Origin of the sequence: Pseudobacillus badius, assembly GCF_002189605.1 — a bacterium.
Classification (GTDB): Bacteria; Bacillota; Bacilli; order Bacillales; family Domibacillaceae; genus Pseudobacillus; species Pseudobacillus badius.
Genome location: NZ_MWMM01000001.1, coordinates 171340 through 402025, shown reverse-complemented (window position 1 = coordinate 402025; position 230686 = coordinate 171340). Strand labels below are relative to the sequence as shown.

The window sequence follows — 230686 nt, the reverse complement described above, 5'->3', positions numbered from 1 at the left end:
AACTTTGGAATATCGCTCACTTTTACAATTAAAGGCTCATCGATACGCTTTTCAAGCTCGATAACATCTCCAATGGAAAGCGCCAAAAATTCTTCAATGGTAATGCTCGTTCCGCCAAGCTCTGACACAACTGGAACTTCTGCTTTTTGAATCCGTTTTTGTAAGTTTGCAATTTCTTCCGGCTCCCTTTCCTTTCTGTCAGGATTTTGCATCCAGTAATGAACAGAAAGTTTTGGTATAACCGGCTCTAAAACAACATGCGGGAGACAAATATTGATCATCCCGGTCGTTTCACCGATAGTCGTATCCAATGATATCACAACCACTGTTTCATTCGGAGATACCATCTGCAAAAATTGCGGATTTACCTCGAAGTTTGTCATCAGCGGGTCGATATCAACAATATTAGACCACGCCTCCCGGTAATGTTCAAATGCCCGTTCAAATACACTGGACATAATCTTTGTTTCTATCTCTGTCAATCCTTCAATATTGTTTATGCTTTCCCCGCGACCGCCAAGCAATCTGTCTAAAACCGCGTAAGCAATATTCGGATTTACCTCCATCAGAACGTGGCCGTCTAGAGGCGGAACCTCGAATACATTAAGTACGGTCATATTGGGGATGGAACGGATGAATTCTTCATAGGGAATTTGATCCGTTGAGGCGACCGAAATCTGCACGAATGTCCGCAGCTGGGCTGAAAAGAACGTCGTTAAAATACGGGCAAAGTTGTCATGCATCCGTGTAAGGCTGCGGATTTGATCTTTGGAAAAACGAAGCGCCCTTTTAAAATCGTAAACTTTAACTCTCTTTTCCTGCTCTTCCTTTTTCAGCTCATCAGCATCCATCTCCCCTGTAGAAAGGGCGGACAGCAGGGCGTCTATTTCATTCTGCGATAAAACCTCTCCCGACATACTGTCACCTCCATCAAATAGATTGTCATGTGTTACTGAATAATATAAGAGGTGATGTACACGTCAAGCACTTTGCCGTCCTGCATAATGTCATTTAACTGATCCTTTAGCTGGCCCGTTAATTGCTCCTTGCCTTTTTTCCCTTTTAGATCCTGGGATTTCATTTCGGAAAGCTGTTCAATAATAATGTTCTTCGCTTGAAAATCACGCTTGGTCATTTCCTCTTTTGCTTTTTTGCTGTCTGTTTGAATCTTAAAGGAAATGCGAATGTAATCATCCGACGCCAAATTAGTTGTCAGCTCTGGAATATCCACTGATGACTCTATCACCTCGTCAATATTTGGCGCTTCTGCTTTACTTTCTTTAGAAGACTTCAAAATGATGATAATCGCAGCCGTGCCAATCAATAAGATCACTGTCAGCATCACGATCATAACTGTCAGCAGCTTATTATCACCTTTTCCGGACTTTGCTTCAGTCTCCATTTGTCATCTCTCCCTGCTCCATTTTCCCCAATACATGCACCCGGCGGTAAAATTCCTCTATCCGCTGTCTTACTTCCGCTTCATTCTCACGCACCAGGTACTTCTTCCCGTTGGAAAGCGTAATCGTTGTATCCGGGAAACTTTCAATTGTTTCAATATAAAGGGCATTCAGCGAAAAAGGCTTGCCATTTAATCTCGTTACATTAATCAATCGATTTCAGGGCTGAAGCGGCCGCTTCGCCCTGGCACCTCCTTCATTTACAAATCCCCGTTAACGCTTCAGATTCACAAGCTCCTGAAGAATTTCATCTGACGTTGTAATAATGCGAGTATTCGCTTGGAAACCGCGCTGAGCTACGATCATCTCTGTGAACTCTTCGGACAGATCCACGTTAGACATTTCGAGTGTACCGGAAACAACCGTTCCTCCGGTTAATGGATTTTGTATATCCCCAGAGTTAGTAGTGGTTCGATACAAGTTTTGCCCTACTTTTTCCAGCCCTTCTGGATTAGAAAAAGTAGCGATAGCGATCGGATTTTTTTCAACTCGCTGATCATTGCTATCAACAATAACAATCTTTCCATCTGAACCAACACTAAAGCTTTTGCTATTTAATGGAATATTGATTTTGTTTCCTGTCGTATCTAAAACGTATAGTCCATCGCTGGTTACAAGGTCTCCAGCTTTGTCAAGGTAAAAGTTACCAGCTCTTGTCAGATAACGATTAGTGCCGTCTTGGACAACAAAAAATCCGTCGCCGGCGATCGCTAAGTCAAGAGGACGAGCTGTCGTTTGGGTGCTTCCCTCAGTGTGAACCGTATCAATCGCTGCCAGAGAAGAGCCTAGTCCAACCTGTTTCGGGTTTGTTCCCCCTCTATTGGCTGTTGCTGCACTGGCTCCGGAAATTTGCTGGCTGATCATATCTTTAAAGATGACACGGCCTTTTTTAAATCCATAGGTGTTTACGTTGGCAATGTTGTTTCCAATAACATCTAATTTCGTTTGAAAGCCTTTCATTCCGCTGATTCCTGAGTACATTGAACGTAGCATGATTATTTTCCCCTTTCGAATGAATCTTGCTTTACAAGATTTGATTCGTTCTTTTCAATGGACTGACCATCTGTCTGCTTCTCAACTTTTATCGGCCGAGAGTGTTTTCGATCGATATGTACGATGATATTTTACCTAAAAATTTATTTATCTTTCAACTCTTATTAGGTCAGAAGAACTAATTTTTTCACCATTATCAAGCTGGAGCCAAATAGCGCCGTCCTTCATGGATACAGATTTCACCACTGCTGTTTGCTCGGCTCCCTCTTTATTCCAAGTTACTTTATGTCCGATTAAGTGGCTGGCGTCAACCAGTGAGTTTCCGCTGCCGGCAGAGCCGCCCTTTACTTCCGAAATATTGGCCGGTTCTAAAACCGTGCCATCTGCTAATATAAACTGGACGCCGTCTCCCTTAAATTGAATAGAGGTGATTGTGCCAGTTCCCGTTTGAACAGCTGATTCTCCGCCCGGTTCAGTGCTCTCCACAATTTTGTGCCAGGTGACTTCCTTGCCGACAAACGAGTTGTAGCTGATCATTTGCGACGTGTGCTGCATTTGCAGAAACTTATCAAAGGAGGAGGCCATGTTCGTCATTTGCTCTAAGGAAGAAAATGTCGCCATTTGTGCAATAAAATCCTTATCTTCCATCGGGCTGAGCGGGTCCTGATTTTGCAGCTGCTTCATTAAAATTTTTAAAAACTCGTCTTTTCCAAGAGAGCTGTTTCCTGTGTTCGGCTTCGGTCTGTTATTTTCCAAATACAAACTTGGATCGATTTTAGCCATAGGCCTCTACACCTCCATATTGAGTAATAAGTCCTGAAAGTTCTCAGCTGGCTCGTCATCCGTTTCTGTCGGCTGCGCCATTTGCTGCTGCTGCCGGGATTGCTGCTGCTGTTGCTGGCGATCAAACTTTTGCGGTTCTGCTTGGCTGAATGTCAGCTCAATTTTGTCCACATTGATGTTTTGCTGGCCAAAAGCGTGCTTCAGGCTGCTTACATGCTGTTCAAATAATTCCTTCACTGCAGAAGTTGAGGATAAAATCTTGGCTGTCATCATGCCGTTTTGCTGCAGCAATTCTATGCGCAGACTGCCAAGCTGCTCCGGATAAAGCCTAATCAGCAGCTTTGTGCCGTTTGGCATTTTGACCAAATTAGAATTTCCAAGAACTTGTGAAAACTTCTCAATAAATTGCTCCATATTCATAGGCCGCGGATTTGTGTGAACGCTTAAGGAAAAGGTTTCCGTACGTCCCAATTGATGAAAGAATGACGGCATATGTACCGTGCCTTCCTTTCCGGATGGAGCAGCCGGCAGCTTTTGCTGCACTTGTCCGTCTTCTGGTTCAGCCGCTGGTGCTTGTTTTCCAGCAGAATGCGGCTGCAAAAAGTTTTGAAACGCTCTTTGTATAATCATTGTCCGATTGCTTGTCTGGGGCTGAACCAGCAGTTTATCGAGCTTATCGGCAATTTCTTTCATAGAGTTTTTGATAGCTGCGTGAAAGGAAAGGTCTTTTGCTGTACTGTCTGCTTGTTCTCCAAGCAGTTGCAACAGCTTGCCGGCTGTTAGAACCGTTTGGACCGCCTTTTCATCAAGTGTTGTCCATTTCTCGGCCGGTACAGCAGCTAGCGATTGGACCGCCTGCAGTAAAGAAGCAAACTCTTCATTCCCGGACAAGACAGGCGGCAGCTGTTCTTCCTGCTGACTTTGACCGCCATCCACTCGTTCCTCCGCTGGCAGAATGGTTTGTTCTGCATCTGCCAAGTGGGAAATTTGTCCGATTAGCCTTTGGATATTTTCTTGCAGCTGCGCTGTGCTCATTCCTAAAAAAGCAGCAAGCTCCTCAAAGGAAGGAAATTTGCCGTCCGCCATCCATTCCTTTGCAATGGCCCTGATAGCTTCCGGTATATCTGCAATTCCTTCAATACTCAAGGCTTCAGCTGTTTGTTTTTCATTAGTGAGCCTTTCCTGTGCCGGATTAGCCGCACCGCTTTGAACTGATTGACCGTTTTGCTGTCCTGCAAGAAGCGATTTAAAATCTGCAGCTGAAGCAGCCGGCTCATTTGCAGAAGGTTGCGCTGTATTCTTTTGAACTGGAAGCGCGTTTACCAATTGCATCATCATCTGACACCCCCTTGCTTCTGTAATCATCGGCTGTCTCTTATTTAAGAAACACCAGAAAGTAGTTTTGTATATTTAGCGGCTTTTTCTGGAGGAAGCTTCTCTAAAATATCCGCCTGTTTTTCTGTACTCATTTCTGACAGGATTTTCACCGCTTCATTATCTGATAAATTCACCAGGATGTTCGCAATGTTTTTAGGAGACATAGATTCGTATGTGCTAATTAACTGATTATCTTGCTTTTCCTCAGCGACGGCTGCATCATCTGTCTCTTTCAGCTTTTCAAGCTCAATTTCAAGACGATCCTTTTCCGTATACAAATCCTCCATTTTCTTATCTGATGCCTTTAGATTTTTTTCAAGCTGCTCAATTTTTGCCTCTTTGTTTTTTATTTCTGCTTGTAAGGAAACAATTTTTTCCTTATCCGTCTGGCCGCCTTTGTCAGCTGACCCGCCGTCGTCTATGAGGCTCGAAACAAAAGGCACATGGCTGCCGATTTCCTTTGCCTTCTCAAATACATTTACACCCGCCACTGTCATGACGATTAAGGCAACAGTGATTGCGAATAACAATGGAATCACAAGAACAAAAAGAATCCATTGAAATACGCCATATCCTTTTTCTTCTTCTATTTCCACGAATTCTCTTTTCTTTGCCAAGACTCTCACCTAATTTCCACGGTTCATGAATTGAATGGCTGAGATTTCATCCATTTGCTTATTTTCTTCTTCCAACAAGCTTTCTTTAAACCTCTCAAAATCTTTCTCTTTGATTTTTTCGTATTTTTTTACCTCTATGTTTTTTTCCTGAAGCTGCTGCTCATGCCATTGCATTTTATTGCGGGCATTAATGACTACTTGCTGCTGATAGCTAATTGTTTGCTCAAGATTGGAAACGAACAGCTGATAGTGCTGAATTTCTTGGATGGAAAAGCCGCTGACCATCTTGGCTTCCTGAAAGTCAATTAAGGTTTCCTTCTTTTTTAAGAGGGCATATAACTTTTCAGCTGCTTTCTCAAATTGCTTAAGCGATTCGTTATAAAGGGTTTGCGTTTCTTCCTTTTCACGTTCTCTCAATTGCAAGATCTTTTGGAATTTGTAACTGTATGCCATCTTCAGCCTTCTCTCCCTTGAGCTAATTGAATAAGAGCCGCTACACTTTCTTCCAAGGAAACTTTTTCATCCGTCCGCTGCTTTAAATAAGAAATGATTTTAGGGTAATATTCCATGGCGCGGTCAATGTCAGCAGACGATCCTTTTTTGTAGGCGCCAATATTGATAAGATCCTCTGAATTCAAGTAGGTGCTCATCATCTCTCTTACATGAATCGCCGCCTGCTTATGTTCTTCAGATGCCAAATGACTCATTAAACGGCTGACACTTTTTAATACATTGATAGCCGGATACTGTCCTTTGTTAGCTAAAGCGCGATCCAGAACAATATGGCCGTCAAGAATCCCCCGGACTGCATCAGCAATCGGTTCATTCATATCGTCGCCATCGACGAGCACAGTGTAAAACGCGGTAATGGTGCCGTGTTCATTTGTTCCTGTTCGCTCTAACAGCTTCGGTAAAATTGCAAAGACAGAAGGTGTGTATCCTTTCGTTGCCGGCGGTTCACCAACAGCAAGGCCAACCTCGCGCTGAGCCATAGCTACCCGTGTGACAGAATCCATCATTAGCATGACATTTAAACCCTTATCCCGGAAATACTCAGCAATAGCCGTTGCGGTAAACGCTCCTTTAATTCTCATTAAAGCGGGCTGATCCGATGTGGCTGCCACAACGATTGACTTGGAGCGGCCTTCCGGGCCAAGGTCACGTTCAATAAACTCTCTTACTTCTCTCCCGCGCTCTCCAATTAAGGCAATAACATTCAAATCGGCTTCGGTGTTGCGGGCAATCATGCCAAGCAGCGTGCTTTTTCCGACACCGCTTCCGGCAAAAATCCCAATTCGCTGGCCCTTTCCTACCGTCAGCATACTATCAATTGCACGCACGCCTACTTCAAGACGGTCATTGATCGGCGGTCGATTGAGCGGATTAGGCGGGCTTTGCTCGGTGCCGACAGAAGTCAGTGTTTTTGGAAGAGAGCTTCCATCCATCGGCTCCCCCATTGAATCGACTACTTTTCCAATAAGGGAAGGACCGACTTTCACAGCCAGCGGATGCCCTAAAGATTCCACCAGGCTGCCAGGAGAAATGTCACTAATGTCACTGTAAGGCATGAGGACAACCATCTCATCCTTAAAGCCAATCACTTCCGCATGGATGACTTGGCCGTTAGCCGAGCCATTCGGGTAAATCACACACACATCGCCGATTGAAGATTCCGGTCCTTGGGACTCAATCATTAAACCGACAACCCGCTTGATGCGGCCGTAACGTTTATACGTATCAAGACTGCTAATTTTTTGGACAAGCTTGGATAACTTCAATTTTCTTCACCTTCAAGAAGTTCAAATAGCTGTTTTCTCAGCTGCTGCAGCTGACTGTCCAGGCCGATTTCGATTCGCCCATGGCTTGTCTCAATGTAGCAGCCGCCCTCCTCCAGCTTTTCATTCGGGTAAATATAGCAAAGTGTATCAACCGGAAACATGGCGTCAATTTCTTCTTTTTGGCTCACAACTAACGAGTAATGAGACGGGTGAACATGTATTTGTAATTCTTTCTGGTCGGGCATGTCCTTTAAAGCCTGCTTAACGATCGGCAAAAAAGCTTCCTCGTCCTCTTTCAGCTTCTGGGCAATAATTTTTTCGGCCGACTTAACCGCAATATCTAGAATCAGTTTTTCAGAGCGTTGAACGTTGAGTGCATATTCTTGTTTTGAGCATTCAACCGTTTCTTTGGCCGTTTCAATCAATGATTTATAGTCGTCATAGCCTGCTTTGTGGCCTTGTTCCTGCCCCGCTTGAAAACCTTCTGCATAAGCCCGTTCAGTTAGCTCTTGCTTTTCTGTCTCCCAGAATTGCTGATCGCTGACTATTTGTTCCTCTACTTCTCGGCGTCGCTGTTCCGCCTGCTCAATGATTGTGCGGGCTGCCTCTTTTGCTTCCCGCAACACCCTTTCTCTCTCTTCCTCAAAGTAAAGAGCTTGGGCAGGGGGGGCTTCTTCGCTCAAATCTTGGAGCGGCGTATGAAATATTTTTACTTTTATTTCTTTATCGGCTGCACCGATACATTCCGTGCGGTAGGATTTAATAATTCTAGACAATAATGTCATCTCCCCCGCCGCGGGCGATAATGATTTCACCGGCTTCTTCGAGTCTGCGGATAGTGCTTACGATGCGCGACTGCGCCTCTTCTACATCACGCAGACGCACAGGTCCCATGAACTCCATTTCTTCCTTGAAGGTTTCGACCATTCGACTGGACATATTGCGGAAAACAACTTCTTTGACTTCCTCGCTGGAAACCTTTAGCGATAACAGCAAATCTTCATTTTCACAGTCACGAATGACACGCTGAATGGAGCGGTTATCCAAGGTCACGATATCTTCAAAGACAAACATCCGCTTTTTAATTTCTTCAGCAAGTTCAGGGTCTTGGATTTCGAGAGAATCAAGAATTGTCTTTTCAGTTGCACGGTCCACTCCGTTCAGCACTTCTACAACCGCCTCGACTCCGCCTGTTTGTGTATAATCCTGAGTTACTGTAGCGCTTAGCTTGCGCTCTAGAATCGCCTCGACTTCGTTAATAATTTCCGGAGAGGTGCTGTCCATAATAGCAATTCTTCTTGCAATATCTGCCTGTACATCCTGAGGCAACTCTGAAAGAATTTGACCAGCCTGCTGCGGATCAAGATAAGAAAGAATGAGAGCAATCGTTTGCGGATGTTCATTTTGAATAAAGTTTAAAATCTGGCTTGCTTCCGCTCTGCGCGCAAAATCAAAAGGTCTGACCTGCAAGGAAGAAGTAAGCCGATTGATGATGTTTTGCGCTTGGTCCTTGCCAAGTGCCTTTTCAAGTACTGTCTTGGCGTAGCCAATTCCACCCTGGGTGATGTAATCTTGGGCAAGAGCAATATTGTGAAATTCCTCAAACACTTCCTCTTTTGCCTCTGCATCAACTTTCTTCACTCCTGATATTTCTAACGTCAGACGTTCAATCTCTTCTTCTGACAAGTGCTTGTATACAGAAGCCGAAACATCCGGACCGAGAGAAATAAGAAGAACGGCCGCTTTTTGTTTTCCTGTTAGCTTTTTTTCTCTCACAGCCATACTGCATTCCTCCTATTCAACACATTATCATTCGCACACAGCTTGCTCTTAATCCTCAGACAGCCAGGATCGGAGAAGTTTAGCAAACTCTTCAGGCTTTTCTTTCGCCATTTTCTCCAGCTGCTTTCTGCGGGCCGAACCTTCCGTCTCTATTTCATTAATATCAGCAAGCGGCTCAGCCGGCTCGATATCCTCTTCGAATTCCTCTTCTTCCTCTTGGCGTTTCGCACGTAAAATAAGGAAGACTAATACTCCAATAATGACAAGCAGCACAGCACCGATCACATATACCCACCAAGGCACAAATGGCTGTTTTTCTTCAGCAAATGTCGCTTTTCCTTTAAATGGCTGGACAGAAACAGAAATTTTTTCTTCGAGGTCTTGATCCGTCAATTCCTGATTATAGCCTTTATCGATGGACGTACGGACGATTGTCCCAAGCATTTGCTGGATATCATCTACACGTTCTTGAGGCAGAGAATCGGCGTTGTTTGCTTTCGGAGGCTCCACCATTACCTGAATGCCTAAGTCCCGGATTTTATAAGGACTTTCTGTAATTTTTTTGCGTATGCGGTTCACTTCGTTATTGATTGTTTCTTCGGAGCGTTCATAGTCACCCGAACCGCCTGCTCCTTCCATATAAGTGGAGCCTTGTGCATCAGCCGGATCTTCCCCTTGAGGAATGCCTCCCGCCGGTGCTCCGTCCCCTGTAAAAGTTTCAGTAATTCTCTGAGCGCTGATTTGGATACCAGCCATTTTTTCTTCATCTACAGGTGTAACTAAGTTTTCTTCCCTGTTTTCTTGGGTAAAGTCAATATCAGCTGTAACCGATGCTACAACCTTGTCTTGTCCCATCAGTGTACCGAGCATACTTTGCACTTGACGCTGGATATCCCGTTCGATCTTCTTTTTCACTTCCATTTGCTGAACCATCTCATTGCCAAATACAGAGTCTCCGCTGTCCTGCTGGTCATAGTACTCAAAATTTTGATTCATAATGACAATATTCTCAGCCGGCAGATTCGGTACGCTTTTTGAAACAAGATGATAAAGCGCCTTGATTTGCTTTTGATCAAACTGATATCCCGGTTCGGTTTTCAGCACGACCGATGCAGATGCCTTCTCTCCATCTTCTCTTACAAATACATCCTTTTCCGGAAGATTGACCATCACTTTCGCATCTTTTACTCCCTCGATGCCTGTAATTAAATGGGCAAGCTCGGTTTGCATAGCATCCAGCTTGAGAATGTTAAATTCATTGTCGGTCATGCCAAACCCGGCATTTTCACTAAAAAATCCGTAATCAATGCTGCCGGACTTCGGCAGCCCTTCTGCCGCTAAATCCACTTTCAGTGAATCGACGGTTTCCTCTGGGACTAATATTCCGGTCCCTCCCTCGGTAATTTCATACTTGATGCCCCGGCCGTCCAAATTTTCTTTGATAGCCCCTATTTCTGTCGGAGCAAGCTCACTGTACAGCGGCACCATCTTTTCTCTTGTCATCAAAAGAACAATCGTGCTAATCGCTATGACAAAAAGCAAAAAGGCACCGATTCCGATCCACTTTTGCTTTTTTGTGCGGCTGTTCCAGTATTCTCTTATTCTTGTTAATTGTTGGCGTATCGTGTCATTCATTACAATCCCCCGGTTACGTCGCTTCTAATTCATAGGGTGTTTCATTTTCTATGTTTATTACCTTTACATTTGCATTCTCATAATTTCCTGATAAGCTTCCACAGCCTTATTGCGTACCTCCATCGTCAATTGCATGGCCACACTTGCTTTTTGGCCGGCAATTAACACTTGATGAAGGTCGACATCTTCCCCTTTGACCAGCTTGCTTGTCAAAGTGTTGGACTGTGCTTCTGTCTGGCTCACTTGATTGATTGCATTTTTTAAAAAGTGGGCAAAATTTTGCTGAGCCTTGTAAGGCGTGACATCAGGTGTCACTTCTGCTCTTTCTGCTTTTAAAAACGGTGTCACCCCTTGTATAGGTTGAATCGCCATTTGTTTATTCTCCTTTACTTACCAATCTCTAATGCTTTCATCATCATGGATTTAGACGCGTTAAATACGGTGACATTTGCTTCATACGAGCGGGTAGCGGACATTAAATCAACCATTTCCCGCAGCGGATCAACATTTGGCATTTGCACGTATCCTTCTCCATTGGCATCGGGATGGGTCGGATCATACATCATTTTAAAAGGTGTCAAATCATCTTCTACGATTTTTGTCACTTTGACCCCGTTCCCTGTCCCGCCGCTCTGCTGGCCCATTGCCTGGTTTAAATAAGAGGCGAAACCGCCTTGCTTAGGCTGAAGAACGACAGCTTTCCTTCGATATGGCTGCCACTCTCCATTCACTTGGCGCGCGCGGGTAGAATCCATATTGGCCATATTGGAGGAGACGACATCCATGCGCAAACGCTGCGCCGTTAAGGCGGATGAAGTTGTATTCATGCTATGAAATATAGTCAATGTTATCTTCCCCCTTTGATGACATTTGTTAGAGAATTAAACTTGCTGCTCATCCTATCGACAAGCGCATTGTAATAAATTTGATTTGTTGCCAAGTCCGACATTTCTTTGTCCACGTCAACGCTGTTACCGTTCTGATTAAAGGAGAGGTTTCGATTCGTCACAACAGCAGGGTGATTTTGGCTGGATTGAAAAGAAAAGTGACGGGAGTCTGTGCGGTAAGCAGCCATTTGATCAGCCAATGTTTCATCGAACATTTTTTTAAAACTGACCTCTTTGGACTTATAGTTGGGCGTATCGGCATTCGCGATATTGTTAGCTACTACTTTTTGCTTTAGTGCAGAGTAATCTAACCCTTTTTCAATCGCACTAAATGAACCTGAAAAAAGCTTCATGAATCACCACTCCGTCTAACGTGTTAATAATAGTTGCTCGAACAAGCATAGAGTCAAACATTTTTTTCCTTTTTTTCCTTCAATTTAAAAACAAAGGTTTTTTCACTATTTATGTTTATTTTCAATCTTATGCTTGAAACTATAACACAAATCTTGTTTAATTTTGACGCATCTTTACAAATTCAATAAAAATACAATAAAAGATTAACAAAGATGACAAATCTAGTCTTATTTACTCATATATTGAGATAATTAGCAATCACTAACACACATTTAATCACAAATTCCCAAAAGGAACAAATGACAAAATTCCCATTTTCCTGATGTTCATGAAAAAATAACATAAAAAATCGCCTGTCGAAAACAGGCGATTTTTTATTAATTATTAAATTAGTTTGATTTTAATTTTTCCAATTCCATCAAGAATTTATCGTTTAGTACTTTAATATACGTACCCTTCATCCCTAAAGAACGGGATTCGATCACACCAGCACTTTCAAGCTTCCGCAGGGCATTCACAATAACAGAGCGAGTAATGCCTACGCGGTCAGCAATTTTCGAAGCAACCAGCAATCCTTCTTTGCCATCCAGCTCTTCAAAAATGTGTTCAATGGCTTCTAATTCGCTGTAAGAAAGGGAGCTGATCGCCATTTGCACGACCGCTTTGCTTCTTGCCTCTTCTTCAATCTCCTCTGCTTTTTCGCGAAGGATTTCCATCCCAACAACAGTAGCGCCGTATTCAGCAAGAATGAGATCCTCATCATGGAACTTTTCTTCTAAACGGGCCAGAACGAGCGTACCAAGGCGCTCTCCCGCTCCTTTAATCGGCACAATCGTTGTATGGCCGTTTTTAAATAGCTCTTTATTTTCCACAGGGAAAGCTGTGTACTCACTGTCAACGCCGAGATTGGAAGATGTCTCTTCTAAATTAAATAGGTTTTTTGTATACTCCTCAGGAAACTGGCGTTCTGCGAGCATTTTTTTCATCCGCTCGTTTTCAATTTGCTGATTAACACCGAAGCCGAGCAATTTTCCACGGCGGCTGACAACATATACATTGGCCTCAATTAAGTCGGACAGAGATTCTGCCATTTCTTTGAAGTTGACATGCTTGCCTGCTGCATCCTGCAGCAACTTGTTAATTTTTCTTGTTTTTTCTAGCAAATTCATAATTAAATCCTCCTACAATGACTGGTCTATCTATTACCGATCAATGCAATATTTTTTATAATTTATAATTGTTTGTTTACTTTCCTTTGTACCCTGTTGCCTGTTTGACCCAAACTCTATAGGATAAACTGGCTCACATCTTTGTCACGAGAAATAGCTTCTAACTTTTCATTGACATATTGCGGAGTAATCATGATTTTCTCCATGGTAATATCAGGAGCCTCAAATGACAAGTCTTCAAGTAATTTTTCCATGATAGTATGAAGACGGCGGGCACCGATATTATCCGTGCTCTGGTTCACCTCAAAGGCAATTTCTGCTATTCTTTTAATAGCATCGTCAGAAAATTCAATTTCTATACCTTCTGTTTCTAATAAAGCTACGTATTGTTTAATTAAAGCGTTATCCGGCTCGACCAAAATGCGGACAAAGTCTTCGACTGAAAGCTTTCCAAGCTCTACGCGAATCGGAAAACGCCCCTGCAGTTCCGGAATAAGATCAGACGGCTTAGACATGTGAAAAGCACCGGCAGCAATAAATAGAACATGATCTGTCTTTATTGAGCCGTATTTTGTAACGACCGTGGAGCCTTCCACAATCGGCAAAATATCGCGCTGAACCCCTTCTCTCGATACACTGGCAGACGAAGAGGCCGCGCCTTTGGCTGCGATCTTATCAATTTCATCAATAAAAATAATGCCGGTTTGCTCAGCCCGCCTGACTGCTTCTTGTGTGACGTCGTCCATATCGATCAGCTTTTGTGCTTCCTCATTGGTCAACACTTCGCGCGCTTCCCGGACAGACAGCTTTCTCTTTTTCTTTTTCTTTGGCAACAGTCCGCCTAAGGCATCCTGCATGTTCATTCCCATTTGTTCCATGCCGGAGCCTTGGAACATATCAAACATGGAAGGCGGCTGTTCCTCGACTTCGATGGTTACGATTTCCTCTTCCATATCGCCTCGAGCCAACCGATCTGCAACGAGCTTCCGCTGCTCACGGATCGACGCCTCTTCATGGGCTTCTTCTGAACTGCCTTGCTCTTGTCCGTTGCCGCCAAATAACATCTCAAATGGATTTTTCATGTTGTTTGCTTTTTTCTTAGACGGAACAAGCAGTTCAACAAGCCGGCGGTTCGCCGCTTCTCTGGCCGGCTCCTGTACCGATTGAATTCTTTCTTCTTTGACAATTCTTACTGAAGTTTCTGCAAGGTCGCGTACCATGGATTCTACATCACGGCCCACGTAACCGACTTCCGTGAATTTTGTCGCCTCCACTTTTATAAAAGGAGCACCCGAAAGCTTTGCGACACGGCGGGCAATTTCTGTTTTCCCTACCCCTGTCGGTCCGATCATCAATATATTTTTAGGAATGACTTCGTCTCGAATTTGTTCACTCAGCAAACTGCGGCGGTAACGATTGCGCAAAGCTACCGCTACGGCTTTCTTAGCCTCTTTCTGGCCGACAATGTACTGATCGAGCCGCTCCACAATTTGTCTGGGCGTCAGTTGCAATGATTTTCTATCCAAACTCTTCACTCCTTTATTCGAGTTCTTCCACGATAATCTGATCATTCGTATAAACACAAATATCTCCAGCAATTTCCAAGGCCGCTTTCGCGATCTCCTTGGCGGTTAAATGGTCACCGGAATAGGTTTTCAATGCGCGCCCGGCAGCCAAAGCAAAATTGCCGCCAGAGCCGATAGCCAAAAGCCCATCATCCGGTTCAATCACCTCTCCTGTTCCGGAGATCAACAAAATATTCGAATGATCCATGACAATCAGCATTGCTTCCAAACGGCGCAGGACTTTATCGGAACGCCACTCTTTAGCCAGCTCCACTGCTGCCCGCTGCAGATTGCCATTATACTCTTCCAGCCTATGCTCAAACAGCTCAAACAACGTGAACGCATCGGCTACAGATCCGGCAAAGCCGGCCAGTACCTTTCCATTAAATAACTTTCGGACTTTTCTCGCTGTATGTTTCATGACGACAGCATTGCCAAAGGTCACCTGTCCGTCTCCAGACATGGCACATTTGCCTTTGTGCTGGACAGCAAAGATGGTAGTAGCATGAAACTGATCCATAAATTCTGATTCCTCCTTTTACTTACGCACGGGGATGATGGGTTAAATATGTTTTTCTTAAATGCTCTTTCGTCACATGAGTATACACCTGCGTAGAAGAAAGATGCTCATGACCCAGCAGCTCCTGAACCGTCCGCAAATCGGCTCCATGATTTAGCAAGTGAGTGGCAAATGTGTGCCTCAGCATATGCGGGTGAATTTTTCTCGTTAAGGAAGCTTTCTTTATCAGCCCACCCAGGATATGACGGATGCCTCTTGCAGTCAGCGGTTTGCCATGATGGTTTACAAACAAAAAAGAGTGGTCATCTCCAGACTTCATCAAGTGCTTTCTCGCGGTTGCTATGTATCTCTCTATGACCTCATGAGCAAAGCTGCCAAACGGCACATATCTCTCTTTATTCCCTTTCCCTTTAACAAGTAACACGGAAAAATCAAAATCAATATGCTTCATTTCAATTCCTGTACATTCACTCACGCGGATGCCTGTTGCATACAGCAATTCCAGAATCGCCCGGTTGCGGATTTCTAAGGGCCCCTCTCCTGCACACACAGCAAAAAGCTCTTCCATCTCTTCTTCGTAAAAAAAGGAGGGGAGCTTATTTGCCCCTTTTGACTGCTGAACGAGCGCAAAAGGATTTTCCGTTATAACTTTTTCTCTGGATAAAAAACGAAAAAAACTGCGCAAGCTAGAGATTCTTCTAGCGATCGTTGAACGGGACAGTTGTTTTTCGTGCAGCGTTGTTAAATACAGCCGTGCATCTAAGTATTCTACGTCCTTCAAGTCCTCAATGCTTTGCTCATTAGTGAACTTAAAGAATTCTTCAATATCGTAGCGATAAAATTGTATCGTATAATCTGAATAATGCTTTTCCACCCGCAGGAATTCAATGAAAGATTGTAAATACTTATTAAAAGGTTCAGACATTTACGCACCCCCTTAGGGCTACTAAATAGTATCACACTCAAGCAACCCTTGCAAGAAAGTTTACAAATTTTTCACAAAAGTCCGAATTGTTTCCAATGCCCGTTGTGCATGGGCCTCGTATCTTTCTTTTTTATTTCTTATTTTAACCGGGAGATCTGGAAACAAACCAAAATTCGCATTCATTGGCTGAAAATTCTTTTCACTGGCGGAAGTAATATAATGAGCCATGCTGCCGATCGCTGTCTCTGCCGGTACCTGAACCGGCTCTTTTCCTAAAGCCAGGCGCGCTGCATTTAAGCCGGCAATTAAACCGCTCGCTGCAGACTCGACATAGCCTTCTACCCCTGTCATCTGGCCGGCAAAGAATACATTGCTGCGTTCCTTGAACTGGTAAGTCGGCTTTAACACTTTTGGAGAATTAATAAATGTGTTGCGATGCATGACACCATATCGGACAATCTCTGCCTGTTCAAGACCCGGAATCAGCTGGAGCACTTCCTTTTGCGGTCCCCATTTTAAGTGAGTCTGAAAACCGACAAGGTTGTAAAGCGTCCCAGCAGCATCATCCTGCCGCAGCTGCACGACCGCATAGGGTCTCTTTCCTGTTTTTGGATCTTCCAATCCAACCGGCTTCATCGGGCCAAACAACAAGGTTTTCTTTCCGCGCTTCGCCAGCACTTCAACTGGCATACAGCCCTCAAAGAAAATTTCCTTTTCAAACTCTTTCAACGGAACTGTTTCAGCTGAAATCAGCGCTTCGTAAAATTTGTCAAATTCTTCCTCGGTCATTGGGCAATTTAAATACGCGGCTTCGCCTTTATCATAACGGGATTTTAAATAAGCCTTATTCATATCTATGCTGTCTTTTTCAATAATAGGAGCAGCAGCATCATAAAAGTATAAATATTCCTCGCCCGTTAACTCTTTTAGCTGTTGGGATAGCGATTCGCTTGTCAGCGGACCGGTAGCAATGACGGTAATCCCTTCTGGAATATCCGTTACCTCTTCATTGAATACGGTGATATTCGGATGATTTTTCACCCGCTCAGTTACCTGGCCGGCAAATTCATGGCGGTCAACTGCCAGGGCGCCTCCTGCCGGAACAGAACAATGATCAGCAGCAGAAATAATAACAGAGTTTAAGGCTCTCATTTCTTCTTTCAGCACACCGACTGCATTCGTAAGCCCGTTGGCCCGCAATGAATTGCTGCAGACAAGCTCAGCAAATTTGTCTGTATGGTGAGCCGGCGTTTGCTTGACCGGCCGCATCTCAAATAGATGTACCTTTACGCCTTGTTCAGCGATTTGAAAAGCGGCTTCGCTTCCAGCTAATCCTGCTCCGATCACATTAACAACTGGTTCCATTGTTTTCTAGCCTCCTGAATAAATAATGGTACGTACATCTATGTCCCTACAGCATTGTACAACAGACGTTCCCATAAAAAAAGTATTATGTATGAAAACAAGTAAAAAAGCGGGAATCTCCCGCTTTTATACTTGTGTCTCTTCTTTGTAATCGCATCCTGTACATTGAATTTGTACGCCTTTTTTCAATTTCTTTTCAACGAGCATCTGTTCACATTTTGGACACTTTCGTTCAATTGGTTTATCCCAAGATAAAAAGTCACATTCCGGAAAGCGGTCACATCCATAAAAAATCCGCCGTTTCTTACTTTTTCTTTCTATTATATTTCCTTCGTTGCATCTTGGGCATTTCACTCCGATTTCTTTTACAATTGCTTTTGTATTTCGGCAATCAGGGAAATTGCTGCAAGCCATGAATTTTCCGTAGCGGCCCATTTTAAAGACCATTGGGCTGCCGCAGTTTTCGCAATCTTCCCCGGCCGGCTCATCTTTAATTTCCACTTTCTCCATTTCTTCTTCTGCCTTGACTAAATGCTGTTCAAAACCGCGATAAAATTCATCGATGACTTCTGCCCATTCTACTTGTCCATCCTCAACATGGTCCAAATCCTTTTCCATTTTTGCCGTAAATTCCACGTCGATAATATCCGAGAAAAATTCCTTCATCAGTTCATGGACAATCTCGCCTAACTCAGTCGGCACAAACCTTTTATTGTCAAGAGACACATAGCCGCGCTTTTGAATCGTATCAAGCGTAGGAGCGAAGGTAGATGGCCTGCCAATTCCAAGTTCTTCTAAAGTTTTCACCAACCGGGCTTCCGTATAGCGGGGCGGCGGCTGTGTAAAATGCTGTTTCGGCTCTATATTTTCAGAAATAGCTGTATCGCCTTTTTCGAGGTTAGGCAACTGCTTCTCTTTTTCCTCTTGGCCGTCATCAGATCCTTCTATATATACTTTCATAAATCCCTGGAATTTTACCTTTGAACCAGTGGCCCGGAAGGTAATGTCACCGTTTACAAGGTCAGCGCTGACTGTATCAATGACAGCTGATGACATTTGGCTGGCAAGGAAGCGTTCCCATATTAATTTGTATAGCCGCAGCTGGTCGCGGGACAGAAACTCCTTCAGCATGCCCGGCTCTTTCAGCACACTCGTCGGCCGAATGGCTTCATGCGCATCTTGTGCCTTGGATGATTTTTTTTCTTTTTTTGCTTCTGTTGCTCTTGTATATTCTTTGCCATGTGTTGATTCAATAAACTCACGGGCTTCTTTTTGGGCAATTTCGGATATTCTTGTAGAATCCGTTCTCATGTAAGTAATGAGACCGACTGTTCCTTCTTTGCCTAAGTCGATTCCCTCGTATAATTGCTGAGCCAGCATCATCGTTTTCTTTGCCCGGAAGTTCAGCTTGCGGGCCGCTTCCTGCTGCAAGGAAGAGGTTGTAAACGGAGGCGCAGGGTTTCTTTTGCGTTCTTTTTTAGTCACACTTGCAATCTCAAAGCTGTTGCCTTTGATAGCGGCAAGCGTTGCTTTGACTTCTTCTTCTGACTTCAGTGCCGTTTTCTTTCCATTTTTTCCATAGAAAGAAGCAGAAAATGAAGTAGCTCCTTTTGAAAACTGGGCTTCAATCGTCCAGTATTCTTCTGGCTTGAAGAGGCTGATTTCTTTCTCGCGGTCAATAATCAGCCGCAGGGCAACCGATTGAACCCGTCCTGCACTCAATCCTTTTTTCACTTTCTTCCAAAGAAGCGGACTAATGTTATAACCGACTAGTCTGTCAAGAATGCGGCGCGCCTGTTGGGCATCCACAAGGTTCATATTAATGGGCCGCGGATGTTTAAACGATTCTTTAATAGCATCTTTTGTAATTTCATTAAACACTACGCGGCAGTCTGATGAGGTATCTAAGTCCAGGCTGTGGGCCAAATGCCAGGCAATGGCTTCCCCTTCTCTGTCGGGGTCAGCTGCCAAGTAAATTTTTTTCGCCTTTTTAGCAGCCGTTTTCAACTCTTTCAGCACCGGCCCTTTTCCGCGGATCGTAATGTATTTCGGCTCATAGCTATTTTCTATATCCACACCCATCTGACTTTTAGGCAGATCGCGCACATGGCCCATGGATGCTTTCACTTTATATTTTTTCCCCAAATAACGTTCAATAGTTTTCGCTTTTGCAGGGGACTCGACTATTACTAAGTACTCTGACATTCATAAACCTCCCCCTAGAGGTGAAAATAAATAGATGTAACACACATTATTAGCCGTATTGATGATAATTGTCAATCAATTGCCTTTTAATTATGTTTTTCTATTTGTTTTTTCTCTATTCGCTCATATATTTTTTTGCCTCTTTTAAATCATTGATTCTTTTGCAAAATTTAATACAGTTTGCGAATAAAAGCAACCTTTTTTTATAAAAGAAGGAAAAAACAATGATTATTTCTTGAAATTCCGCCTTTATTTTCCCTTTATTTCCGATAAAATATCAGCGGTCTTCTGTACCAATTTGGCTCCTTCGCCAATTAGTTCATTTGTGCCTTCAGAGAGCGGATCATCCATTCGCCCCGGCACACAAAACACTTCTCTTCCTTGTTCCAAGGCACAATAAGCAGTAATAAGTGAACCGCTTTGCTTGCCCGCCTGTACTACAACAGTCCCGAGCGACAGCCCGCTAATGATCCGATTTCTAGCTGGAAAGTGCCACTTTTTAGGTTGTATATTCGGCGGGAATTCCGATACAATCAGGCCGGAACGCACGATCTTTCGAGCGAGAGGCAAATTCTCCCGCGGATACAAGTGATGAAATCCGCCGGCAATCACCGCAATCGTTCCTCCTCCCTCCGCCAGAGCAGCCTCGTGAGCAAAGGCATCCGCTCCTTTAGCCAGCCCGCTAACGATGATATAATGGTTTGCAATCAGCTCCGGCACTAAAAGCTGTATCGCTTTTCGGCCGTATTCATCCGCTTTTCGCGCTCCCACGATCGCTAGTTTGCGCTCTTGTTTAAGCAAGGAGCAGTTTCCTGCTGCGTAAAGAACCCATGGAGGCTGCGGCAAATTTTTTAAGAGGGAGGGATAGGAAGAGCTGTAAATGGGTATGGCGCTAATCCCATAGTCTTTATAGGTTTCAGGCAGGGAATAAAGAGTGGCATCTTTGAGCTGTTCAATAACAGCGATGGATTGAGCAGGGGATAAAGCGAGTGTGCGGGAAAAATACTCAGGGGGATAGTGATATAAATTTTTTAAATCGCTGTCTTGCTTCAATAGCAAGTAAATCGCTTTCCAGCCAATTCCTTTGCAATGCTGCAGGTGGATAATTTTTCTCGTTAATTGATCCAGTTTGATTTCCTCCTTTTCTTTAAACGATTTAAGCCTACTGATCCTGCTTTCGGACATCGAAAAATGATTCCATAAACAATGATTCCTTAGGCTTGCAGAGATTAGAAAAGACTGTCCGAAAGGCTTATTTCATGGCTTCCCGGACAGTCTCTTAGTTGTTGATTTTATAGAATTAGTGAGTTTTGCACTCTTCGTAGATGCCTTTTTCTTTGATCACTTCGATCAATGTTTCTCCCATAACAGATGGAGTTTCAGCTACTTTAATGCCGCATTCGTTCATTACGCGGATTTTTTCGTCAGCTGTTCCTTTTCCGCCGGAAATGATAGCGCCAGCATGGCCCATGCGTTTTCCTGGAGGAGCTGTGCGTCCGCCAATAAAGCCGACAACAGGTTTTGTCATGTTTGCCTTCACCCATTGTGCCGCTTCTTCTTCAGCTGTTCCGCCAATTTCACCGATCATGATAACAGCTTTTGTTTCAGGATCTTCATTGAACGCTTTTAATACATCAATAAAGTCTGTGCCGTTTACCGGGTCTCCGCCGATGCCGACAGCTGTTGATTGTCCAATGCCAGCTTGTGACAATTGATGTACCGCTTCATAAGTTAATGTACCAGAGCGGGAAACAACGCCAACATGTCCTTTTGTATGAATGTATCCAGGCATGATGCCGATTTTACATTCACCAGGTGTAATAACCCCTGGACAGTTCGGACCGACTAAACGTGTTTTCTTGCCTTGCATGTAACGTTTTACTTTGACCATATCCAATACCGGAATATGCTCAGTGATACAAATAACAAGATCAAGCTCTGCATCCACTGCTTCTACGATCGCATCTGCAGCGAACGGAGCAGGAACATAGATAACAGAAGCGTTAGCGCCTGTTGCTTTCACTGCATCGCTAACAGTATTAAATACCGGTACTCCTTCTACTTCTGTTCCGCCTTTACCAGGGGATGTACCACCAACGATTTTTGTACCATATTCCAACATTTGTTTTGTATGGAAAAGAGCTGTTTTACCAGTGATACCTTGAACGATTACTTTTGTGTCTTTATTAACAAATACACTCATGCCTATACCTGCCTTTCTCTGGTCAACTCTGGGATTATTTGCTTACAAGTTCAACGATTTTTTGCGCGCCATCAGCCATAGACTCGGCAGCCACAATGTCAATATCAGATTCGCTTAAGATTTTCTTGCCTAAATCAACGTTTGTTCCTTCTAAACGAACAACAAGAGGTACAGATAAACCGACTTGCTTCGCCGCTTCTACTACACCAGTTGCAATAATGTCACATTTCATGATTCCGCCGAAAATGTTAACGAAAATCCCTTTAACGTTTTTATCAGAAAGGATAATTTTAAATGCTTCTGTTACTTTTTCAGCTGTTGCGCCGCCCCCAACATCAAGGAAGTTTGCAGGGTCGCCGCCATAGTGCTTGATGATATCCATTGTTGCCATAGCAAGGCCTGCCCCATTAACCATACAGCCAATGTTGCCGTCAAGAGAGATATAGCTTAAGTCATATTTTGAAGCTTCGATTTCTTTTGGATCTTCTTCTTCAAGATCGCGGTATTCCATAATGTCTTTGTGACGGTATAATGCGTTGGAATCAAAGTTGATTTTCGCATCAAGCGCCATAACATCGCCTTCACCTGTCACAACGAGCGGGTTAATTTCAGCGATAGAAGCATCTTTCTCAACAAACGCTGTATAAAGACCCATCATGAACTTCACTGCTTTATTCACAAGCTCTGCCGGGATGTTAATGTTAAATGCAATGCGGCGTGCTTGATAAGGCATTAAGCCAGTTACCGGATCGATATACTCCTTGAAAATTTTCTCTGGAGTTTCAGCGGCCACTTCTTCAATTTCTGTTCCGCCTTCTTCAGAAGCCATTAATACGACTTGAGAAGTTGCGCGGTCAAGAACAAGACCGATGTAATATTCTTTTTGAATATTGCAGCCTTCTTCGATCAATAAACGCTTGACTTCTTTTCCTTCTGGACCTGTTTGATGAGTGACAAGCGTTTTACCTAAAATTTCTTCAGCATATGTACGCACTTCATCAATGTTTTTTGCAACTTTTACTCCGCCCGCTTTTCCGCGGCCGCCTGCATGAATTTGTGCTTTTACTACACAAACGTCAGTGCCGAGTTGTTTTGCTGCTTCAACTGCTTCTTCTACGGAAAAAGCAACTTTACCGTTTGGAACGGCTACCCCGTAATTTCTGAGGATTTCTTTGCTTTGATACTCATGGATATTCATACTTCATCCTCCTATCAATCTCAAAAAAGTAGACTGCGTTTCCATTGTATATAAACTAGTAATTCCTGTCTAGATATTGTACTTAAATTTGTTATTGTTCGGCTTTTTTATATATTTCAGCAATTTCAACCTTTTACCTAAACCGTTTTATAGGAAAAAATGGATATTTCTGCGCAGTCTCTTCTATCTGTTACCTTTCCCTCAAATGGCTGACCTCATTCCCCCATTTTTTTCAGTTGATCCAGCCGGTAAATAAAGGAGAACACTTCCGCTACCGCTTGATAAAGCTCTTCCGGAATCGCTTCATTGATTTCCAGCTGGCCAAGCAGTTCCACAAGGCTGGGGTCCTCCTGAATAGGAATATTGTGTTCCTTCGCTTTTTCGAGGATATTTTCTGCCACTTTCCCTTTCCCTTTAGCAATCAGCACCGGCGATTGATTTTTTTCAGGCCGGTAAGACAGAGCGGCTGCCTGCTTTCTTTGCGCTTCCTTATTCATACGCGAATGTCCACTCCCTCATACGGCTGGGCCGCCATTGCTTGTGCAAGCGGGGCTTGCAGGACGGCTTTTTGCGGCTGTTTAAATTGAATGCTGGACAGTTGATAGCCTTTGTCCTCAATCCCAGCTTTTAATACTGGAATCAGCTCGGCAGCCGCCTCTTTTAAGCCAGGTGTTTCGTTAAATATATGCAATTGGATAATCCGGTTCTGCACTTGCATATCGATGACTGTTTCCTTTATATTTTCCAAATTTAAATAAAAAAGCACCCGGCAATAATCAGCATCCAGCTGACCGTCCTCTGTTTTTTTTCCTGACCACTGTAAAGTTAATTCTGTATGAAATCCAAACAGATTAACCGGAACCTGCATAACCAGCTGCTGCAGCGGCCCATTCTCAGCGGATAATAAAGACTGGGCAGTCATTCGTCCAAGCAATTGCTCGGCAGATTCTCTGACGTGAACCGGAATGTTTTCATGGAGAAGGCGCAGCAGCTGAGGCTTCAGCATCTTTTCCACTTCTGTTTCGCCGATATCGGCGTTCAACATGCTCTCCAAATCAACTCCCAACAACCGAAACGTATCCTTGATCAGGGAATGTGCTTCCTTGGCCGAGAAATGAAGCTGAATTTCATTTTCGGCGGCAAGGATGATTTGTTGAAACAAGACATCCTTTTTGGAAAGAGCGGACAAGGACGAAGAGTGAAGTGCTGCTGTTTCATTCCTGATCAGCTGAACGACTTCCTCCGCTTCTTTATTAAATAGGGAAGCCAGCTGACGAATCGCTTCATGAGGCTGTTTTTGCTGAATGCTCACCTTAGCGGCTGTTTTAAAAAGAGCCGCCAGCTGTTCATCGCTCACAGCTTTTCCCTTTATCCCTTCCATTATTGACTTTACTTCAGTCATTAAAGGCTCTCCAGCATTCTTTTCAGCTGATCTGGCAGCGGCTGAAAGCAGCTGCTCTACTCGTTGCAAAGACGCTTTGTCCGCCGGCTGCTGCACCAATTGGCTTATCGCTTCTTTTAAAGGGGTTGACCGGTTTTCAACGGTCAACTGGCCCGGTTGGCTCCTCTCTTTGCCCCATTGGCGAACGATTTGGATAAGCGCATCCTCTATATTTTCGGCAGTTTTAGGAACAAGGCCCCATGATTTCACTAAATCAAAGGCTGCCGTTTGGACAGTAGACGGCTTATCTGTCGAAAATAACTGCTCGATTACGGCAGCTGCCACCCTCTGGACCAAATGCTTTTCTAAGGGCTGCTGCCATTCCTTCAGCAACTTGATGATCGCCGTTGCTGCAGGTGGTGGCTGTTCCAGCTGCTGGAGTCTCGAAGACAACTCTTTGGTTAATGCAGCGAGCGAAGCTGGAGAATAGGCTGTCATGAGCGGCTGAAAGATATCCTTGCTCATGGGGAGAGAATGGTCAATCATGGCTTTGATCACTTGCAATCCTTCAGATAATGTTCCTTTTGCCAGCCATTCTCCCGCTTTGATAATTAACTCTTTAGTTAACGGCAGCTTTTCTTTCATCATCATTTCCACAAAGGCTTTATTCTCTTTGGTCAATGGCAAGGAAAGCTGCAGCAACAGCTCCTTTGCCATCTTCCCGATATTCTCGCTGCCCGCCATAGGCGAGGTAACAACCTGCAGCTGTATGCCGTCATCGGCCGATGTCACCCGAAACCAGTACCGTTCTCCTGACTGAAGAGGCACCTCTAGCTTGGCGACCATCGTTGTCGTTCCAGTTGAAAGCTCAGCCATTCCGTTAGGCAGCATTTTCACTACTTTGGCAGGAAACATTTCTCCTTCTCTTAATTGGACTGTCTTTTCTTTCCCAAGAAGCCCTTGGGCAAGGGCGGCTTGCTGGATAATCACTCCTTTTCCCCCTTTACTTTTTCTGCTGCTCCATCTCTTTTACTGGAGAAAAACTTTTTCGATGAATCTCACATGGACCGCTTGAGCGCAGTCCAGCTAAATGCTCAGCCGTACCGTACCCCATGTTTTTTTCAAAACCATATTGTGGATAACTCTGGGCATAGTCGCACATCAAACGGTCCCTTGTTACCTTGGCAACAACTGAAGCTGCCGCAATCGAAACGCTCTTTGCATCTCCCTTTATAATAGCGGTTTGGGGAATAGGGAGATTTAGCTTCAACGCATCAATCAGCAAATGTTCCGGCGGCTGCGAAAGTGCGGACACAGCTTCTTTCATCGCTTTTTTTGTTGCTTCATATATATTTATTTGATCAATTTCGAAAGCGGAGACAACGCCGATGCCAACATCGGCTTTTTCGATAATTTCTTTATAAAAAAACTCTCTTTTTTGTTTAGAAAGCTTCTTCGAATCATTGATTCCAATTAATTCAAGCTGCGGAGGCAAGACAACCGCCGCTGCTACAACCGGTCCGGCAAGCGGTCCCCTCCCCACTTCATCAACCCCGGCGGCAGCGGTCACTCCCTGCTCCATGAGCTGCTGTTCAAACACTCTCATTTGCTCATAATGCAGCTGTTCCTGTTTCCGCTTTTCTTGCCGGCGATACCATTGCGCAATCGCTTGCTGAACTCCTTTGCGCGGGTCTCTCAGCCACTCTTGAAGCTGCGGATTATCTTCTGCTTGTATGTTTTTTAATTCGCTTTTAATTTCGCTTATGGATTGGGACATAGCTAGCTCCTTCAATTGATTTCTTAACGGTGATATTTTTTGAATTTTGCACAATTTGTTTTCAGTAAAATATAATGAACCTTTTAGATTATGTACCTCTTGAGGCCGTCGAAATTGCCTGGCCCTGACTTGATCCATCTTATCATTGTTTTTCAATTATATCGGCTTTTTTCCGAAAAAATAAAGACCCTAAAAAAGGTCTTTCAATTTGTCGCCAAAAGGGACTCAAGCCATTTGAGAGAAAGATAGACCTCTCTGTATCGATGATTCTCTTCCATCAAGTCATAAATAAAGGAAAAAGCAATCGCTGCTCCATTTGACGAACCAGATGCTTCTCTGGTACAAGCTGGTCTAAAGCGATCCTATGCTGGATGGGATGGTGTTTCAAAAGCATCTTCATTCTCTCAATCGTTTGATCGATTTATGTTCAAACAGGTAATCATTATACGGCTATTCTCTTTTTGTACGTCCTGTTGATTGCAATGGAAGGCGCGAAGACTCCGACGGGATCAGCGGGACAGGCGAGACCCCGCAGGCGCTTTAGCGGCGAGGAGGCTCGCCGCCCGCCCCGCGGAAAGCGAAGCAGCCTGGAATAGAAAGCAACAGGTCCCATCCACAAACAAATAAAAAGACTGCTGATGTTCCATTCAGCCGCTTGATAACGGCAGGATGACCCCATTTTCAAACAGATATAGCTATACGGCTATCCTCTTTTTGTACGTCCTGTTGATTGCAATGGAAGGCGCGAAGACTCCGACGGGATCAGCGGGACAGGCGAGACCCCGCAGGCGCTTTAGCGGCGAGGAGGCTCGCCGCCCGCCCCGCGGAAAGCGAAGCAGCCTGGAATAAAAAGCAACAGGCCCATCCACAAACAAATAAAAAGACTGCGGACAAACTTCAATTTTCATTGAGTTTGTCCGCAGTCTGAAAGGCCTCGACAAAAGGGTCTTTAACGTGTACATACTATCTGCTTTCTTGACGTCAGACTGGCTGCGAATGTTCGCCTGTCTCCTAACATACAAGTGTTACAAAAGTTGATCTTCCGGAAAGTCGAAAGTCAGCTTTCCAAGCTTTTCTCCGCGGATATCGCGGATAATCATATCTGTAGTTTTGTCGTAATCAATTTCGCTGCGCCCGGCATAGCAGCCGCGCAGCTTTCCAATATGATTAAAAAGATCGACCACATCCTCCGGGATGTCGTCAAGCTGGTAGCGCTCCTTTAGGCGGTCTGGATAGTGGACTTCCAAAAAGCCCAGAGCAAAAATGGCTACATCCTGTAAATTAAGAATCGCATCTTTGATCGCTCCAGTAAGAGCCAGCTTAAAGCCCGTCTCTTCATCTTCAAATTTTGGCCATAGGATACCCGGCGTGTCCAGAAGTTCCATTTCTTTTCCCGCTTTAATCCATTGCTGAGCTTTCGTCACGCCAGGCATATTGCCGGTCTTAGCAATATTTTTTTTAGCGAGCCGGTTGATTAGCGTAGACTTCCCTACATTTGGGATGCCGACAATCATTGCCCGGATGGCTCTTGGCTTGATCCCTCTGGTTTTCATGCGGTCGAATTTGTCCTTCAGGATCTCCTTTGCCGCTTTATTAATAGCGGCAAGACCATTTCCTGCATGCGAATTAATCGCTAAAGCCGGAATCCCCTTGTCTTTAAAGTAAGCCAGCCAGCGATTGGTTACTGAGGGGTCTGCCATATCGGCTTTATTTAAAAGCACAAGCCGCGGCTTCTGTTGAATAATTTCATCAATCATCGGATTGCGCGAAGAAACCGGCAGACGGGCATCCACTAATTCAAAGATAATATCAACAAGCTTCAGCTTTTCTGTTACTTGTCTCCTTGCTTTGGCCATGTGGCCGGGAAACCATTGAATTGTCACAGTCTTCACCTCTGTTCTGTCAAAATACTGCTGTGTTAATCGACGAGGCGCAGTTTGTTTAGCGGCCAAAAAACAAGGCTGGTGTCGCCAACTACTTCATCCATTTTAACCGTGCCAATGTGGCGGCTGTCTTTACTGTACAGGCGGTTATCGCCTAACACAAAAACTTCGCCTTCAGGCACTGTTTCTTCCCCTGTAATATCTTTTAAGGTAAAGTCAGGAGTAAGCGGTCCAGGCTCTTGCTCTTTATACTCGTCTAAGTAAGGCTCTTTATAGTACTTTCCATTAACGTACAGCTTATCATCTTTATATTCTATTTTATCGCCAGGAAGGCCGATAACACGCTTAATATAGTCTTTATGTTCCGGTGCATGAAAAACAATAATATCAAACCGTTCAGGTTGTCCTAACTTATTGACAATCATCCAGTCACCGTCATTTAATGTCGGCATCATTGACTCTCCGTCTACGACAATCGGCGCAATAATAAAATAACGAATAATTGCAGCCAGCCCGATTGCGATTAAAAAAGCTTTTGTCCACTCCCAGAATTCGTTTTTTTCCTTTGCCAAATTCGTCACCACCTAATTTATTATGTAATTATCATATCATCTTGGGCGCTATTGAGGAAAGAAAGGGCTCTTTCATTTGAAAAAGGAGCTTGTTTCCAAGCTCCTCTCACGAAAATGCCTATTATTATCGAATTTCTTTAATACGAGCTGCTTTACCGCGAAGGTTACGCAAGTAGTACAATTTAGCACGACGAACTTTACCACGGCGAGTAACTTCGATTTTTTCAATCTTAGGTGTGTGAAGCGGGAACGTACGTTCAACGCCTACGCCGTAAGAAATTTTGCGAACTGTAAATGTTTCGCTGATTCCGCCGCCGCGACGCTTGATAACAACCCCTTCAAAAACCTGGATACGCTCGCGTGTACCCTCAACAACTTTTACGTGTACACGTACTGTATCTCCAGGACGGAATGCCGGAAGATCTGTGCGAAGTTGTTCCTTAGTAAGTTCTTCAATTAATTTGTGCATATTATTCCTCTCCTTCTAACAGATGCTCAATACAACTTTTTTGAGTCACAGCGGAACACCGTTTTAATGGGCTTGGACTGTTGTCACAAACCACTAGAAAATTCTATCACATTTGAACCAACAAATCAAGAATCTCTTTCTTTTTTCCACTCTTCTAACCAGGCTTTCTGCTGGTTAGATAACGGATAGTCCTCTAACAGATCCGGACGACGCTCCCACGTCCGTTTTAATGACTCCTTGTTTCTCCATTCTTCAATTAATCGATGGTTTCCGGAAAGAAGCACATCCGGCACCTTCAAACCGCGGAATTCAGCAGGTCTAGTGTAGTGGGGATGCTCAAGAAGACCGGAAGAAAAAGAATCCAGAACAGGGGATTCTTCATTGCCAAGCACATCCGGCAAAAGGCGGACGACGCTATCAGTCACGACCATAGCCGCCAGTTCTCCGCCGGTCAGCACGAAATCACCGATTGAAATTTCATCGGTTACAAGCTGCTCACGAATCCTTTCATCGTAGCCTTCATAATGTCCGCAAATGAAAATAAGGTGCTCCTCCGCTGCCAGCTCTTCTGCTTTTTTCTGCGAATAGCGCTCTCCTTGCGGGCACATTAAAATTACACGGGGATGGGAAGAAGAGGATGACGCTTTCGCCTGTTCGACCGCATCAAAAACCGGCTGCGGCTTTAATACCATGCCGGCCCCGCCTCCATAGGGATAATCATCCACTGTTTTATGCTTGCTGTCAGAAAACTCCCGAAAATTGATGACATTGTATTCGACTTTTCCTTTTTCAGCGGCTTTTTTTAATATCGAGGAATGAAGAACCCCATCAAACATTTCTGGAAAAAGAGAAAGAATATCAATCTTCATCATGATAATAATCCTTCCATCGGTTCAATAAAAATTTGCTTTTCTTTGACATCCACTTTTTTCACGATTTGCTCAATGTATGGGATATAGCAGTCTTTCCCATTTTTCCCTTTCACGACCCATACGTCATTCGCGCCAGGCGTGAGAATTTCCGTTACTTTGCCGATTTCTTCTTCATCCACCGTCTTCACAACACAGCCGATGATTTCATGAAAGTAGTATTCTCCTTCATTCAATTCGCCTAGCTGGGATTCTTTTATTTTCAACAGTCCGCCTTTAAACGGCTCGACCATGTTTAACCCTTCGAATCCTTCAAATGTAAGCAAATCAAATGACTTATGTTTACGGTGTGATGTGATGACCAAAGGTTTCTCTTCTGTTTCACCAGGCATAAACAGATAGAGGACATTTCCTGTTTTATACCGTTCATCAGGAAAGTCCGTTCTTGAAATCACTCTTACCTCACCGCGGATTCCATGTGTATTTACAATTTTTCCGACATTAAACCATTTTTCCATTCTTGGTTCACCTCTAACGAATCTCAACAACAATGCCATCTTTAATGACGATTGTCTTTTCGGTTTCTTCCCAGCGATCACCGACTTGAACATCAATGAGCGCCTGTACTTCTTTTTCTTTTAATTCACTGCCAAGGGGAAGCATCTCAAGCTGGCTTTGTTGAAAATCAATATTTTCTATCTTTTGCCTGCGCTGTTCCATCTCTTTTTGAAAAAAGCCGGCTTTGTGCTGGCGGCTGCCTTTTTGCTGCCTTTCCGTCTTCTTTAACTCAAAGCGCAATTGTTCATATTCTTTTTCCAGCTGGCTTTTTTTATCCTGATAAGATGAAAGCAGTGATTGTTTCAACGTTTCTGTTAATACTTGCTTAACCACTGTCGTCCGCAAAACTTGCATGCCTCCGCCTTCCTTTCTATGCCAGATCTTCCTGCCTCCTTGGGAACTAGAGACATCAACCATCTTGGCTAGAAGGTTACAGCCCCCTCCAGCCGGCTTCGCTTTCGTTGTTAAAAATTTATATGAAAAAAGGGAGGTTATCCCTCCCTATTCGGCTATTTCTACATACACTTTTTTTTGGTGAGCAGCGTTTGCTGCTGCTGTTGCAATGGTTCTAACCGCCTTAGCAATGCGGCCGTGCTTACCGATAACTTTTCCGATATCATCTGGGTGAAGAGATAACCGGTAAATTGCTTTGCTTCCTTCTGTCTTCTCTTCTATGATGACTTGCTCCGGATGGTCGACAAGTGGTTTAACAATTGCTAAGATTAGCTCTTCCATTTCTCTTATTTGCTAACTTTAGCGTTGTGGAATTTTTCCATAATGCCTTGTTTAGAGAAAAGGTTGCGTACTGTATCAGATGGTTTCGCACCATTTTGGAGCCATTTTAGCGCTAGCTCTTCATCGATTTTTACCTCTGCTGGTTGAGAGATCGGATTGTATGTTCCGACTGTTTCAATTTGACGTCCATCACGTGGAGAACGAGAATCTGCTACTACAATACGATAGAATGGAGCTCTTTTAGAACCCATGCGTTTTAAACGAATTTTTACTGCCATTTTTAAAGCACCTCCGAATAGTTTTACACAAGATAGAATAATAACAAATAACAAGGTTGTTTGTAAAGGTTTTTTTCTTTACATTTTATTCAGCCCCGATAAAGAGCTGGTTTTTTATGATTCCGCATTGGCCTGGCACGCTTGAACAGCTGTTTTCGCTTTCCTTACATAAACGGAAATTTGAATGGCATTCCTTTTTTCTTGCCTTTTTGCTGCATGCCGGACATCTGCTTCATCATTTTCTTCATTTCTTCAAATTGCTTCAGAAGACGGTTCACTTCTTGAATGGATGTTCCGCTTCCTTTCGCAATCCGCTTTTTGCGGCCGGAACTGATGATTTCCGGATGCTGCTTTTCCTCGCTGGTCATCGATTGGATAATCGCTTCGATATGGGAAATTTGCTTTTCATCTACTTGAACGTTATTTAAGCCCTTAATTTTATTGGCGCCAGGAAGCATTTTTATAATCTCATCCAGCGGTCCCATTGAACGGACTTGCCCAAGCTGCTCAAGAAAATCGTCGAATGTAAAAGACATCGTCCGCATTTTTTGCTCAAGCTCTTTGGCTTTTTCCGAATCCACGCTCGTTTGCGCCTTTTCAATCAGCGTCAACACGTCACCCATGCCCAGAATTCGGGAAGCCATTCGTTCTGGATGGAAAGGTTCGAGAGCATCCAGCTTCTCCCCCATCCCCGCAAACTTAATCGGCTTCTCGGTAACTGCACGGATCGATAAAGCAGCCCCTCCGCGTGTATCACCATCAAGCTTCGTTAAAATGACACCCGTTACGCCGAGCTGATCATTAAAGCTCTGGGCCACATTGACGGCATCCTGACCGGTCATTGCATCTACTACAAGGAAGATCTCATCAGGGTTAGTCAGTTCTTTGATGTCCTTTAATTCGCCCATCAAGTCCTCGTCAACATGCAGACGACCGGCTGTATCAATCAAAACATAGTCGTGATGATCAGCTTTTGCCTGTTCGATTGCCTGCTTGGCAATTTCCACAGGGCTGACTTGATCGCCTAATGAAAACACAGGCATATTCAATTGTTTACCGAGAGTTTCCAACTGCTTAATAGCGGCCGGTCGGTAAATGTCCGCTGCTACAAGCAATGGCTTGCGGTTGTAGCGCTTGCGCAGCAAATTAGCCAGCTTGCCGGTTGTTGTCGTTTTACCGGCCCCTTGCAGACCGACCATCATAATCACTGTTGGCGGCCGCTTGGCTACCGCAATCTGGCTTTGCTCGCCGCCCATCAGCTCAGTCAATTCTTCTTTAACTACTTTAATGACTTGCTGTCCGGGCGTTAAGCTTTTCATTACTTCCTGGCCGACAGAGCGTTCGCTGACTTTCTTGACAAAGTTTTTGACGACTTTAAAGTTCACGTCTGCCTCAAGCAGGGCAAGGCGCACTTCTCTCATCATTTCTTTGACATCCGCCTCTGTGACTTTTCCTTTGCCGCGGATTTTTTGCATCGTATTTTGCAGTCGGTCGGCTAATCCTTCAAATGCCATCTTGCCGCCTCCTAATCTAATTTCTCAAGCGATTCAATAATTGACAGACCGTCATCTGAAACAAATGTCTTTAACTGCTTCAGCAAACGGCTGCGCTCTTGAAATTTTTTAAATAACAATAATTTGCTTTCGTACTCCTCGAGCATTGCTTCGGTACGCTTAATATTGTCATATACCGCTTGGCGGCTTACTTCATACTCTTCCGCAATTTCACCGAGAGAGAAATCATCAAGGTAATAAAGGGACATATAACTGCGCTGCTTATCCGTTAACAAAGAATGATAAAAATCGTACAGAAAATTCATTCTTGTTGTTTTTTCAAGCATGAACAGCCCCCCTTGTTAAGTTAAAACCCTTTACATAAAAACAGTCTACCGACTTTCCCCACTGATGTCAAGAAAATATCTTTACGGCTAAGAAAAGCAAAGAGCGGCCTTCACGCCTGCAGGCAAACGTTCTTGCACCATCCAATGATAAGTTGGGCTAACCATAAAGCCTCCACTAACTGATGGACATGGCAGGCCGCTGCTTCTTGCTGAAAACCAGCTTATTCTTCGTCTTCTTCTTCCGAATCCTGCTCTGTTTCTTCAAATGCTGTTGAAAATAAACCATACACATATTTCTCGGCATCAAATTGCTGAAGATCATCCATTTTTTCTCCTAAACCGACAAACTTGACAGGAATTTCAAGTTCTTTGCGAATAGCCAGCACAATGCCGCCCTTTGCCGTTCCGTCGAGCTTTGTCAGCACAATGCCGCTTACGTCTGTTGCTTCCTTAAACGTTTTTGCCTGGACCATCGCATTTTGTCCTGTCGTTGCATCAAGAACGATCAACACTTCATGCGGCGCCCCCGGCACTTCTCTTTCAATGACTCGCTTTACTTTTTCGAGTTCCTTCATTAAATTCACTTTGTTTTGAAGACGCCCGGCTGTATCACATAACAAAATATCGGCATTCCGTGACTTTGCTGCCCGCACAGCATCATACATGACTGCAGCTGGGTCTGACCCTTCCCCTTGCTTAATGACATCTACTCCTGTACGCTCTCCCCAAACCTCGAGCTGCTCAATCGCTCCGGCCCGGAAAGTATCACCGGCAGCCAGCAGCACGGTTTTGCCTTCTGATTTGAATTTATGAGCAAGCTTGCCGATTGTTGTAGTTTTTCCTACGCCGTTGACACCGACAAAAAGAATAACTGTCAGTCCCTCTTCTTGTATGTTCAGCTCATTCGGCGTTTCCTCGCCATTTTGGTAAATAGCCACGAGCTTTTCTGTAATGATGTCGCGGACTTCTGCCGGGTCCTTCGTATTGCGGCGCTTCACTTCATGTTTTAATTGTTCAATCAGATCCATCACCGTGTCAAAGCCAACATCGGCGCCAATCAGAATTTCTTCCAGCTCTTCAAAAAAATCCTCGTCAATTTTGCGATAGCGCGCGACGAGATCATTTACTTTGCTTGAAAAGTTATCACGTGTTTTAGTTAATCCTGTTTTGAATTTTTCTGCCGCTTGATCGGTAGAAGTCGTTAATTTTTCTTTTAATTTCTTAAAAAAGCTCATCTGCTTTCCTCCTCCATTTACGAATTTGACAAGCCAAATAGCGGCGGCTTTGGCAAACGGCCGCCCGCTGGCTTTTAAGCCTATGAAACAGGTGCTTCTGTTTTTTGATCCATTGTGACGGATACAAGTCTTGACACGCCTGATTCCTGCATCGTAATGCCATAGAGCGCATCAGCTTCCTCCATCGTTCCTTTTCTATGAGTAATAACAATAAATTGTGTATCCTTGCTAAATTGCTTTAAATAGCGGCTAAAGCGGAATACGTTGGCTTCATCTAAAGCCGCCTCTACTTCATCGAGCACACAAAACGGCACAGGGCGCACTTTCAAAATTGCAAACAAAAGGGCGATAGCTGTTAATGCCCGCTCTCCCCCGGACAAAAGGCTTAGACTTTGCAGCTTCTTTCCGGGAGGCTGGGCAACGATCTCAACTCCTGTGCTTAGCAAATGCTCTGGGTCCGTTAATCGCAATTCTGCCCTTCCCCCGCCGAATAATGATTGGAAAACCGGGAGAAATTGTGTGCTGACTGATTGGAAGGTTTCCTTAAACCTTTTCGTCATCTCCTCATCCATTTCCTCGATGACCTGAGATAATGTATCTTTCGCTTCCTGCAAATCGGCCCGCTGCTCCTCCAAAAAGGTATATCGCTCCGATACTCGTTCATACTCTTCAATAGCTCCTAGATTGACGCTGCCTAATTCTTTAATAGACAGTTTAATCAGATGGAGCTTTTTCCGGACTTCCTCAATCGGAAATGGCAGCGGATATTTTTCTTTGGCTGCTTCGTATGTGAGAGCATATTCTTTATTTAACTGCTCCAGCCGGTTATCAAGCTCTACATCAAGACGGTTGATTTTGACTTCTTCATCCTGAACAGCTTCACTCATTGCTTTATGAAGCCTTCTCAATTCTTTCAGCTCTTTGTCCTCGGCCTCCAGACGGCTTAGCTTGTCCATTCGTTCATTTCTGCGCATTGCGATCAGCTTGGTGATTTCTTCTTTATCCTGCCGTTTTTTGCGGGCAGCTTCGTCAATTTCTTCCTCGCCTTGTCCGCTTGCTGACATTTCTGTTTTCAGCCAATTTAAATCCTCATTCCACTGTTTATACTTTTGTTCGGAGGCGGCCAGTTCGGCAAGAACTTGCTTGAGACGCTCGTTCCCTGACATCAGCTGTTCATTTTTAACTGCAAGCTTGGAATTCAGCTCACTGATTGCTTGAGCGATTGTTTCTTTCAAGGTGCTTTCATGCGCCCTTTGCTCGGTTAATTTCTTAATTTGCGCATCAAGAGCTTCAATTTCCTGCCCGCTCTCGGCAAGCTGGGTTTCCGCTTTTTCCAAAAGCTGCTGCAGCCGCTGCTGTTCGGCTTCAAACTCTTGCTTTTCTGTATCATAAATCGACAGGCGGCTGTTGATCGTTTGATAAGCAAATTGCCACTCCAGCTGTTCGTTTTTACATTCCTGCTCTTTTGCCCGGATTGCCTCCGTTTCGTTCCTCATCTCTTTCAAAAGCGCTTCTTTAGAAAGGATATTACCCTTTAATTTTTTCACTTCACGCTCAGCCGCCGCCGTCTTTTCCTCCATAGAAGCAAGCTTGGCTTTTAGCGTTTCCAGCTCATTTTTGCGGCTGATCAACGAAGCGCCTTTTTGCTTTAAGGCTCCTCCTGTCATAGAGCCTCCAGGGTTCACCACATCACCATCGAGCGTGACGATCCGGTAACGGTAATTGAGCAGCTTGGCCAATTCGTTGGCGCCTTCAAGATGGGCGGCGATTACCGTATGGCCGAGAAGGTTCGTGATCGCCGGTCGGTAGGTGCCAGGAAAACGGATCAAGTCAGCTGCAATTCCGATAAAGCGGCCGTCATTTTCAAGCTGTGCAATAAGAGCGGCCGGAAATACTTTTTCTTTTATGGACGTTAGCGGCAAAAATGTTGCCCGGCCAAATCGGTGCTTCTTTAAAAAGCCAATCGCTTCGCGGGCAGCGCGCTCATCAGCGGTGATAATGTGCTGCATGCTGCTGCCAAGAGCTACCTCAATCGCCGTTTCATATTCTTTCGGCACATCAATCATTTCCGCGACGGCCCCTTCAATGCCTGAAAGCTGCCGACCTCTCGCCTTCAAAATTTCTTTGACCCCTTGGAAAAAGCCGGAATAGTCCTCTTCCAAAGATTCAAGCATCTCCTTGCGCGATTTGGCATCTTGAAGAATTTGATAGGCTTGATAAAGACTGGATTCCTGCTTCTCGTATTTCGCTTTCATTGCTTCGAGAAGCTGCTGCTCCCGGTGCAAACCATCTAAATGAGTCGTTACACGCTCTTGCTCAGAGGCGAGGGCGGCTTCAATGGCGGACTTTTTAGCTTCTATTTCCTGCCGTTCCGCCAAATACTTCTTGTTTTCTGCATCGAGCCGCTCTTTTCTGCGTGTCAATTGTTCAAGCTGCTGTTTAACGTGCTGTCGTTCATTCTTGGCAGATGCCTGTATATTCAGCTTATCAATGTAGTCAGATTTTAACGACTCAATTTCTGCTTCCAGATTTTTAGAAAGCTGCTGCATTTCCTGTTGTTGCTTAGACAATTGCTGCCTACATTCAGCTTCTTCCCGCCGATCCGCTTCCACTTTCTCTTTTAGTTGCTCAGCTTGGATGGAAAGCTGCTTGATTTTCTCTTTAGCCTCCGCTAGGTTGTCGGCAAGCTGGCCTTCATTTTGAATCGCGTTCTTTCTTCGTTCCTGAAGCACCTGCTTGCGGCCTTCCAGCTTTTCCAGCTCCTCGCTGGCAGCGAGCAGCACCCCTTGCAAATCGTTCACTGACTCATCAAGAGCCGTAATCTGTGTCCGCAATTCCTCCGCTGTTGCTTCTTTCTTCTGCAAATTGGCAAAAAGTACAGATTCCTGTTCTGCATGCTCGCCATGACTCGACTTTAACTTTTCCCACTGGCCATGCAGCTCGTCAATTTCATATACGATGGCTGCAATGTCATAGCTTGTCATTTCTTCTTTTTTATCGAGATAGTCCCTTGCAATAGAGGCTTGCATCTGCAATGGTTCGATCTGCCCTTCCAGCTCATGCAGTATATCCTGGACGCGCAACAAGTTTTCCTGGGTTTCATCAAGCTTTTTTTCTGCCTTCTTTTTGCGGGTTTTATATTTTAAGACACCTGCTGCCTCTTCAAAAATTGCCCGGCGCTCTTCCGGCTTGCTGTTTAATATTTCTTCTACTTTGCCCTGGCCGATAATCGAAAACGCTTCCTTGCCAAGTCCTGAATCCATAAATAAATCGACGATGTCCTTCAAACGGCAAGGTCTCTTATTGATAAAATATTCACTGTCTCCGGAACGATAGACCCTTCTTGTGACATTGACTTCATTATATTCAATAGGAAGGGTCTGGGCTTCGTTATTTAAGGTGAGCGTCACCTCAGCGACATTCAACTGCTTGCGGCTGTCACTGCCGGCAAAAATGACATCCTCCATTTTACCGCCGCGCAAACTCTTTGCCGATTGCTCTCCCAGCACCCAGCGTATGCCGTCAGTAATGTTGCTTTTCCCCGAGCCATTCGGACCGACTACAGCTGTCACGCCATCGACAAATTCAACAGACACGCGCTCCGCAAACGATTTAAACCCGGCAATTTCCAGTTTTTTCAGGAACATGTTCCTTTCCCCTGCCTTCTACTCTGTAAGTTGTTTCAAAGCTGCCAAAGCCTTTTGAGCGGCCAGCTGCTCGGCTTCTTTTTTGGACTTGCCTTGCCCGTTTCCCAGTACCTCTCCATTCAACGAAACTTGAGAAACAAATTCTTTACTGTGCGCCGGGCCTTTCTCTTGTAGAATTTTATATTCAAGCAGCCCTTTCGTTTGGCGCTGCACCAGTTCCTGCAGCTGGCTCTTATAATCCATCATATGAGAAAAAGCACCGGAATCAATTCGAGGAAAAATAATCTCTTTCAAGAAACTGAGGACTGCATCCATTCCTTGGTCCAAAAATAAGGCGCCCATGAACGCTTCAAATACATCTGCCAAAAGGGCTGGTCTCATGCGTCCGCCAGTCATTTCTTCTCCTTTTCCGAGAAGCACATATTTGCCAAAGTTTAACTCATTAGCGAAGGTGACAAGAGACGGCTCGCAAACCACCGCAGCTCGCAGCTTTGTTAAATCTCCCTCCGACATTAATGGGTATTTTTTGAACAGATAGTGAGAAACGGTTAATTCAAGCACCGCATCCCCTAAAAATTCAAGTCTTTCATTGTCCTCGTATGGTTTTTTCCGATGCTCATTCACATAGGATGAATGGGTAAAGGCATGCTTTAATAAATTCTCATCATGAAAATGAATACCTAAGTTTTCCTGCAGCTGCTGAAACTGCTGCTCTCTTCTCGATAAAGGCCTTTTAGAGTCTCTATGTGGTTTTTTCATTGGATTTCCTCCGGTAATTAAACTAATTTGCATCCACCACACACAGTGTAGTCGAAATTGAAAAAAATCGCAAAAGAAGAAAGCTCCGTTCCAGGAACGGAGCTTGTATTCTTCGAACGATTAATTTTTGCTGTTTATGTAATTCACAGCGTCGCCCACTGTTGCGATTTTTTCTGCATCATCGTCAGAGATTTCCATGTCGAACTCATCTTCTAATTCCATTACAAGCTCAACTACGTCCAAAGAATCCGCTCCAAGATCTTCCTTAAAAGAAGCTTCAAGAGTTACTTGGGATTCCTCTACTCCAAGACGATCTACGATAATTTTCGTTACACGCTCTAATACATCTGCCACACTCATTCACCTCCCCTCAAGTCATTATAGACGATTTTCGGTAAAGATAAAATAAATTTTCTGCTTATCAAGCGCCATTCACTTTCTTTATTGTCCAGCTCCTGGCACTAGCAGCTCGCGGGCAAATCACCCGCAAGCGAGAAAGTCAAAGAGCGACTTCCGCTTTTCACCTTACATGACCATGCCGCCGTCGATGTGAAGCGTTTGGCCGGTAATGTATTTAGAGTCTTCCGATGCCAAAAACACGGCCGCTTTGGCAATGTCTGCCGGATCGCCGAAATAGCCAAGCGGAATTTGGCCAAGCATAGCTGATTTTGCTTCTTCCGGCAACGCATCTGTCATATCTGTCGCGATAAAGCCCGGCGCTATAGCATTTACAGTAATGCCGCGGGAAGCGAGCTCTTTCGCTGTCGTTTTTGTTAAACCAATGACACCGGCTTTAGCAGCAGTATAGTTGGCCTGCCCCGGATTTCCGCTGACACCGACGATAGAAGCGACATTAATAATCCGGCCGCTCCGCTGCTTCATCATCGGCCGAGTAACCGCTTTTGTGCACAGAAAGACGCCTTTCAAGTTGGTATTGATAACATCGTCCCACTCTTGCTCTTTCATGCGCATTAATAGGTTATCACGGGTAATGCCGGCGTTGTTGATAAGAATATCGATCTTGCCGAAGGCTTCTGTTGTTTGCTTGACCATTTCTGCCACCGAATCACTGTCGGCAACGTTGCACTGGATGGCTACTGCTTTGCGGCCAAGCGCTTTGATCTCCTCGACTACTTCATTTGCCTTTGCTTCGCTTCCAGAATAGTTAACGGCTACATCTGCTCCTGCACGAGCGAGCTCCAAAGCAATTTCGCGCCCGATTCCGCGGGATGCGCCTGTTACTAGAGCGGCTTTTCCTTCTAATTTCATTGGGCTGCCTCCTTTAATGCTTTCGCTGCTTCTTGGATGGACGCTCCATCTTGCACAGCGTAAGTTGTTACTTTCCGATTTACTTTTTTGATGAGTCCTGACAGCACTTTCCCGGGACCAATTTCAATAAAGGTATCAACGCCTGCTTCAATAAGCGCCTCGACACTGTCTTCCCAAAGAACAGGAGAATACAGCTGCTGAAGCAGCTTCGCACGGATATCTTCCGCTTTCACTACCGGTTTTGCATCGACATTGGCAATCAGCGGTGTTTCACAATCTTTCACTTCGACTCCGTTCAGCACTGTTTCCAGCTGCTCGGTCGCCGGCTTCATCAAGGAAGAATGAAAAGGACCGCTCACATTTAACGGCAGCACCCGTTTCGCTCCTTTTTCCTTCGCTCGCTCACCAGCTAATGCCACTCCATTTTTTGTTCCTGAAATGACAATTTGCCCCGGGCAATTTAAGTTGGCAAGGCCGACTGTTTCCCCGGATGCTGTGACTTCAGCTGTGACCTCTTGCAAAAGGCTCCGCTCCATTCCAAGCACAGCCGCCATCGTTCCTTCACCGGCAGGCACGGCCTGCTCCATAAATTGGCCGCGCTTGTGAACGGCATAAATCGCATCTTCAAACGTCAGCGCTTTAGCCGCTGCCAAAGCTGTATACTCCCCTAAGCTGTGGCCGGCAACAAAGTCCGGTGTGATGCCTTCCTTTTCAAAAATTCTTAATGCAGCTATGCTCGCTGCCAAAATAGCCGGCTGCGCATGCATAGTTAAAGTCAGCTTTTCTTCTGGGCCATTGAACATAAGGTCACTTAATGAAAAGCCCAGCTTTTGGTCCGCTGCTTCAAACAACTCCCGAACCTCTTGATACTCATCTGCAAGAGCTTTCCCCATTCCGACTGCTTGTGATCCTTGTCCCGGAAAAACAAAGGCGATTTTCCCCACTTTTACTTCCTCCTCACTTATCTGTTGATGACACTACTCCCGCCGCTTCTGCAATTTTAGAAGGGACATCGGCTTCTGCCATCGAATACGCCTGCTTTAAGGCATTATAAAAAGCATTGGCATTGGATGAACCGTGCGCTTTAATCACAGGGGCTTTTAAGCCGAATAACCCAGCGCCCCCATACTCGGTATAATCCATTTGATCTTTTAAACTGTAAAGCTCATTTTTCAGCAAACCAGCTCCCAATTTTGCTTTCAAAGAAGAGGTCAGGGCCGTCTTCAACATGGAAAAAACCGATAAAGCTGTGCCTTCAATTGTTTTGAGCACCATGTTGCCCGTAAAGCCATCTGTCACCACCACATCAGCCACACCGTTTAATAAATCCCGGGATTCCACGTTGCCGACAAAGTGGAGCCCCTCCTGCTGTTTCAGCAACACAAACGCTTCTTTAGTTAAGTCGTTTCCTTTTTTCTCTTCCGTTCCAATATTTAACAGGCCCACACGCGGTCTCGCGATGCCTCGTACTTTTTCCGCGTAAATCGAACCCATAATGGCATATTGGAGCAAATGCTCCGGCTTGGCATCGACATTCGCTCCGAGGTCAAGCATCACAAACCCCTTGCCGTCAACGGTCGGCAAAGTCGGAGCGAGAGCCGGACGCTGAATTCCATCAATGCGGCCCACAACAAACAGCCCGGCAGCCATTAGGGCTCCTGTATTGCCGGCAGACACACAAGCAGCCGCTTCTCCATCGGCGACTGCCTGTGCCATCATGACCATGGAAGCATTTTTTTTGCGGCGTACAGCCCGCACTGGTTCATCGGTTCCAAGAATGACTTCATCTGTATGTATTACTTTTGCCCGGCTATTTGCCGTCAGCAAGGGAGCGATCTGCTTTTCATCCCCGTAAATCAGCACTTTTAGGTCCGGCATTTCTGCCAATGCTTTGTTTGTGCCAAGAATGATCTCCTTCGGTGCATGATCGCCGCCCATTGCATCTATTGCTATCTTCATTATCCTTCATCCCCTGTTGTCATATTGGAACGGTACATAGTAAATTCACCTTGAAAAACAAGCTCTTGACCGACATAGCTGTTCACTTCAACAATCGTCCGGTCATTCGCTGCTTGTATATCAATGACCTTTGCCTTAGCCACAACTCGTTCTCCTTCGTAAACCGACCGCTTAAAACGAATATTGGCTTTGGCAGTCAGAGCCAATTCATCGTTGATCACCGCTACAGCAAGAGAATTCGCTTGAGCAAATACATGATGTCCGCGGGCGATTCCATTTCTAGTAAAGACATGCTCTCTTTTTACATCAAAAATAGAAATGGCACTCTTATCCAATTCAATATCAACAACATCACCGATGACTTCTTCAATCGGCAATGACCGGACTTCATTAGTCAGTCTCTCTTCTGCTACGTGTTTAATTCTTTCCCGCAGCTCCGGAATTGACAGTTCCATTCGGTCCAAACGGATCGTTTGCACACTCACTTGAAACTGCTCAGCCAATTCTTCATCTGTTATAAATGGATTATCAGCAATTGTTTCCTGCAACTGAATCTGTCTTTCTTTTTTTGTACGTCTCATGTTTACACCATCCGATATTAGGACTAGGTACTAACAGTAGTATAAAAGCAAAAAAAAGAGAATGCAAGGAAAAACTTGCATTCTCACGCGCTATCAGCGAACGCGAGTCTTCCTTGCTCCCCTTGGCAGCCAGCAGTTGACACCTTACTAATCTAGCTTCTCACCAGAAAGGGCGCCGGATTCCTCCAAATGCTGGCGCAGCGGCTCATACTCTTTCTCTTTCCAAAACGCCTGCGATTCAATCAGCCGCTTCGCATCTTCTCTGGCCACTTCAAGCGCCCGGTAATCATGCACCATATCAGCTACTTTAAATTCAGGAAGGCCGCTTTGTTTTTTCCCAAAAAAGTCACCTGGTCCCCTTAATTCTAAATCTTTCTCACTCAACACAAACCCGTCGTTTGTTTCCGTCATAATCTTCATGCGCTCCTGGCCAATCTCTGTCTTTGGATTAGCCAGCAAAATACAATAAGATTGTTCGCTTCCCCGGCCAACACGCCCGCGCAGCTGGTGAAGCTGGGAAAGGCCGAACCGCTCTGCATCATAAATGACCATCATCGTTGCATTTGGCACATTTACCCCGACTTCTACTACCGTAGTAGAGACTAGAACGTCCACCTGCTGCTCTGTAAAAGCCTTCATTACCGTCTCTTTCTCCTCTGCAGGAAGCCGGCCGTGCATTAAGCCGACCTGGTAGCGGCCATGAAAGTATTGAACGAGCTGCGCATGAACATCGAGCGCGTTTTGCAAATCAAGCTTTTCCGATTCTTCGATTAACGGACAAATCACATAGGCTTGCCGGCCTTTGACCAGCTCTTTTTCCATAAAACCAAGTACGCGATCGAGCATTTCCTCCTTGGCCCAATAGGTTTCAATTTCCTTTCTTCCAGCCGGCATTTCATCAATGATGGACACATCCATCTCACCGAACACCGTAATCGCCAGCGTCCGCGGAATAGGGGTAGCCGTCATAAAAAGAACATCAGGACTTTCTCCTTTTTCGCGGAGAATGCGGCGCTGATTCACACCAAAGCGATGCTGTTCATCCGTGATTACTAAACCGAGGCGATGGAAGCTCACTTCTTCCTGAATGAGCGCATGCGTGCCGACCAAAATATCGATCTCCCCGGATTCTAGGCGTGCCAGCAGTTCTTTTCGCCGTTTTCCCTTCACTGAACTTGTAAGCAGAGCGATATTTACATCCATTTTTTCAAACAGCTGACTGAGTGATTCAGCATGCTGCTCTGCCAGAATCTCTGTCGGCACCATCAACGCGCCTTGAAAACCGGCCGTGACGCTCGCATACAGGCAAACAGCGGCCACCGCCGTTTTTCCGCTTCCAACGTCTCCCTGAAGGAGCCTATTCATGCGGTACGGCGATTTCATATCAGCACAAATATCGTTCACTACCCTCTTTTGGGCATTAGTCATCGAGAAAGGGAGCGATTGAATAAAACGTTTCAGCTTATGAATATCGTAGGCTTGGGCAATTCCTGCTGAATGTTCCCTTTCGAATTTGCGCAATGCCTGCATCTTTAACTGGAAATAAAGAAACTCTTCAAAAACAAAGCGCCGCCTCGCCTGCTTCATTTCCCTTTCGGATGCCGGGAAATGAAGCGACCTTAATGCCTCCCGGCGTTGCAGCAATTTATACTGTTGGAGAGTTTTTTTCGGAAGAGTTTCCTCTATATGCTCACTATACTGAGACAGGGCGAGTCCGACGTATTTGCGGAAATTCTTTTGCGACAGCGACCCCTTTAATGAATAGACCGCTTCAAAATCGCCTTGTTGGTTATGGGGGCCTGCCGCAAAGTGCTGGGCAGTAATCGTTTGCCGATGCTTATCCCATTTCCCTGTAATCGTTACAGTATCATTTATATTGATCTTGCTTTTCAAATAAGGCTGGTTAAAAAAGGTCACAGTGACTAAATAGCGACCAACCAGCAATTTAAAAGTTAAGCGTGATTTTTTCTTTGAATAAAACATAGAGGACGGCTGGCTATGAACCTTCCCCTCTACCGTTACCCGTTCCTCATGGCCGACCTCAGCTAAGTCTCTCAGCCGGTAATCTTCATAACGGGACGGAAAAAACTCAATTAAGTCTTTAATGCTTTTAATTCCCAGCTCGTTTAATGTTAGAGCTGTTTCCTTGCCGATCCCTTTTAACACATCTACCGGCTGCAAGAGCGGTGATAAGTTAATCTCGGGACTGGAGCGGTACTCCATAAATTTTCGCCTCCAATTTACGCCCGGTAGGTGTGGCTGCCAAACCGCCGCCGGCCGTCTCCCGCAAAGCGGAAGGCATCGTCTGGCCTATCTTATACATGGCATCAATCACTTCATCACAAGGAATCCGGCTCGTGATGCCGGCCAGCGCCATATCTGCCGCTACAATGGCATTGGCTGCGCCCATGGCATTCCTTTTCACACAAGGGACCTCTACAAGCCCGGCTACAGGATCACACACAAGTCCGAGCATATTTTTTAACGTAATGGCCATGGCTTCCGCACACTGTGATGGTGTGCCGCCTGCCATTTCTGTAATCGCCGCAGCTGCCATGCCGGAAGCAGAACCAACCTCAGCCTGGCAGCCGCCCGCTGCCCCGGAAATAGACGCATTATTGGCTACAATATATCCAAAGGCCCCGGCTGTGAATAAAAAACAGATCTTCTCTTCACGGGAAGGCTGAAGCTTCTCTTGTACCGCAAACAGGGTGCCAGGAACAACTCCCGCGCTTCCTGCAGTTGGTGTGGCACAAATCGTTCCCATAGCTGCATTTACCTCATTGGTAGCAACGGCTTTACTCACGGCATCAAGCAAGAGAGGACCTGCCAGCGTATTTCCTTTTTGAATATATTGCTGCAGCAGCACAGCATCTCCCCCGGTTAAGCCAGAAAGAGAATGAACCCCTTTTAATCCCCGCTCGATAGCCTGTTCCATCACATCCAGATTTTTCCCCATTAATTCCATAATTTCCTCGCGGGGTTTTCCCGATACTTCCATTTCCTGTTCAATCATAAGGTCGGAAATCTTCTTTTGGCGGTCTTCAGCCAATTTAACTAATTCAGCTGCGTTTTTAAACAAAGTGACCATTCCTCCTCTTAGCTGGATTAAGGGGCTTGTTAATCAGCCACTCTTGCTACTTGTGTAATATGAGGCAAGCGTCGAATCTCTTCTAATACTTCCTCACTGATCGTCTGATCAACTTCAATCGTCATCAAGGCCATTTCTCCAATCCCTTTTCGGGACACTTGCATATGGCCGATATTAATGTCGTGCTTAGCCAACTCATTGGAAACGGTTGCAATAACACCTGATCGGTCATGGTGAACAACAAGAATTGCTGGATGATGACCTGTTAGCTTAAGTTCAAAGCCGTTTAATTCAGTAATTTCTATTTTTCCGCCTCCAATGGAGATGCCGACGAGCTCCATTTCTGAACGGTCGTCTCCAATTCGGACCCTGGCCGTATTCGGATGATCCGGAATGCTCTTTTCTTTTACAAACTGTATATCTATGTTTTGCTCTTTAGCAATTTCCAATGCATTCTTAATTCGTTCATCAAACGTATCAAAATCAAGAAGGCCGCCGACAATGGCCACATCCGTTGCGTGTCCTTTAAACGTTTCGGCAAATGAACCATAAAAAGAAATAACCGCCCATTGCGGTTCTCTGCCAAATAAGCTTCTGGCTACCCGGCCAATTCTTGCCGCTCCGGCCGTATGCGAACTTGAAGGACCGATCATAATTGGTCCGATAATGTCAAACACGCTTTTATATTTCACCTTGCCGCCTCCTTTAGTGCTGATTGTTTTCAAACTAGCTGGCCTATCTATATACCCTTTAAACCCAGCCGCTGAAAGGCTTGGTTATGATAGCAACAATCCTCTTTATTTTACTATGATCAGGCTGAAAATGCACACAAAGAGGAAGGGAGAGCGCTTCTCTTCCTTCAGACCGTAGACAAACTCAATGAAAACTGAAGTTTGCACGCCGTCTTTTTTAGTTTGCTTGTGGATGAAGGCTGTTGATTTCCATTCCAGGCGCTTCGCTTTCCGCAGGAGTCTTCTCGCCTTTCATTCCAATCAACAGGATGGACAAAATTAGGGTCGCTTTAGACTAGCTGGTATCAGAGAATCATCGACTAGAGAGAGGTCTATCTTTCTCTCAACTAACTTGATAACGATTAAAAAAACGAAAAGTGGTTCGGAAGGATCTCCTTCCGAACCACTTATTATTCCACTGCAAAGATAAATGAATAAAGCGGCTGTTTGCCGTTATGAATCTCCACTTCCACTTCTTCAAAGCTTTCTTCAATAAAGCGGGCTACTTCTTCCACTTCTTTTTCAGAGGCATCTTCTCCGTAAATGATCGTTACGATTTCCGCTTCTTCATCAATCATCTCTTGAAGAAGCTGTTTTGCCGCAGCTACTTTATTTTTATCTGTTAACAGAATTTTCCCATCAGCGATTCCCATAAAATCATCTTTGGCAATTTCAACGCCGTCAATATTCGTATCGCGAACGGCAAAAGTGATTTGTCCAGTTTTCACATGAGCAAGCGCTGCTGTCATAGCTGATTTGTTCTCTTCAAGGCTGGCTTCAGAATTAAAAGCCAACAAAGAGGACATCCCTTGCGGCACCGTTTTCGAAGGAACAACGATTGCCTCCATATTCACTACCTCAGCTGCCTGCTCAGCTGCCATAATAATATTCTTATTGTTTGGCAGAATGATCACCTTGTCGGCGTTTACTTCTTCAATCGCCTTTACAATATCCTCCGTACTCGGATTCATCGTTTGTCCGCCTTCGATAACGGCACATGCTCCCAAGCTTTCAAATAGCTTGGCAACTCCCTCGCCCATGCAAACCGTCACAATGCCGATTTCCCGCTTGGCTTTCGGGACCGCCGCGACCGCTTCTTTTGCCGGGGCGCCGACAATCGCGCTATGCTGCTGGCGCATATTTTCAATTTTCATGTTGATTAAGCTTCCGTAACGCTGACCGTACGTTAATACCTCGCCTGGCTGCTCGGAATGAATGTGCACTTTAGCAATCTCCTCGTCAGCAATAACAAGCAAGGAATCTCCATATTCACTTAAATCCGTCCGGAATTTATCTTCAGAAAACGGGCTTTGCTTCAGCTTGTCCTCTTCGAAACGAACCATAAATTCTGTACAATAGCCAAATTCAATGGCTGATGTATCCATAAAGCCTTGAACATTTTTATGATGCGCTGCACTCACAAGCTCTTCCATATTCGGAGTAATACCGGCTGTTTCGGAAAGCTTTTCTCCCTTCAGTTCTGCCAGGAAGCCTTCATACACAAGCAGCAGCCCTTGTCCGCCGCTATCTACAACGCCTACTTCCTTTAGCACAGGCAAGTATTCCGGCGTCCGCGCTAAGGAGGCTTTTGCTTCTTCCACGAGCCCTTCCATTACAGCGATGATATCCGGCTGTTTTTTCGCCATAGCGACCGCTTTTTTGGAGGCATCTTTAGCTACCGTTAAAATCGTTCCCTCTACAGGCTTCATCACAGCCTTATAGGCAGTTTCAACCCCAGCTTCGAAAGCCTGGGCCAGCTCTTTGCTTGTTATTTCCTGCTTCTGTTCAACTGATTTGGCAAAGCCGCGAAACAGCTGGGACAGAATAACACCTGAGTTTCCGCGTGCTCCCATCAGCAGTCCTTTAGATAAAGCGGCTGCGGTCTTGCCGAAATGAATGGTTGCATTTTGCTGAACTTCCTTCGCTCCCGAAGTCATGGACAAATTCATATTTGTTCCTGTATCTCCGTCAGGAACAGGAAATACGTTCAGCGCATCGACCATGTCGGCATGGGCTGATAAATGAGCGGCCCCCGCCTGAACCATGGCGGCAAACCGCTTTCCATCCAATGAAGTAATTGACACGAATCTTTCCTCCTCACACTCTACGGATTCGTCACGCGAACCCCTTGCACAAAAATATTTACTGCATCAACAGACAAACCGACCGTCTGATCAAGCGTATACTTTACTTTCGATTGCACGTTATTGGCTACTTCTGATATTTTAGTTCCATAGCTGACAATGATGTACATATCAATAAATACTTGGTCTTCTTCTTGGCGTACGATCACACCGCGGGCAAAGTTTTCCCGGCGCAAAATTTCAGTAAGTCCGTCTTTTATTTGTTTTTTTGATGCCATTCCCACAATACCATAGCAATCCATTGCTGCTCCACCGGCAATCATGGCGATCACATCATTTGAAATATCAATCTGTCCGTATTTTGTTCTAAGCTCAATGGCCACTGGGACCCCCCCTTAAAATTGGTTGTAAGCTACAGACATTTTACTATACTTGCCTTTGTTTTAAAAGGAACACTTACCCGCACTATATCATTTCAAAAGAAGCAGGAGGATGTCAAGGTTTTTTTCTTGAAAGACTTTTCAAGAACAGTTGCATTTAAAAAAGTTGTATGGTAAATTATTAAAGTATCTTTCAGAATATCATGAAGTATTGAAACCATCTTTTCAGCTTCAACGGTGAGGAGTGAATAATATGCCAAAAAAATGTGTTGTAACAGGCCGTAAAGCTCGTTCCGGCAACACTCGTTCCCACGCTATGAACGCAAATAAGCGTACTTGGGGGGCCAACCTGCAAAAAGTTCGCATTTTAGTAGATGGCAAACCTAAACGTGTTTGGGTTTCTGCAAGAGCGTTAAAATCCGGAAAAGTAGAGCGCGTATAATAAGCTTTCCAACAGAAGAAAACCGGCTGGTATCAGCCGGTTTTTTCTATTGAAAAACGATTAGCCACCACATGATGGGCTCGCTCATCGAGGAAATTTGTGCGTGCGCCGGCGCAGGCGCTGCTGCTTTTCATCCAGCTTAGCGCCCGGCTCCTGGCACGCACTCCCCTTTTCTAATAAAAATGAAACATGGCAGCACAGAAAAGCGAATGTGCTGACCGGAGCCAGTCCGGCGCTTTCATTGTTCATTTCATCTATCTGTTGTTATGGCCTGCCTCTACTTTTTCAGTGTTCCAAGCATTGCCCGGACGAGCCCGCCAAGAAATTTAGGCAGTTTAATGGTATAAAATTTCATGATTGCCACCCCTCCAATTTAAAGCTGCTCAATCATCAGAACTTCTTATCACCATTAATATGCCGTCTGTAAAAGAAAAAGTACCACTTTCTCCCTCTAATTCATTGCTTACATATAACGTCGACCCCAATTGCACAGTATGGTCCGCCAGCGGATATTTAAAGCCTTCGAGCGTCAACCCTTTTACTTCCTTCGTTACCGGGAAGAAAGAAAAATATTTGTAGGCCGGGTCCTGCCACACCTTTCTTCTAACCGGCCCGTGACAAACCGACAGGCGGTTCAGACGGTCAACGACCTCCACCTCCAGATCATCGGAAACTACCTTCTTATTTGCAAGCAAGCTCACCGTTCCAAAAAAATGATCAAGCCGGCCTCCGGTTGCTCCTAAAACAGTCAACTGCTTGGGATGAAGCGAAAGCGACCATTGTAAAGCAAGCTCCAAATCCGTTTCATCTTTTTCAGCAGGAAAAGTATGTATACTCTTGACTTCTTGCTGGATATAATTCCACTCTTCTTTAGAAACAGAATCAAAGTCCCCAAATGCAGCTTGAGGGGTAATTCCCCGGTTCAGTAAATATACTGTTCCCCGATCTACCCCAATCCAGTAAACATCGCCTTCATCAAAGGCGTTCATATCAGGCAATTCCTTTTCCGGTCCGCCGGCTGCTATTATTACTTTCAATACCTGGCCACCTCCAATCTAAAACCTCCGTATCCCTGTGATGCTTCCAGAAACAAATAGAGCCGCATCAAACGGCTCTATTGTCATCCTACTTACATCGTAGTCGACAACCGAATGTCGGTAATCGCCTGCTTCCGGTCGGCTTTATTATAGACAGCTGATCCAGCTACTAACACATCTGCGCCTGCATCTGTGCACAGCTTTGCCGTTTCTGTATTTACGCCGCCGTCGATTTCAATCAGCACATCCAGCCCTTTCTCCGTAATCATCTGTTTTACTTCCTGAATCTTCGGCACGACCGAATGAATAAAGGACTGGCCTCCGAAGCCAGGATTCACTGTCATTAATAAAACAAGATCAATATCTTCTATAATATATTCCAATACAGAAGCCGGAGTGGCCGGATTCAAGACTATCCCTGGCTTTACCCCAAACGAACGAATAAGTTGAATCGTTCGGTGCAAATGCGGACAAGCCTCGGCATGTACAGTAATATAATCAGCTCCCGCCTTTGCAAAAGCTTCAATATAGAGATCGGGATTCTCAATCATTAAATGTACATCCAACGGGAGCGTTGTAACAGGCCGGACCGCTTCCACAATCAGCGGCCCGATCGTAATATTTGGAACAAAATGTCCGTCCATTACGTCAACATGAATCCAATCTGCTCCGCCTGCCTCTACTTCTTTAATTTCTTCTCCCAGCTTGGCGAAATTAGCTGACAAAATCGATGGGGCAATCTTTACCATATCAATACCTCGGCTTTCTTTCTTTAATTTCATCCATAAATTGCAAATAATGCTCATAGCGGTAAGAAGGAATTTCTCCGTTCTCAACGGCCGCTTTCACGGCACATTTTGGCTCGTTAATGTGCAAACAGCCTCTAAATTTACAATTGTGACTGCGTTCAACCATTTCAGGAAAATACTGCGGAAGGTCCTCCGCCTCAATTTCAGTCAATTCCAGAGAACTAAACCCTGGTGTATCAGCAACCAGCCCATTTTCAACGTTGATCAATTCCACGTGCCGCGTCGTATGCTTTCCTCGGCCAAGAGAATCGGAAATATCGTCTGTTTTCAATGACAGTTCCGGCTTGAGAGCATTTAATAATGAAGATTTGCCAACACCGGATTGCCCTGCAAATACTGACGTTTTCCCTTCTAAATGAACTCTTAATTCAGCAAGAGTAGCTAAGTTTTCTGAAGAAGTAAGAATGACTTCATATCCGAATGAACGATAGTCTGCTGCATAACCGTCAATAGCCGCTTCCTCTTCTTCATTTAGAAGATCCATTTTCGTAATGCAAATAAGCGGCTCTATTTGTTTTGATTCAATCAAAACGAGAAAACGGTCAAGCAGGGCTGTGCTGAACTCTGGTCTGGCAGCAGAAAAAACAAGAATGGCCTGATCAACATTCGCAATCGGCGGTCTAACGAGTTCGTTTTTTCTTTCCTCAATTGCTAAAATATATCCCTCTAAATCGTTTTCCGCTTGGAATTCTACAAAATCTCCAACAAGGGGCGAGACTTTTCGCTTCCGAAACACTCCCCTGCCTCGGCATTGGATAATCCGGCCATTCGTTGACACATAATAAAATCCGCTCAGCGCTTTCACTATTTTCCCTTCAGGCATCCCGTTCCTCCTCTTTTCACTACTTGCCGGCAAACAGCTGTCCGCCGGCGCTCCTTATTCTGCGTTCTTAGACGAATTCGGCGCTTCCGCCGTCATCTCTTCTGTATCTTCTGGATAAGGAATGGTTTCATCAATGATCACTTTTTGATCGCGAATCACTTTATAACCAGCTTTGCTTTCCTTCGTTAAAACAAATTCTAATGTTTTCTTTAAATCTTCATGAATGGTCAGCACTTCAAATGGCTCTGTCATGCTGTGGTTCATATCTTCTATATATATTTGCACTTCCTGCGGCATACCTTCCGCTTCCGGCTCATAAGGAATCGTAATTTCTTTGGTCACTGTTTTCGGCGGTATTTCTTTTTTGCCTTTAGAGATCGTCACCTGCACCTTATCGCCTTTGTTAAGAGAGGTCCCGCTGCTTGGATATTGAGAAATAACCAGTCCCTTGGCTACGGAATCTGAATAATCTTCCTTCATAATAACGACATTTAAGCCAGTTGACTCAGCGTAATCTTTTAAACTTTTTTCATTATAATCCGTTAAGTCGATAAGCTGAATCTTTTCCGGGCCGTTGCTGACTGTGAAAGTAACCGTGGTCTCTTCAGGGATCACCTTATTATCCGGCTCCGGATCCTGGTCAATAATCGTGCCGGCTTCGCTTTCCTCATCATGGACCACTTGTTGTTCCACTTTCTTAAATCCGGCCTTTTCAAGCTCGGCTTTCACCTCATCGAAGGATTTGCCGCGATAGTCAGCAAAGGAGACTGTTGCTTTTCCTGAGCTGATATAAATATTGACTGTATCGCCCTCTTGTATCGTTCGCCCGGCTGCCGGATTGGTTTTAATGACTACTCCTTCAGGTACTTCATCGCTGAATTGCTTTTTTGTTTTTCCAACTTTAAAACCATCAGTTACAAGCCGGGACACTGCTTCATCAAGCTCCTTGCCGCTGACATCTGGAACCTCGACCTCCTTGGGACCAAATAACGAAGGGCTGAAAATAACCGCTGCAGCAGCCAAAGCGGCAAGCAGAAGGAAAACAGCCAAAACGACAGGCCCTCGTTTCCGCTTTTTCTTCTCTTTTGCTTTTTGCGGCGGCTGTCCGTCTTTCGGCTCAACAGGATGAACAATCGTCGTGTCAAGCCCTTTAGAAAGCTCACTGTCTGTAATGACCGGAATGGCTTTCGTTTTTTCATCGTCCTCGTTGATGGAAAACTTTTCTTCGTTTGCTCTGTCTGGGTCAAGAGCTGTCGCTAGATCCTGCTCCATTTCTTCGAGACTCGCATACCGGTGAAAAGGGTCTTTCGCAGTCGCTTTCAATACAATATTCTCTACGCTTTGCGGAATCGCCGGATTCCATCTTTTAACCGATGGTGTCTCAGCTTGTAAATGTTTAAGTGCCACCGATACAGCCGATTCTCCCGAAAACGGCAGCTGCCCCGTGAGCAATTCAAACATTACAATTCCCAAAGCGTAAATATCTGATTTTTTCGTAGCCATGCCTCCCCGTGCTTGTTCGGGGGAAATATAGTGAACGGAGCCAAGAACCGCGTTCGTCTGCGTAATAGACGTAGAACTTAACGCCATAGCAATGCCAAAATCCGTAATTTTCACATTGCCTTCCCGGTCCATCAATATATTGTGCGGCTTGATATCCCGATGGATAATGGAATTATGATGGGCAAAAGCAATAGCTGAGGCCAGCTGCTTCATGATATCGATTGTTTTTTCAACCGGGATCGGCGAATGCTGCTGGATATACTGCTTCAGCGTCATCCCGTCCACGTATTCCATAACGATATAATTAATGCCCTCCTCTTCTCCCACATCGTAAATATTGACGATATGCGGATGAACGAGGCTCGTAGCTGATTGCGCTTCTCTCTGAAAACGCCGGATAAATTCTTCTTCATTTACGAAGTCCAGCCGCAGCACTTTCAGGGCGACTTCTCTTTCCAAAATGATATCCTGCGCCAAATACACATTGGCCATGCCGCCGCCGCCAATCATTTTAATGATCTTATAACGGCCGCCCAGCCGCTTTCCGATTAACATACTGGTCTCACCTGCTTTCAAGGCCAGCAGAATGTTCGAGGATCACAAGAGTAATATTGTCTTCTCCTCCGTTTTCATTTGCCATTCGGATGAGGGATTCAGCTTTTTCCTCAATGGAAAGCTCGGCTTCTAAAATCCGCTGCATTTCTTGCTGTGCCAGTTTATTGGATAAGCCATCTGAACATAGAAGAAGCGCATCTCCCTGTTCAAACATCACGGTGTAGTAATCAGCCATGATATCACGCTCTGTGCCGAGTGCACGGGTCAATACATTTTTTCGGGGATGATGCTCCGCATCTTCCTTTGTAATTTCGCCAGATTTGACAAGTTCATTGACAAGCGAATGATCTTCCGTCACTTGGGTAAAGCCGCTCTCGTTGAATAAATAACCGCGGCTGTCTCCGATATTGGCAATCGTGCAAAAGCTGGCTGTGCATATAGCAGCAACAAGTGTAGTCCCCATCCCGCTGCACTCAGGAACATCTTTTGCATGGGCCAATACTTTTTCATTGCTTTGCAGAATAGCTGTTTTCAGCCAGCTTTCCGCCTGGCTGGCCGTTTCGATTGCTTCGACTGCTGTCCATAATGATCTCATCGTTTCAATAGCCATATGACTAGCAATATCCCCGGCATTATGGCCGCCCATGCCATCAGCAACTATAGCCAGGCGGTCGCCCGCCGCATTCAAAAACACTCCGCCGTTGTCTTCATTATGAGGACGAATCCGGCCTTTATCTGTCCGAAAAACAGAGTCCATAGGGGCTCACCTCGTTTCTTCTGACCGTTCTTTCGCTCGCAGCTGTCCACAGGCCGCATCAATATCATGTCCTTGCTCGCGGCGAATGGTTACATTGATGCCGCGGTCTTTTAATGTCTTTTCAAATTCAAAAATTTTATTTTTCGGCGTACGCACATAATCGCGCTCCGGCACATAGTTAACCGGAATTAAATTCACATGGCACTTCAATCCTTTAATCAATTCGGCCAGTTCAATCGCATGGTCAACTGAATCATTTTCTCCGCCAAACAAACCATATTCAAAGCTGATGCGCCGCCCCGTCTTGTTAATGTAATAACGGACAGCTTCCATTAAATCCGGTAATTTGTAAGCTTTATTAATTGGCATCAGCTTCGTGCGCAGCTCATTATTCGGAGCATGGAGAGAGATGGCAAAGTTAATTTGCATTTCTTCATCAGCAAATTTGTAAATCTTCGGAATGATGCCGCTCGTCGAAACAGTAATATGACGGGCTCCGATATTTAAGCTCTTTTCATGATTAATAATTTTAAGAAAGGCAAGCATCTGGTCATAATTATCAAACGGTTCACCAATCCCCATAATAACGACCGAACTGACACGCTCGTCTTTTTCATCAAGTGCCTGCTGTACTTTTACGACTTGAGCAACAATTTCTCCTGCTTCTAAATGACGCTTTAAGCCGCCAAGGGTTGAAGCGCAAAATGTGCATCCAATGCGGCAGCCGACTTGAGTCGTTACACAAACAGAATTCCCATAATCATGGCGCATTAGAACGGTTTCAATAGAATAACCGTCATGAAGCTCGAACAGAAACTTAATGGTTCCGTCAGAAGATTCTTGCTGGATCAAGGTTTTTAACGTCGTAATGGCAAAATGAGCGGTCAGCTTTTCCCGAAGCTCCTTGGAAAGGTTGGACATTTCTTCATAAGAGGTGATCCGTTTTTTGTACAGCCAGTCAAAAATTTGTTCCGCCCGGAACGGTTTTTCTCCTTGTTCTTTCAGCCAATCTTTTAAATCCTGCAATTGCAGTGAATAAATGGATGGCAGCTGCTGCTCGTTCTCTGTTATTTCTTTTGCTGTTCTTGCTTGCTCCATTACTGCACCTTCTTTCGTAATTTACTGATAAAGAATCCGTCCCCGCCAAAGTCCTGCGGAAAAACCTGAAGCAGGTGCTGATCGGCCAACGGCTGAATAGCAGGCGGCAAATTTGTCAATGCTGCCGGTTCAAAATCAGTATGGGTTGCCAAAAACTGGTTCACTGTACCTTCATTCTCTTCCCTATCTACCGTACATGTGCTGTAAACGAGCACACCGCCCTTTTTCAAAAGGGGCGCTGCCGCATGTAAAATATCTAGTTGAACCTTCTGCAGCGCTGAAAGGTCCCCTTCTGCCTTGGCATACTTAATATCCGGCTTTCTGCGCAAAACGCCAAGCCCTGAACACGGGGCATCCACTAAAATCCGGTCAAAGCTCTCTTGCGGAAATACGTCTCCGGCTTTGCGGCTGTCTAACGCCTTCGTCTCAATATTTGTCAATCCCAGCCGCTCCGCATTTTGCTGAATGAGTTTCATTTTATGTTCATGTAAGTCAAGAGCTGATACGGAGCCGCTGTTGCCTAACTTTTCGGCAATATGAGTCGTCTTGCCTCCAGGAGCCGCACAAGCATCCAAAATTCTTTCCTCCGGCTCAATATCCAGCGCATAAGCGACAAGCATAGAGCTTTCATCTTGAATCGTTGCCATTCCGCTCTCAAACACAGAGGAGCGGGCCGCATTTCCTTTTAAAATGCGCACAGCTTCCGGAAGAACAGTACTTGGCTCTGCTTCAAAGCCTTCCGCTTCCAAGCGTTGAAGCACCTCTTCCCTATCCGCCTTTGTTTCATTGACCCGCATGGTCTGCATCGGCGCTGTCAAGTTCATCTCGCACATTTCTCTCGTTTTCTCAGCCCCAAACTGTGACATCCAGCGCTGAACAAGCCACAAGGGATGGCTCGTTTCAATCGAAATTCGTTCCGCCTCATCTTTAATCTCTGAAAAGCTGCGCAAACCATTTCTCTGCGCTGAACGAAGAATACCATTAACGAGACCGGCAATCCCCTTATGTCCCCGTTTTTTTGCAATCTCGACTGCTTCATGAATCACGGCGCGTTCCGGCACTTTATCAAGATAAACCATTTGATATAAAGAGAGCCGCAGCAATTGCTGCACCCATGGCTCCGGTTTTTTCTTAATGAACGGCGCCAGAAAAAAATCGAGAGTGTACTTGCGCTGAATCGTTCCATACGTAATTTCGGTTAAAAGCCCGGCATCCCTGCCGGAGAGACTATTTTTTTCGATGGCTGAATGAAGCAGCAAGTTGCTGTATGACTGATTTTTTTCTACAGATTCCAGCAAATCAAGGGCTAATTCCCGCACCGATTTCTTCTTTTGCTTCATTACTTATTCCCCTAACTTTTTGCCTGGGGTCAAGTGTGAACCTGCCCCTCTTAAATATTGTTCCGCGGACATCCGCTTCTTCCCGGCCGGCTGTATATCTGTCACTAGAATAGCCGTCTCATCTCCGGCAGCAACAACGAAGCCGTCTGCTGTCAATTCTATAATCGTTCCCGGTTCAGCGCCTGTAGCCGCCTGTACTTTTTCTCCCCACCAGACTTTGATCACTTGGCCGTCCAGCGTCGTATAAGCAACCGGCCATGGGTGCAAGCCGCGAATGTGATTATAAATTTCTTCGCCGGCTTTGTTCCAGTCAATTTTCTCCTGCTCCCTTTTAATATTGGAGGCAAAAGTGGCTTGTGATTCGTCCTGCTTCTTTGGCGAAACTTCGTCTGCCAGCAGCTTAGGCAATGTCTCCGCTAACAGCCTTGAACCGGCTTCGCTTAATTTATCGTGAAGACTGCCGACATGATCTGTTTCTTCTATTATAACCTCGGTTTGACTGATGATATCCCCGGCATCCAGTTTTTCCGCCATATACATAATGGTAATGCCCGTTTTTTTCTTTCCTTGCAGAATCGCATAATGAATCGGGGCACCGCCGCGCAATTCCGGAAGCAGGGAAGCATGCACATTAATACAGCCAAATTTTGGCGCATCAAGCAGCTCATTTGGCAAAAGCTGCCCGTAAGCTGCTGTGACAATCACATCAGGCTTCAAGTGAATAATTTGCTGCAATTCTTCTGAATTTCTTAATTTTTCGGGCTGCAATATTGGAATATCGTGCTTCATTGCCTCCACCTTTACCGGCGGGGGTGTCAACACCCGTTTTCTGCCAACTGGACGGTCCGGCTGAGTGACTACCGCCTGAATAGAGTAGCCCTCTGAAATCAGCGTTCTTAACACCGGAACAGAGAAGTCAGGCGTCCCCATAAATACGATCTTTGTCATGACATCTCCTCCGCTTCTAATTCTTCTTCCGACACATACTTCTCTACTTTGGACGTGAATAACACGCCGTGCAAATGATCGATTTCATGCTGGATGGCGCGCGCTAAAAAACCTTGTGCCTTCAGTGTGAAAAAACGGCCCTTTATATCTTGGGCTTTCACTTTTACATAAGAAGGACGGGTAACGTGGCCGTATAAACCCGGAAAACTTAAACAGCCTTCAACATCTGTGTCGCTTCCTTTTGCTTCCTCAATGACAGGATTGATCAGCGTGATCAGCCCATGGTCATCTTCAATATCAACAATCGCAAGCTGCAGGTCCCTTCCAATCTGGGGAGCTGCGAGGCCTACGCCATCTGCTGCAATCATTGTCTCGTGCATATCCTGTACTAACTTCTTTAATTTCTTATCAAATTCGGTAACCGGCTCGCATTTCTTCTCAAGAATGGCGTCCGGGTAATATACGATAGGTAAGTGTGCCAAAAATAATCCTCCCTAATGATCAACCAAGCAGCTTCGTCTTCTACATCATAATAAAGGGATTTACATCTACTGCCACTTGCAGACCTTTATCATTATGCTGCTTTGTATAATGCTCCATCACTGACTTTAAAACATGGTTCAGCTTTGGTTCCCGTTTGTATTTTATCAAACATTGGTAACGATATCTATTATTGATCCGTGCAATCGGCGAAGCAACCGGGCCAAGAATAATCGCCTCATTGGACAAGCGGGCTTGAATATAGTGAGTAATTTTCTCCGTTGCGCTTGATGCTGCCAGCAGATCCTCATGGCTGACAGTAACTAGAGCCAAATAGTAAAATGGCGGATAGCTGCCCAGTTTCCTCATGACCATTTCTTCCTTGTAAAATTGGTCATAGTCTTGCCTGCCGGCCAGCTGAATACTGTAATGGTCAGGTGTGTACGTCTGAATGACTACTTCCCCTTGAAGCTGGTGCCTCCCAGCCCTGCCGCTGACCTGCGTCAGCAGCTGAAAGGTCTTTTCTGCAGAGCGAAAGTCAGGGATATGGAGCATCGTATCCGCACTCAGCACCCCGACAAGCGTAATGTTTGGAAAATCAAGCCCCTTGGCAATCATTTGTGTTCCCAGCAAAATGTCCGCTTTTCCTTCCGCAAACTGCTGGAGCAGCTTTTCATGAGAACCTTTTCGGCTTGTCGTATCAACATCCATGCGCACCACCCGCGCTTGCGGGAGCAGTTTGCCTAATTCATCCTCCACTTTTTGTGTGCCGGTGCCAAAATAACGGATGTGCTCACTTTGGCATTCAGGGCAAGTGGAAGGAACTGGCTCTTCAAAGCCGCAATAGTGGCACTTCATCTGATGGCTATACCGGTGATACGTTAAAGAAATATCACAATGGGGACATCCAGCGACATAGCCGCAGTCCCGACACATAATGAAAGACGAATGGCCGCGCCGGTTAAGAAAAAGAACGGTTTGCTCGCCTTTCTCCAGCCGGTCTGTCAGCTTCTCAAACAGCGCGCGCGAAAACATGGAACGGTTGCCATGGCGCAGCTCTTCACGCATATCAACAATCTCGACATCCGGGAGCCGCTGGTTGTTCATCCTATTAGGCAGCGACAAAAGCTGATACACTCCTTTTTGGGCTCTGGCAAAACTTTCTAAAGACGGGGTGGCGCTGCCGAGAATGACGGGGCACTGATAAAACTTCGCCCTTTCAATTGCTGTCTCCCGCGCGTGATAACGAGGATTTTCTTCCTGCTTATAGCTGGTTTCATGCTCTTCATCGATAATAATGATTCCCAAATTTTCAAAGGGGGCGAACACAGCTGACCGCGCACCTACAACGACTTTTACTTCTTTACGCTGAATTTTGCGCCACTCATCATATTTTTCCCCGGCCGATAATCCGCTGTGCAGGACGGCGACATCATCGCCAAAACGCCCTTTGAAACGATGGACCATTTGCGGCGTGAGCGAGATTTCTGGCACAAGAACGATCGCTTCTTTCCCTTTTTCCAATACACGTTGAATCGATTGCAAATAAATTTCTGTTTTTCCGCTGCCAGTGACTCCATAAAGCAGGAATGTTTCATGCCGCACATCTTCTATTGATCCTAGAATAGGAGCAATCGCCGTTTGCTGCTGGTCCGTAAGCGGAAGCGGTTCTGTTTGCTCAAATTGCCTGTTCTCATAAGGATCGCGATAGACTTCTTGATAACGCTCCACGAGCAGTCCTTTCTCGATCAAGGTTTTTAGTGTGCCGTTCGAGGTGCCGGTTTGCTCCATCACTTCTTTTGCGGGGAGCAAAGGAAGCTCCGCGGCCTGTAAATAACTCAGCACATCTTTTTGTTTGCGCGCGTTTGCCGAAAGAGCGTTCATGCTGTCAGCCAGCTTATCGTCTGATAAGGCCAGTCCAATCATGCGAATGCTCTTTTTCTTTCCCTTGCTTGTTACTTTGTAAATCAGCTCCGCCCGGTTCGCCTTCACTTCTTGACGCAAAGCCGCAAGCAGGCCCTCTTTTTCCGCCATTTCCCAAGTGATTTCATCATGCCGGTGAAACAAGCTGAGGAGTTCTTCATTCATAGACGCTGCTGCTTCTCTGAGGCGGAAGACCTTTTCATATTTTGCCTTCATCGCAGCAGGAAGCATCGCCTGATAAGCTGAAATTTTAAAACAAAGTGTCGTTTCCGTGAGCCAGTCAGCAAGCTTCAAAAGCTCCGGATTTAATACGGGCAGCAAGTCCATAGGTTCAATAATCGACTTAAGTTTTTTGGCGCTTGAGGCATTTTTCAATGCTGTAACGAATCCTTGGATTTTTCGCGGGCCAAACGGAACGATAACCCTCATACCGGGCTGAATGAGCCCCTCCCACTTTTCCGGGATCTTATAATCAAACTCTTTATCGGTCTGCCTCGCTGCTACATCCACGATGACGCTCGCTACTTGCATACATGTTCACCCTTTTGCAAATCGGCCGCTGCCTCCAATAAAATTTCTCTTGCTGCTGCTTTTTTGGTCATTAAGTCAAAGTCTTTCTGGGTGCCATCTTTTTTAAAAATAGAAATGATATTCGTCTCGGCACCGAATCCGGCCCCGGCCAGCTTAACATTATTCGCTACAATCATATCCGCCTGCTTCGTCTGCAGTTTTTTGCGCGCATATTCTTCCACATTAGCCGTCTCTGCCGCAAAGCCAATAAGCAGTTGATGCGTTTTTTCCTGGCCAAGCGTTTTTAAAATATCTTTTGTGCGTTCCATTTCAATGGTTAAGTCACCGTCTTGCTTTTTCATTTTTTCCTCATAGACAACCTTGGGACGGTAATCAGCGACAGCTGCTGTTTTGATGACGATATCGCTTGCAGAGAACTTTTCCATGACTGCCTGATACATTTCCTCAGCGCTCTCCACCTTTTTCACTTCCACTCCCCGCGGCGGATCGATAGCAACAGGACCTGAAATTAAATACACGTCAGCTCCCATATCTCTGGCAGCCTCGGCTAATGCATATCCCATTTTTCCAGTGGATCGGTTCGTCAAAAAGCGTACAGGGTCAATAATTTCACGCGTTGGCCCCGCAGTAATCATGACCTTTTTATTTTTCAGCGGCTGCTCTTCTTTTTGTTTAAAGAATTGTTCCATCAGACCGACGATTTTTTCCGGCTCTTCTAAACGGCCTTTTCCCACATAGCCGCAGGCAAGGAAGCCTTCTCCCGGCTCAATAAACTGCCAGCCGAAGCTGGCAAGTACGGCGAGATTTTTCTGTACGGCCGGATGCTCGTACATATGCACATTCATAGCAGGTGCTATCCACACAGGCGCCGTGGAAGCCAGCAGAGTGGTTGAAATCATGTCATCTGCTATTCCATTAGCAAGCTTTCCGATCATATTAGCGGTAGCTGGAGCTACGATAATCAGGTCAGCCCAGTCAGCCAAATCGATGTGAGCAATGACTTCCGGGTGCTTTTCATCAAATGTGTTTGTGTAGACATCGTTACGGGACAGCGCCTGAAAAGTGAGCGGTGTGACAAACTCACAAGCAGAAGCGGTCATTGCCACCTTCACTTCAGCTCCTGCCTGCACCATTTTGCTCGTTAATGCCGCTGCCTTATAAACAGCAATGCCTCCGGTTACACAAAGCAAAATTTTCTTTCCACTTAACACGATGAACCCTCCAATTCTTTGCTTAAGTAAAAAAATAACAACCTTCCAAAGGTTGTTATTTCTGAAGCTGTTTATACTTCGTCATCATAAATCTGATCTTGGTCTTTTTCTTTCATCATGAGCTGGTCAGCATAAATTTCCTCAAGAGCACGGCCAACATATTTATGAGAAACATAAGAATCGAGCAGCTGCGTCGAGTCGTTCTCTTGAAGGCTGCGCGCACGTTTAGCAGCGATGCTGACTAAGGAATATTTTGAATCAATTTTTGTTAACAAATTATCAATAGAAGGGTATAGCATATTAATCACTCTCCAACATTTTTTTATAACGGTGCTGTACACGTTCCCGGCGGCAATGCTCGGCCACAATAATCGATTGAATGCGGCTGCACGCCTTTTCTACTTCATCGTTCTCCACAACGTAATCATATAAATTCATCATTTCAATTTCCTTGCGTGCTTTTTCCATTCGGCCTTTGATCACCTCATCGCTCTCCGTTCCGCGCGTGAGGATACGGCTGTGAAGCTCAGACAGGCTTGGAGGGGCCAGGAAAATAAATAGCCCTTCTGGAAACTTCTCTCGCACTTGCTGGGCTCCCTGCACTTCAATTTCAAGGAAAATATCACGGCCCGCATCAAGCGTTTCCCGTACATAATCAACCGGAGTGCCGTAGTAGTTGCCGACAAACTCTGCATACTCAAGCAGTTTGCCCTCAGCAATCAGCTGTTCAAACTCTTCCCTTGATTTAAAAAAGTAATCTACGCCATCTACTTCTCCTGTACGCGGAGCACGCGTTGTCATTGAAATCGAGTATTCAAACTTAACATCCGGCTGTGAGAAAATTTCTTTTCTTACTGTTCCCTTTCCCACTCCGGAAGGCCCTGATAAAACAATCAGCAAACCTTTTTCTTTCATGCCTTTCCCTGCCCTTCTTCAGTTACTTCTTCTGTGGAGAGAATTCGCTGGGCAACCGTTTCCGGCTGGACAGCCGATAAAATCACATGATCGCTGTCCATTACTAGCACCGCTCTCGTTCTTCTTCCATATGTCGCATCGATCAGCGTGCCTGCGTCTCTCGCTTCCTGAACAAAACGCTTAATCGGTGCTGATTCCGGACTGACGATAGATACAATCCTATTTGCAGATACAATATTGCCAAATCCGATATTAATAAATGGAATGGACATAAAGTTCCTCCAATTAAGAAAATAGACATTGTCTACACTCTCGTATTATTCGATATTTTGCACTTGCTCTCTCATTTTTTCAAGACCTGTTTTCAGATCAACCACAGCTGAACTGATCATTGAATCATTCGCTTTGGAGCCGATCGTATTCACTTCGCGATTCATTTCCTGAATCATAAAGTCAAGCTTGCGGCCAATTGGGCCTTCATGGTCAAGCGCCTGGCGAAATTGCTGAATGTGGCTCTCAAGCCGGATGCATTCTTCGTGTATATCCGATTTATCCGCAAATACAGCTACTTCTGTTGCCAGCCGGTCTTGATCAAAAGCCCCGGCCGCTATTTCTTTCATCCGCCGTTCAAGCCGCTGGCTGTAGGCTTCAATCACGATCGGCGCTCGCTCTTTAATATCGAAAAGCCGCTGCTCTAAACCGGATAATAAAACAAGAAGGTCCTTCTTTAGCTCCTGTCCCTCTGCCTGGCGCATCTCATGCAGCCGCTCCGCTGCGGACACAACCGTTTCCAGAACCAGCTTCTCCAATGCGGAGTTTTCCTCTTCGCTTTCTTCGATTGTAATAAAATCCGGCCGCTGCAGCAAATCCTTCAAGTCAGGCTTTCCTGGAAAACCGTATTTTTCTGCTATTTGCCCCATTAGGCGGACGAACTCATCTATCAGCTGCCAGTCTGCTTGCAGGGTGCGGTGCGTCAGTCCTTCTCCTTCAATTGTGACAAACAGCTCTACCCGTCCTCTTTGTATGTATGTTGCCAGTTCCTTCTTTATCTTATCTTCAATTTTTATTAATTGCCTTGGCATTCTTATTTGAAATTCACTAAACCGATGATTGACGGACTTCATTTCCACAACCACCGCACAATCGGCTGATTTTATCCTGCTTCTGCCAAACCCTGTCATGCTCGTTACCATCAGCCACTCACATCCTGTCGACATAATAAAAAGGCAATAGAGTTCACTCTACTACCTTTCATATTGTATCATATTCTATTTTCTTTTTCTTGCAAAAAATGATCCAGCCAGCAAAAATGTCGGGATAGCGCCAATTCCAAAAACAAGCAGCCATTCTCTTGGAGCGAGCGGTGTTGTATGGAAGATTGTTTGCAGCTGCGGAATATAAATAACAGCCACCATCAGCAGGAAGGAGGAAATAACGGCTGCAATTAAATACATATTCCCAAACGGATTGCGGGCTAGCACCGATTTTTCGCTCCGGCAATCAAACACATGGATCAGCTGTGCCGTTACGAGTGTCGCAAAGGCTACTGTCTGAGCATACATAAGATTGTCCGCGTGCTGCTGGTAAGCAATGATGAAAGCGATGAGTGTAGCTGCTCCGATTAAAAAGCCGCGGGAAATAATTTTCCATGCCAGGCCTCTGGCAAATACGCCCTCTTTCGGATGCCTAGGCGGCCGTTTCATTACATCCTCTTCCGCTTTATCGAGCCCGAGAGCCAGCGCCGGCAGGCCATCTGTCACCAAATTCACCCATAGGATTTGGATGGGGACAAGCGGCAGAGGCAGCCCTAAAATCATCGCAAAGAGCATAACTAAAATTTCCCCAACGTTTGACGCTAATAAATAGCGGATAAATTTACGGATGTTTTCGTAAATGTTCCGCCCTTCTTCTACTGCTGCTTTAATTGTGGCAAAATGGTCGTTAGCCAATACTAAAGAAGAGGCCTCCTTGGCAACATCCGTCCCGGTGATGCCCATAGCGATTCCAATGTCTGCTGTTTTGATCGCCGGGGCATCATTTACCCCGTCCCCCGTCATCGCTACGATGTGCCCTTTCTTTTGCAGCGCTTGGACAATTTTCAGTTTATCCTCCGGCGAAACCCGGGCATACACGGATGTTTTCTCGGCGGCGTCCTCCATCTCCTTATCCGTCATTCCACTGAGCGCTTTTCCATCCAAAATATCTGAATGCTTGCTCGCAAGCCCTAAATCGCCGGCAATGGCAGCCGCCGTTTCCTTGTGATCGCCGGTAATCATAATCGTGCGAATGCCCGCCTGCCGGCATTCCGCGATGGCCTGCTTTACTTCAGGCCGGGGCGGATCAATCATTCCTTGCATGCCGATAAATGTCATGCCGGATTCAACTTGCTCTGCATCGCGAAATGTATCTGCTGCCTTTAACGGTTTGTAAGCAACAGCGATGACCCGCAACGCTCTTCCTGCAAGCTTTTGCAGCATCTCTTCTGTTTTTTGCCTGTATAGCTTGGAGAAAAGCTGCCTTTTCTCCTCCCACAAAACATAATCGCTTCTTCCCATTAAAACGTCCGGAGCCCCTTTTGTCACAGAAAAACGCTGGCCCTGTGCATCTCTCACGATAACGGTCATCATCTTCCTTTTCGAATCAAAAGGAAATTCCTGCTCTACTGTAAATGTCTTTGCTAATTGATCCCGGCTTAATCCAGCCTTGAAGGCAGCTGTCAGCAAGGCTCCCTCTGTCGGGTCTCCCTGAATGACAAATTCCTTCTCTTTTTCTTTTAATTCCGCATGGTTGCAAAGCAGTCCGAACGTCAGCAGCTGGTATAAGCTTTTTTCGGCAGCAGGGGACACTTCCTTTGTTTCTTCAAAGAATTTCCCCTTCGGCTCGTAGCCTTTCCCGCTTATACTCCAATGTCTCCCTTCGCTCCAAGCGTCAGTGACCGTCATTTGATTTTGCGTCATCGTTCCCGTCTTATCCGAACAAATGACAGTCGTGCACCCTAATGTTTCGACAGCTGCCAGCTGACGGACGATCGCTTTTTGTTTGATCATCCGCTGAACACCAAGCGACAAGGCAACTGTTACAATGGCCGGCAGCCCCTCCGGTATAGCAGCAACAGCGAGTGACACCCCTGTTAACAGCATCGTATACAATTCGTGGCCTTGAATAATACCGATCGCCACTACAAGGACCGTTAACAATAAGGCAGCCGCAATTAATATTTTGCCGAGCTGTTCAAGCCGGCGCTGAAGCGGGGTTTCCGATCGTTGCGCCGCTTGCAGCATAGAAGCAATATTGCCCATCGCTGTTTTCATTCCGGTAGCTGTGACGACGCCGATTCCGCTTCCACGGGTAGCGAGAGTGCCCATGAACCCCATGTTTTTCATATCGGCAAGCGCCGGATTTTCTCCTTTCAGCGGAGAAGCATGCTTTTCTACAGGAACAGATTCACCGGTCATTGCCGACTCTTCGATTTCCAGATTGGCTGCTTCAAGCAGCCGGACATCTGCTCCGATCCGATCTCCTGCAGAAAATTTTAATATATCCCCTGCTACCAGGTCAGCGGAGTTTATTTTTTTCCATTCTCCGTCACGTAAAGCAAGCGACTGCGGAGCAGATAACTCCTTCAGCGCCTGCAGTGATTTTTCTGCCTTTCTTTCTTGGAAAAACCCAAGAACGCCATTAATAATGATAATGGCAAAAATGGCGACAGAATCAATGTACTCCCCCATTAAAGCGGAGATGGCCGTTGCTGCAATGAGCACAAGAACCATGAAATCCTTGAACTGACGGATAAACACCACCCAGGCGGAAGGCAACTTTCCCTCTGTCAGCTCATTGCTCCCATACTGCTCCTTCCGCCTTCGTGCTTCCTCTGTTGTTAATCCGCGCTGAATGCTTGTCTGAAGTTTTGTCTCTACTTCTTCTTGTTTCAGCTCGTGAAAATTCATCTCCTCACTCCTTTAATGGACAAACTTGTTCTTCTCATAGCATGATTATTCAGTCATGGAGCAAAACATGTTATCATTTAGTTAAGTTTTAACTAAAGTTCAAGAAAAGGAAGACAGCCTATGTCATTTGACGGTTTATTTACGAGAGCGATGACAAGAGAATTATCCGCCGCTCTTCAAGGAGGGCGGGTGAATAAAATTCACCAGCCTTATAAAAATGAAGTGATTTTGATCATTCGTGCGAAAGGAAAAAATCATAAGCTGCTGCTCTCAGCCCATCCATCTTATGCGAGAGTACAGCTGACTGAAGAAAGCTATGAAAACCCGAAAGAACCTCCTCTTTTTTGTAAAATGATGCGCAAGCATTTAGAAGGGGCTATATTGGAATCCATCGACCAAGCCGGACTGGACCGGCTGATTATCTTTCATTTCAGAGGAAAAAATGAAATTGGCGATACAGCCTATAAGCAGCTGTATGTGGAAATTATGGGGCGGCACAGCAATGTTATCCTTGCCGATCAGCAAAAAGGAACGATCATTGATAGCATTAAGCATATTTCAGCAGCCGTGAACAGCTACCGAACCATTCTTCCAGGCTACGACTATGTATACCCCCCGGCGCAAGATAAAGCGGACCCGCTTGAGGCTGGCAAAGAGGATGTGCTCCGCCAATTAGACTTTAACAGCGGGCGCCTTGACCGCCAGCTCGTCGCTGCATTCTCCGGCTTTTCTCCGCTCATTGCTAAAGAAATCATCTGCAAAAGCGGGCTGGCCAACCGTGAAACAGTGCCTGATGCTTTTGTAGAAGAGATGAAGCCGATACGGCAACATCACTACACGCCAACTTTAATTGAAAACGAGCATAAATCAGCGTTTTACTTTAAGGATTTGCAGCATGTGGCCGGTGAACGGAAAACCTTTCACTCGCTAAGCGAACTGCTGGACCGTTTTTATGTTGGAAAAGCTGACCGTGACAGAGTGAAGCAGCAGGCAAATGATATTGAGCGTTTGTTAAAAAACGAAAAAGAAAAAAATGAAACTAAATTGATTAAGCTGGCACGGACACTTGAGGAAGCTGAACATGCTGATCGCTTTCAGCTATACGGAGAGCTTTTGACCGCCCATTTATACGCGGCAAAAAAAGGAATGAAGGAAATAGAGGTAGTAAACTACTATGACGAAGCCGGCGGCACCGTCACGATTCCTTTAGACCCGCAGAAGACCCCGTCAGAGAATGCTCAAAAGCTGTTCTCAAAATACCAAAAAGCGAAAAATGCCCTTTTGGCTGTCTCTGAGCAAATCAACAGCACGAAAGAGGAAATTGCTTATATTGACCATTTGCTGCAGCAGATTGAGTCTGCCTCTCCTAAGGATATTGAGGAAATCCGCGAAGAGTTAATAGATGAAGGTTATATGAAAGCGAAAGCTTCTGGAAAAAAGAAGCCGGCGAATCATAAGCCGGCACTTGAAACATATGAAGCTAGTGATGGCACGCTTATTTTCGTTGGCAAAAACAACAAACAAAACGATTATTTAACGAATAAGTTCGCCCGCCGCGATGAAATCTGGCTGCATACAAAGGATATTCCAGGGTCCCATGTTGTTATCCGCAGTGAAGCGCCGACAGAAGAAACGATAGCGGAAGCTGCTAATCTTGCAGCCTATTTCAGCAAAGCGAAATCTTCAAGCTCGGTGCCGGTTGACTTTACAAAAGTGCGGCACGTCAAAAAACCGGGCGGCGCCAAGCCGGGATTCGTCATTTACGATAATCAGCAAACCGTTTATGTCACTCCGGATGAAGATCTTGTTCTGAAAATGAAAAAGCCGTAAACGCGGAGAAAGGAGTGCCCGAAAACGGCCGCCTTCATTCTGATCCGCTTGTTTTTGAAAAGAAAGAGCGGCTGTTCCAAAACGTCATTTTTCATGACCTTTTGGAGCAGCCGCTCCTTTAATCTTTTTACTTCCAATCATCAGGATGTTTTTGCCACTCACGCAGCGTTTCCAGCTCACTTTCTTTTACATATTCTTTCTCGACCGCTACCTCAATCAAGGCAGAATAATCGCTTAAGCTGTGAGCAGTGACATGGGCAGCTTCAAGCTTATCTTTTCCAGCTTTCAGCTCGTATGTAAAGATCGCTGCGACACCGAGCACCTCACATCCGGCTTCACGGAGAGCTTCTACTGCAGTAATGGCGCTTCCGCCCGTAGAAATCAAATCTTCCACAACAACTACTTTCGTTCCTGGCTCTGCCTTGCCTTCAATTTGGTTGCCTTTCCCGTGTCCTTTTGCTTTTGAACGGACATAGCACATCGGCAAGTCCATCAGATCACTCACCCAGGCAGCATGCGGAATACCGGCTGTCGCTGTGCCGGCTACCAGTTCAGCCTCCGGGTAATGTTCCTTAATCAATGAAACAAGGCCCTTGGCAATCGTTTTTCGCGTGCTTGGGTAAGACAAGGTCAAACGATTATCGCAGTAAATAGGCGACTTGATTCCTGAAGACCAGGTAAACGGCTCATTTGGCTGTAAAAAAACGGCTTGAATATCAAGTAACTGTTCGGCAATCTCTTTATTTAACATCTGTCATCTCTCCCCATTGCTGCTTTACTTTTTGATAAGCTTTAACCGGATCGGCCGCTTTCGTGATCGAGCGCCCGACAACAATCATAGAGGAGCCAAGCGCTCTGGCCCCAGCAGGATCAGCTATCCTCTTTTGATCGTTTGCTTCATCTTCCTTCATTCGGATTCCTGGTGTGACTCTTACAAATTCCGCCCCGCACACTTCGCGGATGCGGGCTGCTTCATGGACTGAGCACACAACACCATCGCAGCCCGCCGCTTTTGTTAACTTGGCATAGTGAAGCACCGCTTCCTCTAAAGAAACGGGTATAAGTTGCTCACGATGCATTTGTGTTTCAGAAGTGGAGGTGAGCTGCGTAACCGCGAGAAGCAGCGGTCTGTTTCCCGGTGCCCCTTGCTCTAATCCTTCTCTCGCCGCTGCCATCATTCTCTCGCCGCCGGCAGCGTGCACGTTGATCATATCAACTCCCAGATTCGCAAGACCCTTCATCGCATGCTGTACAGTGTTGGGGATATCATGCAGCTTTAAATCTAAGAAAATCCGGTGATTCATTTCTTTTAATTTTTCAATGATGACCGGTCCATTTTGCAAATACAGTTCCATTCCCACTTTTACATATAGTGATTCCTTAGAAAAGAGTTGCAAAAATTGTTCAGTATCCTGCCATGCAGGAAAATCAAGAGCAATGATAGGCTCTTTTTCCATCCGCTCCCCAGCTCCTTCCAGTTAACTCGCTGATATGATCAATATGATTCGCTTCCAAGTAATGATCCAGCTCCTCAATCAATTCCGGGCAAATGAACGGGTTGGAAAAATTTGCTGTACCTACAGCTACTGCGCTGGCACCCGCCATGTAAAATTCGATGATGTCTTCCACTGTGGAAATGCCGCCCATGCCGATAATCGGAAGATCCGTCTGCTGGCTGACTTCATAAATCATTCGAATAGCTACCGGTTTGATCGCCGGGCCGGATAGACCGCCTGTCCGATTTGCCAAAATCGGCTTTCCTGTGTTTAAATCAATGCGCATGCCAAGCAGCGTATTAATCATCGTTAGCCCGTCTGCTCCGCCGTCCTCGACCGCTTTTGCCATTTCTACAATGTTAGAGACATTCGGGGACAATTTGACATAAACAGGAACCTCAGAAACTTCTTTTACTTTTTTCGTTAAATGCTTTGCTGTTTCTGGTACTGTACCGAAAGCGATGCCCCCTGTCTTTACATTTGGGCAAGAGATATTTAACTCTAGTGCTTGAACGTGGGGAGAGCCGGAAATTGTCTTGGCTACCTCTACATAATCTTCTACCTGTGAACCCGCTACGTTTGCAATAATAGGCACTCTATATTGGGAAAGCCACGGAATTTCCTGCTCCATTACTTTTTCGAGCCCTGGATTTTGCAGCCCGATGGCATTTAACATGCCTGCCGGTGTTTCCGCTACACGCGGAGTTGGGTTGCCAAAGCGCGGCTCTTCTGTTGTTGCTTTGATCATAATCGCCCCAAGAATACTCAAATCGTACAGCTGACTAAACTCCCGGCCGAAGCCGAAGCAGCCGGATGCCGGCATTACAGGATTTTTTAATGTTAAACCAGGCAGTTTCGTTTCTAATCTACTCATAAAGCCACCTCTCCCATCGGGAATACAGGCCCGTCGCTGCAAACTTTGCGGTATTCCGTACCTGTCTGATCGTTTTGAATGTGACAGACGCAGGCGAAGCAGGCACCAATGCCGCAGCCCATCCGCTCCTCTAGTGAAATAAACCCTTTTTTCGTTAATTGCCGTTCTTCCAGTGCTCTAAGCATCGACACCGGGCCGCAGGAATATAAGATGTCTGCTTTCAGGCCAAACTCATCAATCACATTGGTGACAAATCCTTTAGTGCCGAGCGAGCCGTCAACAGTTGCCACATAAGTGACCCCAAGCTGAGAAAACTCCTCTGCATAAAAAGCAACGTCCGCTGATTGAAAACCGAGCACATGAATCGTTTGTACGCCTTTTTCATTCAGCCGCTTAGATAACTCATACAGCGGCGGTACGCCGATGCCGCCTCCGACTAAAATAGCCGTTTCTCCCGCCTGTGCTTCCTCTACCGGGAAGCCATGGCCAAGCGGACCAAGCACGTCAACAGTCTCTCCTGCTTTTTTTTCTGAAAGCAGCTTCGTTCCTTCTCCTTCCGCACGATAAATCATCGTGAAGCGGGAATTGGCTTGATCAATGTTTGCAATACTGATGGGGCGGCGAAGCAGCGGTACTGTTTGTCCGCTTACTTTAAGATGAACGAACCGGCCTGGTTCGTTCATCTCCTGTACAAGCTCACCTTGAAGGGTGAGCTCATAAATATTTTTAGCAAGTTTTTTTTGAGAAAATACCGTCATCCATTCTTTTTTGATCATAACAGCACCGCCTCGGACGTTTTAGAAGTCCCTGCCTTTGGCATCGATTCTGCTGAGAAAATCATGGATTCCAGCACACGCAGAATCGCCTCTGCCGTATCAAGTGAAGTTAAGCACGGAATGCCGTTTTCTACTGTTTCCCGGCGAATCCGGAAGCCGTCCCGCGCCGGCTGCTTGCCTCTAGTTAATGTGTTGATAACGAATTGGGCTTCGCCTGAGCGAATTGTATCAAGGATATCCGGCCCTTTCGCCCCAATCTTAGCCACTGTTTCTGCAGGAATGCCGGCTTCTGTTAAATACTGCGCCGTACCGTGGGTAGCAAGCAGCTTATAGCCGATATTATAGAACCGTTTGGCTAATGCACGCGCTTCTTCCTTATCTTTATCCGCTACCGTCAACAAGACTGTTCCTTTAGTAGGAATTTTAATGCCAGCAGCGACAAGCCCTTTATATAGTGCTTTCTCCACCGTTGTATCTTTCCCCATAACTTCACCTGTTGACTTCATTTCCGGTCCAAGTGTTGTGTCCACCCGGCGCAGCTTAGCAAAGGAGAAAACCGGCACCTTGACGAATACGCCGCTCTCTTCCTCTACAAGGCCGGTTTCGTAGCCCTGGCTGTGCAGAGAATGTCCAAGAATCGCTTTTGTAGCCAGATTAGCCATTGGAATGTTAGTAATTTTGCTAAGGAATGGCACTGTACGGCTGGAACGCGGGTTCACTTCCAGTACAAACACCTCTCCTTTGGATATAACATACTGGATATTAAGCAATCCAACGATGTTTAAGCCCTTTGCCAGCTTGATAGTGTAATCGACAATCGTTTCTTTTTGCTCTTCTGTCAGCTGCTGCGGCGGATAGACAGCAATTGAGTCACCGGAGTGTACACCGGCCCGCTCAATATGCTCCATGATGCCCGGGATCACTACATCTGTACCGTCGGAAATGGCATCCACTTCGATTTCTTTGCCAGTTAAGTAGCGGTCAATCAGTACCGGATGTTCCGGATTCACTTTGACGGCGTTTTTCATATAATGAAGCAGCTCGGCTTCTTTATAGACGATTTCCATCGCCCGGCCGCCAAGCACATAAGATGGACGGACAAGAACCGGATAGCCGATCTCTTTAGCAATTTCTACTGCAGCTTCAACAGAGAAAGCGGTTTTCCCTAGCGGCTGCGGGATACCGAGAGATTGAAGCGTCTGCTCAAACTTATCCCGGTTTTCTGCCCGGTCAAGATCTTCGACTGTTGTACCGAGTATCTTTACTCCATGCTGCACTAATTTCTCAGCCAGATTGATAGCCGTTTGGCCGCCGAATTGGACAACTACCCCTTCCGGCTGCTCTAAATCGATAATGTGCATCACATCTTCAATAGTCAGCGGCTCGAAGTACAGCTTATCGGAGATGCTAAAGTCTGTAGACACTGTTTCCGGATTGTTGTTAATAATGATCGCCTCGTAGCCCGCTTCCTTAATTGCCCAGACAGAGTGCACCGTTGCATAATCAAATTCTACCCCTTGCCCGATGCGGATTGGTCCCGATCCGAGCACAACCACTTTTTTCCGGTCAGTAACAATCGACTCATTCTCTTCCTCATATGTTCCATAGTAATATGGAGTCGCTGATTCAAATTCAGCCGCACACGTATCCACCATTTTATAAACTGGGATCAACTGGTTCTCTTTGCGCCAGTCGTATACTTCTTTTTCTTTCACGCCCCAAAGTGCGGCAATAACAGGGTCGGCAAAGCCCATTTCTTTAGCTTTCCTCGCCACCTCGGCATCAAATGGATGTGCAGCCACTTCCTTTTCAAACTCTACGATATTAGAAAACTTCTTTAAGAAGAAAAGGTCTATTTCACACCATTCATGAATTGTCTCAATCGCAACGCCGCGGCGCAGCGCCTCGCCAATATAGAACAGTCTTTCATCTCCCGCTTTTCGAATCCGCTTTTCAATCAGCGCATCACTTATTTCTTCAGCATCATCAAGCTGAAGGTGATAAACCCCGCTTTCCAAGGAACGAACAGCCTTCAGAATCGATTCTTCAAGCGTACGGCCGATCGCCATTACTTCTCCTGTCGCTTTCATTTGCGTGCCAAGCGTACGGTTGGCTGATTCGAACTTGTCAAATGGCCATCTTGGTATTTTGGAGACAATATAGTCAAGGGCCGGCTCAAAGCAGGCGTATGTTTTTCCTGTTACCGGGTTTTTCATTTCATCAAGCGTTAATCCGACAGCGATTTTGGCTGCCAGTTTAGCGATTGGATAACCTGTCGCTTTAGAAGCAAGGGCAGACGAACGGCTGACACGCGGGTTTACTTCAATGATGTAATATTGGAAGCTATGCGGATCAAGTGCCAATTGCACATTACAGCCGCCTTCGATGCCGAGCGCGCGGATAATTTTCAATGATGTATTGCGCATCATCTGATATTCACGGTCACTTAGCGTTTGGCTTGGAGCCACAACGATCGAGTCCCCTGTATGGACCCCTACCGGATCAATGTTTTCCATATTACAAACGACAATGGCATTGTCATTTGAATCTCGCATCACTTCATATTCAATCTCTTTATAGCCAGCAATACTTTTCTCTAACAGACATTGTGTAACCGGGCTGTACTTTAAGCCGCTCGTTACTGTCTCGATCAGTTCTTCCTCGTTCGTACAAATTCCGCCGCCTGTACCGCCAAGCGTATAGGCCGGGCGGACAATCACTGGATAGCCAATTTTCTCAACAAACGTATATGCTTCTTCCAGTGTATGGATGATTTCACTTTCTGGCACCGGCTCATTCAACTTGTTCATTAGCTGACGGAACAAATCACGGTCTTCGGCCTGCTCAATCGCCGACAGTTTAGTGCCGAGCACTTTCACTCCATATTCTTCAAGAACACCTGCTTTTGCCAGTTCAACTGCCATATTCAAACCTGTTTGTCCGCCAAGCGTCGGCAGAATAGCATCCGGGCGCTCCTTTTGAATAATGCGGCTGACAAATTCAAGCGTGATCGGCTCGATATACACAGCATCCGCAATTTCTGTATCTGTCATAATCGTCGCAGGATTAGAATTCACAAGAATAACGCGGTACCCTTCTTCTTTTAAGGCTAAGCAAGCTTGTGTTCCTGCGTAATCAAATTCTGCTGCCTGGCCGATAACAATCGGTCCGGATCCAATTACTAATATGCTTTTAATATCTGTACGTTTAGGCATGTTGAAGCTCCTTCCCAGCATGTTCTTTCATCATGTTGATAAAGCGGTCGAATAAATGGTTGTCATCTTCCGGCCCAGGCGATGCTTCCGGATGATATTGAACAGTGAAAGCCGGATATTGTTTATGGGCCAATCCTTCAATCGTTCCGTCATTGAGCGCAACGTGAGTAATCTTGAGTTCTGTATGCGCAATTGTTTCTTCATCCACTGCATAGCTGTGGTTTTGGGATGTAAGGGCAGTTTTTCCTGTAGCCAAGTCTTTCACCGGGTGATTGGAGCCGCGGTGTCCGAATTTCAATTTAAATGTATCGGCCCCGGATGCCAGGGCAAAAAGCTGGTGCCCAAGACAGATGCCAAAGATTGGCACTTTTCCAATCAGCTTACTTACGGTCTCAATCGCATGCGGGACATCTTTTGGATCCCCCGGTCCGTTCGACAGCATAATGCCGTCAGGATTCAGCTGCAGAATTTCTTCAGCTGTTGTGTCGTGCGGGACAACGATGATATCGCAGTCACGGTTGTTTAATTCGCGCAGGATGCCGTGCTTCATACCAAAGTCCATCAACACCACGCGATAGCCCCGTCCTGGGTTCGGGTAAGCGGATTTAGTTGATACTTGGTCTACCTGGTCAGTCGGGAGAACCGCTGCCTGCAGGCGATGAATCACTTCCTCTGCTTTTTCCTCAACAGATACGATCGCTCCTTTTAATGTGCCGTACCGACGGATAATTCTCGTTAATTTTCTTGTATCGATGCCGCAAATCGCGGGAATCTGCTTCATTTTTAAATACTCGTCAAGGGACATTTCGCTTCGGAAGTTTGAAGGAAAATCAGCTGCTTCCTTCACGACTAACGCCTTTACAGCAGGACGGATCGTTTCGAAATCGTCACGGTTAATGCCGTAGTTTCCGACTAGCGGATACGTAAAAGTAACAATTTGTCCACAATAAGACGGATCGGATAACACTTCCTGATAACCGGTCATTCCAGTTGTAAATACCACTTCTCCAATAATCTCTTTATCGCTTCCAAAACCTTCGCCGATAAAGACCGTTCCATCTTCTAAAATAAGCTGTTTTTTCATACTTGCACCTTTCCTTCCTGCCATACGAGTTTACCTTCTGAGATTGTGGCTGTTGGCCAGCCGCTGCACTTCCAGCCCGCAAACGGTGTATTCTTCCCTTTGGAATAAAACGTTTCGGGATCAATTTCCTTTTCAGCCTGCAAATCAATCACTGTGATATCAGCAGTGGCTCCTGCTTCGAGCGTTCCGTAAGGCAGCCCAAACGCTTGTGCCGGCTTCACTGTCATCCAATCTACAAGCTGCTGTAATGTAATAAGCCCTTTTTTCACTAGATGCGTGTACAAAAGCGGAAACGCTGTTTCTAAACCAACAATGCCGAATGGAGCAGTCTGCATGCCGGCCGCTTTTTCCTCTGCTGTATGCGGAGCATGATCCGTCGCGATAAAATCAATCGTTCCGTCCAGCAAGCCGTCAATTAAAGCCTGTTGGTCTTTTCTGGACCGCAGCGGCGGATTCATTTTGAAGTTTGTGTCTGCTCCCGGGATATCTTCATCGCAAAGCAGCAAGTGATGCGGGGTTACTTCCGCAGTTACGCGGATGCCTGCTTTTTTCGCATCTCTCACCGTTCTTACGGATCCTTCCGTACTGATATGGCAAACATGGTAATGGCACCCTGCCGCCTCAGCAATCAGCACATCTCTGGCGATATGTACAGATTCACAAATGGAAGGAATGCCAGGGATATTATGTTCTGCGGCAAACTTTCCATCGTGGACGGCTCCTCCGTAAATCAGCGAGTTGTCCTCACAGTGAGCGACTACTGCTGCTCCGATGGCTGCCGCCTGTTTCATTGCTTCATACATCATTCCTGCCTGCTGGATGCCCACTCCATCATCCGTGAAAGCAAACGCTCCAGTCTCTTTTAAGCTCGAAAAATCTGTTAATTCTTTCCCGGCTTCCCGAATTGTAATCGATGCATACGGAAGCACGCGGATATGGGCAGTTTCTGCGATGCGGCGGTTTAAGCTTGTTAAATTTTCCACTGTGTCTGGAACAGGGCGCGTGTTTGGCATAGCAGCAATTGTAGTAAAACCGCCTGCTGCCGCTGCCAGCGTGCCTGTTTGAATCGTTTCCTTGTGTTCGCCTCCCGGCTCGCGCAAATGAACGTGCAAATCAATCAGGCCAGGAACAACCAGCTGTCCTTCCGCATCCAGGACTTTTTCGCCGTTCGCTTTGAGGTCTTCCCCGATTTCTGCAATCTTTGTTCCTTCTACTCGCACATCACGTTTGATGAACTCACCGTTTTCAGCAAGAATATTGCCATTTTTGATTAACCAATTCATTTGAATTGCTCCCTTCCAGCACTTTTTTTAGAACAGCCATTCTCACGAATACACCATTTTCCATTTGTTTAAAAATACGGGACCGGCTGCACTCGACAAGACCATCCGCAATCTCGACATCCCTGTTTACCGGAGCAGGATGCATAATGATGCTTCCCGGCTTCATCCTTTGCTCCCTCTCTACTGTTAAGCCATACATTTGATGGTAGTCTTCTTTTGTCATCTCTGCTCCGCCATCATGGCGTTCATGCTGAATTCTCAGAAGCATCAAGACATCTACCTCTTCTACCAGGCGATCCAGCTCCATATAGTCACCAGCTGTTAAATAGTCATCAGCAAACCATTCTGGCGGTCCTGAAAAGCGAACGTCCGCTCCCAGCTTGCGAAGAGCTTCCGCATTGGAACGTGCGACCCGGCTGTGGCGAATATCCCCAACAATTCCGACCTTTAATCCTTCAAACCGGTTAAACTCCTGCTGGATTGTAAACAAGTCGAGCAGGCACTGGGTAGGATGCTGTCCGCAGCCGTCTCCTGCGTTAATAACCGGGATATTTACTTTATTTACAAGTTGCTTATAATATTGATCTTCTTTGTGGCGGATGACGACGGCATTGACACCGATTGATTCAAGCGTGCGGACTGTATCGTACAACGTTTCTCCTTTTAACACGCTGGAACTTCCTGCTTCAAACGGGATGACCTCAAGGCCTAATTTGCGCTCGGCCACTTCAAAGCTCGTCTTCGTGCGCGTGCTGGCTTCAAAAAACAAATTAGCAACAAATGTCTGCTCGCCTGCTCGCCAGCTTTCACCTTGAGAGAATTTCTGCGCTTGCATTAATATTAACAGAATTTCATCTTTATTCATATCCTTAATTGAAACTAAATTTTGCCTCATCATTTCTCCGCCTCCATTTTTCATAAAAAAAACACCCGTTTCTAAGGGTGTTTAGCAGTTAAGACAATGTTTTGACGGCAAATCCGTGCGCACAATTGTCTAACACCCTTAAATGCCTCTCTGGACATTTTTAAAAGGTCTCTATGAAGTTATGCATATTCCGTTCATTATTTTGTATAGATTATGCATTCACTCTTTGTTTGTCTCTCTGGACAACGATTAAAGAGCACCTGCTTTATTCATGAATGGTTACTTGATCTATTCCATCCGCTTCTTCTAAGGCAACAACGATTCGCTCGCTGCTTGCTGAAGGAATGTTTTTCCCGACATAATCCGCTCGGATCGGCAGCTCGCGGTGGCCGCGGTCAACCAGCACAGCCATTTGAATATGGGAGGGCCGGCCAATATCCATCACTGCATCCATGGCAGCACGGACCGTCCTGCCCGTATAAAGCACATCGTCAACAAGAATGACGATCTTATTCGTTACACTTACAGGAATATCAGACCCCTTGACCTCCGGATCATTGTTGACTGTTTTTACTGATAAATCGTCTCTGTATAACGAGATATCAAGATCACCTACTGGTATATCTTGTCCTTCTATTTGCTTAATCCGTTCTGCCAGCCTTTGCGCTAAATAAATCCCTCTTGTTTTGATTCCGATCAGAACGCAATTTTCAATTCCTTTGTTTTTTTCCAATATTTCATGGGCAATTCGCGTCAATGCCCGGCGTATCGCCTGCTCATCCATCACCGTTGCTTTTTCCATTTCATCACCTCATGACCTTGATCATAAAAAAATCCTCTCGCCGAAAGACGAGAGGGTGCGTTCATGCAAGCATGCGAAGAAGAAACAAGGCTCCTCCTGCATGCAATCCGTTACCTTCTCAGCCTCACGGGACTGTGTGTTAAAGGTCTTATTCAACTATCCTAAGCTTACCTTTTCTTTTTTCGCTTGTCAATTGTTTTTCGACAAGATTTCTAGCAGGCGCTCAAATTCCTTCGGAAGAGGCGCTTCAAATTCCATATATTCACCCGTACGCGGATGAATAAAGCCAAGCACGCCTGCATGCAGCGCCTGACCATCAATATCGAGCGTCTTTTTAGGCCCGTACTTCGGATCTCCGGCAAGCGGGTAGCCAATATACTTCATATGCACCCTGATTTGATGAGTACGGCCGGTTTCAAGCACACATTCAACGAATGTAAAGTTTTCAAACCGCTCCAGCACGTGAAAATGCGTAACAGCATGCTTCCCGCCGTTAGCCACCGTCATGCTTTGTCTGTCTTTTTGATCACGGGCAATCGGTGCGTCAACCGTGCCATGATCATGCGGAATCACGCCATGGACAATGGCACGATACTTCCGGGTGACCGTTTTGTCAACAAGCTGCTGAACAAGCTTCTCGTGCGCCATGTCGTTTTTGGCTACCATCAGCAGACCTGACGTATCTTTATCGATCCGGTGAACAATGCCCGGACGCATCACGCCGTTAATTCCCGATAAATCCTTGCAATGCGCCATTAACCCATTGACAAGCGTTCCGGATAAATGTCCTGGAGCAGGGTGAACGACCATTCCCCGCGGCTTATTGACGACAAGCACATCCCCGTCCTCATAATAAATGTCAAGATCCAACTCCTCCGGCTCTACATCAAGAGGCTCCGGATCTGGAATATCAATCAGCAGTTCATCTCCCTGCACACACTTATAATTCGATTTGACAGGCTTGCCATTGACTTTTATCAAGCCGGCTTTTATCCAATCTTGCACTTGTGTGCGTGACCATTCCTCGTTAATCCCCGCTGCTACTTTATCAATCCTGACATTTTCTTCTTCTTCGCGAACTTTATATTCTATCCTATCCATTCACTTTCCTCTTTTCCTTCCTGTCTTCCATAAACATGGCAATAAACAGCAAAATAACGCCGAATGTTAAAGCAGCATCGGCAATATTAAATATTGGGAAATCGTAATTAAAGATATACGTGTTAAAGAAGTCTACGACCTCCTTGCGGAACACGCGATCAATGAAATTGCCAATCGCCCCTCCAAGCAAAAATGCAAGAGCGCTTTTCATAAGCGGCTTGTTTTTTGCCTCTGTTTGCATATAATATACGATTCCTGCCACAACTACCAGTGTGATGAGATAAAAGAGCCAGAATTGTCCTTCCAGCATCCCCCATGCGGCTCCCCGATTGCGATGGGAAGTAATATAAAAGAAATCCTTTATAATTTCTACACTTTCGCCAATTTCCATACTTTTTACAACTAACCATTTTGTCCATTGGTCCAGCAATACTACAAGCAGCGCTAACAAATAATACAAAGAAACTCCTCCATTTCTATGCGCCTCTTTTCAGCCATTAAAAAAGCTGTCCTGCAAGCAACACACGTTTCCGATAATTACCCAAGAGCATAAATTATCAGAACGGACACTTGCAGGACAACCTCCTATTTAAGCGAGTATAATCGGCTTGCTATTATCTGTCTTACTGTGCTTCCGTGAAATGTTTAGAGACAACATCAGCGCAGCGCGGGCACAGTGTCGGATGCTTCGGATCTTCTCCTACCTCAGCGGAGACCGTCCAGCAGCGTTCGCACGTTTCTCCTTCTGCTTTTTCGACTGTCACAGCGATATGATCGAATACCATCGCATGAGCAGGAGCTTCCTCTTTCGCTCCTCCCCGCTCAAACCCGGAAACAATTAATAATTGTTTCATGTCTTCCTGAATAGAATCAAGCAACGCGCCTGTTTCCTGATCAGTATAGACAGTCACCTTGGCTGTTAACGACTTGCCGATGACCTTCTCGTTGCGGGCTTCTTCGAGCGCTTTCAGCACATCATCGCGTACATCCATAAACTTCGTCCATTTATCCGTCAGCTCAGCTGCTCCATCAAGTGCTTTCCACTCTGGCATATCTGTCAGCTGGACACTTTCTTCTGTGACACCCGGCACGTATGCCCAAACCTCATCGGCTGTATGCGACAAGATTGGCGACAACAGCTTTGTTAACGCGAGAAGTGTTTCATAAAGGACTGTTTGAATCGCACGGCGATCCTGATGATTTTCCGGTTCAATGTACAGAATGTCTTTTGCAAAATCCAGATAGAAGGCGCTTAAATCAACTGTACAGAAATTATTTACCGCATGATAGATAGCAGCGAATTCATAGTTTTCATAATGATAGTGAACTTCCTTGATCAATTCATTCAGCTTCACAAGCATAAATTGATCCACTTCGCGCAGGCTTTCATAGGCAACAGCATGGTCAGCCGGTTGAAAATCAGCTAAATTGCCGAGCAGGAAGCGGAACGTATTACGGATTTTCCGGTAGACTTCCGCCACTTGCTTTAAGATGGCATCTGATACACGGACATCCGCTTGAAAGTCAACGGATGCTACCCATAGACGTAAAATATCAGCTCCGAGCTGTTTCATGACCTTTGAAGGAACAACGACATTTCCAAGTGATTTACTCATTTTGCGGCCTTCCCCATCAAGAGCAAAACCATGGCTCAGCACCCCTTTGTAAGGAGCTTTGCCAGTCACCGCTACACCAGTTGTTAATGAAGAGTTAAACCAGCCGCGATATTGGTCAGATCCTTCAAGATAAAGATCAGCCGGACGCTGCAAATCCTCCCGCTCTTCCAGCACAGCCTGATGCGAAGAGCCGGAATCAAACCATACATCCATAATATCCGTTTCCTTCGTAAATTGGCCGTTCGGGCTTCCAGGATGAGCAAAGCCTTCTGGAAGAAGATCCTTTGCTTCTCTTTCAAACCAAACATTAGAGCCGTGTTTGCGGAATAATTCAGACACGTGGCTAATTGTTTCATCTGTAATAATCGGTTCATTGTTTTCAGCATAGAAAACCGGGATCGGCACACCCCATGCCCGCTGACGGGAAATACACCAATCTCCACGGTCACGAACCATATTAAAGAGACGCGTTTCCCCCCATGCAGGTACCCATTTTGTTTCCTTAATGGCTTCAAGAAGCTCATTCCGGAACTTATCAATAGAAGCAAACCATTGAGCAGTTGCCCGGAAGATCACCGGTTTTTTCGTCCGCCAGTCATGCGGATAAGAATGCGTGAAGAACTCTAATTTGAGCAGTGCGCCTGCTTCTTCTAATTTTTCCGTCACTGGCTTGTTTGCTTCATCATAGAACAAGCCGGCAAAGCCTGGCGCTTCCTCTGTCATCACTCCGCGGTCGTTAACCGGGCAAAGAACATCTAGTCCGTATTTTTTCCCGATTTGGAAGTCATCCTCCCCATGACCAGGAGCTGTATGCACGCAGCCGGTTCCAGCATCGATCGTGACGTGCTCGCCCAGCATGACAAGAGAATCTCTCTCATACAGCGGATGCTTCGCTACAATGTACTCAAGCTCTTCCCCTTTGACTGTCTTCACGATTTCAGGAGATTCCCATCCTACTTTGGCAGCCACTTCTTCAACCAAGTCCTCAACCACCACATATTGCTCGCCGCCTGCTTTTACAACAGCATACTTTAATTCCGGATGAACGGAAATGCCGAGGTTGGCAGGAATCGTCCAAGGAGTTGTCGTCCAGATGACAATTTTAGTGCCTTCCTCCAGTGCGCCTTTTCCGTCTTTGACATCAAAGGCCACATAAATAGATGGCGAGCGCTTGTCTTTATACTCGATTTCAGCTTCAGCCAGAGCAGACTCGCTGGATGGAGACCAGTAAACTGGCCGCAGGCCTTTATAAATATAGCCCTTCTTCGCCATTTCTCCGAAAACTTTAATTTGCTGGGCTTCATATTCCGGCTTTAATGTGATATAAGGGTTATCCCAATCCCCGCGTACGCCTAAATGTTTAAATTGCTCTTTTTGATTTTCAATTTGTTCATACGCATATTTCTCACATAGCTTGCGGAATTCTGCAATGGTCATTTCTTTTCGATTGACGCCTTTATTAGTCAGCGCTTGCTCAATCGGCAATCCATGTGTATCCCAGCCGGGTACATAAGGAGCATGGAAACCGCTCATGGATTTATAGCGGACAATAAAGTCTTTTAAAATTTTGTTCAGCGCATGGCCCATGTGGATATCGCCATTTGCATAAGGAGGGCCGTCGTGCAGAACGAACATTGGCCGCCCTTTCGTCCGCTCCTGAACTTTTTCATAAATTCTCATTTCCTCCCATTGCTTCTGCATAGCCGGTTCACGCTTCGGCAAGTTGCCGCGCATCGGGAACTCTGTCTTTGGCATTAATAATGTGTCTTTGTATTCCATTGTATATCCTCCTTTTTTTACAGCTGCCACCTATATAACAGCAAGGTTAACGCGCCATGCTATTGTTCGGTTCATTTGAACAGGACGAAATAAACAGTTCATTTTCATTCCATTCAGCTAAAGCGTGCAAGAGACATCCTTTGCTCGAATGAGTCAAAAACAATCGGCGCCCCGTTTCACAAAGTCTAAACAAAAAAACCTTCTCATCCCTAGAAAAGGGACGAGAAGGTTTCCCGCGGTGCCACCCTGTTTAACACAAAAAATGTGTTCACTCAAGCATTCGTATCGTGAATGACCCGCTCTTCTCTACTTGACTATTTCGTTCAAAAAGAGCGCTCCAGGGTGATGTTCCATTTTCCAGTTTTACCAGGCTCGCACCATTCCCTGGCTCGCTTAAAAAGAATTGAAAAATGTACTGTCCCTATCATCGCATCTGTCTTATTCGCTTTTTTCTAATGTTTCAATTATAAAAACTGTCCGGCTGTTCGTCAAGCTTACAAATCGTCTTCGCTAAGCTTCTCCAGCTCCTCGTTATCCACTTCAAATTCCATCAGGGCATCCCAGTCATCATTATTAAGCAAATCAAGCTGGGCTTCCATCAGCATCTTAAAGCGGGTGCGGAACACTTTCGATTGTTTTTTCAGCTCTTCAATCTCAATAGCGATTTTTCTGGCTTTTGCCAATGACTCATTGACGATCCGGTCGGCATTCTTTTCTGCTTCCCGGATAAGAAGCTTGGCTTCTTTATGAGCGTTTCTTTTTACTTCCTCTGCAGTTTCCTGGGCAATAACAATCGATTTATTTAACGTTTCCTCGATGTTTGAAAAATAACCAAGTCTTTCACTCTGGCTGTTCAACTGCTCTTCCAGCTCTTTTTTTTCGCGGATAATTAATTCATAGTCTTTGATAATTTGATTTAAAAAACTGTTTACCTCGTCTTCATCGTATCCGCGAAATCCCCGGCTGAACTCTTTATTATGTATATCTAACGGCGTTAAAGGCATAAGCCCACCTCCAGTGCAAATCTTTCATTCACATTTTTATCTGCTGTTTAACATTATAATGGTTTTTCCACAGTTTGTGGTAAAATTCCTCTAATTTTGAGAATTTATTTTACCATTCCTAATATAATTCGCCATTTTTCTTTCTTGGTTTTCCCTTCAACAGCTATTAGCTTCGCCCTTCCTGCTCCCCTCATCGAAAGCATATCTCCCTCTTTGCATTCGAATGCCGGATTCTCCTGCTGCTTCCAGTTGACCTTCACCAGCCCTCCCTTGATGGCCGCTTGTACTTTATGCCTCGATTGCTTTGCAAAAGCGGACAAGATCGCATCAAGGCGCAAGGAACTGACAGTAGCCGCTAGTTCTTTCCAGTCTTCTTCTGGAACAATCGCCTCTTGTCCATCCTTTTCACTAAGCGTTATCTTGGTTTTTCCTATTTGATTAAAATTCAATTCAATGTAACGGCCCACTTCTGCTGCCGCCAAAAATTGAACTCTTTTGCCGTCTGTCAGAATATCGCCAAATTTCCCTCTCTTCAAGCCCAGCCCCATTAAACTGCCAAGCACCTGCGGATGAGTAACCGACACAAATTTATCAGGGTAATTCACCTCATATAGCACAGTATCAAAGTCTTTTTCCGAGGGGGTGAAATAACCAGGGCAAATATAAGCTCTTTTTCTCTCTGACCGGTCTGTTCCTCCAAAAAAGAAAGCCGTGGTATCACCCTGCTCACCAACTATCGATTGAACGATTTCCTGTTCTCTCGGGTCCAGAAAATCGGTCAGCTTTGGTGCATACATTTCAGCCGCCTCTCTTTTCCACTCAAGCACCTGGTCAATAAACTCCTTTTCCTCCGGGCGAAAGTGCTGATAAATAGATGACATGGCATTTTTCTCCTTTCCCTTATCACTCTGTTTCAAACCGCCTGGCGCCTTTGCCCTGAATAAAGAACCAAATCAATTTCCTTCATCAAGCCTCTCGGACGGATTAAAAGCAAAAAAGGAAGCGGCTGCTTCCCATTACGGTCAAATCAAACTATCAAATTACCCAAATGGCGAGCTGATTCAGTCCTCTTACTGCCAAATTCAACACTAAAAAGGCAACAAGCGGCGAAATATCAATCATGCCGATCGGGGGAACAATCTTGCGGAAAGGCTCCAAATAAGGCTCGCAAATTCTGGCAAAGAAGCGGCCAATCGAAGTTTCCCGGGCATTCGGGAACCAAGACATTAAAATATAAATGATAAGAGCCCATGAATAAAGCTCGATCAATCTCATTAATAAACCAACTACTATTAACATGTCGCTTATGACCACCCCGTATTATTAGTATCGTCTTCCGTTAAAAACTGTGTAATGCTGCCGTCGACCTCCACGTTATCCGGAGTGCACAGGAAGATCTTCGGGCCTAGCTGCTGAATGTCTCCGCCGATCGCATAGACAGTTCCGCTTAAAAAATCAATGATCCGCTTAGCTTGGTCATGCTGAATGCGCTGCAAATTCACGATAACAGCCCGCCGGTTCTTTAAATGGTCAGCAATTTCCTGTGCTTCTGCAAATACCCGCGGCTCACTAAGAATCACCTTGGAGGATTTTTGCACACTTTGCAGGCTTACTATATTCTTCTTCGCAGATTTTGAGCTTTTTGCTGTTCTTTCTTCCTCATCTGCTTCAGGCTCTTCCACCAGCTGATAGTCATCTTCATCTAACATAAAAAAGGCTTTAAATTTAGACTTGATTCCCATCACTCCACCTCCTGGGCTTATTCACCAACAAGGGCTGTGCCAATTCTCACCATTGTCGCGCCTTCCTCAATAGCAATTTGATAGTCATTGCTCATGCCCATTGATAATTCTGCACATGGCGCATAAGACCATTCTCTGCTTTGAATATCTTCTTGGAGTTTCTTTAACTTCTTAAAGCACTGACGCAGCGTCTGTTCATCGTCTGTTAACGGCGCCATCGTCATGAGGCCGCATACTGTAATCTTCTCATATTGGGCGAGCTGCTCGACAAATGACATTACTTCTTCAGGAGACAGCCCATGCTTAGATTCTTCTCCCGATACATTCACTTGAACGAAGCACTTAACCGGCTGTGCCGCCCGCTTGTTAATTTCCTTCGCCAATGAAAGCCGGTCAAGCGAATGTATGTATGACACTTTATCAATAATCTGTTTCACCTTTCGTGATTGCAAGCTGCCAATAAAATGCCAGACGGGCTCTCCCTGGAGCTTGTCCCACTTTTCCAAAAGCCCTTCATCCCGGTTTTCTCCGAGGTGAAGGAGTCCAGCTTCGAGCGCTTCCTGTGCTCGCTCCACTGATACATATTTTGTTACAGCAATAACTTTCACTTCATCAGGCTGTCGGCCCGATCTGTCACAGGCTTCTTGAATCTGCCTCTGCACCTCTTGCAGTTTGTCTGCCACTTTCATGTTGAAACTCCTTCCTTCCATCCAATGAACCCCAGCATTCTTCCTGTTTTTCCATTATCGCGGCGATGAGAAAAAAATTCATTATTACAGCTTGTGCACCGTTTGGAAGAACGAATATTTTCACGGGGAATCCCTGCTTGTATCAAAATCAGCTCATTTAGCTCTTGCAAAGAAAGATGAAACTGTCCAGGTTCTCCCTCTGCCGGAGCAAAAGGAAGCGGGGAACGGTCATCTGTCCATTGGCGCACCCGGTCAATGACTCGGCTGTCTACTTTATAGCACTTCTGGCAAATAGACGGCCCGATTACCGCTTCCATATCTTCCGGCTTGATTCCGTCTTTTTCCCACTCTTCCACAAGCCGGGCACCGATGCCGAGCACCGTGCCCTTCCAGCCTGCATGAGCCGTGCCTATCCGTTTGTCCTTTTTGGATAAAAAATAAAGAGGGACACAATCAGCATAGCAAAGCGTTAATAGGATGCCCTTTTCGTTTGTGTACAAACCATCTGTATCCGGAAAGCTTGACTCATAGTAGAGACCGCCTTTGCCGCTATCTGTTTTAGTCACCTGGGCCACGCGTTTTCCATGTGTCTGGCAGGCGCCAACCCAAGATCCGGCGGGAATGCCTACAAGACTGCCAATCCTTTCGCGATTAGCCCTTACATCTTCCGGGCGATCGTTCACATGGAAACCGGTATTTAAACTGGCAAACTCTCCAGTGCTCTCACCGCCGATTTTAGTGGAAAAACCCGCCACAAGACCAGGCACCGCTTCGTGCCAATCTTTGATTATATAAAAGCTGTCGTGCGCAGAAACAAAGGGTTCCGTCATATTTTCTACTCCCGAGCATTTTCTTTTAGTGTAACATAATCAAACAAGAAACGTCACTGAAAAACAAATTATTCGCCTTTCGTTTCCCCTTCTCCAGCGGGAGAATGCCCTGAATGCCGAACGAGAATTACGTCTTCGCCAATTTTAACAATTTGTGACCAAGGAATAACAATTTCTTCTTCTTTTCCAAAGAGGCCAAAAATTTTTCCTGATGTGCTAATGACGATCGAGTCGATTGTTCCTGCTGTTAAATTCAAATGAATATCAGAAATATTCCCGAGCTTCTTGCCGTTGGCGACATTGACAATATCTTTTAACTGGAAATCAGATATTCTTCCCAAACACGTTGCCTCCTTTGATCCTTAGTTGCCGATATATTACTATATGCGAAAATAAAAAAATAAGACTCCTTGGACACCTGCCCGAAAGAGTCTTATTTTTTCATCTTTTTAATTAATGTTTTTATTCATTTGTTTAATAGCCGCCTTTTCCAGCCTTGAGACTTGTGCCTGGGAGATGCCGATTTCTTCAGCCACTTCCATTTGTGTTTTCCCTTGAAAAAAGCGTTTTCGAATGATCATTTTTTCGCGGTCGTTCAGCCTTTTCAGCCCCTCTTTTAAAGCAATTTCCTCAATCCATTGCGTATCTTTATGGCTGTCGTCGCTTAGCTGGTCCATAACAAAGATCGGATCTCCGCCATCATTATAAATCGGTTCAAATAAAGAAACTGGATCTTGAATCGCATCAAGGGCAAATACAATTTCTTCTTTTGGCACATCCAGTTCCCTGCTGATTTCTTCAGCCGTCGGTTCCTTCGATGTCTCAGCAATCAATCGCTCCCTCACCTGCAGCGCTTTATAAGCAATATCCCGCAGTGAACGGGATACGCGGATTGGGTTATTATCACGCAAATACCGACGAATCTCACCGATAATCATAGGCACAGCGTATGTAGAGAAACGGACATTATGACTTAAATCAAAGTTATCAATGGATTTCATCAGTCCAATACAACCGACTTGAAACAAGTCATCCACGTATTCACCGCGGTTGTTAAATCGTTGAATGACACTTAGCACAAGCCGCAAATTTCCATTCACAAGCTTTTCCCGTGCACTCAGCTCCCCTCCTTGAAGGCGGCGGAATAAATCGCGCATCTCTTCATTTTTTAATACCGGGAGCTTCGAGGTATCCACACCGCATATTTCCACTTTATTACGTGCCATTATGAAAATCCCCTCCTCGCAGGAACTGCTGTACAACCAACAGTATCTCCCTGCAAAAAGAAAACTATGCATCAAAGAAAAACGGAAGAGCTCGCGCTGCACCATTAGTAAAATAGTCCCTGAGAGAAAAAATCACTTTTTCCACCTTTTGGGAACAAGGACTATTTAACCAAATTTTCAAACGCACTTGAAATGTGAGATAAACAGAAAAATCCCGTGAATGGCCACAGCCCGATTCTGCCTGCAGCTGCCGAGGTGACAGACTGCAGGCAGAATCGGGCTTACTCGCCAGTCAAACCATTTTATTAAACTCTTTTTGCAGACGCTGGATGATTCTCTTTTCCAGCCTGGAAATGTAAGATTGTGAAATCCCCAATAAATCGGCCACGTCTTTTTGTGTTTTTTCCTCTTCTCCTTTTAATCCGAAACGAAGCTCCATGATTTGCTTTTCCCGGTCAGATAAATGCTCCATCGCCTTAAACAACAGACTTCGATCTACTCCCGCCTCAATGTCTCGTGTAATAATATCATCATCTGTCCCGAGCACATCGGAAAGCAGCAGCTCATTTCCATCCCAGTCAACGTTTAAAGGTTCATCGAACGACACTTCAGAACGAATTTTGTTGTTGCGGCGCAAATACATTAAAATCTCATTTTCAATACATCTTGATGCATACGTAGCTAATTTAATTTTCTTTTCGGGATTAAATGTATTTACAGCTTTGATTAATCCAATCGTGCCAATGCTGATTAAATCCTCAATATTGATGCCTGTATTTTCAAACTTCCTGGCAATATAGACCACAAGACGCAAATTCCTTTCGATCAGCAGGGCTCTGGCTGCTTGATCGCCTTTTGGCAGCTTAATCAGCAATTTTTCTTCTTCATCTCTTGATAAAGGCGGAGGAAGCGCTTCGCTTCCGCCAATATAATAAATTTCATCCGTTTTCAGCTTTAATTTAATAAGCAGCTTGTACCAATAATAAGTGATTTTTAACCGTAAACTCCTCATAAAGCCTCCTCCTCGTTAATAAGAATAAATATCTCTGTTTACGAAACCTCTTCATACGATAAAGATAAGACCATTTTTGGGTGAAGGATGCATGAAAACTGACCATCGGATGATAAATTCATAGAAGTAAAGGCAACAAGCACTTTCGGGACAGCTACACTTTTCTTGTGGTTGCTAATCTTTACATCGTCAGGCTTGAAAGCCGGCAACAGCTGGTGAGCCTTTCCTACAGACTTAGCAGGGATAAGCCTCATTTTATTCAGCCATTCCTTTGGTAAATATTCATCTTGAAAAAGCAAAACTTCGGGCTGTTCTGCCGCTTTAATTACCTCTTCCGGAAGCTTTTCTTCCAAGCCGGCAATGGAAACAAACATGACAGGCGCTTTCGATATAGGATCATGCAGTTGATTGCCTGTATCTACAAGACCCTTTAACAGAAACTCGACATTATTGATGACTACCTTCACATCAAGCAGCTGATCATGTTGAAGCTTGGCTGTCTCAAAGTCGCCTGCCCGGCTCCTGGCAAAGTAAAAAGCAACCGGCAAACCAAACATGACAAATATCCAGCTGACAGGATCGCCAAATCCCTTTAATCCCGCAAGAAACAGGTTGGATTCTAGCTGCATGTCAAATTGAATAAAATAATGAGCACCAAGCAGCATCCCGCCGGTTAAGAATGTGGAGAAATAAAAGGCCATTAAATTAACAAAAAAATATTTCCAGCGCCGATAACCAAAAACAGCAAACACCATGGCTGCTGATAAAGCAATTTTTGCAAGCGGATGGCCCGCCGCTTCTGCAAAAGGGGTGACCATCATCAGAATGCTAGCAGATCCGATTCCTCCTCCTAAAAGAAGGCGATGCCATTTAACCGGCCGCTTCAGAAAGATAGCTGTCATCCATAACAACAGGCTGTCTGCAAGCAGATTGAGCAGCCATAATGCGTCTAAGTATAAAACCACACGTATTTCTCCCTCCTTGCCAGCGTTATTTCATACAATTAAAACATTTGTTTAAAGTATATCGAGCAATGAAAAAGAAGTGTGTCACAATATAGAAAGGAAACTAAACAATTTTTAAAGGAAAATTCCGGTTTTTGTCATATTAGAGGGAAGAGGAAGAGGAGCGAAAAGTTTGCAACAGCAGAACTGATGTTCTATAATAAAATAAAAAGCTAAAGGCTGTCCATATGGAACAGCCTTTAGCTTTATCAGTTGATCTGCCTTTTATCGGCGTCTATTTCTGTTTCTAAGGAATGTTGGAATGTCAAGCGTATCCTCTGCAGGCTGAGATGGCTGTCTTGACGGCATTTCTTGTTGAGGGGCCTCTTCGTGTCTTACCTCACGCTTCGGCGGTGAAACCGGTGTTTGAGCCGGCTGTTGCTTCATTTGGTTGAAGCTAGGGCGCGACTGCTTCGGCTGCTGCAAGTCGGACTCTTTAAAGCCGGTTGCAATAACAGTTACTACGATTTCATCCTTTAAGTTTTCATTAATGACGGAACCAAAGATCATATTAACTTCCTGGTCTGAAGCAGAAGCAACGATATCAGCAGCTTCTTGTACTTCGTAAAGGCTTAAGTTCGTTCCGCCTGTAATATTCATGATCACGCCTTGTGCTCCGTCGATCGACGTTTCGAGCAATGGACTGGAAATCGCCTTTTTCGCTGCTTCAGCGGCACGGTTTTCACCGGAAGCAATGCCAATCCCCATCAATGCTGATCCTTTATTAGACATGATTGTTTTTACGTCAGCAAAATCCAAGTTGATTAAACCAGGAGTAGCGATAAGGTCTGAGATCCCTTGAACCCCTTGGCGAAGCACGTTATCCGCTTCACGGAATGCCTCAAGCATCGGCGTGCTTTTGTCGACGATCTCAAGCAGCCGGTCATTCGGGATAACGATCAGTGTATCCACCGCTGCTTTCATCGACTCGATGCCGCTGGCTGCCTGAGTAGCCCGTTTCCGTCCTTCAAATGTAAATGGGCGAGTAACCACTCCCACAGTTAAGGCTCCAAGATCTTTCGAAATTTGCGCAATGACGGGAGCTGCACCAGTACCTGTTCCGCCCCCCATTCCAGCTGTAACAAATACCATATCTGCTCCGCGCAAAGCCTCTTCAATTTGCTCTTTGCTTTCTTCAGCGGCTTTCTTGCCTACTTCCGGATTCGCTCCTGCTCCGAGTCCGCGGGTAAGCTTCGAGCCAATTTGCATTTTCACTTCAGCTTTTGACAGGTTAAGTGCTTGGGCATCCGTATTTACGGCAATAAATTCAACCCCCTGCACCCCATGTTCAATCATGCGATTGACAGCATTGTTTCCGCCGCCGCCTACGCCAATAACTTTTATCGTCGCTAATGAATCTAAATTAGTATCAAACTCCAACATGACAAATCCTCCTAATTCGTCGTTATTTCTCTACGATGACTTATTCTTCGAAAAAGTATCCGAAAAACTTTTTGACTTTTGAAGTCAGCTTCTGCTCCGGCTGCTTTTCAGGCCTTGCTTTTTTAGGTGGCAAAGGCTCCTCATGCCGTGATTCAGGTACCGTCACCGGCTCTTCGACAGCACTTACTTTTCTGCCCTGTAATTTCGCGTTTTTATAAGCATATTTGATTAAACCGACTGCTGCTGTGTATTGAGGCTCCCTTACGCCAATGTAATCCGGGATAGCCACACGAACACGGTTTTGGAAAACATCCTGGGCTAAATCTAAAATACCAGGGATGGCAGATGTGCCGCCTGTTAAAACAAATCCCCCCGGTACATCATGAACTCCTTGATGCCTCAATTCATCAAGAATCATTTCAAATATTTCTTCCAATCTCGCTTCAATGATATCAGAAATTTCCAATTGGCTGAATTGCTGGTGCTGATCACTGCCAATAATCGGAACACTAAACACTTCTTCTTCAGAGGCCATGTCATAAAAAGCATGTCCGTGTCTCAGCTTAATTTGCTCTGCATCTTCAGTCGTAGTCCGCAATCCAATAGATAGGTCTTTTGTAATGTGATCGCCGCCAATCGGAAAGACAGCAGTAGCTCTTATATTCCCTTGACTGAATGCCGCTACTGTAGTAGAGCCTCCTCCAATGTCAATAAGAACTGTTCCTAAATTTTGCTCATCCTTTGATAAAGCAATCTCCCCTGCTGCCAGCGGTTGAAAAACAATGTCCATGATTTCAAGACCGGCTCGCTCTACACAACGTAATGTATTATGTAAAAATGTTTTAGAGCCTGTAACGATAATACCTTCCATCTCCAAACGGACACCGATCATGCCGCGCGGATCTGTAATTTCGTCTAAGCCATCAACGATAAATTGCTTCGGAATCACGTTGATGATTTCCCGGTCAGGAGGAATAGACATTACCTGGGAAGCATCAATGACTCTGGCTACATCCACATCAGTAATTTCTCTATTTTCACTGGAAACTGCCACCACTCCGCTGCACGGCTGCAGCAGAGCATGATTGCCGGTGATGCCGACGACCACTTGTTTAATCTCTATGCCTACCATTCTTTCTGCTTGTTCGATTGCTTTCTTTATCGAATGAACGGTTTCATCAATGTCTACGACAGAACCTTTGCGAATCCCTTTCGATTTTACGTTGCCGACACCGATAATATTTAACGAATCATTTACCATCTCACCAATAATTACCTTTATAGCGGACGTACCGATGTCAAGACTTACTAACACTTCATTGCTGTTCATTCTGTGGCACCTCCCTTGGCTCTGAAAAACTCATTGTCCGAACAACAATTTCGTTCTCTTTGATCGAATTATTTATATAGTAGAAAACATTCGTCATTTTCAACATAATTCCCTTTTAAATTTTAATATTTTTTGTTATTTTAGCTTTTTAATAGACGGCTTGCGAAAACAGAAAGGTGCAAGACGCATAAAGTACTAAAGAGAAGCTATCTACAAGTCTACACCAAGTTGTCACCCTAGAAAAGTCAATTTTACTGAAAGGAAGCTATTGTTTCGTTTCAAGTTTAGGAAATTAAGTAAATTTTTTACTCACCATCAAATAACTGTATAGAAAATAATTACAGTATTTATGGTTGAGGAATCGGTTCATCGGCCGGTTCCTTCTCTTTTCCCGAATTATAAGCTTTAAAATACGAGCCCACCTCTAAATCAATAACTCCTTTGACATTTGGATCCAACTGGCTAATAATCGCCGGATAATAAACCATCTTTTCAGGAAATGTCTTCAATGTGGCTGAAACTTCAAATCCATCATTCATGAACAATTGAATATGGCGTGAATCTGTTTTTTTGGGCGCGTAATAAATTTCTGAAATAGAATTGACTATTTCATTTGGCAGCTGTTCCAGCGAGTCCATCAGCTGGTCCAGCTCAGCACCTGCTTTAAAGTTATAAAGAATGGGCAATTGTTCAGGTGTACTGCCCACTGCTTCTTTCAGTATCGTACCATTGTTTAACACTGGAAAAAGCTTTTTTCCCTTTGACAGGTAGGCCAGTTTTTGCTGTTCTTTCACAGAAATTTTTACTTTGTTCGGAAAAGTGACGGATACGTCAGCCTGCTGAATCTTCGGGTCGCGCTCAAGATTTTTTTCGGCTTGTCTTGACCCGGCTTTCCAGATGTTCTCCCCTTGCTCAATCCCGCTGTGGGCAATAATCTCAGCATCCGGCGTCAGCCGGTTTCCTTTCACCTCAATAGAAGCTACTTTACTTAACGGCGATTGGAAATAGCCAACAGCTAGTAGAATCAGGAAAAACAAGGAAATAATAAAAATGAGCCGCCGATTTGTTTTTCGCTTTCTCAACTTTTTGAGCTTCGGAATTCTCTCTTCAATAGAGATAATTTTTCCCTTCTCCATATCCTTTCCTCCAGGTTCACCGATCTGTCCAATTAAATAAATGGAAAAGCGGCTCAACATCTATGCCGCCTGTTCTATTACACCTATTGTAATGCAGAGAGAAAGAGGATAAAAGAAAAAACCACTCTTTTATTTACTTCCTGTTGTTTCTGCGTTCATTAATTGTTTGTCTGTCCTTATTTATCTGCTAATTCCAGCATGACAGAGAACAGCCGTTCCGATGCATCTTTAATGCCCAGGTGTGCTGCTGCTTCCTTCATTCGGCGCCATTCGTTGTTGTTTAGCAGAACATCATCAAGGTTTTTCAGCAGCGATGCGGCACTTAAGTCTGTTTCCGCCAGCATAATAGCAGCTCCATGATCCGTCAGCGACCGAGCATTTTTTTCCTGATGATTATTAGTTACATAAGGGCTTGGTATCAGAATACTGGGCACACCAAGGGCCGTTAACTCAGCTAAAGTTGTAGCGCCGGCTCTTGAAACAACAAGGTCACACTCAACAAGAACGTCAGGCATGTTGTGAATGAAAGGAACGACAGCCACATTCTCTGGCTTTCCCGCTGCCGCTGCTTCTTGCTGGACTTTTTCAAAATGAACATCGCCTGTTACATAGAGCACTTGATAAGGGCGATCGGCAAATTGAGAGAATGATTGCACCACTGCCTCATTAATGGGACGCGCTCCTCTGCTTCCTCCAAAAATCAATACCGTTTTCTTGTTTTGGGATAAACCGAAGCTTGTTAAAATATTGGACGGCTTGGCATTTACTACTTCTGACGCCCGCGGATTTCCTGTCAGCACAACTTTATCCTCCGGAAAAAAGCTGCCGGCTTCTTCAAAGCAAATCGCTACCTTATCGACGTACTTGCTTAGAAATTTATTGGTTAAACCGGGCACGCTGTTTTGTTCATGGATAACAGTTGGAATGCCAAGCTTAGCAGCGGCATAAACAACTGGCCCGCATACATAACCACCGGTGCCGATGACAGCATCCGGCTTAAATTTCTTTAACATTCTTTTACACTCTTTAACGCCTTTTAAAAAGCGCATGACCGTTTTCACATTTTCCATTGAAAGGCTTCGTTTAAAGCCCGTGATCTCAATAGCTTGAAATGGAATGCTTTCTCTTGTTACTAATTTAGATTCCAATCCCTTTTCAGTTCCTATATACAAAAAGGATGTTTCAGGATGCTTTTCTTTTATTGTTCTTATAAGAGCCAAGGCCGGATAAATATGACCGCCGGTTCCCCCTCCGCTAACGACTATTTTCATTTGTTTTTCACCTCAAATTAATCACTGCATATCTTCTTTAGTGTATGTATAGTTGGCTCAAAAGGTTTGACTCCCTCTCTTAAAAGGAAGATAGGTCGCTGTTCCTTATCATACTATATCTACCCATTATATAAATATAACTTCGCTGATTTGAAAAGGAAACAAAAAAAATGTAGCAATTCTCATCTAATTGTTACATTCCTGACTTCAGCAACCGTCTTATTTTAGCTAGAGTCACCTAGTGCAATCTCATATTAAAGCAATAGATAGCGAGAATCAAATGATAGGGGAAAAAAGCACGCAATTTTTTTGCAGAAAGACGCGATTAGAACAGAGAGATCGACTCTTGCTGTTTCATTCAATAATCAGGAATTAAAAAAAGAAACCTGATGATTCAGGTTTCTCCATTCCAAGCCGCTCTCTTTCTTGGCGCGCTTTATCGTTTGGCATAGCGGCTAATGTTCAGCAAAATGCCAAATGCCGCGAGCATGAGGGTGAGGGAAGATCCTCCATAACTTAAAAAGGGAAGGGTAATCCCCGTTACAGGCATTAACCCTGTAACAACCCCGATATTAATGATCACTTGAATGGCCAGCATTGAAATAATTCCAGCCGCAAGGAAGCTGCCAAATAAATCAGGAGCATTAATAGCGACCCGAATGCCGCGCCAAAACAGCAAGGAGAAAAGCAAGAGAATAAATATTCCTCCGATAAAGCCAAGCTCCTCCGCTAAGATCGCAAAGATAAAATCAGTTTGCGGCTCCGGCAGGTAGTAATACTTTTGCCGGCTTCCGCCAATCCCGAGGCCGAACAGGCCGCCGGGCCCAATGGCATAAAGCGACTGGATGATTTGGAAGCCGCTCCCTAACGGATCTGACCAGGGATCAAGAAACGAAGTAATCCGCTTAATCCGGTAAGGCGCCGACATCACCAGTGCCGCAAAGCCCGCCATGCCTGCAACTCCCATAAGCGCAAAATGAAAAATTCTGGCACCCGACAAAAAGATCATAACAAGAGAGGTGCCTATCATTACCGTGCCCGTTCCAAGATCTGGCTGCAGCATAATCAAACCAAAAGCAGTGAAGGCAAGTCCGAGCGCCGGCAATAGCCCTTTTTTAAAATAAATCATCTGCTTTTGATTTTCCGATAAATAGCCCGCCAAAAAAATAATGATAGCCAGCTTCATGAATTCCGATGGCTGAATCGAGAACGCCCCTGCTCCAATCCAGCTTTGTGAACCGTTTCTCACCATTCCGACGCCGGGAATTAAAACGAGAATCAGGAGAACAAAGCAAACAAGCAAAGCAGCTTTTGAAAACCGTCGCCATGTCCAATACTCCACATTCATGATCAGGATCATGGCAATGTAACCAACTATCGCAAATAACAGCTGTCTTTTCGCAAAGAAAAAGGCGTCATTAAATTTGTATTCAGCCCATATTTCACTGGCACTGTACACCATCGTAATCCCAATCATGAGCAGCGTGGAAATCAACATCAACAGAAAGTAATCAGGAGCAAATTTCTTTACCGGCAATGGCATACACCTCTAATTCAAAGAATCCAGAGCGTGCCCCCGATCGATCGTTTCAAGAAGACAAGCTCTTTATTTCAATGTATGCACAGCTTCGATAAATATATCTCCGCGCTGTTCAAAAGTTTTATACTGATCCCAGCTTGCGCAAGCAGGCGATAACAAAATAACGTCTCCTTCTGCAGAAGCTTCATAAGCTGCCCGCACCGCCTCCTGCATGGTATCTGTCTTGGCCACTTCTTGCACTCCGGCTTTCCCGGCTGTCTCAGCAAGCTTGTCAGCTGTTTCACCAAACACTACTGCTGCCTTGACATTCTTCATATAGGGAATTAAATCATCGAACCCATTGCCTCTGTCCAATCCGCCGGCCAAAAGAATAATCGGCTGATTAAAAGCGGATAATGCACTTTTCGTAGCCAGTGTATTAGTTGCTTTCGAGTCGTTGTAAAATCTTCTTCCCTTCCACTCGCGGACAAATTGCGTGCGGTGTTTCACTCCGGAAAAAGTCGCCAATACCGCTTGGATAGCTTCATTTGTCCGATTGGCCAATTTAGCTGCCGATACAGAAGCAAGGATATTCTCTAAATTATGAGCACCAGGTAGTGCTACTTCCGCAAGGGCCATTATTTTCTCGCCCCGGAAAGTAATGTACCCATCCTGTACACAAGCTCCCTCCTCCAGAACAGATTTCGTAGAAAAAGGGATGATTGTTGCTTTCGTTGTTTCAGCAAGCTTCATCAAATGAGGCTGATCTGCATTCACAATCAAAAAATCATTTTCTGTTTGGTTCTTCGTAATGTTTAATTTGGCTTTGGCATACTCTTCTCTCGTTCCGTGATAGTCCAAATGAGCGTCGTACAGATTAGTAATAATCGCAATATGCGGCTGGAATTTGTTTATACCGAGCAGTTGAAACGAAGACAGCTCAATAACGACGTAATCTTCCGGCTGTGCGTTTTGGACTACTTCTGACGCTACCTGCCCGATATTTCCGGCAAGTACGGCCTGCTTCTTGTCTGCCTTAAACATTTCATGAATCAATGTGGTGGTCGTTGTCTTTCCATTCGTACCGGTAATCCCAATAAACGGCGCCTCTGAAATTAAGTATGCAAGCTCAATTTCAGTCAGCACAGGAATGCCTTTCGCCGCCGCTCCGGCAACGAGCGGGTTATGGTAAGGAATTCCGGGATTTTTAACGATCACTTCAAATCCTTCATCAAGCAATTCAATGGGATGGCTCCCGCAAATTACTTTAATTCCCTGCTCCAGCAAGTGCTGGGCTTCAGGGTTTTCATTTAAAGGCTTCCGGTCATTAACCGTAACGAAAGCCCCTAATTTATGCAAGAGCTGCGCTGCGCTGACACCGCTTTTGGCCAGCCCTAGCACAAGAACTTTTTTATGCTGAAAATCTGTTATTGTTTTCACTTAAATCCACGCTCCGATATAAATTCCGATCATAGCACAAAGCACGCCGACCGTCCAAAATGTCACTACTACCCGCCACTCTGACCATCCGCCCAGCTCAAAATGATGATGAAGCGGACTCATGCGGAACACACGTTTACCTGTTGTTTTAAAAGAAATTACCTGAATGATCACCGAGAGCGTTTCAGCAACGAAAACAGCGCCAATGACCAGTAGCAGAAATTCAAATTTAGTTAAGATGGAAATAGCGGCGATGGCTCCTCCAAGAGCAAGCGATCCCGTATCTCCCATAAATACTTTTGCCGGATTAGCGTTAAACACTAGAAAACCAAGTACAGCACCCACTACAGCAAAAGAGAAAATCGCTGTTTCATCCAGTCCTTGGTTCCAGGCGAGGACCGCAAATGCGCCAAAGGCGATAGCCGATGTACCTGACACAAGTCCATCCAGCCCATCTGTTAAATTTGCTGCATTTGAAAAACCGACAAGCCAAAAAAGAACGAATGCGGCATATAAAATGCCTATATCAAATGATAGATCGGTTAACGGGATCGTTAATTCAGTAGATAAGTTGTTTTTTGCATAAATAATATAAAATAGAACGGAAATAACAATTTGGCCGGCAAGCTTTTGCTTTGATGTCAGCCCCAGATTCCGCTTCATCACCACTTTAATAAAGTCATCAAGAAAACCGAGCAAACCGAAGCCAACCGTCACAAGCAGCAATAGCAGCGTCTCGGTTCCAATGTCTGCATAAATTTGGGTCATAAACAACGTGGTAATAATAATAGCCAACAGGAAGACGATGCCGCCCATCGTTGGTGTACCCGATTTTTTCTGGTGTGATTCCGGTCCTTCCTCACGTATGCTCTGGCCAAATTTCAATCTCCGCAAAAAAGGAATGAACATTGGCGCGATCATTACAGTAATGAAAAAAGCCATAAACATCGTTAAAAATACATCTCTTTCCAGCATATTAATTCGCCTCTTTCTTCCGGCTGCTGAGCGCCGCTTTGGCAACTTCCCGGTCATCAAAATCGAGAATCTTATCGCCGATAATCTGATAGGTTTCATGCCCTTTTCCAGCTATAATCACAGCATCTCCAACCTCCGCCTCCCGGATCGCATGAAAAATGGCCTCTTTCCGGTCCAGGATAACTTTATAGCTTTTTCCGGCTACTCCAGCTTCCATATCGCGCAAGATTGCCGCCGGGTCCTCACTCCGCGGGTTATCTGATGTAAAGACCGGGTTAGTGGCATACTCACATGCGGCTTGAGCCATTAGCGGACGTTTGGTCCGGTCCCGGTCGCCTCCGCAGCCGACAAGTGCAAATACACGACCTGAAGTTAGCGGCTGCACAGTTTTTAGCACATTAACGAGACTGTCAGGTGTATGGGCATAATCGACGATCACAGTGATGCCCTGATCGTTTGTGACAAGCTCAAAGCGGCCCGCCACCCCATCGATCCGTTCAAGCGCCCGAATCGCTGTCTCTACATCTACTCCAGATGCACAGGCAGCTGTCAAAGCAGCCAGCACATTGTACACATTAAATTTTCCGGCAAGCTTGGTTTTAACCTTTCTTTCACCTTCTGGATATGTGAGCAGAAAGGTGGTTCCATCAGATGTTAGCTGCACATCTGTCGCCCGAAACATCGCTTCTTTATCAATTCCATAAGTCACAATATGGGCAGCTGTTTCTTTTTTGTAAAAGTCAGATGCTTCTTCATCTGCGTTCAGCACAGCAAACTTGGGTCTGTCAGTTGAATACACATTGCCTAACTGGGCAAACAGCAGCCCTTTTGCGCGCCGGTACTCTTCCATTGTATGATGATAGTCCAGGTGATCTTGCGTCAAATTGGTAAAAACTGCAACGTCATAGTCACATCCCCATACTCTGCCCTCAACTAATGCATGGGAGGAAACCTCCATAACAGCGGCTGAAACGCCTTCGTCTCTCATTTTCTTAAAGGTTTTTTGCAATGTGAGGCTTTCGGGAGTGGTATTTTTGGTATGGAGCACCTCTTCCCCAATCTTCATATACATCGTCCCGATCAGACCGGTTTTTTCACCTGCTTCTTTATAAATCTCGGCTAAAAGGTGGCTCGTCGTCGTCTTTCCATTTGTACCGGTAATGCCGACAAGCTGCATCCCCGCAGTCGGTGACCCATAATAAACATCAGCGAGGACAGCCATGGCTCTTTTCGTATCGGCAACCGTAATCACAGGAGCTCCTTCCACCTCGACAGGCTGCTCTGCCAGTACAGCTCTAGCCCCTCTGTTCACTGCTTCCTGCGCTACCGTGTGCCCATCAAATGTATATCCTTTAATGCAAATAAATAAAGACCCTTCCTGCACTTGGCGATGGTCGTTCTCTACAGATAAAATTTCTGGATTTGATGCGTTGGATAATTTATAAAAAGGCAGCGACTTTAATAAGTCTGATAGATTCACTTTTTTCAATCCTTTCCGTACAGCTTCTGGTATGTATTGTTATTTAAGCAAAGACATTTACTATTTTAACTAAAAAAAGAGAAGGATGCGACTTCTTTTCAGAAAAAATCACAACGACCATGTTACCACAAATTCTGTTTTTTGCATGATTTTTTAGTCATGATTTTATATTTCCTGTTAAATAAACGAAAGACCCGCCGATAAAAGCGGCGGGAAAAAATATTTTTTCTTCTGCAACCTTCTGCCGAAGGCTTAATGCATAAATAACCTGATCGTCGATCCAGCTTCTACCTTCGAGCCTGCCTCTGGTGATTGTTGAACTACTTTCCGGCCGCTTCCCTCTACCTCCAGCTTAAAGTTATAAAGCTGCTGGGAAAGGTCTTTTTTATCCATGCCTTTAAAATTAGGAACTGCTATAATCTGCGGGTCCGTCCATTGTGTTTCCTTTTCGATTTGCTTCTTGCGCGGAGACACATTGAGTACCTGCAGGCTATCCTCCATAATCTTCCCAACGATTGGAGCAGCGACTGTTCCGCCAAATTGAATGGTCCCTTTTGGGTTGTCAATGGCTGTGTAAACAACGATTTGCGGCTGATCAGCCGGTGCAACACCGATAAACGAAACAATATGATTATTTTCAAGGTATCGTCCGTTTTTAGCTTTTTGGGCTGTTCCGGTTTTTCCTCCTACACGATAGCCTTCCACAAACGCATTCCGGCCGGTTCCTCTGGCTACGACACTTTCAAGGGCAAAGCGGATTTTCCTTGAGGTTTCGGCTGAAATTACGCGCCGCTTGGCAACGGGCGCCTTTTTCTTCACCACTTCCCCTGTCGCCGAATTAACGAGCTCTTTCGCTACGTACGGCTGGTACAGAATCCCACCGTTAACAGCGGCTGAAACAGCGGTGACTTGCTGGATCGGTGTGACAGCTACGCCTTGTCCGAAAGCCGTAGTCGCCTGCTCCACCGGACCGACTTTATCCATATTGAACAGGATTCCCTTGCCTTCTCCCTGTAAATCGATGCCTGTTTTCTGGCCAAAGCCGAAGTTGCGGACATATTGAAATAGCTTCTCTTTGCCTAGACGGTCGCCCAATTCTACAAATCCCGGGTTGCAGGAATTTTCAACGACTTCCAAGAAAGACTGGTGTCCATGACCTCCTCTTTTCCAGCAGCGAAGCCTGGCCCCTCCCACTTCTACTGAGCCGGGATCATGGAAGTGATCTTTATATAAATCGACTTTCTTTTCTTCAAGAGCGGCGGCCAGCGTAATAATCTTGAATGTAGAGCCTGGTTCATACGTGCTCCAAATTGGTAAATTACGGTTATAAATTTCCGGGGAAACTTTTTGGAATTTCTCAGGATTGAAGGAAGGACGGCTGGCCATTGCCAATATCTCACCATTATTTGGATTCATTGCGATAGCAATCGCTCCGTCCGGCTCATATTTTGCCTCCGCAATATCAAGCTCCCGTTCCACAATTGTCTGGATGTTTGAGTCGATTGTTAATTTCAAATCTAATCCATCCACGGGAGCGGCATAGCCGTCAGGCATTTGCGGCATCCGCTTGCCTTTTGCGTCCGAGAAAAAACGCATTGAGCCTTTTTGCCCGCTCAACTCCTTATCATAATAAGCCTCAAGACCCATGAGTCCCTGATTATCAATCCCGGCAAAGCCGAGAACGTGAGCCAGACTTTTCCCAAATGGATAATGCCTTTTTGAATCTTCGGCGATATAAATGCCCTTGATTCCCAATCGGCGCACCTCTTCGGCCTTTTCAAACGAAATCTTTCTGCCCTCAGGATGAATTCTCTCAATAGAGGACTTTTTGGTTAAATGAAGGTAAGCTTTTTTCTCCTCAATATTTAAGACGGATGCCAGCTTTTTAGCTGCTTCCTCCGGGTTTTCTACTTGGCGCGGAACTACATAAACAGTCGGTGCGCTTTTATTTTCTGCGAGAGCGGTTCCGTTCCGGTCGATGATCTTTCCTCTTTCCGGCTCAAACGGAATATTTCGGCTCCATAAATCCTGGGCCTTGTCCGTTAAATCGTCTCCTAAAGCAAATTGCACATAACCAAGCCTCAGCCCGATAATCGCAAATATCGTTATGCCCGCAAGCAAGGCAAACACAAGCCGTTTTCTAATTGTCACAGCTGAAACCCTCTTCAAGCATGTCCCCTCCCCTCACTCTCCTTCAATATATGTGGAAATGAAAGCGATGATTACAAAAAAGCTAGCTGCCCGCGGGCAGCTAGCTTTCTATGTCTCTTTCTTTTCCTCTTTCTTCTCTGCGTCGTTCTTTCCTTCTTCTTTCTGAAGTTCTTTTTCTTGCTGATCAAATAAGATTTTCTCTTTTTGCTTCATCAGCTTTACTATCAGTTTTTGGCCTTTTTTCACCGGAGCTCCCGGTTTGATATTTTGACTGACCACATAGCCTTCTCCGGTGTAGCTCACCTTTAGACCAGCAAGATTCGACGCCTTCATCACATCACGCAGCGACCAATTCTCCATATTCGGCATCGTTGTTTGTCCGTCTGTTTGCAAGATTACTTTTTCTCCCTGCAAAAGAGTTGAACGAGCGGATGGGGATTGGCCAATGATTTTCTTTCCTTCTCCCATAACGATTGGATTCACTTGTTGACCTTTTAATTCCTTAACAACCTCGCTGACTGCTTTTCCTTCAAAGCTTTTCAATTTAATCGCTTTTGCTACCGGTGTTTGTTTCGGCTCGATATTTAAGTACTGCAGGCTGTTGCGCATCACCGGATTGAAAATTTTCGAAACTGGGACGGAACCTGATTCCCCTTCAAGCTTTGGCTGGGCAACTGCAGCATAAACGATAAGCTGAGGGTCTTTAGCAGGCGCCATTCCTAAGAAAGAAAAGATATAGTTATTTGCTCCGTGCAAATAGCCGCCATCAGGATTGGGCATTTGAGCGGTTCCGGTCTTCCCCGCCACTTCATATCCTTGAATTTGATAGATGCGCCCTGTCCCGTGTTCGGCTGTCGTTACGGTCTTAAGAACTTCTCTCGTCTGTTCAGCCGTTGCTTTTGAAATGGGTTCTCCTATTTTTTCCGGTTTATTTTTTACAATCGCTTGATTAGTCTTATCATCTACTATTCTATCAATGATATAAGGGCGCATCATATTTCCATCGTTCGTAATGGCGGTAGCTGCCTGAACTAATTGCAGCGCTGTTACCGTGGTTCCCTGTCCGAAAGCAGTGGTAACTTGTTCGAGCGGATAATTGTACAAAATCTGCCCTTTCGCCTCATTAGGCAAGCGGATACCCGTTTGCTTTCCGAAGTGAAAATCATCCAAATATTGCTTAAATACTTCTGGTCCCATTTTTTCCAACAAGTTAGCCATCGCTACATTCGAAGAACGCTGTACTCCCTCCAGATAAGTGATCGTTCCCCAGCCAGCGCCTCCATTATGGTCGCGGATCGCCGACCGGCCTACTTGGTATCTTCCGGATTTATACGTCTCCTTTGGATGGAACACACCTTCTTCAATAGCCGAGGCCAGCGTGAAGATTTTCATTGTAGAGCCCGGCTCAAAAGAGTACTCTACCAAGTCATTGCTCCAGTTATCTCCAAGACCGGCGCGCGTGTCCGGATGGAAAGAGGGACGCTGGCCCATTGCCAGAATTTTTCCGGTCTTTGCGTCAGCAACAAGGGCAAAAGCTTTCCCTGGCTTGTACTCTTTCTCCACGTCATTCAAGGCATCTTCCAAAAATGTCTGGATCTTTGTATCAATCGTTAAATAGAGGTGATCTCCATCATCCGGCTCTTGGATCATCTGCTTTTTATCCTGAAGCAAGTATCCCCATAAGTCGCTCTTATATTGGATCTTTCCGTCTTTTCCTCTTAAATATTTTTCATAAGCTTTTTCAATGCCCATTTGCCCGATCGTGCGGTGAATCACTTGATTCCCTTGTTTTTCTTCTAGCTTTTGCGTAAAGCCGATTAGGTGGGAAGCAAATTTGCCATTAGGATAAAACCGTTTGGAATCTCTTAAGAAAATAATCCCTGGCAGCTCCTCTGCCTCGATTTTCTTTTTTGTGCTATTGGATAAATCACGGCCTTGCTTTCCGAATTCCACTTGAAAGGCCCCTTTTTTCTTAAAACGCTTGAGACGATTTTCAATTTCACTTTTATCCATATCGATATATTTAGCCAGCACTTCTGCCGTCTTCTCTGGGTCCTTCACATGCTTCGGCTTTTTCGGATTGGTCGTTATGGAAGGATCTAAAATCGCCGCCAGTGTGAAAGATGTGGCATCCTCGGCAATGACTGAACCATGCTGGTCATAAATCGTTCCTCTGTTGGATTCCAGTACATCGGTGCGCAAATATTTTTGCAATGCTTCATTTTTCAAAGAGTGACCGTCTGCTTTTCCAGTTATTTGTATCATCAAAAAACGGGCAAATAAGACAAAAAAGAGCAGGGCGAATATTACAAATAATATCGCTGCTCCTTTTTTCATATTCATACGATTTTCATTCATTGCGGCTGCACAACCTTAATATTTTGTTCACTCAAATCCAACCCTAGCTCTTTAGCACGCTTCCAAATTCTTTCGTATGTACTCTCTTCGCTGACTTGCGCTTCCAGATCATGGTTGACTTTTTTCTGATCCTTAATCTCTTTTTCTACATCTTGAATATCTTTATTTATTTCATATAGGGCCGCTTGCGTGGAGACAATCTTTGCTCCCACAAAGCAAATCATTAAAGCAAATAACAGAAACAGCAATTTTTCCCCCGGTGTAAACAGGCGCTTTTCAATCTGCTGCTTTTTTTGCTTCGCTGCCGTTTTCTCTTCATGCCTTATTTGTTGTTTTCTGGCTAGATTGCTCATGTTTTCACCCCTGTTTATTTTCTTTTTTCCGCGATGCGCAGCTTGGCGGATCGAGCGCGGTTGTTTTGTTCAAGTTCCTCTTCAGATGGCAAAATCGGCTTGCGGGTAATCAGCTTCAATTCCGGCTGATACTCTTCCGGAATGACCGGCAGTCCCGGAGGAAGATCCGGCCCTTGGCTTGCTTCTTTAAAAATCGTTTTGCAAATGCGGTCTTCAAGCGAGTGGAAGGTAATGACACTGATCCGTCCTTTAGGATTCAGCAGTTCGATCGATGTTTTTAAAGACTCTTCGAACACACGCAATTCATCATTTACAGCAATGCGAATCGCCTGAAAGATCCGCTTGGCCGGATGGCCTCCCTTTCTGCGGGCAGGAGCCGGAATGCCTTCCTTAATTAATTCGACTAGCTCGCCCGTTGTTTCAATTGGTTTTTCTTCGCGGGCTGCCTCAATTTTGCGGGCAATCTGCTTAGAAAACTTCTCCTCCCCGTATTGGAAGAAAATCCTTACCAGATCCGCATACTCCCAGTGATTAACCACATCATAGGCACTCACGCCGCCCGTTAAATCCATTCTCATATCGAGCGGTGCATCATGATGATAACTAAACCCTCTTTCCGGTGTATCAAGCTGAGGGGAAGAAACACCAAGATCATATAAGATGCCGTCTACTTTATCGACCTGCAGCCGCGCAAGCTCTTCTTTTATATACTTAAAATTACTCTTAATAAATGTCACCTTGTCTCCAAAGCGGCTCAACCTCTCTGCCGCATGGCGAATAGCTGTTTCATCTTGGTCAAAAGCATACAGCTTGCCTTTATCACCAAGCAGCGACAGAAGATATTCACTATGTCCTGCTCCGCCAAGCGTGCAATCGACATAAACGCCGTCTGGTTGAATATTCAGCCCTTCTACTGTTTCCTTTAACAGTACAGTTGTATGTTCGAAATTCATCTGTCACCATTCCATTCAAATTCTAGATATCAAAGTCAATCATCTTTTCGGCAATTTCCGAGAAGGATTCCTGTGATTCTTTAAAGTAGTCTTCCCATATCGGCCGGCTCCAAATCTCAATGCGGTTCGATACGCCAAGAATCACGCATTCTTTCTCAAGGCCGGCATAGTTAGAAAGTGTCGCTGGAATATTAACCCTGCCTTGTTTGTCAAGCTCGCAATCATTGGCGCCTGAGAAGAAAAAACGCATAAAAGCACGGGCGTCCTTCTTAGCCAGCGGCAGAGCCTTCAGCTTTTCTTCAAGCACTTGCCACTCTTCCAGCGGATAGCCAAACAAACACTGGTCCAGTCCGCGCGTAAGCACAAATGTTTCCCCTAAGCGCTCACGCAGCTTTACAGGTATGATCAATCGGCCCTTTGCATCAATATGATGATGGTATTCACCCATGAACATACCCTATTCCCTCCACTTCCAATCCTAACTGTACCACAACCTCCCACTTATCTCCACTATTTTTCAATTCTCCAAAGAGGAATAATTCCCTTCTTGCTAGCGGCTTTTTTCGTTCGATGCTTTCTGCTCCAAAAGGCTTTTTTTCTACAAGACTGTTGAAAGGTTCTATGGACAAAGGTGAAATTTCATCCTCCATAAACATTTACTTCCAAAAACGACATGGTTTTTATGAAAATTGAAGGATTTTCACGGATATAAAAAAACCGGACCTAAAAGACCGCAGAAACGATCTCTTAGTCCGGCTTTCTCCGCATGATAAGCGGGCACTCCTTTAAAGGAGTCAAAAAAGCTAAAAACCATCATCAGTATGATGCAAGAACTGTTATATTTTCACCAAGTAATGCTTTCCTGTAAAAGGAAAATCGAATTCCATAAGTTCATGAACAAAATCCGGGCCGTATTTATTTAAATATTCATATACGTTCCGAATCCGTTCTTGCGGGGAGCCTAACGGCCTGAGCGCATTTTGCAGCTTCTCATATTTATTCAATACGACTTCATGACGGCGCTGAATCATTTCATCTGTTTTACGTGTTAAAAACGCGAGCTGCTTCAAATGAAACTCACGATTTTTTAAGATTACGGGCACGGTTTCTTGATGAAGGTTCTGAGCACGCTTTTCCAGTTCATCGTACTGGGCCATTAAGGATTGTTCAACTCCCTCAATCATTTCATGGAAGTGGTCATCCCTGACCGAATGCCAAAATCGCTCTTTAGGCGCTTCGATTCCCTCCCGGACAGCTACATCGAGAGGAACGTGAAGCTCTTCTAAAGACCGAACAACTCCTCTTTCCACAAGAGTCATATTCAAGCGGGCCTCAATCGGCGGCATTTTCATATCAAGCTGTTCAAATGCTGCTTTTAATTCTGCCCAGTAGGCAATTTCCCCTGGTCCCGCAATAAAAGCGAGCGTCGGAAACAGCCATTCTTGCATAAGCGGACGGGTAACGACATTGTTGCTGAATTTTTCCGGTTCTCTTTCCAGCAAATTAAGCAATTCGGCTTTTTCATATTGAATGACGCCATCTTTACTGGAAAATCGCTTTGTCTCGCCATCATACTCCAGCAGAACTCTTTCTTCATTCTCATAAAGAAATAAATTAGCAGCAGAAGCGGACAGCTCAATCATCTGATTAAATTCGAGGCCGGCCATGACCTTCTGCTCACGGTGAACTGCCTCAGTAATGACCTCCGCCTGCTCAATCAGTTGCTTGAAAAATGGCTTTTCAAGCTCTCGCAGAGGTTTGAAGGCGGAATCGATGACTAACAGCCCATATCGATGGAACAATGAATGAACAAGCCGGCTGAAAAACTCAGTCACTGAAGAAGCAGCCTCTGCTTCTTCACAAACATGCATAAGCAGTTGTTTCGTATAATCTGTTTCTCCAAAATTCGCAAAGACCTTCTTGATCCAGCCTTTCATGTGCTCCTTATCATACAGAATATCGGACACCATTTTCTTTCCGGTTATTCGTTCAGGATAAGTAAGCTTTTCGATAGATGATTCACGTTCCACATACACATGATTAACTTCAAGAAAATCATGATCTTCGCCGGCAATCCAGAAAACCGGAACAACCGGGATGCCCAACTCGCTTTCTTGCTGCTGCGCTAACTTAATAATTGAAACAATTTTATAAATCGTATAAAGCGGACCTGTCAATAAACCCGCCTGCTGGCCGCCAATCACAACAGCAGAGCGTTCATCTCTGAGCTTTTCCAAAGAAGCGGCTACCTCTTCAGAAAAAGCAAAAGGTTTCATATACGCCTCAATGCATGCGGCAAGAGGCCCTCTTTGGTAAGTACGTGCCTGCAAGTCAGCCGCCCTTTCTTCATAAACCGTGCCAGCAGACAGATTATAATGAAAAAAGTCAGTCACCGGTGCTTCCTGCTTTAAATAGAGAGAAGCAAATCGGTTAATTGCAGGAACGGAAAGTGATTCCAACTCCATATATGTACTTCCTTTCTTCGCACATTTTACTTGTTTGAGTATATCATTTATCTCGAAAAAGGAACAATCTTGCGCTTCACTCTGCCTCTTTGTATTCCAATCCTTTAATCATATAATATAAAGCCTGTAATGCCGGCAGTTTCAGATCTTTTTCGGCTGCTTGTGAGAGAACATACCCAAGAATCGCATCGACCTCAGTAGGACGCTTAGACTCGATGTCTTTTAGCATAGACGAACGATTCGGGGCAGTTTTCCGGCAAATATGCACAATCTCCTCCCACGCACCTGCACTCAGTTTATTGGCAAAGACAGACGAAAATTCCCGGTAAATCGTTTTAGCCATTTTTAAATAGTAAGGGTTGCTGATGAGCTCGCCATTCGTCACCCGCAAAACAGCCGTCAACGGATTAATAACCGAATTAGCCGCCATTTTTCCAAGCAGCATCGACTCATAATCAGCCTTCCATTCAAATGGAAAGCTGGGAGCCGCCTGTTCAACAATAGCAGAGATTGCCCGCTCATCTCCCCTAAACACCGCTATCTTCGTTTGGCCGCGCCCGCGGACATGGATATCAGCGGTGTCCGATTTAAGAACTCCATGCTCCACTGCCGCTACATATAGATGCTGATGAGGAAGAGTCTTCAAAACAGTTAAGTGGCTCATTCCATTTTGCAGGAAGATAAGCGCCGGGGACACGCTGCTCTCTGTCAGCCTTTCTAGAATTGCCGGAAGCTGATACTGCTTCACAGCAATAAATATGCAATCCATTGCATACCGTGAAAACTGATCCATTGGAGCAGCTTCAGGAAAACGAACCGATAGTTCTCCCGCCTCCTCAACCTTTATCCCTTTTGTCTGAATTGTATGGGCTTGTTCTTGTGTTCTAGTAAACACTGTAACAGGAAACCATTGCGACAAGCTTGCTGCAAAAAAAAGCCCAACCGCTCCGCCCCCGATGATGCCGACTTTCACCTTGTTTTACCCCTTTCACAAAAAATGAATGACTTTTTAAGTAAATCCCCCAAATTGAAAGCGTTCCCAATCGTAGGTATTCATTTCTATTCTTTTCTATTATATAATAGGTATAAATATTAGCTTACTAAAATTTCATATTTTATATACAGATCGAGGAGGAGTAACAAACATGGCAGTAACAGTTGAGAATCTTAAAATGAACTTTAAGACAATGGACGAATTTAAAAGCTTCAAAGAATACGGCTTAGAAGAGCTTTCCATGCTCGAGGAGTTCCAAATCTACATGGTTGAAGATAATGCCACCTCTCCATTCTATGGCATTTATTACGGCGATAAGCTTGCAGCCCGGATGTGCCTCTATGTAAAGAAAGATGGAGCTGCACTCTTAGAGAATGGACCAGATCAATATTTAGAAATTTGGAAGCTGGAAGTTCTGCCGCAATATCAGCACAAAGGTCTGGGATTAAAGCTGGTAGAATTCGCCAAATCGTTCAACCTGCCAATCTTGACTAAACCGAAAGTTAAGTCCCACACATTCTGGGAAAAAATGGACTTCTCTCCTCTTTCCGAAAACAGCTCACGGCTCATTTGGAACCCCGCTGCCTCAACAGGCCAGAAAATCAGCTGATTTCCTTGTAATTAGACATGCCGCATTTTCACAGCCATGAAAATGCGGTTCTTTTTGATCGCTTCACTTTTTATTTAAAAATCCATCCACGGCCCGATGATGATCCTCTTTTGCCCAAAGAATCGCGCATTGCCTCACCTCTTGCATCATCCGGTCATGCAAGCCGGTTGCCTCCCATTTGCGGATTTGGATTTGCTTGTATGCCGATAATACCCCGCTCGACACCGATAGTTCTTTCTCTAAAAAACTCTCAGCTGCCGCTTCGTCCGCTTCATCAACAACCTGGTTAATAAACCCGATGTGATCAAGCTGCTCGGCCCGGTAAACGGAAGCTTCAGACAATAATTTCAACGAGTGGGCCGTCCCGATCCGCTCAAAAAGCAGGGTGCCGCCTCCCCAACCTGTAGTGATTGCCAAACTCCCTTGGATAAAGCCTAATTTAGCCCCTATCTTTGCTACCCGGAAATCACAAGCTGATGCAATTTCACATCCTCCTCCTACAGCTGTACCATTAATTAAAGCAATGGTCGGCTTCGGAAGCACAGCCAGACGGTATAAAATTTCACCCATTTTTGACAGCATTCCATAAGCCTCTTCTTCTGTGCGCAACGCATGAAACACTGACAGATCCCCGCCGGAACAAAAAGCCTGTTCCCCTTCTCCTGTAATCACGAGAGCTCGAACATCAGCTGATGACGCCTGTTCAATCGCCTCCTGCAATCCCTCCATAACACGAAAATTCACAGCATTCCTTGTATCCGCACGCGTAATAGTAAAGATCAGCACGCCGCTCGGAAGACACTTTATCCGATAATCCATCATACCCCTCCTCTTGTCTTACATTGTAGCTTGTCCTCTCTCTTGTCTTCAATACAAAAAAGCGAAGAGCCATGGTCTCTTCGCTTTTTTTCACAAATAAGATCGCCAGACAGGCCAATCAATTATTTGCTTACTACTTCTTTTCCTTTATATGTTCCGCAATTTTTGCATACACGGTGAGCAAGTTTCATTTCACCGCAATTCGGGCATGCTGTCATACCAGGTACTTGCAATTTAAAGTGTGTACGGCGTTTGTTCTTTTTCGTTGTAGAAGTTCTTCTAAAAGGTACTGCCATTATTTCCACCTCCTTAAAAGAGAATATAAGTATGTGAAGCCAGAATTAGCTGGTACTTCTCAATTTTTATCCGATTTAAAAAAGTCTGCCAGCCCTGCTAACCGCGGGTCCACTTTATCTTCTTTTACTGAAGCTTGTTCTTCGCTCTGAAGTTCCCACCCTTTTCCAGTGGCAATCGTATGTTCATCGGCTTCCTCGCTGATTACCTGCATCGGCACTTCAAGAAGAATCTCCTCTTCAAGAACCGGGTTTAAATCAACGACATCACCTTCAACTAAATGAACATCTTCATTTTCTTCATAATCACTAAATGAAGAAGCTTTGACAATAAACGTCTCCAATAAAGAGAATTGGAATGGATACTCCACATCAACGAGTGTACGTGAGCACGGCAAGATCATGGTTCCTTTCACATCCAAATGAAAGGTTACTTTATCTGATCCTACATCAGCCCTTCCCGTCACATGAACTGGAGGCAAATGTCTAATCTGCGTGTCGCGAGCTTCCAAACGGCTCATATCAACCATTTCATCAATCAGCAAGCCATTGTCACGAGATTTTTGTAATTGAATAATTGACCATTTCATCATCGTTATCACCTCAAGGCAACAAAAGTAATTATAGCTTTCACAAAAACGTTTGTCAATATATTTTCTTGACATTAAAAAAAAGCGAAAAAGCCTGCTCTACTCCGCAGAAAAATGTTCCTGCCGCTAACATTTTAACAGGGCGTGCTGACTTATGATAGATATTGACATTCGCTTTATGCTACTTAACAATAATATTAACAATAACACGAGTATTAATAAAAAAATAGCAAAGGAATATTTTATATGAAAACAGTTGGCATTGTTGTCGAATATAATCCTTTTCATAACGGTCATTTATATCATGCGCAAAAAGCGCGTGAAGCAGCCGGAGCAGATGTTGTGATGGCGGTCATGAGCGGCCATTTCCTGCAGCGGGGCGAGCCGGCGCTTGTTAACAAGTGGGCCAGGACACGGATGGCTCTTCAGAACGGCGTAGATATTGTTGTTGAGCTGCCTTACGCTTTTTCGGTTCAAAAAGCCGAGTATTTTGCTAAAGGAGCAATTACGATCCTTGAAAAATTATTTTGTGATGCGTTTTGCTTCGGCAGTGAAAGCGGCCAGGTGTCCTCCTTTATAGAAACTAAGCAACAAATGGATAAGCATTCTAAATCACTTGATCCGCTTGTTCAAAAATATATGGGAGAAGGCTTCAGCTTTCCAAAAGCGCAGACGCTGGCTAGAGAGTCCTTGTTTGGCCAGCGGCTTCCGCTGGATCTTTCAAAGCCCAATAATATTTTGGGCTTCCATTATATTCAAGCCAACGAAAACCTGCCGCATCCGATGACGCCGCTCACGGTGAAGCGCCAGCAGGCTGATTACCATGATGTCACATTAAGCAGCCAGCCGATCGCAAGCGCCACCGGCATTCGAAAAGCCATCATGGAAGCAGGTCTTGAAACCATTGAACCTTATGTTCCTGCCGCTGCATTTGCTGAACTCAACCATTACCTATCTGCCTATGGGCATCTCCATCATTGGGATTTGTACTGGCCTCTCCTTCAGTATCGGTTATTATCCAGTTCATCGGAGGAACTGGCACAAATATACGATGTGTCAGAAGGCATTGAATACCGGCTGAAGGAAGCTGCCCGGCAATCAGCCTCTTTCACCGAATTTATGGAATCCGTGAAAACAAAACGCTACACTTGGACGCGAATACAGCGTGCCCTCGTCCACATCTTGCTTCATGTGTCAAAAGAGGAAATGGATGCTGCGCTGGAAGCCGTGCGCTACATCCGCCTGCTCGGCTTGAACAGCCGCGGGCGCGAATACTTAAACAAAGTGAAGAAGAACTTGTCCTTGCCGTTAATTACAAAGGCGGCTGTATTCAAGGAGACATTAGCCCTGGACCTAAAAGCCGCGGAAATCTATGCGCTCGGTTTGCCTTCTCATTCTTCCCGTTCCCTTCTTTCGAGCGAATTTAACGAGCATCCGGTCATTTTGCCTTAATTAAAAAAGGGCCGCCCTTAAAGGTCATGAAACTGACTTTAAGGGCGGCCTTTTTTCTTTGGAAGCACAGATAGTCTCTTTTTTACTTTCCGTTAAGCAAATAAGTTAAAGCGTCATCAAAGGTGTGCACAGGTACAATTTTCATTTTCGTGTCAATGTCCTTGGCAGTGCGTGCCGCTTCCTTATAATTAGACACGATGCCAGGCACACGCTTTTTCAATTCCGGAGAAATATAGTCATCAGGGGCGAGAAAAATTTCTGCTCCCGCTTTGTCCGCAGCTACGACTTTTTGCGCGATTCCTCCGATTCTTCCTACCGTACCATCAGGCTCCATCGTGCCAGTGCCTGCAATTTTCCGGCCTTTTGCCACATCTTCCTTGACCAATTGATTGTATATTTCCAAGCTGAACATTAAGCCGGCAGACGGTCCGCCGATAGAGTCAGCCTTTAGCTTCACTTTCGGCTTGCTGACTAATTTTTTTTGGTCGGCTAGTCCAATGCCCATCCCGGTTTTTTGTTCGTTTCCTTCGAATTTCTTAAGCGAGATGCTTTTCTCCATCTTCTCTTTATTTCTGATAAAGGTAATGGTTACTTTCTCGCCAGGCTGCTTTGTCTGAATATAGTCGGTGAATAGCCGGGATGATTTAAATTCTTTGCCGTCTATAGCAACAATGCGGTCGCCTGCCTCTAACACTCCTTCTGCTGGCATGCCTGGGAACACATTCAATACATAGACGCCTTCATACTGGAAAGTGTAAGGCTTCTCTGCCGCGTCAAAGGCGACCGTAATGGCATTTTGCTGCGAATTGGACATTAAATACTGCTGGCGGATGTTGTATTCATCATTTGTTTCATGCGGGCTGCGCACTTCTTCCACAGGCAGAATTTCTTCATAATCGCGCAGCGAAGCAAGTGCGTAGGTAATATAGTTGGCTTCGCCCATTTTAATGGTAGTCAGCATTAACGTGCCCTCGTCCTTTTTCCCTCCCGCTACTTCAACGATCGGCTTTAGAGCATGAGCATCTCCCGGCTTCATTACGTAATAAGGCAAATCAATAAAAGCGGCTCCAATTAATAAAAGTATAAAAACATAAATAAGCGGCATCCATTTATTTCTCATGCGGCTGCTCCTTCCAATCGTCCATCTCTGCTATAATTTCTGGTATTCGCCGTTCTGTTTCTTCTTCTCCGGCTATAATGATCTCATCAATGCACGTAAATGCTTTTGAGCTGTACATCTCCACCGGCGGACGGATCATAACGTGTGATGCCGTCTGTCGATTTGCGATAATCTCCATTTGCAAAATATCAATGCTTTGCATGATGACATCAAAAATTGTTTGAATCTCCACGTTTGTCTTCACTGAGGATACATCCACGCCAATAATAATATCCGCTCCCATTTCCTTTACAACCGATACGGGAACTCTGTCAATGACGCCGCCGTCTACCAGCAGACGGCCATCAATTTTTTCCGGCACAAAAATGCCGGGAATAGCAATGCTTGCCCGGACCGCATCAGCCACCGGGCCGTTTTTGAATACGACTTTCTCGGCATTTTTAATATCTGTCGCCACGATGGCAATCGGGATATTTAAATCCTCAATATTTTTTCCATGTGTAAACAGGCGGATAAAGTTTTTAATCTTTTTGCCGGCGATAAAGCCCATTTTAGGGATCATAAAATCCAAGAAATACTTTCTGCGAAACGCTGTTGACAGCTTGTGAAGCTGCTCCATATCGTGACCGGTCCCGTATAGGCTGGCAACAAACGAGCCCATGCTGCTGCCGGCAATCATATCGATAGGAATATCCGCTTTCTTCAGCGCCTTCAATGCACCAATGTGAGCAAATCCTCTTGCCCCTCCTGCTCCTAAAGCGACACCTATTTTCGGACGAGCCAATGCAGTCCCTCCCGTCTGCAGATTTCTCTTTTAAGCTATGGTCTATTTCTCATTTGTATGAGTATATTGTTTAGAAACAGGACAAGTTTCTTTCTCATTTCCAGACTCCTATCGATCCGCTAACTACTGTTATTTTACCTGAAACACACAATGAATCCTAGAATAGAGCCTGGCTTTTGAAGAACAGGAGGTATAACATTTGGCTTCTACTCAGGTAAAAACCATTCTTTTAGCTATGGGCGTAACCGCTTTTGCCTGTTCATTAATCATCTTTCCCGAAATTTCTTTTGAAGCATCCATTCGGGGGTTAAATATGTGGTGGGAAATCGTTTTTCCGTCGTTGCTCCCCTTCTTTATTGTTTCCGAAATGATGATTGGCCTTGGGGTTGTCAATTTTATCGGTGTCTTGCTTGAACCGCTCATGCGCCCGCTTTTCCGGGTGCCCGGGGCTGGCGGTTTTGTCTGGGCAATGGCGATGGCTTCCGGCTTTCCCTCCGGCGCTAAATTGGCGGCGCGCCTCCGGCAAAATGGGGAGCTGTCCCGCATTGAGGCCGAACGGCTTATCTGCTTTACTAATTCATCTAATCCGCTTTTCATTTTTGGAGCCGTTTCTGTCGGCTTCTTCTACAACTCCCATCTCGGCCTGCTGCTGGCGGCGGCCCATTACGGGGGCAATTTCTTAGTTGGACTTACGATGAGATTTTATGGGTCAAAAAGCGAAAAGAAGGCAACAGCTCCTGCTTCCTTTTCACTGGCAGCTGCTTTTTCCGCTATGCACAAAGCAAGAAGTCAAGATCGGCGGCCGATCGGCAAGCTGATGGGAGACGCTGTCCTCTCCTCTATTCATACTTTGCTCATGATTGGCGGGTTTATTATCCTTTTTTCTGTATTAAACAAAATTCTTTTTCATGTTCATATTACCTCTTTGCTGGCAGCAGGAGCAGCTAAACTGCTTGTATTCCTCGATTTGCCGGCCGGGTTAAGCATGCCGTTTATTGCCGGACTGTTCGAGATTACCTTGGGCAGCCAGATGGTCAGCCAGGTTCAAGATGTCCATTTGATGGAGCAGGTAGTCGTTGTCAGCTTTATTCTTGCTTTCAGCGGGATGAGCGTTCACGCGCAGGTAGCCAGTATTTTGGCGGACACGGATATCCGGTTCCGGCAGTTTTTGTTTGCCCGCTTTCTTCACGGCATCTATGCAGCCGGATTTGCCTTTTTTCTATGGAAGCCGGTTTATGAACAATCTTTTCTTCCGCAAAATGCTCCGCCGGCCGTTCCCGTTTTTCTTTATGAAAAAACAATATGGGAAAAGCTGTTGCTCTATTTGCAGCAAATCGGACCGGTCTTCACTATTGCTATGCTAATTGCTTATTTATTCTTTTATGTAGCTGCCCGGAAGTAAGAACAAAAAACACCCCATAAGTGTTAGTTTGGTATCTAACATTTATGGGGCAGTTCAGCATGAGGGTGCTCTTTCATTATTTAGCACATACAATCGTTTCATAAAAGGTTTACTTCATTCTTTTAGCTTTTAAAGCTGCTTCTACAGCCGGCGGCACAAGATCTGAAATATCCGCTTCATATTTCGCTACTTCTTTCACGATGCTGGAGCTCAAAAATGAATATTGGCTATTCGTCATCATAAAAAATGTTTCAAGGTTTTCATCCAGCACTCTATTCATAGAGGTAATCTGCATTTCATATTCAAAGTCCGAAACAGCCCGCAAACCGCGCAGGATAGCCTTAGCATCTCTTTCTTTGGCATAATCGACGAGCAAGCCGTTATAGCTGTCAACTTCCACATTTGGCAGGTGCGTGGTCACTTCGCTAATCAATTCTTTTCTCTCTTCGACAGAGAACAGAGGCTTTTTAGATGAATTGCTCAATACCACCACGTATACTTTATCAAAAATTTTCGCGCCTCTTTGAATAATGTCTAAATGTCCATTTGTAATCGGATCAAAGCTCCCAGGACAAACGGCAATACTTGCCATCGGTACTCCCCCTTTATTCTTTCCCCCGTTTAAAGATTGACACGCGGATCATGCCGTATGTTTCCGTTCTTATTTGCAGCAGGCTGCCGATCTTCTCTGACAAAGTATCGCTGGAACCATATTCACATACGATAAAGCCATCTTCCGCAAGCAAATTTTGTTCATCAATCCGCTTTAATAAACGCTCTAACTGCTGTTTGGCATAAGGCGGATCTAAAAAGATGCCGTCAAACGCTAATTCCCGTTTGGCCACCGCCTTTAACGCCCGTTCTGCGTCGTTTCTGTATACTTCACTTCGATCTGAAAAATGGCAGGCAGCTAAATTAGATTTCACCGTTTGAATCGCTTTCATATCTTTGTCGACGAAAATCATTTTTGAAAAGCCCCTGCTCAATGCTTCTATTCCCAAGCCGCCGCTTCCGGCATAAAGATCAAGCCCGATGCCGCCAGAAAAATAAGGACCGATCATGTTAAAGATCGATTCCTTCACTTTATCAGTCGTCGGCCGAGTGCTGTTCCCTGGCACAGCTTTTAACGGAATGCCTTTTTGCGTTCCTGATATCACTCTCATATATATTCACCATTTACAAAGATTTTCTTTCTCATGTTACCATAACTCATTCAGTGAATCCAGCGGCTTTCTTGCTTATTCCCTGCTCAAGCCTATCGGGATCATTTTGACCTTTGTCCTTTGCCTAAAGAAAAAAAGAACAGACAAATAGAATCCGTTTTTGAAATAAATAATGTTTAAAACCTGTATGCACGGTACATACTACTAATAACAACATCACTCGGGATGTTGTCGATCACGGAGAAGGCTTATATTCCCCATGAGTTCTTTCTCCAGTTTCTCCTCTCCCTTTGCCTTCTGTCTGATATAGACGTAGAAGGGCCCTGCTGAATCATTCAGCAGGGCGTTTTTTTATAAATTCAACTCTTGGATATTGATGTTCTTTTCGTTTTGAACAGCGACTAAAAAGATTTTTTGCAGCCACTGCTGGCTGATGTAAAGCCGGCCGTTATAGGAGCGCAGGGCATGCTCATAAAGGCCGTAGCGCTCTTCGTTTAAGATAAAGCGGTTCTGGTCGAGATAAAAGCGATACGTATTATACTCCCGCTTAACAAGCAGTGTTTTTCCGTCTGTCAGTTCTTTGACTTCGTATCCAAGCGCCTGCAGTGTTTCTGTAAACGGGAAAAACAGCTGCTCGCCCTCAGCCACCGCCCGCAGCTCGGTTTCACTCCCATTTACGGTGATAGGACGGTTATCATAGAAGACTAACGATTGAAATGGATGGTTTTCCAATTTATTTTTCACAAAAAAGTCTGTGTCAAGTCCTTTGACAGCTGATAGAGCCTGATCGAGACGCTCAGCGGTAACCGTTTTGTCTGTTAAACGAAAAAGAGCCTGCTGCCATTCTTCCTTCTCCTGATCAGTCAGCTGTTTATTTAACGAGCCGTACATCATTTTGACTTTTTCAGAGCCGGCGGGACGGCCAAGTTTATAGGAAGTGATTAAATATCCAAGCCAGTCTTCCCCTTCTTCAAAGCGGTAATCCTCCACCACTTTTTCTTGAATAAAGGACTCCGCAAGCTCGAAAAGCTGGTCATCGTCTCTCGCCAGAATCAGCCGATCCGACATATAAGGAGGATGCTGGTCCGTTAAGATTACCACTGTTTTCTCCTTTATTCCTTCCTCAATCAAAGTTAGCTGCTGGCGATCCAGCTGGCTGCCCGCCTGTCCATATACAGCAAGCTTGCCTTCTGGAAACAACGGCTGCAGCGGCGGCATCTGCCAATATAACACACCTGGCTCTCCTTCTCCCTGGAATTGATAATAATCTATCAAGTCCATTTTTTTGAGTTGCGAAGGCCCCAGGCTTGAAAACCATCGGCCTTTTCTTATTTGTTTCTCTGTAAAATGGAGAACGGTCCGTTCTGCCTCAGCGTCCTTTAATTTAATCGACCAATCAGACAAGAAAACTGCCGTTTGAAAGGAAGGCAGCTTAATCGAGTAAGTAACGGAAAAGGTGTCGCCTTCAGGAATAATCTTGATGCTTTGCCCCCTAAAGGAACACGTGCCTTCTTCTTTTCGGCAGGATGCTTGCAGCGCATTAGCAGGCATGATAGCCTCCAAAGGTTCTCCCGGCTCTAAGCGGGTAAAAGTATGCTTGACTGTCAAACCGGCTTCATTATGCTCTACATTAATTTCCTGCCTTACGTTGGCCTCTTTTGAAGCCATCGATGTTTTCTCGTAACCTATCCATTGAACAAACAGGGCCACGCCCGAAATGATTATTAAAAAAGAAATAAGAAGTACAGATTTTTTAAGCATAAAGTTCGCGCCTTCCCTAGTCAATTCATCCTAATTATAGGCTAGCAAAATAGGCCTGTAAACAACCGAAAATCTACAGTTTTATGGACGTTGCGTACTGAATCGTTCTTTGCTTGAGCTTCTTTAACGGGAAGGGTACAATAAGAGTGCCTTAATTGGACTTTACATAGGAAACGGAGGATTCAGCTTGATTCAGCGTTTTATCGAACTTGGAGAAGGATATTCAGATATATATGAGCTTCTTGAGATTGCCCGCAACAATGAACACCGTCTTACCCACATGATTGCTTTCCATTCTTCTGTGGAAGGACGTCCCGCAACTTCTCTGGCAGTTGTTCTTTCACCGACAGACCCGGGAGGTTTTCAGCCGATTTACATATGCCGTGAGGGAATTCCTTATCCGCACAGCACACCAAACAAGCGTTTTGATTTATTCAAGGAAACAACCGAATCTTTAAATCGGCCCTTGATTGAAATGGATGTGAAACCATCCTCTGCCTTTGCAGAAACCGAGCTATACTTCCAGCATTTAATCGGCATTTTACGGCTTAACCATCTGCTGGCTCCGTTAGGAAAGTAAAATAAAAAAGCAGGGAATCCCCCTGCTTTCATCCGAACTTTTACACACCAATCTTATAATCGTATTCTTTTGCTTTATCGGGCTTTGAGTTTTCATACTCTGTTTTTAAAAACGGCTTAAAAGACGGCTCCACCTTTTTAACAAACGACAATGATTTTAACTTCCCTATGACCTCTTCAAGCTCATCTTGATTGCAGTAAACTACCGCATACTTCATACGTTTGGATACGTAATGAACATTCCCATACTTTCGCAACGATTTAGCTGGCTTCGTATTGTGGAGCCAGACGATAACGGCTTGTCGATCAATAAACATAGTATCTCCCTCTGAATCAGTGTTTTAAAAATAGAAAAGGCGGCTTGGCCAGCTTTAAGCCGCCAAGAAACGCCTGTATCTGTATGTTGAGCCAAAGTCGGCTCCTTTAAGCTGAACAACCACAGCTTGAACCTGAGCCGCAGCCGCCGCCGCAGCTGGAGCCTGATGAAAAGAACGGATTGCCTGTAGGCACTTTAATTCCTTCCGATACTGACCGGCCGATGATGACACTGATCTCATCAAGAAGCGCCTGCAATTCATTTTCAGCGACTCGAAAGGCAGCTACGTTTTCGTCCAGATCCATTTCTCTTTTTGCTTCCCTTACTTCCTTCATGACTCTGCTATAGTCAGGGTGATAACGCCCAAACCGCTGTACCTCTTCATATTGGTCTTTCAGTCGGCTAAAACGGTTAATCTTCCCTTTTGTTATAGGGTTTGTATATAAAAGAAAGTAGCACGACTGATAATTTTGCGCCACTTCCGACTCAACAATCATTTGCGCGAGCTGTTCAGCCTGTTCTACTGTTTTTATTTTTTCAATTGTAGCTGTAAGCAAATAGCCCACCTCCATTCCCCTATTTTAACATATTATCTCTCAAATAAAACTATTTACGGAATGGATACAGTAAACGATTTTTCATAACCGAGCGGACGGCTGGACTCATCTGTTAATTTAATATCTATTTGGTGACGCCCTGCATCTAACCCCTTTATAATAAAAGCGGCGGTATGGTAGGTCTGATAATGCTTGCCATTGACAAAAACAGCTATCTGCCCCTTCGCCTGAGAATTTCCTCTGTCCTTCGAAAAGGACACGCCCGGAACGACTAATTCCACAAATACATTTTTTCCTCTTAATAAATGCTTGACTGTCCAACTTTCCCCTAGGGTCTGCGCCTCTGCCTCACTCATTGAAGCAGAGGGGGACATGGTCTCGGGCTCTGGAATATTGGGACTGCATCCAGCGAAGAAAAACATTGTCAAAATTATGGCTAACCACTTCATGGCACACACTCCTTTTCGGTTAGTGTGTGCAGGTTCCCTCTATTTTATTGCTCATTTTCATTGGTTTCCGCCGGCTGTTCTGCCGGTTCTGCTGTTTCTTCCGGCTGAGGTGCCGGCTGGGAAAATTGGGACTGCATCATGTACATTAAAGCGGAAGCCATTTGCAAGCTGTCATTCAAACGGCTGATCCGATCAGGAAACGTCTTTTTATAAAATTGCAAACTTGCCCTTTCAAAGGCTTCTATTTGATAAGGATCACGGCTTAATAACCGGTACCAAGACGGCTCTCTTCTTAAATAATCATGCCATTCCTTGTTGCTCCTTATTTTCTCCATGAGTTCCTGTCTCATTGAGCCCCCCCTCTCTTCCTTGCTCTTGCCATTTATTTTTTTTGCTGCTGTTCAGCGAAATCAGCTAGATAGATTTGGGCCATCTCCAGCATCCCTTGGACATCCTCTAAAATACTGCTCCATTTCATGCCTTCAAATAGAGACATCACTTTCGCCAATTTCGCTGTCAAATCCTCTTCTTGAAAATCTTCCTTCTGCTTATTGCCTTTTTCACTGTGTGCCTCGGTCTGCACATCTCCTGATAGATGCCATTCTTCAAAAAGCGCTTGCAACGTTGTCTGCTTCTGCCGCACCTTTCTCTTTAAATCTGGCCGCTCCTCCATAAACAACTTAAACTCTCTTACTTTCGGATGTAACATCCCGTTTTTCACCCCATTTTCCCGCCCAACTGATTTGCTATTAATACATTATGGAACAATAGCCAAAAAGTGAAAAAATGTTTCACCTCATAAAAAATGATATGATAATAAGGGCAAATGAGCTGGAGTTGCCGCTCAATTGGGGAGGAAGGGAGAAGGTTTCATGAAAGAAAGAATTCGCTCATTAATTGAACAAAGTCTTCAGCAGGCAGATGAGAAAGAACTGAAGGTGCTAGAGCAAATGCTAGAAGGGTATTTAGAAAAAGTACAAGGAAAAGGAACCTATATAGGAAGGATCTTTCAGCTGGAAAGAACGACGGGCGATCATGAATGCGAGGTTCGAATGCCCATTACTGGATTGACTAGTAATTCCCTGGATATTGTCCACGGGGGAGTCACCGCTACTGTGCTAGACTCAGCTATGGGGTCAGCCGCCTACACTGCTGCGCCTGAAGGATACGCAGTTGTTACTTCTAACTTAACGATTCATTATATCGCTCCCGGAAAAGGAGAAGAGTTAACGGTAAAAGCCTGCGTATTACATAAAGGCTCAAAAACGATCGTAGTCGAAGGAAAAGCATTCAGAACAGATGGCAAAAAAGTAGCTCACGCAACAGGCACCTTTTTTCTAATTAAAAGAAGATAATTAAAAAAGCAGCTGTTTACTGGAACCGCTGCTTTTTCATTTATCTGGCAACAAAATTTTGCGTATAATACCTCTGGTACACACCTACACCTAATAATGTGAATTCCTTTTCCAACAAGGCTTCACGATGCCCTTTGGAGTTTAACCAGCCTTCTACAGCAGCCGGGCCATCTGTATAATTGGCTGCTATATTTTCGCCGGCCAGCTGGTAATCAACCTTTGCTTTTTTCAGCCGGTCTCCCAAATCTCCGGCAGAAGGAGATTCGTGGGCAAAATATTGTTTTTCATACATTTCCTTGCTGTGCTGCTTAGCTACCTTAGCCGTTTCCGGGTCCCAGGCCAATTCATTTAAGTTATGCTTTTCACGGATAATATTTGTTAGATCCGCTATTTGCTTTTCACTGCCCTCTTCAATTTGCTGCCATACGGCATCCGGCAATTCAGGCTCATCCGGCAGCTCTCCCCGATAAACCATTTCATATGGGCGCTGTTTAACCAAGTAATCTGTCGTTAAGTAACGGACACTAGATAAGGTGCCAGAAAATTTATCAATATATAATTGCGCATACATATCCCCTACCCTCACGACCGGTCTTATATTAAAATCCTCCTCCGATAATTCAAAGCGGTACGTGCCGGAGCCGTTCTCTACAACCACGTCCATTCGAAGGTCATATGTCTGAAAGAGATCTTTAGCCGGTTGCTCCATCTTAAACGGAGAAACATCCGTTTCACCAGCAGCATAGGCGGTAACTACTTGATTATTTTCGACGCCGAACTGGACGTATTGGTGCTCCTTCTTATACACCCACCATTCATATCCGTAAGCGGAAAGATCTTTTCGAACAGGGTCTCCCATTTCTTTTATTAACAAGGCCGAGTCTTTGCCAATATAAAACCCTGCACCGGATGCCGGCCTCTTTACGGCAGGAACTTGTCTCTTCAAATCCTCTTGTTCTCTTTGCACATTCATATCATGCTTTGCAGGATTGGTGGTGGCAGAATTATGAAGCACTTCATTATCTTTTCTTGCTTCATTAAAGTACATCCCGCCTATTAAAATGATGGACATAACCACCAGAATTCTGATGACTGATCGCAGAAGACTCCCCCCTTTTCAGTTTCTATACGCAGCATTATTGCCTTATATTACTCACATTATAACATTATGCACACCTCGTATCACTCACCGCAAATAATTTAAAAATTTTTCTCTTGTTCTTATTAAAGCCGTTCAATTACCTGGTGGAAAAGATTTCTCTGTTTCACTTCATTCCATTGCAAGAAATGTGTTTTTCGACTATTATTATGTATGGAGCAATAGAGAAAAAACGCGGAAAGATACTAGAAGCACGCTAAGATACTCAGGAGGGATTTTTCATGAAATTTGAAAATACGGGTTTGGAAAATTTACGGGTTGATTTTGATCGTCTGAATTATATTTGCCGGTCACATAAGCTAGTTCTTGCAGGACAATGGGACTACGAGCGAGTAACATTTGACCGCAAATTTGATCTTAAAGAAGGTACATACTATTTACGTGTTCTTGGATACGCAGTTGAAGGGGATGTTGGTTCTTCAGAAGCTACTATTCAATTGATGAGTCCTTTACTTGGTAAATATTACTACCCGCATGGCGTAGAGTATGGAGAAGGCGAAAGCTTCCCGCCATCTTTAATCGAAACATGCGAAAAGGTTTTGGCTGATCTTAAAAACGAAATTGAACAATTTACAGTTTAAATACAAAGGGGGTTCGGAATGACATCATTCCGAACCCCTTTCTATTGGCTTAACTACACGCTCCAGCGCTTTCTTGCGCTCTGTATCAACCACTTTAACTTCTTCGCGGCAGTCATGCATGCCTAACGCAGATCGAATGAATGTCCGTTTAATTAAAATGACGGGATCAATGCCTGGCCAGCCCACTTCCGGTTACAACGCTTCCACCCAAGTCATTGATAAAAGAGACAGCAGCCATTGGACGGCTAACTCTGTTGATTGGAACGGCAGACGCCGAGAGACTCCCAACGAAAGCAACCGCCTGCATCCACAAGCAAAATAAAAAAAGACTGCGGACAAACTTCAATTTTCATTGAGTTTGTCTACAGCCTGAACGCATAAAGGATCTCATACGCTCTTTTCGTTTTTTAAAACCCGAGAATGGCTTTAATCACGGAAGTTGTTTCGCCGCCTTTATAGAAGACGTAAAGCAGCAAATAAACAGCTACGCCGGTGATAGCGGTAAAAAACCAAATAATACTTGTAACCGGTCCAAACTTTCTATGCTTCTCCAAGTTGTTTTTCAGCCCTAAAATAATTGTCCAGATACCTAAAACAGCTCCGACCGTCGCCAAGGTAATATGAAAAATTAAAAAGACAGTATAGTAAATTTTAATATCATCCGGCCCGCCAAAAGCTGTATTGCCGATAAAAATTGTCCGGCTGGCATAGATAACAAAAAAAATGACGGCAAAAACGGCAGCAAGAAGCATGGTTTTTTTGTGCTGCTCAATTTTTCTTTGCTTAATTTGCCCCCATCCAATCGCCACCGTTATTGCGCTAAGCACAATAAAGGAGGTGCTGATTGTGGGTAAGATAGGTAATGACATCTTGATTCCTCTCTCCCATTCATAATTCGTTTGTATCAGGCAAAGGAAAGGAAATGAACAGGCTGTTGGCGGATATTTTCAATCAGCCTGTCCATCAGAAAATAGACCGAGCCCTTCATTTCCTTCCTGTGGTTATTTCGTATAATCCGGTTGATGATTATTCATCATAGCGGCGGTCATTTTTTCTGTCTCCTCTTTATCTTTACGAACCCATTCAAAAAATACAAAAGCAAGCATGCATCCATATACAATTTCCTGGATAATTTTCATAATAACGCCGCCAAGCTGCTGGTCTTCCATTACCGGCATGCTTGAAAACAGTTCAGGTCCGCTTAAGGACAGGCCTTGTAAAGTGGAAGTTGGGACACAAAGCTCCATTGCTTGCAGCCAAGCGCCTGCATCGCTGTATGTGGCGTATACCGGTGCAGAAGCAAAAATAATCAAGCCGCAGGCCGGCGTTAATAGCACACCATCGGCAAAAATATATCCCACTTTTTTGAGACCGTTTAATTTTCTTCCTTCCGGCATATCATTCACTAGCGGCCACCACATAAAGAGCGCAAAAATGAACAATCCAATTGTATACAGAGTATGGAGAACCATGCTCATCTTAATGTAATCAAAAACAATCGGCAAATGATAAATAGAAAATAGGCCGTTAAACAACACTAAAGCGATCAATGGCTTTGTAAAAAAGTTAAATACCGGCTTGATTACCGGACGATCAATAACCTTCTTCCAAACCCACCACGGCACACCTCTTAAGAATAAAGGGGCCACAACTAAATAGAGAATAGCCATCTGAATCATATGATACGTAAACATAATATGCCCGAGCAAATCAATCGGAGAGCCCTTTACGGCATATAGTACGACCATGGACGTTACAAATAAAGCTGCCTGATGCTTCTTTAATGGCTCACTGCCCTCGAACTTATTTCTCCATTTAATCGTTACGAAGAAATAAAGAACCGTCAGCAATAGTAGCAGCGCCAAAAAATAAGGACTCCACAGCGCTTGAAATCCAAAAATACTTATCGGCATTTCCTTTCACCTCGATATTATTTTCAATGCCCTGCTTACATTATAACGTTCCCAAATTCCCCAAGCAATGTCCTGAATTGACAAGTTCATGACAACATCATCAGATAAGGCTCGCTTGAAACAAAAAGCCGGTTCCATAAAGAACCGGCTTTTTGCAAGACTATAAACACTTGAACGGCAAGTTTATATTACCACCAAATGATTGTCATGAAGGCCAAAACGGTAACAAAAGCTATCGTAACGCCTGACCACATAAACAAGGAAGGTGCTTCGTGCCCTTTCTCACTCATATGCATGAAGTAATACAATTGAAAACCTACTTGAACAACTGCCAGCAATAAAATAAATGGAACAACGAACCATTTAGAGAAATCCGCAGCTACTGCTACGAAAGAAACGACCGTGAAGAAGATCATCAACGTAAATGTCGCTACTTGGATTCTCATGCCTTCTGCATTTTTCTTGCGGCGGTAATCATAATTGAGTCTTGGGTTGTTTGAATTCGATTGATTATTTACCATCAATTATCCCACCATTCCCATTAAGTATACTACCGTAAAGATAAATACCCATACAACGTCGATAAAGTGCCAGTAAAGGCTTGCCAAGTAAAATTTAGGCGCATTGTAAAGGCTTAATCCGCGGCCTGCATTCCGAACCATTAACAAAATCATCCAGACTAATCCAAAGATAACGTGAGCGCCATGGAAACCAGTTAATGTGTAAAAAGCGGAACCAAATGCACTGCTAGTAAACGTGTGGTTGTATTCAGTGTAGTAATGATGGAACTCATAAAACTCACAAGCTAAAAAGCCAAGACCAAGGATAACAGTAATTAACATCCAAAGCTGCATCTTCTTAAAGTTGTAGTTTTTCATATGGTACATGGCATATACGCTTGTTAATGAACTTGTTAACAAGAGCATAGTCATTACGAACACAAGCGGCAATTCAAATAGATCTTTTGCCAGCATATGATCCGGGCTTGGTACTTTATCTTTCAATGCAATATAGGTAGCGAAGAGAGAGGCGAACAAAACCGTCTCTCCACCTAGAAACAGCCAGAAACCTAGAAATTTATTTTTTCCTTCAAGCGTTGCTTTTTCAGGTGATTCAGGCCAAGTTTGGGGTGTGAATTTTTCTTCAGCTTGCATTATGCCTTAACCCCCTTGTCATCATTTTCTTCCATTAACTCTTCTTTATGAATATGGAAGCCGTGATCATCTTTCAATGAACGATAAATCATGGCACCAAATGTAATCACTAATCCGCCAATTAAGACTGGAAGCGCCCATGCCTTGTCATCTACATGGTACATTGCTCCGAAAGCAGCAATGAATAGACCAAGTGAAATAACAAATGGAACGAATGAACTGTTCGGCATATGAATATCGCCGATCGGCTCAGCCGGAGTCAATGTTGTCTTGCCTTCCATTTTCTCTAACCAGTAAGCGTCAAGTCCGCGAACAAGCGGAAGCTGCTTAAAGTTGTAGAATGGAGCTGGTGAAGAAATCGCCCACTCTAATGTACGGCCATCTTCCCAAGGGTCGTTGCCGACTCTTTCATTTTTCACAGATGTAATAACCACGTTAATCAACAGGGAAATAACCCCTACTGCCATGAATGCGGCTCCGATTGAACTCACAAGGTTACCAGTGTCAAGTCCTTGACCTGGAAGGAAAGTCCAAACACGACGAGGCATACCCATTAAACCAAGGAAATGCTGAACAAAGAATGTTAAATGGAAACCGATGAAGAAGAAAACGAAAGTAAACTTCCCAATTTTTTCACTTAACATTGTACCGAACATTTTTGGCCAATAGAAGTGCGTACCCGCTAATAGGGCAAACACAACCCCACCAACAATAACGTAGTGGAAATGGGCAACGATAAAGTATGAATCATGATATTGATAGTCTGCTGGAGCTACCGCTTGCATAACCCCTGTTACCCCACCCGCTACGAAAGACGGAATAAAGGCAACGGCATAAAGCATTGGTACAGTAAATTTAATGCTTCCTCCCCAAATAGTGAGAAGCCAGTTAAAGATCTTAATACCTGTAGGTACAGCAATCGCCATTGTTGCAACCGCGAAAATCGCGTTAGCTACCGGACCAAGTCCGACTGTGAACATATGGTGAGCCCATACCATGAATCCAAGAAAACCGATCAATACAGTTGCGAATACCATAGAGGAATATCCGAACAGACGTTTTCTTGAGAAAGTTGAAAAGATTTCTGAGAAAATACCGAAAGCCGGTAAAATCAAAATGTATACTTCCGGGTGTCCGAAGATCCAGAAGAAGTGTTCCCAAATAATTGTGTTACCGCCTGCTGCTACGTTAAAGAAGTTCGCACCGAACATACGGTCAAACGTTAACATAAAGATAGAAGCAGTCAGCGGCGGGAACGCGAACAAGATTAATGCAGAAGCTACGAATGTTGTCCATGTAAACAACGGCATTCTCATGTACGTCATGCCCGGAGCACGCATGTTAATGATTGTAACGAGGAAGTTAATTCCCCCCATTAACGTACCGAAACCTGAAATTTGCAGACCTAAAGCATAGAAGTCAATTCCATGCCCTTCTGAAGCAAGTGACAATGACGCGTAAGAAGTCCAGCCTGCATCAGGAGCGCCGCCTAAAAACCATGATAAGTTTAAGAATAATCCTCCGAAGAAAAACAGCCAGAAGCCAAGAGCGTTAACAAATGGGAACGCTACATCGCGCGCCCCGATTTGCAGCGGCATAATAGCATTCATAAAGGCAAGCAATAAAGGCATTGCTGCCAAGAAAATCATTGTTGTACCGTGCATAGTAAGCAATTCATTAAACAAGCCCGCGCTGACGAAATCATTATTCGGTACAGCTAGCTGAGCCCGTATCATCATTGCTTCCACGCCGCCCATTAGGAAAAAGATTCCGCCCGCGATTAAATAAAGAATCGCAATTTTCTTATGATCGACTGTTGTTAAATAGTCCCATACCGTACTTGCGAACCCTCGTTTTTGTGCAATGGTACTCAACGGTTTTACCTCCTTCTTTTTCTATTCCTTATTGTTCTTCTACTTTCAAGCTCATTAAGTATGCTGCTAATTGATCAAGCTCTTGTTCATTCAATTGTTTATAAGTGCCTGTCATCTTATTGCCTGGCTTATATTTTTCAGGATCGCGAATCCAGTTTTTCAACTCTTCTTCGTTATGATCCAATATTCCGGCAATGCGTGAACGCTCACCAAACGTCGCTAAGTTCGGGGCAAGTCTTGCTTGCTCCGGACGAGAATCGTCTGGGCTTGTTGCGTGACAGCTTAAACAGTTTTGTTCAAAGAGCTTTTGTCCCTCTACTGCAGCTGTATCAGTTGGAGCTGCCGGTTTCGCGGACTGCATAGTGCTGATCCACTGTTTAAAGTCATCTTGTGATTTAGTTTCTACTTTAAAATCCATCAAAGCATGGGATGGACCGCAAAGCTCCGCACACTTTCCATAGAACAAGTTACCGGCTTCTTCTGATTTATCGCTGTCGAATTTCAGCCAGAATTTGTTTACGTTATCCGTGTTCGTATCCATCTTTCCACCTGCAGCAGGAATCCAGAATGAATGCTTTACATCAGATGCCTTTAAGTTAAAGTATACTTTTTGATCAGTTGGAACAACGAGTTCCTGGGACGTCATTACTTTGTAGTCAGGATATTCAAACTCCCACCAGTAAAGATTTGCACGCACGTTAACAACAAGTGCATCACGTGTTCCATCTTTCTTTGGCTTTTTATCCATGTCCTTTACGTTTGCCTGATCAAATGTAGCCGTAACAGTCGGCACGGCAAGAATCAGCAAAAGGATAATCGGAATAACTGTCCAAATGATTTCGAGCAAATGACTGCCTTCCACTTGCTTAGGAATTTTGTTTTCGTCGCCCTTTTTACGGCGGAAGCGAGTAATGGCAAGAACGAAAATGACCGTAACGACAGCAATAACTGTTACCATAATGACCGTGCTTAGAATCATCAGGTTGTATTGCTGTTTAGCCACGTCACCGGCAGGCTTGAGTGTGGAAAGGAATGGCTCGCCACAGCCTGACAGTGCAAGTGCCAATACCGCGAAGACTGATAAAAGACGCCATTTAGTTAGCCTATCTTTCATAGCTTAATTAAACCCCTCTTTCTTATGAATTTCTGCAGCAATATGAGCTTATATATGGATTTCTTTGACAAGAAAGAATTCCTGTGAGTTAGATAACAGTAAAAATAACCATCGCTACAAACAGGACAGTTAAATACTGTAATGAATAAATAAACATCCACTTTGCCCATTTGAGGTCATCCTTCATTTTATACCCGGTTACCCCAAGGACAAGCCACCCTATATTTAAAACTGTCGCCAATACGACAAAGGCTGTGCCAAGTGATGTCATAAAAAATGGAATTGGCAACAGAGCCAGCACCCATATCACAATATGGCGCTTTGTGGCAGAAAAGCCTTTTACGACCGGCAGCATAGGAATGCCGGCGGCCCGGTATTCTTCGCACCGTCTCATGGCAAGTGCGTAAAAATGCGGAGGCTGCCAAATAAACATGATTAAAAACAGCATCCAAGCAACAACATCCAAGCCTGGATCAACAGCTGCCCAGCCGATCAGCGGCGGTACAGCACCGGAAATACTCCCAACGATTGTGTTGCTGACATGACGGCGTTTAGACCACATTGAGTAAACAACAACATAACTGAACACACCTATTAAACCAATGATACCGGCTGTAAATGTTGTTAGAAATAAGAAGGCTGTTCCGATAATAATGAAAGCGAGACCAATTGTCATCACTTTTGGATAGCTTATTTTTCCTGTAACTGTCGGACGTCCTTTCGTTCTCTCCATCAGCGGGTCAATGTCCCGATCAATAAAGTTGTTTAAACTGGCAGACCCTGCGATAATTAGAGATGATCCGATCAGTGTGTAAAAAACCGTGTCCAGCTGAGTTAGAAAGTGCAGGCCGTTAAAAACGATTGCCAGCCATAGCCCTGTGAAAATAGTGATCAAATTAGAATTCACGATTCCAATTTTAATCAGTGCAAAGAAATCCTTCACAGCTGTTGTTTCCGGAAGCTCGCTATTCCCCATCGTAGTTGTGGCACGTGACACCTTTTTCCCCCCTCTCATAAAAACAAGCGGTCTGTCTTTGGATATAACTGACGGAGCTTTTATCTCCTTTACCAAACTGCACCAAAACCACTGTTCATTCCATATTAAATCATATCAGCTTGTTTTTTTGTGAACACATAATGAACTAATTATGTCGAATTTGTGTCGGCTGAATAAGCACTATTCCTATCAATTTGGTTTTATAGGATAATGAATATCGTGGATCGCTAAGCTTATTTAACCAGCCTTTCAACTAGCTTGATCCACTGCTGTCTTTATGTATAAGCATAACATTTCCAAATAATTTTACAAGTTGTCTTTTCAGCGCATCTTCTGTATTATCGAGAAGATGAACGCTTTTATAATCCCCTTTTGCATTATAGATAAGTAGGTGAAAAACATGCAACGCTCTTTAAAATGGCTGGCGGTTGTGACAACGTTCGTCATGCTTCTTGTTCTGCTTGGCGGCGCGCTTGTAACCAAAACAGGTTCCGAACTTGGATGCGGAAATGACTGGCCGCTATGCCATGGGCAATTAATTCCTGAAGAAATCACAATGGAAACAATTATTGAACTATCGCACCGGCTAGTATCTGGTGTAGCCGGCTTGCTGGTAGTGGCCTTATCGGTTCTTTCTTGGCGGCTGATTGGCCATAAGCGGGAAACTAAATTTCTCGCCGCTACGTCTACGCTCTTTTTGATTGCCCAAGCGTTAATTGGAGCAGCAGCCGTAAAGTGGGGACAAAGCGATTTCGTTCTGGCCCTTCATTTCGGCATTTCTCTTATTTCGTTTTCAGCTGTTCTGCTCTTAACTCTCTTGATCTTTGAGGTTGACCAAAAGTTTGATGCTTCTTCTTTAGTTATTGACAAGCGGATGAAATGGCATACTATCGGCGTTACACTTTACAGCTATTTAGTAGTCTACACCGGGGCGCTTGTCAGGCATACGAAAGCGAGCCTTGCTTGCGCTGACTGGCCTTTTTGCTTAAACGGCAGCCCTTTTATGTCACTCAATAGCTATCAATGGATTCAAATGGGGCATCGTCTGGCAGCAGGTTTGATCTTTTTGTGGATTGTCTATATTACTATGATGGCAATCAAACATTATAAACAGCAGCGGGTCATTTATTGGGGATGGGTCATTGCCTGTTCTCTCGTTTCCTTGCAAGTTATATCGGGCGCAATTATTATTTTTACGAAGGTTAATTTATATGTAGCATTAGCTCATGCCTTATTTATTTCTTGCTTGTTCGGTTTGCTCTGTTATTTAATCCTTCTTATCTCAAGAAGTAAAACCAGCACAAACAAGGTTTCAAAAGTTTCATAAAAAAACAGCAGGCAAACCAGTTTGCCTGCTGTTTTTTTTTATGAATCGGAGTTGCTGATGTCTGTGCCCGGCCCTTCGCTTTCCGCCGGAAATAGCTAGTGAAAGAAGCAAAGCGAAAACAAGCGGGCACAGGGCCCGCTTGTTTGTTTATCGCTCTACTTCAATCAGCAAATCACCAGTAGAAATAGCTTCACCGTTTTGGACATGGATGTTTTTCACCGTTCCTGAGAATGGGGCTTGAACGGTTGTCTCCATTTTCATCGCTTCGGTAATCATTAAATGATCTCCCTGAACGACCTTCTCTCCTTTTTCCACAAGCACTTTGATCACCGTTCCCGGCATTGTGGCGGCTAAATGGCTTTCATTTTTCGGATCTGCTTTTATTTTAGAAGCAACTGAAGATTTTATGCTTTCATCTTTAATCACTATCTCACGCGGCTGGCCATTTAATTCAAAATACACCACGCGGGTACCGTCTGTTTGTGCCTGCCCAATGGAAACAAGCTTGACAATTAATGTTTTGCCCGTTTCAATTTCAATTTCGATCTCCTCGCCTAACCTCATTCCATACAAGAACGTCGGCGTATCCAGTACGGACACATCACCAAACTGGTCGACTGTTTTAATGTAATCCGTAAATACTTTTGGATACAAGGCATAAGCGATAACATCGTGATCGGTTATTTGGCGGTCAAATTCGTTGGACAACTCTTCTCGAATGGCGTCAAAGTCGACATCCTTAAGCAGCTCCCCTGGACGAACCGTCAAAGGCTCTTTCCCTTTTAAAATTACTTTTTGAAGCTGTTTCGGGAATCCGCCGTACGGCTGGCCCAAGTATCCTTCAAACAATTCAATAACGGAATCCGGAAAGTCAATTTTGTCTCCCCTTTCCAGCACTTCTTCTTCTGTCAAGTTATTCTGTACCATAAACAAGGCCATGTCACCGACTACTTTAGAAGAAGGAGTGACCTTGACAATGTCCCCGAACATTAAATTAACGCGGCTGTACATGTCTTTCACTTCTTCCCAGCGATCGCCGAGCCCTACCGCTTTCGCCTGCTGCTGCAAGTTGCTGTATTGTCCTCCAGGCATTTCATGCTTGTAAATTTCTGTGTGCGGAGCGACCATGCCGCTTTCAAAATCCTGATAATACTGTCTGACACCTTCCCAGTATTGGGATAGCTGCTCTAAAGAATCAATGCTGGCAGAAGGCTCCCGCTCTGTTCCTTTTAAGGCGTAACAAAGCGTATTGGCGCTCGGCTGCGAAGTGAGGCCAGCCATTGTGCTGACCGCTACATCAACAATATCCACTCCCGCTTCGATCGCCTTGGCATACATATAAATGCCATTTCCGCTCGTATCATGCGTATGAAGATGAATCGGAAGATCAACAGTCGCTTTCAATTCAGAAATTAACCGGTAAGCGGACTGCGGCTTCAACAAACCTGCCATATCTTTAATGCCAAGAATATGCGCTCCTTGATTTTCCAGCTCCTTTGCCATGTCTTTATAATACTGAATGCTGTATTTTGGACGGGACGGATCATCAATATCACCTGTGTAGCAAATAGAGGCTTCAGCAATCTTGCCTGTTTGGCGGACTGCATCAATGGCTGTTTCCATTCCCTTGATCCAGTTTAAGCTGTCAAAGATGCGGAACACATCAATGCCGGAAGCGGCAGATTGATCCACAAACTCGCGGATCACATTATCCGGATAATTCGTGTAGCCAACGGCATTGGAAGCGCGAAGCAACATTTGAAATAACACATTCGGCACTTTCTCCCTCAAAGCAGTCAGACGCTTCCAAGGATCTTCCTTCAAAAAGCGGTAGGACACATCGAACGTAGCTCCTCCCCACATTTCCAGCGAGAACATGTCCGGAAGCAATTTAGCAGTCGGTTCGGCGATTCGAAGCAAATCATTCGTGCGTACACGTGTAGCCAGCAGCGATTGATGGGCATCGCGGAAAGTTGTATCCGTCAGCAGCACTTCAGAGCGGGATTTGACCCAATCAACAAGCCCATCAGCGCCCCTTTCATCCAAAATCTGTTTTGTGCCCGGCGAAGCTGGCTCCAAGCCGACTTTCGGAACAGCAAGCGGTTCAAAGAGCGGCTTTTTCTTCTTTTCGATTCCCGGAAAACCGTTCAGTGTTACATTGCCGATATAATTGAGCATTTTAGTTCCCCGGTCTTTCCGCTTCGGAAACACAAATAATTCCGGAGTTGTATCAATAAAGGAGGTATCATAATTTCCTGTAATAAAGTCTTCATGCCGCATGACATTCTCCAGGAAAGGAATGTTGGTCTTAATCCCGCGAATCCGGAACTCCTGAAGGTTTCGCAGCATCTTAGAAGCCGCCTGCTCAAAAGTGAGCGCTTGCGTAGATACTTTCACAAGCAGCGAATCATAGTAAGGAGTAATCACGGCCCCTTGGAACCCATTCCCTGCATCCAGCCGGACACCGAAGCCGCCGCCGGAACGGTAAGCCATAATTTTTCCTGTATCTGGCATGAAATCATTTAACGGATCTTCTGTCGTAACACGCGACTGAATCGCGTACCCATGAACAGTGATCCCCTCCTGTTGAGGAATTCCGACCTTCTCACTGTGAAGAGAATGGCCTTCAGCAATCAAAATCTGCGATTGGACAATATCGATTCCCGTGACCATTTCTGTGATCGTATGTTCCACCTGAACACGCGGATTGACTTCAATAAAATAGAACTTGTTATCTGCAACGAGAAACTCTACGGTTCCCGCATTTAAATAATCTACTTTTTTCATCAGCTGAACCGCTGCTTCACAAATGCCATTGCGCAAATCTTCTGGCAATGATACACATGGAGCGACTTCTACTACCTTTTGATGACGGCGCTGCACGGAACAGTCCCGCTCATAAAGGTGAATAATGTTCCCATCATGGTCTCCGAGAATTTGCACCTCGATATGCTTAGGGTTTTGAACAAACTTCTCAACGTATACCTCGCCGCTGCCAAAAGCCGCTTTCGCCTCGGACTTTGCCCGCTCATAGGCTTCACGCACCTCTTCAACGCTATTGACAATCCGCATGCCGCGGCCGCCGCCGCCAAGCGCAGCTTTAATAATAATAGGAAAGCCGTGCTCCCGGCCAAACGCCACTACTTCTTCAAGAGAGGAGACTGGGCCGTCCGTACCCGGGATGACCGGAATGTTTGCCTGCTGTGCTTGAAACCTGGCCTTCACTTTATCACCAAACATATCTAAATGCTGGGATTTAGGACCGATAAAAATGATGCCTTCTTCCTCACAGCGTTTAGCGAATTCGATATTTTCTGATAAAAAACCATACCCCGGGTGAATCGCATCAACTTCCGCTTGCTTGGCAATCTCAATAATGTTCTCAATATCAAGATAGGCTTCAATCGGCTTTTTGCCTTTGCCGACAAGATAAGCTTCATCGGCTTTATAGCGATGATAAGAGCCTGAATCTTCTTTTGAGTAAATGGCCACTGTACGGATGCGCAGTTCTGTACAAGCGCGAAATACGCGGATCGCGATTTCCCCCCTGTTAGCAACCAGTACTTTACTGATTTTTCTCATTTTCATCTCTCCCCTGTTGTGCGAGTAAATATATATAAAAAGGCTCATTGAAATGAACCTTTTTACTACTATGCTGCGTTAAAATCTCTTGCTGGTTTTTCGGTCCGTTCCTGCCAAACGGTCGTTTGGCAGGAAGGAGCCAGAAAAGAATCAGCCTCTCAGATTAACAAAGCTTGCCACTAACAAATGAGCGTTATTTTTTATAAAGCTGTTCGTACTTGGTAAACATTGAAATATTAACAAGAACCCCAAGTGAAACAGATAACAAAATGAGTGAAGAGCCTCCATAACTGATTAAAGGCAGCGGAACTCCCGTAATTGGAATCAATCCCGTTACCCCGCCAAGATTAATAGCCGCTTGGATAGCGATCATACTGGAAATGCCGACAGCCATCATCTTTCCAAATGGGTCTTGGCACTTTATCGATATATAAATTCCTTTTAGTACAATAAAACTTAATCCCCCAATAACAATGAACACGCCTAATAGACCCAACTCCTCTGAGATAACAGCCATAATGAAGTCGGTGTGCGGCTCAGGTAAATACCCTAGCTTTTGTACGCTTTGGCCGAGTCCATTGCCGGTTACTCCTCCAGAGCCGATAGCAAGATAAGAGTTGACAAGGTGATACCCGTCCCCCTCTTGGTGCTCAAAAGGATCAAGATAACCGGTAATCCGGCTGATCTTTTCCTCCGTAAAGATCTTATCTTTCTTCAAAAGAATAAGCGGGGAAAGAACCAGAGCAGCCATCAGGCCAAGCACGACCAGCTTCCACATGCTTTTAAAGCGCATGCCCGAAGAAATAATGATCGTACAGCCAATAAGAAAAATAATAAAGGCTGTCCCAAAATCAGGCTCGGCAGCGATCAAGGTGCATAAAAACACGAGTAAAATAACCGGCGGCGTGACCCCTTTATTAAAGGAGTTAATATATTTTTGTTTTTTGGCATAAATGGCTGACATATAAATAATGATTACCAGCTTGGCGAATTCAGAAGGCTGCAAGTTCATGCCGCCAAAACGAATCCAGCTTCGCGCGTTGTTCGAAATCGTTCCAAATATCATCAAAGCAACGAGCATTCCAATGATGCCTGCTACGATTGCAAATAAAAATTTACTATTTTTATAGGCTTTATATGGAAAGAGAGCTGCCGCAAAAAAGAAAACAGAGGCCGCGATAATATGAATTTTTTGCTTGTTATAAAAATAATCGCTCGCTACTTCATAGCGCTGGACGGCTGTGACTGAACTTGCACTGTAAATCATCATCAGTCCGAACAGGCAAAGAAGAAAAAAGGCTGCGATAAGCGAGTAATCGTATGATCGTATGATTTTTTTCCACATATAAATCTTCCTATCTCTGACATCCTTTTCTGCAAAGAATGCGTTGAAATGATCCAGCCAACAGCGAGTAGATCAACAGCACGGCTGCCTGAGCTTATGTAAAAAAAACTCAAACATCAATAAAAGGTGTTTGAGTTTTTTGCCGTTTATTTTCTAGTAGATGCTTCATGGAGAGCTGACAATTCCCGTTCAAGCGAATCAATCAGTTCTTTTCCATCTTGTTCATCGACCAAACCTAAACGAATCGCAAAATCTATTTCACGGGATAAGCCAAACATTTGGGTGTCCAGCACCTCTTCATAGAGAGGGCACTGGGGCATCGTTAAGTTGTCCATTTGGACTTTGATGAGTCTCAAAATCTTTCCCGCATCTGCTTCTAATAGAGAGTAGGCTTTTTCCCTGTGATTGACTTTTAATTCAGATGCCACATCTAACTCCCCCTGTTCAGCACAATAATTGACTGTATCTTATAAAATTCTATCGTTAATTCGACTAATTTGCAAGGAATTTCGCATTTATCCCCTGACAAGAAAGGACTCTAGCGTTATAATCTATGGGGAACGTTAATTTAAAATAAGGGAGTGTCCCTATGAATACAATTATGAGTATTAAAGGAAAAGTGAAATTTCCTATCACCCTCGATTCCGGTGTGTGGATTTTTGACGACCGCCGCATCGATCTGAATACATACTTTGACACAGAAGCAGACAATGGCCTGCTGCAAGACGAAGAATACACGAAGAGTGTATCAAAGTTTTGGGATAAAGAAATCAGAGAAGGCGCTGTTTTCCCGCCGACGATTAAATCCGAGAAAAAGTATGAAAAAGAAAAAGTATTGACCGGCACCTTCGGAATGCCTTTTGAACCATTTTTGAAAAATGCAGAGCCGGATGCTGATGCCCAGTCGTTAGTTATTGAAACAGCCGATGAAGAAATTACGCTGCCTTTAGAGCAAGCCGGCGAAATCATCCTCGCCTTCTCCAAGGAAGGAAAGCCGCTTCGCGAAGACGGGCCTGTCCATGTTCTTTTCAAAGACGGGTCAAACCGGGCTGAACCGATCAGGAAAGTCACATCGTTTCGTATCGATTAAGCCAATAAAAAAGCGAGGTGCTTCGACTTATGGAAGGCATCTCGCTTTTTTGCTTTCTATAAAATGTCCGCTGCCAGCTGGGCAAGCCCTGACCGTTCGCCCTTGAGCAATTTTATATGGCCTGAAACGGCCTGGTCTTTAAACTTTTCAATGACATAGGTTAAGCCATTATTGTATTCATCCAAATACGGATGGTCGATTTGGGCAGTATCACCCATCAGCACAATTTTGCTTCGTTCGCCAACCCTCGTCAAAATGGTTTTCACTTCATGCTTCGTTAAATTTTGTGCCTCATCAATAATAATATACTGCTCAGGAATGCTTCTTCCCCGTATATAAGTGAGTGCTTCCACTTCCACCGAATGAAGCCCCGCCAAAATTTGATCAATTTCTCCCGGCTTTTTTGTATTAAATAAAAATTCAAGATTGTCGTAAATCGGCTGAACCCATGGGCGAAGCTTCTCCTGCTTTTCACCGGGCAAGTAGCCGATATCTTTTCCGACCGGAACAATCGGCCGGGCAACGAGCAATTTTTTAAACAGATGAAAATCCTCGGTTTGCAAAAGCCCTGCCGCAAGAGCAAGGAGCGTTTTTCCTGTTCCTGCCTTGCCCGCCATGGTAACAAGCGGAATATCAGGTCGCATCAACAATTCAATCGCCATCATTTGCTGAACATTGCGCGGCTTGATTCCCCAAATAATATCTTCATCATGAAAAAGCTTCTTTAACATTTTCCCTTTGGCATCCACTATGCCAACCGCTGATGCTGAACTGCCAAGAGCGTCTTTTAAGATCAGAAACTGGTTAGGATAAAAAGGATGATGAGCGATTTCAGAAAGCGGCAGCTCCCCTTTTTGGTACAACACATCAAGCGCTTCTTTCGGTACATACATCTCTAAAAATCCCATATATATATCGCTCATCTCAATGACGCGGTCACTCAAGAAGTCTTCTGCCTGCAAGCCAAGTGCATCGGCTTTTACCCGCACGAGCGTGTCTTTGCTTACTAAAATCACTGCCCGGCCATTCGTTTTCTCTTCTTCTTCAACAGATAAATTTTTGGCGACTGCCAAGATGCGGTTATCATTTGTTTTTTCCAAAAACACATCTTGCAGCTTTTGAAAAGAACGATGATTTAATTCAATTCTCAAGCTTCCTCCGTTTTCCAATTGAATCCGCTCATGGAGTTTCCCTGTTTCCCGCATTTTATCAATGAGCTTTGATACAAGTCTGGCGTTTCTTCCGATTTCATCCATATATCTTTTCTTTGAGTCTAATTCTTCGAGCACTACTGCCGGGATAACAACTTCATTTTCTTCAAAAGAGAAAATAGCGTATGGATCTTGCAACAAGACATTGGTATCCAGCACATAAATTTTACTCAACGAGACGCCTCCTGCTTTGTTCATCTTTTTTTATTATATGAGAATAAGCGGTACCAGGTTCAACGAATAGCAAGGCTGATAAAAATATATGTGTGCATGAATAAGATTAGAAGAGAATCGCAAAATATAAAGAACCGTTGATTTATAAATAAAAGAGGTGATACACATGAAGCGAATACTTCCTTTACTCGCTCTCTCTCTTCTTTTCGGGTGTGCCCAGAAAGAAGACGCATCTTTAGATAAGAACGAACAAACTACCGGCGAAGCACGTTATAAAGCCCAAGTTAATAACAGCGTTCCAACTGACAGAAGCAATCTCTCGTTAGGCGAGGCCGGACGCCGGCTCGCGGCTACCGCCCGGACGATGCCGGGAGTGAATGACGCCGCTGCTGTAGCTTGGGGGCGATATGCCATTGTCGGCATTGATGTAGACGCCAATTTAGACAGGTCAGAAGTCGGCTCCATAAAGTACACCGTAGCGGAAGCACTGAGGCACCAGCCGTATGGTGCGGAAGCAGTGGTAGTAGCCGACCCGGACTTATATGCCCGCCTCAAGGAGATTGGCCAAGACATTGAAAATGGACGGCCGCTGCAAGGCTTAGCCAATGAGCTTGCAGATATTGCTGGACGCGCCATGCCCGAAGTTCCAGGCGATTTAACAGAGCCTGAGCCTAAAAGAGCAACTGAACAGCCAAAGAAACAATTATCTCCCTCTGAATCGCACCAATTAGAAAAGCAGCAGGAAGAGCAATCCAACCACCATAAGTAAGAATGAACAATCTATAAGTTGACGGCGGCGGAGCAGAAAAGACACAGTCGCTTTTCTTACTCTTCCGCTCCTTTTCTGAGAGCTTCTAATACTTGTCGATCGAGTTTCTGAGCTGCCTGCTCGTCATATGTTTTCTCATGTTTCGGCTCCAGGATAATTTTCGACCCGTAAAACATCACATCACGTATTTCAGTAATGCAAATTTCTATAATTGCTGTCTGAACAGGGACACCGGCTGCTTTTTCCGTAATAATTTTCCCAGTGCCGGATATGGCATAGGCTGATTCATTTGCCAATAGGTGAATAGCCATTGCCGGATTTTGTTTAATGTTTTCTACCATGCTTGAGCGGCTGTGCACAGCAATGCGCAAAGTGTGCTCGTCTAATGCACGGATCCAGGAAATAGCGTGAATAGCCGGATTTCCGGATTCCTTATCAATGGTGGCAATTGTGACGAGGCGGTCTTCTTGCAATGCCTCAAACAACGGCGGTATTAAATAAGTTTCTATTCTGTTAGCCACATTCATCCCCTCCCTTTGTCTTTATTATACATAACAGGCTACACTATGCCGAATTTGTGCTACCCCTTTTTCTCTTCACTCTATTGTTTTATAAGCTGAAAATTCTTTTGGATTATGCACAATGAAATTTTTACTCATTAAATAAACAATAGAAATCCTATACAGAACATTTGACTGCTTTCATCTCATTGCTATCTTAGAAGACGCCCCTGCAATACTCATGGTATAATGGGCAAAAAAGCTGGAGGTAGCTGAAGTGAGAGTAAAATGTATTCTATGCGAAAAAATTGAAAAAATCGATGATCAGCTCCCTGTCGCCAAACGGTTAAGAAACCGGCCAATCCATACATATATGTGCACGGAATGCAGCGAACGAATTGCCGAGAAAACCCAAGCACGGATTGCCACCGGCAAGTTTCGGATTTACCGTTCCGGCAAGGAGCAGGAAATTTTGTAAACAGCCACCTTCATGGCTGCATAAAAAAAGGATGCCTAAAAGCGGGCATCCTTTTAAAGTGGAGAAAAACAGCACTTTACCATAAAACCCGTATCCGACAAATTATCAATAAAAAAGAAATCAATCTCTGCCTCGGGCTTTTTGTACAGCTACCCCCTTTTTCATACACCCCGTTAATTGGGACGGAAGGCGCGAAGACTCCTGCGGGATCCGCGGGACAGGCGAGACCCCGCAGGCGCGCTGGCGCTGAGGAGGCTCGCCGCACGCCCCGCGGAAAGCGAAGCAGCCTGGAGTGGAAAGCAACAGATTCTATTCACATACAAAAAAAGACCGCGGACAAACTCAATTCTCGTTGAGTTTGTCTACAGTCTGAAGGATACCTAAAAGCAGGCATCCTTGTTTTAATTTTGATTCTCTTCCTTATGCATCCTGAGCCTAAACTTATATACGCCGAGCACAAGTGCGGCAACAATCAAGCTCTCTACAACAGGCAGCTGGTACGACAGAATCAGCAGCAGCAGCGAGCCGACAATAAGCGACACATAAACAATAATATTCTTTCCGACAGATAATTTCTTGGCAAAGCCGAGGTTATAGACAAGAACACAAAGCAATATAATCGCCAGCCAATAAATTCTTACAGGCCAGTAAGTTCCCCCGAACACTTTAATCAAGGCTCCCAGCAACGGGCTGACGTGTTCTAATCCTTCCACTCCCTATCTCTCCCTTACAAATTAAATTTCTTCATATTTTTTCTTTTTAGCTGCCCGCTCCCGTTCATTCTTATCAAGAATTTTCTTGCGCAAGCGAATCGATTGCGGCGTTAGCTCGCAGTATTCATCATCATTTAAGTACTCAAGCGCTTCTTCTAACGACATAATACGCGGCTTTTTCATTGTTGTCGTTTGATCTTTTGTAGCAGACCGTACGTTTGTCGCCTGCTTCAATTTAGTAATATTGACGGTCAAGTCATTTTCGCGCGTATGCTCGCCAACAATCATTCCGCCGTAAATCTCTGTTCCAGGCTCTACAAAGATGGTTCCGCGGTCTTCTACTTGCATGATGCCATACTGAGAAGCTTTTCCAGCTTCCATAGAAACAAGCACACCTTGACGGCGGCCGCCTACGCGTCCTGGCTGCATCGGCTGATAGCTGTCAAATGTATGATTAATAATTCCATAGCCACGCGTCATCGTTAAGAATTCCGTCGTATAGCCGATCAATCCGCGGGCAGGAACCATGAAAATTAAACGGACTTGACCATTGCCATTATTAATCATATCAAGCATTTCGCCTTTGCGCGAGCCTAATGATTCAATAATAGCGCCCGTGTATTCTTCAGGAACATCAATTTGCACACGCTCAACTGGCTCACAGCGTACTCCGTCAACTTCCTTCACGATAACTTGAGGTTTAGACACTTGGATTTCAAAGCCTTCGCGGCGCATATTTTCCAACAGAATGGATAAATGGAGTTCACCGCGTCCAGAAACAACCCAAGCATCCGGAGAATCCGTTTCCTCTACTCGCAGGCTCACATCTGTTTCCAGCTGCGCGTCAAGACGCTCCTGAATCTTTCTGGCCGTCACAAACTTCCCTTCGCGGCCGGCAAATGGGCTGTTGTTGACAAGGAATGTCATTTGCAGCGTCGGTTCGTCAATATGCAAAATCGGGAGAGCTTCCTGATAATCGACCGGGCAAACCGTTTCTCCAACGTTAATATCTTCCATGCCGGAAACGGCAATTAAATCTCCAGCCTTTGCTTCTTCAATTTCAATCCGCTTTAATCCCATAAAGCCAAATAGTTTCGTGACACGGAATTGCTTAACTGTTCCATCCGTTTTCATTAACGCTACTTGCTGGCCAACTGTGATCGTTCCGCGGAATACACGGCCAATACCAATCCGGCCAACATAATCGTTGTAATCAAGCAAGGCTACTTGGAATTGAAGCGGTTCGTCACTATTGTCCACCGGTGCCGGGATATGCTCAACGATAGCCTCAAATAAAGATTCCATGTTTTCATCTTGCTTATCAGGTGACGTGCTCGCTGTTCCGTTGATCCCTGATGCATAAATCACTGGGAATTCAAGCTGTTCGTCATTCGCATCCAGCTCAATGAACAATTCAAGCACTTCGTCGACCACTTCTTCCGGACGGGCAAAGTCACGGTCAATTTTATTAACAACAACAATCGGGCGCAGATTTTGTTCGAGCGCCTTTTTCAAGACAAAGCGTGTTTGCGGCATGCATCCTTCATAAGCATCGACAACAAGAAGAACGCCATCGACCATTTTCATAATTCGCTCAACTTCACCGCCAAAGTCGGCATGTCCAGGTGTATCCAATATATTAATTTTCGTGTCTTTATATTGAATGGCTGTATTTTTTGCAAGGATCGTAATTCCGCGCTCTCTTTCGATATCCCCGGAATCCATCGCACGTTCCTCTACATGCTCATTGCTTCTGAAGCTGCCTGATTGTTTAAGGAGCTGATCCACAAGAGTAGTTTTCCCATGGTCAACGTGAGCGATGATCGCAATGTTTCTTAAATCCGTTCTTGTATTCAAATTAGTTCCTCCTGACTAATAAAACCTTCCATTCATAAAATTCGCTTTTGTAACTGAATTATTATATCACAAGTTGTTTTGAAATCCTAATTGATATTAAAGGTTTCTCTACTTAAAAAAATCTTGTACAATAAAGAAAAAGGAGGCTCTTGTTGTGAAAGAGATTAAATGGATTTTTGTATTTTTCGCTATTGCTGCTGCATCCTGCATGATCGGCATGGGAGTTGCCATAGCAGAAAAAAGCATACTGGGCCTTATTTTGTGCATTGTTGCCCTCTTTGCCGTTATGGGTTTCGGCTTTTCTACAAAAGCTAAAATGAGAAGAGCCGGGAAGCTATAGGCTAACGCTGACGAGGCGCTCTCTGCCCTTTAATAAATTCATTAGTGCTGTCAACTGACGGCGATGACTGATTAACAACCGCATTAAAAAGGATGAAGCCAGCTGGCTTCATCCTTTTTGCTTGTTAATCTTTTAATAAAAATTCGTCTAATATCCGCCCATGAAGAATCGGAGCTCCAGCAAACACACTGTTTATCTTTATCATATTTAGGTCTTCACCGAACAAATTTGTCACACAGCCGCCCGCTTCTTCCACCAACAGTTTCCCGGCTGCAAAATCCCACGGAGATAACCTCATAGATAAATAACCATCCAGCCGACCCGCTGCCACATAAGCAAGCTCCAAGGCTGCAGAGCCGTAGGAGCGTGTGCCCCTCACCTGCACCGCTAAATTCACGAGCTTTTTTTCGTCGAAATACCTGTTTTTCACAAGCCATGTGGCATTCAGCGCAATAAGCGCTTTTTCAACGGACACTTCTGTCAGGGAAGGCAGCCTCACACCATTCATATAAGCTCCCTTTCCGCGTTCAGCGTAATATAACTCATCATGAGCCACATCATAAATGTAGCCTAAACGTCCGACTCCATTTTCGTAAACACCGATTGAAATAGCAAAATGACGCTGCTGATGGATAAAATTTGTCGTTCCATCAATTGGATCAATGATCCAAACAATCCCTTTAAGGGAAGCGAGATCATCTCCCTGTCCCTCCTCCCCTAAAATCCGGTGGCCAGGATAGACCTTGCGAATGTTAGCAATAAAAAACCGCTCTGTTTCTTTATCAATATTTGTTACTAAATCGTTGGGATTTGATTTGGTATGAATGCTTAAAGAATGCTTGAACGACTCTCGAATAGAAGAGCCAGCCTCCATAATCCACGTCTTTATCCGCTGATCCATTTCCGTCCAATTTACCATAACTATTCCTCCAACGTGGAAAATTATGTAATGTCCCTTTGCCCATATTAAAATTATAGTATATCTCGTTGCTTTTGCAAAACAAAAACGGCCTCGCCTTATGCACAATAGCGAGTCCGTCCATTAGTAATCAGCAGTCTTTATCATCTGTTTAAATGGCTATTCTTCGTTACGCTTCCATTTTCAGCATTTGTTCGCGAAGAATATTCAGCTTCTCCTTTGATTTCTCCATTTGATCGGTATTTTTTGCCTCCATTGCTTCATACAAAACAGCCAGTTCATAATCCAATTCTAATCGAATGACAGCCAGCTTTTCTTTTGATTGCGTATAGGTCTGCATACTATTCATCACTTGTTTCATGGTCAACACTCCTTTTATTATTCTCCTTATCGTTTCTCCATTGCATTCAACTGCTTTGCTTTATTTGTTTCTATTGTATAGTATTTCTATTTCATCATTTTTTTATGTTAAAATATCCTCAAGTAACAATTGGGAGGATACTTTATGAATTTCACTGGCTTTACTCAGGCTGATTTCGATGTTTTCCGAATCACCGGCTTAGATGAAAGAATGACCGCTTTAAAGGCATCGATTCGGCCGAAATTAGAATTTTTAGGCGAGCAGTTCTCCGGGGAACTGAGCGTTCTGGCGGGAAATGAAATGTTTTCCCATGTGGCTAAGCACGCCCGCAGAACTGTAAATCCACCGGATGATACATGGGTTGCATTCGCTGACAACAAACGCGGATACAAAAAACATCCTCACTTTCAAATTGGCTTATGGCAATCGCATTTATTTATTTGGTATGCTGTAATTGATGAAGCGCCACATAAAGCAGAGATCGGTTCTCTCCTTGAGAAAAAAATCGACTATTTGCGAAAACATGTTCCTGATGAATTCGTGTGGTCGGACGATCACAGAAAACCAGAAGCAACCAAAATGAAAGATCTATCTGATGAGCAATTGCTTCATTTGTTCCAGCGCCTCCAATCCGTTAAAAAATCGGAAATTCTTTGCGGCGTCCACTTGCCGAGGGAGGAAGCCGTTCGACTGTCCGGCCCTCAGTTAGTAGAGTTTATCCATGAGGCATTTGTAAAATTAATACCCCTATATAAATTGTCTTAAACAACATCCCCCTCCTGAAATCATCTTTCAGGAGGGGGATGTTTCTTCGTGCAGCCCGGTTGATAAACGGCCATTATTTCATTTTCACTTTTTCTCCGGCAGCAGCTGATTTCATTTGCTGTATAGCCCGGTAAGAGGAATAGCCGCTTACTTCTTCAAACTCATTGCATAGCCGCTTTTCTTCTGATTTGCTTGGCACAATCTCTTTAAAACGCCGATAAATCGCCATTAGCTCCTCTTTATTTACACCGGCTTCATATGCCCGCTCAATCGCTTCAAAAAATTTGACCACATCAATCACTTCTTCTGTTGACCAATCCGGTGAAAACGGGTATGAGTATTCCATCTGTTTGTCCCCCTATTTTTTTTGCATATTACTCAGCCTTCTAGGCAAAGCTTTACGAACATGCTATAATTTCTTGTGCTTTTAAAGCTCTTGCACAACATAGATACGTTATAATAAATGAGGTGAAAAGTAAATTGTCACAATTTGATACACCGTTATTCACCGGCCTCAAGGCTCATGCCGCTAAAAAACCGGTGCAATTTCATATTCCAGGCCACAAAAAAGGCAGCGGAATGGATCCTGAGTTTCGCCAATTCATTGGGGAAAATGCTCTGTCCATCGATTTAATTAATATCTTTCCGCTGGATGACCTCCACCATCCTCAAGGAATGATTCAGCAGGCACAAGACTTAGCCGCTGAAGCATTTGGAGCGGATCATACATTTTTTTCTGTTCAAGGGACCAGCGGGGCCATTATGACTATGGTCATGACTGTTTGCGGACCAGGGGATAAAATTATCGTTCCCCGCAATGTGCATAAATCCGTCATGACAGCCATCGTCTTTTCAGGAGCGATTCCAATTTTTATCCACCCTGAAATCGACCCTGTCCTCGGAATCTCTCACGGCATTACAACTGATGCAGTGAGCAGGGCATTAAACGAGCATCCTGATGCGAAAGGCTTGCTTGTGATCAACCCAACCTATTTTGGAATTTCCGGTGATTTAAAACAAATTGTGGAAATTGCTCACTCTTTTGATGTGCCCGTTCTGGTAGATGAAGCACACGGAGTGCACATTCACTTTCATGATAAATTACCTGTGTCTGCTATGCAGGCAGGTGCGGATATGGCAGCAACCAGCGTGCATAAGCTTGGCGGCTCTTTGACGCAAAGCTCGATTTTAAATGTAAAAGAAGGACTCGTTCCAGTCAAACGCGTCCAAACCATTTTAAGTATGTTGACGACAACCTCCACTTCTTACTTGTTACTTGCTTCCCTTGATGCCGCGCGGAGACGCCTGGCTATCGAAGGAGAAGAACTCATCAGCGGGGCTATTTCACTCGCCGGCTCAATGCGCAAACAGATCAATGAGATCCCTGATTTGTACTGTGTAGGGCCAGAAATACTCGGTTCAAAAGCAACTTATGATTTTGACCCGACTAAGCTGATTATTTCCGTGAAGCAACTGGGCATTACAGGAAATGAAGCAGAGAATTGGTTAAGGGAAAACTATAATATTGAAGTGGAGCTTTCTGATTTATATAATATTCTTTGCATTGTAACACCGGGTGATACTGAAAGAGAGGCGGAATTATTAATCCGCGCCCTTTCCCATATGGCAGATGTATTTAAAGGAACCGAGGCAAAGGTTCGTACAGATGTGCTTCTCCCGGATATTCCATTGTTAGCGTTGTCGCCACGGGATGCTTTTTACGCTGAAACAGAGGTTGTGCCTTTTGAAGAATCAGCAGGCCGGATTATTGCAGAGTTTGTCATGGTGTACCCGCCAGGCATCCCCATCTTTATTCCCGGAGAAATTATTACCGAAGAAAATCTTACCTACATTCTGAAAAACCAAGAAGCCGGTTTGCCAGTTCAGGGTCCGGAAGATTTCAGCTTAAAAACCTTACGGGTTATCCGTGAACGAAAAGCAATTATCTAACTCTACGAAAAAACCGGAAGCGGCCGCTTCCGGTTTTTTCATTCATCAGCTAATATAGAGACCGCTCAATCGTCTAATTCGACTTCTTCCTCACACCCACAGTGCGAATAAGCCACAGAAACCTTATCGTCTTCAAAATATTCGATCGTACTTAAACACGATTTGCAAACAATTGTGCCCACATTCTCCATTCCTTTCAACCATTTAGTCAACGTTTTTTTAAGTTAAATCTATAATAATATAACACAATTCTTTTTTCAACCTTAAATTGTATAACACATTTAACTAATAAGAGAAAAGTATGAGCAAATAATCTATATTTTCCCTTTCATTCATATCAGCCTAGTAATTAGAAGAGATTTTCGCTTATATACATATTAAAAAGAAGACCAAATACATTAGGTAGTAGGATGAACGATTATGACATTTGGAATGAGGGAAGATGATGATTCAACTATCAGGAACGAACTTACAACAGCTTGACACCTGGCCCCCCGGAAGCCTTGAAAACCTCATCGCCCAACAAATGCATGAGGATTCAGCTGTTTATTCGTATTCGTCTATGAATGAGCTCTCCTTTGAATTGGCCCTGCGAAAAAACATTGTCAGAAGCGCCCATTTAATGAACGAAAGCGAAGCACATTTTGCCACTTTTACAGACTCACGCTGCAACCCTTATTACTGGCAATTGACAAGCGCCGGCGGGTTTCTTCTCAGGCATGGAGTTCAAGCTTCTGAAGCGATTGAAGATATTTATAGGAACAGCTCGCTTTATGCCTTTGAGTGCGCGACAGCTACTATAATTATTTATTACCATGCCTTGTTAAACAGCATAGGCGCACAGTTATTTAATCAGATATTTCCGCGCCTTTACTTATACAGCTGGCACGCTGATCCCGATCTCGGATTAAAGACCGTTTCTGTCAGCCGTTTCCTGCCCGGGGATGTTGTCTACTTTAAAAACCCTGACTTTTCCCCCGAAACCCCGTGGTGGAGAGGTGAAAACGCCGTTGTCCTGGAGAATGGGGCATTTTTTGGACATGGAGCGGGGATCAGAACCGCTGATCAAATGATTCAATCTTTAAATAGGCAAAGAGTACCAGGAAGCAATCAATCAGCTTATTTGCTTCCTTCAGCTACAAGACCGGCTTTTAAACATCTCGCACAGCTGGCGATCACGCCTCGAAATAACTCTGATTATAAACTTCATATCACTGTGATCCATCATAATAGAAGCTCGATTTCATTCAACCGTTATGTAACTTATTTAAGAAAAGTCTACAATCAAGCCGTACCCAAAAACCCGTTCTCCTAAAAGAACGGGTTTTTGTACCGCCAGCCTTCGCCTGTCCCTGCTTAAAAAGAAGCGGCTAATAAATGAAGCAGCGGATCAACTGCCAGCTTGCCTGTCCAATAAAAAAACAAGGTGGAAAGTGTAACAAAAAACCCCCTTCTTTGAGAACACAGTATTTTTTCAGCTGCCAGCATACATATATAGAAAAAAACAATGAATAACAGCCCCTGAAAGGTTTTGGAATCTCCTTTCGACAGCCAGGCTGCCAACGTATAAAAGCTCCAAATCATGAAGTGCAACACGAATACGATATAATAGCTCATACCCTCTCCGCCCATCTTTTTTGCTTCTTATTACAGCTTATGGCTAGAAGGATAAATTCTTAACTAAACAAATAAAAAAATAGAACTGTCATGGAGACAGTTCTATTTTTGTCTAATTATTTTACAATATGGATCGGTGTGCCAAGAGCTACTTCTGCTGCTTCCATAGAAATTTCTCCTAGCGTTGGATGCGCATGAATCGTCATAGCCACATCTTCTGCTGTCATGCCTGCTTCAATAGCAAGACCGAGCTCAGCAATCATATCAGATGCACCGGAGCCAGCAATTTGGGCACCGACGATCAAGCCGTCTTCTTTGCGTGTGACAAGCTTCACGAAACCATCTGTGCTGTTAAGAGCTAATGCACGGCCGTTCGCTGCAAATGGGAATTTAGCTGCGACAATCTCCATGCCTTCTTCTTTAGCCTCTGCTTCTGTATAGCCGACAGTAGCCAATTCAGGCTCAGTAAAGCAAACCGCTGGGATGGCTAAATAATCAATTTCAGAACGCTCGCCGGCAATCGCTTCTGCCGCAATCTTTCCTTCGTAAGAAGCTTTATGCGCCAATGGAGGACCTTGTACGATGTCCCCAATCGCGTAAATATTCGGTACGCTTGTCCGGCATTGCTTATCGATTTCAATTAAACCGCGATCTGTGATTTTAACGCCCGCTTGCTCAAGGCCAAGCTCTTCTGTATTTGGCTTGCGGCCAACTGTTACAAGTACATAATCAGCTTCGACTTTCTCTTCTTTGCCTCCTGCTTCATATGTTACAACTACGCCATTTTCTGTTTCTTCCGCAGACTTGGCCATTGCTTTTGTAACCATTGTTACACCTTTTTTCTTCAGGTTGCGCTTAACAAGAGCGGACATTTGCTTTTCAAAGCCGTTTAAAATCTCATTAGCTCCCTCAAGAATAGTTACTTCTGTTCCAAGGTTTGCATAAGCAGTAGATAATTCCGCGCCAATATAACCGCCGCCGACTACTACCATTTTTGCTGGAACTTCTTTTAGCGCCAAAGCACCTGTTGAGTTAAGAACCCGCTCAGAAAATTTAAAGTTAGGGATTTCAATCGGATGAGAACCGGTTGCTACAATTGCATGTTTAAATTTATATGTTTGAGCTGAATTTTCATTCATGACACGGAGTGTATTCGCATCAACAAAGTACGCTTCACCGCGAACGATTTCCACTTTGTTTCCTTTTAACAGCCCTTCTACTCCGCCAGTCAGCTTTTTCACTACGCTGGCTTTCCATTCTTGGACTTTTTCAAAATTAACTGTAACGTTTTCCGCTACAATTCCCATATCGTCTGAATGTTTCGCTTGCTCATAACGATGCGCAGCTGTAAGCAACGCTTTAGAAGGAATACAGCCGACGTTCAAACAAACACCGCCTAGTTCTCCTTTTTCAACGATCGTTACTTTTTGTCCAAGCTGTGCAGCACGAATAGCTGCTACGTATCCTCCTGGGCCTGCCCCGATAACTATCGTATCAGTTTCGATTGCGAAATCTCCTACTACCATTGCATTACGCCTCCATTAATAAAAGTTCTGGATCATTTAATAAACGCTTAATATGGTTAAGCGCATTTTGAGCTGTTGCCCCATCAATCATTCGGTGGTCAAAGCTCAATGATAATGCTAACACAGGTGCGGCTATAATTTCACCATTTTTTACAACTGGTTTTTCAGCAATTCGGCCAATCCCTAAAATAGCCACTTCCGGATGGTTAATTACTGGAGTAAACCATTGTCCGCCGGCAGAACCAATATTCGTAATGGTGCAAGATGCGCCTTTCATTTCAGCTGGCGAAAGCTTGCCATCGCGTGCCTTAGTTGCCAGTTCATTAATTTCATTTGAAATCGTAAACATAGATTTGCGGTCAGCATTTTTCAAAACTGGAACAAGCAGTCCTTTATCTGTATCAGCTGCGATACCGATATTGTAATAATGCTTGTGAACAATTTCATCGGTACTGTCATCGAGTGACGTATTTAAAGCCGGATATTCACGAAGCGCGCTTGTTAAAGCTTTTACCACATATGGAAGGAAGGTTAACTTAATTCCTTTTTCCTCAGCCACTGCTTTGAACTTCTTGCGGTGAGCCCACAGCTTAGATACTTCCACTTCATCCATCAAAGTAACATGCGGAGCTGTATGCTTCGAATGAACCATCGCTTTCGCAATCGCTTTGCGGATACCGCTCATTTTTTCGCGTGTTTCCGGGAATTCGCCCTCCGGAATAACAGGGGCGGCAGCAGTCTTCGCTTTGTCCGCTGTCTGTTCAGCAGCAGATACAGCTTCTTGCTTTGCGGCCGGCTCTTCTGGAGCTTTCTGGCCGCCGGCGATAAAGCTGTCAATATCCTCTTTCAGCACACGGCCGTTCTTGCCTGAGCCCGCTACTTGGCGAATATCTACGCCGTTATCGCGCGCATATTTGCGAACAGACGGCATGGCTACGATGCGGCGGTCTGGGTCTACATTTGCTTCTTGAGCTGCCGGCTGAGCACCTGCTCCTGTGGTTTCTTCTTTTTGGACAGGCACTTCTTCTTTTTTCATATCCTGGCCGGCTTCTGCTGTTGATTGAACTTGTGCTTCTGTTTTTTCCTCTTCATCCCCATGGCCTTTAAATTGTAAATCTTCATAACCAGGAGCGTCGATTTTCACAAGCACATCGCCGACAACCGCTACCGTTCCTTCACTCACTAATACATCTTCTACTGTTCCTGTAACAGGGGAAGGGATTTCAACGACTGCTTTATCATTCTGCACTTCGCAGAGGATGTCATCCTCTTCAATTTTGTCGCCAGGTTTTACAAACCATTTGACGATTTCGCCTTCGTGAATACCTTCACCGATATCAGGTAATCTAAATTCAAATGCCAAAGTCTTCACCCTCCTAATTGAAGTTCATTCTGTTCACAACCGTTAGATGAGGAGAGATCCCAAGTCTATTTGCCATAAACCTGAGATCATCTGTCCTGCCCTCTACTTGTGATTAAAATTCAAGCACTTTTTTCGCTGTTTCGATAACGTCCTTGAAGTTTGGAAGCCATACTGGTTCAGCTTGTGAAAATGGATAAACTGTATCCGGAGCAGCGACGCGCAAAACAGGGGCATCCAAGCTTAAAATGGCCCGGTCATTAATTTCCGCTACCACATGTGCCGCGATTCCCGCTTGCTTCTGAGCTTCCTGAACTACAATAGCACGTCCTGTTTTTTCCACAGATGCAACGATAGTATCCGTATCTAGAGGCTGGATCGTCCGAAGATCGATCACTTCTACAGAATAGCCTTCTTTTTCCAGTTCTTCTGCTGCTTTGATCGACTCATGAACCATTGCCCCGTAAGTAATGATGGAAAGATCTTTTCCTTCCCGCTTCACTTCGGCTTTTCCAAGCGGAATTGTGTACTCTTCTTCCGGCACTTCTTGACGGAAAGAGCGGTATAATTTCATATGCTCAAGGAAAATAACCGGATCATTGTCACGAATAGCAGAAATTAACAAGCCCTTTGCATCATAAGGGGAAGATGGAATAACAACCTTCAAGCCTGGCTGTTGAGCAACAAGCCCTTCTAAGCTGTCAGCATGAAGTTCCGGTGTATAAACGCCGCCTCCAAATGGAGAGCGAATCGTTACCGGTGCCGCATAGCTGCCGCCTGAGCGATAACGAAGGCGGGCTAATTGGCCACTGATAGAATCCATTACTTCATATACGAAACCAAAAAATTGAATTTCAGGAACCGGACGGAAGCCTTCAAGAGCAAGTCCAACAGCAAGCCCGCCAATCCCGGATTCAGCAAGCGGTGTATCAAATACACGGTCTTCACCGAATTCTTTTTGGAGACCCTCCGTTGCCCGGAAAACCCCTCCATTCACTCCAACGTCTTCCCCAAAGACCAATACATTTTCATCGTTCTTCAGTTCTGTGCGCAGAGCGTCCGTAATAGCTTGGATCATTGTCATTTGCGCCATGGCTTACTTCGACTCCTTCTCTTTATAGATTTCATACTGTTCTTTTAAATTTGCAGGCATTTCTTCGTACATATGAACCATTAAATCGGTTACTTTTTGCTTCGGTGTTTCATCCGCTTTTTTAATTGCTGCTTTGATTTCTTCTTTTGCCCGTTCAATCACAGCTGTTTCTTTTTCTTCATTCCATAGACCCTTGCCTTCGAGATACTTGCGGAAGCGAACAAGCGGATCTTTCTTCTCCCACTCAGTATCCATATCATTCGTACGATAACGTGTCGGATCGTCCCCTGCCATGGTATGCGGGCCGTAACGGTAACACATAGTTTCGATAAGAGTTGGTCCTTCGCCGTTTAAGGCACGCTCGCGGGCTTCACGCGTAACAGCATAAACAGCCAGCGGGTCCATTCCGTCTACTTGTACGCTTGGCAAGCCCGCAGCGATTCCTTTTTGGGCAATCGTTTTTGCCGCGGTTTGTTTATCGCGCGGCGTTGAGATAGCAAATTGGTTGTTTTGGACAATGAAAATCGCAGGAGCATTAAACGCACCCGCAAAGTTAATGCCTTCATAGAAATCCCCTTGTGAGGAACCTCCGTCTCCTGTATATGTAACTGCTACTGCTTTTTTGCCTCGCTTCTTAAGTCCAAGCGCCACACCGGCATTTTGGATATATTGAGCTCCGATAATAATTTGCGGTGCCAGGATGTTCAAGCCTTCAGGCACTTGGTTTCCATGATAATGCCCGCGGGAGAACAAAAAGGCTTGGTATAAAGGAAGGCCATGCCAAACGATTTGCGGAACATCGCGGTAACCCGGCAAAATCCAGTCTTCTTTTTCCAAAGCAAAGTGAGAAGCAATTTGAGAAGCTTCCTGACCGGCTGTTGGCGCGTAGAAGCCGAGGCGCCCTTGGCGGTTTAATGAAATAGAACGCTGATCAAGAATACGCGTGTACACCATGCGCGTCATCAGCTCTTCTAATTGTTCATCTGTTAAGTCAGGCATTGCTTGTTCATTAACAATTTTGCCCTCTTCGTTTAAAATCTGGACCATTTCAAATTGGTCTTCAATCATTTCAAGTGTCTTTTTTGCATCAAATTGTGCCTTCTTTTTAGCACTCATGAAAGCCACCTATCCTTTCTCTTTTTATTGTGCCTGATCTTCCTGCCTCAACAAGCCATCCTGCAATCTTCTCTGTGGCACGATTTCTTCAGATGGGATGATTTATCGTCAATACTGTACTAGTTATTTATTCATATGCACTAGTACAACAACTTGTTTACAGAGATAAGTCTATAATATCGGCTAGCTGAAAGTCAAACAAATTTACCTTGCCAAACAGGGGGTTGTTGTTTTTCCACAATCCTTTTCATTAAAACTGTATTACTGCACTAAAAATATCTGTACTATAAAAAAACTTATTTTTCGCAACTGTTATAGAGTAGTTTTTCTCAAAATCGCTTTTGTGCATTTGTACATGTATATCCTTTCCCTTTGAAAAAGAAAAAAAACCGGAAAATTTACCGGTTCCTGCTCCTCTATTTGTTTAACATCTGCCTGCCCGCTTTTCGCCATTTCTGGCGCCGGCGATTTCATTCTCTCCCCTTTGATAGGCACGGCTGCTTTTTCCAAGCATGATTGACGCTTACTTTTCTTCCACATCTCCTTTATTCTTCCAAAACAGCGGGCTGTTCCGTTAACAACGGATTGTTTTTTTGATAAACTGTCTGTAGACATTGGTTCAAGGAAAGAAGGTACGCATTATGATTACAATGAAAGATATTGTCCGGGAAGGTCATCCCGTGCTAAGAGAAAAAGCGGCGGATGTCACTCTGCCGTTAAGTGAGGAAGATAAGAAAACCGCTAAAAATTTGCTTGAATATGTGCAAAATAGCCAAGATCCTGAAATCGCCCAAAAGTTTGGATTGCGGCCTGGCGTTGGCCTGGCAGCTCCGCAAATCGGCCTGTCTAAACGAATCATTGCCATCCAAGTCCATGATGAACACGGTGACTTAATCAGTCATGCCCTGATTAATCCGAAAATCATGAGCCATTCTGTGGAAAAGGCTTATCTCGTTTCTGGAGAAGGCTGCTTATCAGTAGACAGGGATGTCCCTGGATATGTACACAGATATGCACGTGTGACAATAAAAGCACTGGATGCTGACGGGAACGAACTAAAGCTGCGCTTAAAAGGCCTTCCTGCTATTGTTGCTCAGCATGAAATTGACCATCTAAACGGCGTAATGTTTTATGATCATATTGATCCACAGAATCCTTTTACTGTGCCAGAAGGGTCTTCGCCTATTGAACGTTAACTGTTAGATAAGGGAGAACAGACTGCTCTCGAGCAACTGAATAAAAAACTCGCGGCTGCTTTAATTAGCATCCGCGAGTTTTTTATTTTCTATAGAAGCGACAGTTTTTTAAGGGCAAGATAAATGCCGTCTTCGGCTACATCCTCTGTTACCATGTCGGCCATTTCTTTGACCGGCGGAAGCGCATTCCCCATTGCCACTCCTGTACCTGCAAATTCCAGCATTTCAATATCATTTAACCCGTCACCGAAAGCGTAAATATCTTCTCGCTTGAATTCCAGCCGCTCCATCATTTTTTTAATTCCTTCCGCCTTCGAACCTCCTGCAGGCAAAACATCAAGAGAATAAGGATGCCAGCGGACAAATGAGAATTCCGGGAATTGTTCACGGTAGCTTTCCTCCTCTTTTTCTTCACAAAAAACGAGTGTCTGGTAAAGCTCTTTTTCTTTATAAAAATCTGGATTTACCTCAGGATAAGGGAATTTCAGCGTAGAAATACTTTCATTGACGTAGGCGTCATCAGGCCGGTTAGCCTTCATTACTTCTCCATCCATATAGACAAGCGAATGCCCTTGCTCGGCTGCATATTCATTTAGTTTGTCCAATGAGTCAGCGGCAAGCGGGTTTAAATAGATGACCTCATCTTCAAAGACAACATATTGGCCATTAAAGCTGACAAAGGAATGGATATCAAGTTCTTTCCGCAAATCAGCAAACATAAACGGTGCCCGTCCTGTGGCAATCGCTGTATAGACCCCTTTTTCCCTCAACAGCTGAACAGCCTCTTTCGTCTTTGCCGGCAGCTGCTTCTCTTCATCCAGCAACGTTCCATCTATATCAAAAAATACGATTTTCGCCATACAAACAACTCCTCTTCCCTGTACATATTCCTTCTCAAAGCTATCCCAACTTCTGATGAAAGTCAACGAGGCACCGTTCCTTTGGTGTTTATTACCACGCCTAATTAAAACCGTCTTTACTCATACTAACAAATAAGTATTGGGCAGCACCCTCCCGTTCCCCTTTTTATTTATACAAACTTATGGTAAAATAACAGTAAGGAGTGATCCACTATGTTAAAGAAGCTAAAAAAGAAGCTTGTCAAACAGTGGAGAGATATGCTCAGAAGAAAATCAATCGCATAATAAAGAATGGTGTAGCCCTTCCTTTATGAAGGGCTGTCTTTGTGTATAAATATGATCACTTTCGTCTATTCCTATCTAAATGAAAGCAAGAATATGAAAAACATGAAAAAATAGCAAACATTCTTTATAATAAAGAAAAGCAAAGCTGACTGCCTCCCAGGCAGTCTTAAACACAGGAGAGGAGCTGTCCCCTGATCCTTTCAGGTGCACAGTTTTGATATATTAACCGGACAAGGAGAGAAACAAATGATCTTTAAAGTGTACTATCAAGAAAACAGAAGTGAAGTGACTATACGCGAAAACACGAAAGCCCTTTATGCAGAAGCGGCTTCGGAACGGGAAGTACGTCAGGCATTAAAAAACCGCCCTTATAACATTGAATACGTCCAAGCGATTGAAGGACCATATTTAGCTTACGAACAACAATCGCCAAATTACCGATTGGAGAAGCTCTAACTTATGAAAGCTGTTAAAAATGATCAAACAGCCGTTTTTGCCCTTGGCGGTTTGGGTGAAATCGGAAAAAACACCTATGCGGTACAATTCCAGGATGAAATTATCTTAATTGATGCCGGAATTAAATTCCCGGAAGATGAATTGCTCGGCATTGATTATGTCATCCCAGACTATACGTACTTAGAAAAAAATGCCGATAAGATCAAAGGCTTATTTATCACTCACGGACACGAAGACCATATTGGCGGCATCCCTTATTTGCTCCGGCAAGTAAATGTGCCAATCTATGGCGGAAAATTAGCCCTTGGCTTAATTAAGAACAAGCTGGAAGAGCATGGCCTGCTGCGCCAAACAAGGATGCATGAAATCCATGAAGATGACGTCATCAAATTCAGAAAAACATCTGTGACGTTCTTCCGTACCACTCACAGCATTCCAGACTCCTACGGCATTGTCGTTAAGACTCCTTCGGGAAACATTGTACACACAGGTGACTTCAAATTCGACTTCACACCAGTCGGCGAGCCGGCGAACTTAACGAAAATGGCTGAGATCGGCAAAGAAGGAGTGCTTTGCCTCCTTTCCGACAGCACGAACAGCGAAGTGCCAAACTTCACAATGTCTGAGCGCCGGGTAGGCGAAAGCATTCAAGACATCTTTAGAAAAGTGGAAGGCCGTATCATTTTTGCTACATTTGCATCTAATATCCACCGGCTTCAGCAAGTTGTAGAGGCAGCTGTAGAAAACGGCCGAAAAGTAGCTGTATTCGGGCGAAGCATGGAAGCAGCCATTAATATTGGACAAGATTTAGGTTATATTCGCTGTCCAAAAGATACGTTCGTTGATAACCAGCAGCTGAATCGTCTGCCGGCTCACCAAGTAACGATTCTTTGTACAGGAAGCCAAGGAGAACCGATGGCTGCTCTTTCCAGAATTGCCAATGGAACGCACCGGCAAATTCAGATTCAGCCCGGCGACACAGTCGTTTTCTCTTCATCGCCGATCCCAGGCAATACGATCAGCGTCAACCGTACGATTAATTCTCTTTTCCGTGCGGGGGCTGATGTCATCCATGGTTCACTGAGCAACATCCATACATCAGGCCACGGAAGCCAAGAAGAACAAAAATTGATGCTGCGCTTGATTAAACCTAAATTCTTCATGCCTATTCACGGAGAATACCGGATGCAAAAGATGCACGCTCAGCTGGCTGTCGATTGCGGTGTTCCGGAAGATCACTGCTTTATTATGGACAACGGAGAAGTTCTGGCGCTTAGCAAAGACTCTGCCCAGCTTGCCGGCAAAATTCCTTCAGGCTCGGTTTATATTGACGGAAGCGGCATTGGCGACATCGGCAATATTGTTTTGCGCGACCGCCGCATTCTTTCTGAAGAAGGACTTGTGATTGTAGTGGTAAGCATCAATATGGAAACATATAAAGTGGAAGCAGGTCCTGACATTATTTCGCGCGGGTTTGTCTACATGCGCGAATCAGGCGATTTAATTTACGAGGCGCAAAGCATGCTCAACAAGCATATTCACCGCATGCTCAGCCAGAAAACGACCCAATGGTCAGAGATCAAAAATGAAATCATTGACACGCTTTCTCCGTTTCTGTATGAAAAAACAAAGCGCCGTCCAATGATCCTTCCAATTATCATGGAAGTATAACTCAATCAGTCTATGCAAGGGGCCGTCCCATCAGCCTATTAAGGGACAGCCCCTTTTTAATTTTGGTTGGAGGTTGAAGGAAAAATTGTCCAAGCAGCGGATTGGGAACCTTTTTGGGTATGGTCAAGGCCAGCTGTCCATCTTCTTCGGGCTCATCGCCCGCTGCGAATGAAGATCATCCGTTCCCGGCCGCCAGCAAAATAAAAAAGCTGCAGGTAAACTTCGATGGAAATCGAAGTTTACCCACAGCCTGAAAGATCCAGCCGCACGCTGGATCGTTGAAAATTAAGCGTTCATTACTTTTTGTTCAAAACGGTTAATATCAGAATCTGCACCAATGACGATTAAGATATCCCCTTCTTCTATTTTTTCGTCTGCTTGAGGAGAAACAAGAATTTCCCGGCCTCTCTTAATGGCAACTATATTAATGCCATATCTCGCGCGGATATCTAAATCAATTAATGAATTTCCTGCAAGCACTCTATTTGCTACAATCTCCATAATCGAATGCTCGTCAGACAGCTCTAAGTAATCCAGTACATTGTTAGAGATCATATTGTGGGCAATTCTGCGCCCCATATCACGCTCCGGATGAACGACATGATCGGCGCCAATTTTTCTGAGCACTTTTTCATGGTAGTCATTTTGTGCTTTTGCCGTAACTTTTTTCACACCAATTTCCTTCAACATTAAGGTTGTTAGAATACTGGATTGGATATCATCCCCAATCGCTACAATTACATGGTCAAAATTGCGGATGCCCAGACTTTTTAACACCGACTCATCGGTTGTATCAGCTACAACGGCATGTGAGGCAATAGCTGCAAATTCATTCACGCGGTCTTCATCGACATCGATCGCCATAACTTCCATCCCTTGCTCCGAAAGCGCGCGGCATATACTGCCGCCGAAACGACCAAGCCCTATTACCACAAACTCTTTTTTCACATGAATTCCTCCACTAGTTCATCGAAGTTCATTACTTGATCATTCTATCATAGAAGGCCTGGCTGTACGATAGCCTGCTTACTGTTTTTTTCCTTTTACATAATCGGCATCGAACAAAAAGAGCTTCATCAGCAAATACAAGGAAGGAACAAGCAGCAGTAACCCTAGCACAAAGACTATAACAAGAGCCACAGCCATCGTTTCATTCGTGACGCTTTCGTGCAAAACCACATGCGGGTACAAAATGTAAGGCAAGTGGGAGGCACCGTAGCCGAAAAAGGCAAAGAAAAATTGCAGCATAACGAATATAAACGCGGTTCCAAAATTTCTTTTCAAATAAATCAAATAAGAAGCGATCATAAAGCAAATAAGTGATAGGGCAAACATCCACCAATATTCGCTGACAGCCTTGTTAAAGTGGACAGGATTATGCTCGCGCAGCGAAACAAACACTAAAAGGCTGGCAACAATTGTCGGCGGACTCCACAACAAAGCAAATTTGCGCAAAATCGCCCGCGCTCCCCTATCGTTAGCCCGATCAGCATAGTACGTTAAAAACGCCGCACTAATAAATAAAACGGACACGATAGACAAAGCAACTACGCTCCAGGAATAGGGGCTCGCAAACAATTCTTTCGCAAGAAACACAACTTTGTCGTTTTCCACTTTTAAAAATCCGCCTTCAGAAATGGTCAGCGCAGTAGACAGCGAAGCCGGAATCAGCAGCCCTGTCGCCCCGTACAAAAATAAATAAACCGTGCTGTTGCGGGAACCGTAATTATTAAACGCATAAAATGACCCGCGAATCGCCAGCAAAATAATGGCGATGCTGCCCGGAATCAGCAGGGCGGTTCCAAAATAGTAAGCCGTGCTTGGAAAAAAGCCGACAATTCCTACAAAGAAAAACACAAAGAAAACATTTGTTACTTCCCAAACCGGCGATAGGTATCTGGAAATTAAATCATTAATTAAATGATCTTTCTTTGTGATTTTTCCGTAATAAGCGAAAAAGCCGGCACCGAAATCAATGGACGCAACGATCAAATAGCCGTATAAAAATGTCCATAGAACCGTAATGCCGAGAAGTTCTAAATTCATTTCTCTCATCCTCCTCTACATAATCAAAGGTTCGGGAAGCGCTGTTCCAGTTCAGCTTCTGCCGGCGTATTTTTAAACATGCGAATCAATACAAAGACGCAAATCACTCCGAGCACCAGATAAAGAAGAGCAAACAAGATAAACGTGAGCCCAACACCGTCACCTGTAGTGGCAGCCTCTGATACTTTCATATACCCTCTCAATATCCATGGCTGACGTCCTACTTCAGCGTAAATCCAGCCAAATTCAATTGCCAGCATCGCCAGCGGGCCGGATGCAACAATCATCCACAGCAATGGCTTATTCAGCTGATTAAACCGTTTGAGCTTATCCAGTAAAATGTAGATGCCGGAAACGGCAAGAACGAAAAAGCCGATGGACACCATAAGGTCAAACATGTAATGCACCCATAGCGGCGGCCGCTCATCTTCTGGAAATTCGTTCAGCCCAATAACCTTCGTATCGAATGAGTTACCAGCTAAAAAGCTTAAAAACTTCGGCAACCGGAGTTCATATTTTATTTCGTTATTTTCGTCCAGCGTACCGAATAAGATCAAGTCAGCCCCTTCTTCTGTTTCAAAATGCCACTCGGCAGCGGCCAGTTTTTCCGGCTGCACTTCAGCCAGGAACTTGGCGGACACATCCCCCGCCACTGCAGTAAGGATCGAAAAAATAAAGGTGCAAATCATCGTCAGGCGCAAAGCCTTTCTTTCATATTCACTCCGCTTCCCTCTAATAATAGCGAAGGCGGCTATAGCGGCAAGCACAGCAGCGGCAGTCATATAAGATGTCGTTAATACGTGAAAAACCTTCGAAGGGGTAGCCGGGTTGAACATAGCAGCTATCGGATCAATATTTACCGCTTTTCCGCCTTCCAACTCAAATCCTTGCGGTGTATTCATGAAAGAGTTGACAGTTGTAATAAACAAGGCGGAGGCGGAAGACCCAATCATTACCGGAATGGTCAACAGCCAGTGTGTCATTCGATTTTTAAACCGGTCCCAAGTATATAAATATATACCGAGAAAAATAGCTTCAAAGAAAAAAGCAAAGGTTTCCATAAATAAAGGCAGGGCAATCACTTGGCCGGCTACCTCCATAAAGCTCGGCCAAAGGAGCGAGAGCTGAAGGCCAATGGCCGTTCCTGTCACCACACCAACCGCTACCGTAATCGTAAAGCCGCGCGCCCAGCGTCGCGCCAACAATAGATAATAAGGGTCATTTCTTTTAATGCCTATGAATTCAGCGATAGAAATCATAATAGGGACCCCTACGCCGATGGTAGCGAAAATGATGTGAAATGCCAATGTCATTGAAGTCAGCATTCGGCTGAGCATGACACTATCCAGTTCCATAAAGAGACCTCCCCAATTTTTTAGTATTGAATGTATTTTGCCTGTTCTCTCCATTCTAAACGTCCGCTATGAGGAAAGAAAGAAAGCTTCTTGAAGATTTTGTGACTGTTTTCACAAACTCTCTTTAATAAAAAACCAGCTCATCGGCTGGCTTTTTTTGTAATTAAGCTTCTTTTTCCATTTCATCCAGAACACGGTTCACGCGTTTCTCAAGCATCTTCATTCCGCTTCCTCCTGCTTGGAAATGGCGAAGGTTGCCGTCTTTATCAAACACATAATAAGCAGGAACGTATTGGTTTTCAAACGCTTCTGTCAATTTGTGCTCGCTGTCTACAAAAATCGGCTGTGTAATGCCATGTTCTTCAGCCACGGCTTTAATTTTTTCAAGGTCCAGATCATCCTCGGAACGAGGCATATGCACAGCGACTACGTTCAGCTTATCACTGTATTCATCGCGGAATTCATTTACTTTCGGCATAGCCTCTTTACATAAATGGCAGCTGATTGACCAGAAATGAATCAATGTTGGTTTTTCGCCAACCAACTCAGATTTCGTCACTTCGCCATTCAACCAGGCAGTAGCTCCTTCTAATTCTGGCATTGGTTCTCTTAACTTCATTAAAAACAGCCTCCCTTGTTATTTCCAAAAAAGGCCTAACAAAATCCGTTAGGCCTGTACAATTTATTACTTTCAATTGTGTAAAATCTCTTACAGAGTTTTTTGACCTGGCTTCCAGTTCGCAGGGCAAAGTCCGCCTGTTTGAAGCGCTTGAAGCACGCGAAGAGTTTCATCTACGTCACGGCCAATGTTGTTATGGTTTACTACTTGGTATTGAAGTTCGCCTTCTGGGTTAATGATGAACAAGCCGCGAAGCGCCACGCCTTCTTCTTCAATTAACACGCCGTAGTCGCGAGACACAATATGGTTTGTATCAGCAGCTAATGGATATTTAAGATCGCCAAGTCCGTTGTCTTTGCGGTCTGTATTGATCCATGCTAAGTGAGTATGGATTGTGTCTGTAGATACGCCAATTACTTCGGCATCTAAATCTTCGAACTCATCATAGCGGTCAGATAGGGCAGTGATTTCTGTTGGGCATACGAAAGTAAAGTCCATTGGATAGAAGAACAATACTGTCCATTTGCCGTTTTTCATGTTTTCTTCAAGACTTACTTTTCCAAACTCCTTGTTTGCCAATACTGCGTCCATTTCAAAACGTGGAGCTTGTTTTCCTACCATGCGTTCTGCCATTAGTAAAATCCCTCCAAAATAGAATTCTTTATAAATGAGAAAGTAAAAGAGTATTCTCAATTACTTTCCTTATCACACTTATTATTATAAAAGATATAAGTATTTACGTCAACTATTGTTTATAATAATTTTAAAAAAGAAATAAGTATAAACGATAAGCAGACAAGCTTAAAAACACCCTTTACTGTTATTCCCTGATGGTATTTTTTTAAACGGTATCATTTATACCCAGTGTAACATGATCTTGCCTTCCAACCAAATAATAACCTTTACAGCTATCATAAGGAAAGCGGAGCCTATCCCGTTGTTGCTTATCCGCTCCAGCTAGAAAGAAAGCGATTGGAAATACTTTGATACCGCTTGGATCCCCGCTTCAATTGCCTTTTCATCCGGATTCATCTTTGCATGATGCAAACCATAATCAGAACCTACTCCCAGCCAAAACATCAGCCCGGGAATTTCCTTCAGCATATAACCGAAATCTTCTCCTGTCATGGCCTCCTTGCATACGACAAGCTCAATGTCTTCCTGGCTCTTCATAAACGAAATAAACCGCTCCGTGACAGCAGGATCATTGTCCACTTGATAATAATTGCAGCCATAATCAATAGCGGCTGTACATTCAAAGCCCATTTCAATTCCCTGTACAAGGGCTTCAATCCGTTTCTTCACCTTCTGCATCGATTCTGCTGATAGAGTGCGGATCGTTCCCTCGATTCGGGCGGTTTCAGCAATAATATTTTGAACAGTCCCTCCCGTCAGCTTGCCGATCGTTACCACTGCACTGTCAAGCGGGTTGATATTTCTTGAGACGACTGTTTGCAGCTGAGTAATTAAGTGGGCGGCTGCCACGACCATATCCTTCGTTTCATGCGGAAAGGCAGCGTGACCCCCTTTTCCAGTTAAATCGATGAACAATTCTGATGTATTGGCAAACAACAACCCCGGCTTGGTCGCAATCGTTCCGGCTGGATATTCAGGAGCCACATGAAGAGCATATATTTCGTCGGGCATCCACTCTTTCATCTCTTCACTTGCTATCATCGGTTCTGCACCGCCGGGACCTTCTTCAGCCGGCTGGAATAGAAACAGCAAGTCTGGATCGATCGGATGGTGAACGAAATGAGTGAGAACTCCTAAGGCAATGCTCATATGTACATCATGCCCGCAAGCATGCATCATGCCTGGGCGGGAAGAGCGGAACGGCAAACCTGTCTGTTCTTCAATCGGCAGTCCGTCCATGTCTGCCCGGTATCCGATTGTCCGCTGGCCTGTTTTTCCTTTGACCTTGACCAGCACACCCGTTTTCCATGTTTTCACCTCCAGCCGTTCCTTGGGAAGCGTGTGTATATACTGAAGGATATATTCTTGCGTCTTATGTTCCTTAAACCCCAGCTCCGGAATTTGATGAAGATCTCTTCTTATCGTTACAAACGGACTTTGTGCCATTCTTTTCACTCGCTTTCTTTAAAAAGAAGCACGGGCAAACAGCCCGTGCTTCAAGTTGTTGACAAATGTCGTTTATCTGCGATGCTCATTACTTTCTGCAGCCGTTTCTCACCAAGCCTCTCTCTTTTCTTAACGAAATCCGGCCTTCGCAGACACAGGCAGTTTACAGCTTGCGCAATTCCTGCATAATTTCCGTTTTTGACTTTGTTTTGTCATCAATTTCCTTAATCACTCTTGCTGGTGCGCCAGCAGCAACTGAAAATGGCGGCACATCTTTCGTTACGATAGCTCCGGCTGCCACGACAGACCCTTTTCCGATTCTTACTCCTTCAAGCACCACAGCATTGGCACCGATTAATACATCGTCCTCAAGCACCACCGGTTGGGCAGAAGGCGGCTCAATAACTCCAGCCAATACAGCGCCAGCACCGACATGACAGTTTTTCCCGACTGTAGCACGTCCGCCAAGCACTGCATTCATGTCAATCATAGTGCCTTCGCCAATGACGGAACCGATATTGATAGAAGCGCCCATCATAATAACCGCATTATCGCCAATTTCGACTTGATCGCGAATAATAGCGCCTGGCTCAATACGCGCTTTGATTCCTTTTAAATCAAGCAACGGAATCGCAGAATTGCGTCGGTCATTTTCCACCACGTAGTCTTCAACCTTTGCTTCATTTTGCTTAATGGCTTCAGAAATTTCTGACCACTCGCCAAAAACTACACCCGAACGGCCTTCAATAAAGGTTTTCGCAGAAGGGCCGAAGTCAATGCCTTCTAATTCGCCTTTCACATATACTTTCACCGGCGTAGATTTGGTGCTGTTGCTGATAAAAGAAATAATTTCATGTGCATCCATCATTTTCATGCTATGTAATCCTCCTATTAGTCATATGTATTGCGAAAAAAAACTGAAAATGGCTCCGCATTTCTTCTTAATTTATCAGAGTAAAGAAAATTTCACAAGACTATTTTTGCGTGCGCTTTCTCTACTTGCATTCCTCCACAACTTCAATAAAAGCCTGTACTTGCTTAAGTTCAAAAGCAGCATCATATCCAAGCAGCCACGTGTCCCGGCGGATAGGCCGCTGCTCTTCATCAAGCAATGGCAGCTTGTACACATCTCCTTCCGCTTCATCTAATGTAATGGCTGGCAGGATGGCGTAGCCGATGCCGTTGAACGCCATTTGCTTGCATGTCTCAATCTGGTCAACAATAATCGATTGCTTGGGTGCCATTTGGAATTGCCGGTGCCACCATTCTTGAATTTCCTGATAATACGTTGAATCGCTTTTAAATTGTATAAACGGCTTGTCAGACGTTAAGATCTCTTCGACATTGCGGATTTCTTTGTCGACCAGATAGAGGCTGTCCTCAAACAAGTGGATTTTCCTGCCCTTCCATTCCGGCGTTCCCCGAATGATGCCAATATGCACTTCCCCTTCATAAAGAGCCTTGGAAATCTCGCTGCTCCACCCTGTCATTAATGAAATCTTGGCATGAGGGTACTTTTTCACAAACTGTTTCAACACTTTTGGCAGCCACTTCTGTCCCACAATCGATGCACAAGCAATCTTTAATGTACCGTGCACCTTCGATTCAAGGGCATGAATATTCTCCAGCACCTTTTCCCGCTTCTCGACGACTTCAGAGGCAAACTGAACAATGATTTCTCCTGCTGGCGTTAGCGACAGCCCTTTCGTCGACCGGTTAAAAATCCTTGTGCCCCATTCTTTCTCTATCGTCTGCAGCCGCTGGGAAAGCGCCGGTTGTGAGACAAACAGGCGCTGCGCTGCCTTTCTCATATTCATTTCTTCGGCTAACACCTTTAGTAACTGAAATTCTGAAAATAACATTTTCTTTTCCTCCGAACTTCAAGCGAGTCATTCACCTTTTTTTAATAGCAATAGGAAGAGAAATGAGAACACGGCAAAAATGAAGACTACAACATAAACCGCATGCAATGAACCGGCCAGCCCTTCCTGCAGGGTACGAAACATTTCGCTTGAGAGGCGATGGCCTTCCCCGCCGAGCAGTTCATTAATAGAGTCAACAGATAGAGATTGCACATCCTCATTTGGCTGGCTCTGCAAGAAAGCCTGCAGCCGGCTGTTCAAAACGCCGCCGAGCAATGCCGCTCCTACTGTATTCCCTAAATTTCTCATAAACATATTCGCTGCAGTCGCCGCTCCGCGCTGGTCCCATTGTACAGAGTTTTGAATGGAGACGATGAAAGCCGTAGATGTAAGTCCCATACCTACCCCCACAAAAAAAGAGGAAACCGCCGCCCACCAAGGACCGCTTTCGGCACTCATAAAAACAAACAAGGCGCTGCCAAGAATAAGTGATACTCCCCCGAGCATGGTTGTTTTGCGATAGCCGATCGACAAAAGCAGTTTTCCAGAAAGCGTGGAAGCAATTGGCCATCCAATCGACATGGCTGTTAACGTGAATCCGGCCACTGTGGCACTTTCCCCCATAATTCCTTGCACATAGGTAGGGAGAAAGCTTGAAATTCCGATCAGCATGACTCCTGTTGTAAGAGAAACAATATTGGCGATCAAGATCGACCGCACTTTCCACAAGCTAAAAGGCATCATAGGCGAAGCTGCGCGCCGCTCTATCCAAATAAACAAAATGAAAGCAACAGCCGCAGCGGCAAATAAAAGAGCGCTTGGTCCTGATAACCATGGAAATTTAGAGCCGCCTTCTACTAGCAGAAACATCAGACAGGAAATAGAGACTAAAAAGACAAACGTGCCGGCGAAATCGATTTCCGGCTTTTTCTTTTCAATGCTTTCATGCAGAAACAGCAGCAAACCGGCAATGGCAAGCAACCCAAGCGGCAGATTAATCCAAAAAACAAAGCGCCAGCTGACAAATTCTACAAGCAAGCCGCCCAGCGCCGGGCCGGTTACCGCTGAAATCCCCCAGACGCTGGAAAGATAGCCCTGGACCTTTGCCCGTTCTTCTTTCGTATAAATATCGCCAACAATGGTGGTGGCAATCGGCATGACCGCTCCGGCACCGAGCCCCTGAAGAAGGCGAAAGAAGATTAACTGCTCCATAGATCCTGCTAAACCACACAGAAAAGAGCCCACAAGAAAAATTAAAATGCCAATAATTAATACAGGCTTCCGCCCAAAAATATCAGACAGCTTTCCATAAATGAGCACTGTCGCTGCATTCATCAGTAAATAGGCTGAAAATACCCAGCTGTAAAGAGAAAAGCCGCCCAAATCCGATACAATCGCAGGCATGGCAGTAGAAACAATGGTTGCTTCAATTGCCCCCATAAACATCGCAAGAATAACTGCCGCCAGCACAAACGGGCGCCTTGTCGCTTTTCTTTCTTTGCGAAGCGCATTATCCACCATAACATCCCCCTTACAAACCTATCAAAAAAGCCGGCCCATCAACAGCAAAGGCAGAGAAGCTTTCGCATTTCTCGCGCTTCTCTGCCTGAAGGGAATCCGGCCAGAAATAAAAATGATCGTTATTTAAGCTGATCCACATGATAATTCAGCTGCTTTAAAATCACTCGTCTTGTCAGTATTCCTTGAAACTCGCCTTCTTCGTTCGTTACGCACAAAAAAGGATGGTTGATTAATAACCCAAGCGCTTTCCGAAAATGGTCATGAATGGTGAGCCACGGCTTATCAGTAGCCATCACTTCTTCGACCTTCATATGCTCAAGCTTCTCAAACTCAATTCTCTCCAGTCCGAGAATCGCTTCCGTGATCATCGGTGAACTAATCAGTCCCTGAAGCCGGTACTTAGCATCCAACACCGGAATGGCCGTGTATCCGCTCTTCGTCAAAATGAGCAAAGCATGTTCTAAATTATTCCCAGGTTGCACGTGGGCAACTTTCTCAGCAGGAATGATATAATCCATAATGTTCGTGTGGAGGACATCTTTACTTTCGAAGGAAATCATCTGATTACTTACCCCTTTACACTTTTCTGAGTGCTTTCCCATATAATGTACGCTGGCACTCTTCATTTGTTTAAAGTGCTTTCTTTCATTATAGCAAATTTTCCCCATCCATTTCCATGACTGCTCAAAAACCCCGCTTAATGGTAAGCAGGGCGGACAAGAAGGCGGTGATTACTGTTGCTTTTCTTCCTGAAGAAGCTCAAAGATTTCAATGGCAGTCATATCGATATCATCAAAAGGATACTTATGCCCTTTTCCATCTTTATCGTATACTTCTAGTTCAAACGTATCTTTTCCCGGAAAAAACTTTACTTGGCACAGCGTCTTGCCATTCACTTCAAATAATCGCTGCTGCACCTCTCCGGTTTCTCCACCTTCTTGTAATGATTTTAAGCGTTGAATAATGCCTGTTAATTGTGACATAAAATTGATTGGCTCCTTTCACCTTATGCTATTGGGTATTTATTTTGGTTTTGACTGTTCCGTATCTGTTTGATATAAAATAAATAGGCAAAAGAAATATACCATACATCTATTTTATATCCAACTATTTTATTTTTTATATTCTAGTCAAAAGAAATAAAGGAGAAACAGAATGAAGCCTGTTATTTTATATACCCAGCCGGATTGTCCTCCATGTCAGATCACCAAACTATTTTTAAACGACCGCGGAGTCCGCTACGAGGAAAAAAATATCGCAGAGGATGATTCAGCGAAAAACGAGTGGCAAACGAGATGGAATGCTTCCTCCACTCCAACCGTCGTTGTGCATAATGAAGCGGTAACAGGCTTTGACCTTGAAAAACTAACGAGCGTATTAAATAAATACGGCATGTGAAAGTTCAAAGGATGGCAGGGCGAATGCTCTGTTTCATCCTTTTTTCTTGCTGTCATGCCGATACGGGGTAAAGATCAAGCCAATTGGAAGAACCCCCTTATTTGACCTCCATTCTCCGCCGCGGGCAGTGCAAAATCATTTATAAACCTCTTTGTTTTCTTTACGATAAAGGGGACCAACTCCATTTGAAAGAGTGAAGAAATATGGCAAAAAAACTTTCCCGCCGGTCATTTTTAAAACAGTCTGCGGCTTTCTTGCTGTCTTTGTTCGGACTGGCAGGAGGCGGTTATTCTTATGCCAGGTTCATCGAGCCAAAGCGGCTGGAAATCACTGAATTGGATATTGCTCATGAGCTTATCCCCCGCGCTTTTCACAACAAGCGCATCGTTCAATTCAGCGATACTCACTTAGGCTTCCAATATACGTTAAAGCAATTGGAGGAACATGCACAAAAGATCCAATCCCTGCGTCCGGACTTGATTTTCTTCACCGGTGACTTACTGGACAGACCGGATAATTACGAATTAGCAGAGATCAGAAATGTAATTGCGACGTTGGAAAAGCTAGAAGCTCCGTTAGGCAAGTTTGCCGTTTACGGAAACCATGATCATGGCGGTTACGGAACAGACTTATATGCATCTATTATGAAGAAATCAGGATTTCAGCTCTTAAAAAACAGCTCAGTGGAACTGCGGCATTTGCAGGAAACGATTCACCTGCTTGGTGTAGATGATGCTTCGCTTGGCCAGCCAAGCTTAAGCCAGGCAAAGAAATCAGCTAGAGCCGGACAATATCTCGTTCTCCTTTCCCACGCCCCGGATCTAGCGAAGGACGCCGCTGAAGCCGGCATTCATCTTCAGTTAAGCGGACATTCGCACGGAGGGCAAATTCAGCTGCCATGGTATGGGGCGTTGTATACTCCCCCCTATGCAGAAATTTATAAAGAAGGTGAATATCAGGTGGACGGAAATACAGCATTAACTCTTTATGTCAACCGGGGTCTTGGCACCACACGGCTGCCTTTTCGCTTCTTGTCCGTTCCAGAGATTACAGTTTTCACCTTGAAGTCTAAACAAGGGTAGAGAAAGTCTGCCAACGCGCTTTCTCTGCTCCTTTTTATAAAGGCTTCTCTCATCAATGACATGCCTTGCAATTGCTCTACAATACTTATAAGTTCCCTTGCGGCCGGCAAAATTAAATTAGTCTGATACTTTTCAATCAACTGAAAAAAAGGTATAATGATTTAAAAATTAGTCTGAAAGGAGTCTTTTCATTGAATGCTTATAAAGAATCTCCTGCCCATTCTCCATCTACTTCTAACCTCGCCAAAGCAATCTTTACTGTCAACCGGCACGCTAAGACGGCTACAAACCCTAAATATTTGTATTTACTGAAGAAAAAAGCACTCTTGAAAATGATACAGGAAGGACGGGCAGAGAAAACCGGCCTTCACTTTTCCAATAATCCGAAGAACAGTCAGCAGCAGTCAGACGTTCTTGTCGTATGCGGTGAGTATACGTTTCATATTCCGCCTTGCAAAGAAGATTTTTCCACCCTTCCCCACTTCGGAAGTCTGGATAAAAAAAGGCGCAATCCGAAAACTTATATGAATTTGACAGAAGCAAAGAGAATGTTGCAATTATATACCGGTTTTATCGAAAAGGATGACTCTTCTCCTCCTCGAAAAAAACAGTACCGCAAACCGGTGTTTAAGCCGCTCGGCCAGTCTTACTAAAAAGCCACTAAGCTTCTCAAGTCAGCGTTTTTAAAATATGCCTGTTTTGAAAGCCCTGACTTGATTGGAATAGACTCCGCAACAGGCTGAGGGCAATGCGCGTACTCCGTCAAAAAAACACCTATTAGGCCGCTCCTTGACCGAGCCTAATAGGTGTTTTTCATTTATCCCGTTTACAAGCTTCATTCAACGGGTCTTCCTTTAGCCGCTAAAGAACAAATTGATCAATATGCTTGATCAACTCGGCAATTTCCGGCTTGCTGACTTGGGCGTCTGCTCCTACCTCTACGCCTTTATGGCGCAAATCCTCCGTGATTAGAGAAGAGAAAATAATCACCGGCAGCTCTTTCAGCTCGGTGTTCTCTTTGATTCTCCGAGTCAAATGATGGCCATCCATCTGCGGCATTTCAATATCCGTAATCAACAGCTGCGGCCCTTGGCCGGCAGCAACTTCTGCAGCCTGGCTTTCCAAATATTCAAGCGCCTGTTTGCCATTTTCAAAAAAGTCAACCGCTTCATACCCGGCTTCCGCTAATGTGTCATTAATTAATTTTCTTAACAGCGGAGAATCCTCCGCTACTACCAGGCGCTTTTCTGAACGCTCCCGCTTGCCAAGCTGCTTCACTTGAGCAACATGAATGCCTGATTGCGGATTAATATCGACAATGACCTTTTCAAAATCGAGCAGCAAAATCATTTCACCATTGATTTTGATCACCCCAATGACCTGGCTGCTGCCTCCTTGATACATATCGGACGGCTTCTCGATATCTTCCCAGGAAATCCGATGGATCCGCGTTACATTCTGAACGTGGAACACCACTTTTTGCTTGTTAAATTCGGTGACGATGTATTTGTCTGTTTCTCCGAGTTCTTCTCCAGACAGGCCCAGCACTTTCGCCATATTAACTAATGGAAGCACTTCTCCGCGCAGCTGGATAATTCCTTCAATATGCTCATGCGCATGTGGAATAAAGGTGACAGCTACCGGTTGAATAATTTCCTTTACTTTAATCACGTTAATTCCATATTTATTGCCGCGCACCTCAAATTCAACAATCTCCAGTTCATTCGTTCCGCTTTCAAGCAAGATCCCGTTTTCACTATTCATTTATTTTTCCCCTTATAAAATATAATTGATGATCTCATTAATAATGTCGGTCTTTTTTGAAGAATATTTAGATGAAGCTTTAAGACGAGCAGAAAATCCTTATTTTAAACGCCGTTTTTTCTTGCGGCCGAGCTGAAGCCATCCCGCTTTTACAAACAGCAAAAACATCCCAACGGCAATAACACCCATAACCGCAAGAACCGCAAAATAACCGTATGAAGTGTGCAGTTCAGGCATATTATCAAAGTTCATGCCATATATGCCCGCAATAAACGTTAACGGCATAAAAATCGTTGTAATAACTGTCAGCGTCATCATAATATTATTCATCTTATCTGAATTGACCGATAAATAGCTGTCACGGACATCTGAGGAAAATTCGCGGTACGATTCGAGCATTTCAACTAATTTCATTAAATGATCATGGATATCGCCGAAATAAATATGCCGATCTTCTATATACTCAAGCCGGGTAGAATTCAACAACCGGTAAAGAAGATCGCGCATCGGAATAATTGTGCGCCTTAACTTTGACATATCGTGCCGGATATCAAACAAACGGTCGATTATATTGCTGCGCGGGTTTGTATCCAGCTCTTCATCCATGCTGTTTAACGCATCTTCCACCTCGTAAACGAGCGGAAAATACTCATCGACCAGCCTGTCAATCAATCTGTGCAAAATGGCGGTCGGCCCTTGGCGAAGCCGCTCGTTTTCGATAAGCCCCTCCCAAGTTTCATTGATTTCATTAATGGGCTGCTGATGAACAGTTACGATCATTTCCTTGTTCATAAATACTCCCGCCTCTTTTCCTTCAAGCGTTCGCTGATCGAGAGAATGAACAAGAAAAAAAGCATGGTTTTCATAAAAATCAAGCTTAGGCCGGCCGCTTTGATTATCTAAGCAATCTTCAACAGCCAGCGGATGAAAATGAAAAAAGCTCTTGAGCAGTTTGGCCTCATCTTTATCCGGGTTGAAAAAATCAACCCAATACCATACTGTATCTGCCGCTTTCGTTTCTTCAAGGGCAGAATCAAAGACGAGTTGGCCATCGGTTTTTAACAGGCAAGTTGTTATCATATTTTTTCACCATTGTTTTCTCTATTTTCACTGTTGTTTGCCGCTTTCAATGCTACAATATAGTATATCCATACAGAAAGGCGGAAACCTCATTGGAACACCTGATCAATGAAAGAGTAAAGAACATTCAAATTTCCGGAATCCGCAAATTCTTTAACCTGGTCGGCGGAATGGACGATATCGTTTCCCTTACTATCGGACAGCCTGATTTTCCAACGCCTGACCATGTAAAAGAAGCCGGCAAAACAGCTATTACTGATAATTATACGACATATACACACAATGCCGGCTTTCTGGAGTTAAGGAAAGCAGCAGCGGATTTTGTACATAGCAAATATGATATTACTTATTCTCCCGATTCGGAAGTGATCGTAACTGTGGGGGCCAGCCAGGCCATTGACATTGCATTGCGGACAGTCCTGTCACCTGGGGATGAAGTCATTTTGCCCGGACCGGTATACCCCGGCTACGAACCAATCATTCACATGTGTCAAGCAACAGTGCGCGCGGTCGATACACGGGCCAGCGGCTTTAAGCTGACGGCTGAGTTAATCAGCAAGGCGCTGACGGATAAAACAAAGGCAGTCATTTTGCCTTACCCGTCTAATCCGACGGGCGTCAGCTTAACAGAAGCAGAGTTAAAAGACATTGCTGATTTATTGCGAGGAAAAGATGTCTTTGTGATCGCCGATGAAATTTACAGCGAGCTGACATTTGATATGCCTCACGTATCCATTGCTTCCTTTTTGCGTGAGCAAACGATCACCTTAAACGGACTGTCTAAATCACACGCAATGACAGGATGGAGAATCGGCTTCTTATTTGCACCGGAGGCTATCGCTAAACATATTTTAAAAGTGCACCAATACAATGTTTCTTGTGCATCCTCTGTCTCACAAATGGCAGCTTTAGAAGCTGTTTCAGCCGGCATGAATGACGCCGTGCCGATGCGCACCGAATATAAGAAACGACGGGACTATGTATTTGACCGATTAACTAATATGGGGCTTGACGTGATTAAACCAGACGGCGCTTTTTATTTCTTTGTCGCCATTCCAGACTATATCGAGGATTCTTCTTTTGACTTCTGCTATAGGCTGGCGATGGAACAAAAAGTAGCCGTTGTGCCCGGCAGCGCTTTTTCTGAATTTGGAGAGGGCTATTTTCGTCTTTCCTTTGCCTGTTCAATGGAAGAGCTGCGAAAAGGGCTTGATCGCATAGAAGCCTTTTTCAAGACAACAAACAAGTAAAAGCATCCGGAGCTGCCTATACAGGCCGCATCCGGGTGCTTTTTTTCTTTTCGGTTAATTCCAATATTTAAACAGCGCTTGGGTGCCGCTCTCTCCTTCGCCCTGCAAAGCAAGCTCTTCATACATCTTTTTGGCAAGGGACAACCCCGGGAGTTCAAGCCCCATTCTTTCTGATTCCTCAATTGCTATTTTCATATCCTTGATAAAATGCTTCACATAAAAACCTGGAGCAAAATCGCCTTTCACCATTCGCGGTGCTAAATTGGATAAGGACCAGCTGCCTGCCGCCCCAGTGGAAATGCTTTTCAGCACGCTGTCTACATCCAGTCCAGCCTTTTGTGCGTATAAAAGTGCTTCACATACGCCAATCATGTTGGTCGCAATCGCGATCTGATTGCTCATCTTTGTATGCTGGCCGGCTCCTGCTTCTCCTTGATACACAATATTACTTCCAAAAGTTTGGAAGAGCGGCAATACTTTCTCAAAGGCCTCCTTGCTGCCGCCCACCATAATAGCGAGGGTGCCATTTTTGGCTCCTGTATCTCCTCCTGATACAGGAGCGTCCAAGGCATCTACTCCTTTCTCAAGCGCTTTTTCAAAAATCTTGCGGGCAAGGCTTGGCTGGGAGGTCGTCATATCCACCACAATTTGCCCCTTGCTGCTCTCGGTTAAAATCCCTTCTGCTCCTAAGTACACTTCTTCTACATCCTGAGGCTCGCCCACTATCGTAAACACCACGTCTGCCTGGCGGGCGGCTGCCGCCGGAGTTGGGCACCATACAGCCCCGTTGTCCAGAAGTTCTTGCGCCTTTCCTTTCGTACGGGTGTAAAGAAACAGAGAGTGCCCCGCTTTCTGCAGATGATGCGCCATGCTTTTCCCCATTACTCCTGTACCGATAAATCCAATTTTCATTCTTTTCTCCACCTTTACTAGTTAAAAACAAAACCCGTTCTTCACAAAAAAAAGACCTGCCCTGCGGCAGGTCCCAAGAAAAGGGGGTTGTGAGTGAGAATCTCCAATTGATCATGCTTGGTTATATACTTCCCACTCTTCTGCCGGATTAAACCATTTAAAGAAATTTTTTTAGCTTATTATTTTTTGATCACGGGATACTGTCTGCTGCTTATGTATGGACCAGAAAACAAAAGAAGCCACCGGACAGCCGCCTGATTAAATAGAACGAATCATGCCTCCGTCTACTAAAAAGCTGCTACCAGTCATATACGTATTGGCATCAGAAGCCAAAAAAGCCACAACGTTAGCAAATTCCTCCGGCCGCCCGTAACGGCCCAGCGGAATTTTTTTCTTTATCTGCTCATTCAACTGCTCTACAGACACTCCCTGCTTTTCAGCATTGATTTCGTCAAGATACTTTAAACGATCCGTTTCAATTCGGCCCGGCGCTACTGTATTCACTAAAATCCCATAAGCAGCCAGCTCTTCCGCCAATGTTTTCGAAAGCCCTACAATCCCTGTCCGAAAGGTATTGGACAAAATCAATCCGGCAATCGGCTCTTTAATAGAAGAGGAAGCGATATTAATAATTTTCCCGCCCTGTTTCTTTAAATAAGGCAAAGCCGACCTTATCGCTCTTATGTAAGACAATAAGTTCAATTCAAACGCCTGCTGCCATTGCTCATCTGCCATATCTTCAAATGAACCGGCAGGCGGCCCTCCCGAATTGTTGACTAAAATATGAATGGAGCCGAATATCTCTGCCGTCTTCTGAACTAATGCTTGAATATCCTCAGGCTTAGTCATGTCGCATACTGTGTACTCAATCTGCCCTGCGCTCCCCTTTTGCAGCTGCTGTTTCACTTCTTCCAGCTTTTCGCCGCTTCTGCTAGCGAGCATCACGTCAGCTCCCCCCTCTGCCAATTTTGCCGCAATCGCCTTCCCCAGCCCTTGGCTTGAGGCAAGAACTAACGCCGTTTTCCCTCGAAAAGAACCATCCACTTGAACCGCCTCCTTTGCAGTAGTCTCTGTACCATTATAATATATTTAGAATTTTCCTTCATTTGTTATTTATAATGATCGTTCTAAATAGACTTGCAACAAGGACGCTGGCGCTTACGGCTTCACTCTCTGATCACTTTTTTGAAAACGCAAAAAAAATCCAGACAATCACTGTCTGGATTAAAGTGGGGAAAAATGAGAATGAAAAGGCTTAAGTAAGTCTTATCATATACTGGTATCTATTATTGCCCGTCTTTTCTGATTTAAACCTGTTTTTAAACATTTTTTATTAACTTCTTGCCTCTTCCGTATAATGATAGATAACGGAGCCGCCGCGCTGGGCTATTCCTCTAAAGTGTTTAAAATCATTCCGTTGCACCAATTCATGCTGAAAAACGAGAAAATGCTCTTTGCTGACGTGACATTCAGCGATCTCCCCATTTTTTAATTGATCCATTAACTGTTGTGCGTCTGCTGCAGTCATACTTCCCCTTCTTTCTGAATTTTTCTTCTTATCAGGCAAAATGCTTTACTCATTTACAAAAATAAGGCACACTGTAAAGTAATTCATTTACAATTTATTATAATACCAAAATGTTTCAACCTCGTTCTTTTAGTCCTTACTTTCAAAAGCTTAATATAAAAGCCTTTAAGAAACAATCAAAGAACATAGACATCGCCTATGTTCTTGTGATTGGGCTGATTGACAACATTTATGAACATCTTGAAAACCATGAGGACAGCTTTTTAATTTAATCTGTAAAGGAGAGAGAAAGATGACGAAAGCAGAAGTGGGGAATGTGATTAAATTTAAAAATGGATTACAAGGCATCGTTGAAAAAGTCAATGAGAATTCAGTAATCGTTGATTTGACAATTATGGAGAATTTCAGAGAATTAGAAATGGAAGAAAAAACGGTTGTTAACCATAAAAACTATACAATTATTGCGCCTTCTATAAATGCTTGATTTTTGGCTTTAGCTGCTGCCTGATACAGCCGGCAGTTCAGCTTGTCAACAAAAGGGATTCGGAATAAGCCTATTCCGAATCCCTTTTTGATTTTTGTTCCATTCCAAAAACTTGGAGTGAACAGCCGCTCCCTCCAAATCCACGATTAAGGCCTTTTCCGAATCCTTTCAACGCCAGCTGTCCCTCTTCTTCTGACTATACGACTATCCTCTTTTTATGCACTCCGTGGATTGGAACGAAAGGCGCGCAGACTCCGGCGGGAGCAGCGGGTCAGGTGAGACCCCGCAGGCGATTTTGCGCCGAGGAGGCTCACCGCCCGCCCCGCGGAAAGCAAAGCGCCTGGAGTGAAAAGCAACTGAGCCCATACGCAAACAAATAAAACAACACAGCTGATGTTTCATTCAGCAGCTTGATCACAGCAGGATGATTCCATCTCCAAACAGATATAGCTATACGACTATCCTCTTTTTATGCACTCCGTTGATTGGAACGGAAGGCGCGCAGACTCCGGCGGGAGCAGCGGGTCAGGTGAGACCCCGCAGGCGATTTTGCGCCGAGGAGGCTCACCGCCCGCCCCGCGGAAAGCGAAGCGCCTGGAGTGAAAAGCAACTGAGCCCATACGCAAACAAATAAAACAACACAGCTGATGTTTCATTCAGCAGCTTGATCACAGCAGGATGATTCCATCTCCAAACAGATATAGCTATACGACTATCCTCTTTTTATACACTCCATTGATTGGAACGGAAGGCGCGCAGACTCCGGCGGGAGCAGCGGGACAGGTGAGACCCCGCAGGCGATTTTGCGCCGAGGAGGCTCACCGCCCGCCCCGCGGAAAGCGAAGCGCCTGAAGTGAAAAGCAACACACTCCATTTACATGCGAAAGACAGAAGAAACTTCCTTTTATTAATGACAAGGAATTTTCATTCTATTTTCAACCACCTTTTGTTAAAATAAGGGCTGTGTATGTTCTGCAGGAAAAGAAAGGAGTTCAAAATGATGGCACTTATGAAAGATTGGCGGCTGATTGTAAGCATAGTGCTGGCACACGTGCTGCTATACATGACGTTTTCAGATCGCGACATTTTTTGGTATTTATACACAGCTGCAAATCTCTTTTTCATTAGCTTCGCTATTATCAGCGAGAAAATAGATGATAAGCAAAAAACCAGAAGCTATTTAAAATATGGTGTGTTATCCGGACTGCTCTTATATGCGGTATTCTTTATAGGGCATCTGCTGCTTCCAGTTCTTCCATTTTCCTTGGAAAAACAAGTAGCAAGCATTTACCGCTGGTACTCTCCGCAGTTCTCCTGGCACTATGTTGTATTGATCTTAGTTTTCATTCCTGGGGAAGAACTGTTCTGGCGCGGCTTTGTCCAAAAACGCCTTTCTATCTATTTCAATGACTTAACGGCAATTATTGCCTCCTCCGCTCTTTACGCCTCCATCTTCCTTTATTCAGATAAGCTCATCTGGGTATTGGCTGCTTTTATGGCTGGCTTATTCTGGGGGTCGTTATACGTGTGGAAGCGCAGCATTCCCATGCTCATCATCTCCCACCTTGTATTTGACGTGCTCTTGATTGTGCTGCTTCCGCTTTTCTAATTTACGACAAAGCGGCAGGTCTGGAAGACAATAAGGAAAAACAGCACTTACTAACAGCGGACCGCTTCTTGCGGTCCGCTGTTACTTTCTCCACAGCAATATAAGAAAAACTAGGCTAATTAATCCAAACAGCGGATATAACAAACTAAGCAGCGTTCCATACGAAATTTGGCTTAACAAGAAGCCGGCGGAAAATATCAATAAGAGCAAAACAGACGGCGGCCAGGAAAAATGGGTGGACAGCTGCTGCTTTAATCCGTAAACATTCCCGACCACAGACGTAAAGATTTCTCCGTAAATAAGAAAGGCATATATAAAGTGAAAAGCCGGCATTAAGCGTTCGACGATTTGAGCCATTGGAATGTCGTACTCACTCACATTAGGTAATTGAACTAAACTGATATGGCTGGCCAGCATTAAGCACGTTAACGCAGCGCCGCCAAGAAAAGCCCCTTTTTTGATCGTTTCCTTATCATTTATGCCAAAAGCAAGCGGAACAAGCACTGCTTGGGCTAAAGCTAAATTAAATGCCGCATAACTGAACGGGGAGGTCCACAGCTTCCAGACCGGCCCCTCTGTCACTCTTGTGAATAGGTTTTCCAAAAAAGCCGGCTGAGCTGCCGCTTCCCCCGCCGCGTACAAGTGGAAAATGATCATAAGCGGAACGACAAATATATTTACTGCAAACAAGCCCGACATCCCTTTTCTGACAATTAAAAAACCAATCACGAGGGTGAGTCCGATCCCTGCATTTCCCGGGATATGAAACCTTTCCTCAAACAAAGCCCCCGTTCCGGAAAGCATAACCCCCGTTACCCCGACAAGCATGAGAAATTGAATGAAGGTTGCTGCCAGTCCGAGCTTCTCACCGAAAAGATAAGAGTTAAACTCCTCAAAAGACGCCGCCCTCACCTCAACAGCTTTTAACATAATTTTCGCTCCGAGAAAAATAAAGAGCCAGCCGCTTACAACAATCCCGCCTAGCCCGTACAGGCCATATTGAGAAAAAAACTGAACAATTTCTTTTCCGGTCGCAAAACCTGCACCGATGATGGTTCCTATGTAAACCGCTGCTATTTGGCAGGCCCCTCCCCATGTTCTCAACGCCATCCCCCGCTTTAGTTGTGTTAATTCACCTTATGCTTGTCTTTCACTTTCAAGAAGGACAAAAAAATTTTTCCACAAAATACTTGAAAGTCAAAAAAGGTCAGAGTATAATAAAGTCACAAGGTCAAAGTTAGTCAAAGTCAAAAACTCTATCATAAAATAAAACGGAAAGGAATGAAGTGTATGTTGTGTCAAAAGTGCCAGCAACATCAAGCCAATGTCCAATTCCGCATGAATATTAACGGAAAAACAACACAGCTTTACTTATGCTCTAGCTGTTACCAAAAAAATAAAAAGCAAATGGGAGATGATGCGATGAACTTCCAGCAATTTGGAGGCTTTCCTTTTGACGATTTAATGAAAGGTTTTGGATTTTCTCCTATGAACAACCAAGCTTCTCAGCCGCCTCATCTAGAACCGAAGCAAAATAACGGCGGCGGCAACGGATTTCTTGACCAATTTGGCCGCAATTTAACAAATATGGCGAGAGCCGGCTTGATTGATCCAGTGATTGGACGGGAAAAAGAAATTAGCCGCATTATCGAAGTACTGAACCGCCGAAACAAAAATAATCCGGTGCTTATCGGGGAACCTGGTACAGGTAAAACAGCCATCGCGGAAGGTTTGGCTTTAAAAATCGCAGAAGGCGATGTGCCCGCTAAATTAAAAGAAAAAGAGGTCTATTTATTAGACGTAGCCTCTCTTGTAGCTAACACAGGGATCCGTGGACAATTCGAAGAAAGAATGAAGCAGCTGATCGCGGAATTACAGCGCCGGAAAAATATTTTGCTCTTTATTGACGAAATTCACTTAATCGTTGGCGCCGGATCTGCCGAAGGCTCCATGGATGCCAGCAATATTTTAAAACCGGCGCTTGCCCGCGGCGAACTGCAATTGATCGGTGCGACTACTTTGAAAGAATATCGCCAAATTGAGAAGGATGCTGCACTAGAACGACGCTTCCAGCCAGTTCAAGTAAGCGAACCGACCGTTGAAGCAACGATGCAAATTTTGCTGGGGCTGCAAAAGCGTTATGAAGATTTCCATGAGGTAACGTTTACAAAAGAAGCGCTTGAAGCTTGTGCAAAACTGTCCCATCGTTATATTCAGGACCGTTTCTTGCCGGATAAAGCGATTGACTTGCTCGATGAGGCCGGCTCCAAATTAAACTTAACGATCGATACACAGGATAAAGAATCAATTCATGAGCGCCTGGCTAACATTGCTAAAGAAAAAGAGGCTGCCTTGCAGCAGGAAAATTATGAAAAAGCAGCGAAATTGCGTGATGAAGAAGCCGTTTTAGAGGAAAAGTTGCAAGGTACATCTGAAGCAGCCGAGCGTCCAGTTGTGACAGTGGAACATATTCAGCAATTAATTGAAGAAAAAACAGGCATTCCTGTCGGCAAACTTCAAGAAGATGAACAACAAGCCATGAAACATTTGGAAGACAACTTAGCAAAAAAAGTGATTGGACAAGCTGAGGCTGTGCAAAAAGTGGCAAAAGCGATTCGCCGCAGCCGGGCCGGATTGAAATCCAAAACCCGCCCAATCGGCTCCTTCTTATTCGTCGGTCCGACTGGCGTCGGTAAAACAGAGCTGACTAAATCACTGGCCGAGGAATTATTCGGTTCCAAAGATGCCATGATTCGTCTGGATATGAGTGAATTCATGGAGAAACATAGTGTTTCTAAATTAATCGGTTCTCCTCCGGGATATGTCGGCCATGAAGAAGCCGGACAGTTGACAGAAAAAGTGCGGCGCAATCCATACAGCATTATTTTGCTTGATGAAATTGAGAAAGCTCATCCGGATGTGCAGCATATGTTCCTGCAAATCCTCGAAGACGGCCGCCTGACTGACAGCCAAGGCCGGACAGTCAGCTTTAAAGACACTGTCATCATTATGACAAGCAATGCCGGAACATCCAGCAAGACAATTACTGTCGGCTTTGAGAAAAATAATGCGGTAAAAGAAAGCTCTATTTTAGATTCACTCGGCAGCTTCTTTAAACCGGAATTCTTGAACCGCTTTGACAATATCATCGAATTTAAATCTCTTAAAAAAGCAGACTTGCAGCGAATTGTTGAATTAATGCTCGAAGAATTGAATGTCACTCTTAGAGAACAGTCAATGACTCTTGATGTGACAGATGAGGTTAAGGAGCGGCTAAGTGAACTTGGCTACCATCCGGAATTTGGTGCTCGCCCGCTCCGCCGCGTGATTCAAGAAAAGCTTGAAGACGGCATCGCCGACTTTATCTTGGATCATCCGGAAACGAAACAATTAAAAGCAATAATGAAAGACAAGGAAGTTTGTATTGTTGCAGCTTAAATAGCAAAAGCACCTGAAAATATCAAAAACTTCAGCTTGTCGACAAAAGGGGGGCGGAATGAAATCATTCCGGCCCCTTTTCTGTTTTTTCAAGTGGATGTCGAGCCGAGCCTCTGCGAGAACAATAAATCTCTCCCATTCGATTATTCAGGCCATTTCCTTGAGATGCATGGCACCGAAAGCAAGCATCGTCTGTACTGATTTTAAAACCAGTACGGTTATACGGCTGCCTTCACTTTATCCACTCTGTTGATTGAAACGGAAGACGCAAAGACTCCTGCAAGATGAGGAGGACAGAAGATACTCCCGCCTGCTTGGAAAGGACATCAACCGCCTCCATCCACAAGAAAAAAGCGTCTGAAACGATCAGACGCTTTTTTCTTATTGGTCCTTTAAGCGGCTTCCCGCCTGGTCAAGCCATTGCTCAATAGGCTCCAGAACCTTCTCCATACACCCGTCTTCAAACGGTGAAGTTAACCGGGCAAGCTCAACAATTTCTGTAAAAGACCTGCTACCTCCGACCCGGCAAATTTTCATGTAATCTTCCCAAGCTTGTTCTCTATCCTCCTGCATTCTTTTCCAGAACTGCAATGCACAGACTTGGGCAAGTGTATAATCGATATAATAAAACGGCACTTCATAAATATGCCCTTGACGCTGCCAAAAGCCGCCTGCTTCCAAATAAGACATGCCATCATAATCGCGATGCGGTAAATATGCCTTCTCGATCTCCTTCCAAACGGCTTTTCTTTCTGCAGGCGTTAAATCCGGCTCCTCATATACCCGGTGCTGGAACTCATCAACCGCTGCTCCATAAGGAAGGAACAAAACCGCTTCACTCAAATGCGCATATTGATATTTATCGGTCTCCTCTTTAAAGAACAGCTTCATCCATGGCCAAGTGAAAAATTCCATGCTCATCGAATGAATTTCACACGCTTCATACGTCGGCCATAAATATTCCGGCACAGTAAATCCGCGGCTTGAATAGACCTGAAAGGCATGTCCCGCTTCATGGGTTAACACGTCAATATCCCCTGACGTCCCATTAAAATTAGAGAAAATAAACGGGGAGCGATAATCGGACATATATGTGCAATAGCCCCCTCCCGCTTTTCCTGCTTTGGCTGTAAGGTCCATTAGCTCATGATCCAGCATGAACTGAAAAAACTCATTCGTTTCCTTAGAAAGCTCTTTATACATTTGCTGTCCCTTCTGGATGATCCAGTCAGCCTCTCCTTTTGGCTTCGCATTGCCCGTTGTAAATTGGTAGCCTTCATCATAAAATTTGAGTTTTTCCAGCCCAATTCGTTGAGCTTGGGCTTTTCTTAATTTATTGGCAAGCGGAACGATGAATTTTTTTATCTGCTCCCTATACCCCTTCACCATCTCCGCCTGATAATCGACTCGATTCAAGCGGGCATAGCCTAGCTCTACAAAGTTTTGAAAGCCCAGCTTGCGGGCGATTTCCGTCCGGACCTTCACCAGCTCATCGTAAATAGCATCAAATCGTTCTTCATGTTCGGCAAAAAAAGCAAAACGGGCTTCTGTCGCCTTTTTGCGCGTGGAGCGATCCGATGATTCTGTATAAGGCTCAATTTGTGCAAGTGTCAGCGTCTTCCCTTGAAATTCAATTTGAGCGGAGGCCACGAGCTGCGTATACTGTGAAGCCAGCTTATTTTCCTTTTCAAGAAGCGGCAGCACTTCCTTCGAGAAAGTTTTCACTTGGGCTTCAGCTAAAAGAAACAGCTGCTTGCCAAACAGTTTTTCAAGCTCAGGCCGAAACGGAGAAGCTAAGAGCGCTTCATTCATCCGCGAAGAGATTCCCTCCATTCTTGGGGATACGGCATCCATATAATCCTGCTCTTGTTTGTAAAATGAATCCGTTGTGTCGATTGTATGCCTAATATGACACAGGTCCATCATTGTGCTGATGCGATTGCGGATCTCATTCATTTTATTTAGTGCCTCTACCTGTTTTTCTACACTATCCGCTTCCTTAAACTGCTGCAGTTTTTTATTCAACTCGTTTTCAGCCCCATCGATATCTGGACGGGCATAAGAATATTCACTAAATTTCATCATCAGTTCTCCCTTCTCTTCTTTAGCATGCAGGCGCTCAATAAACAACCTTCCAATTTTGGTTCGTTTCCGCCTTGACCACACCGTGCCTCCTTATGTAGTCAGCAAGCAGTTCCGCCATATCAGTTTGGATTTCCTTGATGATTGTTTTTCCTTTGAACATTGAATAATCCCCGCCGCCTCCTGCACGGTAATTATTCATCACCACTTGGTACAAACCGTCTGCTTGTACCGGCTTTCCACGGTAAATTATTTTCTCGACACGGCTGCCCGGCGCCTTATGGACATTGATCGTATACTGAATTCCTTCCCACATATCATAATTATAATGCTGCGGCTTCGGATATGAGAACCTCGGACTGACGCCAACCGTTTGATCCGGAAGCAGCCTGAAGTAAGAAGCAGAACGTTCCAGCGCTTCCTTCATTTCGGCACCGGTAATTTCAATAACAGCCAGCGAATTGGGGTAAATATAGTTGGAAACAATATCCCGCATCGTCACCTGGGAAGGAAGACCGCCCGCCTCATTATAAAAGAGTGACGTGCAGGAAATGTCTGTCTGAGACGCTTCCATTTGCACCCGGTTGATCAATTCAATCAGCGGATGCTCTTTAAGACGCGCTCTAAAAGGATCTTCAATTTTCATGCTTCCTTCTATTGTGCCAATAACCTCATCAAGCCATTGCTGTGTTTGCCGCTCTTCTTTTTCAACTAGCTGAAGAAGTGCCTCGTCCGCTTCAAATTCCTTGGCTTCCAAGACGCCGACAGATAAATCTGCTAATTTTATAGCTCCAGCTGATACATGAAATTCCGCGGTGACCTGTGCGATTGCCGCTCCGCTGAATCCTGGCTGAACGACAGCAACGCCATTTACAAATTCTGCGGCGATTCGATGCTGGTGCCCGGTTAGCAAAACATCGATCCCCTCTATCTCTGTGCAAATGCGGTAAGCCTGATTTTCCCCTTTTTCTCTGGCTTCTATCTGTCTCTTGCTGGAAAGATCCATCTCAAATCCGCCATGATAAGAAACAATCATTATGTCCGGCTTTTCTGTTTTCTTAATGTAAGGCACCCATTCCGCCACGGCGGCGACAGCATCGTCGAAGGCCAATCCGCGAATATGGTCCGGCTTCTCCCAGTTTGGGATATATCCAGTAGTTACCCCAAGCACGGCGGCCTTTATGCCGGAAGCAAAATGCTTAATTATATACGGACGTCCAAAATACGGCTTTCCCGTTCTTTTATCTAAAATGTTTGCACTTAAAAAAGGAAATCGGGCATCTGTAGCTGCCTTGTTTAAAATCGCTAACCCGTAATTGAATTCATGATTGCCCAGAACAGCGGCATCATACGGAAGATCGTTCATTGCTTTTATCATCGGATGAACATCCTGCCGTAAGGAGCGGAAATAAAAACTTGCCAATGGCGTACCTTGCAAGAAATCCCCGTTATCGATTAATAGAAGATGGTCATTCTCTTCCTGTATTTTTTTTATGGCAGTAGACAGGCGGGCAAGCCCATGGGCAGCCGGTTGATTTGTTCCATAATGAAGAGGAAAAATCGCTCCATGCATGTCACTCGTCTCAAGAATTTTCAATTGGATTTTTTTCACTTTTTCTCCCCCCTATGCCAATTATTTATTCTTTTATTCAACTTACACGTTTTTCCGCCATTTTGAAAGAGCAGGCCTCTTAAAAATTTTCCGCTATATAAGGGGGAGAAAATACGAATAGTTTGCTATAATGAAACAGCAATGAATTTCTTAAAGGGACGAAACTGAATGAACAAACGTGAACGATGGATATATTTTTTTATTGTTGTACTCCCCATGATTCTATCTATTGTTGGTTGTTACCATTTTCTAGACGAACGTGCAACGGAGCAGCATCGCAAAAAATTAGAATGGGCAGCCACTCTTCATCGGAACCAATTGGATCAATTTATTAACGAAACGAAAGTCAGCATGGATATTCTTGCTGTCAGCATAGAAGAAGAAGTACACAACTTAGATCAGAAAAAAGCTTCTCCAAACAAAGTCCAGACTATTCTAAAAAGAATGGCTGGAAAAGATCCGCGTTACGGAGGAATTTATATCCTCGACTTTGAAGGGAACTTACTCACCGGAACCAATGATTTATTGAAGCAGTATAATCTCAGAAACAAGCCCTACATTAAAGAAGCACTGCTAACAAAGGACATCGCTGTTTCAAGTGAAGCAGAGACCTTATCCAATAACCAGCCTGTCATCGCCGTCGCTACGCCGGTAATGAAAGATGAGCATGTTGAAGCCATTCTCGTCTCCCACATCCGGTTAGATTACATAAAGAACCTTATGAGAATGCTGACCCCGGAGTATTCCATGTCGATTGAGAACGCCAAACAAATACCGATTTTTTCGATTAATGAAAAACTCGGCGACGAGACTAGCGTCCAAACTGTCGAATACCCTCTTGCTCAGCTTCCTTGGAATTTAATTGTGACAACCAGCGAATCTAACCAAAAGCATCTGTTTCCCCTTACAGCACTCTTTGGCATAGCAATCGTAGTCCTTCTTCATATTATCTTCTTACTTGTGAAGTATATGATGTTGAAAAGGCAGACTAAATTGGAACGAATGCAGCAGGAAGCCCAAAAGCTTGAGCTGATTGGAACGCTGGCCGCAAGCACGGCTCACGAAATCCGCAATCCGCTTACAGGCATTAAAGGATTAGTCCAGCTGCTGAATGAAAAATATCATCACCCTGAGGATGAATTTTATTTTGATGTCATTAACAAAGAGATTGCACGCATTAATCAGATTGTCAGTGAGTTTTTAATCTTAGGGAAGCCGACTGCCCAAAAAATTCACACGGTAGACATGAGAGAAATTATTTTTGATTTAAGCCCGCTGATTCGTTCGGAAGCAAATCTATACTCAATTGAATATGAACTGACTCTTCCCGAACAAGAAATATGGGTTCGCACAAATACGGATCAAATGAAACAAGTTCTCTTGAACCTGACAAAGAATGCTTTTGAAGCGATGTCTAAGGGAGGACAGCTGAGCTTGACGGTTCTAAAAGGGAAAGAAAATTGTTATATTACCATTGCTGATACCGGTCCCGGCATTACGAAAGAGGATCTCCGCTTAATTTTCAAGCCGTTCTTTACTTCGAAAGAAGATGGAACAGGACTTGGGCTTGTTGTCTGCAAGAGGATTATCGAGTCATTTGGCGGGACGATTGAAGTAGAGAGCGAGTCAGGTTTTGGCACTGTCGTTAACATCACCCTCCCTCTTCAAACTGATCAGCCGGCCGAATAAGAATGGTCTTCAATGAAAATAGCTCCTTCTGCCTAAGCCTGCCGTAAACGCTTGCCCGTTTGCAGCAGGCTTTTAATTAGTCGGCCTTGTTTTCATATGCTAAACATCAGCATTTAAGCGATTTGGATGTTTACCTTCCCCTGAAACCGGTTATATAACATGAGGATATCGCCTTCAGATTAACAACCAGAGAGATAAAGGAGAAAGAAACATGGCTCAGACAATATGGAAGGAAGCGGCACTGGAATGGACCAACAATTGCTCTTTGCACGTATATGACCCATCAATCGGAGCATATAGGCTGATTGCCTCCCTTGATGAAGCTAAAAAACTCATCAAGCATTCGTCAGAGCCTTTCATTCGCACCATTGCCGCTGTTTATGCGTTTTCACTAACAGCTATGCACTCAACTTATACGGAAATCGAAATCTTTACTGCAAAACTGGAAAGAGAAGCACGCCAATTTAAAAAATGGCTCGCCTACTCTCCGCTTGTTGTAGAATTGTTCGACCGCTTGCTGGAGACTAGTAAAAAATCTCAATCCATTAATGGAATAAAAACCGATATTTATCACGAAGCGATCCGTTTATCGATTCAACTTGAAGACCGCTTCGATATAAAAGAAAACTTAAAACGCCAGGCGTGACAGCCGGCGTTTTTTCATAAACAGAGAAACATCCCCTGCTCGTTTCTTGTCATGCAGCCGGGCTGCCTTTTTTTGTACAATGGCGATTTAAAAGGTTTTCCTGTATAATGCTATGTTGTGTTCGAAATGATATTGCAGCTGGTGGCTACCTAATACTTTTAATCAGGTGAGGTTTATGTCAAAAAGAGATTATTATTTTGATAACGCAAAATTTATTTTAATTGTTTTTGTTGTGTTCGGCCATTTTATTCGCTCATATATCGGGGATAACCCTGTCATCTTTGCTTTGTATACAACCATTTACTTGTTTCACATGCCAGGGTTTATTTTAGTATCGGGGTTTTTCGCAAAGGGCTTCTATAAAAAAGGATATGTCAAAAAGACTGCCCAAAAAATTTTGCTGCCTTTTTTTATTTTCCAAGTGATCTATTCCTTTTTTTACTTTTACCTATACGAAGATGAAGCATTGCACTTAGATCTGCTTGTTCCTCATTGGTCGCTGTGGTTTCTGCTCAGCTTGTTCTTTTGGAACCTGCTGCTCGTCATCTCCGTTAAATGGCTGAAGTTAAAGCCTGCTGTATTGATCACTGTTTCATTTGCCATTGGAATTGCTATTGGCTGCATTGATGCCCAGCTGGATATACTGAGCATTGCGCGCACATTTATTTTTTTCCCATTCTTTTTAATCGGGTATTACCTGAAAAAGGAGCATTTCAACTTGCTCGCTCATAAAACCGTCCGCCTGTCCTTATTGGTCGGAGCACTGGCAATTTTCCTTATCGCCCTCTCTTTTCCTGAATTCGATCAGAGATGGCTGCTCGGTTCTTTCTCTTTTGCCGATTTAGAAAGCTCTAATATGACAGGAATGCTCTATCGGACCGGCATTTATGTGGTAAGCTTTATGATGATTGCCGCCTTTTTCGCTTTTGTGCCGAAGAAGAAGTTCTTCTTTACTGATTGGGGAAGAAATACACTCTACGTGTACTTGCTGCACGGCTTTGTTATTAAAACATTCCGTGAAAGCGAAGTGAAGGACTCAGCAGAATCTATTTTCCTGCTGTTAGTTGTCTCATTATTTTTAACCATGTTCCTCTCTTCCACTGTCGTTACAACTGTGGCACAGCCCTTTATTGAGACAAGATGGTCGAAGCTGAAAAAAATATTTTCCAGTAAATATGAACAAGGCAATATTTAAGAAAAGCTATAAGGAGAATCTTATTCATGAACGTCGTTCTCAGCACATTAAACGCTAAATACATTCATACAAATTTGGCCATCCGCTATTTAAAAGCTTTTGCCGAACCGGATTATCACGTAGAACTGGCGGAATATACGATTAAAGATCCTGCGATTAACATCGTCACCGATCTTTATAAACGACAGCCGGACATCTTAGGATTCAGCTGCTATATTTGGAATATTGAAGAAACCATTGCCGTTATTAAAATGATGAAAAAGGTGCTTCCTCATACACGGATTGTCCTCGGCGGTCCTGAAGTGACGTACGACGTGCCTTATTGGCTTGAGCGAGTGCCTGAAGCAGATTTCATCGTCATTGGCGAAGGCGAAGAAACGTTCAAACAGCTGCTGGACGAAATCGAGGGCCAGCAAGACTGGAGCAAGGTGAGCGGCATCGGGTATTTGGAAAATGGAAAACCGAAGATCAACCCTCAGCGAAACAAATTAGACTTGCGCCATTTGCCTTCACCGTTTCGGTTCGAGGAAGATCAAGCTGAACTATCCAAGCGGATCACTTACATCGAAACGAGCCGGGGCTGTCCGTTCCGGTGCCAGTTCTGCCTCTCCTCTATTGAAGTGGGCGTCCGCTACTTTAACCGTGAGGCGATTAAAGAGGACATTCGCTATTTAATGGCAAATGGGGCCAGAACGATTAAGTTTGTCGACCGGACATTTAATATTAGCCGGAGCTATGCCATGGAGATGTTTCAATTTCTTATTGATGAGCATGTTCCTGGAACTGTCTTTCAATTTGAAATTACCGCGGACATTATGAGACCTGAAGTCATCGAATTCCTTAATCAGCATGCACCCAAGGGGTTGTTTCGCTTCGAGATCGGTGTACAATCCACAAATGATACGACCAATGAGCTTGTCATGCGCAAGCAAAATTGGTCAAAGCTCGTTCGTACGGTGACAATGGTTAAAGAAGGCGGAAAAATTGATCAGCATCTTGATTTAATCGCCGGTTTGCCTGAAGAAAACTATCATTCTTTCCGGAAAACGTTTAACGATGTATTTGCTCTCCGTCCGGAAGAGCTGCAGCTAGGCTTTTTAAAAATGCTGCGCGGCACAGGCCTGCGTATTCGGGCTGCTGAACATGATTACATTTATATGGATCATGCGCCCTATGAAATTCTAGGCAATAATCTATTATCATTTGATGATATCGTTAGAATTAAGCAGGTTGAAGACGTGCTTGAGAAATACTGGAATGACCACCGCATGAATGAAACGGTTGAATACCTCGTGACTCATTTCTTTGAGACACCTTTTGATTTCTTCCAATCTTTTGGAAGTTACTGGGAGAAAGAAGGCTGGGGACGAATTGGCCATCAGTTAGAGGATTTGTTCAAACGGCTTCAAGAATTTTTGCTTGCCACTCATCCTGCCCGCTATGCAGAGGTTGAAAGCATAATGAAATATGATTATTTAATGAATCAGCGCTATAAACCGCGGAAGCCTTGGTGGTCACCTTCTCTTGAAAAACAAGAACGTTCGGCTTTATATCAGAAAATCTTGCAAAATCCTCTTCTTCTCGGCTCTGAATTCGCTGGTTTGGGGTTAAATGAACGAGAAGTGTACAAGCATACGATGATTGAGCCGTTAACCATGACGCGTTCAAACGGACACTGGGTGAAGCATCCAGCCTATCTCATTGCTTATTTTGAGCCGGCAACCGGACATCCTTCGATTTTTTTCATGGAAAATGAACTATCAATCAGCGCAACTTGATTACCTGATTTCCCCAAAAAGCCGATAGACGTATCGGCTTTTTATTATGCTGGTGAATGAGAAGCGTTCATTCCTCTTCCAGGCTCTTCGCTTTCCACACGATAGAGGGCAAATTCTCTTATGAAACTTTGCTATATCTCTTGATTTTTACCAAAATATAGCTATCATAAGTCTAGGAGGCTATTTCTAGAAAAAGATACAGGATATGATTCAAAATCAAGGATAATTTGGCTGCCTCTTCTCTTTCTGTTAATGACCTTGTACGGGCATAATCCGGTTGAGAGCTTTGTTCCATCTCAGACTTGACAACGTCTAAACGACTTTATTCTATCAAGCTATGTGCATCCATTGCCATATACGAAAAAGCCGTCTCGTTATTTTCTGGGAAATAATTAATTGGCTGATCAAGCTGATAATTCTAAAAGAAATCTATTATTTGAACGAACCTTGTTTGTTTATTTTTCTATTAAAGAACAAGCTTTTCTGGACCAGATGCTATAAAAAAAAGAAGCCTCCCTTACAACAACAGAAGGAAAAATGGCTCCAAGCTATCTGCACAAATTTTATTCACAGGGGGAATTACAATGAAAAAACAGCTAGTTGGATTAGGATTAGCAACCATGATGGTATGCTCTGCAGGAACATCTGCTTTGGCGGCAACGCCTGCCGCACCGGCTAAGCAGACTGTGCAAAAGCTGACTCCTGCACAACAAATTAAAAACATCACTGACTATGCTCTTAAACTCAAAGGCACGCCTTACAAAGCTGGCGGCACAACAGTTAAAGGCTTTGACGCTTCCGGCTACGTTCAGCATGTATTCGGGAAGCATGGCGTGAAATTACCCCGCAGCTCTGCAGATATGTATAAAGCAGGTACTGCGGTAGCAAAAGATAAATTAAATAAGGGCGATTTAGTTTTTTATAATACAACTGGCAAAAAAGGCAATCATATCAGCTTCGTAGCCATTTACTTAGGTAAAAACCAAATGATTGGCGTGTCTTCCAAAAATGGTGTAGCCGTAATTGACATGGAAAACAGCTATTGGAAAACAAAATTTGTAGGCGCCAAACGAGTTGTAAAATAAGATCGGTCTTCCACAAGAAAACAGCGCGGCTATTCGCCGCGCTGTTTTCGTTTTCTCATTATTATTCAGTTGCGTTAGCGGGACCTTGCTTTTTGGCAAACAAATATCCGCCGAGTGCAATGCCAATAAGCACGATCCAGAAAGTTAATTTCCATGGAGTGGATTCAGGAAAATGCTCATCAAGAATGTGAACCTTCGGATGAGATAAAGTAAAAACAGCCAGTTTTACTCCAACCCAGCCGACAATCATAAATGCGGCTGTTTCCAAAGACGGATAGTTTTGCAGCAATTTAACAAACCATGTAGCGGCAAAACGCATAATAATCACACCAATTAACCCGCCAAGGAACATCACGAGAAACTGTCCGGCATCAATTCCCCCAATATGGAACCAGCCGGTCGGCTGAAGAGTCACAGCCAAAGCGACAGCCGCAAGCATGGAATCAATCGCAAAAGCGATATCGGCAATTTCCACTTTTAATACAGTTACCCAAAAAGATGAACCCTTCGATCCTTCAACATTGAGTTCTTCCTCTTCCGTTTTCCCTCTGCTTTTCCATGTCTTATACAAATGGTTAAATGAAATGAAAAACAAGTAAAGGGCTCCAATAGCTTGAACCTGCCATACCTTCACTAAAAATGTAATTAAAAACAAAGCAATAAAGCGGAAAATAAATGCACCAAGCAATCCGTAAAATAATGCTTTCTTTTGTTCTTCCTTCGGCAAATGCTTGACCATTACTGCCATGACAACCGCGTTGTCAGCGGCGAGTATCCCCTCAAGGGCTACTAGTACAAGCAGTACCCAGCCGTACTCCAATAACATTGCTGCATCCATAAATAATGTCTCCTCCTGTAATCCTTTAGTATTTTTCTCCAAACTTATCAAATTTAAACAACAAAAAAGACCTCTGCCTATAAATAGGCAAAGGTCTTGCTGGACATGCTTTCACTCATGCCAACAAAGCCGATGGACGTGGTCCATGAATTGACGACTTTGTTTTAGGTAAAATACCTAACGCTACTCCCCTTTGACTTAAGTCATTGAAGATTCTGTTGTTTGTATACCCAGTATAAATCTTCCTTTACAACTTGTAAACCATTTTCTGTTCACTTACTGTTTTTTATTTAATTTTCTCGTATCCTTATCGAAAAAGCTGTAGACAACCGGAATAACAAATAACGTGAGCAGCGTGCTTGATAACAGCCCGCCAATAACAGTAATCCCCATCGGCTGATTAATTTCGGTTCCCCCGCCAAGGCCGATAGCCAGCGGAACAAGGCCCAGAATGGTTGTTAAAGCAGTCATTAAGATCGGGCGGGCCCGGTCTTTAACCGATTCAATAATCGCCTCATAACTGCTGAGTCCGCTTCGTTTTCTTTGGATAATGTAATCAACGATCACGATGGCGTTATTGACAACAATGCCGGCAAGGATAAGGACCCCGATAACAGCCGGTATGCTGATTGGCGTCCTTGTAAGCGTAAGCGAAAGTGCGACACCAACTACCATTAATGGAACAGTGAACATAATGACAAACGGGTATTTAAATGACTCATATTGAGCAGCCATGACAATATAAATCAGCACGATAGCCAGAATTAATGCCAAAATCATATCGTCGATAGAGCTTTCCAGCAATTCTCGGTCGCCGCCAAATGTCACGGTTGTTTCTTCCGGCAAATCAAGCGAAGCAAGCTTTTCGTCTACCTTCTTGGAAACAGCCCCTAAATTTGTTGCAGACGTGTATTTTGTTGTGAATTGCACCGCTTCCTGCTGATTAATCCGCTGGATGACGACAGGACCTTGTTTCACTCGAATCTCAGCCAGCTGCTCAAGCGGATAAAAGTTCCCGGACGGCGCTTTTACGAGTAATTTCTTCAGCTTCTCTATATTCTTGGTCACTTGTTCATCATAGCGGACTACCACCGTCTGAACAGCGGAATCTTTATTAATAATTTGTGTAGCAGGCACTCCTCTAGTCGCGTCATTGACCGCCGAGGCAATTTGAGCTGGAGCAAGTCCGGCGGCCAGTGCCTCCTCCCGCTTCACTTTTATTTGTATTTCTTTGACCGTTTCTTCTCTATTTGTGGAGACTTCTGTAATGCCGTCAATGTCAGCTACTGCTTTTTCTACCTCTTTAACAGCGCGGTCAAGCCGGTCCGGATTCATATCACGTACATTAAAAGTTAGCGTTTGCGGACTGGAGCCGGAGGCTGACTGCATATTAAAGGTCACCTCCGCTGTGCGGTTAGCAAGGCGGGCGGCCTTCTCGATTTCCGGCTTTACATCATCAACGAATGCGAAAACAGAACGGTTTCTGTTTTCAAGCGGCTTGAGCTTGACATACAGCTCCGCTTTATTGGATGAGCCGGTTCCTCTAAAAGAATCTTCCTGTGTAGATCCAATTAAGCTAACGTACACATCGACATCTTTTTCCTTCCCAAGCTCTTTCTCGATCGCTTTTACAACTTTGTCTGTTTCCTTTAAGGACGTTCCTTGCTCTACTTCCATTCCAATATTAAAGAAGCCTTCATCTGTTGCAGGAAGGAATTGAGAGCCTACAGTCGTCAAGCCTAATCCGCCGGCAATCAGCAGTCCACCTGACAGTAAAATAACGAACAGCCGATGGCGCAGCGACCAGCGAATCGCGGACTCATAGCGTCGGGCAATTGCGGATTCTTTTTTGGCATGTCTCTGCGAGTCAGGAAGCCGGAGCCACCTGCTGGCCATCATCGGAATGACTGTTAAGGCCACCACCAAAGAGGCAGCAAGGCTAAAAGAAATCGTTAAAGCGAATTCCTTGAATATTTGTCCAAGAATCCCCGAGATAAAAACGACGGGCAGAAAAACCGCTACCGTTGTTAAAGTGGAAGCCGTAATGGCTGCCCCTACTTCCTTGGCGCCGTCACGGGCTGCCTGCCGGGAATCTTTTCCCATTGACAGATGGCGGTAAATATTCTCAATCACCACGATTGCATTGTCCACCAGCATACCAATCCCTAACGCAAGCGCTCCCAGGGTCATAATATTTAAATCAAAATCAGCAAAATACATGAGCACAAAAGTCACAATTACCGAGTAAGGAATAGCTACTCCGATAATGAGCGGGCTTCTGACATTTCTTAAAAAAGCGAACAGCACCAGCATAGCCAGCACTCCGCCTATCAGGAGAGAGCTGCCAATATTTCCAATGGCCAGACGGACATAATCTCCCTGGTCAAATAAAATATCTGCCTGGATGCTTTCATAGCGCTTTTCCTTTAGCAGCTTATCAAGCTTTTTCTGAAACTGCTTAGACACTTCCGCCGTATTGGCATCTGCCTGCTGCAGAACACTTAAGAGAACAGCGGGCTGTTCATTTGCTCTTGTGAAATTGCCCGTTTCCTTTCGCTTGGTTTCTACATTCGCGACATCGCCAATTGTAATTTCCTCTCCATTTAGAGGATTAACTGTGAGCACCAAGTCTTTAACTTCTTTTATATCAGTCAGCTGACTGACAATTCTTGTTGTGAGCGACATGCCGTCAGATTCAACAGGACTGCCGGGAAGCGATACGTTATTCGCCTGAATGAGCTGAACCACATCCGATTGGGCTAAATTGTACTGCTTCATTTTTTTCTCATCCAGCTGAATCACAATTTCCTCATCTAATGTGCCGGATACGTTGACGCTGGCAACCCCTTCAACGGTCATTAGATCCTTTTCCAATTGATCAGCCAATTCCTGCAGATTCTCTTCTTTTCCAACCGATTGGAGAGATAGCTGAATAATCGGGAATTGAGAAGGATCGAATTTCATAAATTGCGGCTTGGCCGCATCTTTTGGAAGAGGCGTCCGGTCAATCCGCTGAAGGACATCCGGCTGAATGTCATCAATCTTTGTACTCCAGGAAAATTCCATTAAAATTAAATTGGAGCCTTCCCTCGTCGTCGACGTAATGTTTTTGATTCCAGGCAAGGTTGACAAGCTTTCTTCCAGAGGCTTTGTTACTTTTTCGGTAATTTCTACTGGGCTTGCTCCTTCATAAGAAGTAACGACGACAGCAACTGGCGGGTTAATATCTGGGATCAATTTTAACGGTATTTTTAATAAAGAGACGACGCCAAGAATAATAACTAAAAACATGACAACCGTCGTAAAGACGGGTCTCTTAATGGAAAAGTTGCTGATTCTCAAAATAAAGCTCCTTTCATCTATTGGTTCACTTCTTTAATCATTGATCTCTTTAACTATAGTCTACCATTATAGACTGTTCAACTTTTAAACAGGAACAGCTCATGCTTTAAAAAACGACAAAAAGAAGAACGCACAGCGCGCTCTTCTTTATCAAGCTTCTTCTTTTTTTGTTAATGTCCATCCTGTCATTCCGTATAAAATGGTCAGCAGCGGACTCAGCAAACAGAAAAAAGCAAACGGCAAATAATCGATCGTTGCCACTCCCAGCATTTTCGTTATAAATACACCGCATACTCCCCAAGGAACGAGAGGGTTAATGACTGTACCGGCATCTTCAAGTGTTCTTGCCAGATTCTTTCTTGCTAAGCCGACTTTTTCAAATTGACGCTGAAAGGCCTCGCCTGTCAGTAAAATCGACAAATATTGTTCACCGATAATAAAGTTAATGCCGATGGCAGAAAAAGCAGCTGCCGCTACCGTACTGCCCGCCTTCCTTAAATGGTGTTCAATCGCTTCAAATAAACGGGGAACAATTCCAAGGGAAAATAATAAACCGCCCAGACCTAAAGAAAGCAGAACAAGCGAAATAGTAAACATCATGCTGTCCAGTCCGCCCCTTGTCAACAAAGCATCAACCTCTGCATTGCCTGTTTCAGAAACGAATCCCGAGAATAAAATGCCCCATACTTCAGCAAGCGTTTTTCCAGAATGGGCAAAAGAAAGCAATATGCCAAAAACAGAACTAAGAGAAAGCGTGACAACAGGGGACACTTTTTTAATAGATAACAAGAATAGCAGCAAAAGAGGCAGCCATGCATACCAATGAATCAAGTCCATCTTCTCCAAGGTCGCTTTCATTGCTTCCATCTTCGGAAATTGCGTTTGTTCCACTTCCGGCGAGATAAAGCCGAACAAGACGAGCGTAATGAAAAACGCCGGAACCGTCGTCCAGCACATATTGCGGATGTGTGTAAATAAGTCTACGCCGACAATAGATGCAGCCAGGTTCGTCGTGTCAGAGAGCGGAGACATTTTGTCGCCAAAGAAAGCACCGGACACCACAGCTCCAGCCGTGATAGCTGCCGACGCATCAACGGCCTGACTGACCCCGATAAACGCCACTCCTATTGTCGCTACAGTCGTTAAGGAGCTGCCGATGCCAAGCCCGACAATAGCAACGACAAGAAAAACAACGCTATAAAAAAAATTCGGAGTAACGAGTCCGAAGGCTGTGTAAATCATCGTCGGGATCGTCCCTGACAGCATCCAGCTGCTGATCAGCACACCGATCAAAAAGAAAATGAAAACAGCGCCCATTCCGCTTTTCGCTCCCGCCATCATTCCCTCTTCCATCGTTTTAAAAGGAATTTTTTTGAAAGCGCCAAATGTCAGCAGGACAAAAATAGACAGCAAAATAGGAATATGCGGTACAGATTCGAGCTTTATAATTGAAAAGCTGATCAAAGCTAAAATCATTCCCGTTAATATAAACGCTGACAGCAAAGAAGGCTTTGCTTTTGGTTCAATTTTAAACATGATGTCCACCTCAAAATATTGTTCCCAACTTTTTTGCTTGAACGCTTTTCCGCGTTGAAGTAACTTTATTCATTATTAACGACATTGCTTATACTGTCAATCATTTTTTAAAAATAATAATTTTTTAAAAAACCAGCTTGCCTCGGGGACAAGCTGGTTTTTTAGACTATTCCTGGGTTTCATCTAAGGGATGATAAAGTTTAATTCGTTCATTTTTATCCTGGAACCAGCGAAGCGCAAACTCATTTTCAAACAAGAAGACGAGCTTCCCGTGCCGGTCTTTTACGAGCAGGCTTCGTGAATTGGACAGGTTTTCTTTCACGTCCTCTTCATTCTCAATCCAGCGGGCAATTTTCGAGCCCATTGGCTCCATAATGACTTCTGAGTTATATTCGCCCTTCATCCGGTGTTCAAATACTTCAAACTGCAGCTGGCCAACGGCGCCAAGGATGTAGCTTTCCGTGTGAAGCGTTTTGTACAGCTGAATCGCCCCTTCCTGAACCAGCTGCTCAATGCCTTTATGGAAGCTCTTTTGCTTCATGACATTTTTAGCGCTCACTTTAACGAATAGCTCCGGAGCAAATTGCGGCAGCTTTTCATATTGGAACAAAGGCTTTCCGCCGACGAGTGTATCACCAATTTGATAATTGCCTGTATCGTACAAGCCGATGATGTCGCCACTGACTGCTTCATTCACCGTGCTGCGGTCATCTGCCAGGAACTGTGTCGACTGTGACACCTTTGAAGTTTTTCCTGTTCTTGTGAGCGTAACACTCATGCCTCTTTCAAACTTTCCGGAACAAATACGGAAAAAGGCAATCCGGTCGCGGTGGGCAGGATTCATATTTGCCTGGATTTTAAAAATAAATCCCGAAAACTGTTCGCTCGTCGGGTCAACCTCCCCGTTGTCTGATTGGCGCGGCTGCGGAGGCGGAGCAAATTGCAAATAGGTTTCCAAAAATGTTTGGACACCGAAATTAGTCAGCGCACTGCCGAAGAAGACAGGCGTCAGCTCCCCGGCTGCAATTCTCTCTTTTGAGAATTCATTGCCAGCTTCCTCTAGAAGCATAATTTCTTCCAGCATCTGATCATATAAAGACGACTTTTTGATGTCGTGCTCCACCGCTAAACCGCCTTCTTCATCCAGCGGCAGAAAACGGTCTTCCGCATTTTCTGTGCGGAACTGTTCAATTCGCGCATTAAAGCGGTCATAGATGCCGAAAAACTCTTTTCCCATCCCAATCGGCCAATTCATAGGATAGGATTCAATCCCAAGCACCTCTTCAAGCTCTGCCAGCAGCTCAAGCGGCGGCTTTGCTTGACGGTCCAATTTATTAATGAAGGTAAAGATCGGAATACCTCTCATCTTACACACTTTAAATAATTTCTTCGTTTGCGCTTCAATCCCCTTTGCCGCATCAACAACCATAACGGCACTATCTACAGCCATCAAAGTCCGGTACGTATCTTCACTGAAGTCTTCGTGCCCGGGAGTATCAAGAATATTGACATGGCAATCTTGATAATGAAACTGCATGACAGAGGATGTGACGGAAATGCCGCGCTGCTTTTCAATTTCCATCCAGTCAGATGTAGCGAACTTTCCGGTTTTTTTCCCTTTTACTGTCCCGGCATCACGGATCGCTCCTCCAAATAAGAGAAGCTTCTCTGTTAATGTCGTTTTTCCGGCATCCGGGTGGGAAATAATTGCAAATGTTCTTCTTGAGAGAACTTCTTCTTTTAATGAAGCCATACGGCAGCCAATCCTTTCGAAAATAAAATCCGTTCTACGATGTTTTCATTGCTACAAGAAATTAATATAACGGAAAAAGCACTCTGCGTCCATTACATTTCGCACGTCCATTGATAGATACGCTGTGCCAGTTCAGCAGCAGCCTGTTCCTCAAGAGCTGTGCCGTTCAGTGAAATCGTCAGACGTTTGAGCAGCTGCTCTCCTGTTTCTTCATAAGTGAAGGAATTAGACCATTCAATAGAAGGAACAGCCACAACAAACGCTTCCTCCTTTTTATTTTCATAGATGAAAACCTTTGTTTCTTCACCGTTTGCATAACTTTTTCTAATTTTCACGTTTAACCACCCTTATTTAAGACTATAGCTTACATAGGTATACTCAATTGAATGAGTCTAACCGACTGTTGTTAATCGCATGATTTCATTATAAACTATACACTTGTGACGCCAGCAAGAAAAGACGAAGAGGTGAAAAGAATGAATTATCTTTGGGGATTTTTTGGTATTCTCGTTGTTCTCGGAATTGGTTTTATCTTTTCGAGCGACAGAAAAAAAATAAATTGGCGGACTATTCTCGGCGGTTTAGCCATTCAGCTGCTGTTTGCATTTATCGTGCTCAAATGGGACTGGGGAAAAGAGCAAATGCAGAACTTTACCCTGCTTGTGAACGCCATTATTGACTATTCAAGAGCTGGAATTGACTTTTTGTTTGGCGGGCTGTATACGAAAGAATCGAACATTACTTTTGTGTTTGCTTTAAATGTATTGCCTGTCGTCATCTTCTTTTCCGCTTTAATATCGGTACTGTATTATTTAAATATCATGCAGTTTTTCATTAAAATCATCGGCGGGGCCCTTTCTAAAATACTTGGCACCCGGAAAGCTGAATCCATGTCGGCAGCAGCAAATATTTTCGTCGGCCAGACAGAAGCGCCGCTTGTCATCCGCCCTTACATTAATAAGCTGACCGAATCTGAATTGTTTGCCGTAATGACGGGCGGGCTTGCCTCTGTAGCCGGGTCCGTGCTTGTCGGCTACTCGCTTCTTGGCGTGCCGCTCGAATATTTGCTGGCAGCCAGCTTTATGGCGGCACCCGCGGGGCTTGTCATGGCTAAATTATTCATTCCAGAGACAAGTGCAGAACCAGAGCCGGCTGAATTCAAAATGGAGGCTGATTCAGATTCTGTGAACGTTATCGATGCCGCCGCCCGCGGCGCCAGCGTTGGGCTGCAGCTCGCTTTAAATATCGGCGCCATGCTGCTTGCATTCATCGCCATCGTAGCGATGCTAAACGGCATTCTCGGATGGGTCGGCAGCTTATTTGGAGCAAATCAGCTATCGCTTGAGTTAATTCTGGGCTATTTATTCTCGCCATTGGCTTTTGCCATTGGCGTTCCATGGGAAGAAGCGATCCAAGCGGGAAATTATATCGGCCAGAAAATTGTTGTCAATGAGTTTGTCGCTTATTCCAACTTCGCTCCGGAAATTGCGAATTTGTCTGACAAAACAGTCGCTGTACTCAGCTTCGCTTTATGCGGCTTTGCCAATATTTCTTCGCTCGCTATTCTTCTCGGCGGCCTAGGAAACCTTGCGCCTGCCCGGCGTTCTGATATCGCCCGTCTCGGCGTAAAATCTGTCGTGGCCGGTGCGCTTGCTTCACTGCTAAGTGCAGCTATCGCCGGCATGTTAATCTAAAAGAAAGCTGTCCGTTGACGGGCAGCTTTTTTTATAACACTCCTTTTCCGCACATATAACCAGCCTTTTTTCCCTCCAATCTCCTTTCTCTGATATGGTATACTCGGGTGTACAATAAAATGAATAGTCTTAGGTGATTTTTATGCATATTTTTCGACTTCCCGGCAGCCGGATTATTAAAACAGGGACGGCTGTTTGCGTCACCGCTCTCGTGTGCCAGGCACTCGGCTGGCCGCCTGTTTTTGCGGTAATTACGGCGATCGTAACAATCGAGCCAACAGCTGCCGCGTCCATTCAAAAAGGGCTGGTCCGTTTTCCCGCTTCTATTATTGGTGCTGGTTATGCCATGCTGTTTACCTATTTGTTCGGGCACAGTCCCTTGACTTTTACTCTGGCAGCCATGCTGACAATTTTTACGTGCTCAAAGCTGAAGCTTGATGATGGCTTGCTCGTTGCTACACTTTCTGCGATAGCGATGATTGAAGTAACCGAGGCTCATTTTGCGCAGGCATTCTTTACACGGCTTGGAACAACAAGCATTGGCCTCATTGTTTCCACCCTTGTGAATTTATTCATTATGCCGCCGGATTATTCACAGGAGATCGCCAAAAGAGTCGGAACGCTCCATGAGAAAACCGCCCGGCTTTTTACAGATTCGGCGGGGGCGCTTTTAAAAGAAAAAAGTGCTGCAGGCTTTAAGTTGGCTTATCAATCAGATCAACACTTATTTACAAAAACAGAAACACTTTGCCGTTTTCAGCGGGAAGAATGGCGTTATCATCGTTTTACAGCAGAAGACAGGCGCAAAGTCCACTTTTATGTTAAAAAGCTGGAGACCTTGCGGCAAATTCATTTTCATATTGGCAACTTAATGATCCTCGAGCCTGAACCGCTCTTTTGGAACAGCGGCCAGAAAGACCGGATTTGGCAATCGATTCTTTCCTTAGCCGCCTTTATTGAAAATCCAAATAAGGAGTTGAAGCAGCCGCTCCATCAATCTATGCAGCCGATTATGGAGGAATTTTGGTACGCAAAAGCTGAAGCAGGCTCAGAATCCGGCGAAATGAACAGACTGTTTTCCATTGAGATCTCTTTTTTGTATGAAGTGTTAGCCATTTTCGAATTAGCAGAAGAACTGCAGTCGCATTCTACTTTTCTGCAAAAACAATCTTCTCCTCCTTTGTATGATTACCGAAAATAAAATCGCCTTTCTTCCCCATTTATGAAACAATAAACCAAAAAAAGAAGATTTTTTTCATTTTTAAATTGACTTTTTATGTTTTATATGAATGAATCCGGGAATAAATAAAGCAAGCACGGAATACTAAAAAAGCAAGGAGGAAACAAACAATGGGCTTTATAATGTTTTTAATTGTTGGAGGAATTATCGGTTGGTTAGCCGGACTTATTTTAGGAAAGGACATTCCAGGCGGTATTATCGGTAACATCATTGCTGGTATTATTGGTGCTTGGGTAGGCGGCGCACTTTTCGGAGACTGGGGTCCTGACCTCGGCGGTATCGCGATTGTGCCTGCGTTAATTGGTTCAATCATCCTCGTATTTATTGTTAGCTTTATTATGAAGAGCATGAATCGCAGCCGTGCTTAATGATTAACAAAGGGAGTTCGGAATAAAACCATTCCGAACTCCCTTTAATTTTGTTTGAACAGCAGCCTTACTTTGTATGTCCCTACTGCAGGGGCGCTTTCCGATTTTCTTTTACAAAGAGACTCGCGGTTTTGCCGCTTGCAAAGCTTGTTCAAAATCAGCTATTAAATCTTCAGCGGCTTCTAATCCGACAGATAATCTCAACAAGCCGTCCGTAATTCCTCTTTTATATCTTTCTTCCCGAGGCATTGCTGCATGAGACATTTTTGCCGGATAGGACAAAATCGACTCTACTGCGCCTAAACTGACAGCAAACACCGGAATTTCCACTTGATTCACAAATCTCTGCACGGCTTCTTCACTGTTTAATTCAAAAGAAAGCACTGCTCCCGGACCCGTGGCCTGATAAGAATGAACGACGTGCCCCTCATGATCAGATAACCCAGGATAATATACTTTTTCTACTAGCTCATGCTTCTGCAAAAACTCAGCTAGCGCTTGAGCCGATTTCGAGGACTGCTCCAGGCGGACATGGAGAGTTTTTAACCCGCGCAGCACAAGCCAAGCATCTTGGACACCAAGCACAGCTCCGAATGAATTCTGCAAAGCGTACAGCCGCTCTCCAAGTTCCTTGTCTTTCGTCACAGCCAGACCGGCAAGAACATCGCTATGGCCCGATAAAAACTTCGTAGCGCTATGGAGAACAAGATCAACCCCCAGCTCAAGCGGACGCTGCAAGGCAGGCGTCAAAAATGTATTATCCACGAATGTTAAACAGCCGTTTGCTCTAGCCAGCTTAACAATTCCCCTTATATCAATCACCTTCAGCAGCGGGTTAGAAGGTGTCTCCATATAAATCAGCTTCGTGTTCTCTTTTATATTTAAAGCAACTTCATGGAGATTAGTCATATCAACAAATGTATAGTCTATGCCGAAGCGATTCAAAACACTTGTCACCATACGATAGGTGCCGCCATAGACATCTTCCGTTATCAGGATATGATCTCCCTTAGAAAGCAAAAGAAAGGCGGTCGAAATAGCTGCCATCCCTGAGGAAAAAGCGAACCCGCGCACGCCGCCCTCTAATTCAGCAATAGCTGTCTCCAGCGCTTCCCTCGTCGGATTTCCGGAACGGCTGTAATCATAGCTGCCAAATTGATCAAAGTCTTTCTGATGAAACGTTGAAGCATGTTGAATCGGCACGCTGACTGCCCCGGTTGCCTCATCGAATTTATGGCGGTTGTGCAACAATTTGGTTTGAAAAGAATATTCACTGCTCATCATTCTCACCCCTTCATTTTCTTAAAAGCTTGCGTTAAATCTGCTATTAAATCTGCCGGATGCTCAATTCCAACCGAAAAGCGGAGCAGCCGATTGCACACGCCGTTTTGAACACGAACCTCTTCAGGCACATCCATATGGGTCTGTGTTGCCGGATAGGTAATAAAGCTCTCCACTCCTCCAAGGCTTTCAGCGAACGAAATCAGGCGCAAATTCGCCAAGAAGCTATTGACCCATGTTTCCGACGCCAGCCGAAACGACAGCATTCCTCCTCGCCCTGGATATAAAACATCGGTTACTTCAGGACAACATCGCAGAAACTCTGAAATTTGCTTCGCATTTTCTTCATGCTGTCTCATGCGCAAACTTAGCGTTTTCATGCCCCGCATAAGAAGCCAGGAATCGAGAGGAGCCAATACCGCGCCAGCCGCATTTTGCATTTCCGCTACAGCAAGCGCGAGCCTCTCTCCTTTCACAGCAATCAAGCCAGCCAGGACGTCATTATGCCCTCCCAAATATTTGGTTGCGCTATGAATGACAATATCGGCTCCCTGAGTGAGCGGGCGCTGCAAAAAAGGAGTATAGAACGTGTTATCGACAATCAGCAGCAAATCATGTTCTTTGGCTAAGTTAGCCGCAGCCTCGAGATCTGCCTCCTGCATGAGCGGATTCGTCGGCGTTTCTAAGAAGAGAACCTTCGTTTTATCTGTGATTTTCTTTTTTGTTTCGTTTATATCTTGAAAGCTGTCGTAAAGGAACGACAATCCGAACTTTCTCCAGCCTCTTTCAAACAGGCGGTACGTGCCGCCATATAAATCAGCGGAAACAATCCACTCCTCTCCGGGTTCTGAGAGCGCCAAAAGTGTTTGAATGGCAGCCATCCCAGAGGAAAAAGCAAAACCCGCATCCCCGCCTTCCAAATCAGCAATGGCTTTTTCCAGGGTTTGGCGCGTCGGGTTTCCTGTACGAATATAATCATAACCAGTAGAACGGCCGATGCCTTCATGACGATAAGCGGTAGAAAAGTAAACAGGGACGTTCACCGTTCCTGTTACGGATTCACTTCTATTTCCAATTTGCGCCAGCAATGTTTCGATGTGTGTATGCGACATTTCCCTCTCTCCTTTATATAAAAAAATAAAAAGCCTTCTTAAAGAAGAAGGCTTTTCATGATCTTCCTCTCATCTTCCGGGATCACTCCCGCTGGAATTAGCACCTTGACTTTATATAGCCGGTTGCTGAAGCATCTTCGGGCCAGTCCCTCCGCTTCTCTTGATAAGAACTTATAAAATTTTGATTTTTTTAAATGTACAGTAAAATGATCGAAATGGCAAGGGTTTTTCTAATTATTTATTTTTGAGCAAACTGTTGATCGATCAGTGCTGAAAAATCAGGCTGCTCCTTTAAAAACTTTAAGTCGTAAGAAGAATTGGCAAATTCCTGAACTACTTTCTCATTAACATCAGCTGTATACGTGATTCTTTGCCAAGCATTGTCCACTACGTCCTTCGCTAAATCCTGCTTTGTATCCCTTTTAATTGCTGCTATTGTCAGCTTTTTCGCCTCTTCCGGATGTTCATTAATAAACTTGATCGCTTTCTGGTGGGCATCTACAATTTCTTGTACAAGCTCCGGGTCTTCCTTTATTAGTTTGCCGCTTGTGGCCAGCACGGAATTAGGCAACGTTTTGCCGAAGGAAATTTCATTGCTGTCCACGATGACTTTAGCCCCTGCTTCTTTCACGAGCAGCGTCCCCCAAGGTTCAGGAACAGCCGCTATATCAACTCTTCCAGATTCAAACAATCCTGCATATTGGGCCGGCTTGCCTGTTGTATGCTTCAGCGTGCCGCCGATGCGATTCGATTCAATGCCGAAGTCCTTGATAAATGTTTCCATCTGAACGTCGTGCGTGCAGCCGACTCCCGGCGTAATAAATGTTTTGCCGGCAAAGTCTTTGACTGAATGAATGCCGCTTCCTTTGCGGGCAACGATGGTAGTGCCCCCTGAAGAGCTGCCAGCAACAATTTTAACATCGGCTCCGTTCGTAAAGTTATTCATCACTGGACCGGGTCCCACGAGCCCTGCTTGAACATCGCCTGTTTTCAGCGCCACCATAAAAGCCCCGCCATCCGGGAATGATTTATATTCCACATTGACTTCCTTGCCGAGCGCTTCCTCGTAATAGCCCTTTTCCCTGGCAATCATAGCCGGTACATGGTCAAGGTTTGGAAAATAACCGATCACAACTTTCTTTTTCTCTCCGCTTTTTCCTTCTTCTGCAGCATTGCAGCCGGATAACACACCAGCTAACAACAGCATCATCAAGCTAAAGTAGCCAAGCTTCTTTTTCATCATTTCTCCCTCACTCGCCTAAAGTATTAATTCGTTTCCAATCCCCAGCGGCGCATCACATTCTTCTCCACTCTTTGGAAAAATGCATAATCGACGATGCTGCCGATGATGCCAATTAAAATCATGACAGCGATCACCAGACTCATATCTCCAAAATCAGAGGCATACTTCAATGTATAGCCGAGTCCCGGTCCTGTACTTAAAATCTCAGCGGCCATCAGCGCGCGCCAGGCAAATGCCCAAGCCAGCCGCACACCTGTCACAGCATAAGGAATAGCCGCCGGAAAAATAACCCTGACAAATAAATCGATTCCCCGCGAGCCCATTGTTTGCGCTGCCCGAATATAAAGAGGAGCCACACTTTTAATGCCCATCCGCATATTAATAGTCATAACGAGCGTGCCTCCGAGAACAACAATAAAAATAACCGATTTTTCATTCAAGCCAAACCACATAATAGCAAGCGGCAGCCAGACAATGCTTGGTACGCTTTGAAGCGCCAATATAAGCGAGCCCAGCGTTTCATCAGCTGTTTTTGATTTCGCCAGCAAAATGCCCAGGCCCACGCCGAGCGCCAAAGAAATCAGCAAGCCGATAAACAAGCGCTGGAAGCTGGCTGCTAAATCAAAAATTAATGTTCTATCGGCAAACCCGCGAACAAGCGCCTGCCAAACATCTGTCGGCTTTGGCATGACATCCGGGGTCCAGCCGCCGGCCCGCACAATTCCTTCCCAGGCAATTAATAAGACGGCGAAGAAGATAAGTTGTTTAATGATTCGCTGCATAAGCTAGTTCCTCTTTCACTACTTTGTCTATTTCATTTTTCAACAGCAAACTGATTTTCTTTTCAAGCTGAATAACTTCCTTCTGATCGAATTGCCGCGGTCTTTGGAGATTGACTGGAATATCGGCAATGATGGTTCCCGGCTGCGTGCCCATAACAATGATCCGGTCAGACAGCTTGATGGATTCTGAAATACTGTGCGTAACGAATAAAATCGTTTTTTGTGTCTCCACCCAAATTTTCTCGAGCTCCGTATGCATGCGCGCCCTTGTCTGTTCATCGAGCGCACCAAATGGCTCATCCATGAGCAGCACTTTCGGATTCATTGCCAGCGCCCGGGCGATCGCTACCCGCTGCTGCATTCCTCCTGACAGCTCGTGAGGATAGTGGCCTCCGTAGTGAGACAGCTGCACCATTTGCAAAAACTTTCGCGCTCTTTCTTTTGCTTCTTTTTTGCTCATTTCTTTTTTCAACGGAAACATTACATTCTCTTCTACATTCAGCCAAGGAAATAAAGCAGCTTGCTGAAACACCATGCCTCTGTCTTTCCCCGGCTTTTTGATCGTTTTTCCTTCAAGCTTGATTTGCCCTGACGATGCTTCGCTTAGCCCGGCCACCATGGACAAAAGAGTAGATTTTCCGCACCCTGAAGGACCAAGTATAGAAACAAATTCTCCTTCATTAATCACTGCGTTCACATCAACAAGCACATCGTTTACAACATTGTTGTTCGTAAACTGTTTATTAATATGATCTATGTGTAAAAACATGTAATCACCATCTTTTTAATTAATCTTATATATTTAATCGGATTTATAAGTATTATATACTGTATGCATAGAAAGTCAATTGTTTCCTAAAAATTTTTTACTTACTGTCAATTGAATTTTCTGACTTTTCTGTTGATTATCTCTTTAGGATGTTATAGAATTAAAAACATTACTTCTTGGAGCGAACGCAGCGTCATGATTGTTTATTAAATAAGGAGAAGAGGAGATTATGAAAAATTTAAAAGAAGAAGCATTGGAAATCCATCGCAGTCATCAAGGGAAGCTGGAAACAAAGGCCAAATTGAGCGTTAAAAGCCTTAGAGACCTGAGTCTCGTCTATTCTCCAGGAGTTGCCGAGCCATGCCTTGCGATTCAAGAAAATAGCGCAAAGCTTTATGATTATACGATGAAGGCTAACACCGTAGCTGTTATTTCCGACGGCACATCCGTCCTCGGTCTTGGCGATATTGGAGCAGATGCTTCTTTGCCAGTTATGGAGGGAAAAGCGATTTTGCTTAAAAACTTTGCCGGTGTGGACGCTTTTCCGCTTTGTTTAGATACAAAAGACCCTGAAGAAGTTATCAAGACAGTAAAATTGCTCACTTCGTCGTTTGGGGGCGTAAATCTCGAGGATATTAAAGCGCCTAATTGCTTCTTGATTGAAAAACGTTTAAAAGAGGAGCTGGATATTCCGGTCTTTCACGATGATCAGCACGGCACAGCCATTGTGACGCTAGCTGGATTAATTAACGCCTTGAAATTTGTGAACAAATCTTTCACTGAAATTAAAGTAGTGATTAATGGAGCGGGAGCCGCCGGCATCGCCATCGCTAAACTGCTGGCTAATTTTGGGGTAAAGGAACTTATTATGTGCGATACGAAAGGCGCTGTTTATAAAGGGCGCCAGCACGGAATGAACCCGGTAAAGGAAGAAGTCGCTTCCTTTACGAACGGCAGCGGGGCAAGAGGTACATTAGAAGAGGTGCTCCAAGACAGCGACGTCTTTATCGGTGTTTCTGCTCCGGGGGTGCTCACGCCTGAAATGATTCATACGATGAAAAAAGATCCGATTGTTTTTGCTATGGCTAACCCAGATCCGGAAATCACTCCTGACCAAGCTAAAGCAGCCGGTGTAGCTGTCATCGGCACTGGGCGTTCAGATTTCCCAAACCAGGTGAATAACGTCCTGGCATTCCCTGGGATTTTCCGGGGAGCCCTTGATACACGCGCTTCAGATATTAATGAAGAGATGAAAGTAGCAGCCGCTTATGCCATCGCCTCCCTCATATCAGATCACGAATTATCAGCAGATTACATTATACCTTCTGCGTTTGATGCCCGGGTGGCCCCGGAAGTGGCAGCTGCCGTAGCACGGGCTGCCATCCATTCAGGGGTAGCGGGCAAAAATATTGATATTGATTCTTTGCGCACAAAAACGTACCAGTTGTCAGCCATTCAAGTAGATCCGGCTGAAGTCGTCTTATAATAAGAGCTTTGCCTGGCAGACTGAAATTGTTCAATGATACTTACAGCTTTAAAATGAACAGAAGCGAAAATGTCTCTTCGCTTCCGTTTGCCGACAAAAAGGGGATTGGAATGAAATCATTCCGAACCCCTTTTTGGTTTTTAAATAGTTTCCAAGCCACCCGAGAGAAAGACAAACCGCTCCAAATTCATGATTTTGGCCATTTTCGGACATTTTCTTGAGAGTCATGGCAGCAAAGATGATCGTCTTCTGCCACGTCTGCCTAATGGACATAGAATAACTGTCCATCTAATTAAACCCACGGGATCACTGCTTGGACTACTGCCCTGACTTTGTCCACCCTGTTGATTGCAATGGAAGGCGCGAAGACTCCAGCGGGAGCAGCGGGACAGGTGAGACCCCACAGGCGTTTGGGCGCCGAGGAGGCTCACCGCCCGCCCCGCGGAAAGCGAAGCGCCTGGAATGGAAATCAACAGCTCCCCTCCACATAACAAACGAAAAATCGCAGACAGAACTTATTCATGCAAGTAGTCGATCACCAGGTCGGCAAGATCCTCCCTGCCGTCTATTACTCCAAGCACCGCCTCAATAACAGCTGCACGCGGTTTAGTAACCTTTATTTCATTCTGCAAAAAACCCAGCAGCTCCTTTTGTTTCGGAGAAGCTCCTTGTTGCATGACGTTGATTCTCTCCAATATGTTCTTTCTTTTATGTTCCTTCGAAAGGGCAATTTCAGGGAAACATTTGTCAAAGAACCATTCTCCTACGAGAATATCCTCGCTGCTTTGCACATCAGCTATCGTCCCATCCATTCGGCGCAGCCCATAAGCGATAATTTCCTTCAGCTCTATGGACTCGCTTTTCGTCACCATAAATAAGTGGATCATTTGCTGAACACTCCCTAAAAAAATAAGGGAAAGATCCAAAGAATACGGTTTAACCTTCTTTCCATACAATTCAATGATCCGGCTTTGAATCCACTTTAATTCCTCCAAGTAGTGCCGCTTGACAAGCTGCTTCAGCTCCTCTTCTTCAGACGCAAACACCCCTTGAAATAAAATAAACAAGTTATTCCTTTTGTTCACTTCCATTGTAATAACAAGCTGATCGCTGAACCCTATGCGATCTGATGCCTGCCGGCCAGATAACACGGCAAGCCTCTGTTTTTTTGTTTCTGTTTTAATATCCTCAAGAATATTAATGAGCAATTCACTTTTAGAAGAGAAATAATTATAGAACGTTCCTTTAGATATATGGCTAGCATCTAAAATATCTTGAATGGAAGTAGCAGCATACCCTTTTTCTACAAAAAGAGCATGGGCAGCGACCATTACTTGGCGCTTGCGACTATTCATTTCATCACCTGAGCTTTACGATTTGTACTGCATGTACAATTTCATCGTAGCCTAGATTCTTTTAACAATCAACATTCCCGCTTTATTTTAAAATTTTTATTGATTTTTCTGTACCAGCGGTATATGATTAAAACCTATTATAACCGAAGTCCAAAAAATATACACACGGTATGAGGAGGTTTATTTATGAATACACAAGGCGCGATGGAAAAGCCGCCTTATGGCATGATTGCCCTTTTATTTGTCGGCGCCTTCGTCTCCATTTTAAATGAAACGCTGCTGAACGTAGCGCTTCCTTCTATTATGAAAGATTTTGATGCATCAGCCTCTGCTGTTCAATGGCTGACAACCGGTTATATGCTGGTAAATGGTATTCTTATTCCTGCCAGTGCTTTTTTTATCCAGAAGTTCACAAACCGGAAGTTGTTCATTTTAGCCATGAGTCTCTTCACTGCCGGCACATTATTGGCAGCTTTTTCTCCGTCCCTGGGAGTACTGCTCACGGCCCGGATGATTCAAGCATCAGGTTCTGCGATTATGATGCCGCTTTTAATGAATGTCATGCTTTTCAGTTTTCCGGTTGAACGCCGCGGGGCTGCTATGGGACTGTTTGGACTGGTGATGATTACCGCTCCGGCGATCGGCCCTACTTTATCCGGTTGGCTGATTGAACATTATTCTTGGCGCACATTATTTGATGTGGTTCTTCCCATCGCCGCCATTACACTAGTAGCGGCCATTTTGAAACTGAAGAATATTACGCCTCAAAGAAATATTAAACTCGATGTTTTGTCACTGATTTTATCCAGTGTCGGCTTTGGAGGACTATTGTATGGGTTCAGTTCGGCAGGAGAGAAAGGCTGGGACTCTGTCCATGTGTACCTGCCTATCATTGCGGGTGTCATTGGGCTGTTGCTGTTCATTATCCGGCAGCTCCGCCTAGATGAGCCGCTTCTTGAGTTCCGAATTTACCGCTATCCAATGTTCGCCCTTTCTTCGGCTATTTCTGTTGTATTAGCTATGGCAATGTTTTCTGCTATGCTATTAATGCCCATTTATGTGCAGACACTCCGCGGCATCTCCCCGCTTCACTCCGGACTGCTTATGCTGCCGGGGGCACTTGCGATGGGAGTCATGTCCCCGATTACTGGCAAGCTGTTTGATAAATTCGGCGCCCGGGTTTTAGCCGTCATTGGGCTTGCTATTACTATTTATACAACGCATCTGTTCAGTAACCTTACACTTGACACTTCCTACAGCTATTTAATGCTGCTTTATACCTTGCGGATGTTTGGAATGTCTATGGTCATGATGCCGGTTATGACTAACGGTTTAAATGAACTGCCGCAAAGCATGAATCCGCATGGAACGGCTATGAATAACACGTTGCAGCAGGTTTCTGGTGCAGTCGGATCTGCCTTTCTCGTGACCTTGATGCAAAACCGTACAGAATCAGAGGCTGAGAGATTGGCTGATGCAGCGATGAAAAGCATGCCGGCAGCTACTCAGCCGGACCCTTCCCAAATAGCCGACATGAAAGCAGCTATTATGAATGAAGCTATGCTGCACGGGATTAATTTCTCTTTCTCTGTTTCTGTTTATATTGCCATCATCGCGCTCATTCTCTCGTTCTTTATGAAACGCACAAGTCCAGCCAAAGATTTAACGAAAGAACAGCCGCTTGATGTTTAAAAAAGCCAAAAAAAAGCATTTGGGAAGCTTCCCAAATGCTTTTTTTGCTGATCAGCCGCTATAACCAAGCCGTTTGGAAATAGCTCGTCCTGCCTGGATCATGCGCCCGCTTAATGAACGCAATCGTTCATCCGTCATTCGCAGCGTCGGGCCTGAAATGCTGACAGCTGCAGCTACCTTTCCTGTATGATCAAAAACCGGAGCAGCAATGCAGCGGATACCAGCCTCATTCTCCTCCAGGTCGAGAGCGTACCCGTTTGCTTTTACTCTTGACAGCTCCTGTACAAACACTTCTTTTTCTACGATCGTATAGGGAGTATGAGCCGGCAATCCCTTTCTTTCAATAATCGTCAGCACATCTGCCGCCGGCAAGTGAGAAAGGATCGCTTTGCCGACAGAAGTACAATGAACCGGCGCCCGCTTGCCGACCTTGGAGTGCATGCGCAATGCTTCATTGCCATCAAGCTTTTCAATGTAAACAACTTCTCCCTGATCATACACAACGAGATGAACGACTTCATTTGTCTCTTCTTCAAGTTCCTGCAGTATCGGCTGCGCCTCTGCCCGGACGTCCAATGAGTCAAGCAATTTAGAACTGATATCAAGAAACATATAGCCTAGCTTGTATTTCCCGGTGGTTTCATGCTGTTCAATATAGCCATATTGACTAAGAGTTGCTAGTATGCGAAAAACAGAGCTTTTATTAATATCCATTTGCTTTGAAATTTCTGTTACACCGAGACCTTGTTTCGACTGGCCGACAAGTTCGATGATATCAAGCGCCCGTGCAACCGATTTTACGACATTATTTCTTTCCAATTGACAGGCCCCTTTCCATGCAGCTGTGTTTTCTTATTCATTTTGTTTGCTCTAAAGCCCTCTTTCGCTAAAAAGGCTGGCCTGCAGTTGGCCAGCCTTTTTCTATTATCCTTTAAGAGGCAAAAAGAAGAAATGAAAAAATCTTATTGAGTGACTCTATATTTTGCCTTTGCTTCAAGGCGTCGTTTGTGCAAAATAGGTTCTGTATATCCGTTTGGCTGCTCGTGTCCTTTAAATACAAGATCACAGGCAGCTTGGAAGGCCACGGATTCCTCATAATTTGCTGACATAGGCCGATATTCCTCATCCCCGGCATTTTGTTCATCCACTATCTTCGCCATTCGCTTCATCGTCTCCATCACTTGCTCTTCTGTGCAAATGCCGTGGCGAAGCCAATTGGCAATGTGCTGGCTGGAGATGCGGAGAGTCGCCCGGTCTTCCATTAAACCAACGTCATGAATGTCCGGAACTTTAGAGCAGCCGACTCCTTGTTCCACCCAGCGGACTACATAGCCGAGGATGCCTTGCGCATTATTATCAAGTTCCCGCTGGATTTCCTCCCGGCTCCATCTTGAATCCTTTGCCAGCGGAATTTGCAAAATATCATCTGTATAATCTTGCAAGCTTTGCTTTAATTCATCTTGAACTTGCTTTACATTAACTTGATGATAATGAAGGGCGTGAAGGACAGCTGCTGTCGGCGAAGGCACCCATGCCGTGTTTGCGCCTGCTTTGACGTGGCCCACTTTTTGTTCCAGCATAGCAGCCATCATATCTGGCATCGCCCACATGCCTTTCCCGATTTGGGCACGGCCCTGCAAGCCGGTTGCAAGCCCCGCAGCGACATTTGCTTTCTCATAAGCTGATAACCACACGGAAGATTTAATATCCCCCTTTGGAATCACCGCTCCCGCTTCCATGGATGTATGTATCTCATCTCCTGTTCGATCAAGAAAGCCCGTATTAATAAAGGCGATTCTGCCCTTTGATTCACGAATGCAATTTTTCAAGTTCAGCGAGGTGCGCCGTTCTTCATCCATCACGCCAATTTTCAATGTGTTCCGTTTTAGTTCCAGCAAATCCTCGATCCGGTCAAACAGCTCGCAGGCAAATGCCACTTCCTCTGACCCGTGCATTTTCGGCTTAACGATGTAAATAGAACCTTTACGCGAATTGGCCAGCTCGGAACTTCCATCAAGAGAGTGCTTAGCAATCGCACTTGTGACTACTCCGTCAAGAATGCCTTCAAATATCTCTTGGCCGTTTTCGTCAAATACGGCATTAATCGTCATTAAATGGCCGACATTGCGAACAAACATTAATGAGCGGCCCGGAAGCTTTAACGTGCGGCCATCTATTGACGTATACAGGCGATCCTCATTCATTCGGCGTGTGAGCGTTTTGCCATTCTTCACAAATGAACAGCTCAAGCTTCCCTTGATTAATCCTAGCCAATTACGGTACACAAGCACTTTGTCTTCCGCGTCAACAGCCGCCACGGAATCTTCGCAGTCCATAATGGTTGACAGAGCCGCTTCCATCAATATATCCTTTATCCCCGCTGCATCTGTTTGGCCGATTGGATCGTTTTTATCTATTTGAATTTCAAAATGAAGGCCGTTATTTTTTAATAATATAGCCGATGGCGCAGCGGCTTCGCCTTGGACGCCTTGCAGCTGCTGTTTATTTTTCAGCCTCGTTTGGCTGCCATCCATTAATGTAACGACTAATTCCCCATCTTGAACGACATAGCTGGCGCTTTCTGCATGAGAGCCCTGTGCCAGAGGAGCTGCTTCATCAAGAAAACGCCTTGCAAAAGCGATAACCTTTTCTCCCCTTATCGGGTTATAGCTGCCCTTCTTCTCGGCACCTTTTGTTTCCGGAATCGCATCTGTTCCATAAAGGGCATCATACAAGCTTCCCCACCGGGCATTGGCTGCATTGATCGCATACCTGGCATTGTTTACCGGGACAACGAGCTGAGGACCCGCTTGCAAAGCAATTTCTTCATCCACATTTTCAGTCGATACTTTAAAGTCGTCAGCTTCAGATTCAATATAGCCAATTTCCTTTAAAAAAGCTTTATATTGATCAAAGTCAAATGAATGCTCTTTATGCCAATTGTCGATTTTCTGCTGCATTTCGTCTCGCTTTTTTAATAAGTGGCGATTTTTCGGCGTTAATTCGGACACAATCGCACTAAACCCATTCCAGAATGCCTGATCATTGATTCCCGTTCCTGGAAGCACCTCGTTATTAATAAATTGAAACAATTGCTCATCCACTTGCAAAGACCCTGCTTTTACATAATTCATCCTTTCCCCGCCCCTTCGTTTCTTATTACGCAACAGCGTTTCTTAAATGTTCTAAAAAAAGATTAGCACAAAATTTAGAACATTTCAATTAATATCAACGAATTGTTATATAACAATTTTCAGCTGTTGTATTACAATTTCCTTTGCATGTTCGTTCAAAAAAAGCGGCGCATAGTCTTATTTGTCATTCAAACACCAAAAAGCCATCCATATTCCCCTATGGACGGCTTCCAACCAAATCTTATCGTGTTTATATTGTACCCTTTTCCCCATCTCTTTAAACTAAACGGACCAGTCGGTTTTCAAACGAAAACTATTTCCCTTGTCAGCCTAAACTCCCGCGGGGTCGTTCCAACGAATTTTTTGAACGTAGAACTGAAGTAATTCGGGGTATTAAAACCAGTAACTTCAGCAATTTCTTCTATTGTATAGTTGGTTTGTCTCAGAAGCCGAACGCCATTTCTTAACCGGACGAATGTTACGTACTCTGAAAAATTATTTCCTGTTTCTTTTTTAAATAGCCGGATAAAGTGTGAGTAGCTTAAGTTCACATGCTTAGCTACATCCTTCGCAGTCATTTCTTCTCCAAAATGTGTATGAATAAATTCCGTGCTTTTTCTGATATTTGGCTCTTTAGAAATTTCTTCATAATAACGCAAGGAAACTTCATGAAAGGGTGGCAAGCTTCTGGCCAGCTCTGCTTCTTTAAACGAATAATGAAGCAGATGAGGATCGTTATAAAGAGAGCCGACTCCAATATAAATTTGAATACGGTGCTTCTTTAACAGATTATGGATAATACTTTCAAATATCCGTCTCCCTTCCTCCCAATCTTTTAAAGAGCAGACACTTTCCGGCTGCCTGAACAAAACGAGCATTGATTTTCGAAAAGGTACAAAATACAGACGGGGCACCTTGCCTTCGAAAGCGGTTTTGAAATAAGAGCTGATCAGCGGAGCAGAACGGTTTTCATCAGCGGGGTCACAATCTAAATGAGCAAATCCTTCCACATAGCAAACGGCGTTAGGAAAAGTATTTTCCTTAAAAACAGACAGAGCATCCATCATAATGTTTTCCGATTGAATTGTTTGATGGAGAAGCTGCCTTAAGACGTAATTTTCCAGCGGTTCATTCTTTGCTGTCTGATAGGAAGCAATTACTTTTTTTCCTTCTAATTGCAAGAGGACGGCCGGATTTTTTTGCAGCATTCCTAACACATCGTCCACACTGCGAATAAAAGCTGATTTTTTTAAAGGGTTCAGCACAAGCGAATGAGCTTGCAGCTTCAGAGCCAACGGTGAGGTATGATGCCACTTTCGATCCAGAATTAATATATAAAAACACCTTTGGCGCTTCATTGAGCGGTAAACTCTCAGCCAATCACTTAATTCGCTGATCTGGAAAACTTTAATATGAGCCTCTTCGCAATTACCGAAGCGGCTTCGAATGGCACACTGCTGTTCATATTTTTCTTGAAGCCATTTTTCCAGCAAAGGATAAGCTGCCGCATTCACATTTTCCAGGCAAACAATGTATTTCATTCATTCTCTCCTTTCCCCTTCCACATTCTAACATCCAGATATCACAAAAACAAGCAATTTTTTATAATATTCTGATAATATTTTGTAAGGGATTACATTCTTTTCCTTAGTATACTAAAGGCAAGGAGGGGATGCATGTTGAGCCAAGAATATGAAATGACCGACCAATCGAGGGGAACGATGGATGCCGGAAGCCTGCCGCTGCTTGATAAGGAAACGCGCTATATCATGAAATCGGAATTACGGACAGGGCTTGGGCTTTCAAGTATTTACTACGCTTTTATTTTGTTTATTCCAATCATTAACTGGTATATGAAGGATTTCGCTTTTAGCCAGTTCTGGGGCGGCATGTCTGTCACATGGTTCCTAACCACTGTCGTGGGAATGGCGATGGCCTTTTTGATCGCTTATATTCATACAAAGCGCTATGAAAAAAGACTTGCCCGTTATGATGCTTTCTCGAGTCCCTCGGAAGAACAAGGAAATAGCAGAGGAGGAAATAGTGCATGATGGAAACGCTTTTGGAACCAAAATATATTTTCACGTTCCTCCTCATGGGAACGATCGTCTACATTACGTACTTATCAAAGAAAAATTCAAGTGCCAGCGATTTTTTTGTCGGCGGACGCTCATTTGGCTGGTTTACGAACGGTTCAGCGATAGCCGGTGATTATTTAAGCGCCGCTACCTTTCTCGGTCTTGCCGGTCTGACTTTTTCAATCGGCTATGACGGCGCCTTTTATACCTTCAGTTTTTCCATTGGTTTAACCTTGCTGGCCATTTTTGTTGCTGGACCGCTGAGACGATTTGGCGCTTATACAGTTGCCGATTTTGTTGCTTATCGGTTTCACAGCAAACGGGCCCGATTAGTAGCCGTTCTAGTTGTTCTGTCCATTTCCGGATTTTATGCCGCTCCCCAACTGCTCGGTGCCGCTCAAATTTTAAGCATGTTTTTCGGCACGTCCTATGAGTTTGGCATCATCTTTACTTGTGCGGTGATGATTTTGTATGTCGGCGTCGGCGGCATGAAAGGAACAACATTAAATCAGGCGCTTGAGCTGTGGATTCGCCTCGGCGCTTTTATTTTAATGGTCGGCGCAGCCATCTACGGCGGGCTGCATTATGAAAAAATCCTTTCCGCTATTACAAGCTTTAGCGGTTCGGTGGCTAACACAGCCGCTTTTACTGAAGACGGAAAAGACCTAGTAGCCAACGGGGAAAGCTGGGCTACTTCAGGCGTATTAACACCTAACTTTCTTCATACCGTTTCCCTGATTATTGGCTTATCACTCGGAACGATCGGGCTGCCTCATATTTTGCTTCGCTTTTATACTAATCCAAGCGCCAAAGCTGCCCGCAAGTCCGCCTTAATGGCTATTGGAATCGCGAGTGTGTTTTTCTTATTTGCTGTCTATTTGGGAGTTGTGGGCCGGGCTCTCTTTCTGGAAGGAAACTTAAATGCCGAAGTAATGAAAAATTTGGTAACCGGCGGGGACAATATGGTCGTTCCATCCATTGCTGAAGTGCTCGGCGGCAAATGGCTGCTCGGCCTTGTCATTGCAGGAGCCTTCGCTGCGATTTTCTCCAACCTTTCGGGATTATTTATTGCTAGTTCAGGGGCACTAGCCCACGACTTGTATGCTTCTTTCTCTAAAAAAGAGTTGTCGCAAAAACAGCGTGTTGCTGCCGGCAAAGTCGCTATTTTAATTCTTGGTATCCTGTACGGGCTGCTTGGCCTGCTGGTCAAAGAGGCTTCGATCGGCCATCTCGTTGCACTGGCCTTTACCGTAGCAGCCAGCACGTTCACACCGATCTTTTTATTTGGCATTTGGTGGCGGGGGATGACAGAAAAAGGAGCCATTGCCGGACTTCTCGTCGGCTTGATTGTCTCCATGGTTATGATTTTCTTATCTCCCTTCCTTCCTGCAGCCCTGCAATTTAAGGTGCCGGGTATTGTCACAGTGCCGATTGGATTTTTGACTGTATACATCGTTTCCAAGCTTGACCGAAAAGTGCCGGCAGATGTGAATGATTTCATGAGAAAAGTTCATTCCAAGGAAAGCGAAGTCGCTTAATCCTTCGCCTTCTTGCTGCCAGCAGCAAAAAACAACAGGACTGTCCATAAGCGTTGCCTTCCGCGCTTTTGGAACAGTCCTGTTTTTATTTATTTTTTCCCGATTGTTCTTCCTGATGCCCCCGGTGATAGATCTGTATTTCCCTGTCCATTGGCATCCTGGTCATTCACTCCAGGGCTTTCCTTTGTACTTCCTACATACACCGGTTTATGCTTGGCCTGTTGCTTTCGGAATGCATCAAAGTTTAAATTAACCATTATTTGCGCTCCTCTCTTCTCTCTACGTAAGGATCGTGTTCAAATGCCGGCAAATCGCCAAAAGTAGTCATTATTTCTTCTTCGTCTAGTTCTTCCTCATATCTTTCATGCTGATCATTCGGGTAAACAGTGATGTTTCTTCCCTCGATATCCACGCCTACAAAGTTTTCATAATCTTCCACATAACCAATATTCTCTTCCGGCTCAATATACATATCATTGTAATGACCCGGTGGATTTATAAAATCAGATGGCGACTCAGAGGTTCCCCATTGGGCAACCTCCTGCCATGAATCCTCTGCATCAAAAACCATCGACTCATCTGCGCTGTCATCAAAATCAAACTTTCCAAACGGCGGCATGAGCACCCCCTCTTCTACTGGGCGGTCATGTGAAATGATTTGGTTTTGCGAATGATCAATACAATAAGCGGTCGCAGGAATGGCTTCAAGGCGCTCGAACGGGATTTCTTTTCCGCAAATTTCACACTGGCCATATTCTCCCCGATCCATTGCCTCGAGTGCCCGCACAATTCCTTTTAATTGATTTTCTTCATGTTCATTAAGCGCAATGTCTTTTTCTCGTTCATATAATTCCGTGCCTTCATCAGCAGGATGGTTATCGTAAGAGGACAGCTCTCCCATGGATTCATGGGAATGCGCCCTTTCCAATCCGAAATGATCATTACTTTTGAGCCGTCCCTCCAGCTCTCCTTTTTCTCTTTCAAGCTGAAAACGCAGCTTAGATACCTGTTCAGCTGTCAGCATATTGCACCCCCTTCTCTAAACAATCGACTCATTATGTAGTATGAGTAAAAATGAATCACTTAATTCTCAAGCTGAAGAGAGACTGTGTTTAAAGAAATCAAGCTCGGAAATAATAAACCAAATGACTGGTTCGATAAAGGAGGCGCTTTTTATGCATAGATCCTTTTTACATTTGCAACATCGGCCGATTCCATTGCCTTCATCTCCCTGGTTAATGACACAGGTCTGGTCTAACGTATTGTTTATGCATTGGCCTATCCGGCCGGAAGCTTTAAAAGGGGTTGTTCCGGCTTGCTTGCAAATTGACTTATACGACCATACGGCATGGATCGGGCTCGTCCCTTTTCAAGTTTCTAATATGCGCTTTCATGGATTGCCATCTATTCCGCTCTTTCGTTCCTTTCTTCAGCTCAATGTAAGGACTTATGTAACTCATCAAGGAATTCCGGGCGTTTACTTTTTCAGCTTGGATGTGAATCACCTGCCTTCTGTGATCGGTTCCCGCCTTTTCTGTTTGCCGCCTTTTCGCCAATCAAAGATGGCAGCCACCCTAAATGATAGCTGCCGCTTTCAAAGTTCTTATTCTTTTGGGCAAGAAGAGGAAGAATTAGATGTTTGTTATACTCCTCTGTCCTCTCCATATTCAGCGGACAAAGGAACGTTTGATTACTGGGCAACTGAGCGCTACTGTCTCTTTACCTCAAGGGGAAATAAATTATATCGGGGGAATATTCATCATACAAGGTGGTCCCTTCAAAAAGCGGACGCTACTTTTTTTCGCAATACAATGGCTCCTTTTCTTCCGGCCAACTATTGGAACGAGCAGCCTATTGTTCATTTTTCACGAGAAAAAAAAGCATTTTTTTGGCCTTTGCAAAAAATGTAGTCCGCAAAGACAGAAGCAACCCTTTCCTGTTTATCTGGCGTTATGAACAAGGCAAGAGAATTCGAACAGTCGTTCCTCCTCCTTCCTGGCTTGTAAAGTGAATCGTTCCTTGGTGATTTTCAATAATTTTATAACACATCATCAGCCCGAGGCCCGTTCCTTTTTCTTTATTTGAATAAAACGGCTCTCCTAATCGCTCTAACCGTTCAGCTGACATGCCAATTCCTTCATCTTTGACTTCAATCATCGCCAGACTATCATCTGTTAATTTTGTCGTCAGGTAAATGTTCCCTCCCGAAGGCATCGCATCAATGGCATTTTTTATTAAGTTAATGATCACTTGCTTAATCTGCTTAGGCTCACAGCAAACAGCAGGGAGCGTCTCATCAAAATCGAGATGAAGAGCAGCTCCGTATAAAAGCGCTTCCGGCTTCATAAATTCTATTACATCCTGCAGCACTTCATTTATATTGCTGAGGGTTCTCTGAATCGCTTGATGAGGTTTAGCCAGTATTAAAAACTCATTCATAATAAATTCAATTCGTTCCAATTCAGACAAAATAATATCTGTATACTTATTGTTCGTTTCTTGAGCAAGCAGCTGCATAAATCCTTTGACAGATGTCAGAGGATTTCTGACCTCATGGGCAATCCCGGCCGCCAGCTGGCCGACCGCACTCAGCTTATCCCATTTTCGGATCATCAGTTCTTTTTTCTTCAACTCAGTAATATCACGGCTAATATTGATCCAGCGGTTCATAGTTCCTTCTTCATCCGCGATCGGCGTAATTTTCATATGTATCCAGCCTAGTTCCCGGCCGTTATCCTTTAATACTCGGTATTCAATCTCTTTTGCTTGAGCAGCAGGTTCAGAGAGAAACTTCACAAGTTTTGGCAAATCCTCCGGGTGGCAATTTTTAAGCACAAATTCAGGATCATGGTATAAATCTTCTATTTTTCTGTTAAAGAATTGCACGTAAGAGGGGCTAATGTAAAGAAATTTATTTAACTGCACATCGAACAAACTAATCATTTCCGTAATATTCTCCGTGATATCAAGCAGAAGACGTTCTCGTTCAGCAATCAATTTGTTTTGCTTCTCAAGCAGGTTTTTCGTTTCCAAACACTCCGTTAAATCCTTTATAAACACGGCACATAGATAAACATCGCCATCCTGCTCATAAGCAGGGCAGATGGTCACCTCTACCGGGAAAGCGCCTCCATCTTTCTTTTTGCTGACCGACTGAAAAGTCACTTGCCTTCTCTGATCACATACTTCATCAATTCGACTCTGCCATTCCCGGTGATTTTCTTCGGGTATCAGCAAAGCTGTTCGGCCAATAACCTCCTGCTTCTTCCAGCCAAACACTTGTTCAAATGCTTCATTTACTAAAAGCACTTTTCCGCGCAAGTCGACAATATACCCGGGGGCCTCTGTATGATGAGCGACAAAGTGCAGCCAGCCGTCTTCCTTCTGCTTCTCTTCCCCTTTTTCTTCAATCAGCTCAGCGATTATTTGTATTCTCCCATTCGCCGTTCTCTCTGCGTCTTGCCAAAGCAGTTGTCCCTCTCTTCCTTTTCCATTAGAAAAACCGCTTAAAAACGGCGTAAACGAAGCGCTATCCTCGAAATATAGAAGCCGGTTTATTGCCTCGTCGCGATCTTCTTTGTGAATGAAATGAAAAAGAGATGGTTTCGGACGATTTTCAAAGGAAAACGGCATGAGCCGTTTAAAAGCTTGATTAGCATACTGAATATTTCCCTGTTCATCTAACAGCAGCAAAATATTTTTAGCCTTATCGGCGAACCATTTTGCCGTTTCATTCGCAGCCAGTTGTTCTGTACACATTTCATCCATCACCGCTCCCCTTTTTCCTTTATTATGTAGGAGTTATTACTTAATATCAGCAAAAATTATTCGACAAAATCATACATTTTCCTTTTTGCTTCCTTATAAAAAATGCTTTGAACAAGAAGGAAAACTCTTAGTCCAAAGCAAAAAAATAAACTTTATTCAAGCGGTCTGCAGCATATTCTACATCGCCGCCACGTCTGCTTCTAGAAGATCAATTATGATCTCTATCTCTTTATTTAATTTTCTAAAATAGCTTTTTTCAACTGAGCAGCTGCTTCTTTAGGGGAAGCGGCTTGGCTGATGGCTGTGATAACAGCTACGCCGTCTGCACCGCTCGACACAACCTGCGCAGCATTCTCCGCTTGAATGCCGCCAATCCCTACAATCGGGATAGATAGACCGGCAGACCGAATTTCTTCAATCAGCTTGGTTCCTTGTACCGGCTGGGCATCAGCCTTAGTAGCTGTCGGAAAAACCGGACCGATCCCTAAATAATCTGCCCCCTCGTCTATAGCCTTTATGGCTTCTTCCATCGTATGAACAGAAACACCAATGATCTTTCCCGACAGCCGTTTACGGACATCTGACAGAGCAGCATCCTCTTGTCCAATATGGACGCCGTCAGCCTCCAGCTTGACCGCTAGTTCGATATCATCGTTTACAAGAAAAGGAATGGCCTGACGGCGGCAAACGTCCTGCAATTCGGCAGCAAGCATCCGTTTTTTCTCGCCCGTCAAAGCATTTGTCCCCTTTTCCCGAAATTGAAAAAGGGTTGCCCCGCCCTCAATAGCTTCTTCAAGAGTTTCCTTGGGATCTTTCCAGCAATTAGGGCTGCCCATGATAAAATAAACAGAAAGCCAGTTTTTTACTTGTTCCTTATTTATTAGCTGCATCAGTCAACTCCTCTTTTCTTTTAAATGCCCAGTGATTCGTTGGACCGTGTCCCTTGCCGATGTTTAAATCCATCTCAATTGCTGCATGAACATATTCTGCCGCTACTCCAACTGCCTGCTTCACAGGCTGGTCTTTTGCCAGCTCGGCCGTTATGGCCGCGGCAAAGGTACAGCCGGTGCCATGTGTATTTTTCGTAGAAAGACGGACGCTCTCAAAAAGAGAAAACTCTTCGCCATCATAAAGTAAATCAATCAGCTTTTCTCCATCATTGGCATGTCCGCCTTTAATTACTACATGCTGCGCTCCTAATTCATACAGCTTCTTTGCCGCCCGCTTACGGTCGTCGAGTGATTGAATCGTCATGTCTGCCAATACCTCGGCTTCAGGAATATTAGGTGTAATGACCATAGCCAGCGGCAGCAAGGATTGTTTCATTGCTCTGACCGCCTCCTCTTGAAGTAAGGAAGCTCCTCCTTTGGCAATCATTACAGGATCAATGACGACTTTCTTCCAGCCGAATGTTTGAATGGTTTCTGCTACTGACTGAATAATCTCCCCGCTAAATAGCATGCCGGTCTTCAAAGCGTCTGTTCCCATGTCTTCGCCGATCGCTGCTATCTGCTCCTTTACCGCGGCAGCTGTCATTGGATAAACGCCATGCACACCGAGCGTGTTTTGGACTGTTACCGCTGTTAACGCAGACATGCCATACACGCCAAGCTCCTGAAATGTTTTTAAATCCGCTTGAATTCCAGCTCCGCCGCCGCTGTCAGAGCCAGCGATGGTTAACGCTTTTCTTACTGTCATATTCTCCACCCCCGTTAATTGAATGTTGCTATGTTAGCAAAGGCTGAGATACTCTCTGCCCCCACTTTAGCCAGCTGATTTAAAAATTCCACTTGAAAACTTCCCGGGCCTTCTTCTCCGCTGATTGTCATTGCGGCTTCTGCTGCGACCCCATAAACAGCCGCTGCGCTGGCAGCTGCCTTTCCCGCCTGTTGTTCCACCGCACAAAAAGCGCCGATTACAGCACTGAATAAACAGCCGGTGCCCGTCACTTTCGTGAGCATCGGATGGCCGTTTCGAACGAGGAATAAGGAATCGGAACTGGCAATAACATCTGTTTCTCCGGTAATCACTGCTGTCGTTTTCCATTTTGCCGCTGCTTCCTTTGCAAGTTCGATTGGGCTTTCCATGCTTTCTCCGGCATCGACTCCTTTAATGTTCCCTTGCTTTCCAGCCACGTTGGCCACTTCTGCTGCGTTTCCCCTTAATACATCTACCTGAACCTCGCTCATGATCCGGGAGGCAGCCTCGGTCCGATAAGCCGTAGCTCCGGCTCCCACCGGATCAAAAATAACCGGTACTCCGGCATCATTAGCTGCCTTTCCTGCTGTGATCATCGCTGCCACCTTTTCTGCATCAAGCGTGCCGATATTGAGCACAAGCGCTCCGGCCATTCGCGCCATCTCGGCTACCTCTTCTTGTGCGTAAGCCATAACAGGAGAAGCACCGAGAGCTAACAAGCCGTTGGCTGTAAAATTAGTCACAACGTTGTTGGTAATATTATGAACGAGCGGACTCCGTTGTCTCACACGTACAAGTAGCTGGCTAACTGTTTGATGATCCATCTTTCCACCTCTTCCTAGATCACTGAAGAAAGGGAGAAAAGCACGATATGTTAAAACGTGCGCTTTTTGTCCCTTCTTGACTCATTGCTGCTTTCCTTATTCCTGGCCTCAGCCCCGCTCATAGCGCGACATCTCCATGATCAGCGCACCCATTCTTTCAAGCTCCGGAACAACCATCCGGCGGACCCCTTCTTCCGTAAGCGCTTCAGCAGTTACTTTTCCGACCGCTCCAGCTAGTGTTCCCTTGGAAAAAGCATCAAGAAGCTCTTTCACTTGCTCTTTCTGCCTGGCATATTGAAAGAGAGAGCGCACCTGTATTGCGGTTGTAAAGCACACTCCGTCCACTGCTTGGCCAATGATCTCATTCATTAATGTTTCTACAGCCTTCTCATCAGGCGCATGATGGCGGTAAGGGAGTAAACATTGGACTTCTGCTTCGTTCTCGGTTAAAAACTTTATCAATGAAGGAGCATTTTCGCCGTGAAGTTGCACAGCTATCCGCTTTTTGGCAAAGCTTTCTTTTTCGAGCGCTCGAATCAAGCCGGCGATTGTCCCGTCATCGTCCACTGCAGCGGGAGTAATGCCTAATTTTTTTAAGGCAGCTACCGTCTTATATCCGCGTGCCGCTACTTTCGCCTGGTGAATAATTTGCTGAAATTCCTGCTTTGCCCCGAGCTGGTCAGCAGCATCTGCTAATGCTTCCGTGCCAACCCCTGTCGTAAAAACTATCCAATCCGGCGGGGCAGCAATTAACTTCTTTAATTCAGACCCGACTTCCTCTGCAGCTAAAAACACCGTTCCTTGCAATGACCGAATAAGCGGCAGTCCGCCTTGTTTTTTTATAAGCACACTCATTTCTTCGGTTTTCCTTGAACCTGCAATTACAATTTTCTTTCCCTCAAGCCCTTTTCCCATGCTGTTTCCCCTTTCAAACCAATCTTTTTTCTTTATGCTATCAAAAAACCCATTAAACTTCTAGGTTTTATTCGATTTGAAGGGTTCGTTCATTCAATCGGCAAGATTTATGAACATATCATCGATCTTAGGCTCTTTCTTAATCAGACCGGCTTTCTTCATCCATTGAGCCGTTTCTTCCCAAGGCTCTTTAGCTTGGCTGCCAAAGCCTTTTTCAGACTTCATCTTCGGCAGCAAAATATCAAGGCTTT

The 230686-nt window shown here is 44.5% G+C and carries 225 protein-coding genes, 2 riboswitches and 1 other annotated feature (2 of these 228 running past the window's edge); of the genes, 40 read left to right on the top strand and 185 right to left on the bottom strand.

Annotated features, from left to right (window positions below; translation table 11 throughout):
- From fliM to B1A98_RS01720, 50 genes are all read right to left on the bottom strand, one after another.
- Positions 1–917, bottom strand: partial view of a flagellar motor switch protein FliM gene (gene fliM, locus B1A98_RS01970; RefSeq protein ID WP_063383520.1) — the 5' portion only. It extends 85 nt beyond the left edge of the window; 917 of the gene's 1002 nt are visible here — the first part of the coding sequence; its start codon is at positions 915–917; the stop codon falls past the left edge of the window.
- A gap of 32 nt (positions 918–949) precedes the next feature.
- Positions 950–1402 carry a flagellar basal body-associated protein FliL gene (gene fliL, locus B1A98_RS01965; RefSeq protein ID WP_041099990.1) on the bottom strand — a complete coding sequence of 151 codons (453 nt, stop codon included), beginning with the start codon at positions 1400–1402 and terminating at the stop codon, positions 950–952.
- Positions 1392–1613 carry a flagellar FlbD family protein gene (locus B1A98_RS01960; RefSeq protein WP_063383519.1) on the bottom strand — a complete coding sequence of 74 codons (222 nt, stop codon included), beginning with the start codon at positions 1611–1613 and terminating at the stop codon, positions 1392–1394. Before B1A98_RS01960 ends, fliL begins: the two co-directional genes overlap by 11 nt.
- A 60-nt stretch (positions 1614–1673) precedes the next feature.
- On the bottom strand, positions 1674–2453 hold the full coding sequence (flgG, locus tag B1A98_RS01955; protein ID WP_063383518.1) for a flagellar basal body rod protein FlgG: 780 nt from the start codon (positions 2451–2453) through the stop codon (positions 1674–1676).
- 147 nt (positions 2454–2600) lie between these two features.
- Positions 2601–3236, bottom strand: a complete 636-nt coding sequence (gene flgD, locus B1A98_RS01950) for a flagellar hook assembly protein FlgD (protein WP_063383517.1) — start codon at positions 3234–3236, stop codon at positions 2601–2603.
- Positions 3237–3242: 6 nt separating this feature from the next.
- Positions 3243–4574: a flagellar hook-length control protein FliK gene (locus B1A98_RS01945; RefSeq protein ID WP_063383516.1), complete on the bottom strand. Its 1332-nt coding sequence runs from the start codon at positions 4572–4574 to the stop codon at positions 3243–3245.
- Between the two features lie 41 nt (positions 4575–4615).
- Positions 4616–5230, bottom strand: coding sequence for a MotE family protein (locus tag B1A98_RS01940; RefSeq protein ID WP_082821607.1), 615 nt, complete (start codon positions 5228–5230; stop codon positions 4616–4618).
- Positions 5231–5239: 9 nt separating this feature from the next.
- Positions 5240–5683, bottom strand: a complete 444-nt coding sequence (gene fliJ, locus B1A98_RS01935; protein ID WP_041099980.1) for a flagellar export protein FliJ — start codon at positions 5681–5683, stop codon at positions 5240–5242.
- 2 nt (positions 5684–5685) lie between these two features.
- The gene (gene fliI, locus B1A98_RS01930; RefSeq protein WP_063383515.1) at positions 5686–7008 is read right to left on the bottom strand and encodes a flagellar protein export ATPase FliI; all 1323 of its coding nucleotides are present in this window, start codon (positions 7006–7008) and stop codon (positions 5686–5688) included.
- On the bottom strand, positions 7005–7784 hold the full coding sequence (gene fliH, locus B1A98_RS01925; RefSeq protein ID WP_063383514.1) for a flagellar assembly protein FliH: 780 nt from the start codon (positions 7782–7784) through the stop codon (positions 7005–7007). The genes fliI and fliH overlap by 4 nt, the downstream gene beginning before the upstream one ends.
- A complete protein-coding gene (gene fliG / locus B1A98_RS01920; protein ID WP_041099974.1) occupies positions 7777–8790 on the bottom strand; it encodes a flagellar motor switch protein FliG in 1014 nt (337 codons plus the stop codon). The genes fliH and fliG overlap by 8 nt, the downstream gene beginning before the upstream one ends.
- Positions 8791–8838: 48 nt before the next feature.
- Positions 8839–10425, bottom strand: a complete 1587-nt coding sequence (gene fliF, locus B1A98_RS01915; protein WP_063383513.1) for a flagellar basal-body MS-ring/collar protein FliF — start codon at positions 10423–10425, stop codon at positions 8839–8841.
- Positions 10426–10488: 63 nt separating this feature from the next.
- Positions 10489–10797, bottom strand: coding sequence for a flagellar hook-basal body complex protein FliE (gene fliE / locus B1A98_RS01910; protein ID WP_063383512.1), 309 nt, complete (start codon positions 10795–10797; stop codon positions 10489–10491).
- A gap of 14 nt (positions 10798–10811) precedes the next feature.
- Positions 10812–11270 (bottom strand): flagellar basal body rod protein FlgC, encoded by a 459-nt coding sequence (gene flgC / locus B1A98_RS01905; RefSeq protein WP_063383511.1) that lies wholly within the window; start codon positions 11268–11270, stop codon positions 10812–10814.
- A gap of 2 nt (positions 11271–11272) precedes the next feature.
- Entirely contained in the window at positions 11273–11665 is a 393-nt protein-coding gene (flgB, locus tag B1A98_RS01900; protein WP_063383510.1) for a flagellar basal body rod protein FlgB, read from the bottom strand.
- A 390-nt stretch (positions 11666–12055) separates the two neighbouring features.
- Complete coding sequence (gene codY / locus B1A98_RS01895) at positions 12056–12835, bottom strand: GTP-sensing pleiotropic transcriptional regulator CodY (RefSeq protein ID WP_041099966.1); 780 nt, start codon at positions 12833–12835, stop codon at positions 12056–12058.
- 116 nt (positions 12836–12951) lie between these two features.
- A complete protein-coding gene (gene hslU / locus B1A98_RS01890; RefSeq protein WP_052475268.1) occupies positions 12952–14406 on the bottom strand; it encodes an HslU--HslV peptidase ATPase subunit in 1455 nt (484 codons plus the stop codon).
- On the bottom strand, positions 14375–14920 hold the full coding sequence (gene hslV, locus B1A98_RS01885; protein WP_063383509.1) for an ATP-dependent protease subunit HslV: 546 nt from the start codon (positions 14918–14920) through the stop codon (positions 14375–14377). Before hslV ends, hslU begins: the two co-directional genes overlap by 32 nt.
- Positions 14921–14942: 22 nt before the next feature.
- Positions 14943–15845 (bottom strand): tyrosine recombinase XerC, encoded by a 903-nt coding sequence (gene xerC, locus B1A98_RS01880; RefSeq protein WP_063383508.1) that lies wholly within the window; start codon positions 15843–15845, stop codon positions 14943–14945.
- A 60-nt stretch (positions 15846–15905) separates the two neighbouring features.
- On the bottom strand, positions 15906–17210 hold the full coding sequence (gene trmFO / locus B1A98_RS01875) for an FADH(2)-oxidizing methylenetetrahydrofolate--tRNA-(uracil(54)-C(5))-methyltransferase TrmFO (RefSeq protein ID WP_063383507.1): 1305 nt from the start codon (positions 17208–17210) through the stop codon (positions 15906–15908).
- Positions 17211–17336: 126 nt separating this feature from the next.
- Positions 17337–19415 carry a type I DNA topoisomerase gene (topA, locus tag B1A98_RS01870; protein WP_063383506.1) on the bottom strand — a complete coding sequence of 693 codons (2079 nt, stop codon included), beginning with the start codon at positions 19413–19415 and terminating at the stop codon, positions 17337–17339.
- 249 nt (positions 19416–19664) lie between these two features.
- The gene (gene dprA / locus B1A98_RS01865; RefSeq protein ID WP_082821605.1) at positions 19665–20600 is read right to left on the bottom strand and encodes a DNA-processing protein DprA; all 936 of its coding nucleotides are present in this window, start codon (positions 20598–20600) and stop codon (positions 19665–19667) included.
- 115 nt (positions 20601–20715) lie between these two features.
- Positions 20716–21618: a succinate--CoA ligase subunit alpha gene (gene sucD / locus B1A98_RS01860; protein WP_041099956.1), complete on the bottom strand. Its 903-nt coding sequence runs from the start codon at positions 21616–21618 to the stop codon at positions 20716–20718.
- A 34-nt stretch (positions 21619–21652) separates the two neighbouring features.
- Complete coding sequence (gene sucC, locus B1A98_RS01855; RefSeq protein ID WP_041099954.1) at positions 21653–22816, bottom strand: ADP-forming succinate--CoA ligase subunit beta; 1164 nt, start codon at positions 22814–22816, stop codon at positions 21653–21655.
- 215 nt (positions 22817–23031) lie between these two features.
- Positions 23032–23313: an EscU/YscU/HrcU family type III secretion system export apparatus switch protein gene (locus B1A98_RS01850; protein ID WP_041099952.1), complete on the bottom strand. Its 282-nt coding sequence runs from the start codon at positions 23311–23313 to the stop codon at positions 23032–23034.
- Entirely contained in the window at positions 23310–25187 is a 1878-nt protein-coding gene (locus tag B1A98_RS01845) for a hypothetical protein (protein ID WP_063383505.1), read from the bottom strand. Before B1A98_RS01845 ends, B1A98_RS01850 begins: the two co-directional genes overlap by 4 nt.
- A gap of 13 nt (positions 25188–25200) precedes the next feature.
- Entirely contained in the window at positions 25201–25974 is a 774-nt protein-coding gene (locus tag B1A98_RS01840; protein ID WP_063383504.1) for a ribonuclease HII, read from the bottom strand.
- Between the two features lie 1025 nt (positions 25975–26999).
- The gene (gene ylqF / locus B1A98_RS01830) at positions 27000–27857 is read right to left on the bottom strand and encodes a ribosome biogenesis GTPase YlqF (RefSeq protein ID WP_063383503.1); all 858 of its coding nucleotides are present in this window, start codon (positions 27855–27857) and stop codon (positions 27000–27002) included.
- 35 nt (positions 27858–27892) lie between these two features.
- Positions 27893–28429: a signal peptidase I gene (gene lepB, locus B1A98_RS01825; protein ID WP_041099944.1), complete on the bottom strand. Its 537-nt coding sequence runs from the start codon at positions 28427–28429 to the stop codon at positions 27893–27895.
- A 124-nt stretch (positions 28430–28553) separates the two neighbouring features.
- Positions 28554–28898, bottom strand: coding sequence for a 50S ribosomal protein L19 (gene rplS / locus B1A98_RS01820; RefSeq protein ID WP_041099942.1), 345 nt, complete (start codon positions 28896–28898; stop codon positions 28554–28556).
- A gap of 125 nt (positions 28899–29023) precedes the next feature.
- Positions 29024–29767, bottom strand: coding sequence for a tRNA (guanosine(37)-N1)-methyltransferase TrmD (gene trmD, locus B1A98_RS01815; protein WP_063383648.1), 744 nt, complete (start codon positions 29765–29767; stop codon positions 29024–29026).
- A complete protein-coding gene (gene rimM, locus B1A98_RS01810) occupies positions 29767–30285 on the bottom strand; it encodes a ribosome maturation factor RimM (protein ID WP_063383502.1) in 519 nt (172 codons plus the stop codon). Before rimM ends, trmD begins: the two co-directional genes overlap by 1 nt.
- A gap of 13 nt (positions 30286–30298) precedes the next feature.
- Positions 30299–30679, bottom strand: coding sequence for a YlqD family protein (locus B1A98_RS01805; protein ID WP_063383647.1), 381 nt, complete (start codon positions 30677–30679; stop codon positions 30299–30301).
- Between the two features lie 147 nt (positions 30680–30826).
- The gene (locus tag B1A98_RS01800; RefSeq protein WP_041099938.1) at positions 30827–31060 is read right to left on the bottom strand and encodes a KH domain-containing protein; all 234 of its coding nucleotides are present in this window, start codon (positions 31058–31060) and stop codon (positions 30827–30829) included.
- A gap of 5 nt (positions 31061–31065) precedes the next feature.
- Positions 31066–31338 carry a 30S ribosomal protein S16 gene (gene rpsP / locus B1A98_RS01795; RefSeq protein ID WP_041099936.1) on the bottom strand — a complete coding sequence of 91 codons (273 nt, stop codon included), beginning with the start codon at positions 31336–31338 and terminating at the stop codon, positions 31066–31068.
- Between the two features lie 164 nt (positions 31339–31502).
- A complete protein-coding gene (gene ffh, locus B1A98_RS01790; protein WP_063383501.1) occupies positions 31503–32852 on the bottom strand; it encodes a signal recognition particle protein in 1350 nt (449 codons plus the stop codon).
- Positions 32853–32863: 11 nt separating this feature from the next.
- Positions 32864–33178 carry a putative DNA-binding protein gene (locus B1A98_RS01785; protein WP_041099932.1) on the bottom strand — a complete coding sequence of 105 codons (315 nt, stop codon included), beginning with the start codon at positions 33176–33178 and terminating at the stop codon, positions 32864–32866.
- A 221-nt stretch (positions 33179–33399) separates the two neighbouring features.
- Positions 33400–34413, bottom strand: coding sequence for a signal recognition particle-docking protein FtsY (ftsY, locus tag B1A98_RS01780; protein WP_063383500.1), 1014 nt, complete (start codon positions 34411–34413; stop codon positions 33400–33402).
- Between the two features lie 80 nt (positions 34414–34493).
- Positions 34494–38060 (bottom strand): chromosome segregation protein SMC, encoded by a 3567-nt coding sequence (gene smc / locus B1A98_RS01775; RefSeq protein ID WP_063383499.1) that lies wholly within the window; start codon positions 38058–38060, stop codon positions 34494–34496.
- A gap of 18 nt (positions 38061–38078) precedes the next feature.
- Entirely contained in the window at positions 38079–38819 is a 741-nt protein-coding gene (gene rnc, locus B1A98_RS01770; RefSeq protein WP_041099926.1) for a ribonuclease III, read from the bottom strand.
- A 120-nt stretch (positions 38820–38939) separates the two neighbouring features.
- Positions 38940–39173, bottom strand: a complete 234-nt coding sequence (gene acpP / locus B1A98_RS01765; RefSeq protein WP_041100323.1) for an acyl carrier protein — start codon at positions 39171–39173, stop codon at positions 38940–38942.
- Positions 39174–39344: 171 nt separating this feature from the next.
- Positions 39345–40088, bottom strand: coding sequence for a 3-oxoacyl-[acyl-carrier-protein] reductase (fabG, locus tag B1A98_RS01760; RefSeq protein WP_063383498.1), 744 nt, complete (start codon positions 40086–40088; stop codon positions 39345–39347).
- On the bottom strand, positions 40085–41032 hold the full coding sequence (gene fabD, locus B1A98_RS01755) for an ACP S-malonyltransferase (RefSeq protein ID WP_063383497.1): 948 nt from the start codon (positions 41030–41032) through the stop codon (positions 40085–40087). The genes fabG and fabD overlap by 4 nt, the downstream gene beginning before the upstream one ends.
- Positions 41033–41045: 13 nt before the next feature.
- Complete coding sequence (gene plsX / locus B1A98_RS01750) at positions 41046–42047, bottom strand: phosphate acyltransferase PlsX (protein WP_063383496.1); 1002 nt, start codon at positions 42045–42047, stop codon at positions 41046–41048.
- A complete protein-coding gene (gene fapR / locus B1A98_RS01745; RefSeq protein WP_041099918.1) occupies positions 42047–42628 on the bottom strand; it encodes a transcription factor FapR in 582 nt (193 codons plus the stop codon). The genes plsX and fapR overlap by 1 nt, the downstream gene beginning before the upstream one ends.
- 147 nt (positions 42629–42775) lie before the next feature.
- Complete coding sequence (gene recG, locus B1A98_RS01740; protein WP_082821603.1) at positions 42776–44851, bottom strand: ATP-dependent DNA helicase RecG; 2076 nt, start codon at positions 44849–44851, stop codon at positions 42776–42778.
- On the bottom strand, positions 44823–45710 hold the full coding sequence (sdaAA, locus tag B1A98_RS01735) for an L-serine ammonia-lyase, iron-sulfur-dependent, subunit alpha (RefSeq protein WP_063383495.1): 888 nt from the start codon (positions 45708–45710) through the stop codon (positions 44823–44825). The genes recG and sdaAA overlap by 29 nt, the downstream gene beginning before the upstream one ends.
- A 38-nt stretch (positions 45711–45748) precedes the next feature.
- Positions 45749–46411, bottom strand: coding sequence for an L-serine ammonia-lyase, iron-sulfur-dependent subunit beta (gene sdaAB, locus B1A98_RS01730; protein ID WP_063383494.1), 663 nt, complete (start codon positions 46409–46411; stop codon positions 45749–45751).
- A gap of 449 nt (positions 46412–46860) precedes the next feature.
- Positions 46861–48534, bottom strand: coding sequence for a DAK2 domain-containing protein (locus B1A98_RS01725; RefSeq protein ID WP_063383493.1), 1674 nt, complete (start codon positions 48532–48534; stop codon positions 46861–46863).
- Between the two features lie 20 nt (positions 48535–48554).
- Positions 48555–48917 (bottom strand): Asp23/Gls24 family envelope stress response protein, encoded by a 363-nt coding sequence (locus tag B1A98_RS01720; RefSeq protein WP_041099908.1) that lies wholly within the window; start codon positions 48915–48917, stop codon positions 48555–48557.
- A gap of 250 nt (positions 48918–49167) precedes the next feature.
- Here B1A98_RS01720 and rpmB point away from each other — a divergent pair, with 250 nt between their 5' ends.
- Complete coding sequence (rpmB, locus tag B1A98_RS01715; protein WP_041099906.1) at positions 49168–49356, top strand: 50S ribosomal protein L28; 189 nt, start codon at positions 49168–49170, stop codon at positions 49354–49356.
- 84 nt (positions 49357–49440) lie between these two features.
- On the opposite strand, the gene B1A98_RS20300 is transcribed toward rpmB, so the two are convergent.
- The 18 genes from B1A98_RS20300 to B1A98_RS01630 all read right to left on the bottom strand — a co-directional run bounded on the left by B1A98_RS20300 (position 49441) and on the right by B1A98_RS01630 (position 67233).
- Positions 49441–49605: a hypothetical protein gene (locus tag B1A98_RS20300; RefSeq protein ID WP_158286004.1), complete on the bottom strand. Its 165-nt coding sequence runs from the start codon at positions 49603–49605 to the stop codon at positions 49441–49443.
- A 28-nt stretch (positions 49606–49633) separates the two neighbouring features.
- Positions 49634–49711 carry a stage V sporulation protein SpoVM gene (spoVM, locus tag B1A98_RS01710; protein ID WP_099098601.1) on the bottom strand — a complete coding sequence of 26 codons (78 nt, stop codon included), beginning with the start codon at positions 49709–49711 and terminating at the stop codon, positions 49634–49636.
- Between the two features lie 28 nt (positions 49712–49739).
- Entirely contained in the window at positions 49740–50393 is a 654-nt protein-coding gene (locus B1A98_RS01705) for a thiamine diphosphokinase (protein ID WP_063383492.1), read from the bottom strand.
- A gap of 92 nt (positions 50394–50485) precedes the next feature.
- Positions 50486–51142 carry a ribulose-phosphate 3-epimerase gene (rpe, locus tag B1A98_RS01700; RefSeq protein WP_063383491.1) on the bottom strand — a complete coding sequence of 219 codons (657 nt, stop codon included), beginning with the start codon at positions 51140–51142 and terminating at the stop codon, positions 50486–50488.
- Between the two features lies 1 nt (position 51143).
- A complete protein-coding gene (gene rsgA / locus B1A98_RS01695; protein WP_063383490.1) occupies positions 51144–52025 on the bottom strand; it encodes a ribosome small subunit-dependent GTPase A in 882 nt (293 codons plus the stop codon).
- A 54-nt stretch (positions 52026–52079) separates the two neighbouring features.
- The gene (gene pknB, locus B1A98_RS01690; protein ID WP_063383489.1) at positions 52080–54083 is read right to left on the bottom strand and encodes a Stk1 family PASTA domain-containing Ser/Thr kinase; all 2004 of its coding nucleotides are present in this window, start codon (positions 54081–54083) and stop codon (positions 52080–52082) included.
- Between the two features lie 7 nt (positions 54084–54090).
- The gene (locus B1A98_RS01685) at positions 54091–54840 is read right to left on the bottom strand and encodes a Stp1/IreP family PP2C-type Ser/Thr phosphatase (RefSeq protein ID WP_041099897.1); all 750 of its coding nucleotides are present in this window, start codon (positions 54838–54840) and stop codon (positions 54091–54093) included.
- A 6-nt stretch (positions 54841–54846) separates the two neighbouring features.
- Positions 54847–55938 (bottom strand): dual-specificity RNA methyltransferase RlmN, encoded by a 1092-nt coding sequence (rlmN, locus tag B1A98_RS01680; RefSeq protein ID WP_041099895.1) that lies wholly within the window; start codon positions 55936–55938, stop codon positions 54847–54849.
- Positions 55938–57278 (bottom strand): 16S rRNA (cytosine(967)-C(5))-methyltransferase RsmB, encoded by a 1341-nt coding sequence (gene rsmB / locus B1A98_RS01675; protein WP_063383488.1) that lies wholly within the window; start codon positions 57276–57278, stop codon positions 55938–55940. Before rsmB ends, rlmN begins: the two co-directional genes overlap by 1 nt.
- 3 nt (positions 57279–57281) lie before the next feature.
- Positions 57282–58226 (bottom strand): methionyl-tRNA formyltransferase, encoded by a 945-nt coding sequence (fmt, locus tag B1A98_RS01670; protein ID WP_063383487.1) that lies wholly within the window; start codon positions 58224–58226, stop codon positions 57282–57284.
- Positions 58223–58708 (bottom strand): peptide deformylase, encoded by a 486-nt coding sequence (def, locus tag B1A98_RS01665; protein WP_063383486.1) that lies wholly within the window; start codon positions 58706–58708, stop codon positions 58223–58225. The genes fmt and def (B1A98_RS01665) overlap by 4 nt, the downstream gene beginning before the upstream one ends.
- A gap of 40 nt (positions 58709–58748) precedes the next feature.
- Complete coding sequence (gene priA / locus B1A98_RS01660) at positions 58749–61160, bottom strand: primosomal protein N' (RefSeq protein ID WP_063383485.1); 2412 nt, start codon at positions 61158–61160, stop codon at positions 58749–58751.
- Positions 61151–62371, bottom strand: coding sequence for a bifunctional phosphopantothenoylcysteine decarboxylase/phosphopantothenate--cysteine ligase CoaBC (coaBC, locus tag B1A98_RS01655; RefSeq protein ID WP_063383484.1), 1221 nt, complete (start codon positions 62369–62371; stop codon positions 61151–61153). Before coaBC ends, priA begins: the two co-directional genes overlap by 10 nt.
- A gap of 71 nt (positions 62372–62442) precedes the next feature.
- Positions 62443–62670, bottom strand: coding sequence for a DNA-directed RNA polymerase subunit omega (gene rpoZ, locus B1A98_RS01650; protein WP_041099883.1), 228 nt, complete (start codon positions 62668–62670; stop codon positions 62443–62445).
- Position 62671: 1 nt separating this feature from the next.
- Positions 62672–63286 carry a guanylate kinase gene (gmk, locus tag B1A98_RS01645; RefSeq protein WP_063383483.1) on the bottom strand — a complete coding sequence of 205 codons (615 nt, stop codon included), beginning with the start codon at positions 63284–63286 and terminating at the stop codon, positions 62672–62674.
- Positions 63283–63558 carry an extracellular matrix/biofilm regulator RemA gene (gene remA, locus B1A98_RS01640; protein WP_041099879.1) on the bottom strand — a complete coding sequence of 92 codons (276 nt, stop codon included), beginning with the start codon at positions 63556–63558 and terminating at the stop codon, positions 63283–63285. Before remA ends, gmk begins: the two co-directional genes overlap by 4 nt.
- 45 nt (positions 63559–63603) lie before the next feature.
- Positions 63604–64479: a YicC/YloC family endoribonuclease gene (locus B1A98_RS01635; protein ID WP_063383482.1), complete on the bottom strand. Its 876-nt coding sequence runs from the start codon at positions 64477–64479 to the stop codon at positions 63604–63606.
- Positions 64480–64554: 75 nt separating this feature from the next.
- On the bottom strand, positions 64555–67233 hold the full coding sequence (locus B1A98_RS01630; protein WP_063383481.1) for a cation-translocating P-type ATPase: 2679 nt from the start codon (positions 67231–67233) through the stop codon (positions 64555–64557).
- 120 nt (positions 67234–67353) lie between these two features.
- Here B1A98_RS01630 and B1A98_RS01625 point away from each other — a divergent pair, with 120 nt between their 5' ends.
- Entirely contained in the window at positions 67354–69063 is a 1710-nt protein-coding gene (locus B1A98_RS01625; RefSeq protein ID WP_063383480.1) for an Rqc2 family fibronectin-binding protein, read from the top strand.
- Positions 69064–69190: 127 nt separating this feature from the next.
- On the opposite strand, the gene pyrE is transcribed toward B1A98_RS01625, so the two are convergent.
- The 38 genes from pyrE to B1A98_RS01435 all read right to left on the bottom strand — a co-directional run bounded on the left by pyrE (position 69191) and on the right by B1A98_RS01435 (position 111248).
- Complete coding sequence (gene pyrE, locus B1A98_RS01620; RefSeq protein WP_063383479.1) at positions 69191–69814, bottom strand: orotate phosphoribosyltransferase; 624 nt, start codon at positions 69812–69814, stop codon at positions 69191–69193.
- Positions 69804–70520 (bottom strand): orotidine-5'-phosphate decarboxylase, encoded by a 717-nt coding sequence (gene pyrF / locus B1A98_RS01615; protein WP_063383478.1) that lies wholly within the window; start codon positions 70518–70520, stop codon positions 69804–69806. Before pyrF ends, pyrE begins: the two co-directional genes overlap by 11 nt.
- Positions 70492–71433 carry a dihydroorotate dehydrogenase gene (locus B1A98_RS01610; protein WP_041099867.1) on the bottom strand — a complete coding sequence of 314 codons (942 nt, stop codon included), beginning with the start codon at positions 71431–71433 and terminating at the stop codon, positions 70492–70494. Before B1A98_RS01610 ends, pyrF begins: the two co-directional genes overlap by 29 nt.
- Positions 71430–72209 (bottom strand): dihydroorotate dehydrogenase electron transfer subunit, encoded by a 780-nt coding sequence (locus B1A98_RS01605; RefSeq protein ID WP_063383477.1) that lies wholly within the window; start codon positions 72207–72209, stop codon positions 71430–71432. Before B1A98_RS01605 ends, B1A98_RS01610 begins: the two co-directional genes overlap by 4 nt.
- Positions 72206–75424 carry a carbamoyl-phosphate synthase large subunit gene (carB, locus tag B1A98_RS01600; RefSeq protein WP_063383476.1) on the bottom strand — a complete coding sequence of 1073 codons (3219 nt, stop codon included), beginning with the start codon at positions 75422–75424 and terminating at the stop codon, positions 72206–72208. Before carB ends, B1A98_RS01605 begins: the two co-directional genes overlap by 4 nt.
- Positions 75417–76508: a carbamoyl phosphate synthase small subunit gene (locus tag B1A98_RS01595; protein WP_063383475.1), complete on the bottom strand. Its 1092-nt coding sequence runs from the start codon at positions 76506–76508 to the stop codon at positions 75417–75419. The genes carB and B1A98_RS01595 overlap by 8 nt, the downstream gene beginning before the upstream one ends.
- Positions 76505–77791 carry a dihydroorotase gene (locus B1A98_RS01590; RefSeq protein WP_063383474.1) on the bottom strand — a complete coding sequence of 429 codons (1287 nt, stop codon included), beginning with the start codon at positions 77789–77791 and terminating at the stop codon, positions 76505–76507. Before B1A98_RS01590 ends, B1A98_RS01595 begins: the two co-directional genes overlap by 4 nt.
- Entirely contained in the window at positions 77754–78686 is a 933-nt protein-coding gene (locus B1A98_RS01585; RefSeq protein ID WP_041100317.1) for an aspartate carbamoyltransferase catalytic subunit, read from the bottom strand. Before B1A98_RS01585 ends, B1A98_RS01590 begins: the two co-directional genes overlap by 38 nt.
- 235 nt (positions 78687–78921) lie before the next feature.
- On the bottom strand, positions 78922–79458 hold the full coding sequence (gene pyrR / locus B1A98_RS01580; protein ID WP_041099859.1) for a bifunctional pyr operon transcriptional regulator/uracil phosphoribosyltransferase PyrR: 537 nt from the start codon (positions 79456–79458) through the stop codon (positions 78922–78924).
- A gap of 189 nt (positions 79459–79647) precedes the next feature.
- Complete coding sequence (locus B1A98_RS01575) at positions 79648–80559, bottom strand: RluA family pseudouridine synthase (RefSeq protein WP_041113092.1); 912 nt, start codon at positions 80557–80559, stop codon at positions 79648–79650.
- Positions 80552–81019, bottom strand: a complete 468-nt coding sequence (gene lspA / locus B1A98_RS01570; protein WP_041099855.1) for a signal peptidase II — start codon at positions 81017–81019, stop codon at positions 80552–80554. The genes B1A98_RS01575 and lspA overlap by 8 nt, the downstream gene beginning before the upstream one ends.
- A gap of 163 nt (positions 81020–81182) precedes the next feature.
- Complete coding sequence (gene ileS / locus B1A98_RS01565; RefSeq protein WP_063383473.1) at positions 81183–83954, bottom strand: isoleucine--tRNA ligase; 2772 nt, start codon at positions 83952–83954, stop codon at positions 81183–81185.
- Between the two features lie 213 nt (positions 83955–84167).
- Positions 84168–84391, bottom strand: a binding site (T-box leader).
- 57 nt (positions 84392–84448) lie between these two features.
- The gene (locus tag B1A98_RS01560; RefSeq protein ID WP_041099851.1) at positions 84449–84958 is read right to left on the bottom strand and encodes a DivIVA domain-containing protein; all 510 of its coding nucleotides are present in this window, start codon (positions 84956–84958) and stop codon (positions 84449–84451) included.
- A gap of 104 nt (positions 84959–85062) precedes the next feature.
- Positions 85063–85839, bottom strand: coding sequence for a YlmH family RNA-binding protein (locus B1A98_RS01555; RefSeq protein WP_063383472.1), 777 nt, complete (start codon positions 85837–85839; stop codon positions 85063–85065).
- Positions 85840–85993: 154 nt separating this feature from the next.
- Entirely contained in the window at positions 85994–86257 is a 264-nt protein-coding gene (locus B1A98_RS01550) for a YggT family protein (protein ID WP_041099847.1), read from the bottom strand.
- Between the two features lie 5 nt (positions 86258–86262).
- Positions 86263–86700 carry a cell division protein SepF gene (locus B1A98_RS01545; protein ID WP_063383471.1) on the bottom strand — a complete coding sequence of 146 codons (438 nt, stop codon included), beginning with the start codon at positions 86698–86700 and terminating at the stop codon, positions 86263–86265.
- A 17-nt stretch (positions 86701–86717) separates the two neighbouring features.
- Positions 86718–87389, bottom strand: coding sequence for a YggS family pyridoxal phosphate-dependent enzyme (locus tag B1A98_RS01540; protein ID WP_063383470.1), 672 nt, complete (start codon positions 87387–87389; stop codon positions 86718–86720).
- Positions 87386–88219, bottom strand: a complete 834-nt coding sequence (pgeF, locus tag B1A98_RS01535; RefSeq protein ID WP_063383469.1) for a peptidoglycan editing factor PgeF — start codon at positions 88217–88219, stop codon at positions 87386–87388. Before pgeF ends, B1A98_RS01540 begins: the two co-directional genes overlap by 4 nt.
- A gap of 68 nt (positions 88220–88287) precedes the next feature.
- Positions 88288–88560: a YlmC/YmxH family sporulation protein gene (locus tag B1A98_RS01530; protein ID WP_041099839.1), complete on the bottom strand. Its 273-nt coding sequence runs from the start codon at positions 88558–88560 to the stop codon at positions 88288–88290.
- A 108-nt stretch (positions 88561–88668) separates the two neighbouring features.
- The gene (sigG, locus tag B1A98_RS01525; protein WP_041099837.1) at positions 88669–89445 is read right to left on the bottom strand and encodes an RNA polymerase sporulation sigma factor SigG; all 777 of its coding nucleotides are present in this window, start codon (positions 89443–89445) and stop codon (positions 88669–88671) included.
- Positions 89446–89737: 292 nt separating this feature from the next.
- A complete protein-coding gene (gene sigE, locus B1A98_RS01520) occupies positions 89738–90457 on the bottom strand; it encodes an RNA polymerase sporulation sigma factor SigE (protein ID WP_041099835.1) in 720 nt (239 codons plus the stop codon).
- Positions 90458–90495: 38 nt separating this feature from the next.
- On the bottom strand, positions 90496–91422 hold the full coding sequence (spoIIGA, locus tag B1A98_RS01515) for a sigma-E processing peptidase SpoIIGA (protein WP_041099833.1): 927 nt from the start codon (positions 91420–91422) through the stop codon (positions 90496–90498).
- A gap of 264 nt (positions 91423–91686) precedes the next feature.
- On the bottom strand, positions 91687–92844 hold the full coding sequence (gene ftsZ / locus B1A98_RS01510) for a cell division protein FtsZ (protein ID WP_041099831.1): 1158 nt from the start codon (positions 92842–92844) through the stop codon (positions 91687–91689).
- Between the two features lie 40 nt (positions 92845–92884).
- The gene (gene ftsA, locus B1A98_RS01505) at positions 92885–94174 is read right to left on the bottom strand and encodes a cell division protein FtsA (protein WP_063383468.1); all 1290 of its coding nucleotides are present in this window, start codon (positions 94172–94174) and stop codon (positions 92885–92887) included.
- Positions 94175–94521: 347 nt separating this feature from the next.
- Positions 94522–95370 (bottom strand): cell division protein FtsQ/DivIB, encoded by an 849-nt coding sequence (locus B1A98_RS01500; RefSeq protein ID WP_223663127.1) that lies wholly within the window; start codon positions 95368–95370, stop codon positions 94522–94524.
- Between the two features lie 116 nt (positions 95371–95486).
- Positions 95487–96581: an undecaprenyldiphospho-muramoylpentapeptide beta-N-acetylglucosaminyltransferase gene (murG, locus tag B1A98_RS01495; protein ID WP_063383467.1), complete on the bottom strand. Its 1095-nt coding sequence runs from the start codon at positions 96579–96581 to the stop codon at positions 95487–95489.
- A 436-nt stretch (positions 96582–97017) separates the two neighbouring features.
- On the bottom strand, positions 97018–98118 hold the full coding sequence (gene spoVE, locus B1A98_RS01490; RefSeq protein ID WP_063383466.1) for a stage V sporulation protein E: 1101 nt from the start codon (positions 98116–98118) through the stop codon (positions 97018–97020).
- 69 nt (positions 98119–98187) lie between these two features.
- Positions 98188–99540, bottom strand: coding sequence for a UDP-N-acetylmuramoyl-L-alanine--D-glutamate ligase (murD, locus tag B1A98_RS01485; protein WP_063383465.1), 1353 nt, complete (start codon positions 99538–99540; stop codon positions 98188–98190).
- A complete protein-coding gene (gene mraY / locus B1A98_RS01480; RefSeq protein WP_063383464.1) occupies positions 99541–100515 on the bottom strand; it encodes a phospho-N-acetylmuramoyl-pentapeptide-transferase in 975 nt (324 codons plus the stop codon).
- 1 nt (position 100516) lies between these two features.
- Positions 100517–101995, bottom strand: coding sequence for a UDP-N-acetylmuramoyl-L-alanyl-D-glutamate--2,6-diaminopimelate ligase (locus tag B1A98_RS01475; RefSeq protein WP_063383463.1), 1479 nt, complete (start codon positions 101993–101995; stop codon positions 100517–100519).
- A 252-nt stretch (positions 101996–102247) separates the two neighbouring features.
- Complete coding sequence (locus B1A98_RS01470; RefSeq protein WP_063383462.1) at positions 102248–104164, bottom strand: stage V sporulation protein D; 1917 nt, start codon at positions 104162–104164, stop codon at positions 102248–102250.
- Positions 104165–104254: 90 nt separating this feature from the next.
- Positions 104255–106504 (bottom strand): penicillin-binding protein, encoded by a 2250-nt coding sequence (locus B1A98_RS01465; RefSeq protein ID WP_063383461.1) that lies wholly within the window; start codon positions 106502–106504, stop codon positions 104255–104257.
- Complete coding sequence (gene ftsL / locus B1A98_RS01460) at positions 106501–106857, bottom strand: cell division protein FtsL (protein ID WP_063383460.1); 357 nt, start codon at positions 106855–106857, stop codon at positions 106501–106503. The genes B1A98_RS01465 and ftsL overlap by 4 nt, the downstream gene beginning before the upstream one ends.
- 14 nt (positions 106858–106871) lie before the next feature.
- Complete coding sequence (rsmH, locus tag B1A98_RS01455) at positions 106872–107810, bottom strand: 16S rRNA (cytosine(1402)-N(4))-methyltransferase RsmH (RefSeq protein ID WP_063383459.1); 939 nt, start codon at positions 107808–107810, stop codon at positions 106872–106874.
- Between the two features lie 22 nt (positions 107811–107832).
- On the bottom strand, positions 107833–108264 hold the full coding sequence (gene mraZ, locus B1A98_RS01450; protein ID WP_063383458.1) for a division/cell wall cluster transcriptional repressor MraZ: 432 nt from the start codon (positions 108262–108264) through the stop codon (positions 107833–107835).
- Complete coding sequence (locus B1A98_RS01445; RefSeq protein ID WP_063383457.1) at positions 108251–108460, bottom strand: hypothetical protein; 210 nt, start codon at positions 108458–108460, stop codon at positions 108251–108253. The genes mraZ and B1A98_RS01445 overlap by 14 nt, the downstream gene beginning before the upstream one ends.
- 186 nt (positions 108461–108646) lie before the next feature.
- Positions 108647–110275, bottom strand: a complete 1629-nt coding sequence (gene bshC, locus B1A98_RS01440) for a bacillithiol biosynthesis cysteine-adding enzyme BshC (RefSeq protein ID WP_063383456.1) — start codon at positions 110273–110275, stop codon at positions 108647–108649.
- Positions 110276–110351: 76 nt separating this feature from the next.
- Complete coding sequence (locus B1A98_RS01435; RefSeq protein WP_063383455.1) at positions 110352–111248, bottom strand: 2-dehydropantoate 2-reductase; 897 nt, start codon at positions 111246–111248, stop codon at positions 110352–110354.
- Positions 111249–111420: 172 nt separating this feature from the next.
- Between B1A98_RS01435 and B1A98_RS01430 the strand changes: the two genes are divergently transcribed.
- Positions 111421–111879: a GNAT family N-acetyltransferase gene (locus B1A98_RS01430; protein WP_041099800.1), complete on the top strand. Its 459-nt coding sequence runs from the start codon at positions 111421–111423 to the stop codon at positions 111877–111879.
- Positions 111880–111942: 63 nt separating this feature from the next.
- On the opposite strand, the gene B1A98_RS01425 is transcribed toward B1A98_RS01430, so the two are convergent.
- The 3 genes from B1A98_RS01425 to B1A98_RS01415 all read right to left on the bottom strand — a co-directional run bounded on the left by B1A98_RS01425 (position 111943) and on the right by B1A98_RS01415 (position 113584).
- Entirely contained in the window at positions 111943–112701 is a 759-nt protein-coding gene (locus tag B1A98_RS01425) for an enoyl-CoA hydratase/isomerase family protein (RefSeq protein WP_063383454.1), read from the bottom strand.
- A 119-nt stretch (positions 112702–112820) separates the two neighbouring features.
- Positions 112821–112994, bottom strand: a complete 174-nt coding sequence (rpmF, locus tag B1A98_RS01420) for a 50S ribosomal protein L32 (RefSeq protein WP_041099796.1) — start codon at positions 112992–112994, stop codon at positions 112821–112823.
- A gap of 59 nt (positions 112995–113053) precedes the next feature.
- Positions 113054–113584: a YceD family protein gene (locus tag B1A98_RS01415; RefSeq protein ID WP_305954904.1), complete on the bottom strand. Its 531-nt coding sequence runs from the start codon at positions 113582–113584 to the stop codon at positions 113054–113056.
- Between the two features lie 243 nt (positions 113585–113827).
- On the opposite strand from B1A98_RS01415, the gene B1A98_RS01410 reads away from it, so the two are divergent.
- Positions 113828–115033 (top strand): nucleotidyltransferase, encoded by a 1206-nt coding sequence (locus B1A98_RS01410; protein WP_063383453.1) that lies wholly within the window; start codon positions 113828–113830, stop codon positions 115031–115033.
- An 82-nt stretch (positions 115034–115115) separates the two neighbouring features.
- Here the strand turns inward: B1A98_RS01410 and B1A98_RS01405 are convergent, their stop codons facing one another.
- Positions 115116–116153: a SepM family pheromone-processing serine protease gene (locus B1A98_RS01405; protein WP_063383452.1), complete on the bottom strand. Its 1038-nt coding sequence runs from the start codon at positions 116151–116153 to the stop codon at positions 115116–115118.
- A complete protein-coding gene (locus tag B1A98_RS01400; RefSeq protein WP_063383451.1) occupies positions 116143–116937 on the bottom strand; it encodes a patatin-like phospholipase family protein in 795 nt (264 codons plus the stop codon). The genes B1A98_RS01405 and B1A98_RS01400 overlap by 11 nt, the downstream gene beginning before the upstream one ends.
- A 199-nt stretch (positions 116938–117136) precedes the next feature.
- On the opposite strand from B1A98_RS01400, the gene ylbJ reads away from it, so the two are divergent.
- The gene (gene ylbJ / locus B1A98_RS01395) at positions 117137–118339 is read left to right on the top strand and encodes a sporulation integral membrane protein YlbJ (RefSeq protein ID WP_087903718.1); all 1203 of its coding nucleotides are present in this window, start codon (positions 117137–117139) and stop codon (positions 118337–118339) included.
- 109 nt (positions 118340–118448) lie between these two features.
- Here ylbJ and coaD read toward each other — a convergent pair whose 3' ends face one another.
- The 3 genes from coaD to B1A98_RS01380 form a co-directional block, all read right to left on the bottom strand.
- Positions 118449–118931, bottom strand: coding sequence for a pantetheine-phosphate adenylyltransferase (gene coaD, locus B1A98_RS01390; protein ID WP_063383450.1), 483 nt, complete (start codon positions 118929–118931; stop codon positions 118449–118451).
- 13 nt (positions 118932–118944) lie between these two features.
- Positions 118945–119502 carry a 16S rRNA (guanine(966)-N(2))-methyltransferase RsmD gene (gene rsmD, locus B1A98_RS01385; protein WP_063383449.1) on the bottom strand — a complete coding sequence of 186 codons (558 nt, stop codon included), beginning with the start codon at positions 119500–119502 and terminating at the stop codon, positions 118945–118947.
- 351 nt (positions 119503–119853) lie between these two features.
- A complete protein-coding gene (locus B1A98_RS01380) occupies positions 119854–121263 on the bottom strand; it encodes a stalk domain-containing protein (RefSeq protein WP_063383448.1) in 1410 nt (469 codons plus the stop codon).
- Positions 121264–121450: 187 nt separating this feature from the next.
- On the opposite strand from B1A98_RS01380, the gene B1A98_RS01375 reads away from it, so the two are divergent.
- Positions 121451–121843 (top strand): DUF7147 family protein, encoded by a 393-nt coding sequence (locus B1A98_RS01375; RefSeq protein WP_063383447.1) that lies wholly within the window; start codon positions 121451–121453, stop codon positions 121841–121843.
- Positions 121844–121883: 40 nt separating this feature from the next.
- On the opposite strand, the gene B1A98_RS01370 is transcribed toward B1A98_RS01375, so the two are convergent.
- From B1A98_RS01370 to ylbD, 5 genes are all read right to left on the bottom strand, one after another.
- Complete coding sequence (locus B1A98_RS01370; protein WP_041099777.1) at positions 121884–122159, bottom strand: YlbG family protein; 276 nt, start codon at positions 122157–122159, stop codon at positions 121884–121886.
- A gap of 106 nt (positions 122160–122265) precedes the next feature.
- Complete coding sequence (locus B1A98_RS01365; protein WP_041099775.1) at positions 122266–122730, bottom strand: YlbF/YmcA family competence regulator; 465 nt, start codon at positions 122728–122730, stop codon at positions 122266–122268.
- Positions 122731–122768: 38 nt separating this feature from the next.
- Positions 122769–123164, bottom strand: a complete 396-nt coding sequence (locus B1A98_RS01360) for a hypothetical protein (protein ID WP_063383446.1) — start codon at positions 123162–123164, stop codon at positions 122769–122771.
- A 44-nt stretch (positions 123165–123208) separates the two neighbouring features.
- Positions 123209–123514: a YlbE-like family protein gene (locus tag B1A98_RS01355; protein ID WP_052475263.1), complete on the bottom strand. Its 306-nt coding sequence runs from the start codon at positions 123512–123514 to the stop codon at positions 123209–123211.
- Between the two features lie 32 nt (positions 123515–123546).
- A complete protein-coding gene (gene ylbD, locus B1A98_RS01350) occupies positions 123547–123885 on the bottom strand; it encodes a spore coat protein YlbD (protein WP_125474323.1) in 339 nt (112 codons plus the stop codon).
- 151 nt (positions 123886–124036) lie between these two features.
- Between ylbD and B1A98_RS01345 the strand changes: the two genes are divergently transcribed.
- Complete coding sequence (locus B1A98_RS01345; protein ID WP_041099770.1) at positions 124037–124519, top strand: PaaI family thioesterase; 483 nt, start codon at positions 124037–124039, stop codon at positions 124517–124519.
- Between the two features lie 40 nt (positions 124520–124559).
- On the opposite strand, the gene B1A98_RS01340 is transcribed toward B1A98_RS01345, so the two are convergent.
- On the bottom strand, positions 124560–125591 hold the full coding sequence (locus B1A98_RS01340; RefSeq protein ID WP_223663108.1) for a CAP domain-containing protein: 1032 nt from the start codon (positions 125589–125591) through the stop codon (positions 124560–124562).
- 308 nt (positions 125592–125899) lie between these two features.
- On the opposite strand from B1A98_RS01340, the gene B1A98_RS01335 reads away from it, so the two are divergent.
- The gene (locus tag B1A98_RS01335) at positions 125900–126259 is read left to right on the top strand and encodes a YugN family protein (RefSeq protein ID WP_041099768.1); all 360 of its coding nucleotides are present in this window, start codon (positions 125900–125902) and stop codon (positions 126257–126259) included.
- A gap of 118 nt (positions 126260–126377) precedes the next feature.
- The gene (locus tag B1A98_RS20165) at positions 126378–126581 is read left to right on the top strand and encodes a hypothetical protein (protein ID WP_125474322.1); all 204 of its coding nucleotides are present in this window, start codon (positions 126378–126380) and stop codon (positions 126579–126581) included.
- 85 nt (positions 126582–126666) lie between these two features.
- Here the strand turns inward: B1A98_RS20165 and B1A98_RS01330 are convergent, their stop codons facing one another.
- The 7 genes from B1A98_RS01330 to cyoE all read right to left on the bottom strand — a co-directional run bounded on the left by B1A98_RS01330 (position 126667) and on the right by cyoE (position 133329).
- Entirely contained in the window at positions 126667–127128 is a 462-nt protein-coding gene (locus B1A98_RS01330) for a DUF420 domain-containing protein (RefSeq protein WP_170808509.1), read from the bottom strand.
- Positions 127129–127260: 132 nt separating this feature from the next.
- Positions 127261–128172, bottom strand: coding sequence for a cytochrome c oxidase assembly factor CtaG (ctaG, locus tag B1A98_RS01325; RefSeq protein ID WP_041099762.1), 912 nt, complete (start codon positions 128170–128172; stop codon positions 127261–127263).
- A 188-nt stretch (positions 128173–128360) separates the two neighbouring features.
- Positions 128361–128693: a cytochrome c oxidase subunit IVB gene (ctaF, locus tag B1A98_RS01320; protein WP_041099760.1), complete on the bottom strand. Its 333-nt coding sequence runs from the start codon at positions 128691–128693 to the stop codon at positions 128361–128363.
- A 3-nt stretch (positions 128694–128696) separates the two neighbouring features.
- Positions 128697–129326, bottom strand: a complete 630-nt coding sequence (locus B1A98_RS01315) for a cytochrome (ubi)quinol oxidase subunit III (protein WP_063383444.1) — start codon at positions 129324–129326, stop codon at positions 128697–128699.
- Positions 129326–131200 carry a cytochrome c oxidase subunit I gene (gene ctaD / locus B1A98_RS01310; RefSeq protein WP_041099756.1) on the bottom strand — a complete coding sequence of 625 codons (1875 nt, stop codon included), beginning with the start codon at positions 131198–131200 and terminating at the stop codon, positions 129326–129328. The genes B1A98_RS01315 and ctaD overlap by 1 nt, the downstream gene beginning before the upstream one ends.
- A 28-nt stretch (positions 131201–131228) precedes the next feature.
- The gene (coxB, locus tag B1A98_RS01305; RefSeq protein ID WP_041099754.1) at positions 131229–132314 is read right to left on the bottom strand and encodes a cytochrome c oxidase subunit II; all 1086 of its coding nucleotides are present in this window, start codon (positions 132312–132314) and stop codon (positions 131229–131231) included.
- 88 nt (positions 132315–132402) lie between these two features.
- Positions 132403–133329, bottom strand: a complete 927-nt coding sequence (cyoE, locus tag B1A98_RS01300) for a heme o synthase (protein WP_063383642.1) — start codon at positions 133327–133329, stop codon at positions 132403–132405.
- Between the two features lie 382 nt (positions 133330–133711).
- Here cyoE and B1A98_RS01295 point away from each other — a divergent pair, with 382 nt between their 5' ends.
- The gene (locus B1A98_RS01295) at positions 133712–134638 is read left to right on the top strand and encodes a COX15/CtaA family protein (RefSeq protein ID WP_041099750.1); all 927 of its coding nucleotides are present in this window, start codon (positions 133712–133714) and stop codon (positions 134636–134638) included.
- Between the two features lie 147 nt (positions 134639–134785).
- On the opposite strand, the gene pyc is transcribed toward B1A98_RS01295, so the two are convergent.
- From pyc to B1A98_RS01280, 3 genes are all read right to left on the bottom strand, one after another.
- Positions 134786–138226, bottom strand: a complete 3441-nt coding sequence (pyc, locus tag B1A98_RS01290; protein ID WP_063383443.1) for a pyruvate carboxylase — start codon at positions 138224–138226, stop codon at positions 134786–134788.
- Between the two features lie 187 nt (positions 138227–138413).
- Positions 138414–139565 (bottom strand): FtsW/RodA/SpoVE family cell cycle protein, encoded by a 1152-nt coding sequence (locus B1A98_RS01285; protein WP_041099746.1) that lies wholly within the window; start codon positions 139563–139565, stop codon positions 138414–138416.
- Between the two features lie 146 nt (positions 139566–139711).
- Complete coding sequence (locus B1A98_RS01280; RefSeq protein WP_041099744.1) at positions 139712–139993, bottom strand: Fpa/YlaN family protein; 282 nt, start codon at positions 139991–139993, stop codon at positions 139712–139714.
- A 161-nt stretch (positions 139994–140154) separates the two neighbouring features.
- Here B1A98_RS01280 and B1A98_RS01275 point away from each other — a divergent pair, with 161 nt between their 5' ends.
- Positions 140155–140655 (top strand): molybdopterin-binding protein, encoded by a 501-nt coding sequence (locus B1A98_RS01275; protein ID WP_063383442.1) that lies wholly within the window; start codon positions 140155–140157, stop codon positions 140653–140655.
- Positions 140656–140711: 56 nt separating this feature from the next.
- Here the strand turns inward: B1A98_RS01275 and B1A98_RS01270 are convergent, their stop codons facing one another.
- Complete coding sequence (locus tag B1A98_RS01270; protein WP_063383441.1) at positions 140712–142040, bottom strand: PhoH family protein; 1329 nt, start codon at positions 142038–142040, stop codon at positions 140712–140714.
- Positions 142041–142206: 166 nt separating this feature from the next.
- Between B1A98_RS01270 and B1A98_RS01265 the strand changes: the two genes are divergently transcribed.
- Positions 142207–142809, top strand: coding sequence for a YhcN/YlaJ family sporulation lipoprotein (locus B1A98_RS01265; protein ID WP_063383440.1), 603 nt, complete (start codon positions 142207–142209; stop codon positions 142807–142809).
- 56 nt (positions 142810–142865) lie between these two features.
- On the opposite strand, the gene B1A98_RS01260 is transcribed toward B1A98_RS01265, so the two are convergent.
- Complete coding sequence (locus B1A98_RS01260) at positions 142866–143336, bottom strand: pyridoxamine 5'-phosphate oxidase family protein (protein ID WP_305954903.1); 471 nt, start codon at positions 143334–143336, stop codon at positions 142866–142868.
- A gap of 250 nt (positions 143337–143586) precedes the next feature.
- On the opposite strand from B1A98_RS01260, the gene B1A98_RS01255 reads away from it, so the two are divergent.
- On the top strand, positions 143587–143787 hold the full coding sequence (locus tag B1A98_RS01255) for a YlaI family protein (RefSeq protein WP_041099734.1): 201 nt from the start codon (positions 143587–143589) through the stop codon (positions 143785–143787).
- 401 nt (positions 143788–144188) lie between these two features.
- Here B1A98_RS01255 and B1A98_RS01250 read toward each other — a convergent pair whose 3' ends face one another.
- Both B1A98_RS01250 and typA read right to left on the bottom strand, forming a co-directional pair.
- Positions 144189–144470, bottom strand: coding sequence for a YlaH-like family protein (locus tag B1A98_RS01250; RefSeq protein ID WP_370511050.1), 282 nt, complete (start codon positions 144468–144470; stop codon positions 144189–144191).
- 51 nt (positions 144471–144521) lie between these two features.
- Positions 144522–146357, bottom strand: coding sequence for a translational GTPase TypA (typA, locus tag B1A98_RS01245; protein WP_041099732.1), 1836 nt, complete (start codon positions 146355–146357; stop codon positions 144522–144524).
- Between the two features lie 154 nt (positions 146358–146511).
- On the opposite strand from typA, the gene B1A98_RS01240 reads away from it, so the two are divergent.
- Positions 146512–146697 carry a YlaF family protein gene (locus B1A98_RS01240; RefSeq protein WP_063383439.1) on the top strand — a complete coding sequence of 62 codons (186 nt, stop codon included), beginning with the start codon at positions 146512–146514 and terminating at the stop codon, positions 146695–146697.
- 124 nt (positions 146698–146821) lie between these two features.
- Here B1A98_RS01240 and B1A98_RS01235 read toward each other — a convergent pair whose 3' ends face one another.
- Together B1A98_RS01235 and B1A98_RS01230 are read right to left on the bottom strand one after the other, a co-directional pair.
- On the bottom strand, positions 146822–147616 hold the full coding sequence (locus B1A98_RS01235) for an inositol monophosphatase family protein (RefSeq protein ID WP_063383438.1): 795 nt from the start codon (positions 147614–147616) through the stop codon (positions 146822–146824).
- A 169-nt stretch (positions 147617–147785) separates the two neighbouring features.
- Positions 147786–147977, bottom strand: coding sequence for a hypothetical protein (locus tag B1A98_RS01230; protein WP_063383437.1), 192 nt, complete (start codon positions 147975–147977; stop codon positions 147786–147788).
- Between the two features lie 144 nt (positions 147978–148121).
- Between B1A98_RS01230 and B1A98_RS01225 the strand changes: the two genes are divergently transcribed.
- Positions 148122–148742 carry a YktB family protein gene (locus tag B1A98_RS01225; protein ID WP_063383436.1) on the top strand — a complete coding sequence of 207 codons (621 nt, stop codon included), beginning with the start codon at positions 148122–148124 and terminating at the stop codon, positions 148740–148742.
- A 73-nt stretch (positions 148743–148815) separates the two neighbouring features.
- Here the strand turns inward: B1A98_RS01225 and B1A98_RS01220 are convergent, their stop codons facing one another.
- The gene (locus B1A98_RS01220; RefSeq protein WP_041099721.1) at positions 148816–149088 is read right to left on the bottom strand and encodes a UPF0223 family protein; all 273 of its coding nucleotides are present in this window, start codon (positions 149086–149088) and stop codon (positions 148816–148818) included.
- Between the two features lie 134 nt (positions 149089–149222).
- Here B1A98_RS01220 and B1A98_RS01215 point away from each other — a divergent pair, with 134 nt between their 5' ends.
- On the top strand, positions 149223–150692 hold the full coding sequence (locus tag B1A98_RS01215; RefSeq protein WP_063383435.1) for an aminotransferase class I/II-fold pyridoxal phosphate-dependent enzyme: 1470 nt from the start codon (positions 149223–149225) through the stop codon (positions 150690–150692).
- Between the two features lie 65 nt (positions 150693–150757).
- Here the strand turns inward: B1A98_RS01215 and B1A98_RS01210 are convergent, their stop codons facing one another.
- Positions 150758–150883: a GapA-binding peptide SR1P gene (locus B1A98_RS01210; RefSeq protein ID WP_370511049.1), complete on the bottom strand. Its 126-nt coding sequence runs from the start codon at positions 150881–150883 to the stop codon at positions 150758–150760.
- A gap of 254 nt (positions 150884–151137) precedes the next feature.
- Between B1A98_RS01210 and B1A98_RS01205 the strand changes: the two genes are divergently transcribed.
- Positions 151138–152007, top strand: a complete 870-nt coding sequence (locus B1A98_RS01205) for a protein-glutamine gamma-glutamyltransferase (protein WP_063383434.1) — start codon at positions 151138–151140, stop codon at positions 152005–152007.
- Positions 152008–152048: 41 nt separating this feature from the next.
- On the opposite strand, the gene B1A98_RS01200 is transcribed toward B1A98_RS01205, so the two are convergent.
- The 5 genes from B1A98_RS01200 to pdhA form a co-directional block, all read right to left on the bottom strand.
- Positions 152049–152309, bottom strand: coding sequence for a hypothetical protein (locus B1A98_RS01200; RefSeq protein WP_063383641.1), 261 nt, complete (start codon positions 152307–152309; stop codon positions 152049–152051).
- A 116-nt stretch (positions 152310–152425) separates the two neighbouring features.
- Positions 152426–153835 carry a dihydrolipoyl dehydrogenase gene (gene lpdA, locus B1A98_RS01195; protein ID WP_041099713.1) on the bottom strand — a complete coding sequence of 470 codons (1410 nt, stop codon included), beginning with the start codon at positions 153833–153835 and terminating at the stop codon, positions 152426–152428.
- Between the two features lie 4 nt (positions 153836–153839).
- Positions 153840–155198 (bottom strand): dihydrolipoamide acetyltransferase family protein, encoded by a 1359-nt coding sequence (locus B1A98_RS01190; RefSeq protein WP_063383433.1) that lies wholly within the window; start codon positions 155196–155198, stop codon positions 153840–153842.
- 112 nt (positions 155199–155310) lie between these two features.
- Positions 155311–156288, bottom strand: a complete 978-nt coding sequence (locus B1A98_RS01185) for an alpha-ketoacid dehydrogenase subunit beta (RefSeq protein WP_063383432.1) — start codon at positions 156286–156288, stop codon at positions 155311–155313.
- Positions 156289–156291: 3 nt separating this feature from the next.
- On the bottom strand, positions 156292–157404 hold the full coding sequence (gene pdhA / locus B1A98_RS01180) for a pyruvate dehydrogenase (acetyl-transferring) E1 component subunit alpha (protein WP_041099707.1): 1113 nt from the start codon (positions 157402–157404) through the stop codon (positions 156292–156294).
- A gap of 641 nt (positions 157405–158045) precedes the next feature.
- Between pdhA and def (B1A98_RS01170) the strand changes: the two genes are divergently transcribed.
- Entirely contained in the window at positions 158046–158600 is a 555-nt protein-coding gene (gene def / locus B1A98_RS01170) for a peptide deformylase (RefSeq protein ID WP_063383430.1), read from the top strand.
- An 89-nt stretch (positions 158601–158689) separates the two neighbouring features.
- Here the strand turns inward: def (B1A98_RS01170) and B1A98_RS01165 are convergent, their stop codons facing one another.
- Positions 158690–159460 (bottom strand): Cof-type HAD-IIB family hydrolase, encoded by a 771-nt coding sequence (locus tag B1A98_RS01165; protein WP_063383429.1) that lies wholly within the window; start codon positions 159458–159460, stop codon positions 158690–158692.
- Between the two features lie 531 nt (positions 159461–159991).
- Here B1A98_RS01165 and B1A98_RS01160 point away from each other — a divergent pair.
- Positions 159992–160201, top strand: a complete 210-nt coding sequence (locus B1A98_RS01160) for a DNA-dependent RNA polymerase subunit epsilon (RefSeq protein WP_063383428.1) — start codon at positions 159992–159994, stop codon at positions 160199–160201.
- Positions 160202–160204: 3 nt separating this feature from the next.
- Complete coding sequence (gene rnjA, locus B1A98_RS01155) at positions 160205–161872, top strand: ribonuclease J1 (protein WP_041099699.1); 1668 nt, start codon at positions 160205–160207, stop codon at positions 161870–161872.
- A 285-nt stretch (positions 161873–162157) separates the two neighbouring features.
- Here the strand turns inward: rnjA and B1A98_RS01150 are convergent, their stop codons facing one another.
- The 11 genes from B1A98_RS01150 to B1A98_RS01100 all read right to left on the bottom strand — a co-directional run bounded on the left by B1A98_RS01150 (position 162158) and on the right by B1A98_RS01100 (position 172340).
- A complete protein-coding gene (locus B1A98_RS01150) occupies positions 162158–162820 on the bottom strand; it encodes a potassium channel family protein (RefSeq protein ID WP_041099697.1) in 663 nt (220 codons plus the stop codon).
- 78 nt (positions 162821–162898) lie between these two features.
- A complete protein-coding gene (locus B1A98_RS01145) occupies positions 162899–163918 on the bottom strand; it encodes a cytochrome d ubiquinol oxidase subunit II (RefSeq protein ID WP_063383427.1) in 1020 nt (339 codons plus the stop codon).
- A 23-nt stretch (positions 163919–163941) separates the two neighbouring features.
- Positions 163942–165273, bottom strand: a complete 1332-nt coding sequence (locus B1A98_RS01140) for a cytochrome ubiquinol oxidase subunit I (protein ID WP_063383426.1) — start codon at positions 165271–165273, stop codon at positions 163942–163944.
- Positions 165274–165436: 163 nt separating this feature from the next.
- Positions 165437–165892 (bottom strand): TlpA family protein disulfide reductase, encoded by a 456-nt coding sequence (locus B1A98_RS01135; RefSeq protein ID WP_041099691.1) that lies wholly within the window; start codon positions 165890–165892, stop codon positions 165437–165439.
- Positions 165893–165982: 90 nt separating this feature from the next.
- Positions 165983–166525, bottom strand: coding sequence for a biofilm-specific peroxidase AhpA (gene ahpA, locus B1A98_RS01130; RefSeq protein WP_041099689.1), 543 nt, complete (start codon positions 166523–166525; stop codon positions 165983–165985).
- Positions 166526–166849: 324 nt separating this feature from the next.
- Positions 166850–167974 carry an N-acetyldiaminopimelate deacetylase gene (locus tag B1A98_RS01125; RefSeq protein ID WP_063383425.1) on the bottom strand — a complete coding sequence of 375 codons (1125 nt, stop codon included), beginning with the start codon at positions 167972–167974 and terminating at the stop codon, positions 166850–166852.
- 163 nt (positions 167975–168137) lie between these two features.
- On the bottom strand, positions 168138–168848 hold the full coding sequence (dapD, locus tag B1A98_RS01120; protein ID WP_041099685.1) for a 2,3,4,5-tetrahydropyridine-2,6-dicarboxylate N-acetyltransferase: 711 nt from the start codon (positions 168846–168848) through the stop codon (positions 168138–168140).
- A gap of 121 nt (positions 168849–168969) precedes the next feature.
- Entirely contained in the window at positions 168970–169836 is an 867-nt protein-coding gene (locus B1A98_RS01115; RefSeq protein WP_041099683.1) for a LysR family transcriptional regulator, read from the bottom strand.
- Between the two features lie 27 nt (positions 169837–169863).
- Complete coding sequence (locus B1A98_RS01110) at positions 169864–171357, bottom strand: MDR family MFS transporter (RefSeq protein WP_063383424.1); 1494 nt, start codon at positions 171355–171357, stop codon at positions 169864–169866.
- Between the two features lie 119 nt (positions 171358–171476).
- Positions 171477–171917: a cyclic-di-AMP-binding protein CbpB gene (gene cbpB / locus B1A98_RS01105; RefSeq protein ID WP_041099679.1), complete on the bottom strand. Its 441-nt coding sequence runs from the start codon at positions 171915–171917 to the stop codon at positions 171477–171479.
- Positions 171918–172088: 171 nt separating this feature from the next.
- The gene (locus tag B1A98_RS01100; RefSeq protein WP_041099677.1) at positions 172089–172340 is read right to left on the bottom strand and encodes a YkuJ family protein; all 252 of its coding nucleotides are present in this window, start codon (positions 172338–172340) and stop codon (positions 172089–172091) included.
- 172 nt (positions 172341–172512) lie between these two features.
- Between B1A98_RS01100 and B1A98_RS01095 the strand changes: the two genes are divergently transcribed.
- The 3 genes from B1A98_RS01095 to B1A98_RS01085 all read left to right on the top strand — a co-directional run bounded on the left by B1A98_RS01095 (position 172513) and on the right by B1A98_RS01085 (position 174490).
- A complete protein-coding gene (locus tag B1A98_RS01095; RefSeq protein ID WP_041099675.1) occupies positions 172513–172755 on the top strand; it encodes a glutaredoxin family protein in 243 nt (80 codons plus the stop codon).
- 203 nt (positions 172756–172958) lie between these two features.
- Entirely contained in the window at positions 172959–173837 is an 879-nt protein-coding gene (locus B1A98_RS01090; protein ID WP_063383423.1) for a metallophosphoesterase, read from the top strand.
- A gap of 191 nt (positions 173838–174028) precedes the next feature.
- Positions 174029–174490, top strand: a complete 462-nt coding sequence (locus B1A98_RS01085; protein WP_063383422.1) for a YkyB family protein — start codon at positions 174029–174031, stop codon at positions 174488–174490.
- A 208-nt stretch (positions 174491–174698) separates the two neighbouring features.
- Here B1A98_RS01085 and B1A98_RS01080 read toward each other — a convergent pair whose 3' ends face one another.
- Positions 174699–175601: a chemotaxis protein gene (locus tag B1A98_RS01080; protein ID WP_063383421.1), complete on the bottom strand. Its 903-nt coding sequence runs from the start codon at positions 175599–175601 to the stop codon at positions 174699–174701.
- 99 nt (positions 175602–175700) lie between these two features.
- Positions 175701–176681, bottom strand: a complete 981-nt coding sequence (corA, locus tag B1A98_RS01075) for a magnesium/cobalt transporter CorA (RefSeq protein ID WP_063383420.1) — start codon at positions 176679–176681, stop codon at positions 175701–175703.
- A gap of 92 nt (positions 176682–176773) precedes the next feature.
- Between corA and B1A98_RS01070 the strand changes: the two genes are divergently transcribed.
- The gene (locus B1A98_RS01070; RefSeq protein ID WP_063383419.1) at positions 176774–177931 is read left to right on the top strand and encodes an aminotransferase A; all 1158 of its coding nucleotides are present in this window, start codon (positions 176774–176776) and stop codon (positions 177929–177931) included.
- A 54-nt stretch (positions 177932–177985) separates the two neighbouring features.
- On the opposite strand, the gene B1A98_RS01065 is transcribed toward B1A98_RS01070, so the two are convergent.
- The 3 genes from B1A98_RS01065 to B1A98_RS01055 form a co-directional block, all read right to left on the bottom strand.
- Positions 177986–178843 carry an NAD(P)-dependent oxidoreductase gene (locus B1A98_RS01065; RefSeq protein ID WP_063383418.1) on the bottom strand — a complete coding sequence of 286 codons (858 nt, stop codon included), beginning with the start codon at positions 178841–178843 and terminating at the stop codon, positions 177986–177988.
- 258 nt (positions 178844–179101) lie between these two features.
- Positions 179102–179887, bottom strand: coding sequence for an SDR family oxidoreductase (locus B1A98_RS01060; protein ID WP_063383417.1), 786 nt, complete (start codon positions 179885–179887; stop codon positions 179102–179104).
- A 289-nt stretch (positions 179888–180176) separates the two neighbouring features.
- Positions 180177–180371, bottom strand: a complete 195-nt coding sequence (locus B1A98_RS01055; RefSeq protein ID WP_041099660.1) for a hypothetical protein — start codon at positions 180369–180371, stop codon at positions 180177–180179.
- A gap of 292 nt (positions 180372–180663) precedes the next feature.
- On the opposite strand from B1A98_RS01055, the gene B1A98_RS01050 reads away from it, so the two are divergent.
- Both B1A98_RS01050 and B1A98_RS01040 read left to right on the top strand, forming a co-directional pair.
- Positions 180664–180855 (top strand): YkvS family protein, encoded by a 192-nt coding sequence (locus B1A98_RS01050; protein ID WP_041099658.1) that lies wholly within the window; start codon positions 180664–180666, stop codon positions 180853–180855.
- Positions 180856–181852: 997 nt separating this feature from the next.
- The gene (locus B1A98_RS01040) at positions 181853–182464 is read left to right on the top strand and encodes a CPBP family intramembrane glutamic endopeptidase (RefSeq protein ID WP_063384136.1); all 612 of its coding nucleotides are present in this window, start codon (positions 181853–181855) and stop codon (positions 182462–182464) included.
- A gap of 81 nt (positions 182465–182545) precedes the next feature.
- Here B1A98_RS01040 and B1A98_RS01035 read toward each other — a convergent pair whose 3' ends face one another.
- Entirely contained in the window at positions 182546–183568 is a 1023-nt protein-coding gene (locus B1A98_RS01035) for a YkvI family membrane protein (protein WP_063384137.1), read from the bottom strand.
- A gap of 186 nt (positions 183569–183754) precedes the next feature.
- On the opposite strand from B1A98_RS01035, the gene B1A98_RS01030 reads away from it, so the two are divergent.
- Positions 183755–185902 carry an ATP-dependent Clp protease ATP-binding subunit gene (locus B1A98_RS01030; protein WP_063384138.1) on the top strand — a complete coding sequence of 716 codons (2148 nt, stop codon included), beginning with the start codon at positions 183755–183757 and terminating at the stop codon, positions 185900–185902.
- Positions 185903–186283: 381 nt separating this feature from the next.
- Here B1A98_RS01030 and B1A98_RS01025 read toward each other — a convergent pair whose 3' ends face one another.
- Together B1A98_RS01025 and B1A98_RS01020 are read right to left on the bottom strand one after the other, a co-directional pair.
- The gene (locus B1A98_RS01025; protein WP_063384291.1) at positions 186284–187984 is read right to left on the bottom strand and encodes a M3 family oligoendopeptidase; all 1701 of its coding nucleotides are present in this window, start codon (positions 187982–187984) and stop codon (positions 186284–186286) included.
- Between the two features lie 37 nt (positions 187985–188021).
- Positions 188022–189596 (bottom strand): bifunctional metallophosphatase/5'-nucleotidase, encoded by a 1575-nt coding sequence (locus tag B1A98_RS01020; protein ID WP_256682621.1) that lies wholly within the window; start codon positions 189594–189596, stop codon positions 188022–188024.
- A gap of 168 nt (positions 189597–189764) precedes the next feature.
- On the opposite strand from B1A98_RS01020, the gene B1A98_RS01015 reads away from it, so the two are divergent.
- From B1A98_RS01015 to B1A98_RS00995, 5 genes are all read left to right on the top strand, one after another.
- Positions 189765–191285 (top strand): PAS domain-containing sensor histidine kinase, encoded by a 1521-nt coding sequence (locus B1A98_RS01015; protein WP_063384139.1) that lies wholly within the window; start codon positions 189765–189767, stop codon positions 191283–191285.
- Positions 191286–191496: 211 nt separating this feature from the next.
- Positions 191497–191931 (top strand): hypothetical protein, encoded by a 435-nt coding sequence (locus B1A98_RS01010; protein ID WP_063384140.1) that lies wholly within the window; start codon positions 191497–191499, stop codon positions 191929–191931.
- A gap of 175 nt (positions 191932–192106) precedes the next feature.
- Positions 192107–193126, top strand: a complete 1020-nt coding sequence (locus B1A98_RS01005) for an acyltransferase family protein (protein WP_063384141.1) — start codon at positions 192107–192109, stop codon at positions 193124–193126.
- A gap of 26 nt (positions 193127–193152) precedes the next feature.
- The gene (locus tag B1A98_RS01000) at positions 193153–194904 is read left to right on the top strand and encodes a B12-binding domain-containing radical SAM protein (protein WP_063384142.1); all 1752 of its coding nucleotides are present in this window, start codon (positions 193153–193155) and stop codon (positions 194902–194904) included.
- 584 nt (positions 194905–195488) lie between these two features.
- Positions 195489–195989, top strand: a complete 501-nt coding sequence (locus B1A98_RS00995; protein ID WP_063384143.1) for a C40 family peptidase — start codon at positions 195489–195491, stop codon at positions 195987–195989.
- Positions 195990–196050: 61 nt separating this feature from the next.
- On the opposite strand, the gene B1A98_RS00990 is transcribed toward B1A98_RS00995, so the two are convergent.
- The 5 genes from B1A98_RS00990 to B1A98_RS00970 form a co-directional block, all read right to left on the bottom strand.
- Positions 196051–196827 carry a TerC family protein gene (locus B1A98_RS00990; RefSeq protein ID WP_041099636.1) on the bottom strand — a complete coding sequence of 259 codons (777 nt, stop codon included), beginning with the start codon at positions 196825–196827 and terminating at the stop codon, positions 196051–196053.
- Positions 196828–196868: 41 nt separating this feature from the next.
- Positions 196869–197031, bottom strand: a riboswitch (yybP-ykoY riboswitch).
- 72 nt (positions 197032–197103) lie between these two features.
- Positions 197104–200169 carry an efflux RND transporter permease subunit gene (locus B1A98_RS00985; protein WP_063384144.1) on the bottom strand — a complete coding sequence of 1022 codons (3066 nt, stop codon included), beginning with the start codon at positions 200167–200169 and terminating at the stop codon, positions 197104–197106.
- Between the two features lie 150 nt (positions 200170–200319).
- Entirely contained in the window at positions 200320–201705 is a 1386-nt protein-coding gene (gene nhaC / locus B1A98_RS00980) for a Na+/H+ antiporter NhaC (RefSeq protein ID WP_063384145.1), read from the bottom strand.
- A gap of 166 nt (positions 201706–201871) precedes the next feature.
- Positions 201872–203458 (bottom strand): peptide chain release factor 3, encoded by a 1587-nt coding sequence (locus B1A98_RS00975; RefSeq protein ID WP_063384146.1) that lies wholly within the window; start codon positions 203456–203458, stop codon positions 201872–201874.
- A 92-nt stretch (positions 203459–203550) separates the two neighbouring features.
- On the bottom strand, positions 203551–203793 hold the full coding sequence (locus tag B1A98_RS00970) for a YueH family protein (protein WP_063384147.1): 243 nt from the start codon (positions 203791–203793) through the stop codon (positions 203551–203553).
- Between the two features lie 141 nt (positions 203794–203934).
- Here B1A98_RS00970 and B1A98_RS00965 point away from each other — a divergent pair, with 141 nt between their 5' ends.
- The 3 genes from B1A98_RS00965 to B1A98_RS00955 all read left to right on the top strand — a co-directional run bounded on the left by B1A98_RS00965 (position 203935) and on the right by B1A98_RS00955 (position 206760).
- Complete coding sequence (locus tag B1A98_RS00965; protein ID WP_063384148.1) at positions 203935–205152, top strand: NupC/NupG family nucleoside CNT transporter; 1218 nt, start codon at positions 203935–203937, stop codon at positions 205150–205152.
- A gap of 142 nt (positions 205153–205294) precedes the next feature.
- A complete protein-coding gene (locus B1A98_RS00960; RefSeq protein WP_063384149.1) occupies positions 205295–206353 on the top strand; it encodes an aromatic acid exporter family protein in 1059 nt (352 codons plus the stop codon).
- A gap of 149 nt (positions 206354–206502) precedes the next feature.
- Positions 206503–206760: a GlsB/YeaQ/YmgE family stress response membrane protein gene (locus B1A98_RS00955; RefSeq protein WP_041099624.1), complete on the top strand. Its 258-nt coding sequence runs from the start codon at positions 206503–206505 to the stop codon at positions 206758–206760.
- 111 nt (positions 206761–206871) lie between these two features.
- Here the strand turns inward: B1A98_RS00955 and metC are convergent, their stop codons facing one another.
- The 5 genes from metC to B1A98_RS00930 all read right to left on the bottom strand — a co-directional run bounded on the left by metC (position 206872) and on the right by B1A98_RS00930 (position 211947).
- Complete coding sequence (metC, locus tag B1A98_RS00950; protein WP_063384150.1) at positions 206872–208041, bottom strand: cystathionine beta-lyase; 1170 nt, start codon at positions 208039–208041, stop codon at positions 206872–206874.
- 5 nt (positions 208042–208046) lie between these two features.
- The gene (locus tag B1A98_RS00945; protein ID WP_041099622.1) at positions 208047–209153 is read right to left on the bottom strand and encodes a methionine biosynthesis PLP-dependent protein; all 1107 of its coding nucleotides are present in this window, start codon (positions 209151–209153) and stop codon (positions 208047–208049) included.
- Positions 209154–209219: 66 nt separating this feature from the next.
- Positions 209220–209323: riboswitch (SAM riboswitch) on the bottom strand.
- Positions 209324–209391: 68 nt separating this feature from the next.
- On the bottom strand, positions 209392–210393 hold the full coding sequence (locus B1A98_RS00940) for an aliphatic sulfonate ABC transporter substrate-binding protein (RefSeq protein WP_063384151.1): 1002 nt from the start codon (positions 210391–210393) through the stop codon (positions 209392–209394).
- Between the two features lie 26 nt (positions 210394–210419).
- Complete coding sequence (locus tag B1A98_RS00935; RefSeq protein WP_041099618.1) at positions 210420–211178, bottom strand: ABC transporter permease; 759 nt, start codon at positions 211176–211178, stop codon at positions 210420–210422.
- Positions 211162–211947 (bottom strand): ABC transporter ATP-binding protein, encoded by a 786-nt coding sequence (locus B1A98_RS00930; protein ID WP_063384152.1) that lies wholly within the window; start codon positions 211945–211947, stop codon positions 211162–211164. The genes B1A98_RS00935 and B1A98_RS00930 overlap by 17 nt, the downstream gene beginning before the upstream one ends.
- A 229-nt stretch (positions 211948–212176) precedes the next feature.
- Between B1A98_RS00930 and B1A98_RS00925 the strand changes: the two genes are divergently transcribed.
- Positions 212177–213433, top strand: coding sequence for an NAD(P)-dependent malic enzyme (locus B1A98_RS00925; protein WP_063384153.1), 1257 nt, complete (start codon positions 212177–212179; stop codon positions 213431–213433).
- A 515-nt stretch (positions 213434–213948) separates the two neighbouring features.
- Here the strand turns inward: B1A98_RS00925 and B1A98_RS00915 are convergent.
- The gene (locus B1A98_RS00915; RefSeq protein ID WP_063384155.1) at positions 213949–214788 is read right to left on the bottom strand and encodes a TetR/AcrR family transcriptional regulator; all 840 of its coding nucleotides are present in this window, start codon (positions 214786–214788) and stop codon (positions 213949–213951) included.
- Between the two features lie 186 nt (positions 214789–214974).
- On the opposite strand from B1A98_RS00915, the gene B1A98_RS00910 reads away from it, so the two are divergent.
- Positions 214975–216480 carry a DHA2 family efflux MFS transporter permease subunit gene (locus B1A98_RS00910; protein WP_063384156.1) on the top strand — a complete coding sequence of 502 codons (1506 nt, stop codon included), beginning with the start codon at positions 214975–214977 and terminating at the stop codon, positions 216478–216480.
- A gap of 51 nt (positions 216481–216531) precedes the next feature.
- On the opposite strand, the gene B1A98_RS00905 is transcribed toward B1A98_RS00910, so the two are convergent.
- From B1A98_RS00905 to B1A98_RS00895, 3 genes are all read right to left on the bottom strand, one after another.
- Positions 216532–217299, bottom strand: a complete 768-nt coding sequence (locus tag B1A98_RS00905) for an IclR family transcriptional regulator (RefSeq protein ID WP_063384157.1) — start codon at positions 217297–217299, stop codon at positions 216532–216534.
- Positions 217300–217442: 143 nt separating this feature from the next.
- The gene (locus B1A98_RS00900; RefSeq protein WP_063384158.1) at positions 217443–219614 is read right to left on the bottom strand and encodes a malate synthase G; all 2172 of its coding nucleotides are present in this window, start codon (positions 219612–219614) and stop codon (positions 217443–217445) included.
- 302 nt (positions 219615–219916) lie between these two features.
- Entirely contained in the window at positions 219917–221155 is a 1239-nt protein-coding gene (locus B1A98_RS00895; protein WP_063384159.1) for a helix-turn-helix domain-containing protein, read from the bottom strand.
- A 135-nt stretch (positions 221156–221290) separates the two neighbouring features.
- On the opposite strand from B1A98_RS00895, the gene B1A98_RS00890 reads away from it, so the two are divergent.
- Together B1A98_RS00890 and B1A98_RS00885 are read left to right on the top strand one after the other, a co-directional pair.
- Complete coding sequence (locus B1A98_RS00890; protein ID WP_063384160.1) at positions 221291–221665, top strand: hypothetical protein; 375 nt, start codon at positions 221291–221293, stop codon at positions 221663–221665.
- Entirely contained in the window at positions 221662–223230 is a 1569-nt protein-coding gene (locus B1A98_RS00885; RefSeq protein ID WP_063384161.1) for a sodium/solute symporter, read from the top strand. The genes B1A98_RS00890 and B1A98_RS00885 overlap by 4 nt, the downstream gene beginning before the upstream one ends.
- Before the next feature lie 89 nt (positions 223231–223319).
- On the opposite strand, the gene B1A98_RS20295 is transcribed toward B1A98_RS00885, so the two are convergent.
- Both B1A98_RS20295 and B1A98_RS00880 read right to left on the bottom strand, forming a co-directional pair.
- Positions 223320–223487, bottom strand: coding sequence for a hypothetical protein (locus B1A98_RS20295; RefSeq protein WP_156136637.1), 168 nt, complete (start codon positions 223485–223487; stop codon positions 223320–223322).
- Positions 223487–224254, bottom strand: coding sequence for a TraR/DksA C4-type zinc finger protein (locus B1A98_RS00880; RefSeq protein ID WP_063384162.1), 768 nt, complete (start codon positions 224252–224254; stop codon positions 223487–223489). Before B1A98_RS00880 ends, B1A98_RS20295 begins: the two co-directional genes overlap by 1 nt.
- Positions 224255–224405: 151 nt before the next feature.
- Here B1A98_RS00880 and B1A98_RS00875 point away from each other — a divergent pair, with 151 nt between their 5' ends.
- On the top strand, positions 224406–225140 hold the full coding sequence (locus B1A98_RS00875) for a YqjF family protein (protein WP_063384163.1): 735 nt from the start codon (positions 224406–224408) through the stop codon (positions 225138–225140).
- 40 nt (positions 225141–225180) lie between these two features.
- On the opposite strand, the gene B1A98_RS00870 is transcribed toward B1A98_RS00875, so the two are convergent.
- The 6 genes from B1A98_RS00870 to B1A98_RS00845 all read right to left on the bottom strand — a co-directional run.
- On the bottom strand, positions 225181–226998 hold the full coding sequence (locus tag B1A98_RS00870; protein ID WP_063384164.1) for a PAS domain-containing sensor histidine kinase: 1818 nt from the start codon (positions 226996–226998) through the stop codon (positions 225181–225183).
- A 233-nt stretch (positions 226999–227231) separates the two neighbouring features.
- Positions 227232–227888: a thiamine phosphate synthase gene (thiE, locus tag B1A98_RS00865; protein WP_063384165.1), complete on the bottom strand. Its 657-nt coding sequence runs from the start codon at positions 227886–227888 to the stop codon at positions 227232–227234.
- Entirely contained in the window at positions 227872–228696 is an 825-nt protein-coding gene (gene thiD, locus B1A98_RS00860) for a bifunctional hydroxymethylpyrimidine kinase/phosphomethylpyrimidine kinase (protein WP_063384166.1), read from the bottom strand. The genes thiE and thiD overlap by 17 nt, the downstream gene beginning before the upstream one ends.
- Before the next feature lie 14 nt (positions 228697–228710).
- A complete protein-coding gene (thiM, locus tag B1A98_RS00855) occupies positions 228711–229520 on the bottom strand; it encodes a hydroxyethylthiazole kinase (RefSeq protein WP_063384167.1) in 810 nt (269 codons plus the stop codon).
- A 108-nt stretch (positions 229521–229628) separates the two neighbouring features.
- A complete protein-coding gene (locus tag B1A98_RS00850; protein WP_063384168.1) occupies positions 229629–230435 on the bottom strand; it encodes a uroporphyrinogen-III synthase in 807 nt (268 codons plus the stop codon).
- Positions 230436–230528: 93 nt separating this feature from the next.
- Positions 230529–230686, bottom strand: partial view of an ABC transporter substrate-binding protein gene (locus B1A98_RS00845; RefSeq protein ID WP_063384169.1) — the end only. 841 nt of this gene lie beyond the right edge of the window; 158 of the gene's 999 nt are visible here — the last part of the coding sequence; its start codon lies beyond the right edge, outside the window; its stop codon occupies positions 230529–230531.

What these genes read in the sequence shown, in the direction of transcription:
- B1A98_RS01360 (WP_063383446.1), bottom strand. Translation starts at nt 123,164, where the DNA reads ATGAAGTGGTTAGCCATAATTTTGACAATGTTTTTCTTCGCTGGATGC.
- pgeF (WP_063383469.1), bottom strand. Translation starts at nt 88,219, where the DNA reads ATGACGGAACCCTTTGTTTCTGCGCACGACAGCTTTTATATAATCAAA.
- pyrR (WP_041099859.1), bottom strand. Translation starts at nt 79,458, where the DNA reads ATGGAAAAAGCAACGGTGATGGATGAGCAGGCGATACGCCGGGCATTG.
- B1A98_RS01405 (WP_063383452.1), bottom strand. Translation starts at nt 116,153, where the DNA reads ATGAGAAATAAATGGATGCCGCTTATTTATGTTTTTATACTTTTATTA.
- B1A98_RS20295 (WP_156136637.1), bottom strand. Translation starts at nt 223,487, where the DNA reads ATGGTTAATTTAAACTTTGATGCATTCCGAAAGCAACAGGCCAAGCAT.
- B1A98_RS01210 (WP_370511049.1), bottom strand. Translation starts at nt 150,883, where the DNA reads ATGGAGAATGTGGGCACAATTGTTTGCAAATCGTGTTTAAGTACGATC.
- rplS (WP_041099942.1), bottom strand. Translation starts at nt 28,898, where the DNA reads ATGCACAAATTAATTGAAGAACTTACTAAGGAACAACTTCGCACAGAT.
- ftsY (WP_063383500.1), bottom strand. Translation starts at nt 34,413, where the DNA reads ATGAGCTTTTTTAAGAAATTAAAAGAAAAATTAACGACTTCTACCGAT.
- dapD (WP_041099685.1), bottom strand. Translation starts at nt 168,848, where the DNA reads ATGAAAATGATGGATGCACATGAAATTATTTCTTTTATCAGCAACAGC.
- B1A98_RS20300 (WP_158286004.1), bottom strand. Translation starts at nt 49,605, where the DNA reads ATGAACAATGAAAGCGCCGGACTGGCTCCGGTCAGCACATTCGCTTTT.
- rpmB (WP_041099906.1), top strand. Translation starts at nt 49,168, where the DNA reads ATGCCAAAAAAATGTGTTGTAACAGGCCGTAAAGCTCGTTCCGGCAAC.
- B1A98_RS01030 (WP_063384138.1), top strand. Translation starts at nt 183,755, where the DNA reads ATGTTGTGTCAAAAGTGCCAGCAACATCAAGCCAATGTCCAATTCCGC.
- fmt (WP_063383487.1), bottom strand. Translation starts at nt 58,226, where the DNA reads ATGACAAAGATCGTATTTATGGGGACGCCTGACTTCTCTGTTCCGGTG.
- B1A98_RS01110 (WP_063383424.1), bottom strand. Translation starts at nt 171,357, where the DNA reads ATGGTGGATAATGCGCTTCGCAAAGAAAGAAAAGCGACAAGGCGCCCG.
- B1A98_RS01355 (WP_052475263.1), bottom strand. Translation starts at nt 123,514, where the DNA reads ATGAGACAGGAACTCATGGAGAAAATAAGGAGCAACAAGGAATGGCAT.
- B1A98_RS01685 (WP_041099897.1), bottom strand. Translation starts at nt 54,840, where the DNA reads ATGGACTCTGTTTTTCGGACAGATAAAGGCCGGATTCGTCCTCATAAT.
- hslU (WP_052475268.1), bottom strand. Translation starts at nt 14,406, where the DNA reads ATGATCAGATTATCGTGGAAGAACTCGAATAAAGGAGTGAAGAGTTTG.
- B1A98_RS01040 (WP_063384136.1), top strand. Translation starts at nt 181,853, where the DNA reads ATGATGGCACTTATGAAAGATTGGCGGCTGATTGTAAGCATAGTGCTG.
- fliG (WP_041099974.1), bottom strand. Translation starts at nt 8,790, where the DNA reads ATGGCTGTGAGAGAAAAAAAGCTAACAGGAAAACAAAAAGCGGCCGTT.
- fabG (WP_063383498.1), bottom strand. Translation starts at nt 40,088, where the DNA reads ATGAAATTAGAAGGAAAAGCCGCTCTAGTAACAGGCGCATCCCGCGGA.
- B1A98_RS00890 (WP_063384160.1), top strand. Translation starts at nt 221,291, where the DNA reads ATGTTGAGCCAAGAATATGAAATGACCGACCAATCGAGGGGAACGATG.
- B1A98_RS01140 (WP_063383426.1), bottom strand. Translation starts at nt 165,273, where the DNA reads ATGGAACTGGATAGTGTCATGCTCAGCCGAATGCTGACTTCAATGACA.
- priA (WP_063383485.1), bottom strand. Translation starts at nt 61,160, where the DNA reads ATGCAAGTAGCGAGCGTCATCGTGGATGTAGCAGCGAGGCAGACCGAT.
- B1A98_RS01635 (WP_063383482.1), bottom strand. Translation starts at nt 64,479, where the DNA reads ATGGTAACGAGCATGACAGGGTTTGGCAGAAGCAGGATAAAATCAGCC.
- rsmB (WP_063383488.1), bottom strand. Translation starts at nt 57,278, where the DNA reads ATGAAGCAAAAGAAGAAATCGGTGCGGGAATTAGCCCTTGATTTGCTG.
- sigE (WP_041099835.1), bottom strand. Translation starts at nt 90,457, where the DNA reads ATGAGGAGTTTACGGTTAAAAATCACTTATTATTGGTACAAGCTGCTT.
- B1A98_RS01010 (WP_063384140.1), top strand. Translation starts at nt 191,497, where the DNA reads ATGGCTCAGACAATATGGAAGGAAGCGGCACTGGAATGGACCAACAAT.
- rsgA (WP_063383490.1), bottom strand. Translation starts at nt 52,025, where the DNA reads ATGCCTGAAGGGAAAATAGTGAAAGCGCTGAGCGGATTTTATTATGTG.
- B1A98_RS01000 (WP_063384142.1), top strand. Translation starts at nt 193,153, where the DNA reads ATGAACGTCGTTCTCAGCACATTAAACGCTAAATACATTCATACAAAT.
- B1A98_RS00965 (WP_063384148.1), top strand. Translation starts at nt 203,935, where the DNA reads ATGAATTATCTTTGGGGATTTTTTGGTATTCTCGTTGTTCTCGGAATT.
- B1A98_RS01370 (WP_041099777.1), bottom strand. Translation starts at nt 122,159, where the DNA reads ATGTTTATTGATCGACAAGCCGTTATCGTCTGGCTCCACAATACGAAG.
- B1A98_RS00995 (WP_063384143.1), top strand. Translation starts at nt 195,489, where the DNA reads ATGAAAAAACAGCTAGTTGGATTAGGATTAGCAACCATGATGGTATGC.
- B1A98_RS01410 (WP_063383453.1), top strand. Translation starts at nt 113,828, where the DNA reads ATGAAAACAGTTGGCATTGTTGTCGAATATAATCCTTTTCATAACGGT.
- rimM (WP_063383502.1), bottom strand. Translation starts at nt 30,285, where the DNA reads ATGGAAAAATGGTTTAATGTCGGAAAAATTGTAAATACACATGGAATC.
- remA (WP_041099879.1), bottom strand. Translation starts at nt 63,558, where the DNA reads ATGTCCATTCCATTTATTAATATCGGATTTGGCAATATTGTATCTGCA.
- B1A98_RS01500 (WP_223663127.1), bottom strand. Translation starts at nt 95,370, where the DNA reads ATGTTGAGCCGCTTTTCCATTTATTTAATTGGACAGATCGGTGAACCT.
- recG (WP_082821603.1), bottom strand. Translation starts at nt 44,851, where the DNA reads ATGGAGTACCGCTCCAGTCCCGAGATTAACTTATCACCGCTCTTGCAG.
- carB (WP_063383476.1), bottom strand. Translation starts at nt 75,424, where the DNA reads ATGCCTAAACGTACAGATATTAAAAGCATATTAGTAATTGGATCCGGA.
- B1A98_RS01545 (WP_063383471.1), bottom strand. Translation starts at nt 86,700, where the DNA reads ATGGGAATCAAGTCTAAATTTAAAGCCTTTTTTATGTTAGATGAAGAT.
- B1A98_RS01585 (WP_041100317.1), bottom strand. Translation starts at nt 78,686, where the DNA reads ATGAGGCAAAATTTAGTTTCAATTAAGGATATGAATAAAGATGAAATT.
- flgD (WP_063383517.1), bottom strand. Translation starts at nt 3,236, where the DNA reads ATGGCTAAAATCGATCCAAGTTTGTATTTGGAAAATAACAGACCGAAG.
- B1A98_RS00925 (WP_063384153.1), top strand. Translation starts at nt 212,177, where the DNA reads ATGAAAAATTTAAAAGAAGAAGCATTGGAAATCCATCGCAGTCATCAA.
- B1A98_RS01145 (WP_063383427.1), bottom strand. Translation starts at nt 163,918, where the DNA reads ATGAATTTAGAACTTCTCGGCATTACGGTTCTATGGACATTTTTATAC.
- B1A98_RS00930 (WP_063384152.1), bottom strand. Translation starts at nt 211,947, where the DNA reads ATGTTTTTACACATAGATCATATTAATAAACAGTTTACGAACAACAAT.
- ahpA (WP_041099689.1), bottom strand. Translation starts at nt 166,525, where the DNA reads ATGGCAGAACGCATGGTAGGAAAACAAGCTCCACGTTTTGAAATGGAC.
- cyoE (WP_063383642.1), bottom strand. Translation starts at nt 133,329, where the DNA reads ATGAGAGGGGGGAAAAAGGTGTCACGTGCCACAACTACGATGGGGAAT.
- B1A98_RS01080 (WP_063383421.1), bottom strand. Translation starts at nt 175,601, where the DNA reads ATGAATAGTGAAAACGGGATCTTGCTTGAAAGCGGAACGAATGAACTG.
- B1A98_RS01220 (WP_041099721.1), bottom strand. Translation starts at nt 149,088, where the DNA reads ATGGAATACTCATACCCGTTTTCACCGGATTGGTCAACAGAAGAAGTG.
- coaD (WP_063383450.1), bottom strand. Translation starts at nt 118,931, where the DNA reads ATGGCAAGTATTGCCGTTTGTCCTGGGAGCTTTGATCCGATTACAAAT.
- ctaG (WP_041099762.1), bottom strand. Translation starts at nt 128,172, where the DNA reads ATGCCGATAAGTATTTTTGGATTTCAAGCGCTGTGGAGTCCTTATTTT.
- B1A98_RS01205 (WP_063383434.1), top strand. Translation starts at nt 151,138, where the DNA reads ATGATTCAACTATCAGGAACGAACTTACAACAGCTTGACACCTGGCCC.
- bshC (WP_063383456.1), bottom strand. Translation starts at nt 110,275, where the DNA reads ATGGAGTTGGAATCACTTTCCGTTCCTGCAATTAACCGATTTGCTTCT.
- B1A98_RS01540 (WP_063383470.1), bottom strand. Translation starts at nt 87,389, where the DNA reads ATGAAAGTGGCAGACAAACTGCAAGAGGTGCAGAGGCAGATTCAAGAA.
- fliE (WP_063383512.1), bottom strand. Translation starts at nt 10,797, where the DNA reads ATGGCGATTCAACCTATACAAGGGGTGACACCGTTTTTAAAAGCAGAA.
- B1A98_RS00940 (WP_063384151.1), bottom strand. Translation starts at nt 210,393, where the DNA reads ATGAAAAAGAAGCTTGGCTACTTTAGCTTGATGATGCTGTTGTTAGCT.
- ffh (WP_063383501.1), bottom strand. Translation starts at nt 32,852, where the DNA reads ATGGCATTTGAAGGATTAGCCGACCGACTGCAAAATACGATGCAAAAA.
- coxB (WP_041099754.1), bottom strand. Translation starts at nt 132,314, where the DNA reads ATGAAAGATAGGCTAACTAAATGGCGTCTTTTATCAGTCTTCGCGGTA.
- B1A98_RS01945 (WP_063383516.1), bottom strand. Translation starts at nt 4,574, where the DNA reads ATGATGATGCAATTGGTAAACGCGCTTCCAGTTCAAAAGAATACAGCG.
- B1A98_RS00885 (WP_063384161.1), top strand. Translation starts at nt 221,662, where the DNA reads ATGATGGAAACGCTTTTGGAACCAAAATATATTTTCACGTTCCTCCTC.
- rlmN (WP_041099895.1), bottom strand. Translation starts at nt 55,938, where the DNA reads ATGGAGCAAGCAAGAACAGCAAAAGAAATAACAGAGAACGAGCAGCAG.
- rsmD (WP_063383449.1), bottom strand. Translation starts at nt 119,502, where the DNA reads ATGAGAGTGATATCAGGAACGCAAAAAGGCATTCCGTTAAAAGCTGTG.
- trmD (WP_063383648.1), bottom strand. Translation starts at nt 29,767, where the DNA reads ATGAAGATTGATATTCTTTCTCTTTTTCCAGAAATGTTTGATGGGGTT.
- pyc (WP_063383443.1), bottom strand. Translation starts at nt 138,226, where the DNA reads ATGAAAATGAGAAAAATCAGTAAAGTACTGGTTGCTAACAGGGGGGAA.
- B1A98_RS01365 (WP_041099775.1), bottom strand. Translation starts at nt 122,730, where the DNA reads ATGGAGGTGGGCTATTTGCTTACAGCTACAATTGAAAAAATAAAAACA.
- B1A98_RS01125 (WP_063383425.1), bottom strand. Translation starts at nt 167,974, where the DNA reads ATGGCACAAAGTCCGTTTGTAACGATAAGAAGAGATCTTCATCAAATT.
- rpe (WP_063383491.1), bottom strand. Translation starts at nt 51,142, where the DNA reads ATGGTAAAGATTGCCCCATCGATTTTGTCAGCTAATTTCGCCAAGCTG.
- flgB (WP_063383510.1), bottom strand. Translation starts at nt 11,665, where the DNA reads ATGAAGCTTTTTTCAGGTTCATTTAGTGCGATTGAAAAAGGGTTAGAT.
- B1A98_RS00975 (WP_063384146.1), bottom strand. Translation starts at nt 203,458, where the DNA reads ATGGCTTCATTAAAAGAAGAAGTTCTCTCAAGAAGAACATTTGCAATT.
- B1A98_RS01415 (WP_305954904.1), bottom strand. Translation starts at nt 113,584, where the DNA reads ATGATGAAATGGTCAATTATTCAATTACAAAAATCTCGTGACAATGGC.
- B1A98_RS01275 (WP_063383442.1), top strand. Translation starts at nt 140,155, where the DNA reads ATGAATACAATTATGAGTATTAAAGGAAAAGTGAAATTTCCTATCACC.
- B1A98_RS00880 (WP_063384162.1), bottom strand. Translation starts at nt 224,254, where the DNA reads ATGCTGACAGCTGAACAGGTATCTAAGCTGCGTTTTCAGCTTGAAAGA.
- B1A98_RS01560 (WP_041099851.1), bottom strand. Translation starts at nt 84,958, where the DNA reads ATGCCTTTAACGCCGTTAGATATACATAATAAAGAGTTCAGCCGGGGA.
- B1A98_RS01165 (WP_063383429.1), bottom strand. Translation starts at nt 159,460, where the DNA reads ATGGCGAAAATCGTATTTTTTGATATAGATGGAACGTTGCTGGATGAA.
- B1A98_RS01090 (WP_063383423.1), top strand. Translation starts at nt 172,959, where the DNA reads ATGGCAAAAAAACTTTCCCGCCGGTCATTTTTAAAACAGTCTGCGGCT.
- B1A98_RS01050 (WP_041099658.1), top strand. Translation starts at nt 180,664, where the DNA reads ATGACGAAAGCAGAAGTGGGGAATGTGATTAAATTTAAAAATGGATTA.
- fliL (WP_041099990.1), bottom strand. Translation starts at nt 1,402, where the DNA reads ATGGAGACTGAAGCAAAGTCCGGAAAAGGTGATAATAAGCTGCTGACA.
- B1A98_RS01430 (WP_041099800.1), top strand. Translation starts at nt 111,421, where the DNA reads ATGGCAGTAACAGTTGAGAATCTTAAAATGAACTTTAAGACAATGGAC.
- B1A98_RS01380 (WP_063383448.1), bottom strand. Translation starts at nt 121,263, where the DNA reads ATGCTTAAAAAATCTGTACTTCTTATTTCTTTTTTAATAATCATTTCG.
- mraZ (WP_063383458.1), bottom strand. Translation starts at nt 108,264, where the DNA reads ATGTTCATGGGTGAATACCATCATCATATTGATGCAAAGGGCCGATTG.
- B1A98_RS01590 (WP_063383474.1), bottom strand. Translation starts at nt 77,791, where the DNA reads ATGAATTGGTTAATCAAAAATGGCAATATTCTTGCTGAAAACGGTGAG.
- B1A98_RS00900 (WP_063384158.1), bottom strand. Translation starts at nt 219,614, where the DNA reads ATGAATTATGTAAAAGCAGGGTCTTTGCAAGTGGATGAGCAATTGTTT.
- B1A98_RS01330 (WP_170808509.1), bottom strand. Translation starts at nt 127,128, where the DNA reads ATGTCATTACCTATCTTACCCACAATCAGCACCTCCTTTATTGTGCTT.
- B1A98_RS20165 (WP_125474322.1), top strand. Translation starts at nt 126,378, where the DNA reads ATGCCTAACGCAGATCGAATGAATGTCCGTTTAATTAAAATGACGGGA.
- B1A98_RS01345 (WP_041099770.1), top strand. Translation starts at nt 124,037, where the DNA reads ATGAAAGAAAGAATTCGCTCATTAATTGAACAAAGTCTTCAGCAGGCA.
- pyrF (WP_063383478.1), bottom strand. Translation starts at nt 70,520, where the DNA reads ATGGAAAAAGAGCCTATCATTGCTCTTGATTTTCCTGCATGGCAGGAT.
- nhaC (WP_063384145.1), bottom strand. Translation starts at nt 201,705, where the DNA reads ATGTTTAAAATTGAACCAAAAGCAAAGCCTTCTTTGCTGTCAGCGTTT.
- lpdA (WP_041099713.1), bottom strand. Translation starts at nt 153,835, where the DNA reads ATGGTAGTAGGAGATTTCGCAATCGAAACTGATACGATAGTTATCGGG.
- hslV (WP_063383509.1), bottom strand. Translation starts at nt 14,920, where the DNA reads ATGGATCAGTTTCATGCTACTACCATCTTTGCTGTCCAGCACAAAGGC.
- B1A98_RS01065 (WP_063383418.1), bottom strand. Translation starts at nt 178,843, where the DNA reads ATGAAAATTGGATTTATCGGTACAGGAGTAATGGGGAAAAGCATGGCG.
- metC (WP_063384150.1), bottom strand. Translation starts at nt 208,041, where the DNA reads ATGAGCAGTGAATATTCTTTTCAAACCAAATTGTTGCACAACCGCCAT.
- B1A98_RS01160 (WP_063383428.1), top strand. Translation starts at nt 159,992, where the DNA reads ATGATCTTTAAAGTGTACTATCAAGAAAACAGAAGTGAAGTGACTATA.
- rsmH (WP_063383459.1), bottom strand. Translation starts at nt 107,810, where the DNA reads ATGAATTTCGAACATACAACTGTACTGTTAAAGGAAACAGTAGAAGGG.
- B1A98_RS01230 (WP_063383437.1), bottom strand. Translation starts at nt 147,977, where the DNA reads ATGAAACAAGTGATGAATAGTATGCAGACCTATACGCAATCAAAAGAA.
- rnjA (WP_041099699.1), top strand. Translation starts at nt 160,205, where the DNA reads ATGAAAGCTGTTAAAAATGATCAAACAGCCGTTTTTGCCCTTGGCGGT.
- B1A98_RS01465 (WP_063383461.1), bottom strand. Translation starts at nt 106,504, where the DNA reads ATGAATGAAAATCGTATGAATATGAAAAAAGGAGCAGCGATATTATTT.
- B1A98_RS01630 (WP_063383481.1), bottom strand. Translation starts at nt 67,233, where the DNA reads ATGAATTTTCACGAGCTGAAACAAGAAGAAGTAGAGACAAAACTTCAG.
- B1A98_RS01200 (WP_063383641.1), bottom strand. Translation starts at nt 152,309, where the DNA reads ATGAGCTATTATATCGTATTCGTGTTGCACTTCATGATTTGGAGCTTT.
- dprA (WP_082821605.1), bottom strand. Translation starts at nt 20,600, where the DNA reads ATGTCCGAAAGCAGGATCAGTAGGCTTAAATCGTTTAAAGAAAAGGAG.
- ftsZ (WP_041099831.1), bottom strand. Translation starts at nt 92,844, where the DNA reads ATGTTGGAGTTTGATACTAATTTAGATTCATTAGCGACGATAAAAGTT.
- murG (WP_063383467.1), bottom strand. Translation starts at nt 96,581, where the DNA reads ATGAAAATAGTCGTTAGCGGAGGGGGAACCGGCGGTCATATTTATCCG.
- B1A98_RS01445 (WP_063383457.1), bottom strand. Translation starts at nt 108,460, where the DNA reads ATGGAGGATGAAATTTCACCTTTGTCCATAGAACCTTTCAACAGTCTT.
- flgG (WP_063383518.1), bottom strand. Translation starts at nt 2,453, where the DNA reads ATGCTACGTTCAATGTACTCAGGAATCAGCGGAATGAAAGGCTTTCAA.
- trmFO (WP_063383507.1), bottom strand. Translation starts at nt 17,210, where the DNA reads ATGGAACCAGTTGTTAATGTGATCGGAGCAGGATTAGCTGGAAGCGAA.
- B1A98_RS00895 (WP_063384159.1), bottom strand. Translation starts at nt 221,155, where the DNA reads ATGAAATACATTGTTTGCCTGGAAAATGTGAATGCGGCAGCTTATCCT.
- B1A98_RS01785 (WP_041099932.1), bottom strand. Translation starts at nt 33,178, where the DNA reads ATGCTTGAAAAAACAACAAGAATGAATTTTCTGTACGATTTTTATCAT.
- sucD (WP_041099956.1), bottom strand. Translation starts at nt 21,618, where the DNA reads ATGAGTGTATTTGTTAATAAAGACACAAAAGTAATCGTTCAAGGTATC.
- B1A98_RS00960 (WP_063384149.1), top strand. Translation starts at nt 205,295, where the DNA reads ATGCATATTTTTCGACTTCCCGGCAGCCGGATTATTAAAACAGGGACG.
- sucC (WP_041099954.1), bottom strand. Translation starts at nt 22,816, where the DNA reads ATGAATATCCATGAGTATCAAAGCAAAGAAATCCTCAGAAATTACGGG.
- B1A98_RS01025 (WP_063384291.1), bottom strand. Translation starts at nt 187,984, where the DNA reads ATGAAATTTAGTGAATATTCTTATGCCCGTCCAGATATCGATGGGGCT.
- thiD (WP_063384166.1), bottom strand. Translation starts at nt 228,696, where the DNA reads ATGACAGTAAGAAAAGCGTTAACCATCGCTGGCTCTGACAGCGGCGGC.
- rnc (WP_041099926.1), bottom strand. Translation starts at nt 38,819, where the DNA reads ATGAAAAAACCACATAGAGACTCTAAAAGGCCTTTATCGAGAAGAGAG.
- B1A98_RS01055 (WP_041099660.1), bottom strand. Translation starts at nt 180,371, where the DNA reads ATGACTGCAGCAGACGCACAACAGTTAATGGATCAATTAAAAAATGGG.
- B1A98_RS00870 (WP_063384164.1), bottom strand. Translation starts at nt 226,998, where the DNA reads ATGGATGAAATGTGTACAGAACAACTGGCTGCGAATGAAACGGCAAAA.
- B1A98_RS01625 (WP_063383480.1), top strand. Translation starts at nt 67,354, where the DNA reads ATGTCATTTGACGGTTTATTTACGAGAGCGATGACAAGAGAATTATCC.
- B1A98_RS01315 (WP_063383444.1), bottom strand. Translation starts at nt 129,326, where the DNA reads ATGCAAGCTGAAGAAAAATTCACACCCCAAACTTGGCCTGAATCACCT.
- B1A98_RS01840 (WP_063383504.1), bottom strand. Translation starts at nt 25,974, where the DNA reads ATGTCCCAATCCATAAGCGAAATTAAAAGCGAATTAAAAAACATACAA.
- thiM (WP_063384167.1), bottom strand. Translation starts at nt 229,520, where the DNA reads ATGGATCATCAAACAGTTAGCCAGCTACTTGTACGTGTGAGACAACGG.
- B1A98_RS01265 (WP_063383440.1), top strand. Translation starts at nt 142,207, where the DNA reads ATGAAGCGAATACTTCCTTTACTCGCTCTCTCTCTTCTTTTCGGGTGT.
- B1A98_RS01095 (WP_041099675.1), top strand. Translation starts at nt 172,513, where the DNA reads ATGAAGCCTGTTATTTTATATACCCAGCCGGATTGTCCTCCATGTCAG.
- B1A98_RS00955 (WP_041099624.1), top strand. Translation starts at nt 206,503, where the DNA reads ATGGGCTTTATAATGTTTTTAATTGTTGGAGGAATTATCGGTTGGTTA.
- B1A98_RS01295 (WP_041099750.1), top strand. Translation starts at nt 133,712, where the DNA reads ATGCAACGCTCTTTAAAATGGCTGGCGGTTGTGACAACGTTCGTCATG.
- thiE (WP_063384165.1), bottom strand. Translation starts at nt 227,888, where the DNA reads ATGCAGCTAATAAATAAGGAACAAGTAAAAAACTGGCTTTCTGTTTAT.
- gmk (WP_063383483.1), bottom strand. Translation starts at nt 63,286, where the DNA reads ATGAAAGAAAAAGGTTTGCTGATTGTTTTATCAGGGCCTTCCGGAGTG.
- B1A98_RS01015 (WP_063384139.1), top strand. Translation starts at nt 189,765, where the DNA reads ATGAACAAACGTGAACGATGGATATATTTTTTTATTGTTGTACTCCCC.
- cbpB (WP_041099679.1), bottom strand. Translation starts at nt 171,917, where the DNA reads ATGATTTCCTTCGAAAGTAAAGATGTCCTCCACACGAACATTATGGAT.
- ftsA (WP_063383468.1), bottom strand. Translation starts at nt 94,174, where the DNA reads ATGAACAGCAATGAAGTGTTAGTAAGTCTTGACATCGGTACGTCCGCT.
- pdhA (WP_041099707.1), bottom strand. Translation starts at nt 157,404, where the DNA reads ATGAGTGCTAAAAAGAAGGCACAATTTGATGCAAAAAAGACACTTGAA.
- B1A98_RS01805 (WP_063383647.1), bottom strand. Translation starts at nt 30,679, where the DNA reads ATGCAAGTTTTGCGGACGACAGTGGTTAAGCAAGTATTAACAGAAACG.
- rpmF (WP_041099796.1), bottom strand. Translation starts at nt 112,994, where the DNA reads ATGGCAGTACCTTTTAGAAGAACTTCTACAACGAAAAAGAACAAACGC.
- B1A98_RS01100 (WP_041099677.1), bottom strand. Translation starts at nt 172,340, where the DNA reads ATGTCACAATTAACAGGCATTATTCAACGCTTAAAATCATTACAAGAA.
- rpsP (WP_041099936.1), bottom strand. Translation starts at nt 31,338, where the DNA reads ATGGCAGTAAAAATTCGTTTAAAACGCATGGGTTCTAAAAGAGCTCCA.
- ftsL (WP_063383460.1), bottom strand. Translation starts at nt 106,857, where the DNA reads ATGAGCAATCTAGCCAGAAAACAACAAATAAGGCATGAAGAGAAAACG.
- B1A98_RS01260 (WP_305954903.1), bottom strand. Translation starts at nt 143,336, where the DNA reads ATGAATGTGGCTAACAGAATAGAAACTTATTTAATACCGCCGTTGTTT.
- pknB (WP_063383489.1), bottom strand. Translation starts at nt 54,083, where the DNA reads ATGTTAATCGGAAAGCGGCTGGGCGGCCGTTATAAGATCATTAAAATG.
- B1A98_RS01610 (WP_041099867.1), bottom strand. Translation starts at nt 71,433, where the DNA reads ATGAGTAGATTAGAAACGAAACTGCCTGGTTTAACATTAAAAAATCCT.
- topA (WP_063383506.1), bottom strand. Translation starts at nt 19,415, where the DNA reads ATGTCAGAGTACTTAGTAATAGTCGAGTCCCCTGCAAAAGCGAAAACT.
- B1A98_RS01605 (WP_063383477.1), bottom strand. Translation starts at nt 72,209, where the DNA reads ATGATCAAAAAAGAATGGATGACGGTATTTTCTCAAAAAAAACTTGCT.
- pyrE (WP_063383479.1), bottom strand. Translation starts at nt 69,814, where the DNA reads ATGTTAAATAAAGAGATTGCCGAACAGTTACTTGATATTCAAGCCGTT.
- B1A98_RS00945 (WP_041099622.1), bottom strand. Translation starts at nt 209,153, where the DNA reads ATGTCGCATACACACATCGAAACATTGCTGGCGCAAATTGGAAATAGA.
- corA (WP_063383420.1), bottom strand. Translation starts at nt 176,681, where the DNA reads ATGATAACAACTTGCCTGTTAAAAACCGATGGCCAACTCGTCTTTGAT.
- rpoZ (WP_041099883.1), bottom strand. Translation starts at nt 62,670, where the DNA reads ATGCTATACCCTTCTATTGATAATTTGTTAACAAAAATTGATTCAAAA.
- B1A98_RS01800 (WP_041099938.1), bottom strand. Translation starts at nt 31,060, where the DNA reads ATGGAAGAGCTAATCTTAGCAATTGTTAAACCACTTGTCGACCATCCG.
- B1A98_RS00935 (WP_041099618.1), bottom strand. Translation starts at nt 211,178, where the DNA reads ATGCAGCGAATCATTAAACAACTTATCTTCTTCGCCGTCTTATTAATT.
- B1A98_RS01340 (WP_223663108.1), bottom strand. Translation starts at nt 125,591, where the DNA reads ATGTCCATCATTTTAATAGGCGGGATGTACTTTAATGAAGCAAGAAAA.
- B1A98_RS00850 (WP_063384168.1), bottom strand. Translation starts at nt 230,435, where the DNA reads ATGGGAAAAGGGCTTGAGGGAAAGAAAATTGTAATTGCAGGTTCAAGG.
- B1A98_RS01005 (WP_063384141.1), top strand. Translation starts at nt 192,107, where the DNA reads ATGTCAAAAAGAGATTATTATTTTGATAACGCAAAATTTATTTTAATT.
- B1A98_RS00910 (WP_063384156.1), top strand. Translation starts at nt 214,975, where the DNA reads ATGAATACACAAGGCGCGATGGAAAAGCCGCCTTATGGCATGATTGCC.
- B1A98_RS01850 (WP_041099952.1), bottom strand. Translation starts at nt 23,313, where the DNA reads ATGAATAAGGAAGCGCAAAGAAAGCAGGCAGCCGCTCTGTCTTACCGG.
- sigG (WP_041099837.1), bottom strand. Translation starts at nt 89,445, where the DNA reads ATGGCACGTAATAAAGTGGAAATATGCGGTGTGGATACCTCGAAGCTC.
- xerC (WP_063383508.1), bottom strand. Translation starts at nt 15,845, where the DNA reads ATGTCTGAACCTTTTAATAAGTATTTACAATCTTTCATTGAATTCCTG.
- B1A98_RS01425 (WP_063383454.1), bottom strand. Translation starts at nt 112,701, where the DNA reads ATGATGGATTATCGGATAAAGTGTCTTCCGAGCGGCGTGCTGATCTTT.
- B1A98_RS01135 (WP_041099691.1), bottom strand. Translation starts at nt 165,892, where the DNA reads ATGAAGTTAAGAGAACCAATGCCAGAATTAGAAGGAGCTACTGCCTGG.
- smc (WP_063383499.1), bottom strand. Translation starts at nt 38,060, where the DNA reads ATGTTCCTGAAAAAACTGGAAATTGCCGGGTTTAAATCGTTTGCGGAG.
- plsX (WP_063383496.1), bottom strand. Translation starts at nt 42,047, where the DNA reads ATGAAGATAGCAATAGATGCAATGGGCGGCGATCATGCACCGAAGGAG.
- B1A98_RS00875 (WP_063384163.1), top strand. Translation starts at nt 224,406, where the DNA reads ATGCATAGATCCTTTTTACATTTGCAACATCGGCCGATTCCATTGCCT.
- B1A98_RS00915 (WP_063384155.1), bottom strand. Translation starts at nt 214,788, where the DNA reads ATGAATAGTCGCAAGCGCCAAGTAATGGTCGCTGCCCATGCTCTTTTT.
- B1A98_RS01115 (WP_041099683.1), bottom strand. Translation starts at nt 169,836, where the DNA reads ATGTTATTTTCAGAATTTCAGTTACTAAAGGTGTTAGCCGAAGAAATG.
- fliF (WP_063383513.1), bottom strand. Translation starts at nt 10,425, where the DNA reads ATGAATGACACGATACGCCAACAATTAACAAGAATAAGAGAATACTGG.
- ctaF (WP_041099760.1), bottom strand. Translation starts at nt 128,693, where the DNA reads ATGGTAAATAATCAATCGAATTCAAACAACCCAAGACTCAATTATGAT.
- fapR (WP_041099918.1), bottom strand. Translation starts at nt 42,628, where the DNA reads ATGAGACGTACAAAAAAAGAAAGACAGATTCAGTTGCAGGAAACAATT.
- B1A98_RS01575 (WP_041113092.1), bottom strand. Translation starts at nt 80,559, where the DNA reads ATGGATAGGATAGAATATAAAGTTCGCGAAGAAGAAGAAAATGTCAGG.
- B1A98_RS01225 (WP_063383436.1), top strand. Translation starts at nt 148,122, where the DNA reads ATGAATTTCACTGGCTTTACTCAGGCTGATTTCGATGTTTTCCGAATC.
- B1A98_RS01235 (WP_063383438.1), bottom strand. Translation starts at nt 147,616, where the DNA reads ATGGTAAATTGGACGGAAATGGATCAGCGGATAAAGACGTGGATTATG.
- B1A98_RS01285 (WP_041099746.1), bottom strand. Translation starts at nt 139,565, where the DNA reads ATGTGGAAAAAAATCATACGATCATACGATTACTCGCTTATCGCAGCC.
- B1A98_RS01550 (WP_041099847.1), bottom strand. Translation starts at nt 86,257, where the DNA reads ATGTTAATAGTAGTTGGTTTATTAATGAGATTGATCGAGCTTTATTCA.
- B1A98_RS01555 (WP_063383472.1), bottom strand. Translation starts at nt 85,839, where the DNA reads ATGTCATCTATTTATCAGCACTTTCGCCCGGAGGAAAAGGAGTTTATT.
- fliJ (WP_041099980.1), bottom strand. Translation starts at nt 5,683, where the DNA reads ATGGCATACAGTTACAAATTCCAAAAGATCTTGCAATTGAGAGAACGT.
- spoVM (WP_099098601.1), bottom strand. Translation starts at nt 49,711, where the DNA reads ATGAAATTTTATACCATTAAACTGCCTAAATTTCTTGGCGGGCTCGTC.
- codY (WP_041099966.1), bottom strand. Translation starts at nt 12,835, where the DNA reads ATGAATTTGCTAGAAAAAACAAGAAAAATTAACAAGTTGCTGCAGGAT.
- B1A98_RS01335 (WP_041099768.1), top strand. Translation starts at nt 125,900, where the DNA reads ATGAAATTTGAAAATACGGGTTTGGAAAATTTACGGGTTGATTTTGAT.
- B1A98_RS01185 (WP_063383432.1), bottom strand. Translation starts at nt 156,288, where the DNA reads ATGGCGCAAATGACAATGATCCAAGCTATTACGGACGCTCTGCGCACA.
- B1A98_RS00990 (WP_041099636.1), bottom strand. Translation starts at nt 196,827, where the DNA reads ATGGATGCAGCAATGTTATTGGAGTACGGCTGGGTACTGCTTGTACTA.
- def (WP_063383430.1), top strand. Translation starts at nt 158,046, where the DNA reads ATGATTACAATGAAAGATATTGTCCGGGAAGGTCATCCCGTGCTAAGA.
- B1A98_RS01595 (WP_063383475.1), bottom strand. Translation starts at nt 76,508, where the DNA reads ATGAAAAAACAGCTTATTTTAGAAGATGGAACGGTCTTTATCGGCGAA.
- ileS (WP_063383473.1), bottom strand. Translation starts at nt 83,954, where the DNA reads ATGGAATACAAAGACACATTATTAATGCCAAAGACAGAGTTCCCGATG.
- mraY (WP_063383464.1), bottom strand. Translation starts at nt 100,515, where the DNA reads ATGCTGGAAAGAGATGTATTTTTAACGATGTTTATGGCTTTTTTCATT.